Genomic DNA, 170,977 nt, shown 5'->3' with positions numbered 1-170,977 from the left:
CCCGGCTGCTGCAGATGCGCCACGCTCAAGTATTGCTTCAGGCAGCGGCGCAATTTATCCCGATTCTGCCGGCCCTCCCCTCCCAGACGCTCCAGGCTCTGGCTCAACTCGCGCTCGACGATAGAACCGAACAGCTCATCCTTGGACCCGAAGTGAGTGTAAAAAGCCCCGCCACTCAGACCAATGGCCTTCATCAACGCATCCACACCGACGGTGGAAAAACCCTCGTTCTTGGCCTGGATTGCACTGCTCTGCAACAGGCGTTCGCGGGTTTCCTGCTTATGACTGGCTGAATAACGCATGACTGAAGCACTCTCCTGCTGGCTTGACGACCGCAAAATCGTAGCATAACGTCCGTTTAGTTAACGACCGTTTACTAAAGAGCGAACCTCCCATGACTACAGCCCCGAACAACAACAAAGTGGTACTGGTGGTCGGCGCCGGCGATGCTACCGGCAGCGCCATCGCCAAGCGTTTTGCCGCGCAAGGCTTCACCGCCTGCGTCACTCGACGCAGCGCAGACAAACTGCAACCGCTGGTGGAAGCCATCCGGCAAACCGGCGGCCAGGCCCATGGCTTTGCCTGCGACGCGCGCAAGGAAGAGGACGTGGTCGCACTGATCGAACAGATCGAAACCCAGATCGGCCCCATCGAAGCATTCATCTTCAACATCGGCGCCAACGTACCCTGCAGCATCCTTGAGGAAACCGCCCGCAAGTACTTCAAGATCTGGGAGATGGCCTGTTTCTCCGGCTTTCTCAATGCCCGCGAAGTGGCCAAGCGCATGGTGACGCGCCAACGCGGCACCATCCTGTTCACTGGCGCCACCGCCGGGGTCCGCGGCGCCGCCGGTTTCGCCGCCTTCGCCGGTGCCAAGCACGGTATCCGCGCCCTGGCCCAGAGCATGGCCCGAGAACTGGGGCCGCTGAACATCCATGTCGGCCATATCATCGTCGACGGCGCCATCGATACCGATTTCATCCGCACCAGCTTTCCCGAGAAGTACGCCCTCAAGGACCAGGACGGCATCCTCAACCCCGAACACATCGCCGAGAACTACTGGTACCTGCACAGCCAGCCCAGGGATGCCTGGACCTTCGAGCTGGACCTGCGCCCCTGGAACGAACGCTGGTAAGCCACTGCCCCCACAACAATCAGAGAGTTCACGACATGAGCCAGAAAGTGGAGTTCTTCTTCGACCTTGGCAGCCCGACCAGCTACCTGGCCTATACCCAACTGCCGAACATCTGCGCCCAGACCGGCAGTCAACTGGAGTACCACCCCATGCTGCTGGGCGGAGTCTTCAAAAGCACCGGCAACGCCTCCCCCATCAGCATTCCCGCCAAGGGCCGCTACATGCTGCAGGACCTGGCGCGATTTGCCCGGCGCTATCAGGTTGAACTCAACTTCAACCCGCACTTCCCCATCAATACCCTGCTACTGATGCGTGCCGTGACCGGCGTGCAGTTGCACATGCCGGAACGCTTCGTCGAATTCATCGACTGCCTGTTTCGTGCCCTCTGGGTCGACAAACGCAACCTGAACGACGCCACCACCGTCACCCAGGTGCTGGAGCAAGGCGGTTTCGACCCACAGCAGATCCTCGACCTGAGCAATGAAGAACAGGTCAAGGCCCGGCTCAAGGACCAGACCGACCAGGCATTGCAACGGGGTGTCTTCGGCGCCCCCAGCATGTTCGTGGGGGACCAATTGTTCTTCGGCCAGGACCGCCTGGATTTTGTCCGAGAGGCCTTGAGCGCGGGCTGAAAAGCCGCGCCCGTCAGCCGCGACGGACAGGGACTGCGGCCTCAACCACATTGCATGGCTGAGGCCTTCCTTCAATCCTTCAGATCGGCGCGGTGCGCAGGTTCAACCACTCCAGCGCGGCGCCTTCCAGCAGCGGGGCAAGACGCCGACGCACTTCATCGTGATAGCCGTTGAACCAGTCCCGCTCCTCCTGGGTGAGCAGTCCGGGTTCCAGGCAACGGCTGTCGATCGGGCACAGGGTCAGGGTTTCAAAACCGAGGAACTCACCAAACTCGGTGGTACCGATCTCGCGGTTCAACGCCAGGTTCTCGATTCGTACCCCCCAACGCCCGGGACGATAGGTCCCCGGCTCGATGGAAGTGATCATCCCCGGCTGCATCGCCGTTTGCGGCGCTGGAGCCGCCTGATAGGCGATCACCTGCGGCCCTTCATGCACATTGAGGAAGTAGCCCACGCCATGCCCGGTGCCGTGTCCGTAATCCACGCCCTCGGCCCAGATCGGCGCCCGGGCGATGGCATCCAGCAACGGCGAAAGAATGCCCCGCGGAAACTGCGCCCGCGACAAGGCGATCACGCCCTTGAGCACCCGGGTGCAATCGCGCTTCTGCTCGGCGCTCGGGGTGCCGATCGGCACCATGCGAGTAATGTCGGTGGTGCCCCCCAGGTACTGACCGCCAGAGTCGATCAGCAGCAGGCCATCGCCCTCGATCACTGCATGTTCTTCAGGAGTGGCGTGGTAGTGAGGCATCGCCCCGTTGGCATTGAAGGCCGCGATGGTATTGAAGCTCAGAGACACATAGCCCGGACGCCGTTCACGAGCGGCAGTCAGGTGCTCATCAATGGTCAGTTGCGGATTTCGGAGCACCGTGACCGGCCGTTTCGGTTGATCGTGACCGGTCATTTCGCTAACGCGTGACCGCTCATTTCGGTAGCAACGTGACCGATTTTCCGCCTGTTCCGAAACAGGTGGTCACGGCTTACCGAAATCGCCGGTCACGACTTAGCGAAAGCCTTCCCCTTCGTTGCGCATGACCTGATGCGCCGCCATCCTCGACCGATTTCGGGAGAGGAAGATGGCGGCGCCGCGAGTAGCCATGCGAAACATCAAAGAATGTCTGCGCCTCAAGTTTGAGGCCGGCTTGTCCCACGAGAAGATTGCCCGTGCCTTGCAGCTGTCCAAGGGCGTGGTTAGCAAGTACATCGCGGCGGCGCGGGTGGCCGGGCTGGACTGGCCGGCGCTGGTGGCCATGGACGAGGCCGCGCTGGCGGCCGCCTTGTTTGCACCGACGTCGACGAACAAGCCGCGCGGTGAGCGAGTGCTGCCCGATGTGCTGAGCATCCACCGCGAGTTGCGACGCAAGGGCGTGACCTTGCAGCTGCTGTGGGAGGAATATCTCGCCGCGCATGCGGGCCAGCCGACCTACCGCTACACCCAGTTCGTCGAGCACTACCGGCGCTACGCCCAGACGCTCAAACGTTCGATGCGTCAGCTGCACCGTGCGGGCGAGAAGCTATTCATCGACTATGCCGGGCCGACGCTGCCGGTGGTCGACCCGGCCACCGGCGAAGTGCGCCGGGCGCACATCTTCGTCGCCGCCCTGGGCGCCTCGAATTACACCTATGCCTGCGCGACGCCAGGCGAAACCCAGGTGGACTGGCTGACCTCGCTGGGCCAGGCTCTGACCTACTTTGGCGGCGTGCCGGAAATGGTTGTGCCGGACAATCCGCGCGCCCTGGTCGCCCAGCCGGATCGCTACGAGCCGGGCCTGAACCGGGCCACGCTGGAGTGCGCGCGTCATTACCAGACGGTGATCCTGCCGGCACGGCCACGCAAGCCTCAGGACAAGGCCAAGGCCGAGGTGGCGGTGCAGGTGGTCGAGCGCTGGATCATGGCGCGGCTGCGCCATCGGCAGTTCTTCAGCCTGCATGCGCTTAACCAGGCCATCGCCGAGCTGCTGGAGGATCTGAATCGGCGCCCGTTCAAGCGGCTCGATGGCTGCCGGCGCGACTGGTTCGAGCGCCTGGATCGCCCGGCCTTGCGAGCGCTGCCGGTGCATCCCTACGAGGTCGCCACCTTCAAGCGCTGCAAGGTCAGCATCGACTACCACATCGAGGTCAATGGCAGCTTCTACAGCGTGCCCTCCGCCCTGGCCCGGCAGAACGTGGACGTGCGACTGACGGCACACACCCTGGAAGTGCTGCATGGCAACCGGCGGGTGGCCAGCCACCTGCTGCTGGGGCGACGCGGCGCTTACAGTACCCAGCGCGAGCACATGCCCGCGGCGCACCAGGCGCATCGCGAATGGACGCCACAACGCCTGCTCGACTGGGGCGCGCGGATCGGCCCCTACACGCGCCAACTGATCGATCACCAACTGACCCACAAGCCGCACCCGGAGATGGGCTACCGCGCCTGCCTCGGCCTGCTCTCGCTGGCCCGGCGCTATGGCAATGCACGCCTGGAAGCCGCTGCCGAACGTGCCGTACACCTGCGCGCCTTCACCGGGCGCAGCGTGCGCAACCTGCTCCAGCAAGGCCTGGATCAACAGCCGCTGCCCCAGCGTGCCGCCGAAACGACCTTACCCGGCGACCACGAGAACGTCCGTGGCGCCGACTACTACCAACCCCCGCAACAGGAGCTGTTCGATGATGCCGCAACACACCCTGAATCAACTGCACCAGCTACGCCTGGACGGCATGGCCCGCGCCCTGGAAGAGCAATGGACGCTGCCGGCCAGCCACAGCCTGAGCTTCGATGAACGCCTCGGCCTACTGCTCGACCGCGAACTGGCCTGGCGTGACAACCAGCGCCTGGTACGGCTGCGCAAGAAGGCCAAGCTCAAGTACGCCAACGCCTGCCTGGAAGATCTCGACCGCCGCACCGGACGCGCCCTGGACGAGCGTCTGATCGCCACCCTGGCCAGTGGCGACTGGATCCGCCAGCAGCACAACCTGCTGCTGACCGGCCCGACCGGTGCCGGCAAAACCTGGCTGGCCTGCGCCCTGGGCAACCAGGCCTGCCGCCAGGGCTATAGCACCCTGTACCTGCGCACCCCGCGCCTGCTGGAACAACTGCGCATCGCTCATGGCGACGGCAGCTTCGGCCGTACCCTGCAACAGCTGGCAAAGGTCGACGTCCTGGTGCTGGACGACTGGGCGCTAGCCCCGCTGGAGGAAGGAGCCCGGCATGACCTGCTGGAGGTGATCGACGACCGCGCTGGCAGCCGCTCCACCATCCTGACGAGCCAACTGCCCATCGAGCACTGGCACGGCTGGATCAACGACCCGACCCTGGCCGATGCCATCCTCGACCGCCTGGTGCACAACGCCTACCGACTGACGATGAAAGGCGAGTCGCTGCGCCGAAAAAAAGCCGAGGAACAAGCCGCATCGTGACCGATGCGATTACAATCCAGAACCCGCGCAACCGGGGTGGAAGCACCGGTCACGTATTAGCGAAACGCTCGGTCACGTTCACCGAAATCCGCAGTCAGTTCGGTGACTCGCTCGCGCCCCAGGGCACTCTCCAGCCAGGCAAAGAACTCACACAGCGCCGCGCCGTCCTGCTCCATGGCCCGACGAATATGCTCGGCATCCGCCGGGCTCTTGCGCGACTTGGCTAGGGTGGTGGGATTGAGCCCCTCCACCAGCGTCACCCCCGAACGCAAGTTGTTCAGCAAACCAGTGGTCACCCGCGCCGGGTCGATCTGCAACGTCGCGCCTTCAGGCACAGCGGCCAAGGCCGCCGCCACCTCCGTGTAATCCCGCAGGCTGACGCCGTCGGCCTCCAGCACCCCGCGCAACTGCGGGTCGACCTTGCTCAAGGCCACGAACAAAGTGGCCTGCTGCTGGCTGATCAGGGCGAAAGAGACAAACACCGGGTTGAACGAAACATCCGCCCCCCGCAGGTTGAACAGCCAGGCGATGTCATCGAGGGTGGCGATGAAATGCCACTGCGCGCCACGTTCGCTCAGGGTTTCGCGCAGCTTGGCCAGCTTCTCCACCCGGCTCTGCGTGGCCTGGGGCGGCAAGTGTGGATAGACCGGTTGATCCGGCAGGCCAGGACGATCGCTCCACGCCTGCTGCAGCAGATCGATGTCGGTGCGCAAGCTGGCCCCGCGTTCCTGCAACCGGCTACCCAGGGTACGGGCCGAGGCCAGCGCCATGACCGCGCCGTCCACCGCCACCACCGCGCCTGACGGGGTCTGTTCCGCCAGCCAGTCCAGAGGGCCGGGCTGACCCGGCTGCAACTTCACCAGATCAATGCCGCTGCCCTTGAGTTCCTTGCTCGCCTGTTCCCAGTAACGGCTGTCGGCCCAGAGCCCGGCGAACTGCGCCGTCACGATCAGGGTGCCCACCGAGCCGTGGAAGCCCGACAGCCACTGGCGCCCCTGCCAGTAACCCGGCAGGTACTCCGACAGATGCGGATCGGCCGAAGGCACCAGCAAGGCATGAATGCCCTCGCGGCTCATCAACTGACGCACATGCGCCAGGCGCTGGGGGACCACTCCATGGGACGTTGGCTGGGTACTCATTGTGACTCCTTAACCGGCTTAATCATTGTTATGGAAGGTCGAGATCGCTCGCCCCTCAAGACTGGGCTCCGGCCCAGAATGCCGGAGCAGTGGCGCATGACGCCTTGATCAATTGTGCAGCGCGATCCACGTCCTCTTCGCGGGTGAAGCGTCCGAGACTCAGGCGAATGGTGCGACCGGCCTGCAACGGGTCATGCCCCAGGGCCAGCAGCACATGGGACGGGGCATTGCTGGCCGAGTTGCAGGCCGAAGTCGCGGAAAACGCCAGGGACGCACTCAACGCCGCGGCGTCAAAGCCCCCCTCGCTGAACGTCAAGCTCAGGGTATGGGGAATGCGCTGGGTGGCACTGCCATTCAAGCGCAGGCCGGCCACCCCCGCCAGTTGCTCCAGCAGGCGTTGGCGCAAGCGCACGATGGTGGCGGTTTCCTCGTCGAACAACTCGCCGGCCAGGGCAAAGGCCGCCCCCATGGCGGCGATCTGGTGAGTGGCCAGGGTGCCGGAACGCAAACCGCCCTCATGCCCGCCACCATGGATCTGCGCCTGCAAGCGTCGCTGCGCCCGCGCTCCGACATACAGCGCACCAATGCCCTTGGGGCCGTACACCTTGTGCGCCGAAAACGACATCAGATCCACCGGCCAACGCTCAAGATCAATGGCCACCTTGCCCACGCCCTGAGCCGCGTCCACATGCAACAGGGCGCCATGCTCACGCACCACCTGGCCAATCGCCGGAATGTCGTTGAGGGTGCCCAATTCGTTGTTGACCAGCATCAGCGACACCAGAATGGTGTCATCCCTCAGGGCCTCGCTCACCGCCTGGGCGCTGATCAACCCCTGCGCATCGGGCAGCAGGTAGGTCACCGCCACACCGCTTTCCTGCAACTGGCGAGCGGTGTCCAGCACGGCCTTGTGCTCGATCTGGCTGGTGATGATGTGCCCGCCTTCCACCCCCCGAGCCTGTAGCACGCCCTTGAGCGCCAGGTTGTTGGATTCGGTGGCGCCGGACGTCCAGACGATCTGCTCGGGCTGGGCGCCCACCAACTGCGCCACTTGTTGCCGGGCATGTTCGACGCTGCGTCGCGCCGCCTGGCCAAAAGCATGGGAACTGGAGGCCGGGTTGCCAAAGTTGGCGTTGAACCCCAGGCACTCCAGCATCACCTGAATGACCCGCTCATCCACCGGCGTGGTAGCGGCATAGTCGAAATAAAGAGGACGTTTGTTCATGACAGAAAGACCCGCAGAGCTGGTTCCAGGATCGGCATTGGCTCAAAGAGCAGCATGCACAAACGCGCCGTACAGGGACGGCGCGTCAACAGCAGGCGCTGAGCAATAGCCGATCGGATGCAGTTAAAGAAGCACAACTTCGTCTAAAAGTGCGTAGGAACGCTCCTGGGGCGCAGCTTAACAGGCTCGGGGCAACGCGTTGAAGCACCGCTCAACTGATGTTCTCCAGCACCAGCGGCGCCAGGGAAATCACCAGCAGGCCGGCCATGGCCAGATTGAACAGGCGCAGCCAGCGCGGATTGCGCAACACATTGCGCAACAGGCTGCCGCAGGCCGCCCAGAGGCTCACCGTCGGCGCGTTGATCAGGGCGAAGACCGCCGCAATCACCAGCACATTGGTGAAATAGCCCTGCAAGGGGGTGTAGGTGCTGATGGCGCCCACCGCCATGACCCAGGCCTTGGGATTGACCCACTGAAAGGCCGCCGCGCCCCAATAACCCAAAGGCTGCCCCTGGCCCCGCTGATCGTCGTTCATGGGCCCGGAGCGGGCGATGTTCCACGCCAGGTACAGCAGGTAGGCCGCACCGACATAACGCAGCACGCGGTACAGCACCGGATAGGCCTCGAACACCGCCCCCAGGCCCAGGCCGACCGCCAGCACCAGCACGAAGAAACCACAGCTGATGCCGAGGATATGCGGGATAGAGCGGTTGAAACCGAAGTTCAGGCCCGAGGCCAGCAACATGGTGTTGTTGGGGCCGGGGGTGATGGACGTGACCAGGGCAAACAGCGCGAACGCCAACAGCAGGTCGGGGGAGAGGCTCATGGGGGCAAGGTCCTGGGCTAGATCGATCAAGCCTCGACCCTAACCCGGCACCGACCCGGAACTCACGGACAGTTGTTGAAAACTTTGACCCGTACAGTTTTTATCAACTGGCCGGTTGGTGACGACTGATATTGCGCTGGGCGCTCATCTCGCCCTGACGGTCGAACGCTGCAGGGCGCGCCAGCAGCCGGGCTTTTTCCTGCTGGTACGCATCGAACGACAGACCACGCCGGTTCAAGGCTTCCAGCGCCAGCTCGCGACTTTCCTCGGCCGTGTAAGGGCGCAATTCCGGCGCGCCCGCGCTGGCACAACCGGCCAGCACACTGGAAATCAACAGCAGCAGAACAACGGAGTAAGCCTTCATGACGTGCACCTGAAGCGGGTTGCGAACAATGAACACAGGCTACTCGCGCACCGTCAGTGGCAAAAATCATCCCGCTCGATAGTCGCTATCGACTTTTCCAGGGGCTCGGACAGCCCGTTCTTATTCCATAACAACCTATAAATATGGAAACAAGCTCTTTTGAGGAATAACAACAAGCCTTTATAACAGCGACATCCCGTTGCCCAACTGTTGCCGGAGCAACTGTTGGCCAGGCAACAGCCGATCAACAAAACAGTGCCCGAACAACAACAGCCAGCGCCGGCACAGCCCGCCAAGCCCCCGGATTACCGGGCCCTGGCCGGTTGGTACAGCTCTTGCTCCAGTGCAGGTACACCTGTCATTGCTCGTTGAGCCACTGTTTAAAAAGGAACCGATCATGTCCCGTCCCCTGAACGTCGTTGCCCTCTCCGGTGGAACCTGGCGCCCGTCCCGGACCCTGGTGCTGACCCAGGCCCTGTTGAGCGAGCTGTCCAACCACCTGCCCATCAACAGCCACCTGATCGAACTGGGCGATATCGCCCGTCCAGTGGGCGGCGCCCTGTCGCGCCAGGAACTGCCGGCCGAGGTCGAAGCCGAGCTGCAAGCCATCGAAAACGCCGACCTGCTGATCGTTGCCGCCCCGGTTTACCGCGGCTCCTATCCGGGCCTGCTCAAGCACCTGTTCGACCTGATCGATCTCAACGCCCTGATCAACACCCCGGTGCTGCTGGCCGCCACCGGTGGCAGCGAACGCCACGCCCTGGTCCTGGATCACCAACTGCGTCCGCTGTTCAGCTTCTTCCAGGCCCTGACCCTGCCGATCGGCGTCTACGCCACCGAAGCCGACTTCAGCAACTACCAGATCACCAGCGAACTGCTCAAAGCCCGCATCCAGCTGGCTGCCGAACGGGCTGCGCCGCTGTTTGGCGCGCAACCGAACAACCTGCTGAAAATCGCTTAAGGAACTGTCATGGATGTGTTCTGGTTTCTTCCGACCCACGGCGATGGCCACTTCCTCGGCACCGCCCAGGGCGCGCGCCCGGTCACCCTCAACTACCTCAAGCAAGTGGCCCAGGCCGCCGACAGCCTGGGCTATCACGGCGTGCTGATTCCCACCGGGCGCTCCTGCGAGGACTCCTGGGTCATCGCCTCGGCCCTGGTGCCCCTGACCGAACGCCTGCGCTACCTGGTGGCGATCCGTCCGGGGATCATTTCCCCCACCGTCTCGGCGCGCATGGCCGCCACCCTGGACCGGCTGTCCAACGGGCGCCTGCTGATCAATGTGGTGACCGGCGGCGACCCGGACGAAAACCGTGGCGACGGCAGCTTCCTCAGCCACAGCGAGCGCTACGAAGTCACCGACGAATTCCTGCAGATCTGGCGCCGGGTGCTGCAGGGCGAAGCCGTGGACTTCGAAGGCAAGCACCTGCACGTACAGAACGCCAAGGCGCTCTACCCACCGGTGCAGAAGCCCTACCCGCCGCTGTACTTCGGCGGCTCCTCCGAAGCCGCCCACGAACTGGCCGCCGATCAGGTGGACGTCTACCTGACCTGGGGCGAACCACCGGCAGCCGTGGCACAGAAGCTTGCCGACGTGCGTGAACGCGCAGCCCGCAAGGGCCGCACGGTGAAGTTCGGCATCCGCCTGCACGTGATCGTGCGCGAAACCGAGGAACAAGCCTGGCAAGCCGCGGACAAGCTGATCGAACACATCAGCGACGAAACCATCGCCGCCGCCCAGCAATCCTTCGCCCGCTTCGACTCCGAAGGCCAGCGGCGCATGGCCGCGCTGCACGGCGGGCGACGCGATCAACTGCAGATCGCCCCCAACCTCTGGGCCGGGGTCGGCCTGGTGCGTGGCGGTGCCGGCACCGCCCTGGTGGGCAACCCGCAACAAGTGGCCGAACGGATCAAGGAATACGCCGACCTGGGGATCGAGAGCTTCATCTTCTCCGGCTACCCGCACCTGGAAGAGGCCTATCGCTTCGCCGAACTGGTGTTCCCGCTGTTGCCCGAACCCTATGCCAGCCTGGCCGGCCGGGGCGTGACCAACCTCACCGGACCGTTCGGCGAAATGATCGCCAACGACGTGCTGCCCAACCGCCGCTGAAATCCCCAAAGCCGTTGTAGGAGCCGGCTTGCCGGCGAAGGCGACCTTCCAGCCCTCTTCGCTGGCAAGCCAGCTCCTGCAACTCGCAGCACCTTTTCCGGCCGCCACAAACGGCCACCCACGAGGAACACCGCGTGACTGCCAAACCGCAAAGCGCCCTGTTGTCCCCCTTGCAGACCGCCCGCCAACTGGCCGCCGAGTTTGCCCTGACCGCCGTCGAACGCGACGAGCGCGGCGGCACCCCCAAGGCCGAACGCGACGCCCTGCGCCAGAGCGGCCTGTTGGCCCTGAGCATTCCCCGCCAGTTCGGCGGCCTGGGCGCGCCCTGGAGCGAAACCCTGAACATCGTCCGCGAATTCGCCAAGGTCGACAGTTCCATCGCCCATGTCTTCGGCTTCCATCACCTGATGCTGGCCACCGTGCGCCTGTTCGCCAAGCCCGAGCAATGGCAGCCCTGGTTCGAGCAGACCGCCCGCAAGAACTGGTTCTGGGGCAACGCCCTGAACCCGCTGGACACCCGCACCCTGGTCAAGAAGCTCGGCGGCTGGCGCGAGTTTTCCGGGAAGAAAAGCTTCTGCTCCGGGGCCAGCGACTCGGAAATGCTCATCGCCTCGGCGGTGGATGAAAGCAACGGCGGCAAGTTGCTGATCGCCGCCATCCCCAGCGGTCGCAGCGGCATCACCCTGCACAACGACTGGAACAACATGGGCCAGCGCCAGACCGACAGCGGCAGCGCCACCTTCGAACGGGTGCGGGTCGAGGAATCGGAACTGCTGCTGGACCCGGGCCCCTTGAGCACCCCCTTCGCCTGCCTGCGCCCGCTGATCGCCCAACTGACCTTCACCCACATGTTCCTCGGTATCGCCGAAGGCGCCTTCGAGGAAGCCCGGCAGTACACCCTGAGCGAAACCCGGGTCTGGCATAAGTCCAGCGCCCAGGACGTGCGCCAGGACCCTTACATCCTCAGCCACTACGGCGAGTTCTGGGTCGCCCTGGAAGGTATCCGCCTGTTGGTGGAACGGGCCGCCGCCCTGCTGGACCAGGCCTGGGCCAAGGGCCCCAACCTCAGCGCCGAAGAGCGCGGGCACCTGGCCACGGCAATCGCCACCGCCAAGGTCGCCGCCAGCCGCCAGGGCCTGGACCTGTGCAGCCGGCTGTTCGAAGTCACCGGTGCGCGCTCGACCCATGCCTCCCTGCGCCTGGACCGCCACTGGCGCAACCTGCGCACCCAGACCCTGCACGACCCGCTGGACTACAAGCTCCACGAGCTGGGCGACTGGGCACTGAACCAGTCCCTGCCAACCCCGACTTTCTACTCCTAGTTGCCAATTTTCCGGAGAGTGCCGATGCAGCTGCTGACCCTACCCCCCTCGCCCGCCCTGGCGACCTCGATCCGCGCCACCGCCCAGGTGTTCGAGGACCCGAAATCCCAGGCCCTGCTGGCCCACCTGCAACAGGTGGCACCGAGCGAAGCCAGCGTGCTGATCATCGGTGAAACCGGGACCGGCAAAGAGCTGGTGGCACGCCATATCCACAACCTCAGCGCCCGGCGCAACCGGCCGTTCGTGGCAGTGAACTGCGGCGCGTTTTCCGAATCCCTGGTGGAAGCCGAACTGTTCGGCCATGAAAAAGGCGCCTTCACCGGCGCCCTCAGCGCCAAGGCCGGCTGGTTCGAGGAGGCCGACGGCGGCACCCTGTTCCTCGACGAGATCGGCGATTTGCCCATGGCCATCCAGGTCAAGCTGCTGCGAGTGCTGCAAGAACGGGAAGTGGTGCGCCTGGGCTCGCGCAAAAGCATCCCCATCGACGTGCGGGTGCTGGCGGCCACCAACGTCCAGCTGGAAAAGGCCATCAACGCCGGGCATTTTCGCGAGGACCTGTACTACCGCCTGGACGTGGTCAGCCTGGAACTGAGCCCGCTGCGCGAGCGTCCCGGCGACATCCTGCCCCTGACCCGGCACTTCATCGAGGCCTACAGCCAGCGCCTGGGCTACGGCAGCATCAGCATCAGCAAGGAGGCCGAACACAAACTCAAGAGCTACAGCTGGCCGGGCAACATCCGCGAACTGGAAAACGTCATCCACCACACCCTGCTGATCTGCCGCAACGGCGTGATCGAACAGGGCGACCTGCGCCTGTCCCACATGCGCATCGAACGCGCCGACGACAGCCAGCCGAGCCACGACGATTCCACCGAAGCCCTGCTGGAGCGGGCCTTCCACAAGCTCTTCGAGGAACAGGCCGGCGCCCTGCACGAAAAAGTCGAGGACGCCCTGCTGCGCGCGGCCTATCGCTTCAGCCACTACAACCAGGTCCACACCGCCAACCTGCTGGGCCTGAGCCGCAACGTCACCCGCACCCGGCTGATCAAGATCGGCGAACTGGCGGTGAACAAACGGCGTCCCGTCGATGCGCCCAACGAGCGCACCCTGCAACTGTCGATCTAGTCCGGCAAGTGGCAGTGCAAGGCATCGTCATGGCTGCGGGCAATGCTGCTGTGCACCTGGAATGAACCGAAGCTCACGGTCTTGGCCCGATGCGTCAGGATCAACTGCCAGAAATCCTGCTCGCCGCTCTCGAAGCGCCGGAAGGCCGCCTCGCCGGCCTCCCGGGATTGCCATTGCAGGTAATTGAGCACCCGCCGGCCATCGTCGCTGGCCTGCACGCTGGCATTCAAAAAGCCACCACAGCCCTGGGCCAGACGCTCCGTCTGCTCGACCAGAGCCGATACCAGAGCCTGCTGCTGGCGGGGTTCGATCTCGAATTCGATCAATTGGGTGAAACTGCGGTTTCTCTCGAAGGCGCTCATGAACTACTCCCTACGGCGGTCGGACAGAATCTTGCGATGCAATGGGCGGCAGGGTAAAACCTCTAGTTAAGTCAAGGTCAAGCCTGTTTTTTCATTCTGGTGCCCTTTCAATGATCGAACCCGACGCCCTCCATAAAGAATTGACGGTCGGCCAGCTCTCGGCCCGCAGCGGCGTGGCCGTGACCGCGCTGCACTTCTACGAAAGCAAAGGACTGATCAAGAGCAACCGCAACGCCGGCAACCAGCGGCGCTATCCGCGCTCGGTGCTGCGTCGCGTGTCCTTGATCAAAGTGGCCCAGCGTCTGGGCATTCCCCTGGCGGAGATCGGCCAGGCCCTGGCCAGCCTGCCCGCCGACCGCGCCCCCAGCGCCGCCGACTGGCAGCGCCTGTCGGAGCAGTGGAGCCGCGAACTGGACGAACGCATCCGCCAACTGAGCCTGTTGCGCGAACGACTGAACCAGTGCATTGGTTGCGGTTGCCTGTCCATGGAAGGTTGCCCGCTGCGCAACCAGGGAGACGTGCTGGGAGAAGCCGGCCCAGGCGCCCGCCTGCTGGCGCCCGACGCCCCCACCGACACCCCGTAGGAGCCGGCTTGCCGGCGAAGGCGATCTCATGCCCCTTCGTCGGCAAGCCCGCGTGCAACCCTGCGGCGACAGGTCAGAAAACCCGTAGAGCATCGTAAGAAAAAACTTCCCTATGCTAATGTCGCGTCCTGCTTCCTACGACGAGCTTCGCTTCCATGCCAAGGACTGCCTCTTTCGAAAAGCCACGCTGGCTGCGTGATCTGCTGCGCTTTCTCCCTCTGAAAAGCCAGTTCGTACTGTCCGGCAACGTCCGCGACCTGCAAGCCAGCGAAGTCGCCCCCGGGGTCATCACACCCCAACCCTTCAATCTCAATCTGCGCGACGAACTGCTGGCGGCCGGTTATGCCCAGGTGCTGAGCTGGGATCCCCTCGGCGGGCTGCGGGTGCTGCTGCCCCCGGGCAGCGAGCCGGCCCAGGCCGACAACCTGCTGCGCGAACTGGGGCTGACCCCGGTGGAAGGCGCGGCGCCAGCGGGCCTCGACCTGTTGTGCGCCACCTTGCCGCGCCTGGTGGAACGCCAAGGCGCGCCCCTGGCCCTGATTGTCGATTTCGCCTCCCGCCTGGTGATCCGCAACGACGCCCTGAGCGCCGCCGAGCACCAGCTGTTCACCCAGGCCCTGGTGCTGTCCCATCAGGCCCGCAGCCGGCCAGCCGGGGAACAGCGCACGCCGTTCTTCAACAGCATCCTCTGGGTGGTGGAGAAGGAAGGCGACCTGCCCGATTGGCTGCTGATCGACAACCCGCGCCTGCGCCCGATTCCGGTGTCCAAACCCGACCAGCAGGCCCGCCAGGCGCTGGCGCCGGCGCTGCTGCGGGGCCTGCCCGGGGCCCAGGAAGCCAGCCAAGAGAACCGCGACCAGGCGGTGCGGGCCTTCGTCGAAAATACCGAAGGCCTGCTGCTGCTCGACCTCAATGCAATCGTGCAACTGGCCCGGGTCGAAGGCCTGGCCATGGAGCGCATCGGCGACGCCGTGCGCCGCTATAAGGTCGGGGTCACCGAAGACCCCTGGCTGAAGATCGACCGCCAGCGCATCCGCCAGGCCGATGATTTCATCCGCCAGCGGGTCAAGGGCCAGGGCCACGCCGTGACCCACATGCTGGACATCGTCAAGCGCGCCATGACCGGAGTCGGCGCCAGCCGCAAGGGCAATCGTCCCCGGGGCGTGGCCTTTCTCGCCGGGCCCACCGGGGTCGGCAAAACGGAACTGGCCAAGACCATCACCAGCCTGCTGTTTGGTGACGAAAGCGCATACATCCGCTTCGATATGTCGGAATTCAGCGCCGAACACGCCGACCAGCGCCTGGTGGGCGCCCCGCCCGGCTACGTCGGCTATGACGTGGGCGGCGAACTGACCAACGCCATCCGCGAAAAGCCCTTCAGCGTGGTGCTGTTCGACGAGATCGAAAAGGCTCACCCACGAATCCTCGACAAGTTCCTGCAGATCCTCGACGACGGAGTACTCACTTCCGGCCGCGGCGATCGGGTGTACTTCTCCGAGGCGCTGATCGTCTTCACTTCCAACCTGGGCATCTACCGCCAGGGCGAGCACGGCGAACGCGTCGCCAACGTGCAGCCCGGCGAAGCCTTCGAGGCCGTGCAGGGCAAGGTCCAGGGGGAGATCGAGCGGCACTTCAAGCTGGTGCTCAATCGACCGGAAATCCTCAACCGCATCGGCGAGAACATCATCGTCTTCGACTTCATCCGCCCGGACATCGCCGAGCAGATCTTCCAGCAGATGGTCGGCAACATCCTCGCCGACCTGGCGGCCCAGGCCCTGCACGTGCAGCTCGATGACGCCTCTCTGGGCAACCTGCGCCAGCTGTGTCTGCAAGACCTGTCCAACGGTGGCCGGGGCATTCGCAACCAGCTGGAAGCGCACCTGCTCAACCCCCTGGCCCGGGCCCTGTTCGACCAGGACGCCCAGCCCGGCCAGTCCTTCGAAGTCCGCCAGTTGCAGGCCGGCAGCCTGCAATTGCTTGCCCGCGCTTCGTGAACATCAGCCTGTCGCGGGTGCACTTCCCGGTCACCACCCTGGGGCCGGGACAGCGCCTGGGCCTTTGGTTCCAGGGCTGCAGCATTCGTTGCGAAGGCTGCATTTCCGCGGACACCTGGGGCCCGGGCAAGCAGCCATTGCCGTTGCCCCAGGTGCTGGACGACCTGCAACCCTGGCTGGCCCAGGCCGAAGGCATCACCCTGTCCGGCGGCGAGCCCTTCGACCAGCCCGAGGCCCTGCTGGCCCTGCTGCGCGCCCTGCGCGAACGCACCGCGGTGGACATCCTGGTCTACAGCGGCCATTCCCTGGAACGCCTGCAACCGCTGCTTGAACAAGCCGAAGGCCTGCTGGATGCACTGATCTGCGACCCCTTCGAGCAACAACAGGCGCAAACGCTGGTCCTACGGGGCAGCGACAACCAGCGCCTGATCCTCTTGACCGAGCTGGGCCGCCAGCGTCTGTCCAGCTACCAGCGCCCGCTGCACCAAGACGAGCGCGCGCTGGATGTGATGTTCGACGACGACGGCAGTGTCTGGATGGCTGGCATCCCCCGGCGTGACGACCTGCTGCGTCTGCGCGACCTGCTGCACGCCCAGGGCCACCAACTCCAGACCAGCGCCCACACCTCACGCCGCCGTTAACCGGAACCGCCACCGATGATACGTTTTTGCCCCAATTGCCAGACTGAACGCTCCCTGGCCGAAATCTTCTGCGAAGGCCAGGTGGACCACCGGGTCTGCGGCTGGGAACTGTCCGCCGAAGCGATTCACCCCGAGGGCTGGCGCCCGCAGCCGGTGATCACCGCCGAAGCACTGGAGCCCCAGCCCGAGGTCGCAGCGCACGGCAGCTCAACCCTGGCCTGCAGCAACGGCCACGCCATGGCCGACGGCGACCTGATGTGCCTGGTCTGCGGCGCCGACCCGCTTGCCGCGGAGCAACCCGCTGCCGCCACAGCCCCCGCCGCCGACAGCGAAACCGTGATCGAGGGTTGGCGCCTGCTGCGGCAGATCAGCAGCGGCGGCGTGCGCGAGCGCTTTATCGCCGAGCACCGTGAAACCGCCCAGCAGGCGGTGCTGACCCTCTACCAGGCCGGCGCCGAACCCGACCCTTCGGTGTACGAAGCCCTCAAGCGCCTGCCCCGGGAACACGTGCCGGAGATCATCCTCACCGGCCGCTGGGACGAACGCGCCTTCGAAGTGGCCGAGGAGCTCACCGGCGGCACCCTGGCCGAGCTGGGAATCGTGGTCAGCGATCGGGCGGCGGTACAGCACATCGTCAGTGAACTGGGCCAGGCCCTGCATGCGTTCAGTGAAGCCGGCCTGCGCCACCGCGACCTGCGTCCGGCCACTTTGCTGGTGCGCAGCCGCGAGCCCCTGGACCTGGTGATCAGCGGCTTCGGCTCGGCGCGCCTGTCCGAGTTCGACCTGGACATCGTCTCGCCTCTGGAAACCAGCCGCTACATGGCCCCCGAAGCCATCGCCGGCGGCGTGGCCGCGGCTTCCGACTGGTGGAGCCTGGGGATGATCCTGCTGGAGCAACTGACCCAGGGCCAGTGCTTTGCCGGGATCAACGCCAACGCCTACCTGATTCACGTGCTGGCCAATGGCGTGCTGCTGCCGGAGGACCTCGACCCGCGCCTGGAGCTGCTGCTGCGCGGCCTGCTGGCGCGGGATCGCCACCAGCGCTGGCAATGGCCCCAGGTTCAGGCCTGGCTGCAGGGCGAAAGCCCCCGCGTCCCGGACTCGATCACCCGCGAAGAGGACGCCGACGAAGGCGCCAGCATTGCCCTGGGCACCCGGCGCTTCCGCCGCCCGGGACCGTTCGCCCTGGCCGCCGCCGAAGCCGAGCATTGGCCCCAGGCCCTGGATCACCTGTTGCGCGGGGTGATCGTCACCTGGGCCGAACAGGCCGGGGTGTCCGCCCGCCACCTGGCCGGCCTGCGTCAGGTAGCCCAGCACCAGGAGCTGGAAGACGATACCCGGCTGATGCTGGCGCTGAAGCTGCTGAACCCGGAAATGCCGCTGATCCTGCGCGGCCAGATCGTCACCCCGGGCTGGCTGCTGGAACATCCCCTGGACGGCTACCGGTTGATCAGCGGCCCGGCCCCGGACCTGCTGGAACGCCTGGAGAGCGAACACTGGCTGTCGCGGCTCAAGCTGCGGGCCGAACAGGTGCGCCAACGCGCCCAGCACCAGGCCATCGAACTGGACGAGGAGCAGTTGCGCATCTACCTGCTCTCCAGCTCCCGAGCCCATCTGGCCGCGCTATGGGAAGCACGTCAGCGTCTGCTGCCGGACAGCGAGCACCACGGCATCCTGTCCCTGGCCGACCGGCGCACCATCAGTGAAGAAGACCTGATCGTGCTGCTCAGCGCCGCCATCGGCCAGTTCCGCGCGGTGGACGCCATCCTCGAAGAAGCCACCACCCTGGCCTGCGAGGCCGTAGTCCTGAGCTTCGATGCCGATAGCGCCCGCACCCTGCTGGGGCTGCCGCGCCCGGTCTTGTACCGGGAGGTCGACGAACGCATCAGCGGCTTCGCCCGCTGCGGCGTGCCCAGCGTCGACGAGTGGGCCGAGCAGTTCCGCCTGGAACGGCGCATGCCCCTGGCCAAGGCCCTGGTGCTGCTAGCCATCGGTGCCGAACAGTGGCTGGAACCGCAAAAGCAGCATTACGTTGCGCAGATCCTCGACTTCTTCGAGAAGAAGGTCGCCAGCGGGGTGCTGCGCGGCCCGCTGGTGCGCATGAGCATCGGCAAGACCACCGCCCGGGTCGACCTCAACGAATTGCACGGCGAACGCAGCCCGGCCCCGGCGCTGCTGGATCATCTGGTGGCGCGCAACGCCCAGCCCATCCACCTCGACCCGGCGTGCTTCGCCGAGAATCCACTGCTGGATGCGCGGCTCAACAGCCTGTACCGCCAGAGTTCGCTGTACCAGCGCGACACCGGGATCGACGGCCTGTACCTGGGCTTCCCCTTCCTCCTGACCCGGGACCCGCGAGGCACCACCCGCACCCGCATCGCGCCCTTGCTGCTGTGGCCGGTCAAGCTGCTGCTGGAAGTCGGCAGCCGCGGCAAGGTGGCCCTGGTCTTCGACAGCGAGCGTGAAGAGGTGCGCCTCAACCCGGGCCTCGACACCCTGCTGGGTATCGAGCCCGCCAAGCTCTGGCGCAAGGCCGCCGACGAACTGCTGGGACGCTCGGCGCTCAAGGCTGCCGATGTCATGGACGCCTTCGGCATGCTGGCCACGCCGGGTTCCCGGGTACTGGGCAACCTGCCGCCGGCCAGCACCGAGGTGCCGCCCTACCAGGATCAACTGGCCTGCGCCGCCGTGCTGTTCCACGTCGCCTTCATCGGCCAGGCCATTGGCGAGGACCTGCGCCAGCTCAAGGCCCTGCCGCCCGGCGGCACCGGATTGGAAACCGCCCTGCGCCTGAACCCGACGGAGCAGGACGGCGGCGACAGCCCGGCCGCAGCGCCCGCGCCGGAGCTGCAACGCTTCTTTACCGTGGCCAGCGATCCGTCCCAGGAAGCCGCGGTGCTCCAGGCGCGCCAGGCGCCCGGGCTGCTGGTGGAAGGGCCGCCCGGCACCGGCAAGAGCCAGACCATCGTCAACATGGTGGCCGACGCCATCGGTCGCCAGCGCAGCCTGCTGATCGTCTGCCAGAAGCACGCGGCCCTGGAGGTGGTGCACAAGCGCCTGGTGGCCGAGGGCCTGGGCAACCGGGTGGTGATGCTCAACGACATCAACCGCGACCGCGAACCGGTGATCCGCAGTGTCCGCGAACAGCTCGAAGCCCTGTTCAAGGACGATGCCGCCCAGCAGCCCTGGCTGCACCAGCGCGAGCGCCTGGCGGCACGCATCGAGGCCCTGGAGGGCGAGCTGGATCGCTTCCACCAGAGCCTGCACCGCGTCGATGAACACTGCGGCTTGAGCTACCGCCAGCTGATCGGCGAGCTGATCGGCCTGGAACAGGGGCCTGCGCCACTGGACGTTGCGGTACTGCGCCAGCACCTGGCGGCCCTGGGCATCGCCGACCTGACGCGCCTGGAAGAAGCCTGCGCGCCGCTGATCCGCCTGTGGCTGCCGGCCCGCTATGAACAGAGCGCCCTGGCCCAGCTCCAGCCGTTCCCCACCGATGCCGCCACCCTGCAAGCCTTCAACGACGGCTTCGAACGCCTGTGGCGCTGCGAGGAACAGCGCCTGGAAACCCTGCAGGCGCACCCGGCCGATTTTGAAGTGGACGACCCGGCGCCCTACCGCGCCTGGCTCGAACAGCACGTGCACAGCCTGCTGGGCCTGGACGATGAACGCCGCCAGCGGCTGGCGCGCTGGCTGCCGCTGTTCCGTGGCCACCCGGGGCAGACGGCCGAAGGCGATGGGCTGATCCAGACCCTGCAAGCCCTGGCTCAACAACTGCAGCAATGCGACGCGGCGGCCCATCAGGCCGATCTGGCGCCGGGCCTCAGCGCCCTGCCCGCGGCCCAGTTGCGCACCCTGCAGCACCGCGCCCGCGCCGTGATCCAGGGCCGCTCCTGGCTGGCGCGCCTGAACCCGCTGCGCCTGATCCGCCAGCGCCGGTTGCTGGCCTTCCTCGCCGAACAGGGCGCCCCGGCCGAGCCGCAGCACCTGCCGCCACTGCTGGCGGCGGCCCTGCTGGAAAGCCAGTGGCGGCCCTTGCGCAACCAGTTGCAGCAACTGCATCAGCAACTGGGCCTCGCGCAGATCGCCGACGATTGCGGCCCGGACCTGCTGCCGCAAGTGCGCCAGGACCTCGGGCAGCTGGAAGAAATGCGCGTCCTGGCCATGAGCCTGGCGCAGGCGCCACGGGTGGAACAGCTGGACGCCGTGGTACTGACCGGCCAGCGGCAACCCCTGGACAGCCTGCTGGCCGGTTACGACGCCGCCTTTATCCGCCACAGCGTGCGCCAGGACAGCCTGAATGCCCTGCAGCGCCTCAATCCATGGTTGCAACCGGAGCTGCTGGGCCAACTGCGTCAGCGCGTGGAGCACAACCAGGGCAACCAGCCGGCCCTCAATCGCCTGCGCGAAGCCTTGCCGACCCTGAGCGCCTACCAGGCGTTCCGCGCCCGGGCCGGCCAGCTGTCACCGGCCGACCTGGAGTTACTGCAGATACTGCGCGAATACCAGACAACGCTCGACGCCATTCCCGCCGAGCAGCTGGAGGCCGTGGTCCGGCGCATGCTCAACCGCGAAGCGCGGCTGGGCTGGAAGCGCCAGATGGAACAACGCCAACCCGAGCTGATGCTGGAGCACAGTGAAACCGCGGCGAAGATCGCCAGCCTCGGGCAGGCCGACACCCAGATGCGCAGCCTCAACCGCCAACTGCTCAGCGAAGGCATCGACCTCGCGCGCCTGGGCACCCGCAAGCAGTGGGAAGACGTGACCCGCCTCACCGGCCGGCGTTCGCGCCGCTTGCGCGAATTCATGGAGATGGGCGCTGGTCTTGGGCTGATGAGCCTGCGGCCGGTATGGCTGATGAACCCGGACGTGGCCAGCCGGGTGCTGCCGCTCAAGCCCGGGCTGTTCGATATCGTGATCTACGACGAAGCCTCGCAGATGCCGGTGGAATTCGCCCTGCCGACCCTGTACCGGGGCCGGGTCACGGTGGTCAGCGGCGACGAGAAGCAGATGCCGCCCACCGCCTTCTTCTCCAGCCGGGTGGAAAGCGACGAGGCCGAACTGTTCGACGGCGACCAGCCCGATGCCGACGCCGACGAAGAACAACGCGAGGCCTTCGAAGACACCTGGAACCGCCGCGAAATCAAGGACTGCCCGGACCTGCTGCAACTGGCCCGCAGCGCCTTGCCCGCCACCACCCTGCAGATCCACTACCGCTCGGCCTACCGCGAGCTGATCGGTTTCTCCAACGCCTCGTTCTATGGCAACCGGCTGAGCATTCCGGTGCGTCACCCAGAGGCCAATATCCTCGCCATCAAGCCGCTGGAGCTGATCCGCGTGGACGGCGTCTACCAGCAGCAGGTCAACCCCGAGGAGGCGCAACGGGTGGTCGACTACCTGGCCGAGCTGTGGCAGACGCCCTACGCCGAGCGACCGTCGGTGGGGGTGGTGACCTTCAACCGCAAGCAGGCCGACCTGATCGAGGAGCACCTGGAGCTGCGAGCCGAACAGGACCCGGTGTTTCGTGCCGCCTACAGCGAGGAACGCGAACGCAGCGAGGACGGCGAAGACATGTCGGTGTTCGTCAAGAACGTCGAGAACGTCCAGGGCGACGAGCGCGACATCATCGTGTTTTCCTCGACCTTCGGGCGAAACGGCCAAGGCAGTTTCCGACGCAATTTCGGGGTGCTCGGGCAGACCGGCGGCGAACGCCGGCTCAATGTGGCGGTGACCCGGGCCCGGCGCAAAGTGGTGATGATCACCTCGATGCCGATTGCCGACATCTCCGACATGCTCACCACCCAGCGCCCGCCCGCCAGCCCGCGAGACTACCTGCAAGGCTACCTGGAGTACGCCCGCGCCCTGTCGGCCGGGGAGTTCGCCAGCGGCCACAAGCTGCTGCAGCGCCTGGTCACCGAGCGCCAGGACACCCGGGCCCGGCACAACGACCACGGCGACGGATTCACCCAGGCGGTGGCGGCGTTCATCCGCTCCCTGGGCTGGAACCCGATCAGCGCCAACGAAGGGGATGCCTTCGGCCTGGACTTTGCCATCGAGCATCCCGATACCGGGCTCTACGCCCTGGGCATCGAATGCGACACCCCGCGCCACGGGCTGCTGGCCCGCGCCCGCTCCCGGGAGATCTGGCGCCCGTCGGTACTGCGCCGAGCCATTCCCCACCTGCATCGAGTCTCGTCCCAGGCCTGGTACCACGACCCCCACAACGAACGCGCACGCCTGCAGGCCGCCATCGAACAGGCCCTGCAACCGCTGGCCGGCTGCGCAGCACAAACGCCACCTCAAACCCTGGCTGACACGGAGCAAACCCCATGAGCGGCCCGAAAGTGGTGCGGATCGTCACCCGTGAAGAAATCCTCGACATCTGCGCCGGTCACCTGCGGCGCCTGGAGCAGGCGATTGCCCGCTGGGAAGCCCAGGCGCAACGCCTGGGGCAACTGAGCGAGCAGGAGCGGGCCGCGACCCACGGCCGTCTCCAGCAGTTGCGCCAATTGATCGAAGCCGATCGCCTGGTGGATCTGCAGAAACAGGTGCCGATCGAAATCGAGTTCCTCAAGGACGATCTGCAACAACGGGAACAACGCGCCGTGCAGCAGGTCGCGCAACAGCGCCAACTGGCCCGCCGTCAGCGGGAAAACGCCGCCACCCTGCTGGGGGCGTTGCAAGGCAAAGCCCTTTCAGCCGAGTGGCTGCAACAGTTGCAGGCGATTGCCGAAGGCCAGCCCGTGGCGGCGGTCGAGTCGATCCTGGCCCAGGGGTTCGCCCACCTCGGCGCCGTCGCCCAGGAGCCGGGCCTGAGCGAGGCCCAGCAACAACTGGCCCGACGCCTGCAAGACGACAGCGCACCCCAGACCCTGGCCCAATGGCGCGCCGCCCATGAACAAAAGGAACCCAGGCTGGAACGCATCGAGCAGCACATTGCCCAGTTGCTGACCCTCGATGATCAGGCCAGTGCCGACCCCTACCTGGCCGCCTTGCGCCTGATCGACGCCGAAACCCGCGCGCCACAGCGCAACCTGTTGCTGGACAGCCTGGTGCTGGAACTGGCTCAGGCCACCCGTGACAGCCAGGAGCGCCGCGCACGCCTGGCGCGCCTCCAGGCACTGGCCAGCGAAGTGGCGAGCTTGTGTCCGGCGGCCGCCGGGGCAGAGCTGTCCCGGGCCGAACAGTGCAGCCTGGCCAACATGGCGCCCGTGGATGAGCTGATTGCCCGCTTCAGCGCGCTGATCGAAGCCGAGTTGCAACAGCGCGCCGCCCTGGCCCGTCGTCAGGCGGTGCTCGAAGGCCTGGCCGGCCTGGGCTACGAAGTCCGCGAGGGCATGGCCACCGCCTGGGCCAAGGATGGCCGGGTGGTGCTGCGCAAGAGCGCCACCCCGGGATACGGCGTGGAAGTCGGGGGCAACGCCGACAACGGCCGCCTGCAGGTACGAGCGGTCGCCCTCAGCGCCCAGCGCGATACCCGACGCGACAAGGACATCGAAACCATTTGGTGCGGTGAGTTCCAGCGACTGCAAGCCCTGCTGGCCACCCAGGGCGACGACCTGAGCATCGAAAAAGCCCTGGCCGTCGGCGCCGTGCCACTCAAGGAAGTGCTGCTGGATGACGCCCAGCAAGCTGATCGCGAGCAGGCGCACCAGCGCACCTGATCCGCCTCCCGCGTGGGGGCCAGCTTGGCGGCGAAGGCGATCTTGCGGCCCCCTTCGCTGGCAAGCCAGCTCCTACAATTCCTCTCCCCGTAGGGGCCGGCTTGCCGGCGAAGGCGATCTCATGGGCCTCTTCGCTGGCAAGCCAGCTCCTACAAGTCGCCTTCCCCGCGGGGGCCGGGTGGTTAGAAGCCGGGGGCGATCTGGCCTTTGTAACGGCTCAGGATGAATTGGCGCACGGCGTCGGAGTTCAGCGCCTTGGCCAGTTTCTGGATCCGCGGGTCGTCGATGTTGTCCGGACGGGCCACCAGGAATTCGATGTACAGATCCTTGCCCTTCTCCACGATCAGCGCGCTGTTGGTGTCGATGCCGGCTTCCAGGGCGTAGTTGGCGAAGACGAACGCCAGGTCCACCTGGCTCACCGAACGGGCCAGCAAGGCGCCTTCCAGTTCACGGATCTTCAGGTGCTTGGGGTTGTCGACGATATCGCGCTGGGTGGCCAGGGTGTTGCTCGGGTCCTTGAGCTTGATCAACCCCGCTTCATGCAGCAGCACCAGGGCCCGGCCGGTGTTCACTGGGTCGTTGGGAATCGACACGCTGGCGCCGTCCTTGAGCTCGGCGATGTTCTTGATCTTGGTGGAATAGGCACCGAAGGGCTCGATGTGCACCCCCACCACCGGCACCAGGTTGGTGTGCCGGGTCTTGTTGAAGTCATCGAGGAACGGCCGGTACTGGTAGTAGTTGGCGTCGAGGTTCTTCAGCGCCAGTTGCTGATTGGGCTGGATAAAGTCGGTGAAGACCTTGATGTCCAGGTCCACGCCTTCCTTGGCCAACTCGGGTTTGACGAATTCGAGGATCTCGGCGTGGGGCACCGGGGTCGCGCCCACCAGCAGTTTTTCGTTGGCATTGACGCTCAGAGACAGCACGGCGGCCAGTACGGCCAGGGTCTTTTTCATGGGTTGCTCCTAAGGCAAAGGCAGATGGCCGTCGTGAGGCACACGTAGGGCCGCTTTTTGGGTTGTGTTCAAGGCAATGGATTCAACGTCGGCTGTAGTGCGCCACCAGGCGGTCGCCGGTCATCTGCAGGGCCTGCACCAGCACCAGCAGGAGGATCACGGTGACCAGCATCACGTCGGTCTGGAAGCGCTGGTAGCCGTAACGGATCGCCAGGTCGCCAAGGCCGCCGCCACCGATCACCCCGGCCATGGCGGTGTAGTCCACCAGCACGATGGCGGTCACCGTGACCGCCGCCAGCAGGCCGCCCCGGGCTTCGGGCAACAGGGTGTGGCGGATGATCTGCCAGGTGCTGCCGCCCATGGCCTGGGTCGCTTCCACCACCCCGTGGTCGACTTCCCGCAGGGCGGTTTCCACCAGCCGAGCAAAGAACGGCGTGCAGCCCACCACCAGCGGCGGGATGGTCCCCGGCACCCCGAGGGAGGTGCCCACCAGCAGGGTGGTCAGGGGAATCAGCACGATCAGCAGGATGATGAAGGGCAAGGAGCGCAGCACGTTGACGATCACCGACAGCAACCGATACAGGCCCACGGCCTCATGCAACTGGCGCTTGCCGGTGAGAAACAGCAGCACGCCCAGGGGCAGCCCCAGCAGCACGGTGAAGCCCAGGGCCGCACCGAGCATGCTCAGGGTGTCGAGACAGGCCTGGGCGATATCAGCCCAGTAGATGTGCTTGAACCATTCGGCCATGGCGTCAGGACCAGTCGTGACGCGGCGGCTTGATGCCGTTGAGCAGCCAGTTGCCCACCACGTGGTACTTCCAGCGCACCGGGTCGTGCAGGGTGTGGACCCGGGCATTGCGCCAGTGGCGGTCGAAGTTGTGGCGCTTGAGGGTCGAGCGGGTGCCGCCCAGTTCGAACAACTTGTTGCTGGCCTCGATGGCGATCTCGGTGGTCAGCACCTTGGCCTTGGCCACCGCCAGGGACGCCTGGGCCACATTGTCTTCATCCGGCGCCGGACGCGCCGCGTCCAGGGCCAGGCCAGCCCGTTCCAGCAGGGCTTCGGCGGCCTCCAGACGAATGTCCAGGGCACCTACCTGAATGATGGTCAGCGGGTCTTCGCTGGCCTTTTCCACCCCGGCGTCGATCCACGGCCGGGCGTGCTGACGAACAAAGGCGATGGTGTCGCGCAGCGCCGCCCGGGCAATCCCGGCATCGATGGCCGCCGTGGTCAGCTGGGCGAAGGGCCCGGCCAGGGTCGGGCTTTCATAGGAACGGTAAGTGGGGAACAGGTTGAAAGCCGGCACCCGCAGGTTTTCCGCCAATACGGTGCCGCTGGAGGTGGTGCGCTGGCCGATGCTGTCCCAGTCGTCGATCACCGCCAGCCCCGCGCTGCCCCGGGGCACGAAAGCCAGTTGACCGTGGCCCTGTTCATCCAGGGCCAGCACCGCCAGCCAGTGGGCATACAGCGAGCCGGTGCAGTAGCCCTTGCGGCCGTTGATCACATAAGCATCACCGCTGCGGCGCACGGTGGCCTGGATGTCCTGCACGTTCTTGCCGCCGGTTTCCGACAGCGCATTGGCAAAGCGATGGCCTTGCAGGGCCAGGGCGAAAAAGTGCGCCTGCTGCTCCGGGGTGCCCTGCAGGCGGATGTCTTCCAGCAGGCAGTAATGGTTCTGCGGAATCTGCCCCAGGGACGGATCGGCGGCGGAAATGATCGCGATCACCTGCGCCAGCACCGCGTAGGACACCTGGGCGCCGCCGTACTCCCGCGGCACGCTGATGCCCCACAGGCCACTGTTGGAGTACAGGTCGAGCAACTCCGCCGGCACCTGGCGGCTGCGGTCGCGTTCGGCGTCCTGCTCCAGCAGGACAGCCGCCACTTGCCGGGCCACGGCCAGGGCCTCGGCGCCATCGCGGATCACATGGGCGGCGGGGGTATGCAGGGGATAAAAGGCGGATTCAGGCAAAGAAGACATACAGCGCTCTCGGGCGGATGAAGGTTCCGGGCAGCCGTTGCAGCTTCTGTGCCGAAAGATCGGGCCTGTGAATTCAAGGGTTTACCGGCCTCTGTGGAGGGATTGCCCAGCGGGCCAGCGGACAAATTGCTGGTGGGCTGTTGCTGGGCCAACAGTGAAATGCTGTTGCCTGGACGACACCTCGTCGGCCCACACCGGGGCCGAGGGACCCCGGGTATAGAGTGAAACCTGCTCGATCCGGCGACGGACCGATTTGCCCAAAACAATATCAAGGAGAAACCCAGATGAGCGTCAAAGCCATTCCCGAAGGCTTCAGCGGCGTCACGCCGTACCTGGGCATCAAGCGCGCCGCCCTGGCCATCGAGTTCTACAAGCAGGCCTTCGGCGCCGAGGAAAGCATGCGCCTGGACATGCCCGACGGCAGCGTCGGCCATGCCGAACTGCGTATCGGCGGCTCGGCCATCATGCTCGGCAGCCCCTGCGAACAAACCCCGATGGACAGCCCGGACACCCACAAGACCTCGGTCGGGCTGCATCTTTATGTGGAAGACGTCGACCGCAGCTTCGCCCGGGCGCTTGCCGCCGGCGCCACCGAGGTGTCGGCGGTCAAGGACCAGTTCTACGGCGACCGCAGCGGCAGCCTGCGCGACCCGTTCGGCCATGTGTGGTTCCTGGCCAGCCGCAAGGAAGACCTGAGTGCCGAGGAAATCGCTCGGCGGGCGCGGGAAATGTTCCAGCAACAGGCCGGCTGACCCTGCCCCTGCAATCCGCCCCCTCGTAGGAGCCGGCTTGCCGGCGAAGGCGCCCTCGCGGTTCAGTTCGCGGGCAAGCCCGCTCCTACAGCGGCATTGGCCAGACCGCTTAAACCGCGGCTTTTGCTGCTTCGTAACATTTACTTTCATATCGCCTTTCAGGATTTACGATTCTCATTCGTCTTAATTGAATGCAGCAGGCCGCGTTGGCCATGGCTATGCCTCGGGTGTTCTGCCGCGGAAGCGGCCGAAGGGTCCAGTGCTGCTCCATTCCTCGAATCAAGACGCCCATTCAATGTCGAAGAAGTCCCGTTCAAAAATCTGGTTTCTGGTGCACAGCTGGCTGGCCCTGCCCATCTGGTTTTTCGTGCTGATCGTCTGCGTCACCGGCACCCTGGCGGTGGTCAGCCAGGAGATCGTCTGGCTGGCCAATCCCGACGTGCGCGCCAGCAAGCCCTCCGATGACGCCCGGCCCTTGAGCTACGACCAGGTGGTGGCGGCCATCAAGCAGGCCGAACCCACGACCCGCATCGAAACCATCGTGACCCCGGACGAAAGCCATTTCGCCCTGAGTGTCGATGTCAGCTACCCCGATGGCCGCAACGTGACGGTCTACGTCAACCCCTATACCGGCGTGATCCAGGGGGTCAGCCCGGCGTTCGATTTCAAGGCCTTCACCCGCGCCCTGCACGGCTGGTGGCTGGTGCCTTTCACCAACGGCTACAGCTGGGGCTGGTACCTGGTGTCGCTGCTCGGCTTGCCGATGCTCGCTTCGCTGATCACCGGCCTGGTGGTCTACAAGAAGTTCTGGAAGGGCTTCCTCAAGCCCACCTTGCGCATCCGTCATGGCGCGCGGATTTTCTGGGGCGACCTGCACCGCCTGAGCGGCATCTGGTCGATCTGGTTCATCGCGGTGATTTCCATCACCGGCATCTGGTTCCTGATCCGGGCAATCCTGGGGGACAACCAGATCAGCATTTCCAGCGAACCCATCGTGCCGGTCATCGCCCGCGAGCAGGTGCCGAACTCCGCCGATGGCAACCCGCCGCCCATGATCGGCCTGGACCAGGCCATCAGCACCGCCACCTCGCGCATCCCCGGGTTCGACATCAGCTTCGTCAGCCTGCCCAGCAATGCCTACAGCCACCTGTATGTCGGTGGCCGCGGCTGGTATCCGCTGATGTACCAGACCGCCAACATCAATCCCTACACCGGCACTCTGGATACCGCGCACCTGCTGGGGGACCGCAATGCCCTGGAGTTCGTCACCGAATCCATGCGCCCGCTGCATACCGGTGATTTTGGCGGGATCTGGGTCAAGCTGATCTGGTTCTTCTTCGGCCTGGTGCTGAGCATGATGGTCCTCAGCGGCCTGCTGATCTGGACCAAGCGCACCGCCCTGGCCACCGCCAACGCCCTCAAGCGCGAGGAAAAGGCTGCTCGCCCGCGCCCTGCCGCCAGGCCCGTCCCCGCCATGCGCGCCGAAACCTCGGAGGTCCAACCGTGAGCAAAGCCACCCCGGCAACCGCTGATTCCACCTCGACATTGGGCCGGCTCTGGCACAAGTGGCGCTTCCACCTGAACATCCTGCTGCTACTGATTCCCCTGGGCTTCATGCCCAAGTACCTGGCCGATGCCTCGTTGTTTCGCGGCGACAGCGGCCTGGGCGAGCGCGAGATCGGTGAAATCCAGGTCGGTCCCTGGAGCCTGCGCCTGGCCGAAATGCGCGACCAGGCACCGCAACTGCAAGGTGCCGCCGGCTACCTGAAAGACTTCAACGCCGCCCTCTGCGCGGCCTGCATCGAACCGGTCAAGGCCACCTACCTGCGCATCGGCAAGCCCCGCAGCCTGCGGGCCGCCGGGGTGATCTTCTTCGGCAGCCCGTACCGCATGGGCGCCAGCCTGCCGATTGCGGAAAAGACCCAAGCCGACGCCGAGCTGTGGATCACCATGGAAGGCTGGGACGGCAGCATGCACCAGGCATCCATTCCCCTGAGCCAGGCCTCGCCCGCCACCGTGGCCTGGCTCGAAAAACAAGGAGGCACACGATGATCCGCGCAGTACCCTCCCGGCGCCTCGGCGCCCTGGCCCTGTCGCTGCTGGCCGGCGCCTTCAGCCACAGCGCCCAGGCCCACAACCCGATGTGCGAATGCAAGGCCATCGACACCGAGCAGATCCGCTGCACCGGCGGTTTTTCCGACGGCAGCGGCGCGCCGGGGGTGACCCTGGACGTGATCGGCTACGACGAAACCATCCTGGTACCGGGCAAGCTCGGCAGCGATTCGACCCTGACCTTCAAGAAGCCCTCCAGCGAGTTCTACGTGCTGTTCGATGCCGGCCCCGGCCACGTGGTGGAAATCGACCAGGCGGACATCGAGGCCCCATGAACCCAGCCACCACCCAGGTCGTGCGCCCCGCCGGCGCCGGCCACGAAACCCTCTACGTGCTGTTGTTGTGCGCGCTGATTCTGAGTGTGGCCGCCAGCGTGGTGCTGTGGCGTGGCGAGAGGACCGAGACGCACAGCGTCGCCAGCCACCAGCTGGACGCCCGGCGCGACCTCAGCGCCGGCGAGCAAGGGATCTACGCCGACCTGCGGGTGACCCTTGACGAGATCCACCTGCTGCGCGCCGAAAACCAGGGCCTGCCAACCCCCGAGGCACTGGCCGCGGAAGGTTTCGCCCCCTTCGCCCAGGACGCCAGTTCGGTCAGCCGTGGCGGCCACGCCTGGCAACTGCAGGACCAGGCCTACCTGGGCCTGAGCCAGGCCCCGCAAGTGGCCGGTTCCTTCCTCATGCGCCTGGACACCGAGGACCCGGCCAAGGTGGACATCTGGCTCAACCGCGCCCCGTCCGTCACGGCGCCTGTCGATCTCAGCGACACAACGCTGGCCGCCGCCGGCTGGCAACAGGTGGTCGCGCAATTCGATGCCGGAGTGACCCGCCAGCATCGCCACTGAACCCATTCCGAGAGAAGAACGCTTGCCCATGCCCATTTCATCGCAACGCCGTCCCTTTCTGCGGGGGCTGCTGATCGGCCTGCTGGCCCTGACGCTCAGCCCGCTGGTCAGCGCCGACCCGGCCAAACGCCTGCGCATCGGCATCACCCTGCATCCCTACTACAGCTACGTGGCGAACATCGTCGGCGACAAGGCCGAGGTGGTGCCTTTGATTCCCGCCGGTTTCAACCCCCATGCCTACGAGCCTCGGGCCGAAGACATCAAGCGCATCGGCAGCCTGGACGTGATCGTCCTCAATGGCGTGGGCCACGATGACTTCGCCGACCGCATGATCGCCGCCAGCGAGCGCCCGGACATACCGCTGATCGAAGCCAACGAAAACGTGCCGCTGCTAGCCGCCACCGGGGTCGCCGCCCGTGGCGCCGGCAAGGTGGTCAACCCGCATACCTTCCTCTCCATCAGCGCCTCTATTGCCCAGGTCAACAACATCGCCCGGGAGTTGGGCAAGCTGGACCCGGCCAACGCCAAGACCTACACCCAGAACGCCCGGGCCTACGGCAAGCGCCTGCGCCAGTTGCGCGCCGACGCCCTGGCCAAGCTGACCCAGGCGCCCAATGCCGACCTGCGGGTGGCCACGGTGCACGCCGCCTACGACTACCTGCTGCGCGAGTTCGGCCTGCAAGTCACCGCGGTGGTGGAGCCGGCCCACGGCATCGAGCCCAGCCCCAGCCAGTTGAAGAAGACCATCGACCAACTGCGCGAGCTGGACGTCAAGGTGATCTTCTCGGAGATGGACTTCCCCTCCACCTACGTCGAAACCATCCAGCGCGAATCCGGGGTCAAGCTCTACCCGCTGTCGCACATTTCCTACGGCGACTACAGCGCCGACAAATACGAGAAGGAAATGCAGGGCAACCTCGACACCGTGGTCCGGGCCATCCAGGAGGCCGGGGCATGACCGCCATCGAAACCCTGCGGCGCGGTCCGGCCATCGAGTTCGATCAGGTCAGCCTGACCCTGGGCCGGACCACCATCCTCGACCGCGTGACCTTCAAGGTGCAGCCCGGCAGCGTGCATGCGCTGGTGGGCCCCAACGGCGGCGGCAAGAGTTCGCTGATCAAGACCCTGCTGGGGCAGATGCCGCACCAGGGCCAGTTGCGCCTGCAATGGCCCGGCGCCGCCGGCACCATTGGCTACGTGCCCCAGGCCCTGGAGTTCGACCGCGGCCTGCCGATGACCGTGGATGATTTCATGGCCGCCATGTGCCAGCGCCGCCCGGCCTTCCTCGGCCTCAGCCGGCACTACGCCCAGGCGATTGGCGAAGCCCTGGAACGGGTCGGCATGCAGGACAAGCGCAAGCGGCGCATGGGCGCACTGTCCGGCGGTGAGCGCCAGCGGGTTCTGCTGGCCCAGGGCCTGATCCCGGCCCCGCAGTTGCTGGTGCTGGACGAACCGATGTCGGCCCTGGACGAGGCCGGGATCCAGGTCTTCGAACGCCTGCTCCAGGACTGGCGCCAGAGCGGCATCACCCTGCTGTGGATCGAGCACGACCTGGAAGCCGTGGGCCGCCTGGCGGACCGGGTCACCGGCCTCAACCGCCGGGTGCTGTTCGACGGCCCGGCGCAACAGACACTGACCCCGGAGCGCCTGCTCAGCCTGTTCTCCACCCATCCACGAACCGCCGGGAGCGCTGCCTGATGAGCTATGAATCCTTGCGCCTGCTGGTCCAGGGCTGGGCCTCGTCCGGCTACCTGCCCGAGGCCCTGGCCTACGGCTTTGTGGTCAACGCCCTGCTGGCCGGCCTGCTGATCGGCCCGGTGCTCGGCGGCCTGGGCACCCTGGTGGTGGTCAAGCGCTTCGCCTTCTTCTCCGAAGCCGTGGGCCACGCGGCGCTGACCGGAGTGGCCATCGGCATCCTGCTGGGCGAACCCTATACCGGCCCCTACGGCAGCCTGTTCGGCTACTGCCTGCTGTTCGGCATCCTCCTCAACTACCTGCGCAACCGCACCGGGCTGGCCCCGGACACCCTGATCGGGGTGTTCCTCTCGGTGTCCCTGGCCCTGGGCGCCAGCCTGCTGCTGATCCTGGCCGGCAAGATCAACGTGCACATCCTGGAGAACGTGCTGTTCGGCTCGGTGCTCACGGTCAACGGCAACGACCTGCTGGTGCTGCTGGTGGTCGGCGCGCTGGTGCTGGGCCTGAGCCTGCCGCTGTACAACCGCATCATGCTGGCCAGCTTCAACCCGCAGCTGGCGGCGGTGCGCGGGGTGGCGGTGAAGTCCCTGGACTACCTGTTCGTGATCCTGGTGACCCTGATTACCGTGGCGGCGGTCAAGGTTATCGGTGCCATCCTGGTGGGGGCGTTGCTGGTGATTCCGGCCGCCGCGGCGCGCCTGCTGAGCCAGTCGCTCAAGGGCTTCTTCTGGATCTCGGTGAGCATCGCCACCCTCAGCACCCTGTGCGGCATCCTGCTGCCCATCGTCTTCGACCTGCCGGTGCCTTCCGGCGCGGCCATCATCCTGGTGGCCGGCGTGGCCTTCGCCCTGGCCGCCATCGCCCGCGGCACCGTGCCCAGCCTGAAAGGGAATATCGGATAAATGCACAGTTCATTGCCTCACTCGTCATGGCGTCGCCTGAGCCTGGCCCTGGCCCTCGGCGGCCTGATCAGCGGCCCGGCCCTGGCCGAGCGCGACCACTTCGAACCGATTCGCGTGGTGGCCAGCCACGGCATGGGTAACACCGCGCTGCACAGCGCCAGCGCGCAACAACCGCTGACGGTGCTGGCTTCGCTGCCGGTGACCTTCGGCCTCGGGCAACTGCTGCTGCAAGGCACGGCCATCAAGCTGGAGCGAGCGGCCCCGGCCAATCTGCCCGGCTCGCGACAGACCGCCTATTTCACCGGGCGCGGCGCCCAGGCCCTGAGCCAGCTGGCGCTGAATGCCGACGCGGTGATCGGCCTGCGCTCGATCTGGCCGGACGACCCGCTGTACCCCAATGCCCGGCGCAGCAACATCCGCATCGTCGAGATCGACGCCGCGCGCCCGGTGGATGGCGCCCTGCCCGGGGTGGCCCTGCAACCGGGCCAGCGCGACGGGCTCAATGCCCAGCCCTGGCTGTCCAGCAACAACCTGGGACGCATGGCCGACGTGCTGGCGGCGGACCTGGCGCGGCTGGCCCCCGAAGCCAAGCCGCAGATCGAGAGCAACCTGGCAGGGCTCAAGCAACGCCTGCTCAAGCTCAGCGCCGCCAGCGAAACGCGCCTGGCCGAGGCCGACAACCTCAGCGTGCTGAGCCTTTCCGAGCACTTCGGCTATCTGGTCAGCGGCCTGAACCTGGAACTGGTGGGCGTCGACGCCCGTGCCGACAACAAATGGACGCCCGAAGCGCTGCAGAAGCTGCAGGCACAACTCAAGGAGCATGACGTGGCCCTGGTGCTGCACCATCGTCAGCCGCCCGAGGCACTGAAGGCCGCCATCAGCGCTGGCGGCAGCCAGTTGCTGGTGCTGCAAACCGACAGCGCCGACCCGCTCGGCGAACTGGAAGGCAACCTGCAACAAGTCACCCAGGCCCTGGCGCCGAAAAGCTGAGCCGGTCCCTGTCGCCGCTGCCGCCTGTTCGGCGGCGGCAGCGCTTACATATTCACTCAAGATCACGGCCATTTCCCGGTGCTAGTCTGCGCGTCGCAAACATGCCCAGACAGGAAAACCACGCCATGAGCGAATACCTGACACTCAACAAGACCAATTGGGACGAGCGCGCGCCCTTGCACGCCGCCTCGGCGGATTACGCGGTGCAGCGCTTCGTCGACGACCCGCAGTTTCTCTCCGAAGTCGTGCAGTTCGACCGCCCCCTGCTGGGCGATATCCAGGGCCTCTGCGGCGTGCATCTGCAATGCCATATCGGCACCGACACCCTGTCCCTGGCGCGCCTCGGCGCACAGATGAGCGGCGTGGACTTCTCCCCGGCGTCCCTGGCCCAAGCCCGGACCCTGGCACAGCGCTGCCATACGCCCATCGACTACCACGAGTCGGACGTGTTCCTGGCCGCCGAGGTGCTGCCCCAGGGCAGCTTCGATCTGGTCTATACCGGCATCGGCGCGCTGTGCTGGCTGCCCAGCATCGAGCGCTGGGCACAAACCGTCGGCGCCCTGCTCAAGCCCGGTGGCCGGCTGTTCATCCGCGAGGGGCACCCCATGCTCTGGGCCCTCAATGAAGATCACAGCGACTCGCTACGGGTGGAATACCCCTACTTTGAACGCCGCGAGCCGCTGGTCTGGGAGGACGAGAACACCTACGTGCAAACCGACAGCGCGCTCAAGGCCACGGTGACCCACGAATGGAACCACGGCCTCGGGGAAATCATCAGCGCCTTGCTGGCCCAGGGCCTGGAAATCACCGGGCTGGTGGAACACCAGAGCATTCCCTGGGAAGCCCTGCCCGGGCAGATGGTGGTGGATGAACGCGGCGAATGGCGGCTCAAGGAAGCGCCATGGCGCCTGCCGCTGAGCTACACCCTGCAGGCCGTCAAGCGCCCGGCCTGAGCGCCGGGCATTAAAAAGCCCGCTGGCCTCAAGGGCTCAGCGGGCTTTTTTTGTGCTTGGGGCCGCGGCTACGGATCTGCTGCCGAAGATCAGCCGGCCAGCGCCTGCTGGTCCATCTTCTGGCGCAGGCTCAAGGGCCGCATGTCGGTCCAGACTTCCTCGATGTAGGCCAGGCACTCCTTCTTGAAGCCGCTCTTGCCCACGGTGCGCCAGCCCTGGGGCATGGCCTTGTAGTCGGGCCAGATCGAGTATTGCTCTTCGTGGTTGACCACCACCTGGAACAGGATGTCCTCACGGTCGAATACGGAAGTCATTGCTTGTCTCCATCGCTGATTAGGGACGCCGCACCCCAGGCGCGGCGGTTGTGTAGAAGGAACGAATCAGGGCCGCGAAAAATTAGAGCCCGGCCACCGCCGCCGCCACCGCCTTGCCGAAGATGTCCGCCACCTGATCGATCTGCGCCGCGCTGATGATCAGCGGCGGCAGGAAGCGCACCACGCTGCCATGGCGCCCGCCCAGTTCAAGGATCAGGCCGCGCTTGAGGCATTCGCGCTGCACCAGTGGCGCCAGACGCGCATGTTGCGGCGGGTGGCCCTGGGCGTCCGGCGCACCGGCCGGGTCCACCAGTTCCACGCCAAGCATCAGGCCACGGCCGCGGACATCGCCCAATTGCGGGTAGTCGCGCTGCAGGATCAGCAAATGCTCGCGCAAGCGCTCGCCCATGGCCGCCGCATGCTCGGGCAGACGCTGTTCCTTGAGGTAGCGCATCACCGCGGAACCGGTGGCCATGGCCATCTGATTGCCACGGAAGGTGCCGGCGTGAGCCCCGGGCTGCCAGGTGTCGAGCCAGTCGCGATAGACCATCACCGCCAGCGGCAGGCTGCCGCCGATGGCCTTGGACATCACCACCACATCGGGAATGATCCCGGCATGCTCGAAGGCGAACATCTTGCCGGTACGGCCGAAGCCGCTCTGGATTTCATCGACGATCAGCGCCACTCCGGCCTTTTCGGTGATACGCCGCACGCCCCGCAGCCAGTCCAGGTCCGCCGGGATCACCCCGCCCTCGCCCTGTACCGCCTCGACGATCACCGCCGCCGGCAGCGCCACGCCGGCTTCCGGATCGTTCAGCAGGTTTTCCAGGTAGTGCAGGTTGACCTTGACCCCCTCGGCGCCACCGAGCCCGAACGGGCAGCGATAGTCGTAGGGGAACGGCAGGAACTGCACACCGTTGTTCAAGAGTCCCGCCAGCGGACGCTTGGGGCCCAGGCTGCCCATCAGGCTCAGGGCGCCCTGGCTCATGCCGTGGTAACCGCCCTGGAACGACAGCACCGTGCTGCGCCCGGTGGCGCTGCGTACCAGTTTCAGCGCGGCTTCCACGGCGTCGGTGCCGGTGGGCCCGCAGAACTGGATTTTCGCCTCGGCAGCCAGGGCCTCGGGCAGCAGGCCGAACAGATCCTGGACGAACTGGTCCTTGACCGGGGTGGTCAGGTCCAGGGTCAGCAGCGGCAATTCATCGGCCAGTACCTGGCGGATCGCGGCGATCACCACCGGGTGGTTGTGGCCCAGGGCCAGAGTCCCGGCACCGGCCAGGCAATCGATGAAACGCCGGCCTTCGACATCCTCGACGTGAATGCCACTGGCGCGCTTCAAGGCCAGGGGGATGCGCCGAGGGTAACTGCGGGCATTGGATTCCTGGCGGCTTTGACGGGCCAGCAGGGGCGACTCGTCGAACTGGTAAAGCGTCTCGGCCGGGATGGCGGCAAGGGCCACCGGCTGATCATCCATAAGGCTGGTAACGGCTGACATGTCTCGAACCCTCGCGCTGCAATTTGAGCAAAACGGCTACCGGCCGAACGCGCAGCCGAAGCAGGGTGCGCACGGGCAGGTTTTCCTGTTCTGGAAACGCACCAGCGAGGTCGGGATTTACACCCCAGGGCGAGGAAATTGCACATACCGCCCCGTAGGAGCCAGCTTGCTGGCGAAGGCGCTTTCAAGGGCCCCTTCGCTGGCAAGCCAGCTCCTACGGCGGGCAGGGGAACGTACAAGGCCCCGTAGGAGCCAGCTTGCTGGCGAAGGCGGTCTCAAGGGCCCCTTCGCTGGCAAGCCAGCTCCTGCGGCGGGCAGGCGGAACGTATAAGGCCCTGTAGGAGCCAGCTTGCTGGCGAAGGCGGTCTCAAAGGCCTATTCGCTGGCAAGCCAGCTCCTACGGAGGACGGTGATAGGTCAGGCGTGGTGGGCAGGCAGGGTCAGTTCGACCCGCAGGCCATCAGGAAGGCTGTCGAAACGCAGCTCGCAACCACAACGCTGGACAATCGCCTGGACTATCGCCAGGCCCAATCCGCACCCGGTGCTCTGGCTGTTGCGCCAGAAGCGCTGGGTCAGGTGCTGCAGGTCTTGCTCGGCAATCCCCGGGCCATGGTCGCGCACCTGGAAACGCAGGCGACCGGCCACCAGGTCCAGGTTCAACTCCACCGGACAGTCTTGCGGGGTGTGGCGCAGGGCGTTGTCCAGCAGGTTGCGCAAGGCGGCAATCGCCAGGGTCGAGGGCATGGCCACCGGGGCCTCGGCGGCCTGTTCCCCAAGGTGCACCTTGACTCGCTGCCGGGCGCCCACGGCAGCATCCTGGATCGCCAGGCGGACCACTTGCTCGGCGTTGCAGTGCACGCCGTCATCGAACGACAGGCTGCCCTCGACCCGGGCCAGCAACAGCAGCTGCTCCAGGGTCCGGTGCAGGCGGTCGGCGCCCTCCTCGGCCCGGGCCAGGGATTGATCCCGGGCCGCGCCCTCGGTCATGCGCGCCACTTGCAGATGGGTCTTGATCGCGGTCAGCGGGCTGCGCAGTTCATGGGCGGCGTCGCCGGTCAGGCGGCGTTCGCGCTCGATGGTCTTGGCAATGCGCTGGAACAGCTGGTTCTGGGTGTCCACCAGCGGCCGCAATTCGCTGGGCATGGGCTGGATCTGCAACGGCTCCAGGGAGTCGGCGCTGCGGCGCATCAGCGCGTCGCGAATCCGGTTCAACGGCGCCAGGCTCTGGCCGATGCCCAGCCACAACAGCCACAGGCAGCCCAGCAGGGCCACCCCCACCGGCACCGAAGCGGCCAGCAGCACCGACATGTTCAGCGCCTCGCGCTCCACTTGGCGGTCAGCGGTGGTGATGCGCAGATCACCGCGCACCAGGGTGAAGGTGCGCCAGGGCGCGCCGTCGATCATCTGGTCATGAAAGCCCAGTTTCTCGGCTTCCAGGGTGTGTTCCGGGGTGCTGTGGCTGCGGGCCAGGACCTGCCCGCGCAGAGAACTGACCTGACAGGCCATGCCCCCAGGGATGGTCAAGGCCGCGCTGGCAATGGGGTGGGCATGGGTGTCGGAAGGCAGCGCCGGCATCTGTTCCAACAGGCCGGCGACCATGCGCGCCGACGCCACCAGCCGCTGGTCCAGGGAAAACATCATCTGATTGCGCAGATCGCTGAGCATCCAGGCCGCGGCCAGGGTCCAGATCAGGATGAAGGCGGCGCCCAGGGTCACGCTCAGGCGCAGGCGCAGGCTCTTCACTTACGACTTCTCCGCGCCGTCGGCCGGACCCAGGCGATAACCCAGGCCACGCACCGTCTCGACGATGCCATTGCCGAGTTTGCGCCGCAGGTGGTGGATGTGCACGTTGAGGGCGTTGCTTTCCAGCTCATCGTTGAACCCGTAGACGCTGTCCTTGAGCTGCTCGCTGGACAGCACCCGGCCGCGGTTGTGCAGCAGGGCCTGAAGCAGCGCCTGCTCGCGCCGGGACAGGTCCACCGGCTCGCCGCCCAGGCGGGTTTCCCGGGTACTGGGGTCATAGGTCAGGCGCCCGTGCTCGATCAGGTTGACGCTGCGCCCCGCCACCCGGCGCAACAGGGTGTGCAGGCGCGCCGCCAGCTCCCGCAGGTCGAAGGGCTTGAGCAGGTAGTCGTCGGCCCCGGCCTGCAGGCCGTCGACCCGGTCGGTCACCGAGTCGCGGGCGGTGAGGATCAGCACCGGAATCTCCAGACCCTGCTGGCGCTGTTGCTTGAGCAACTTCAAACCATCTTCATCCGGCAGGCCCAAGTCCAGTACCATCACGTCGAAATCGGCCACGCCGAGCATCGCCCGTGCCGCTGAGGCAGAGGCCACATGCTCGACCGTCAGGCCCTGGGCCGTGAGGCCGGCGACTATTCCGCTGGCGATCAGCTCATCATCTTCACAGACAAGTACGTGCATGGTCGGTCCTGTAATAAAGGCGTTGATTAGGCAGGCAGCGGATTAAGCGGACATTATGCCCGCCGCCCTGCCACAACCCAGTATGGTTAATCATCGGTTAATCAGGACCCGCCATTGTGCTTCCCACTTGCACCGGTTTAAGGCTTGACCATGCGTCGATTGCTCATCTTGCTGTTTATGCTGTTCACCACCCTGGCCGAAGCCGGCAACAATCCGTTCGAGGTCAAGCCCGACTTCCTGCCGGTGGACAAGGCCTTCACCTTCACCTCCGAGCGCCTGCCTTCCGGGGAAACCCAGCTGTTCTGGCAGATTGCCGACGGCTACTACCTGTACCAGAAACGCCTGAAGTTCGACGGCCTGGCCCAGGAGCATCAGCCGGCGCTGCCGGACGGCGAACACCACAGCGACGAATTCTTCGGCGAACAGACGGTGTATCGCCAGGGCCTGGAAGTAAAGCTACCGGCCACCGCCAGCGGCAAGGTCAAGCTGGGCTGGCAAGGCTGCGCCGACGCCGGCCTGTGTTACCCGCCACAGACCCTTGAAGTCAACCTGGGCGGCGCCCCCGCAGCGGCCGCCGGCAACAGCGCCGCAACCGTCAACGGCACGGCCCAGGACCAACGGCTGGCCAACGACCTGCAAGAAAAATCCTGGGGCCTGGGCCTGCTGGCCTTCTTCGGCTTCGGCCTGCTGCTGGCCTTCGCCCCTTGCTCACTGCCGATGCTGCCGATCCTCGCGGGGATCGTGGTCGGCAGCGGCGCCAGCCCGCGCCGGGGCCTGGCCCTGGCCTCCAGCTACGTACTGTGCATGGCCCTGGTGTACGCCGGCATGGGGGTGATCGCCGCCCTGCTGGGCAGCAACCTGCAGGCCTGGCTGCAGCAGCCCTGGGTGCTGGGCAGCTTCGCCGCGCTGTTCGTGCTGCTGGCCCTGCCGATGTTCGGTTTCTTTGAATTGCAGATGCCGTCGTTCCTGCGCGACCGCCTGGAAGGCGCCAGCCGCCAGCGCCAGGGCGGCAGCCTGATCGGCTGTGGCGCTCTCGGCGCACTGTCGGCCTTGCTGGTGGGCCCATGCATGACCGCGCCCCTGGCCGGTGGCCTGCTGTACATCGCCCAGACCGGCAATGCCCTGTTCGGCGGCCTGGCACTGTTCGCCCTGGGCCTGGGCATCGGCCTGCCGCTGCTGTTGCTGGTGACCCTGGGCAACCGCTTCCTGCCCAAGCCCGGCCCCTGGATGAACCTGCTCAAGGGCGTGTTCGGCTTCCTGTTCCTGGGCACCGCTATCTATATGTTGCGCCCGGTGCTCGGCGCCAGCCTGTGGATCGGTCTGTGGGGCGCCCTGGCCCTGGTACTGGCTTACTGCGCCTGGCAGCAACGGGCCATCGCCGGGCGCCTGCTGCACCTGTTCGGCGCCGCCGCCGTGGTGTTCGGCCTGTGGGGCGGCGTGTTGCTGGTGGGCGCCGCCGGTGGCAGCGATGACCTGTGGCGACCGCTGAAGGTCTACAGCGGTGGCAGCGTGGCCGGCAGCACCACAGCCCACGATGCCTTCACCACCATCAAGTCCCCCGGCGAGCTGCAACGTGCCCTGGACAGCGCCCAGGCCCAGGGCCAGTGGGTGCTGCTGGACTACTACGCCGACTGGTGCGTGTCCTGCAAGATCATGGAGAAAACCGTATTCGGCCAGCCTCAGGTCCAGAGCGCCCTGACAGACGTGCGCCTGCTGCGCCTGGACGTGACCCAGGACAACGCCGACGGCCGCGAACTGCTGGGCCGCTACAAAGTGCCGGGGCCACCGAGCATGCTGTGGATCGGCCCGGACGGCAGCGAACGCCGCAGCCAGCGCATCACCGGTGAAGTGGATGCCAACACCTTCCTGCAACGCTGGACCCAGACCCGGAAAGCCCGTTGATGCTGACCTTTACCATCGGCACCTTCGCCATCGCCCTCAACCACCTGCTGCTGATCAGCGCCCTGGCCCTGGCCACCCTGGTGGGCTGGCGGGTGGCCAAGCGTGGCGGCGAAAACCCCGAATCAGTGCTGTTCCTGCTGTTCCTGCTGGGCATGCTTGCGGCGCGGGTTTGCTTCGTCATCGCTTACTGGAAGCACTACCAGCACGACCTGTGGCTGATCATCGACCTGCGCGACGGTGGCTTCCTGGCCTGGCCGGGGGTCATCATCATGCTCCTGGCGGCCCTGGCCTGGGGCTGGAAGCGCCCGCCGCTGCGCCATCCCCTGGCTGCCGGCGTCGCCAGCGGCCTGGCCTTCTGGCTGCTGGCCAGCCTGTCCCTGACGCTCTACGACCAGGGCACCCGCCTGCCGGAAGTGGCCCTGCGCAATGCCGCCGGCGACACCGTGCAACTCACCGACTACCAGGGCGGGCCGCTGGTGATCAACCTCTGGGCCACCTGGTGCCCGCCGTGCCGGCGAGAAATGCCGGTCCTGGAGCGCGCCCAGCAGCAACGTCCAGACCTGACCTTCCTGTTCGTCAACCAGGCCGAAAGCATGCAAAGCGTGGCCACTTTCCTCGCCACCCAGGACCTCAACCTGGACAACGTGCTGTTCGACGGCAGTGGCCGCCTGGGCCAGGCCGTGGGCTCCATGGCCCTGCCCACTACACTGTTCTACAGCGCCGACGGCCGCCTGCTGAGCAGTCACCTGGGAGAACTCTCGGAAGCCAGCCTGGCCCGCGCCCTGGAAAACTTCGACGACGTCCATCCGACCCCGGTCGCCCCTGCAAGGAAACCGCCATGCCCTTCATCCGCCACCTGCTGAGCCTGTCCTTGGGCGCAGCCCTGCTCAACGCGCCGTTGCTGCAAGCCGAAGAACTGCCCGCGCCGATCCGCAAGATCGAGGAAAAGGGCGCCAAGATCATCGGCCGCTTCGACGCCCCGGACGGCCTCAAGGGCTACGCCGCGCAGTACCAGAACCGTGGCATGACCCTGTACCTGACGCCGGACGGCAAGCACGTGCTGCTGGGCAACCTGTACGACGCCGAGGGCAAGGACCTGAGCGCCGAACCGCTGCAAAAGCTGGTTTACGCACCGATGGCCAAGGAAGTCTGGAACAAGCTGGACAAGAGCCACTGGATCGCCGACGGCAAGGCCGACGCGCCGCGCATCGTCTACCTGTTCAGCGATCCCAACTGCCCCTACTGCAACATGTTCTGGGAACAGGCCCGGCCCTGGGTGAACGCCGGCAAGGTGCAGCTGCGGCACATCCTGGTGGGCATCATCCGCGAAGACAGCCCGGGCAAATCCGCCGCCCTGCTGGCCGCCAAGGACCCGCAACAGGCCCTGCAAGAGCATGAAAAAGCCGGCAAGGGCAGCAGCCTGAAGCCGCTGGCGAGTATTCCAGCAGCGGTGCAAGCCAAGCTCGACGCCAACATGAAGCTGATGGAAGAGCTGGAGCTGTCGGCCACCCCGGCGATCTTCTACCTCGACGACAAGGGCGACTTGCAACAGCAGCAGGGCGCCCCGGCCCCGGGCAAACTGACGCAGATTCTCGGTCCGAAATAAGCGAGATGCACCCATCCCTGAACCAGTAATGGCCTTTAGCCTTGTCGACAGCGTTACACTACGGTCTTTTTTACACTGACAGGGATGTAACGCTTTGACAGCTCAAGGACAAGCCAGGCTTCTAGAGATTCTCGACTACTGGCATAAGGTGGAATTCTTTTTACCCTATGCCCTTGAGAAATATGTCGAGGACTTTAAAAAATGGGAGACCCGATGGCTCTCGCGGGAAGATATCCAGCACAGTCATTGGCGCACTTTTTCCATACCCGATGACCTAAAAATCACAGGCTTCAATCTCTATATCGGGGTTTTTGACGCCTCCGTCATTGCCACCCTTTGCGAACCGCACCTGGCCGCCTGCTCAATCGACGAAAACACGTTCTACGAAGAACAGGAACGGGTGGAGCTTGAAGGGCTGACCTGCTTCGCCAAGATCAAGCTCAATGCTCAAGCGGTTCCTCAACTCGATGCCCTCTCACTGTCCACCGCGCCTTGGGCGTTGGGGCAAACAATCACCAAGGGGCTTGATGCCCTGGGCCACCAAGCCTTCGAGGAAGCCAAGGAGCAGTTGGCAAAACTGCTGCACAACTTCCATGGACAGCGCCAGCAAAATGATGACCCGGCCTTGACGGCCGACGAGGTCATGTATCTGCATCAACTGCTGTGCAACTGGGCCCGTTTTACCCCGGACCAGGACGGCCGCGCCCCTGTTGCGCTGCTTCAGGTACTGACTCAGCCCAAGGTCGAAAAGCCGCTCACCCAACCTTCAGCAGCACAGGTCGCGAAAGTCGAGGACGAAGAAGAAACCGATACCGAGATCGACATACTCAACAGCTTTTTCATAAAAGATATCGAGCGTGCGATCGCCAGCTTGCAGCGTGGGGAACAGCCCCCGGCTCTGTTGCAGTACCTGGCTGAAGCCGATCCAAGCAAACGAATTGACCTGTATACCGAGAATGGACGCAAGGCCCTCTATCAGGCCTTGCAACCGCAATGCATCAACCCTGGGCACTGGCCGGATGAACCGGGCCATGCTATGAGCCTGATGCAACAGTTCGCAATCAACAGCGCACTTGGCACGTTGGAAGACAGTGGCGTGTTCACCGTCAACGGCCCGCCGGGGACCGGTAAAACGACTTTATTGCGTGACATGTTCGCAGAGAACATTGTGCGTCGAGCCCGGGTCCTGGCGGGATACAGCGACGCAGCGGATGCATTCGTTGGCGGAAAAAAGCCTCAGGTCACCTTCAAGGGCATGGCAAATACCTTCACCCTCCGCGCGCTCAAACCCGAGTTGACCGGCTATGAAATGGTGGTGGCCTCCTACAACAATGCCGCCGTAGAAAACATTTCCCGAGACTTGCCCAAACGCAAGTCGCTGGGAAAAGGCTGGAGCAACGTTCAGTACCTGCAACCGGTTGCCCATAAAATTGCCGCACAGAACAGTGATGGCAGCATCAGCGAACTGTCCGATGAGGATAAACCCTGGGGACTGATCTGCGCCGCACTGGGCAACAGTGGCAACCGTAAAGCCTTGCAGGAACGCATATTCTTCAACCCGGTAGATTCCACCGCCCCCCATAAACCACTGACGATTCGTCAATGGGTGGATGAATACAAAGGGCCCAGCTTCAAGGAGGCCCGCGCGGCATTCAAAAAAGCCGATGAGGCTGTCAACAAAGCGCTGGAGGAACGGGCCCGTTATGCCAGCCTGCTGAGTGAGATGTCGGCTACCGACGAGCACAGCTTCCTGGGCCTTCAACAACAGGCCTTCCATCAGGCCGAACAGCTCAGGGCATCCGCCCAGCAGTCACTGGAGCAACACCAGCAGAAACTTCAAGCGTCCAAGCAACATCTGAGCAGCCTTCAGGAACTGGAACGCCTGATAGATCGCAGTCGCCCAACATGGTGGAAGCGCTTGTTCAACACGCCAGCAGCTAGGGCCCATCGGGGTGAACAACAGGAAAATGCCCGGTTGCAGCGTCAGGCGCATGAAGAGATCAACAGTACGCAAGGCCTACTCAGCAATAGCCTGATACCGAAGCTCGAAGAGGCACAAACCTCATTGCCGTTCTGTGAGAGCGAACTCGATACGCGTAGAACGCAGTGGCAAGGCAAGTGCCAATCCCTGGATGATTTCGCCACCCGTCTGGGTCGTCCGAACTTGCCAAGTCATCTGAGTGAACTGGAAGACCGCGACTTCCAGATAAACGGGCTTTGGCACGATGCTGCACTCAATCACTTGCGTTCGACGTTATTCGCCGCGGCGTTGACCCTGCATGAAGCCTGGCTTGCCGAGGTCGCCCCCTCGGGCTCGAACGGCAAGGGTTTTAGCGCCAACCTCGCCGCCATCAGCCTATTGCTGAGCAACAAGACGCCCGAGGATGAACGACTCACACAGGTGCTCTGGCAAAGTCTGTTCATGGTGATACCGGTGGTTTCAAGTACTTTTGCCTCCTTTGCCAACCAGTTCCGCGGAATGGGCGCCGGCTCGCTGGGGTGGCTGTACATCGACGAAGCGGGACAAGCCGTGCCTCAGGCAGCCGTCGGCGCATTGTGGCGGGCTAAACGAGCCATGATCGTGGGCGATCCTCTGCAAATCGAACCGGTCTTCACCCTGCCGCAACGCCTGGTCAAGGCACTCGGCCAGCTGTCAGTACACACCGCCAACCAAGCCTTCGCCCCCAATCGCGTGTCGGTGCAGAGCCTGGCGGACCAGAACAATCGCTATGGAAGCGTTTTCAGGAACGATACCGACGAAGAACTGTGGATCGGCAGCCCCTTGAGGGTCCACAGACGCTGCATCGAACCCATGTTCAGCCTGTCGAATCAAATCGCCTACGGCAACAAGATGGTCTTTGGTCTGCCCAGTGCCCATGCCGAACAGGGCGCCCCGGTCTACAGCTCCAGTTGCTGGGTCGACATCCCTGGCCATGTCGAACACAAACAAGTCGTGCCTAAACAGATCGAGTTCATGGTCCACCTTATCGGGCAACTCTACTTGCGCGACGGAGAACTGCCGCAGCTATACGTGATTTCACCGTTCAAGGCGGTGCGCCTGGCCCTGCAAAAAGCCATACGCGCAGCTGCTTGGGCCAGCCCCAACCATCGTCCGAAATTGCCCTCGGGGGAATTGAAGCAATGGTTGAAATCCTCCATCGGCACCGTGCATACCTTCCAGGGTAAGGAACAAGACACCGTCTTCATGCTGCTGGGGGCCGACCTTGATCATGCAGGAGCTGCGCAGTGGGCCGCATCCAAACCCAATCTGCTGAATGTTGCACTCACCCGGGCCAAACGTCGGGTCTATCTGGTGGGCGATTTTAAACTCTGGGGGTCGCTGCGGTATTTCGAAGCCGTGAGCCGTGGCAAATACCCCTTGAAAAGAATGGGCGCGGCTGCATTTCTGGCGCAACTGAACCCTCTGGAAGAACAGATTTCAAGCTGAACACCGTCACTCCATTCCAGCGACCTTTTAGTGTGTTCGCTGGCGACGGCCTCCGTCAGCCTGGCGCATGGCTTGCGGGCCTTTTGGCCGGCAAGCCAGTTCCTGCGGCAGAAAAATCGGGCTTCAAGCGTCGCGCTGTAAAAACGCCAACAGGACCCGGGTCACGAACTGCGGGTTTTCAAGGCTGGAAATATGCCCCGCCTCGGGCACTCGCTGATAAGGGCAGCCAATGCGCTCGGCCATTTCGATGGTTTCAGCAAGCGGCCGCGGCTGGTCCTGGTCGCCACAGAGCAGCAAGGTGTTGCGCCCATCCAGGTGCGGCAGCTGATCCAGCACATCCGCCCGGCTGAAGGTGATGCGTCCCATGGGGATCACGCTCTGGCGCAGGCGCTCGGTCGGCAGTGCGGCGAGGCTGGCACGAAAATCCTGATACAGCGCCGACTGCCGATCGATACCCTGACGGAAGAAGATCGGCACCACGATATCCAGCAGTTGCTCGGAGATCCCCCCGGCATGCTCGATCTGCTGGAACAGGGAAAGGTAATACTGCCGGGTCGGCTCCGGTTCGGCCCCCAGGTAGGTGTCCATCAGCACCAGGCCGTCGATGCGCTGCGGCGCCGCCAGGGCCAGACGAGCGCCCCACATGCCACCCACCGACAAGCCCACCAGCGTGACGCGCTCGATCTGCAAATGGTCGAGCAAGGCCAGCATCTGCCGTGCCACATCGTCCAGCGACGCGGTGCCTACCGGCAACGCCCCGGACTGGCCATGGCCCCACAGATCCACAGCAATCACCCGGTACTGCGCCGACAACGCCTCGATCTGCGGCGCCCACATGCCGGTGTCCCACAAATAACTACCGGCCAGGAACACCACGGGCCCCTGGCCCTGGTCAAGGTAGTGCAGCGGTTGTCCATCGATGGTTGCGAAAGGCATGGGGTAGCTCCTGCGGGGAAATGACAAAAAAGGTCCGACAGACTGTGCCGTGAACCAGGCTCAGTCAATCGGACCGGGGCGACAAAAACGTATCAGGAAATGCCCGGATTCAAGGCCCGCGCTGGCCGTCGAGCAAGGCCTCCACCACCGCGCGGGCCATCTCCACCGAATGCACCATGGACCAGATCAGCCCGCGCTCCAGGCCGCTGCCCTGCTGGGTGATTTCATCGCACACCTCCTCGGCGCATTTGAGCAGCAGCGCCACATGCACCAGGGCCTCTTCGGCGCTGACGCCTTCGCGCACGCTGAACAGCGAGTCGGGGGAAACGGGGTTGGCCTGGGTCGCAAGCTGAAACAGCGCGGGGTCCTGCGGTTGCCGGGCCAGGGCCACGCGCAGGGTGGCGTTGGCGGCCTTGAGGGCGGGATCGCGATAGGACGTGGGGGGATCGGGGACGAGCTTTTTCATCGTCAAACTCCTTGCAGATAAAAGGAGCCGACACCGTTCGCTTGCACACGAATAAGGTGGCAGCCGTACGCAGGTGTGCAAGACCGAGTCTGCAAGGACACCCGGCAGATCCGAAGATCTCCCACGCACGGCCGCCATAACGCAGCGGACATGAAAACGATCAATCAGTACTGATCGCTTGTGCGCCTTTGCAGAGTTCGGACTTGCACATCCGAGCCATCGATTGGGCGATGGCTCCAGCACCCTAGCCCGCCCACCAGGCGCATTCAAGCGGCCCGCAGTTTCTCGGAAATGCCTTACAAAAGAAAGCGACTAAACACCACTCAAGCTACCTTTCAGCCGGCTTGCCGGCGAAAGCGTCCGTCAGGCTGGCGCATGGCTTGCGGACCTCTTCGCTGGCAAGCCAGCTCCTACAGAGGGCGTGTCCGCCTTAGGGCTGGGCCTCAGCGGTATTCTTCGGGGGCTTCGCGTTCGAGGATTTCTTCAAGGTCGCTCAGGTCACCGCGTTCCTTGAGGATGCCGCTGACCTGGTCGATCCACACCTGCTCCGAGGCAATCCCCGCCCAGGACTGGCTGCCGAAGCCGTGATACGGCCGGTCGTCGAAGGTGCTGATCAGCAACTGGTTGAAACGCCCGGTTTCCAGCTTGTTGCGCTGGACCTGCACTTGTAGCGCCCCCAGCACCTTCTGCTGCTCTTGCGGGTTGGGGCGATAGCGGTACAGCCGTGGCGAGCTGAGCACCAGGAATTCCGGCGGCAGGTTTTCATCGATGGCTGCCTGCAGGCGGTAATGGCCATCGAGGATCAGGTGGCAGTTCAGGCCGCTGACGTACCACAGCAGGATCGGCGGCAAGCTGCCTTCGCGGGCTTTCTTGCGCCACCACTTCAAGCGCCCAGAATGCGGGTCCACGGCATGCAGGCCGACCACCGCGCCACCGTACTCCCCCAGCTCGACCCAGCGCGCCGTACCGGCCTGTTGGTTGTCGAGGATATTGCGGCCATGGATCGCCCACTGCGGCATGTGGCTCTGGGCATCTTCACCGCCCTTGAAGTACCAGGCTTCGGTGCCGCTGAGCATGGGTCGCATGGGTTTCTGGGACGCCGGACGCAGGGCCCGCACCAACCAGTAGCCGGGGTAGAAGAAGTCCGGCTGGTGCTGCATCAATTGCTGGACGAAGAGGCGGCTCCAGGCCTTGAGGCGCAGCGCCGGGTCGAGGCGCGCCTGTTGTTCCACCTGAGGTGAATCGATGGGGCCCACCAGGGTCTGCGGCAGTTGCTCCAGCAGGTCATTGCGCACCAGCCACACACCATAGAGGCAGCGGGACATGGTGCCCCAGAGCAGGGTCTGGTCCCCCAACACCAACTGCATGCGCTTGTTGTTGCCGCTGAGCAGGCACAGGTTGGGCTTGCCGCTGGCCGGACCTTTGACATCCACGCCGAGGCCGTTCCAGTGGCCGGCCAAATCCTCGATATCACGCCAGAAAATCTGTTCCACGATTGTCCCTAACCCTTGATCAATGACCGGCCCGGCGGCGGGCGCGACTATAGCAGATGGCTTGCCGGCGCTTTCTCCTGTAGGAGCTGGCTTGCCAGCGAAGGCGGCCAGCGCTTTACCCACGTCGGGCAATGACCGCCTCCACCTCATCCGCCAGTCCCTGCCCACTCAGGCACTGACGCACTTCGTCGCACCACTGCGCCTCCGTTTCATGACTGGCCCAGGCCTGGGTGGCGCTGTGGTAATGCGGCCGGTCATCGAAGGCCTGGATCAGTACCCGATTGAGGTTCTCGGTGCTCAGGGCCGGGTTGCGCGACACCGAGTCGCCACGCTTGCGCAGTGAATCCATGACCCGCTGCTGGTGCTCCAGGCTTGGCGCGAAGTCGCGCACCCGGGTGGCGCTGAGGACGATGAACGAGGGCGCAAGATTTTCCGCCAGGGCCGCCTGCAAGCGGTAATGGCCATCGATCACCACATAGGACGCCAGCCCGCCGACGTACCACAGCAAGACCGGCGGCAGGCTGCCCTCCCGAGCCTTCTTGCGCCACCACTTCAAGCGCCCGGCCTCGGGGTCGACACGGTGCAGGCCGATGAGCTTGCCGCCGCCGTGCCACCAGTCGATCCATTCCAGGGTCTGGGGTTGCAGGTTGTCGAGAAAATCCTCGCCGTACAGTCGCCAGTTGGGCAGGTGGGTCAGGGCGTCGTCCCGCGAGTTGAAGCGCCAATTATCCAGGCCGCGGGCGGTGCTGGGAGACTCCGGCAGCAGGCCCTGGGCCAGCCAGTAACCGGGGGTGAGAAAGTGCCGGGCGCTTTCGCTCAGACGGCTGACGAAATAGCGGCTCCAGGCCTTGATCCGCTGCTCGGGCGCCAGCGCCGCGTGCTGCTCGACCGTGGGTGAATCGATGGGCGCCAGCAGCCGGCATTCGGCGCCATCGGCCAGCGGGTTGCGCACCAGCCACACGCCGCCGTAATCCCGGGCCAGGGTGGCCCAGAACAACGGTGTGTCGTGGTGCATCAACCTGATCCGAGCGTTGGCGCCGGTGCGCAGGTACAGCGGCGGTTTGTCCGTGGCGCCCGGTTCGACCTCGACGCCGAGGCCACTCCAGTTGCCCAGGGTGTCTTCGATGTCGTGCCAGTAAAGCTGTTCTGCCATGGTTCCGGTCCTTGAACTGTCTGAAACGACAAAGCCCGACAGGGCTGCTGTCGGGCTTTGCGCGGCGGACTATAGCAAGGATCTGCGGACAGGCCGAAGCCACCCTGGTGGCGAGGGAGCTTGCTCCCGCTCGGGCGCGCAGCGGCCGTAAAACCTGAGTCTGCGATCCTCCTGAAGGAACGAGGTGCAGCCATTGGGGTGGCTGCGCCACCCAGCGGGAGCAAGCTCCCTCGCCACGGGAAGGCATTCCGACCGCTCGATTGGGCAGCGGCCGTAAAACCTGAGTCTGCGATCTTCCTGAAGGAACGAGGTGCAGCCATTGGGGTGGCTGCGCCACCCAGCGGGAGCAAGCTCCCTCGCCACAATCGTTCTATAGGCCCTCCAGCTCGGCCATCAGGTCGCTCAGCCGGTCCACCTTTTCCTCGCTGATTGCATTGGCACCCAGGCCTTCGATGTACGCAGCAAGTTCCTGCACCGTGCTGCACTCGAACATGGCCCGCAGCGGTACGTTGCGTTGCAGGGTTTTCTGCACCCGCGAGGCGATCTGGGTCGCCAGCAGGGAATGCCCGCCCAACTCGAAGAAGTTGTCGCGCACGCCCACCCGTTCGACCTTGAGCACCTCGGCCCAGATGTCCGTCAGGGTCTGCTCCAGTTCGCTGCTCGGGGCTTGATAGTCCTGGCTCTGCAACTGGCCGATCTCCAGGGCCGGCAGGGCCTTGCGGTCGAGCTTGCCGTTGGCGTTGAGCGGCAGGCGCGCAAGCCACAGCCAGTGCAGCGGCACCATGTATTCGGGCAGTTCGGCGCGCAGCCGCGGTTTGATCCGCTCCAGGCATTCGCTCGGGCTCAGGCTTGAGTCACTGGCCACCAGGTAGCCCACCAGATGCTTGCCGTTGGCCCCTTCCTGCACGCCCACGGCGGCATCGCGGATTTCCGGCTGTTCGTGCAGGCGCGCTTCAATCTCGCCCAACTCGATGCGGTAGCCACGGATCTTCACCTGATGGTCGATCCGGCCGACGTATTCCAGCACCCCATCGCTGCGCCGGCGGGCCAGGTCGCCAGTGCGGTACAGGCGTTCGCCCGCCGCACCGAACGGATGGGGCACGAAGGCCAGCGCGGTACGCAATGGGTCGCTGACGTAGCCACGGCCGACACCGGTGCCCGCTACGCACAGCTCGCCGACGGCGCCCAGGGGCACCAGCTCCAGGGCTTCGTCCATCAGGTACAGCCGGTTGTTGTCGGTGGGTGTACCGATGGGCAAGTAGGCGCCCCGGGTCGATGCCAGGTCCACCCGGAAGAAGGCCACGTCATCAGAACACTCCGCCGGACCGTAGGCGTTCACCAGACCGACCTGTGGATAACGCAGCAGCCATTGGTGCGCCAGTTCCGGTGGCATGGCCTCGCCGGTGGGCAGCATCCAGCGCAGGCTCTCCAGGGCGATGGCGTCCTGGGCGAGCATGCCCTGGATCAGCGACGGCACGCTCTCCAGCACCGTGATGCCCTGCTCCTCGACGTGGGCCAGTAGGCCCTGGGGATCGTGGGCGATGGCATTGGGCACGATGTCGACCCGGGCACCGAACAGCGGCGCGGCGAGGAACTGCCAGACCGAAATGTCGAAGCTCTGGGACGCGGTCTGGGCGATCACGTCAGCCTCGCTCAAGTGCAGGTACGGCACCTTGCTCAGTTGGTTGTTGAGCATGCCGCGCTGCTCCACCATCACGCCCTTGGGCAGGCCGGTGGAACCGGAGGTGTAGATCACGTAGGCCAGGTTGTCCGGCGCGCTATAGCGGCCCGGATTGCTTTCGGCATGCCCGGCGCCTTGCAGTTCTTCCCAGACCAGCAGCCGTGGCCGCCCGGCGCAGGCGAATTCGTCCAGTAGGGCCAGAGCCTGTTCGTGGCAGGCCGCGGTGCACACCAGGATCGGCGTGCGGCTGAGCTCGATGATGCGCCCCAAACGCTGGCTCGGCAGGCCCGGGTCCAGGGGCAGGTAGCCGGCCCCGGCCTTGAAGCTGCCGATGATCATGCCCAAGAGTTCCAGGCCGCGCTCGGCCAGCAAGGCCACGGGTTGGTCGAAGCCCACGCCGTGGGCGATCAAGGCATGACCCAGGCGGTTGCTGTCGCGGTTCAACTCGGCGTAGCTGTGGCGCTGGTCCAGGCAACTGGCGGCCACGCGCTGCGGGTGCGCCGCCACTTGAGCCTCGAACAGCTCCACGTAGCTGCGCTCCAGTGGATACGGGTGCGCGCTCTGATTGCAGCCGGCGAGCAGGAAGTCCTGCTCCTCTGCACCCAGCAGCGGCAGTTCGGACATGTCGCCATGCAAACCCTGCATCAACGCCAGCAACAAGCGCTTGAACTCGCCGAGCATGCGCTCGATGGTCGCCTGTTCGAAGTAGCGCTGGTCGTAGGACAGGTGCAGGCCCAGGTCATCCCCCGGGTAGCACACCGCAGTGATCGGGAAGTTGGTGTGAGTACGGCCGGAATCCGAACTGGCGTTCAGGCTCTGGGCGCGGTCGAGCACCGAGACTTCCACCGGGGCGTTTTCGAACACGAACAGGCTGTCGAACAGCGGCTGGCCCTTGGGCAGCTCACTGCATTCCTGAATCGCCACCAGCGGCAGGTATTCGTATTCACGCAGCTGCATGTTGCGGTCGAGCAGGTCGCCAAGCCACTGGCGCACGCTGCAACGCTGGCCCTCTTCGGGCAGCTTGACCCGCAGCGCGATGCTGTTGATGAACAAACCAACGGTACGTTGCATCTCCGGCATCTCAACCGGGCGCCCGGCCACGGTGACCCCGAACAGCACGTCGCGCTCACCGCTCATGCGCCGCAGCACCAGGGCCCAGGCCGCCTGGGCGAAGGTGTTGACGGTCAGCTGGTGCTGCTGCGCCAACTCGCGCAGTTGCGCGCCGTCCCGGGCATCGAGACGGGTGTAACAGTCGCCGACGATCATGCCGCCGCTGTCACCGGCGTGTTCGCGCAGGAATGGCCGGTCGCTGGGGATCGGCGTGGTGCGTTCGAAACCTGCAAGGTTCTGCCGCCACCACTGCCGCGCCTCGGACAGGCTCTGGTGTTGCAGCCAGCCGATGTAGTCGCGGTAACGCGGTGGCGCCGCCAGTTGCGCCTCACGGCGTTCGCCGAGGGCGGTGTAGATCTCGAAGAAATCATTCATCAGCAGCGAGCGGCACCAGGCATCGATGAGGATGTGGTGATTGCTCATCATGAACCAGTAGCGCGCGGCGCCGACGCGGATCAGCCGCAGGTGGAACGGCGCCTGGTTGAGCAGATCGAAACCGGCCTCGCGTTCCTGCTTATGCAGGGCTTGCAGCTTGGGTTCCTGCTCGGCCTCGGGCACCGCGCTCCAGTCGAGGAACTCGATCGGGGTACGGCCCGGCTTGTGGATAACCTGCAGCATGTCTTCGCCGACGTTCCAGCAGAACGACGCGCGCAGCGCTTCATGCCGGGCCACCACCGCCTGCCAGGCCTGGGCGAAACGCTGCGGGTCCAGCTCGCTGTTGATGCGGTAGCGGTCCTGCATGTAGTACAGGCCGGTGCCCGGCTCCAGCAGGGTGTGCAGCAGCATGCCTTCCTGCATCGGGGTCAGCGGGTAGACGTCCTCGATCTGCACAGCCGGCACCGGCAGGCCATCGAGCTGGGCCTGAGTCAGGCGCGCCAGGGGGAAGTCCGACGGCGTCAGGCCACCGGCATCGTCACCCAGGCAATGGGCAATCAGACTCTGCAGCTCACTCAGGTAGGCGTCCGCCAGTTCGCCGATCAGCTCGGCGTCGAAGCGCTCGGCGCTGTAGGTCCAGCGCAGCACCAGCTCGCCGCCGTAGACCTGGCTGTCGATACTCAGCTCGTTGGGCAACGGCGCCTCTGGGGCGTGGGCCGGGCCGACGGATTCGTCCAGCGGACGCAGCAGCGCATCGGCGCCAAAACTCTGGTCGAACTGGCCCAGGTAGTTGAAGGTCACCGGCGCCAGCGGCAGCGCCGCCAAGGCTTCGCGGCAGGCGTCATCGGCCAGGTAGCGCAGCACGCCGTAGCCCAGGCCCTTGTGCGGCACGGCCCGCAGTTGTTCCTTGATGACCTTGATCGAGGCGCCCTGCCCGGCCGCTTCTTCCACCTGCAACGGGGTCAGGCGCAGCGGATAGGCGCTGGTGAACCAGCCCACGGTACGGGTCAGGTCGATCTCGTCGAACAGCGCTTCACGGCCGTGACCTTCCAGTTGCACCAGGGCCGAAGGCTGCCCGCTCCAGCGGCACAGCACCCGGGCCAGGGCGGTCAGCAGCAGGTCGTTGACCTGGGTGCGGTAGGCCGCCGGGGCCTGTTGCAGCAACTGCCGGGTGCGCTCGGCATCCAGGGTCACGCTGTGGCTGCGGGCCTGCTGATGCTGCTGGCGGCCAGCGGCATTCAGGCCCGGCAGTTGCGCGGCCGGGCCGGCCAGTTGCTGTTGCCACCAGCCGAGTTCTTCACGCAGGGATTCGCTGCCGGCATAGGCTTGCAGGCGGCTCGACCAGTCCCGCAGGGCGCTGGTCTTGGCCGGCAGGCTCAGGCTCTGCCCGGCTTGCAGCTGGCGATAAGCGTTCTGCAGATCCTCCAGCAGCACGCGCCAGGACACGCCGTCCACCACCAGGTGGTGGATGGCCAGCAGCAGGCGTTGCTCGCCTTGCGGCCCGTCCACCAGTACCGCCCGCAGCAGCGGCCCGTGTTCCAGGTCGAGGCTGCGCTGGGCATCGGCGAACAGCGCCTCGCAGGTGGCCATGGACGGCACCCGCACTTGCCACAGCAGCGGCGCGTCGGACAGCGGCAGGTACTCGGCGCGCCATTGCCCATCCAGCGCTTTGAAACGCAGGCGCAGGGCGTCGTGCTGCTCCAGCACCGCCAGCAGCGCTTGCTCAAGCAGTTGCGCATCGAGCACACCCAGCGGCTCCAGTAGCAGCGCCTGGTTCCAGTGCTGCGGCTGGGGAATGGCCGCGTCGAAGAACCAGTGCTGGATCGGTGTCAGCGGCGCTTCGCCACTGAGCTGACCCTGCTCGGCGCTGACCTGTTGAGTGTGGCTGGCAACCTGGGCCAGGGTCTGCACGGTCTGGTGCTGGAACAGGTCGCGCGGGGTGAAGTGCAGCCCCAGTTGGCGGGCGCGGCTGACCACCTGGATCGACAGGATCGAGTCGCCCCCCAGTTCGAAGAAATTGTCGTTGAGGCCCACCTGCTGCAGGTTCAGCACTTCGCCCCAGACCTTGGCCAGGGTCTGCTCCAGCGCGTTGCTCGGCGCCACGTACTGCTGGCGATTGAGCTCCGGGTCCGGCATTGGCAGGGCCCGGCGGTCGAGCTTGCCGTTGGCGGTCAGCGGCATGCTGGCCAGCAGGATCAGGTGGGTCGGCACCATGTAGTCCGGCAGCTGGGTTTTCAGCTGCTGCTTGAGGGCTTCGCGCAGGTTGGCCTGCTGCACTTCGTTGTGCTCGGCCACCTCGCTCACCAGATAAGCGGCCAGCTGCTTGCCCGCCGGGGTGTCCAGGGCCAACACCACCGCTTCGCGCACGGCCGGATGATCCAGCAGGCGGGTTTCGATCTCCCCCAGCTCGATGCGGAAACCGCGGATCTTCACTTGGTGGTCGACCCGGCCGATGTACTCCAGCTGGCCGTCGGCGCACTGGCGCACCAGATCGCCGGTGCGGTACAGGCGCCCACCATCCGTGGCGAACGGGTCGGCGACAAAACGCTCGGCGCTCATCCCCGGACGACGGTGATAACCCTGGGCCAGCCCGGCCCCCCCGACATACAGCTCACCGGTGGCGCCGGGCGGCACCAGCGCCAGATCGGCATCGAGAATGTAGGCCACCCGCGCCCCGACGATACTGCCGATCGGCACACTGGCCACGCCTTCGGCCAACTGCTGCGGCGCCAGGCTGGCCAGGGGCATGACCACGGTTTCGGTGGGGCCGTAGGCGTTGAAGAACAGGCTCGGCTGGAAGGCCGCGCGGATGCGTTGCAGGTGCTCGCCGGTCAGGGCTTCGCCACCGGTGATGCACATGCGCACCGGCAGGGTCTGCTGCTGGCTGGCCAGATGCTGGGCCAGTTGGCTGCCGTAGCTCGGGGTGAAGCCGAGGATGCTGATGCGGTGCTGACGGATCAGCTGGCAGATCTCTTCGGCGTCCCACTGGCCCTGGGCCCGCAGCACCACCTGGGCGCCGCTGAGCAGCGGCACCAGCAAGCGCTCGGTGGCGGCGTCGAAGTTGATGGAATAAAAATGCAGCTCGCAGTCGTCCGGGCGCATGCCGAAACGGCGGATCACCGCCCGGCAGTGCATGGCGATTTCCCCGTGGGACACCACCACGCCCTTGGGCTGGCCGGTGGAGCCGGAGGTGTAGATCAGGTACGCCTGATGCTGCGGCAGGCTGATCAACGGCAGCTCGCTGGCCGGGTAGTCGGCCAGGCGCGGACCGTCCTCCTCCAGGCACCAACGGCCGACACCCGCCGGCAACTGGCCCAGGGCGGTGAACATCCGCGCATCGCTGAGCAGCAGGCCGAGGCCGCTGTCTTCGATCATGTAGTGCAGGCGGTCCAGGGGGTATTCCGGGTCCAGGGGCACGTAGGCGCCACCGGCCTTGAGGATCGCCAGCAGGCCGACGACCATCTCCAGGGAACGCTCCAGGGCCAGGCCGACGCGCACCTGCGGGCCCACGCCGCGCTCACGGAGCATCCAGGCCAGGCGATTGGCGCGGCTGTCCAGTTCGCTGTAGCTCAGGGTCTGCCCGGCGAAGCTCAGGGCCGGGGCATCGCCGCGGGCCAGGGCCTGCTCGCTGAACAGCTGGTGGATGCACTGATCCAGGCGTTGCTCGCCGGGCTCGGCGCTCAGGCTGTCCAGCAGCTGTTGCTGCTCCTCGGCGTGCAGCAGCGGCAATTCGCACAGGCGCCGTTGCGGATCGTCGATCAGGGCCTGCAGCAGGTTGCGCCAATGACCGGCCATGCGCGCAATACGCGGCTCATCGAACAGGTCGGTGCTGTAGGTCAGGCAGCAACCCAGGCGCTGATCCAGGTCGGTGACTTCCAGGTTGAGGTCGAACTTGGTGGCGCGGGCATCGTTGACCAGATACTCCACGGTCATGCCCGCCAGTTGCCGGCTTTGCTGGAACTCCCAGCGCTGGACGTTGCACATCACCTGGAACAGCGGGTTGTAGGCGGCGCTGCGCGGCGGTTGCAAGGCTTCCACCAGATGGTCGAACGGCAGGTCCTGGTGCGACTGGCCCTCGATCACCGTGTGGCGCACCTGCTCCAGCAACTGGCCGACGCTCATCTGCCCATCGAGCTGGCAGCGCAGCACCTGGGTATTGAGGAAGGCGCCGATCAGCCCTTCGCTTTCCGGGCGGATGCGGTTGGCCACCGGCGCGCCGATGCGCAGGTCAGTCTGGCCGCTGTAGCGGTAGAGCAGCAGCGCCAGGGCGGCGGTCATGGTCATGAACAGGGTCAGGCCGTGTTCGGCATTGAAGGTGCGCACCCGGGCCGCCAGCTCGTCGCTCAAGTCGAAGCGGTACAGCTCGCCCTGGTGGCTTTGCACCGCCGGCCGTGGCCGGTCGCTGGGCAGTTCCAGCAGCGGGTGTTCGCGGCCCAGTTGCCCGGTCCAGTAATCCAGCTGGCGCTGGCGCTCGCCGGACTCCAGCCACTGGCGCTGCCACACGCTGTAGTCCAGGTATTGCACGGGCAAGGGTTCCAGCGGCGACTCGCGGTCGTCGAGGAAGGCTTCGTACAGCGCGCCCAATTCGCGGGCGAAGATGTCCATGGCCCAGCCTTCGGTGACGATGTGGTGCAGGGTCAGGACGAAGTAGTGTTCCTGCTCGCCGGCCTTGACCAGGCAGGCGCGCAGCAAGGGGCCGGTCTCCAGGTCGAAGGGCTGGTGCGCCTCGCTGTCCGCCAGCTGTTGCAGGCGTTGTTGCCGGGCATCCGGGGCCAGGGCGGAGAAATCCTTCCAGGCCATGCGCAGGCCGCTGTCGGCGTGCACCTGCTGATGGGCCACGCCGTTGACGCTGGGGAAGGTGGTACGCAGGGTTTCATGACGCTGGATCAGCGCTTGCAACGCCGCCTCGAAGCGCCCCACGTCCAGCACCCCTGACAGCCGCGCCATGCCGCCCACGTTGTAGGCCGGGCTGTCGGGTTCCATCTGCCAGAGGAACCACATGCGCTGCTGGGAATAGGACAGCGGCACCGGCTGGCTGCGGTCGACCCGGGCCATCGGCGGCTGCTGGTTGCGCGCGCCGGACTGCTGGATCAGCAGCACCTGCTCGGCAAAGTCTCCCAGCTCGCTGGCTTCGAACAGCGCCCGCAGCGGCAGCTCGACATCGCAGGCCTGGCGGGTGCGAGAGATGATCTGGGTGGCCAGCAGCGAATGCCCGCCCAGGGCGAAGAAGTCGTCCTTGAGGCCGATCCGTGGCTGGCCCAGCACGTCGCGCCAGATGGCGGCGAGCTGCCGTTCCAGATCGGTGCCCGGTTCGACGTGCTCGCGCACCTGCCATAGCGGCTCCGGCAGGGCCCGGCGGTCGAGCTTGCCGCTGGGGCTCAGGGGCATGGCTTCCAGGCGCAGCAGTTGCGCCGGCACCATGTACTCCGGCAGTTCGGCGGCCAGGGCGGCCTTCAGCCGGGCGCTGAATTGGGTTTCGTCTTCATCGCTGGCATGGGCGGTGTAGTAGCCGATCAACTGCGGGCCGGCGACGGTGTCGCTCACCAGCACCGCGGCCTGGGCCACGCCGTCCTGGGCCAGCAGCCGCGCTTCGATTTCCTGCGGCTCAACCCGAAAGCCCCGCAGCTTGACCTGCTGGTCGAGGCGACCGAGGTATTCCAGCACGCCATCAGCGCACCAGCGCACGCGGTCACCGGTGCGGTACAGGCGCGCGCCCTCCTCACTCAGCGGGTCGACTACAAAGCGCTCGGCGGTCAGCGCCGGGCGTCCCAGGTAACCCCGGGCCAGGCCCTGGCCGCTGATGCACAGCTCACCCGGAACCCCGGCGGGCAGCGGGTTGAGCTCGGCATCCAGTACCCGGCACAGCACATTGCCCAGCGGACGACCGATGGGCGAACGCGAGCCATCATCGACCGAGCACGGCCAATGGGTGACGTTGATCGCGGTTTCGGTCGGGCCGTAACGGTTGTGCAGTTGCGCGTTCGGCAAGAGCTCCAGCAGGCGGTCGCGCAGCTCGGCGGGCAAGGCTTCGCCACCGGAGAACACCCGGCGCAGGCTGTGGCATTCAGCGCTCAGCGGTTCATCGACGAACAGCTGCAACAGCGGCGGCACGAAGTGCAGCGTGGTCACGCCATATTCCTGGACCAACTGGGCGATGCGATGGGGATCGCGGTGCTCGCCGGGGGCGGCGAGCAGCAGGCGGCAGCCGCTGATCAGCGGCCAGAAGCATTCCCACACCGACACGTCGAAGCTGATGGGGGCCTTCTGCATCAGCACATCGTCGGGCTGCAATTGATAGCTGTCCTGCATCCATTGCAGGCGTTCCATCAGCGCGCGATGGGTGTTGCCCACGCCCTTGGGCTGACCGGTGGAACCGGAGGTGTAGATCACATAGGCCAGGTGCTCGCCGTCCAGGTGCAGGCCCGGGGCGTGGCTCGGCCAGCTGTCGAGCTTGAGGCTGTCCAGGGCGATGGCACTGACGCCCGGAGCCTCGGGCATCTGGTCGAGCAGGTGGGTCTGGGTCAGCAGCAGTTGCACGCCGCTGTCGGCGAGCATGTAGGCCAGGCGTTCGGCGGGGTAATCCGGGTCCAGGGGCACGTAGGCGCCACCGGCCTTGATGATCGCCAACAGGCCGATCAGCAGCTGCGGCGAACGCTCGGCGGCGATGGCCACGCACACGTCCGGGCCCACGCCCTTGTCCCGCAGGTAGTGGGCCAGGCGGTTGGCCTGGGCATGGAGTTCGGCAAAGCTCAGCTGCCCGCCGTCCCACACCAGCGCGGTGCGCTCCGGGGTCTGCTGCAGTTGTTCATGCAAACGTTCCGGCAACCAACGCTCGGCCGGCGCACAGGGCGCCATGCTCCATTGCTGCAGTTGCGCCGCTTCGGCCTTGCCGAGCAACGGCAAGTCGCCCAGGGCGCTGTCCGGTTGCTGGCAGGCGTGTTCCAGCAAGCTGATGAAATGCCCGGCCAGGCGCTCGATGGTCGCCGCGTCGAACAGTTCGTCGGCGTAGTCGAAGGCCAGGCTCAGGCGGCCGTTGCGCTCTTCCTCGCTGTGCAGTTGCAGGTCGAACTTGGCCTCGCGGCTGTGCCACGGCAGCTCTTCGGCCAGCAGCCCCGGCAGGCGGCGCAAGGCGCCAAGATCACGCTGCTGATGGTTGAACATGACCTGGAACAGGCCCTGTTCACGGGCTTCGGGGAAGGCTTCGAGCAGTTGTTCGAAGGGCAGGTCCTGGTGAGCCTGGGCTTCGAGCACGGTGCTGCGAACCTGTTGCAGCAGCTCGGCGAAGGTCTGGCGCCCATCCAGTTGGCCGCGCAAAACCTGGGTATTGATGAAGAAGCCCAGCAGGCCCTGGGTTTCCAGGCGCGGGCGGTTGGCATTGGGCACGCCGATGCGGATCTCGGTCTGCCCGCTGTAGCGATGCAGCAGGGTCTGGAAAGTGGCCAGCAACAGCATGAACGGCGTGACCTGCCAGGCCTGGGCGGTCTGGCGCACGGCCTCGCTGAGGGTCACACCGAGGCGTTGGCTGTGGCGCGCGGCGCTGTGGCGGAGCTGGGCCGAGCGCGGGTGATCGGTGGCCAGGCTGAGCACCGGGGCCTCATCGGCCAGTTGCTGCTTCCAGTAGTCCAGCTGGCGCTGGCCTTCACCCTGGGCCAGCCACTGGCGCTGCCAACTGCCGTAGTCGGCGTATTGCAGGGTCAGGGGCGGCAGTTCCAGGCCCTGGCCTTGAACCGCAGCGGCATAGAGCCGGGAGAACTCGTCGAGCAGCACATTCAGCGACCAACCGTCGGCGATGATGTGGTGCAGGGTCAGCAGCAACTGGTGCTCTTCATCGTCCAGGCGCACCAGGGTCGCCCAGTACAGCGGGCCCTTTTCCAGGTCGAACTGGGTGCGGGCTTCGTCTTCGCGAATCTGCCGCGCCCGGGCTTCGCGCTCGGCCGGCGGCAGGTCGCTGAGGTCGATCACCTGCAGGTTGAACTCACCGGCCGCGTCCACCTGTTGCAGGGCCTGGCCGTCGCGCTCGAAGAACCGCGTACGCAGCGCTTCGTGGCGCTGCAGCAGGTGCTGGAAGCTGGCGCGCAGGGCGTCTAGGTCCAGCTCGCCGCGCAGGCGCAGGCCGCCGGGAATGTTGTAGGCGCTGCTGTGCGGGTCCAGTTGCCAGGTGATCCACAGGCGGTTCTGCGCCAGGGATTGGGGCAGCGGCTGCTGGCGCGACAGGGCCTGGATGCTGCCCTGGGCCACGCCCCCGTCCTGTTGCAGGCGCGCCACGGCGGCCGTGAAGGCGCCCAGGGTCGGTGCCTCGAACAGCAGCCGCAGGCTCAGCTCCAGGCCCAGTTCCTCACGCAGACGGGCCGTGACCTGGGTGGCGGCAATCGAGTTGCCCCCCAGCAGGAAGAAGTGATCGTCGGCGGCCACGGCGGCGCATTGCAGGTGCTCCTGCCAGATCCGCCCGATCAGGTTTTGCAGCGCGTCGTCGGACGCTTCCTGAACGCTGGCGGGTGCGGCGTCGGCCTGGGGGAACAGCGCGTAGTGATCCAGGCTGCCATCGGCCAGCCGGGTGCGGCAGGCGGAACGCTGCAATTTGCCGCTGGAGGTCTTCGGCAAGGCCCCGGGGTTGAGCAGCACCACCACGCTGGGTGCTTCCTGGCAGGCTTCGGCCACCGCCTGGCGAATGGCCTTGATCAGCGCCTCGGGGGGCAGGATCTTCTGCACGCTGCGGCTGATTTCCGCGGCGATGCCGATGCCTTCCTGGCCCTGGTCGCTGACCGCGAACGCCGCCACCCGGCCCTTGCGCACCACTTCCACTTCGCGCTCGATGGTCTTTTCGATGTCCTGGGGATACAGGTTGTGCCCGCGCACGATCAGCAGGTCCTTCAGGCGCCCGGTGATGAACAGCTCACCGTCGCGCAGGAAGCCCAGGTCGCCGGTGCGCAGCCAGGTGCGGCCGGCATGCTGGACGAAGGTCTTGGCCGTGGCCTCGGGATTGCGCCAGTAGCCATGGGCGATGCTTGGCCCGGCGGCCCAGACTTCGCCGATGCGGTTGTCAGGCAGCTCGCTGAGCTGTTGCGGGTCCATCACCAGCACTGCGTGTTCAGGCTGGCTGAAACCGCAACTCATCATGGCGCTGCCCGGCCCCGGCTCCACGCGGTTCTGCGCCAGGGCCTGGTCGTCCAGGTGCAAGGCCGGGATGCCCTGGCCGCGTACACCGCCAGCGACGAACAGGGTGGCCTCGGCCAGACCGTAGGAAGCCAGGAAGTTGTCGCGCGCAAAACCGCTGGCGCTGAATTTTTCGGCAAAGCCTTCCAGGGTGTCGAGGCGGATCGGCTCCGAACCTGAATAGGCCACGCGCCAGCGGCTGAGGTCGAGACGCTCCAGGGCCGATTCGCTGACCCGCTCGCTGCACAGGCGGTAGGCGAAATCCGGGCCGCCGCTGATGGTGCCGCCATACTCGCTGATCGCTTCCAGCCAGCGCACGGGCCGCGCCAGGAAGTAGGCCGGCGACATCAGCACGCAGGGCACGCCGCTGAAGATCGGTTGCAGCAGGCCGCCGATCAGGCCCATGTCGTGGTACAGCGGCAGCCAGCTGACGATCACATCGTCCGGGTTGAGATCGATGCCGAAGCCGCGGCGGATCAGCAGTTCGTTGGCCACCAGGTTGCCGTGGCTGACCTGTACGCCCTTGGGCAGCGCGGTGGAGCCGGAGGTGTATTGCAGGAAGGCGATGTCGTCGTCCTTGAGCTCAACGGCCTGCCAATCTTCGGCCAGCCCGGGGGCCAGGGTATCCACGCACAGCAGTGGCGGTGCGCCCGCGGCCTTGAGTTCATCCAGTTGCAACAGTGAGTCCCGCAGCCCGGCACTGGTCAGCAGCAACCGTGGCTCGGCATCGGCCAGGATCGACAGCAGCCGCTCCTGGTGATGGCGCCGGGTCGACTCCGGCGGATAGGCCGGCACCGCGATCACCCCGGCGTACAGGCAACCGAAGAACGCCGCGACGTAGTCCGGGCCGCTGGGGAACAGCAGCACCGCGCGGTCGCCGAACTGGGCGTTGGCTTGCAGGGCTGCGGCAATGGTTCGCGCGCGAAGGTCCAGGTCCCGGTAACTGAGGACCACGCTCTGCTCCTGCTCTTGGGCGAGAAACCGTAACGCCACTTGATCAGGGGCCAGGACTGCCCGGCGTTGAAGGGCTTGGGCCAGGGTGCTGGGGAGTTCGAACGCGTCCGTCATGGGGTTTCCTGCCAGGAGTGTGCTTGCGATGGAGAGCGGCCCCTGCCCTGCCATGCCCCTGGCCACCCACCGACAATCAACGGCTTGGCCACAGGTCACAGGCATCCGCAAGGCGCCACGCCCGGGCTTGCTGCCCGGAATCTTTCTCCCATGGGAACGGATGACCTCGGCAAATAATTAGTCCCCACCGGCCCTGGCAAGACCCGCTCCGGCCCCTGAATGAGCCGCTGTTCTCAATCTGCACCGCTAGAGAGCATTAGTTCTTTTTCTCAATTGACAATCATTATCATTCAGCCTAATTTGTCGCTCGATGTGTAGGACAGGTCAGACTTTTCTGACGTCCCACTTACCTCTTTGCAACAAGGTGATTTCCATGACGGAACCAGTATCCACAAGCAGGTGCGATTCACCGTTACTCCAGGCTTTTGTCGACAACCGCCTGATCCTGGTCAAGATCGCAGCACGGATTACCGGCTGCAGGTCCCGGGCTGAAGACGTGGTCCAGGACGCCTTTTTCCGCTTGCAGTCGGCCCCGCAAATCACCTCCTCGTTCAAGGCCCAGCTCAGCTACCTGTTCCAGATCGTGCGCAATCTGGCCATCGACCATTACCGCAAGCAGGCGCTGGAGCAGAAGTATTCGGGCACCGAAGAGGAAGGCTTGAATGTGGTGATTCATGGCGCTTCGCCCGAAACCTCGCACATGAACTTTTCCACCCTGGAACACATTGCCGATGCCCTGACCGAATTGCCCAGCCGCACCCGCTGCGGATTTCGGTGAACGTGACCGAGCGTTTCGCTAATACGTGACCGGTGCTTCCACCCCGGTTGCGCGGGTTCTGGATTGTAATCGCATCGGTCACGATGCGGCTTGTTCCTCGGCTTTTTTTCGGCGCAGCGACTCGCCTTTCATCGTCAGTCGGTAGGCGTTGTGCACCAGGCGGTCGAGGATGGCATCGGCCAGGGTCGGGTCGTTGATCCAGCCGTGCCAGTGCTCGATGGGCAGTTGGCTCGTCAGGATGGTGGAGCGGCTGCCAGCGCGGTCGTCGATCACCTCCAGCAGGTCATGCCGGGCTCCTTCCTCCAGCGGGGCTAGCGCCCAGTCGTCCAGCACCAGGACGTCGACCTTTGCCAGCTGTTGCAGGGTACGGCCGAAGCTGCCGTCGCCATGAGCGATGCGCAGTTGTTCCAGCAGGCGCGGGGTGCGCAGGTACAGGGTGCTATAGCCCTGGCGGCAGGCCTGGTTGCCCAGGGCGCAGGCCAGCCAGGTTTTGCCGGCACCGGTCGGGCCGGTCAGCAGCAGGTTGTGCTGCTGGCGGATCCAGTCGCCACTGGCCAGGGTGGCGATCAGACGCTCGTCCAGGGCGCGTCCGGTGCGGCGGTCGAGATCTTCCAGGCAGGCGTTGGCGTACTTGAGCTTGGCCTTCTTGCGCAGCCGTACCAGGCGCTGGTTGTCACGCCAGGCCAGTTCGCGGTCGAGCAGTAGGCCGAGGCGTTCATCGAAGCTCAGGCTGTGGCTGGCCGGCAGCGTCCATTGCTCTTCCAGGGCGCGGGCCATGCCGTCCAGGCGTAGCTGGTGCAGTTGATTCAGGGTGTGTTGCGGCATCATCGAACAGCTCCTGTTGCGGGGGTTGGTAGTAGTCGGCGCCACGGACGTTCTCGTGGTCGCCGGGTAAGGTCGTTTCGGCGGCACGCTGGGGCAGCGGCTGTTGATCCAGGCCTTGCTGGAGCAGGTTGCGCACGCTGCGCCCGGTGAAGGCGCGCAGGTGTACGGCACGTTCGGCAGCGGCTTCCAGGCGTGCATTGCCATAGCGCCGGGCCAGCGAGAGCAGGCCGAGGCAGGCGCGGTAGCCCATCTCCGGGTGCGGCTTGTGGGTCAGTTGGTGATCGATCAGTTGGCGCGTGTAGGGGCCGATCCGCGCGCCCCAGTCGAGCAGGCGTTGTGGCGTCCATTCGCGATGCGCCTGGTGCGCCGCGGGCATGTGCTCGCGCTGGGTACTGTAAGCGCCGCGTCGCCCCAGCAGCAGGTGGCTGGCCACCCGCCGGTTGCCATGCAGCACTTCCAGGGTGTGTGCCGTCAGTCGCACGTCCACGTTCTGCCGGGCCAGGGCGGAGGGCACGCTGTAGAAGCTGCCATTGACCTCGATGTGGTAGTCGATGCTGACCTTGCAGCGCTTGAAGGTGGCGACCTCGTAGGGATGCACCGGCAGCGCTCGCAAGGCCGGGCGATCCAGGCGCTCGAACCAGTCGCGCCGGCAGCCATCGAGCCGCTTGAACGGGCGCCGATTCAGATCCTCCAGCAGCTCGGCGATGGCCTGGTTAAGCGCATGCAGGCTGAAGAACTGCCGATGGCGCAGCCGCGCCATGATCCAGCGCTCGACCACCTGCACCGCCACCTCGGCCTTGGCCTTGTCCTGAGGCTTGCGTGGCCGTGCCGGCAGGATCACCGTCTGGTAATGACGCGCGCACTCCAGCGTGGCCCGGTTCAGGCCCGGCTCGTAGCGATCCGGCTGGGCGACCAGGGCGCGCGGATTGTCCGGCACAACCATTTCCGGCACGCCGCCAAAGTAGGTCAGAGCCTGGCCCAGCGAGGTCAGCCAGTCCACCTGGGTTTCGCCTGGCGTCGCGCAGGCATAGGTGTAATTCGAGGCGCCCAGGGCGGCGACGAAGATGTGCGCCCGGCGCACTTCGCCGGTGGCCGGGTCGACCACCGGCAGCGTCGGCCCGGCATAGTCGATGAATAGCTTCTCGCCCGCACGGTGCAGCTGACGCATCGAACGTTTGAGCGTCTGGGCGTAGCGCCGGTAGTGCTCGACGAACTGGGTGTAGCGGTAGGTCGGCTGGCCCGCATGCGCGGCGAGATATTCCTCCCACAGCAGCTGCAAGGTCACGCCCTTGCGTCGCAACTCGCGGTGGATGCTCAGCACATCGGGCAGCACTCGCTCACCGCGCGGCTTGTTCGTCGACGTCGGTGCAAACAAGGCGGCCGCCAGCGCGGCCTCGTCCATGGCCACCAGCGCCGGCCAGTCCAGCCCGGCCACCCGCGCCGCCGCGATGTACTTGCTAACCACGCCCTTGGACAGCTGCAAGGCACGGGCAATCTTCTCGTGGGACAAGCCGGCCTCAAACTTGAGGCGCAGACATTCTTTGATGTTTCGCATGGCTACTCGCGGCGCCGCCATCTTCCTCTCCCGAAATCGGTCGAGGATGGCGGCGCATCAGGTCATGCGCAACGAAGGGGAAGGCTTTCGCTAAGTCGTGACCGGCGATTTCGGTAAGCCGTGACCACCTGTTTCGGAACAGGCGGAAAATCGGTCACGTTGCTACCGAAATGAGCGGTCACGCGTTAGCGAAATGACCGGTCACGATCAACCGAAACGGCCGGTCACGGTGCTCCGAAATCCGCACACCCGCTATGCCTTCGAGATGTATCGCTTGCACGGGGTCCCGCAAAAGGACATCGCCAAGGAGCTGGGCGTCTCGCCGACCCTGGTCAATTTCATGATTCGCGATGCCCTGGTGCATTGCCGCAAAGTCTCGGGCAACCGCCCCGATAGCTTCGCCCGGCGCTGAGCGCCGAGCACCGCTCACCCCTCCAGCAGGCCACTGCACCCCAGCACCAGCAACGCGGCACGTTTGTGCAAAAGATCGAAGTCCTGCCGGCAGTACCGACAACGGTTTGGCCCGGCACAGGCATCGGCGTGGGCGGGTGGCGGTGGCGGCGCGCCCGGCGGGTCCAGGTACAGCGCGTGCACCTGGGCCGACAGCCAGAACGCCAACTGATCCTGCCGCTCGGCCTGGGGCCCCGGGGCCAAGGACTCCTGGCCCTGGCTGCGCCATGCCGGGAACAACCGAGGCCGGGCGCCAACCTCATCGATGCCCGATAGCACGGCCGCCGACAGGATTTCGACACTCAGCGGACTTACAAGGGACATGGCAGGCCTCACCGTCAAAGGGCATTCAAGCAAGTGACGTGGGCCGGCGGGAAAAATTTAGGCGCCCCTCGGGGCGCCAGGGGCTCAGGCGTGGGGCACGGGCATCACGACGATGCGGTAGGGGTCGAAGATCTTGCGCATCTGGCCGTTGTCCCGCAGTTTTTGCAGCAGCCCGGCAAAGTCCTCGGCGCTGATCGGCGCCTGGGGGCGGATCAGGCTGTAGTGGTGGTAAACCTGGTCGATGCGCTGGGACACCAGCAACTGGCCGTCGTCCTGGACATTGCGGGCCAGGAAATCGCTGAGGTAGGAGCGGGTCACCAGGGCTATGTCCGCCCTGCCCCGCAGGACCATCAGCAGGTTGCTGTCGTGGGAATAGGTAAGCGTGGCGTTGTAGGTGTCGGCCAGGTACTTGGGGTCGGCGTTGAACTGGGCAAAGGCGTAGTGATAGCCACTGAACAGTGCCAGGCGCTTGCCCTTGAGGTCGGCGAAATACTCCTGGCCACGATTGGGCTGGCGCTGGGCGACGAAGATCTCCGCATCCTCCAGGCCCATGTCGACGCTGGTGTGGTCAATGTCCTTCCAGCCCCAGGCCGGATTCTCGAAGATCGCCAGGTCGACCCGGCCTTGTTCGAAATCGCGGAAACGCCGGGGAATCGAGGTCGGCACCAGGACGAACTGGTACTTGCTCTGGGACTGGTTCAGGGCCTCCACCAGCTGCGGCAACAGGCCAGTGTCGGCACCGGTTTCAGGACGGACGGTATAGGGCGGAAAATGCGCCGCCGCGACCCGCACCAGTTGCGCCGAGGAGACTGGACAGACCCAAAGGGTTGCCAGCGCCAGCAAGAGCATTCGCAAGGCTGATCGCAGCGACAAGGACATCAAGGCAACCCACCTCGGACAAAAGAAAAATAATGCTCTAAAGCTAGGCGCTTTAAGGCTCTTCGACAACGTTGCACGGCAGAATCAGTCGGCCTGCGAATGATCCTTGAGCACCAGCAGCAGGGCCTCCTCGGCCAACTGCTCCAGGGTCATGCTGCCCTGGGCCCGAAACCAGGTGGTGGTCCAGGACAACGCGCCCGTGAGAAAGCGCCGAGTGATGAACACATCGCCCTTGATAAACCCGGCGGCCTTGGCCTCCCCCAGCACCTGGAGCCAGATCTGTTCATAGATGTCGCGCAGGGCCAGCACCTCGGCCTGACCTTGCGCAGACAGCGAACGCCATTCGTACACCAGCACCGCCATGGCTTCGCCGCTGCCGCCCATGATCGATTGCAGTTCGCAGCGGATCAGCGCCAGCACCCGCTCGCGCACGCTGCCGGCCTCGGCCAGCTCGGCGCGCATCAGGGCGGTGTTGTAGTGGATGGTTTCCTGCATCACCGCCCGCAGGATGTCGTCCTTGCTCTTGAAGTGGTGAAAGATGCTGCCGGACTGGATGCCCACCGCGCTGGCCAGATCGCGCACCGTGGTGCGTTCGTAGCCCTTGTTGCGAAACAGATGGGCGGCGGTCTGCAACAGTTTGCCCCGGGCACTGTCGGGATCGGTCACTTGCCCGCTGGCAATCAGCTCGCGTACCACCTGCAAGGCTTTTTGCTCGTCCACCGGTGTTCTCCTAGCGTCACTTCATCAAGAGCCCAGCCCGAAACCGGCTGTAGCGCGCGCAATTTAAGCTCCCCGGGATCACCAAGCAAGCGCTTGGGCAGAAGAATCCATCGGCCCATTTACAAACCAAGCGCTTGCTTGGTAGCCTCCTCGCAGTTGTTTTTCCGAGAGCCCTGCCATGACCAAGACTGTACGAATCGGCTGCGCCAGCGCCTTCTGGGGCGACACCTGCAGCGCCGCCGCGCAACTGGTGCACGGCGCACGCCTGGACTACCTGGTGTTCGACTATCTGGCCGAGATCACCCTGTCGATCATGGCCGGTGCACGCCTGAAGGACCCGAACGCCGGTTACGCCACGGACTTCGTCGAGGTGCTCGCTCCCTTGCTGGGCTCGATCCATGCACAGAAGATCCGCGTCATCAGCAATGCCGGCGGGGTCAATCCCCACGCCTGCGCCCATGCCTTGCGCGCCGCCTGCGAGCAGGCCGGGGTGCCGCTGAAGATCGCCGTGCTGCTGGGGGACGACCTGCAACCGCAGTTCAAGCAACTGGCCAGCGCCGGGATCAAGGAGATGTTCAGCGGCGCGCCCCTGCCGCCGATGTGTGTCTCCATCAATGCCTACCTTGGTGCCCCGGGCATCGTCGAAGCCCTGGGCCTGGGGGCGGATATCGTGATCACCGGGCGCGGCGTCGACAGCGCGGTGGTCAGCGCCGCCCTGGTCCACGAGTTCAACTGGTCGTGGCAGGACTACGACCGCCTGGCCCAGGCCGCCCTGGCCGGGCACATCATCGAATGCGGCGCCCAGTGCACCGGCGGCAACTTCACCGATTGGCGCGACGTACCGGACTACGAGCACATCGGCTTTCCCATCGTCGAGGTCGAAGCCGACGGCCGGTTCGTGGTCAGCAAGGCGCCAGGCAGCGGCGGGCTGATCAGCCCGCTGACGGTTGGCGAACAATTGCTGTACGAAATCGGCAATCCACAGGCGTACCTGCTTCCGGATGTGGTGTGCGACTTCTCCGAGGTGCAACTGCATCAGCAAGCGCCGAATGCCGTGGCGGTGCAGGGCGCCAAGGGCCTGCCCCCCAGCCACCAGTACAAGGTCAGCGCCACCTACCCGGACGGCTTCCGCTGCACCGCCAGTTGCCTGATGGCCGGGATCGATGCAGTAGCCAAGGCGCGCCGGGTCAGCCAGGCGATTATCGACAAGACCCGCGAGATGTTTGCCCAGCGTGGCTGGCCGGACTACAGCGAAGTCAATATCGAGCTGCTGGGCAGCGAAGCCACCTACGGTCCCCACGGCCGCCGCCAGGACAGCCGCGAAGTGGTGATCAAGCTGGCGGTACGTCACCCGCACAAGGCGGCGCTGGTGCTGTTCTCCCGGGAAATCGCCCAGGCCGCCACCGGCATGGCCCCGGGCCTGACCGGAATTGTCGGCGGGCGGCCCACGGTCTATCCGGTCATCCGTCTGTTCTCGTTTCTGCTGGACAAGGACGCCTGCCAGCTGCACATCGACTTTGCCGGCCAGCAGCATCCCTGTACCCTGCCCCGGACCGGGCCGCTGGACCCTGGCGCCCTGCCCGCCGCGCATTCACTGCCCAAGCCCCAAGGCCGTCCCGATGCCAGCGTGCCCCTGGTCAAGCTGGCGGTGGCGCGCTCGGGCGACAAGGGCAACCACAGCAACATCGGCGTGCTGGCGCGCCACCCCGACTACCTGCCATGGATCGCCGAAGCCCTGACTCCCGAAGTGCTGGCGGACTGGATGGGCCACGTGCTCGACCCAGTCCACGGCCGCGTACAGCGCTGGTACCTGCCGGGCACCCACAGCCTCAATTTCCTCCTGGAAAACGCCCTGGGCGGCGGCGGTGTCGCCAGCCTGCGCATCGACCCGCAAGGCAAGGCCTTCGCCCAGCAGTTGCTGGAGATCCAGATCCCGGTGCCGCAGCGCATCGCCGACGCCGTCAATTAAAGGAGTTGCCGTGGTGTACGAGTCGATTTTCAAAGACCGATTGTTTGCCGGCCAGACCATCATCGTCACCGGCGGCGGCAGCGGTATTGGCCGCTGCACCGCCCATGAACTGGCGGCCCTCGGCGCCCGGGTGCTGCTGGTGGGGCGCAAGGCGGAAAAACTGCAGCAGGTGGCCGGGGAAATAGCCGAAGACGGCGGCCTGGCCCACTGGCAGGCCTGCGACATTCGCGACGAGGACGCGGTCAAGGCCCTGGTGGCGCAACTGATCGAAGGTTTTGGTCCGATCCACGGCCTGGTGAACAATGCCGGCGGCCAATACCCGGCGCCGCTGGCGTCGATCAATCAGAAGGGCTTCGAGACTGTGTTGCGCACCAATCTGGTGGGCGGTTTCCTCATGGCCCGGGAAGTCTTCAACCAGTCCATGAGCCGCCACGGCGGGAGCATCGTCAACATGCTCGCCGACATGTGGGGCGGCATGCCGGGCATGGGCCACTCCGGCGCGGCGCGCTCGGGGATGGACAACTTCACCAAGACCGCAGCCTTCGAATGGGGCCATGCCGGGGTTCGGGTCAACGCCGTGGCCCCGGGCTGGATCGCCTCCAGCGGCATGGACACTTACCAAGGTGCGTTCAAGGCGGTGATCCCCACCCTGCGCGAGCACGTGCCGCTCAAGCGCATTGGCACGGAGTCGGAAGTCAGCGCCGCGATCGTGTTTCTGCTCAGCCCCGGCGCGGCCTTTATCAGCGGCAGTACCCTGCGCATCGACGGCGCCGCCAGCCTCGGCAGCCGCGCCTGGCCATTGAGCAAGGCGCACAACAGTGAGTCGTACAACGGTTTTCACCGGGCCTACCTGCCCGATGTGCTCAAGGGCGAGGAGTAAGTCATGCCGGTGATCCAGTCCCAGCTCGATCCCCACAGCCCGTCGTTCGCCGAGAACCGCGAAGCGATGCTGGCGGGCCTGCAACAGGTGCAGCAGTTGCAGCAAGACCTGCTGAACAAGGCGGCCGAGGCCAAGGCCAGGTTCGACCAGCGCGGCCAGTTACTGCCCCGTGAGCGCCTCAACCTGCTGCTGGACCCGGGCGCGCCCTTTCTTGAGCTGGCTAGCTTGGCCGGCTACAAGCTGCACGACGACAAGGACGGCAGCCAGGCCGGCGGCGGGCTGATCGCCGGCATCGGTTATGTATGCGGGGTGCGCATGCTGGTGGTGGCCAACAACAGTGCGATCAAGGGCGGCACCATTTCCCCCAGCGGCCTGAAGAAATCCCTGCGCCTGCAACAGATCGCCATGGAGAACAAGTTGCCGGTGGTGACCCTGGCGGAAAGCGGCGGCGCCAACCTCAACTACGCCGCGGAAATCTTCGTCGAAGGCGCGCGCAGCTTCGCCAATCAGGCACGAATGTCGGCCATGGGCCTGCCGCAGATCACCGTGGTCCACGGCTCGGCCACCGCCGGCGGCGCCTATCAGCCCGGGCTCTCGGATTACGTGGTGGTGGTGCGCGGCAAGGCCAAGCTATTTCTCGCCGGCCCGCCGCTGCTCAAGGCCGCCACCGGTGAAGTGGCCACCGATGAACAACTGGGGGGCGCCGAGATGCACGCCCAGGTCGCCGGCACCGCCGAGTACCTGGCGCAGAACGATGCCGACGGCATCCGCATCGTCCGCGAGATCGTCAGCCTGCTGCCGTGGAATGCCCAGTTGCCGGTGCAGCCGACGCGGACCTGGAACGAGCCGCTGTACCCCATCGACGAATTGCTCGGGCTGATTCCCGCTGACCCGAAAAAGCCCTACGACGCCCGGGAAATCGTCGCTCGCCTGGCGGACGGCTCGCAGTTCCTGGAGTTCAAGGGCGAGTTCGATGCCCAGACCCTGTGCGGCCACTTGCAGATCCAGGGCCGGGCCTGCGGCTTTATCGGCAACAACGGCCCGATCACGCCCCAGGGCGCGAGCAAGGCCGCGCAGTTCATCCAGCTGTGCGACCAGAGCCGCACGCCGCTGCTGTTCTTCCACAACACCACCGGGTTCATGGTGGGCACCGAGTCCGAACAGCAAGGGGTGATCAAGCACGGGGCGAAGATGATCCAGGCGGTGGCCAATGCCCGAGTGCCGAAACTGACCATCGTTGTCGGCGGTTCCTACGGTGCCGGCAACTACGCCATGTGCGGCCGCGGCCTGGACCCGCGCTTCATCTTCGCCTGGCCCAACAGCCGCACGGCGGTGATGGGCGGCGCCCAGGCCGGCAAGGTGCTGCGCATCGTCACCGAGGCCAAGCATGCGAAGAACGGCCAGGAAGCCGACCCGAAGATGCTCGACATGCTGGAGCAGGTCACCGCGCAGAAGCTCGACAGCCAGTCCACCGCCTTGTATGGCAGCGCCAACCTGTGGGACGACGGACTGATCGACCCCAGGGATACCCGCACGCTGCTGGGCTACCTGCTGGATATTTGCCACGAAGCGCAGGTGCGGGAATTGGCGCCCAATAGCTTCGGCGTGGCGCGGTTTTGACAGGACATTTCGCGGTCTGACCCACTTGAGGAGAACCCCATGATCTTCACCCAGGAACACGAAGAACTGCGGCGCACGGTGCGCCATTTTGTCGACCGCGAGATCAATCCCCATGTCGAGGAATGGGAGAAGGCCGGACGCTTTCCCATCCACGAGATCTTCCGCAAGGCTGGCGAGCTGGGGCTGCTGGGCATCTCCAAGCCGGAAAAATTCGGCGGCATGGGCCTGGACTACAGCTACTCCATCGTCGCCGCCGAGGAGTTCGGCACCATCCATTGCGGCGGCATTCCCATGTCCATCGGCGTGCAGACCGACATGTGCACCCCGGCCCTGGCGCGCTTCGGCTCCGATGAACTGCGCGAACAATTCCTGCGCCCGGCCATCAGCGGCGAACAGGTGGGCTGCATCGGCGTCTCCGAAGTCGGCGCCGGCTCCGATGTCGCCGGGCTCAAGACCCATGCGCGCAAGGACGGTGACGACTACGTGATCAACGGCAGCAAGATGTGGATCACCAACTCCCCCAGCGCCGACTTCATCTGTCTGTTGGCCAATACCTCGGACGACAAGCCCCATGTCAACAAGTCGCTGATCATGGTGCCGATGAACACTCCCGGCATCAGCCTCAGTTCGCACCTGGACAAGCTCGGCATGCGCAGCTCGGAAACCGCCCAGGTGTTCTTCGACAATGTGCGAGTGCCCCAGCGCAACCGCATCGGTCATGAGGGCGCGGGGTTCATGATGCAGATGCTGCAGTTTCAGGAGGAACGGCTGTTCGGCGCGGCGAACATGATCAAGGGCCTGGAATACTGCGTCGACAGCACCATCGAATACTGCAGGGAGCGCCGCACCTTCGGCAGCCCGCTGATCGACAACCAGGTGATCCACTTCCGCCTGGCCGAACTGTCCACCGAAATCGAATGCCTGCGGGCCCTGGTCTACCAGGCCACCGAGCAGTACGTGCGCGGCCAGGACGTGACCCGCCTGGCCTCCATGGCCAAGCTCAAGGCCGGGCGCTTGGGCCGCGAGGTCAGCGACAGCTGCCTGCAATACTGGGGCGGCATGGGCTTCATGTGGGACAACCCGGTGGCCCGGGCCTATCGCGACGTGCGCCTGGTGTCGATCGGCGGTGGTGCCGACGAGATCATGCTGGGGATCATCTGCAAACTCATGGGCATCCTGCCGGGGAAAAAGCAATGAGCCCGCTTCCGGCGTGCCAGACGCTGTTGCTGGAGTCGCGCAACGGCGTGCTGTTGATCCGCCTCAACCGTCCCGAAAGCCGCAACGCCATGAGCCTGCAAATGGTCGCCGAACTGCGCATGGTGATGGCGGCAGTGCGTGACCGGCGCAGCGTCCGCGCCCTGGTTCTGCGTGGCGCTGGCGAGCACTTCTGCGCCGGCGGCGACCTCAAGGACATGGCCGGCGCCCGAGCCCACGGCAGCGCCGCCTACCGGGAATTGAACCGGGCCTTCGGCGCCCTGCTGGAAGAGGCGCAGCAAATGCCCCAGGTGCTGATTTGCCTGTTGCAAGGAGCGGTGCTGGGAGGCGGCTTCGGCCTGGCCTGTGTCAGCGACATCGCCATTGCCGAGCAATCGGCGCAGTTCGGCATGCCGGAAACCAGCCTGGGCCTGCTGCCGGCACAGATTGCCCCGTTCGTGGTGCAGCGCATCGGCCTGACCCAGGCTCGGCGCCTGACCCTGACCGCCGCCCGCTTCGACGGTGCCGAGGCCCAGCGCCTGGGGCTGGTGCACTTTGTCGAGCCCGATGCCCAGGCTCTGCAGGCACGCCTTGAGCAGCAGCTGGCCCAGGTGCTGCGCTGCGCACCCGGGGCCAATGCGGCGACCAAGGCCCTGCTGCTGGCCAGTGTCGAACAGCCCCGGGGCCCGTTGCTGGACCAGGCCGCCAGCGACTTCGCCAACGCGGTCATGGGCGAAGAAGGGGTCGAGGGCACCCTGGCCTTCGTGCAAAAACGCCCACCGGCCTGGGCCAACTGAGCCCTGGCTGGAGCCGGCTTGCCGGCGAACGCCCCTCCACCGATTCCCGGGAGCCCGTATGCCCAATTTCAGCAAGATCCTGATCGCCAACCGCGGCGAAATCGCCTGCCGCATCCAGCGCACTGCCCAAGCCCTGGGCTATCGCACCGTGGCGGTGTACAGCGACGCCGACGCCGACGCGCTGCATGTGCACATGGCCGACGAAGCCCTGCACATCGGCCCATCGCCAGTGCAGCAGTCATACCTCAACAGCGAGGCGATCCTCGACGCTGCCCGTCGCAGTGGCGCCGACGCCATCCACCCGGGCTACGGCTTTCTCTCGGAAAACCACGAATTCGCCGCCGCCTGCACCGCCGCCGGCATCACCTTCATCGGCCCCAGCGCCGCTGCCATTGAGTTGATGGGCAGCAAGCGCCGTTCGAAAATCGCCATGCTCGAAGCCGGTGTGCCCTGTATCCAGGGCTATCAGGGCGAAGACCAGGCTGACGCGACCCTGCAGCGCGAGGCACAGCGCATCGGTTACCCGCTGATGATCAAGGCCAGCGCCGGCGGTGGCGGGCGCGGCATGCGTCTGGTGCAGGAGCACGAGGATCTGCTGGAACAGATCCGCACCGCGCGCTCGGAAGCCCTGCACGCCTTCGGCAGCGACGAGCTGATTCTGGAACAGGCGCTGATCGAGCCCCGGCACGTGGAAATGCAAGTGTTCGGCGATCACCACGGTCATCTGATCTACTTGGGAGAGCGGGACTGCTCGATCCAGCGCCGCCATCAGAAGGTCATCGAGGAATCACCCTGCCCGGTGATGACCGAGGAACTGCGTCGGGCCATGGGCGAGGCAGCGCTCAAGGCCGGGCGCGCGGTGAACTATGTCGGGGCCGGCACCGTGGAGTTCCTGCTGGACGCGGGAGGCCGGTTCTACTTCCTGGAAATGAACACCCGCTTGCAGGTCGAGCATCCGGTGACCGAGCTGGTGACCGGCCTGGATCTGGTGGCCCTGCAACTGCAAGTGGCCGCCGGCGAGCCGCTGCCCCTGAGCCAGGAGCAGGTGCAGCTCAAGGGACACGCCATCGAGGTGCGGCTGTACGCCGAGGACCCGGCGCAGAACTTCCTGCCGCAGACCGGCCAGGTCCTGCGCTGGGAGCCGGCGCCGGGGCTGCGCACCGACCATGGCTTGCAGGAAGGCCAGTGGATCAGCCCGTTCTACGACCCGATGCTGGGCAAGCTGATTGCCCACGGCGCCACCCGCGAGGAAGCCCGGCGCAAGCTCTTGCGCGGGGTCGAAGACTGCGTGCTGCTGGGGCTCGAGAGCAATCGCCGGCTGCTCGCCGGTCTGCTTCGGCATCCGGTATTTGCCAGCGGCCGATTCAGCACCGCCTTTATCGCCGAACACTTCGCGCAAGACCCAAGCCTGCAACCTCAGGAGCCCGGCGACAAGGATCTGGCGATCGCCGCAGCGCTGTTCTATCAGCACAGCGCCAGCCACCACGGCGTGGCCTTTCGCGCCTGGCGCAATCAGGCCGGCGCGCCCCTGCTCTATCGACTGGGCCTGGGTGAGCAGCAGTGGTCGCTGCAACTGAGCGCTTCGGCAACCGGCCGGTTGCAGGTGCGGCAGGCGGATGTGCTGCACGAGGTGAAAATCTGCGCCGCCGATGGCCGAAGGGCCAGCCTGGAGGTCAATGGCATCCGGCGCCACTACGCCTACCGTCTGCAGGACGGCGAGCTGTGGCTGGGCAGCGCCAGTGGCAGCCTGCACCTGCAGGACCTGAGCCTCGCGCCGGTACAGGGCCAGTCGGACACCCATGGCGGCACCGTCAAGGCCCCCATGGACGGGGCCATCGTCGATGTGCAAGTCACCGAGGGCATGCGCGTCAGCAAGGGCCAACTGCTGCTGGTGCTGGAGGCGATGAAGATGGAACACCCACTCAAGGCCGGGATCGATGGGGTGATCACCCGGCTTCAGGTCAACCTTGGTGATCAGGTGAAGAGCCGGCAGATCCTTCTGGAGGTGCAAGCGCCCGCTGGCGCCCCGGAAATGGAGCACTAGGCGGATGCTGCAGCTTTGGCTACGCTCAAGCCTCATCAGGATGTTGAAGGCTGGAATTTGCGATGCCCCACTGGCTGGTAATAGATTTGGAAGCCACGACGGATGAAGGGGGCTGGCCGGTGAGCGAGATGGAAATCATCGAAATCGGCGCCACCCTGGTCAACCGCCAAGGCCGCGAACAAGACCACTTCCAGCGTTTCGTCCGCCCCTTGCGACGCCCTCGGCTGACGCCGTTCTGTCGCGAACTGACCCATATCACCCAAGCCAACATCGACAGCGCCGCGCCCCTGAGCGAGGTCTGGACCCTGTTCGAGCGCTGGCTGGGCCAGCATCGGCCGCGCCTGGAGGGTTGGGCCAGCTGGGGCGACTACGACCGCAAGCAGTTGCAGCTGGAATGGCACAACCAGCAGTTGCACAGCCTGCTGAATGAAGTGCCGCACATGAACCTCAAGCAGCGCTTTGCCAAGGCCCGGCGCCTGGAACGTCCTCTGGGACTGAATGCCGCCCTGCAACTGGCCGGCATGCAGTTCAACGGCCAACAGCATCGGGCCCTGGAAGATGCGCGCAATACCGCGCGCCTGTTGCCCCTGATTCTTCCTTGATGGCGGCAGGTGACGGCCCTTGAGGCCTTGTGCATACTGGCCAGCCTTTTTGACCCTTTCTTGAGGAATCGCCCATGTTTAAAGTCAACGAGTACTTCGACGGCACCGTCAAGTCGATTGCCTTCGGCACGGCCGAAGGCCCAGCCACCATTGGCGTCATGGCCCCGGGCGAATACGAGTTCGGTACGGCGCAGCGGGAAATCATGCACGTGGTGTCCGGCGCGCTGACCGTGCGCCTGCCCGACAGTGCCGATTGGGAAACCTTCCCTGCCGGCAGCCAGTTCAACGTCCCGGCCAACAGCAAGTTCCAGCTGAAAGTCGCGGTGGACACCGCTTATCTGTGCGAGTACCGCGGCTGATCGACTCGCTGCGGCTTTATCACCGATAAAAAATGCCCGTCTGCGCAACAGACGGGCATTTTTCTTGGGGCCGGCGAAAGGTTATTCGAGCACCGTTACTGGCATCCCCACCTGCAGACGACCCGGGCCGTCGTTGACCAGGTTCTGCCCGAACATCGCCCCATCGGCCTGGGCCCGGTACTTCTGCAAGGTCGCCAGGGGTTCGCGGTCGGCGCTGCGCTCGCCGGTCTGGGGGTCGATGGTGGTCAGGATGCAGCGCGAGCACGGCTTGACCACGCGAAACTCAAGGTCGCCAATCCGTATGCGCCGCCATTGGTCCTCGGCATAGGCCTGGCTGCCCTCGATCACCAGATTGGGGCGAAAACGCAGCATCTCCAGTGGCCGCCCGACCCGGCTGGACAGATCTTCAAGGGACGCCTGGCCAATCAGCAGCAGCGGGAAGCCATCGGCAAACGCCACTTGATCATCGTCCCTGCCGTAGCCGGCGGCGGTGCTCCGCGCTCGTTCCAGCGGTACCTGCACCAGGCGGGTAGGCTTGCCGACGAACTCACTGACCCAGGCAGCCGCCTCATCCCCGGCATCGGGAACCCGCAGGCTGTCCTGCCAGATGGTCACTCCACGCAAGGCCGCCGCGGCGTCCGGCAAGGGCACTTCGAGGCTGGAAAACCCGGTGGCACTGAGGGTCAGGCCACCCTGCTGGTTGTACAGGGCCGAGAGTTGACTCATGCGCGCCACCGCACGCTGGGTGAGAAAACGCCCGCTGGCTTCATCCACCAGCATCCAGCGGCGATCCCCTTGCAGCCCGAGCTTGTCCAGGCCGATCTGTTGCAGGGTTTCGCCCCGGGCGGATTTCAACGGGTATCGATAAAGCGCGCTAAGACGCATGTCCAGCTCCCTGTGTGAGCAAAAAAGCTCACCCTATACCAGCGCTCGGAGCAAACAAAGGCACAGGGAGAGCGGCTGTCGGCGCAGGCCCGGACTCAGGCGCTGACTTCGTCCAGCATCAGGCGCTGACGGACCACGTCCACCAGCTTGTCCGGCTGGAACTTGGAAAGGAAGTTGTCGCAACCAACCTTCTTGACCATGGATTCGTTGAAACTGCCGGACAAGGAAGTGTGCAGCACCACATACAGCCCACGCAGACGCGGGTCGTTGCGAATCTCGGTGGTCAGGCGGTAACCGTCCATTTCCGGCATTTCCGCATCGGTGAACACCATCAGCAGTTTGTCGGTCATCTCGACCCCGGTATCGGCCCAGGCCTTGAGCATGTTCAGGGCCTTGAGGCCGTCACTGGCGATATGCATCTTCACCCCGAGCTGGCCGAGGGTATCGCGCAGTTGGGAGAGGGCCACATTGGAGTCGTCCACCAACAGCACTTCGCGACCGCGAGCGCGCTCCAGCACCGGATCTTCGAGCTTGTCCCGGGAAACCTTGGCATTGTAGGGGACGATTTCGGCCAGGACCTTCTCGACGTCGATGATCTCCACCAGTTGTTCGTCGACCTTGCTGATGGCCGTCAGATAGTGCTGGCGCCCGGCGCTGGTGGGCGGCGGCATGATGGCTTCCCAGTTCATGTTGACGATGCGATCCACACCGCCCACCAGGAACGCCTGCACCGAGCGGTTGTACTCGGTGACGATGATGGTGCTGTTGGGCCCCGGAACCAGCGGGCGCATACCGATGGCCTGAGACAGGTCGATCACCGGCAGGGTCTGGCCCCGCAGGTTGACCACACCGCAGACAAACGGATGACGCTGGGGCATGAGGGTCAGCTTGGGCAGTTGCAGGACTTCCTGAACCTTGAAGACGTTGATGGCGAACAACTGCCGACCGGCCAGGCGGAACATGAGGATTTCCAGGCGATTCTCACCCACCAGCTGCGTGCGTTGATCTACCGTGTCGAGAATGCCGGCCATTGATGACTCCTGGGCTTGTTCTGATGAATTCACTAAAGACAGATATCGGCGGGCTGCGCCGTATCTTGACCCACATGCAAATTGCCATATGAAAGCCATTGATGTCACATTAACATCATGCTTTACTGAGGCCGTCAATTCAGCGACACCTGTCTCCGACGGCGCGACCTTATTCTCGGCGTGGAGTTCCTTCGCCTAAGGGTTTCCCCTAGCAACAATCAGGACCATCCTGATATTCGCGATATCCAATAGCCATTAATGTGACGCCATTCTCATTGCATGAACGGAGTCAGGCTTTTGTTTGTGACCGCAGAAAGGTGGCCCAGCACCCTTTCAAGCCTAAACACCCTTGCTCATCACGCCCCAGCGCCCATGCGCCGCATGGCTGTGGCCGGTATTTGGGCAGCGTTCGAAAACGATGAGAATAGTCTCTCGCTTGCGGCTGCAACCCCGGAAATAAAATCAGAATTATCCTATATACAATTTGAAAAAGCGCACCATACCTTAACCCCCTTCAGCCAGAGCCCTATCCCCTCATCGGACACGAAGTCATGGAGATAAGCATGCTAAAGGACAGCCACGAATGCGCGCCCCCCCTGCCTGAGTTCCTGCTCGAAGCCCAGGCCCTGCTGGCGAAATCGGAAGATTGCCTGAGCCATCTGAACCTGATCAGAAACGACGAAGAGGCAATCAACTGCCTGCTCGCCAGCCTGCAGTCCCTGGCCCAGATCGCAGCGCGCCACGCCATCAGTCCGCTGGCCGAGTTCGCCTTGCACATCCACGGCGTGCTCGAACGCACCGCGCACCCGGTGGACCTCAACGACCCGATCCTCGATGCCTTGAGGAGCTGCCTGACCCTGATGGCCTGGCAACTGGAACTGGTCGATCCGCACAATGGCCAACTCAATCTGGATGACAGCGAACAGCTCATGCTGATCGGCGAGCTTACCCAACAAGTGACACAGAACTGCACCTGCGCCTACCCGTCCTGCAGCCATTGAAAGTGCACTTGCGCCAACCGGTGGCCGATAAAGCCGCTATCTTCGATCGCCAACACAGAATATCGATACAACATAAGGCCCAAGGACAAGTAATGAGTCGTTATTGAATATTTCATACTCAACAACGACAGCATCGTTGCAAAAAAACCAACTAGCACCGGCCGGACTTACAGTTCCAATCCATATTTGCACGCGCAAATTCAACGAAAAGTCCTATTGGCACTTGGCCCTCCAAAACCCGCAGAGTACCTGGCACAAACGTGCCTGAGCCCGATATTCCTGACTTTTAAGACATATATACCTGCGCGCATAAACGCGACCAACGGTATGTTCGGTGGTATTATGCGGCGGATAAACGGACCCAGATAATGGCACTTTGATTCCAATGTCGACAGTCACTACGCGGCTTCTGCAAGAGCAACACACTGCATTGATCGAAGCCGGCAATTCAAATAATACTGTTTCTCAAACAAGCCTCGTCATCCATACCTGACCGGGCACTTCGCAGCGAACATTCATTGGCTCCATCCGCTATGTACGCCAGCCTCAAGTCATTCTTCTCTTGGCCTCCCTCCCGTGATCACCTGCGTTGGTTCAGCCTGTTGCTGTGCTCCGGCTCAAGCCTGGGCAATGTGCTGATCTACAGCCTGGGCCGCCCCGTGCCCCTGCCCCTGCTTTTAGTCAATATCGCGGCGCTGGCCTGCATCTGGATGCACTACGGTTCTTCGCGAAAGTCCATCCGATTCCAGCCTCAGGAACTGGCCGAGCGCCTGCTCAAGGTCAAGGAAAATGAACGCCACCGCCTGAGCCGGGAGCTGCACGACGACATTGGCCAACTGCTGACCGCGGCCAAGTTGCAGACTGACTGGCTCAAGCGCCGCCTGCCGGAAGACTTGCAGCAACCCTGCACCGTGCTCGCCACCACCCTGGAAGAGACTCTGGCCAAGGTTCGCGACGTGTCCGCCATTCTCAACCCCCGGCAACTGACCAGCCTGGGCCTGGAAGCCAGTCTGCGCGCCCATCTGCTCAAGACCCTGGAAAACACTTCGGTGCACTGGAGCCTGGAATGCCGCCAGCGCCTGACGGGAATTCCCGAGGAGATGGCGGTGGCGGCGTTTCGCATCACCCAGGAAGCCGTGACCAACATGCTGCGTCATGCCCGGGCCAAGAATCTGCTGGTGCGCCTGCAGCGCTTGCCCGAAGGCCTCTCGCTGTTCATCAGCGACGACGGCCAGGGATTCGCCCCAGCCAGCGATCCGGGGGCCCAGGGCCAGCGCGGCATGGCCGGGATGCAGGAACGAATCAGCCAACTGGGCGGCCTGCTGAAAGTCACCAGCGAAGCCGACCAAGGCACCCAGATCGAAGCACTCTTTCCCTGGGCCCCCCGCACTCTGGAACGGGCCAGCACGAATAAGGTTTCCCATTGACCTGTAATTTACTCTTGGTGGATGACCACTCGCTCATCCGGGCTGGCGTGCGAGCCCTGGTCATGGACATTCCCGGATACGCGGTGATCGGCGAGGCCGACGACGGCGCGCACCTGCTGGAAATGGTCGAGCAGTTGCGCCCGGACATCATCCTGCTGGACCTGTCGATGAAGCGCATCGGCGGCCTCGACGCCTTGCGCCGGCTCAAGGCGCTGCACCCGCAAAGCAAGGTCCTGATCCTCTCGATGCACACCGATCCGGCCCTGATCATGCAGGCCCTGGAGTCCGGCGCCCATGGCTACCTGCTCAAGGACACCACCGCCACCGAGCTGGAACATGCCTTGGAAGCCCTGCGCAACAACGAACGCTACCTGAGCCCGGCCATCGCCCACACAGTGATCACCCAGGCCCTGACCCGGGCCCAGAAACACACGCCGCAGCCGGTGGACAATCACAACCTGACCGCCCGCCAACTGGAAATCCTGCGGCTGATCGTGCGCGGCAAGTCCACCCGGGAGATAGCCCTGGGCCTGGGTCTGAGCATCAAGACCGTGGAAACCCACCGTTCGCAGATCATGAAACGCCTGCAGATCTTCGATGTCGCCGGCCTGGTGCTGTTCGCCGTGCGCGAACAGATCATCAGCCTCGACGACTGACCTAAGGCGTACCGCCGAGCAACGGCGAGTCCGCCGGCAAGTGCACCTGCAAGGCCGCCGGACGTGCGCTGAAGCGCAAGGTGTCGCCCTGCAGCGGCTCGCCATCGAGATTGATGTCCAGCCCCCGCGAAGCCTTGATCTCGACCCAGGGCAGACGCGCGCGAACAAACATGTTGTCGATCCCCAGGCCGCCGGCCAGCAGGTTCTTCAACGTGCCCACCAGTTCCTGCGGGGCCGGCAGGATGCTGATATCCAGCAAACCGTCATCCGCCAGGGCACCCGGACACAGCTCATGCCCGCCCCCCGCCTGACGGCCATTGCCGATGCCCAGGGCCAGGAGTTCGCCACGCCAGTGGAAATCCGGCCCCTGCAACTCGCCATAGGCCGCGCTCAACTCGGCAAAGCGCGACAGCCCGGTAAACAGATAAGCAGCGCCGCCGAGGACTTTCTTCAGGTCTTCCGAGGTGTTGGCGGTCACCTGACTGCCGAAGCCGCCGGTGGCCATGTTGAGGAATATCTGCCCGCCCACCTCCCCCAAATCGACCGCCCGAGGAGCAACCTCCAGCAGTTCCAGGGCAGCGGCTGGCTCCAGTGGCACCCCGGCGGCGCGGGCGAAGTCATTGGCCGTGCCCAGTGGCAACAGCACCAGGCTGGCCGGATTCGGCGCGTTGGCCAGGGCCTCGGCGATGTCACGCAAAGTGCCATCACCGCCCCCGGCAATCAGCCGCGTGTGGCCGGCGGCCAGCCCTTCATTTACCAGGCGCCGGGCATCCCCCGCCTCCCAGGTCAGCCGCACCGACAACGCCCAGCCCTCGGCCCGCTTGGCCTCGACCGCCGCGCGGACCTCTTCGTTGAGGGCTTGTTTGCCGTGCAGTATCAGCAATGCCTTGCGCTCACTCATCAGCCATGACTCCGGTTATTGAATCCTTGAAGGATGTTGACCCTGGGCAAGGCGAAAAAAGTCTGTCCCGTCGATTAATTTTTACCGGCGGCGGATCTGTCAGGGCGGCCCGTCTCTGATCAGGATGAGTCTGCTGCCGCCCCCTCAGCACCTGCAGCCGCTTGCCCCTGGCTGGCGCAACCGATGGCTGAGCGACCTCAACCGACAGCCCGGAAAAATCACCCAACCTGGCGAAATCCCTTCGCGCCACAGCGAAAACTGCTCAATCCGCTTTGATCTGTGCATCCACTGGCGCACCATGGCGCCCATCATCATGTCCCGCGAGACCTACTGAGTGAGCACTCTCATTCCCTGCATCATTGCTGGCGGCGCCGGCGCCCGCCTGTGGCCGGTATCCCGCGAGGCCACGCCCAAACCCTTCATGCGCCTGCCCGACGGCGACAGCCTGCTGCAGAAAACCTTCGCCCGCGCTGCCGCCCTCAAGGACGTCGAGCGGCTGCTGACGGTGACCAACCGTGAAGTGTTCTTCCGCACCCTGGACGACTACCGTCCGCTGAACCAGACCCGGATCGAGCTGGACTTCATCCTCGAACCCTTTGGCCGCAACACCGCGCCGGCCATCGCTGCTGCGGCGCTGCACGTCAGTCAACGCTATGGTGCTGACGCACAACTGCTGATACTGCCTGCCGACCACCTGATCAAGGATGTCGCGGCATTTGTCGCCGCGGTGGACAACGCCCGGCCTCTGGCCGAACAAGGCAGGCTGGTAACCTTCGGCCTGGTGCCCACCCATGCGGAAACCGGCTTCGGCTATATCGAGAAAGGTCAGGCTCTGAACGACCACAGCTTCCAGGTCAGGCGCTTTATCGAGAAACCCGATGCCGCCACGGCCCAGCGCTACGTCGAGGGTGGCCAGCATCTGTGGAATGGCGGAATGTTCTGCATGCGCGCCGACGTGATACTTCAGGAGCTGCGGGAGTTCGTGCCGCAAGTGCTCAGCGCCGTCGAGCACTGCCTGGAGCGCAGCTACCGCAAGGAAGGCCCGCACGAGTTGCAAGTGGAACTGGAGAGCGACAGCTTCGCCCAGGCGCCGGACATCTCCATCGACTACGCGGTGATGGAACGCTCGAAGAAAGTCGCCGTGGTGCCCTGCCAGCTCGGCTGGAGCGATATCGGCTCCTGGCAGGCGGTGCGCGAGCTGATCCCGGCGGACGAACAGGGCAACCAGTGCACCGGTGAAACCGTGCTGCACGAGGTCAGCAATTGCTACATCGATTCGCGCCAGCGCCTGGTAGGCGCCGTCGGCCTGGACAACCTGATCATCGTCGACACCCCGGACGCGCTGCTGATCGCCGATGGCAAGCGCAGCCAGGACGTCAAACTGATCGCCCAGGAGCTCAAGCGCCTGGGCCACGATGCCTACCGGCTGCACCGCACCGTGAACCGCCCCTGGGGCGCCTACACCGTGCTCGAGGAAGGGCCGCGCTTCAAGATCAAGCGCATCGAGGTCAAGCCCGGCGCCTCACTGTCCCTGCAGATGCATCACCACCGCAGCGAGCACTGGATCGTGGTCAGCGGCATGGCCCGGGTGATCAACGGAGAAGACGAACTGCTGCTCGACACCAATGAATCGACCTTTATCAAACCCGGGCGCCCCCACCAGTTGAGCAATCCCGGAGTCATCGATCTGGTCATGATTGAAGTACAAAGCGGCGAATACCTGGGCGAAGACGACATCGTGCGCTTCAACGACCTGTATGGCCGGGCCCCGATCACCCCTGGCACCCGCTGAAATAGCGTCGAGCCCATGAGTCCGGCCCGCCAGCCCTGAGGACCGGAAAAAAGGTGCAGGATTTAAAGTAAATTTTCTGACCGCAGAATGAGAATTGCCTGAATTGACCCTGTCGAGCCAATCAGTGACTGTGCATGCCAGGCACTGATGCCTCATACAGGGAAGTGAATCGTCATGAACGACAAAGGGTTTTATCCACGAGGGCATTCACCCCTCACCCGCATCAAGGACAGCTCCTGGCTGACGGGACACCCGTCACCGGAGTTCGAGCTGCCACTCTCGTGCGAGGCGCAAGCGCATCACTCCAGGCTGCTGTCGATACTCAAGGGCGTGGGCTGGCTGACGCTGGCCGCCTCGATACTGGCGGGGCTGGTGAGCTGGGGTTTGCACAGCCGTTTCGGCCTGCTGCTGTTGCTCCTGCTGCGCTGAACCACGAGGCGCGGGCCCGACACCGAAGCGGCCCCGCGCTCGATCAATCCAGCACCTCGCTCAACGGGATGAAGCTGACCCAATCGCCCTCTTCCAGGGTCCGACCTTCCAGCACTTCCACCAGCCCTTCCGCCCAAGCCGCGCTGCGCAACACCCCCGAGCTCTGGTTGCGATAGATGATCGCTCGCCCGTTCTCCAGGCGGCCGCGCAGGTACTCGCGACGATTGCCCGGCTGGGGCCAGACAAAACCACCAGGCACCTGGAAGCGCATTGGCTGCACCTGCTGCACGCCCTGGCGTCGGAGCAAATAGGGCCTCGCCAGCAGGGCGAAGGTCACCAGAGTGGAAGCCGGGTTGCCCGGCAGACCAATCACCGGCACACCGCGAAAATGGCCGACGGTCAGGGGCTTGCCGGGTTTGATCGCCAGCTTCCACAGCGTCAGTTCGCCGGCTTCCCGCAGGGCCATACCGAGAAAGTCCGCCTCCCCCACCGACACCCCGCCGGTGGAGAGGATCAGATCGACCTCGCCCAACTCCGCCAGGCGCTGGCGGGTCGCAGGCAGATCATCGGGCAGGATGCCCGCGTCCAGCACTTCGCAGCCCAGGCGCTGCAACCAGCTGCACAGCAGTACCCGGTTGCTGTTGTAGATCTGCCCGGGCCCCAGGGCCTGGCCCGGCTCCACCAACTCGTCACCGGTGGACAGCACCGCCACCCGGACCCGCCGCACCACGGCCAGTTCGGCACATCCCAGGGAAGCCGCGAGCCCCTGCTCGATCGGCCCCAGCCGTGTCCCGGCCGCCAGCACCTGCTCGCCCACCGTGGTTTCCTGCCCCTGGGGACGGATGTTCTGGCCGACCTTCAAGGATTGAGTGAACAGCACCCGCTGATCGTCCTGAACCTGGGCGTTTTCCTGCATTTCAACGCAATCCGCGCCGGCCGGCACCGGCGCGCCGGTAAAGATCCGCGCGCAGGTTCCCGGTTGCAACGGTTCGGGGGACTGTCCGGCGAAGATCCGCTGGCTGACCGGCAAGGGCTCGCCCTTCCAGTCCTCCAGGCGCAAGGCGTAGCCGTCCATGGCGCTGTTGGGCCAGGGCGGCAGGTCCAGGCTGGAGATCAGTGCCTCGGCCAGCACCCGGCCCTGAGTAGCCGCCAGGGGCAATTGTTCACGCTCGACAATCGGCGCCGCCGCGGCCATGGCCAGCAAACGCTCCAGCGCCTCCTCAACCGGCATCAAGGCGCCGAGCTTGCCCGGCTTACCCACGGGATTCACAAGCCGCCACCTGTTTCAGATGGGTAACGAAATTGCACGGCCGGTGGCGTGAATCCAGCTGCTCGGCGAGGATTCCATCCCAGCCGGTGCGCACTGCATTGGTGGAGCCCGGCAGGCAGCACACCAGGGTGCCGTTGGCCAGCCCGGCCAGCGCGCGGGACTGCACGGTGGAAGTACCGATGTCGGCCACCGAGATCTGCCGGAACAGTTCACCGAAACCGTCGACCTGCTTGTCCAGCAGACAGGCCACCGCTTCAGGAGTGCTGTCGCGACCGGTAAAGCCGGTACCGCCGGTGATCAGCACCACCTGCACTTGTTCGTCGGCGATCCAGGTGGCGACCTGGGCGCGGATCTTGTACAGATCGTCCTTGAGCAACACCCGTGCGGCCAGACGATGACCTGCGGCGCCCAGACGCTCGACGAAGACCTGTCCGGAGGTGTCGGTTTCCAGGGTGCGGGTATCACTGACGGTCAACACCGCAATGTTCAGGGGAACAAAAGGTACATCAGCCTTGGCTTTCATAGGCTCGATCCTGAGGTGAGAGAAACAGCCCGGTGTTATATCACAGCGCTCCGACCCACCGCCCCTGGCGTCCGGCAATCCCCCTGGGGACTGTGCGGGCCGCCAGGGCCAGGCATGCGCCTACGAGACCAGGCACGCAACACAAATCAAGATAACTCGCTTAACGCCTACGATCTGTCTGGCAACGTGGCAGAATGCACCCGACCAAGGAACTTGCAGACGCTCCATACGTCTGAAGACCAGCACTCAAAAGTACTCATTTCGGAGACACACAATGACTCATCGGACCCTCGCCACTTTCATGCTCGCACTGGGCCTGGCTACGCTCGCTGGTTGCGCTTCGCCATCAGTGATCACCTTGAATGACGGTCGCGAAATCCAGGCCGTCGACACCCCCAAATACGACAAGGACTCGGGTTTCTACGAGTTCGAGCAGTTGGACGGCAAGCGCACCCGAATCAACAAGGATCAGGTCCGTACCGTCAAGGAGCTGTAAGCCCAACGGCTATCGATCTGCATGCAATGAAACCCGCCTGGTGCGGGTTTTATTGTTTCTGCGAAACGGTTTTCACCACTGCAGGCGGATGCGGCTTTCGAACTCGCGCTCCTGTCCGGTCAGCGGATCGATGAAACGCAGCCCCTGGGCCAACAGCTTGAGCGGCCTGGCATGATCGTCCTCGGCATCCTTGAGCACCTCGGGGTAGAAAGGGTCGTTGCAGATCGCAGCCCCCAGTGCGCTCATGTGCACGCGCAACTGATGCTTCTTGCCGGTCACCGGGTACAGCGCGTAACGCCACAGGTCGCCGTGCTTTTCCCTGACCTCGATGGCGGTTTCGGTGTTGCTTGCCCCCGCGCCTTCCTGCATGCGGAAGAACGGCTCGCCGTCCACCAGGCGGCTTTTGTGCACCAGGGGAAAGCTCAGGTGCGGCAAGGCGCCGGCGATGGCCTCGTAGCGTTTCTCGATCTGCCGGGTCGGGAACAGCGCCTGATAGGCCGAACGACTGCCGGGATCGGCGGAAAACAGCACCAGCCCGGCGGTGTGTCGGTCGATACGGTGCAAGGGCACCAGGTGCGGGTTGTCCAGGCGCCGGATCAGACGGCGCAGCAGGGTCTGCTCGACATACTCCCCCGACGGTGTGACCGGGAGGAAATGCGGTTTGTCCGCCACCACCAGATGCTCGTCGGCATAGAGGATGCTCTCCTGCACCGGGATTACCTTCTCGTCCGGCACCTCGCGAAAATAATGAATCCGCAGGCCTTCGCGATAGGCCAGATCCACACTGATGGGCTGGCCATGCCCGTCCAGCACCCGACCACGGGCGATGCGATCCAGCCATTGCTCGCGGCTGATGGCCTTGAAGTGATCGCACAGGCAGTCCAGCACCGTCGGCCAGGAGCCGGGGGGCAGGTACAAGGTGCTGGCTTGATGCTGTGCAGCAGAAAAACTCGCGGAGGACATGACAAAGCTCGAGGGTTCAATGCGAGGCGGCATTATCCAACAGCAGCCCCCAGGAAACCTAGGATCAGTTTGCCGGCCTCAAGCGCAGGAATGCTGGGCCTGCGCGGCAGCCTCGGTGAACTCCTTGAGCCAGCGCAACACATCCACCGCCTCCCAGCGGCCCGGATCATAGAGGGCGTACAGCAGCCCCTGGTAGCCCACCACATCCAGTTGCCGATGGTAACCGGCACGCTGGAACAGGGCCTCGATCTCGGCAAAGCAGGTGTTGAAATGCAACTTGTTGAAGGGCGTCTTGCCTTCGGTGACCAGTCCATCCAGGCGCAGCTCTAGCACCGCCTCCCGAACCACATCGGCAGACATGCCGTTCACGCTGTTTTTCAGTTGTTCGACATTGACCATCATGTATTCCTTTAACGATTCGAAGCGTGCGCCACATCCATCAGGGCTGCTTGCGCCCCACATAACTGACCACCCACAGCACCACGCCCCAGATCTCGATCGAGTCCGGGTCATCCAGCGCCATGGAGGGAATTGAAGGCCGCGCCGCCTTGAGCAACAGGCCGCCACGAGGATCGGGCGCCAGCAAGCGCAGGGAGTATTCAGCCGCGCCCCGGGGCCTGACCACCAGGTACTGATCCACCACCGGAGTGGCCGAGCGATCGACGATCAGCCGATCTCCGGGATAGATGCCGAACCCCAGCAGGTTGTCGTCATCCACCAGCAGGCCATGGATCTGCGGAGCTCCCAGCCCCAGGGTCCGATCCAGGGAAAAACCGTTGCCGATGGGCTCACTGGCCGGGGAGGCACAGTCGCCGTCACCCTGCTCCAGGAAACGGGCTGGCAAGGGCTGCGAGCGTTCGGAACCGGTCAGGAAAGTGAGAGACATGGCGAGACTCCTCGATAACTGTATATGCATACAGTAACCGAATCGACGGATATCGCCAACGAATTCCGGGGACGGGCGACAGGCGGAAGTCGCACCCCGGCCTGCAGGGGGTCAGCGCAGGAACGCCACCACCTGCTCGGCATCGAAGGGCCAGCCCAGCTCGCCGCCGTTGTCCACGCGGCGCAACACCGGAATGCGCAGGCCGTAGGTTTCGAACAGCTCCTGACTCTCGGCGATATCCACCAGCTCGACCATCAGGCCGTGCTCCACCAGCGGCATCAACTCGGCCTCGGCCAGTTCGCACAAATGGCAACCAAGGGTGCCGAACAATTGGCATTCAGGGGGCATGACAGGGCAACCGTGTGAAGAACAGGTGCTTATTTTAGGCGCGAGCAGGCAAGCCGTCGACCCGCTCCCGGCCCTGGCCAGCCCAGGGGCCGTGCCCCGCATGGCTCTGCTCCGAGAATGCTCGGGCCGGCGGACAGCCCCCGGCCAGACAGTTCCTGAGGCTCGTGAACATGAGGCATTCTCGACAAAGAATGACATGTGTCAGGGTGTTTTCTTGCCGTCCAAGCGATCCTCGCGGCTTTTTTGCCTCTAGGCTTTGCCCTGCCCGCCCCCTTGTCCGGAGATGCCCGTTGTTTGCCAATCTGCTGATCATTCTCGCCTCGTCACTGGTGGTCATCGCGCTGTTCCGGCGCCTGAGCCTGCCGCCGGTCCTGGGCTACCTGTCCGTCGGACTGATGGTCGGGCCCACCGCCCTGGACTGGGTCAACGACAGTGAAGAATTGCCGGACCTGGCCGAATTGGGCGTGGTGTTCCTGCTGTTCTCCCTGGGCCTGGAATTCTCCCTGTCGAAGATGCTCGCCCTGCGCCATGTGGTGTTTGGCCTGGGCAGCCTGCAAGTGCTGTGCACCGGGCTGATCCTGGGGGTGCTGCTGGCCTTGTTCGGCATGCCGCTGACCTCGGCGTTGATGCTCGGCGCCGGGCTGGCCCTGTCCTCCACCGCGATTGTCAGCAAGGAGCTGACCAGTCTCGGCGAGATCTTCAGCAGCCACGGGCAGAACGCCATCGGCGTACTGCTGTTCCAGGACGTGGTGGCGGTACTGCTGCTGACCCTGGTGCCGGTCTTCGCCGGCAACGGCGAGCACGCCTGGTACTGGGCCCTGCCGGCGACGCTGGGCAAGACCCTGGTGCTGTTCTTCGGCCTGCTGCTGGCCAGTCGCTGGCTGCTGCCGCGGCTGTTCCATGAAGTCGCCGCCTCCCACTCCGCCGAACTCTTCGTGCTACTGGCCCTGGTGATCGTGCTGCTGACCGCCTGGCTCACCCACCTGCTCGGCCTGTCGCCGGCCCTGGGCGCCTTCCTCGCCGGCATGCTGCTGGGAGAAAGCCATTACCGGCACCAGATCGAAGCCGATATCCGCCCGTTCCGCGACATCCTGCTGGGACTGTTCTTCGTCAGCATCGGCATGCTCATCGACCTGCAGCTGTTCATCGATCACAGCCTGCTGATCCTCGGCCTGACCCTGGCCCTGCTGCTGATCAAGGGCAGCGTGGTGGCGATCCTGCTCAAGCTGCGCGGCAGCGACGGTGAGACGGCCTGGCGCAGCGGCCTGGCCCTGGCCCAGGGCGGCGAATTCTGCTTCGCCCTGATGGCGCAGATGCAACTGACCCAGATGATCCCGTCCCACTTGAGCAGCCTGCTGCTGGCCGCCACCTTCAGTTCGATGCTGCTGACCCCTCTGTTGCTGCGGGCCGCGCCAATGATCACCGCGCGCCTGCACCGCAAGCCCAACCAGGCCGCGCAACTGGAGGAAATCAGCGCGCAGAACGCCGAACTGCAGGGCCATGTGGTGATCTGCGGCTATGGCCGGGTCGGCCAGTCCATCGGGCGCTTCCTGCGTCACGAGCAACTGCGTTTCATTGCTCTGGACGATGATCCGGTGCGGGTCCAGGAAGCCTCGGCGGCAGAGAGCTGCGTGCATTACGGCGATTGCCGCCGTGGCGACCTGCTGGCCGCGGTGGGCCTGGAGCGGGCCCGCCTGCTGGTGATTGCCGTGGACAAGACCGACATTGCCCTGACGGTACTCAAGGCCGCGCGGCGCCTGGACCGCAACGTGCCGATCCTGGTGCGGACCCGGGACGACAGCCAGTTGATCGAACTCAAGGCCGCCGGTGCCAACGAAGTGGTGCCCGAATTGCTGGAGTCGAGCCTGATGCTGGCCTCCCACGCACTGATCATGCTCGGCCTGCCGGAACAGCGGGTACAACGCAGCGTGGACGACGTGCGCCACAGCCGCTATCGCCTGCTGCACGGTTTCTACCACGGCGCGCAAAGCACCACCCAGGACAATCACGAGCCGCCGGCGGTACAGATGCACGCGGTGAACCTGGACGCCGACGCCCACGCCTGCAACCGGCTGCTGCAAGAGCTCGGCCTGGAAGCCCTGGGAGTGGATGTACAAGGCGTGCAACGCAACGGCAGCGACCTGCCGCTGAACCCGGCACCGCGCCTGCAGGCCGGCGACCGGGTACTGGTGTCCGGCTCCCAGGCCGCGATCGAGGCCTGCGAAGCCCGCCTGCAGGGCGGTTGAGGCCGCCCTGCCATGGCCCTGGGCGTTGCGCCGCCCAGGCCGCCGGTATCTCAGTCCTGGCTCACCGCCCCGATCTTGTGCAGCGACAGGTCGGCGCCGTAGTACTCCTGCTCCTGAGTCAGGCGCAACCCGCAGGCGGCCTTGATCAGGCCATACACGGCAAAGCCGCCCAGCAGCGCCACCAGCACCCCGAGGCCGGTGCCGAACACCTGACTGGCCAGGCTGACCCCACCCAAGCCGCCCAACGCGCTCTGGCCGAAGATCCCGCAGGCAATCCCGCCCCATGCCCCGCACAGGCCATGCAACGGCCAGACCCCGAGCACGTCGTCGATCTTCCAGCGACTCTGGGCGGCGATGAAGCACCAGACGAACAAGGCCCCGGCAATCGCCCCGGTCACCAGGGCTCCTACCGGGTGCATCAGATCCGAACCGGCGCAGATCGCCACCAGCCCGGCCAGTGGCCCGTTGTGCAGGAAGCCCGGGTCATTGCGCCCGACAATCAATGCCGCCACGGTGCCGCCAACCATGGCCATCAGCGAGTTCACCGCCACCAGGCCGCTGACCCCTTGCAGGGTCTGGGCGCTCATCACGTTGAAGCCGAACCAGCCGACAATCAGGATCCACGACCCCAGGGCCAGGAACGGAATGCTCGACGGCGCGAAGGCCACCAGCTTGCCGTCGCGATAACGGCCGTTGCGCGGTCCCAGCAACAGCACCGCCGCCAGCGCCAGCCAGCCGCCCATGGCGTGCACCACCACCGACCCGGCGAAATCATGGAACCCAGCGCCAAAGCGCTGCTGCAACCAGGCTTGCACGCCGAAGTTGCCGTTCCACACCAGCCCCTCGAAAAACGGGTAGACGAAGGCCACGATCAGCACCGTGGCGCACAATTGCGGCACAAAACGCGCGCGCTCGGCAATGCCGCCGGAGATAATCGCCGGGATCGCCGCGGCGAAGGTCAGCAGGAAGAAGAACTTCACCAAGCCATAGCCGTGATCGGCGCTGATCACCGCTGCCGGTTGCAGGAAGCTCACGCCGTAGGAGATCCAATAGCCTATAAAGAAATAGGCCAGGGTCGAGACGGCGAAGTCACTGAGGATTTTCGACAGCGCATTGACCTGGTTTTTCAGCCGCACGGTGCCCACTTCAAGGAAGGCAAAACCGGCGTGCATGGCCAGGACCATGACCGCCCCGATCAGGATGAACAGGGTGTTGGAACCGTGGACCAGGGTGTCCACAGCGCTTTGCAGATTTTCCATGGAGTAGGCAGATCCGAAATCGGCCATCATCTCCCGCGCCCTGCAGCCGACCTTGCACCAAGTTGGTCCCCGGGGCGCGCGATCCGCGCTGTCGGTGAACCGTTTTGGCGCGCCAGGCAGCGGACGCAGGACCACGGAAAGCAGATTGACCTTAAGGTTATGATTTTTCGGCCAGGGTTTACGCGGGCTAGCGCGCCACCCTCGCTCGTTTTCGGCGCAAGCCTCATGTCTTGCGCACCAGGACAAAGCAAAAGCTGTACCAGGCAATTACAGTGAACCTTCACTCAGGGCTCACACTCATAGCTCACACACGCAACCAACGGAGAAACAACCATGGCCAGCAAAACGGCGAAGACGGCTCAAGAAGTGCTGATGGCGGATTTTCAGGCACTGGTCAGTGACACGGAGCGTCTCTTGGAACACACCGCGACCCTGGCTGGCGACCAGGCCGATGAACTGCGCGAACAGATCCACGACAGCCTGCTCAAGGCCCGGGAAACCCTGCAACTGACCGAGGAATCCCTGCGCCAGCGCGGCCAGGCCGCCGTCACCGCCGCCGAGGACTACGTGCAGAGCAACCCTTGGCAGTCGGTCGGGATCGCAGCCGGCGTGGGCTTTCTGATCGGCCTGCTGGCGACGCGGCGCTGATATGGCTATCGGCGAATCCACTTCCTCCGGCAGCGGTCCAAGCGCGTCCTCCCGGCGTCTGGGAGCCGCGGTGCTGGGCCTGCTGCACAGCCACGTAGAGCTGTTCGGCATCGAGTTGCAGGAGCAGAAAGCCCGCACCGTCAGCCTGCTGCTGTTCGCCGGGCTGGCCCTGGTGTTTGCCCTGCTGTTGCTGGTGGGGCTGTCGGCGCTGGTGCTGATCCTCTTGTGGGACAGTTATCGCCTGGCCGGGATCATCGGCCTGTGCGTGTTCTACGCCCTGGCGGCGCTGTTCTGCGGCCTGCGCCTGAAAGCGGCGATCTTCGATGAATCCTCGCCCTTCCACGCCACGCTCGAAGAGCTGGCCAACGATCGGGAGCGCCTGCTGCCATGAAACTGCCCGACATTCCGCAGAACACCTCACGCCGGGAAATGCGCAAGGTACTGATCCGCCTGCGCATGGAAATGCATCGCCAGGAAATCCGCCACGAGTCCCAGCAACTGCTGCAACCCCTGCAACGGATGCGCGGCCTGGGACGTAGCTGGCAGGAAGGCTTGGGCATCAAGCACGCCCCACTCTGGGGCGTGGCGGTGGTGACCCTGCTGGGGTTCCTCACCGGCAAGGGCGCCAAGAGCGGCGGCACCGGTGGCCTCACGCGCCTGGTCCGCCTGGGCACCAGCCTGCTGCCGCTGATCCGGCTGGCGCTGCAAGGCGCCTCGCGCAAGCCCTGATCAACCCCGCGCAACCGACCTGTCACTGGCGGTTCCACACCTGGCTGCATTCTTGCTATGCAACCCCGATCGGCCCCTTTACCCAGGGGCCGACTCCTGCCTGTCCACCCGGCAGCCAAGACTCCCTACCCACAAGAATCTTATAAGGAGGCTCTGTGATCGACGGGCAACCGCTCGCCTGCTTCCAGCCGTTCATCGATACCGCCACCGGGCGGATTGCCGGGGTCGAAGCCCTGGGCCGCCTACGCCAGGGCAATGGCCAGTTGACGTCGGTGGGACCGCTGTTCGCCGATCCGCGTACCCCTTCCAGCGCCTTGCGACGCCTTGACCGCCTGATCCGCGATGACGCCCTGCGGCGTCTGCGCGAGGCCCCGGCGGACTGGTTCCTGAGCCTGAATATCTCCCCGCGCTGGATCAGTCGGCTCAGGCCCGGGCAGGCCCTGCCGAGCCTCAGGCAGATCCAGCACCACGCTGTCGACCCGCGGCGCATCGTCTTCGAAATCACCGAGCTGGGGGGCAACAGCCAGCGTCTGAGCGAAGTGGTGGCGCGCTACCGCCAGGCCGGGGCGCGGATCGCCATCGACGACTTCGGTGCCGGCTACTCGCAGCTGGACCGGGTGCTGGCGCTGCAACCGGACATCCTCAAGCTCGACATGCGCCTGTTCCAGGCTGCCGCCCGCGGCGGCCCCAGCAGCGACGTGGTCAAGGCCCTGGCGCAGATGGCGGAAAAGACCGGTTGCTGGATCATTGCCGAAGGGGTGGAAACCGAGGCCGAGCTGGATTTCGCCCTGGAGTGCGGCTCGCGCTATGTCCAGGGCTTTCTGTTTGCCGGGGCCCAGGAACAGCTGTTCGCCAGCGATGCCTTCGTCCAGCCCTTCGCCCGCCTGCGCGAACGCTACGTGCGGCACAAGCTGGCCGAACGCAAGCGCCTGATGCACATGCGCCTGCAACTGGCGGAACTGATGCACCTGCTGCAGGCCTGGGCCCAGGCCCAGGCGCCCATCAGCCAGTTGCCCGAGGTCAAGGCGTTTCCCTGGCTGCTGCGCTTCTACCAGTGCGATCGCCACGGCACCCAACTGACGCCGAATCTGGAGTGGCGCCACAACCATTGGCAGGCCGACAGCAGCTACGTCGGCCACAACTGGTCCTGGCGCCCGTACTTCTATCACCTGCTGGCCGAAGGCTGGGAGGAACGGCGCCTGACCCTGTCCAGTACCTACCGCGACGCCACCAGCAACCAGTACTGCCTGACCGCCGGCCAGTTCTTCGACAACGGCCAGCGCCTGCTGTTGATCGACATCGACGCCGCCGGTCTGTAGCCCCGGCCTGTTTGCCGGTGAACGCAGCGATGTGATGGGGATACCAGCATCGGGGCCTTTCGCCGGCAAGCCGGCTCCTACAGGTGGGGCGCAGGCCACGCCATTTCCGCGTAGGAGCTGGCTTGCCAGCGAAGGCGTCGGCCATATGGATGCACCAGCGCAGGCCATGCGCCTCTTGCGGCGGCGCCCGGGAACCCGGAAGCTCTGCCCTTCAGTTTTTTTTCGGAGTGACCCCGCCTTGGATTGGCAGACCCTGCTCAACCGCGAACGCCTCGGAAAGCCAGTGCACAGCCCGGAAGAACTCGGCCGTAGCCCTTTCCATAAAGACCACGACCGCATCATCTTCTCCGGTGCCTTCCGCCGCCTGGGGCGCAAGACCCAGGTGCACCCGGTGTCCAGCAACGACCATATCCACACCCGCCTGACCCACTCCCTGGAGGTCAGTTGCGTCGGTCGCTCCCTGGGCATGCGCGTCGGCGAGACGCTACGCGACGCCCTGCCTGACTGGTGCGAACCCAGCGACCTGGGAATGATCGTGCAGTCGGCCTGCCTGGCCCACGACATCGGCAACCCGCCCTTCGGCCATTCCGGCGAAGACGCCATCCGCCACTGGTTCCAGCAGGCCGCCGGGCGCGGCTGGCTGGACGCGATGAGCGAGGCCGAACGCCTGGACTTCCTCAATTTCGAAGGCAATGCCCAGGGTTTCCGGGTCCTCACCCAGCTCGAATATCACCAGTTCGACGGTGGCACCCGGCTGACCTACGCCACCCTCGGCACCTACCTCAAGTACCCCTGGACCGCGCGCCACGCCGATTCACTGGGCTACAAGAAGCACAAGTTCGGCTGCTACCAGAGCGAATTGCCGCTGCTGGAACAGATCGCCCACAAGCTCGGCCTGCCGCAGTTGGAGGAACAGCGTTGGGCCCGGCATCCGCTGGTGTACCTGATGGAAGCCGCGGACGACATCTGCTACGCCCTGATCGACCTGGAAGACGGACTGGAAATGGACCTGCTGGAGTACGCCGAAGTCGAGTCCCTGCTGTTGGGGCTGGTGGGCGACGACCTGCCGGAAACCTATCGCCAGCTGGGCCCGAGGGATTCGCGCCGGCGGCGCCTGGCGATCCTGCGGGGCAAGGCCATCGAGCACCTGACCAACGCCGCCGCCCGGGCCTTCGTCGAACAGCAGGACGCCCTGCTGGCCGGCACCCTGCCTGGCGATCTGGTGGAACACATGCATGGCCCGGCCAAGCGCTGTGTGCTCAATGCCAAGGACGTGGCACGGCGCAAGATCTTCCAGGACAAGCGCAAGACCCTGCACGAAATCGGCGCCTACACCACCCTGGAGATCCTGCTGAACTCGTTCTGCGGCGCGGCACTGGAGCAGCACGGCGGCAAGACTCCGTCGTTCAAGAACCGGCGGATCCTCGATCTGCTGGGCAACAACGCGCCGGACCCGAACTGGCCGCTGCACACCTCATTCCTGCGCATGATCGATTTCATCGCCGGCATGACCGACAGCTACGCCAGTGAAATGGCCCGGGAAATGACCGGGCGCTCAAGCCCGCAATGACCCTCGCCCCACAAGTGCCTGGCGGCCGCGCCAGGCACTTGATATGAGTTGCAACATCCAATCGGCAACTAAGGGATTCCCCTAGCCCGACCGCCGCGACAGCGGTCGGCAAACTCCGGATATACGCCAGTACCAGAGGAAGAATACTCGGCATTACGGGCATGTCCTTCAGGACATCCAAATCTAAGGTATTCCCCGAGCAACATGACTTCAATTAACGAACAACAAGAATAGAGCAAGTACTCAGATAGAAAGAGCAACTAGCCCTAAACACTCAGTGTCTGGATCGCAGATATCGGGCGCCTTTCACAAAATCCAACACCTGCTCTTGATTCAACCAAACATCCTACCTTTGCAGATTCTCACGAAATACCTGAACCCCTTGCCAATCAAGGCCGGCAGGTTTTTTTGTTAGCCTTCTATGCATTTACAATTTACGTACAAATCCAGTTTTTAGTTTCGGATAGTCTCGATTTCAACAAGATATTTCCCCGCTGACCGCTCTCGGAAAAATTAATTTCACACTGCGCTGTAACGTTTCCACTGCAACTCACTCAACCCTTTTGTCATACCTGAATCAAGATTGAAGCACCCGGCTCTCACTCAGGAATTGTCACTCGCGAGCACTTGAAGACAGGCCACCGGTATAGCTATCGACGGCCTCTCATATTCACAGTGCAGAACTTAAAGCGACGTCACTAGTTGAGCCTCAACGATCGGCTTTTCTGTTGTTCGTCACTTGGTCTTTTTACAGTAAGGACGCCAAGTGCCCTGTTCATCACGCACCAACTGCCTCCCACCGCTGGGCAACGGGAGCCTGGGATTGCTCCTGGGCCTGACCTGGCTGATCCCGGCCCTGGCCCTGGCCGACGTGCAACCGGGCCAGGAAGCCCTGCGCCTGCAACAGCAACAGCAACGCGACCTGCAACAATTGCAACTGGAACAGCGCCAGCGGCAGATGCAGCGCGGCAGCTTCAGCAGCACTCCGGCCAGCCCCGACCTGCCCCGGCAGCCCGCCAGCGACGAGCGCTGCTGGCCCTTGAGCGGCACCCGCATCGGCGGTGTCAGCCTGTTCGACAAAACCCGGCTCAACGACGCCATCAAGCCGTATGTGGCGCCATGCATGGGGGTCAACCAGATCAACCAGCTGCTGGCGGCCATCACTCGCCTCTATGTCGAGGCCGGCTACATTGCCAGCCGCCCGTACTTGGCCAGCGCCCCGGCCGCCGGGCACAGCCTGGATATCCTGGTGGAGGAAGGCTACGTCGAAGCCATCGAACTGGCCGACCAGAGCCTGCCGGTGTCCCTGGGCGGAGCCTTCCCCGGCATGCTCGGCAAGCCGCTGAACCTGCGGGACCTGGAACAGGGCCTGGATCAGTTGAACCGCCTGCGCTCCCTGGACCTGACCGCCGACATCGCCCCCGGCAGCCAGCCCGGCGCCTCGCGGATCATCCTGCGTTCGCGCAGCAGCGCCGCGCGCTGGGGCCTCGGCCTGGGTGTGGATAACCTCGGCAGCGCCGGCACCGGGCGTGATCGCCAGTCGATCAACCTCAACCTCGACAGCCCGTTGCAGATCAACGACGCGCTGAACCTGAACTACAGCGACACCCTCAACCACGGCCCGCGCTACAGCCGCAGCAGCAGCCTGTTCTACTCGGTGCCCTATGGCTACTGGACCTACAGCCTGTTCGCCAGCCACGCCGAATACCGCGCGCCGCTGAAGCTGGCCCGCACCACCCTGTACAACAGCGGCCGCACCGACATGGTCAGCGGCCGGGCCGACCGGGTGCTGTGGCGCGACCAGAGCCACCAGCTCAGCGCCAACCTGCAACTGGCCTACAAGGACGTCGACAGCTACCTGCAAAAGGCCCACCTGCAGATCCAGAGCCCGACCCTGACCGTGGCCGAGGCCGGGCTCAACCTGTTCTGGCTCGACAGCGCGGTGTGGAACCTGGATGTCAATTACGCCCAGGGCCTGACCTGGTTCGGCGCCGACCGAGATTCCCAGCAGGTGCAACGCAATCTGCCCCAGGCGCAGTTTCGCAAGTACCGCGCCGGCCTCAGCCAGTGGCGCAATGGCCAGTTGGGCGACCAGCGCTGGCAGTGGCAGAGCCAGCTCTCGGCGCAGTACAGCCCGGACCCGCTGCCGGCCATCGAACAACTGCTGGGCACCGATGATTCGGCGGTGCGCGGCTACCGCCTCAACAGTGCCTCCGGCGCCATCGGCGCGGTGTGGCGCAACACCCTGCGCCTGCCGCTCAACAGCGACCTGCCGCTCAAGCTCACCCCGCGCCTGGGCCTGGACAACGGTTGGATCAAGGCCGAACACGGTGCCCAGAGTCGGCACCTGAGTGCTGCCAGCCTGGGCCTCAACCTGGCCTGGAAAAACCTCCAGGTCGACCTGGATTACCAGCACAGCCTCAACACCCCGCAAGGTTTCCGAACGGAACCGGAAGTCTGGCTGGCGAGGTTCAGCCTGCAGATTTGATCAACCGCCGATTAGCCTGAATTACCCGATGAACCTGAGCACCACGCGCCGTCGCCCCCCTAGAAGGCAACGCCCGGCTCACCCAATCAGAACGAGGTTCTCATGCCTGACAACACTCACCGTTTCAACCTTTCGCCCCAGGGCAGGTTGCGCTGGACCATCGCCGGCCTGCTGCTGGTGTCCCATCTGCCCCTGGCCCTGGCCGGCGGGATCACCGTGGTCGAGGGCCCCGGCGGCACCCCGCAACTGCAAAACCAGGGCGGCGTGCCCATCGTCAACATCGTCGCGCCCAATGCCGGCGGCCTGTCCCACAACCAGTTCCTGGACTACAACGTCGGACAACAGGGCGTGGTGCTGAACAACGCCCTGCAGGCCGGGCAGTCGCAACTGGCCGGGCAACTGGCGGCCAACGCGCAACTCCAGGGCCAGGCGGCCAGCGTGATCCTCAACGAGGTGATCAGCCGCAACGCCTCGCAACTCAATGGCGCCCAGGAAATCTTCGGTCGCGCCGCCGACTTCGTGCTGGCCAACCCCAACGGCATCTCGGTCAATGGCGGCAGCTTCATCAACACCCCCAACGCCAGCCTGGTGGTGGGTCGCCCGGAACTCCAGGACGGCAAGCTGCAAGGGCTCGACACTCGGAATGCCCGGGGCCAGCTGGATATCCACAACGGCGGCCTGCGCAACGCCGAGGGTTCGATCAACCTGATCGCCCCGCGCATCGACAGCCAGGGCACCCTCAGCGCCCGGGAGCAGTTGAATGTCGCCGTCGGCCGCAACCAGCTGGACTACCCCAGCGGCCAGGTACGCAACGTCGACCCGGCGAGCCGCACCCAGGAGCAGCGCATCGACGCCAGCCTGTTCGGCGCCATGCAGGCCGGGCGGATCAATATCGTCAGCACCGCTGAAGGTGCCGGAGTCCGCGTTGGCGCGGTCCAGGTAGACGGCCGCGACGGAGTCAAACTGAGCTCCGCCGGCGATCTGGACATCCGCGGCCAGGCCGTGGACAACAGCCTCGATGCGATTCGCGCCGGGGTGCGCAGCCAGGGCGACATCGAACTGCACGGCGCCAAGGACCTGACCCTGGCCGCTACCGACGTCAGCGGCCGCAACGTCAAGCTCGATGCCGGGCGCAACCTGACCCTGAGCAGCATCGAAAGCCGCAAGCTCCAGGAAAAACGCCAGCAGTGGGACAAGAGCACCATCGGCATCACCTGGGAAACCTACGACGCTACCCAGACCGACAGCGAAACGCGCCAGCACGGGAACAAGGTGCTGGCCCAGCATGACGCCGAGTTGAAGTCCGGCGCCAATACCCGGATCCACGGCAGCAGCGTCGAAGCCGGTGATAACCTCAGCGCCCGCAGCGGCGGCGACCTGCAACTGACCGCCGCCACCGAAACCCACACCCAGCGCGACCAGGGCCAGCACCGCAAGCACCTGTGGAAGGAAAACTGGGACAACTCCAGCAGCCAGCAACGCACCGTCGCCAGCCAGCTCAAGGGCGGCCAGCAACTGGACCTGACCAGCAAGCAGCAACTGCAACTGCAAGGTGCCGAGCTGCATAGCCAGGGCGATATCCTGCTCAGCGCCAAGGACGTCGACATCACCAGCGCCAGCCGCCAGCAGAGCCAGAGCAACCAGCATTACTCCGGCGACCTGGTGGGCGGTGGTTTCTTTGGCAAGACCGCCGACGGCGACCAGGGCAAGACCGAGAACCAGGGCAGCAAGGTCAACGCCGACGGCAAGCTGATCGTGCGCGCCGACAGTGTGCGCATCAGCGGCAGCCAGGCCCGGGGCGGCACCCAGGCCAGCGTCATCAGTGAACAGGGCTCGCTGACCATCGACGGCGTGCAAGATATCTCCCACAGCAACAACCACAGCAAGGACAGCAAATTCTTCGGCATCGCCAAGGATGAGAGCCGTCAGCAGAACAAAGGCAGCACCACCGTCGGCAGCCAGCTGCGTTCGGACAGCAACCTCAAGTTGCAGAGCGCCAAGGACCTGAACATCAGCGGCTCCCAGGTCGCCGCGACGGGAGCACTGGACGCCAGCGCCAAGGGCACGGTCAAGGTGGCGGCCGCCGAAGACACCCGGCACGACAGCAGCAGCACCCAAAAGCGCGGCTTCGACGCCTACGCCAAGGAAAACGCTCCAGGCACCGGCCAGTACCGGGCCGGGGTGCGCTACCAGGATCAGCAGCGCAACGACAGCAGCGACAGCACCCGGCAACAGGCCTCCAGCCTTACCGGCGGCACCCTGGCGGTCACCGCCGGCGAGGACCTCAAGGTGCAAGGCAGCGACCTTAAGGCCACGGCCGGCGACGCCAGCCTGAGCGGCAAGAATGTGCAGTTGCTGGCCGCGGACAACCAAACCCAGCAGCACAGCGACAGCACCACCACCGGTGGCGGCTTCTACTACACCGGCGGCCTGGACCGCGCTGGCAACGGCCTGGAAGTGGCCCACAACAGCAGCCAGGACAGCAGCAGCAAGAACACTGCCCAGACCAGCAACATTGCTGCCAGCGGCAACCTGACCATCAACGCCGGTAACCGCCTGACCACCGAAGGCGCCCAGGTCAAGGCCGGCGGTGCATTGCAGGTCATGGCTGCCGAGATCGACAACCAGGCCGCGCACAACCGCGAAAGCAGCAGCCACAAGGACAACAACTGGGCGGTGGATGTCGGCGCCAACGTCGAATACAAGGGCGTCACCCGCCCCATCGAAAAAGCCATCCAGGGCGTGGCCCAGCGCAAGTTCCACCAGCCTGGGGTACTCGATGCCCTGGAACAGCCCAATGTCGGGCTCGATGTGGACGTCAGCCACCAGAACCGTCAGCGCAAAGAAAGCGCCAGCACCGCCGTGGTCAGCCAGTTGAGCGGCGCCCAGGTCACGGTCAAGGCCAACGGCCAACTCAAGGACCAGGGCACCCAGTACCGCGCCACCGACGGCGCCGTGCAGATCAACGCCGGCAGCCTGCTGGCCAGTGCCGCCAGCGATACCCACAGCACTAGCGAACAGGCGGTGGACGCCAAGGTTGGCGTGCGGGTCTACACCAACACCGGAGAAGACCTGAACATCCGTGGCAGCGGTGCCGGTGGTAGCAGCAACGTCACCAGCAGCTCCGAGAAGGCCCAGGTCGGCAGCTACGCCGGCAGCCAGGGCGTGAACATCAAGGTCACCGGTGATGCCAGCTTCGAAGGCAGCCAGTTCAATGGCGGCCTGGGCGGCGTCGACATCGATACCGGCGGCAAGCTGGCGCTCAATCAAGCCAATGACCGCCAGAGCAGCAACAACTCCAGCCTGCGTGGCGATGCCTCCCTGACCCTGGGCACCACGCCCGGTAGCAGCGGCACCAACCTCAATGTCGGGGCCGGTTTGCAACTGGATCACAAGAGCCTTGAGCAACAGGACAGCCAGGCGCGGGTCGCCAGCCTCCAGGGCCAGGGACCGGTCAACCTCAAGAGCGCCGGCGACCTGATCTTGCAAGGCACGCAGATCGGCAACGCCGCACGTCCCACCGGCGACATCACCCTGGACGCCGGCGGCAAGCTCGATCTGCAAGCCGCGGTGGACACCCACCACAGCCAGGGCAACAACCTCGGAGGGGGTTTCACGGCCGGTGGCAGCAAGACCAGCAGCGAGCAGAGCAGCGGCAAGAGCGTCAACCTCAGCGCCAACTTCAACATCGGCCGGGTCAATGAAAACGACCAGAGCCAGCGCGGCGCCCAGCTCTACAGCCAGGGCCAGGCCCACCTGGCAAGCAGCGCCGCGGACGACAGCGCGATCCACCTGCAGGGCACGCGAATCGAAGCCGGCAAAGTAGTGCTGGAGGCGGCCCAAGGCGGCATCTTCCAGGAATCGGCGCAGTCCACCCAGGCCCACAACAACTGGGGCCTGACCCTGGGCGCCGGTGGCAGCATGGGCAAGACCACCCTGGCCGATGCCGGTGAGCACGACTCGCCGAAAGTCGACCGCGGAATCAATGCCCGGGCCAAGATCGACGTCGACCAGCGCCAGAGCAGCACCCAGCACAACAGCCTGATCAAGGCCGACCAAGTGACCCTCGACAGCGCTGGCAACGTGCACCTGGCCGGGGCCAACATCGAGGCGCAACGGCTCGACGGCGTCATCGGTGGCAACCTCGACATCGAAAGCCGCCAGGACCGGCTGCGCAGCACCCAGGTCAATATCGACGCCAAGCTGGAAGTGGCGAAGAACCAGCCAGGACTGGTGGACAAGCTGGCCAAGCCGGCCGGTCCGCTGAAGAACGACCTGAAGGCCCAGGCCGAGAAAGGCTTCGACAAGCACCGGGAAAAGCTGGAGAACGCCGTCGACAAGAGCGTCGACAAACTCGGCTCGGCAAAAGACAGCCTGGTCGCCAAGGCCAGCGACGCCAAGGAGCGCCTGGGGGAGAAACTCAGTCGCAGCGGCAGCTACGACGTCAACCCGGAGCCACGCGGTGCCTTTGGCAACGGCGTGGACAAGGCCAAGCACTACCTGGCCGACAAGGCCGACGCCCTGGGCAATCGCTTCTCCAGCCTGAAAGAGCGTTTCTGGCCGAAAACCAGCGACAGCTATTCGGTCAGCGAGAAAAACACCGCCGGCAGCAAGGTGGCCAATACCGCTGAAGGCGTGCTGTTTGGCGACAAGAGCGGTCAGACCTCCTATACCCCGACCTTGAACCTGAACCTCAGCCACGAGAGCAAGAACCGCGTGGAGCAGGCCTCGGGGATCAGCACCCAGCAGGGTGTCAACCTGAAGGTCAGCGGCGAAACCCGGCTCACCGGAGCTCGCATCGGCGCCAGCCAAGGACGTGTCGACCTGGGGGATTCCAAGGTCGCCCGCACCGATCTTTCCGGCTCGGAGTTGCGCGTGGATGTCGGCGCCAACCTGTCCAAGTCACCGGTCAACGTTGCCCTGGGCAGCGCATCCGAACTGACTCGCAAACAGGATGACGCCACCCGCAACGACCAGGTGTTCAACCTCGGTCCGTTGCGGATCGGCGGCCATACCGACAGCCAGCTGCTGCAAGCCGGCATCGATCAGAAAACACCATGAGGCCCGGGCCGCCCTCTTCGCGGGGGGCGGCCTGCACGGACTGGCGCCGGTCCCGCGTCCTGCGTTCAAGGGCACTGTACGCCCCATAGATCCCGCCTTAACTTCACGTGACTGCCAAACGGCTGTAATACCTCCCCTTATTCGTTGTAAGACCTGTCTTAGATTGGGTTTTTCAACACTTTCGCAACTATTTCCACTCTTGCGGCTGGGCTACTGTTCGGACTTCCCTTTTTCGGCAGGAGGCCAACATGGGCTCAGTACTTATCATTGATGACCACCCCGTGATACGCATGGCGGTGCGTATTCTGCTGGAGCACGAGGGGTATCAGATCATTGGTGAAACCGATAACGGCGTCGACGCCCTGCAAATGGTCCGCGAATGCGAACCCAGCCTGGTCATCCTTGATATCTGCATCCCGAAGCTCGATGGCCTGGAGCTGCTGGAGCGCTTGAGCAACATGCATCAATCCCTGCGCGTCCTGGTGCTTACGGCCCAGTCTGCGGCGCTGTTCGCCAATCGCTGCATGCGCGCCGGCGCCAGTGGCTATGTGTGCAAGCGCGAAGACCTGAGCGAACTGCTCAGTGCCGTCAAGGCCATTTGCAACGGCTACAACTACTTTCCCAGCCAGGCCCTGCACCTTGACCGGACCGCCCTGGGAGCAACTTTGGAGTTGGCCCAATTCAACTCCTTGAATGATCGGGAGTTGATGGTTCTGCAACTTTTCGCCATGGGCCAGACCAATAAGGAAATTGCCACGGGCATGTTTCTCAGCCACAAGACCGTCAGCACTTACAAGAAACGCATCATGCAGAAACTCGCCACCACCTCGATGAATGAACTGGTGGACATGGCCAGGCGCAACGAACTGATATGAGGCGCCGGCTCCCGATACCCCGGTCACGGCGAGCGGCCGGGCGATGATCAAGACCCTGCTCCAGCCCGTTGGCATCATGACCCTGATATTTCTGTTGCTGGCCGCATTGCTGAACCAGGCCCGGCTTTATCGGCAACTGCGCCAGCAACGCCGGCAATTGCCAGCGCTGGCCCGCTCGGCGGCGGCCCTGGAGGCCGGCAAGCAGCGCGCCGAAGCGGCCGATCGCAACAAGAGCCGCTTCCTCGGGCACCTTGGCCACGAACTCCGTACCCCGTTGAACGCCTTGATCGGCTTGCTGGAGCTGGTCCTGCGCCGCACCGGCGACAGTTCGCCCAACCATGCGCCGCTGGAGCTGGCACTAGGCGCGGCCAGCGACCTCAAGGAACTGCTGGATGACCTGCTGGACATCAGCCGGATCGAATCCGGCCACCTGCGCCTGAACCCGACCTGGGTCGACCTGCGCGATTGCGTCGAAGGGCTGGTCGGGGTGTACGACGCCCAGGCCCGGCAAAAGCACCTGGTGCTGGAGCTGGAATTCAACGCCCCCAGCCCCGCGCCCCAGGTGCTGATCGATGTTTTGCGCTTCAAGCAGGTGCTGGGCAATCTGTTGAGCAACGCGATCAAGTTCACACAGCAGGGCACGATCCAGGTCAGGGCGACCTTGCAGCCCGCCGCCAGCCAGGACCGGTACCAGCTGCTGTTGCAGGTGCAAGACAGCGGCATCGGCATTCCCGAACAGCAACGCCAGGGGCTGTTGCTGCCCTTCGCCCAGATTGACCCCGACAGCCAGTCGCCGCGAAACAGCGCCGGGCTTGGCCTGCCCATCAGTCATCAGTTGTGCCGGCAGATGGGCGGCAGCCTGAGCCTGCACGGGCGCAGCGGCCCCGGCTGCGAGGCGCGGGTCAGGCTGCCCCTGCGCGGCCGCACCGCCCAGCCCGCCGCTGGCGCCGCAGAGCCGCTGCCCGCCGCCGCGGTGCCACTGGATGTGCTGCTGGCGGACGACCACCGCGCCAGCCTGACCCTGCTGCAGGGCCAGCTGGAGTACCTCGGACACCGGGTCACCTGCGCCGACGACGGACGTCAGGCCTTCGAGTTGTGGCGCCAAGGCGACTTCGACCTCTTGATCCTCGACTGCAACATGCCATCGATGGACGGCTACCAGTTGGCTGAGGCCATACGCCAATACGAAGCACGCGAGCAGAGGCCGGCGATCACCCTGATCGGTTGCAGCGCCAGCACCGAACCGCAAGCGCTCCAGCGCGGCCTCGACGCCGGCATGCATGACTGTCTGGCCAAGCCCCTGAGCCTGGAGCGCTTGAGCCTCAGGCTGGCAAGCCTCAAGCCCCGGCCTCGGACCGACAGCTTCAGCCTCAGCACCTTGCGCACCCTGACCCGTGGCAAGCCGCTGTTCGCACGGCGCATGCTCAACGAGTTGCTGCGCTGCTGCCAGGAGGACCGGCGCCAGCTGGAACAGATCCCGGCCAGTGAGCCCCGGGCGCTGGTGGCCCTGGCCCACAAGATCAAGGGCTCGGCGCTGATGGTCGGGGCCGAGTCGTTGCAGGCCGGTTGCGAGGCTCTGGAACAGGCTTGCCTGCCACCTGTCGCGCAGGAGGCGATAACCGCTGCCGTCCGCCGCTTGGACCGGGACTTGGTGCACTTCGCCCAATCCTTGCACCGCCACCTTGATGAGCCGCCATCTCAGCCCTCCAAGGCGCAAGCTGCGGAGCAGAAAACCAGCGCCCCACAACTGACCAATCCGCCATAAAGCCTGCGCTTGCCAGATAAATATCAAAGGGCCAGTATTGCTTCGCCACCCGGCCCTGCAGGCCAGCACCGTCAACCTGCAGCCGCCGGGCCAAGGCAGGAAGAGCCGGCCTTAACTATGCTTGGGCCTAGAACCCAGCCTCATGCGCCTCTGGAGAGAATTGCAATGCCGAGCACGCCTACGCCTGCCCTCCGTCGCTTTCCTCTTCATATACACATCAGTGTGATGTTCACCCTGCTGATGCTGCTCACCGGAGTCATCCTCGGGATCTACAACTACCGGCAGACCACCCGCATCATCCTGCAAAGCAGCGAAAAGCTCTTCCAGCGCATCGAACAGGATGTGCGCGGCGACCTGAAGTCCACTTACGAGCCCATCCGCCATCTGCTGCGCCTGCTGGCCGGTGATCCGGCGACCCAGAGCGGCAACCTGGAGCAACGCCTGGCACTGCTCAGGCCGTTCAGTCAGTCACTGCAGGACAACCCGAACCTGGCCTCTTTGTACCTGGGGTACGCCGACGGCGATTTCTTCATGGTGCGCCCCCTGCGCAACGCCGCTATCCGCAATCTGCGCCAGGCGCCAGCAGACAGCGCCTATGAAGTCTGGAGCATCGAGCGCAATGCCAGCGCCGGGCAGATACACTCACAATCACTGTTCTTCGATTCGCAGCTCTCCATGATCGGCCGCCTGGAGCACCCACAGGATGGCTACGACCCGCGCAACCGCGACTGGTTTTCCAACGCCCGCAGCGAAACCGAGCAGATCACCACCGAGCCCTACGTCTTCTATTCCACCAACAACGTCGGCACCACCCTGGCACTGAGCAGCGGCAACATGGCAGTGCTGGGCGCCGACCTGACGCTGGAACAACTGTCCTCGACCCTGGCCAAGCACCGGGTGACCCCGGACACCGAGGTCGCCCTGCTCGACGACCAGGGCAGTGTCGTGGCCTATCCGGACAGCGAAAAGCTGGTCCTGGACAAACACAGCGCACGCTTGATCAAGGCCAATGCCCTGAATCCGGTGTTCGGCGCGCTGCTGCGGGGCCAGGCGGAAAACGGCCACTTGCAGTCCCAGGGACGCAGCTGGATCACCGCCAGCAACCGGATTGCCGAGGGTGGGCCGGGTGGCTTGCAACTGGCCTTGCTGGTGCCCGAGGATGAGCTGCTGGCCGATGCCTACCGCCTGCGCTGGCAAGGCGCACTGATCACCCTGACCATCCTGCTGCTGTGCCTGCCCTTGGGCTGGTTGATCTCCCGCGTGCTGGTGCGACCGCTGCGGGCCCTGGTGCAGGAAGCCGACGCCATCCGCAGTTTCGACTTCAAAGTGCCGATGTCACGCCGCTCGCCGGTGCTGGAAGTGGATCAACTGAGCGTGTCCATGGCCAGGATGAAAGACACCCTGGCGAGTTTTTTCGAGATCAATGCCAGTCTGTCGGCGGAAACCCGCTTCGACCCGCTGCTGCAACGAGTGCTCTCGGAAACCGTCAAGCTGGCCCAGGCCAAGGCCGGCCTGATCTATCTCTCTGAAAGCAAGGGCGCGCGCCTGGAACCCCATGGCCTGATCATCGACGGCGAACACCAGGATCTGCCGCGATTCAATATCGCCACCAAGGACCTGAGCGACCAGCGACTTCCGGACTGGCTGCGCCAACTCACCGACAGCGACACCGTGGTCACCACCCTGGGCTTTGAACAGGCCGGCAGCCTGCAAAGCGTGCTGCTGGCCCTGGACAGTCCCAGCGCTCACTTGCTGGGCCTGCGCTTGCGCAATCGCCATCACGAAATGGTGGGTATGCTCCTGCTGTTTCTGGAAGACAGCGGCGCCGAGGCGGACCTGGACGTACTCAGTCCGGATCGGATCGCCTTTATCCGGGCGGTGTCCGCCACCGCCGCGCTGTGCATCGAGAGCCAGCGCCTGCAGAACAAGCAGAAGCAACTGCTGGACGCCTTCATTCAGCTACTAGCCGGGGCCATCGACGCCAAGAGCCCATACACCGGCGGCCACTGCCAGCGGGTGCCGGCCCTGACCCTGATGCTGGCCGAGGCCGCGGCCGCCAGCGACGACCCGCGGTTCGCCACCTACCAGCCCACCGACGACGAATGGGAGGCCTTGCATATCGCGGCCTGGCTGCACGATTGCGGCAAGGTCACGACCCCGGAATACGTGGTGGACAAGGCCACCAAGCTGGAAACCCTGAATGATCGGATCCACGAAATCCGTACCCGCTTCGAAGTGCTCAAGCGCGATGCCTGGATCGATTACTGGCAGGCCGTGGCCGAAGGGGGCGACGTCACGGCCCTGGCCGCCGAGCGCGACGCGCGCCTGCGCGCCCTGGACGAAGACTTCGCCTTTGTCGCGCGCTGCAACCTGGGGGCCGAGTTCATGGCCGAAGCCGACCAGCAGCGCCTGCAGAATATCGCCCAGCGCACCTGGACCCGGACCCTGGATGATCGCCTGGGGGTTTCCTGGGAAGAGCAGCGGCGCCAGGAACGCACGCCGGCGCCCAGCCTGCCAGTGCAGGAGCGGCTGCTGGCGGACAAGCCGGAGCACCTGCTGGAGCGCAGCGCGATGGAGATCATGACCGCGGACAATCCCTGGGGGTTCAAGCTCCAGGTGCCGGCCCACAAGTACAACCGTGGCGAGCTGTACAACCTGAGCGTGCCCCGGGGCACGCTGACCGCCGAAGAGCGCTATGTGATCAATCACCACATCGTGCAGACCATCATCATGCTCAACCACCTGCCCTTCCCCAGCCACCTGCAGAGCGTGGCGGAGATCGCCGGCGGCCATCACGAGAAGATGGACGGCAGCGGCTACCCCAAGCAGCTCAAGCGTGAACAGATGAGCCTGCCGGCGCGAATGATGGCCATTGCCGATATCTTCGAAGCCCTGACCGCCGCGGACCGCCCCTACAAGAAGGGCAAGACCCTCAGCGAGGCGCTGAACATCATGGCCATGATGTGCCGCGACGCCCACATCGATCCCGAGCTGTTCGAGCTGTTTCTCCAGGATCAGATCTATCAGCGCTACGCCGAGCGCTTCCTGGTACCAGAGCAGATCGATGCGGTGGATCGGCAGGCGCTGTTGAAAAAAGCAGGGTTGAGCGCCTGATGGCGGTCAGCAGTCACTCAGGCGCAGGAAGATCGCCGCCAGTTGCTCGATCCCGGCCTGGTCCGCCGGGCTGAAGCGTGCCAGCTTCGGGCTGTCCAGGTCGAGCACGCCGATCAGCCGGCCGTCCTTGACCAGGGGCACCACCAACTCGCTGTTGGACGCGCTGTCACAGGCGATGTGTCCGGCAAAGGCATGCACATCTTCCACCCGCTGAGTCTGCAGGGTGGCCGCCGCAGTGCCGCAGACGCCACGGCCGAAGGGAATCCGCACGCAGGCGATCTGGCCCTGGAACGGGCCCAGCACCAGTACCTGGTTGCGGTTGAGGTAGAAGCCGGCCCAGTTCAGGTCGTCGAGCTGACTGAACAGGAACGCCGAGAACTGCGCGGCATTGGCGATGAAGTCACGCTCATCGGCCAGCAGCGACTCCAGCTGGGCACACAGCAGCCCATAGCCATCCAGACCTTGGCCGGCACTTTGCAAATCGATCATGCTTTTTGCTCCAACAACTGCAAGCCCACCCAATAGCGGGCAAATTGATAGGCACACCGGCCGTTGCGGTTGCCCCGCCCCGTGGCCCAGCGTACCGCCAGAATGTCCAGCTCCTCCGTGCGCTGCCAGCTCAAGCCGGCCTTGCGCGCCAGCTCGCCGATCCAGTGTTCCACCACATTGAGAAAGTGTTCCTGAGTGAAGGGATAGAACGACAACCACAGGCCGAAGCGGTCCGACAGGGCGATCTTGTCCTCCACCGCTTCGCTGGGGTGCAACTCGCCGTCGACGCGCTTCCAGTTTTCGTTGTCGCTTTCCTTTTCCGGCACCAGGTGTCGGCGGTTCGAGGTGGCGTACAGCAGCACGTTTTCCGGGGCCTGCTCCAGGGAGCCGTCGAGCACGCTCTTGAGCACCCGGTAATCGCCCTCGCCGGCCTCGAACGACAGGTCATCGCAGAACAGCACGAAACGCTGGGGCAGCTTGACCAGTTGCTCCACCACCCGCGGCAGGTCCGCCAGGTGATCACGCTCGATCTCGATCAGCCGCAGGCCGCCCTTGGCATGTTCGGCCAGCAAGGCGCGCACCAGGGAGGATTTACCCGTGCCACGCGAGCCCCAGAGCAGGGCATGGTTGGCGGGCAGGCCATCGAGGAACTGCCGGGTGTTGCGCGCCAGTTGCTCGCGCTGCTTGTCGACCCCGATCAGATCGCTCAGGCGCATGTCCAGGCTGACCTCCAGGGGCAGCAGGAAGCCGCTGCGGCCTTCGCGCTGCCAGCGCGCGGCCAGGCACTGGTTCCAGTCGATGCTCTGGCGCAGGGTCGGCAACAGCGGTTCGATCCGGGCCAGTACGGCGTCGGCACGTTCAAGAAATGCATTCAATCGGGCATCCATGGCTTTTCCTCGGGCACGTTCAAGGTAATGATGCGGCACACAGACCAAACGCCGTCCTGATCAGAGGGTCTATCGCCTTGTCAGCTGCTGCCGCTACGACCGGCAACCAAAGATGATCAGCTATGCTTGCGCAGCGAAGGGAAACGAAAGTGGTTCAACCCCCCATGGATATCAAGTTCACCAACCGCCTGTCCTATAAACAGGCCCGGCTCACCGTGCTGGTGGGGTTCATTCTGGGGACCGCGCTCAGTCTGCTGCAAATCGGCATCGATTATGCCAGCGAAGACGCCTCCATCAATCGCGAAATCCAGTCATTGCTGGAAATCAGCCACAACCCGGCCTCGCGCATTGCCTACAACATCGATGCCGAACTGGCCCAGGAACTGACCCTGGGTCTGTTGCGCTCCCCGGCGATCATTCGCGCGCAATTGATCGACAACAACAGCACCCTGCTGGCCAACGTCGAGCGCCCGCCGCAACAGAGCGGCTACCGGGCCCTGAGCGACTTCCTGTTCGGCGCCGACCGTCAGTTCGAAGACCGCCTGTACCTGAGCCACCTGCCGGAAGAATCCCTCGGCACCCTGCACCTGGACGTGGACACCTATGCCTTCGGCAGTCGTTTCCTGCGCCGCGCCGAGGTCACCCTGATCAACGGTTTTGCCCGCAGCCTGATCCTCACCGGGATTCTCCTGGCCCTGTTCTACGTGATGCTGACCAAGCCGTTGGTGGGGGTGATCCGCGAGCTGAGCAGCCGCGATCCGCGCAGCCCGCAACAGACTCCGCTGGAATTCCCCCCGGGCCATGAAAACGATGAGGTCGGGGTGCTGGTCAAGGTCGCCAACCAGCAGTTCGAAATCATGGCCACGGAAATCCAGCAGCGGCGCATTGCCGAGAACCGCCTGACCGAGTACCTCGGGCAACTGGAAAACATCGTCTCGGCGCGCACCACCGAGCTCAAGGCCAGCAACGCCAGGCTCAGCCAGTCCAACGAAGAACTGGAACTTGCCCGACGCACCGCGCTGGACATGGCCCAGGCCCGCGCCGCGTTCCTGGCCAACATGAGCCACGAGATCCGCACCCCGCTCAACGGCCTGCTGGGGATGATCGCCCTGGCCCTGGACAGCCCTCTGAATCCCGAACAGCGCCAGCAGCTGTCCATCGCCCACGACTCCGGCAAGGTGCTGGTGGAACTGCTCAACGATATTCTCGACATGTCCAAGTTCGACGCCGGGCAGCTGGAGCTGGAGCGCATTCCCTTCGACCTCGGGGTGCTGGTGGAGGACACCGCCAACTTGCTGTCGCAGAACGCTGCGGCCGGTGTGGAGCTGGCCTGCCTGATCGCTCCGGACTTTCCGGCCCTGGTGCTGGGGGATCCGATGCGGGTGCGGCAGATCGTCAGCAATCTGCTGTCCAATGCCCTCAAGTTCACTCGCTTCGGCCGAGTTGACGTGCGCCTGAGCACCCTGGGCGACGGGGTGCGCATCGAGATCTGCGACACCGGCATCGGCATCGCCCAGGAAGCCCAGGTGAAGATTTTCCAGCCCTATACCCAAGCGGGTGCCGGCATCACCCGCCAGTACGGCGGCACCGGCCTTGGGCTGGCGCTGACCAACAACCTGTGCGAAGCCATGCACGGGCGCCTGAGCATCAGCTCGGAAGTCGGTTTTGGCAGTCAGTTCTGCGCCGATCTACCGCTGCCTTGCCATACGCCTTCGGCCCCGCCGCCGGCGTTGTCTGGAAAGGTCGTGGGCATTACCGATGCCGGTAGCGGCCTGGCCGAATTGCTTGATTCCCTGCTGCCGACCTGGGGCCTGGACTACCAGCGCTACGACATCGAGGCCTCACTGGCCGGGGTCAATCCCGATCTGCTGATCACCGATTGCCCGGAATGCCTGTTTGGCCTGCGCCCGGCCATCACCGCGCCAATCCTGCTGGTGACCGCTTATGGCAGCTTCCTGCCCAGCGAAGAGGCCAGCGCCCTGGCGCCACTGCAGCAACAGGCCCGTCCCCTGGCGCGCAATGCCCTGTATCAGACCCTGCGCCGCTCGTTGCTGGCAGAAACCATCACCCTCAACGACGCCCAGTTGAACATGCCGACGCAGATTCGTCGGGCCGAGATTCTGCTGGTGGAAGACAACCCGGTGAACCAGCTGGTGGCCAAGGGCATGCTGAGCAAGCTCGGCTGCGCGGTGACCGTGGCCGCCCACGGTGCCGAAGCACTCAACCAGCTGGAGCACCACCGCTTCGATCTGGTGCTGATGGATTGCAACATGCCAGTCATGGACGGTTACGAGGCCAGCCGGCAGATCCGTCGCAGCGGACGCTGGCCGGACCTGCCGATCATTGCCCTGACCGCCAACGCCATGCCCGAGGAGCGTGAACGCTGTCGGGCCGCGGGCATGAGCGACTACCTGGCCAAGCCATTTCGCCGCGAGGAACTGATCGCCCTGCTGGACCAGTGGGTGCCGACTACGACAAGGCTCTGATCTGCTGCAGCAGGTGATCGAGGCCATCGCGCAAGGGATCGAGGTTGTCGAGATCGACTCCGCTGTCGCACAACAGCGCCGCCTTGAGCGGCGGCACCCGATCCCGCAGCGCCAGCCCGGCTTCGCTCAGGCTCAGGTGCACTTCCCGCTCATCGCGTCCGGAACGTTGACGCTGCACCAGTTGCAGTTGCTGCAAACGCTTGAGCAGCGGGGTCAGGGTTCCGGAGTCGAGCAACAGGCGCTCCCCCAGGGCCTTGACGGTCGGCTGCGACACTGGCGTCGCCTGCCACTCCCACAGCACCAGCATCACCAGGTACTGCGGGTAGGTCAGGCCCAGGCGGTCGAGCATCGGCTTGTAGCCACGCACCACCGCCCGCGAGGCGGCGTACAGCTTGAAGCACAGCTGGCGGTCGAGCTGGAGGGAGGCATCCACAGGCTGGTCGTTCATTTGAGCAGGGCTTCGATCTCGCGGCCAAGGTCCTGGGGCTTGGTCGCCGGAGCGAAGCGCTTGACCAGCTTGCCGTCCCGACCGATCAGGAACTTGGTGAAATTCCACTTGATGCCCTGGGAACCCAGGACACCGGGGGCGCGCTTCTTCAACTGGACGAACAGCGGGTGAGCCGCGGCGCCATTGACGTCGATCTTCTTGAACAGCGGGAAGCTGACGCCGTAGTTCAGCTCGCAGAACTCGGAAATCGCCCCTTCGTCACCCGGTTCCTGCTTGCCGAACTGGTTGCAGGGAAAACCCAGCACCACCAGGCCCTGGTCCTTGTAGGTCTGCCACAGCTGCTCAAGCCCCTTGTACTGGGGGGTGAAGCCACACTTGCTGGCGGTATTGACCACCAGCACGGCCTTGCCGGCGAAGTCCGCCAGGGTCTTGTGTTCGCCCTTGATGGTGATGCAGGGAATAGTCAGCAGCGAGTCGGTCATGGCAGCAATTCCACTCAAGATAAGAGCCGATAAAAATAGCTCTCAATTAAATTGTGTGCAATTTAATTGATGAAAAGGCGACCCAAAGAGTCGCCTTGCTGCCTAGCGCGGCAGCAGATCCAGGCACACCGAGTTGATGCAGTAACGCAGGCCAGTGGGTGGCGGACCGTCCGGAAAAACGTGGCCCAGGTGGGCATCGCACTTGGCGCAGACCACTTCGGTGCGGATCATGCCGTGGCTCATGTCGCGGATCTCGACCATGGCGCTGTCGGCGATCGGCTCGTAGAAACTGGGCCAGCCACAACCGGAGTCGAATTTGGCCCGGGAGTCGAACAGCGGCTCGTTGCAGCAGATGCAGTGATAGACGCCATCGGCCTTGGTGGCGTTGTACTTGCCCGAGAACGGACGTTCGGTGCCTTTGAGCCGGCAAACGTTGTACTGCTCCGGATCGAGCATTGCCCGCCACTCTTCCAGGGTTTTTTCCAGCTTTTCCATGGTCCTTCCTCTGCAACGGAAAAAGCCCGATCTGTGGCTTTTCCACGGATCGGGCGGCACGTATGATTGCGCCTCGTCAGACGCCAGTCTGGCAGCCGCGTTACACCCATTCAAACGGATTTTGCCGCAGCCGGTGCGGGCTACAGGCCGGTGTGACACGGCAGGATTCCCAGTACGGTAGTTCATCCTCCGCCTGGATCGTTCATTTTCGGGAACACATCGCCATGCAGGTCAGCAAATCGAACAAGCTCGCCAACGTCTGTTATGACATTCGCGGCCCAGTGCTCAAGCACGCCAAGCGTCTGGAGGAGGAAGGCCATCGCATCCTCAAGCTGAACATCGGCAACCCGGCGCCCTTTGGTTTCGAAGCGCCGGACGAGATTCTCCAGGACGTGATTCGCAACCTGCCCACCGCCCAGGGCTACAGCGACTCCAAGGGCCTGTTCAGTGCGCGCAAGGCAGTGATGCAGTACTACCAGCAAAAGCAGGTGGAAGGCATCGGCATTGAAGACATCTACCTGGGCAACGGTGTTTCAGAACTGATCGTGATGGCCATGCAGGCCCTGCTCAACAACGGCGACGAAGTGCTAGTGCCGGCCCCGGACTATCCACTGTGGACCGCCGCGGTGAGCCTGGCGGGCGGCAATCCGGTGCACTACCTGTGCGACGAGCAGGCCAACTGGTGGCCGGACCTGGCCGACATCAAGGCCAAGATCACCCCGAACACCAAAGCCCTGGTGATCATCAACCCGAACAACCCCACCGGCGCCGTGTACCCCAAGGAAGTCCTGCTGGGCATGCTGGAGTTGGCCCGCCAGCACAACCTGGTGGTGTTCTCGGACGAGATCTACGACAAGATCCTCTACGATGACGCCGTGCACATCTGCACCGCCTCCCTGGCACCGGACCTGCTGTGCCTGACCTTCAACGGCCTGTCCAAGTCCTACCGCGTGGCCGGTTTCCGTTCCGGCTGGGTGGCCATTTCCGGTCCCAAGCAGCATGCCCTGAGCTATATCGAAGGCATCGACATGCTGGCCAACATGCGCCTGTGCGCCAACGTGCCCAGCCAGCACGCGATCCAGACCGCCCTGGGCGGCTACCAGAGCATCAATGACCTGGTGCTGCCGCCGGGCCGCCTGCTGGAACAGCGCAACCGCACCTGGGAGCTGCTCAACGACATTCCCGGGGTCAGCTGCGTGAAACCCATGGGCGCGCTGTATGCCTTCCCCCGGATCGACCCGAAAGTCTGCCCGATCCATAACGATGAGAAGTTCGTTCTCGACCTGCTGCTTTCGGAAAAACTCCTGGTGGTCCAGGGCACCGCGTTCAACTGGCCTTGGCCGGATCACTTCCGCGTGGTCACCCTGCCGCGGGTGGATGACCTGGAACAAGCCATTGGTCGGATCGGAAGTTTCCTTAAGTCCTACCGCCAATAATCCGAATCACGCAGTGCGATCCTCACCCGGTCGCACTGCGATTAATTCAGCAACACATCTTCGCTGCCCTGCACCACGCCCCTTCTATAAGCTTGCACTTTCCGCCCGGCCGATTGTCACAAATCCTGCACCGCAACCGGTTGATTGCCCCATCCGACAATCCCCCGCGCCGCGTCAATGCAAGCGTCTAACCCCGGGTCTAGACGACACAGTTTGAAATAGAAGCCGTATTGAATAGGCCGTTGCCGCACCTTATATACCCCGCAGTACGCTACATCTTTAGCTTGAGGAGATTTCTACAACCATGATGCGAATCCTGCTGTTTTTGGCCACTAACCTTGCGGTCGTGCTGATTGCCAGCATCACCCTGAGCCTTTTCGGCTTCAACGGGTTCATGGCGGCCAATGGGGTTGATCTCAACCTCAATCAGCTGCTGATTTTCTGTGCCGTCTTTGGTTTTGCCGGTTCGCTGTTCTCGCTGTTCATCTCCAAGTGGATGGCGAAGATGAGCACCAGCACGCAGATCATCACTCAACCGCGCACCCGCCATGAGCAATGGTTGTTGCAAACCGTTGAGCAACTGTCCCGTGAAGCCGGGATCAAGATGCCCGAAGTGGGTATTTTCCCGGCCTATGAGGCCAACGCCTTCGCCACCGGCTGGAACAAGAACGACGCTCTGGTAGCGGTCAGCCAGGGCCTGCTGGAGCGTTTCTCGCCCGATGAAGTGAAAGCCGTGCTGGCCCATGAGATCGGTCACGTTGCCAACGGCGACATGGTGACCCTGGCGCTGATCCAGGGCGTGGTGAACACCTTCGTGATGTTCTTCGCGCGGATCATCGGCAACTTCGTCGACAAGGTGATCTTCAAGAACGAAGAAGGCCAGGGCATTGCCTACTACGTGGCGACCATCTTCGCCGAGTTGGTCCTGGGTTTCCTGGCCAGCGCCATCGTCATGTGGTTCTCGCGCAAGCGTGAATACCGTGCCGACGAAGCCGGTGCCCGGCTGGCCGGCACCAACGCCATGATCGGTGCCCTGCAGCGCCTGCGTTCGGAACAGGGCCTGCCGGTGCACATGCCCGACACCCTGAACGCCTTCGGCATCAATGGCGGCATCAAACAGGGCCTGGCTCGCATGTTCATGAGCCACCCGCCGCTGGAAGAGCGTATCGACGCCCTGCGTCGTCGCGGCTGATCCGCTGCAAGGCCATACCCAAAAGGGCGACGCGAGTCGCCCTTTTGCATGGCCGCCAAGAACGCCTATTCACGGGCACCTTGCTTGTTCAGGCGATAGACCCTCTCCACCAGCCGGGTCACGCCACCCTGGAGAAACTTCCAGCTCTCGCCAAGAATGTCGCGCTCCGTTTCGACCTGCAGCTGCCAGACACCCCCGAGACGCTGGCAAACTTCATCGTCGAGCACCGCGAATGGCGGCCCGTCCAGTTGCTCCTGGGCGTAATCCATGGTTATCAACAGCCCCTTGCTGCCCTCCGGCAGCAGGCCATTGAGGTGGGCGCAGTAGCGCTGCCGCATCGGCGGGGGCAAGGCGATCATGGCCGCACGGTCGTACAGGGCTGTGCAACCCGCCGTGTCCTCGGCAGTCAGGGCAAAGAAATCGCCACACCAGAGCTGGATCGGTCCCTGAGCATAGACCTTGAACTCTCCGTGCTGGCTGATCTGCGGCTGCAACTGATGCTCACGAAAGAAATCCTCCACTGCCTTTTCCGCCAACTCGATGCCCAGCACCTCGTAACCCTGGTCGGCGAGCCAGATCAGGTCCAGGCTCTTGCCGCACAACGGCACCAGCACGCGGGTTTGCGCTGCCAGGCCCAGGGCCGGCCAGTACTGCCGCAGGTAGGGGTTGACCTCTGCCAGGTGAAAGCCGATCTGATCCCGCTCCCAACGCTTTTGCCAAAAGTCCGCTTGCATGAGAAGTCCTTAAAATTCGATCAAAAAGCGCTAAAACTTATATTAGATTTAGATCAATGATCTGATTGAAGATGGCGCATCTTAACCTTCAGGACCTTGCTCATGCTCCCCAGCCTGTTTATCTCCCATGGTTCTCCCATGCTGGCCCTGGAACCTGGCGCCAGTGGCCCCGCGCTGGCTCGCCTGGCGGCACAACTGCCGCGCCCCAAAGCGATCCTGGTGGTTTCGGCCCACTGGGAAAGCCAGGATTTGCGAGTCAGCGCCCATCCGCACCCGGAAACCTGGCATGACTTTGGCGGCTTCCCGGCAGCGCTGTTCGCTGTGCAGTACCCCGCTCCCGGCGACCCTGAGCTGGCGGCGCAAGTGGTGGAGCTGCTCAAGGCCGACGGCCTGCCGGCCCAGCTCGACAAGGAGCGCCCCTTCGACCACGGCGCGTGGGTGCCACTGTCCCTGATGTACCCGCAAGCGGACATCCCGGTGATCCAGCTATCGCTGCCCACCCGCCTGGGTCCGGCCCTGCAGACGCGCATCGGCCACGCCCTGGCAGGCCTGCGGCAACAGGGCGTGTTGCTGATCGGCTCCGGCAGCATCACCCACAACCTGCGGGAGCTGGACTGGCATGCAGGTCCGGAAAGCGTCGAGCCCTGGGCCAAGGCCTTTCGGGACTGGATGATCGAGAAGCTGGCGGCCAATGATGAAGCGGCCCTGCATGATTACCGGCAGCAGGCACCGCATGCCGTGCGCAGCCATCCCAGCGATGAACACCTGCTGCCGCTGTACTTCGCCCGGGGTGCCGGCGGTGAGTTCGGCGTGGCCCACCAGGGCTTTACCATGGGCGCCTTGGGGATGGACATCTATCGCTTTGGCTGATGCTTCGCCGGCAAGCCGGCTCTTACAACCCCCTTTGTAGGAGCCGACTTGCCGGCGAACAGTCACGGCCTAAATTCCAGGCAAAAAAATCCCCGAACCAGTCGGGGATTTTTCTTGCCTGATCAATCAGCCCGAGGGCGGATCAATCTTCGCGGTAGCGACGCAGCTTGAGCTGCTTGCCGGCCACGCGAGTGTCCTTGAGCTTGGTCAGCAGACGATCAAGACCGTCTTCCGGCAGCTCTACCAGACTGAAGCTGTCACGCACCTGGATACGACCGATGGCTTCACGGGCCAGGCCGCCTTCGTTGAGAATCGCGCCCAAGAGGTTCTTGGCAGCGATACCGTCACGGGCACCCAGCGCGGTACGGCAGCGTGCACGACCTTCGCCCAGAGGCATTGGCGCGCGACGCTCACGGTCACCACGATCAGGACGATCACCGGAACGCTCAGGACGATCACCACGTGGCGCGCTGTTTGGCACCAGTGGACGCTCTTTCTCGATGGCGGCCAGGTTCAGCGCCTGACCGTTGGTGGCCTTGCGCAGCAGGGCCGCGGCCAGTGCACGTGGGCTGCAACCGATGTCGGCAGTCAGGCGATCCAGCAGCTCGCCGTGGGTCGCTTCTGCGTCCGCCACCAGCGGCGACAGGCTGTTGGTCAGCTTCTTGATGCGCGCATCGAGAACGGCCTGGGCGTCCGGCAGGCGAACTTCGGCAACCTTCTGCCCGGTCACACGCTCGATCACTTGCAGCATGCGGCGCTCACGCGGAGTCACCAGCAGCAGTGCGCGACCTTCGCGACCGGCACGGCCGGTACGGCCGATACGGTGCACGTAGGATTCCGGATCGTACGGCATGTCCACGTTGAATACGTGGGTGATGCGCGGTACGTCCAGGCCACGAGCGGCGACGTCAGTGGCCACAACGATGTCCAGACGACCATCCTTGAGGGAGTCGATCACGCGCTCACGCTGGTTCTGGGCAATGTCACCGTTCAGCGCAGCGGCTTTGTAGCCTTTGGCTTCCAGGGCACTGGCCAGGTCCAGGGTCGCTTGCTTGGTGCGCACGAACATGATCAGGGCGTCGAAATCTTCAACTTCCAGCAGGCTCAGAACGGCAGAAGTCTTCTGGTCAGCGTGAACCAGCAGGTGAGCCTGCTCGATCGCGGTGACGGTCTGGGTCTTGCTCTGGATCTTGACGTGTTTCGGGTCTTTCAGGTGACGCTCGGCGATGGCCCGGATCGACTGCGGCAGGGTGGCCGAGAACAGTACGGTCTGGCGCGACTCAGGCATGGCCTTGAAGATGACTTCCAGGTCATCCATGAAGCCCAGCTTGAGCATTTCGTCAGCTTCGTCGAGAACCAGGTGGTTCACGGTGGCCAACACTTTTTCGTCGCGACGCAGGTGGTCGCACAGACGGCCCGGAGTGGCGACAACGATCTGCGCGCCATTCCGGATTGCTTTCAGTTGTGGGCCCATCGGCGCACCGCCGTAGACGGCCACAACAGTCACGCCCGGCATTTGCTTGGCGTAGGTTTCGAAAGCGGTTGCAACTTGCAGCGCCAACTCACGGGTTGGGGCCAGGATCAGAGCTTGCGGCTCGCGCTTGGACGGATCAATGCGGTGCAGGATAGGCAGGGCAAAGGCAGCGGTTTTACCGGTACCGGTTTGCGCCTGGCCAATCATATCGTGCCCGGCAAGGATGATCGGGATCGACTGCTGCTGAATAGCCGAAGGCTCTTCATAGCCGGTAGCGACTACTGCAGCGACAATATTGGGATGAAGTTCAAGAGCGGCGAAGCCGCCGATTTCCTGGGTCATGGGTCTGCCTCTAAGTGCATCCGCAAAGACCCATGCTCCAAAGCTGCGCATGCCGTGTAAGACTCAAGAGTCACCCTGGCAGCTTTGTCGGCGGGGATTTGCGAAAACGATTGAAAGAAATGAACGTCAAGGATAGTCCGCGCAGCGGACAAGCAGCCGAAGCTGACTTCGGGGAATTGCATCACCTAAACGAGGCCCGGTTAAAGGCCGGCGCGCACTATACCGGAATTACTCAAAAAAGGGAGTTTTTTTTATCGGAAAAATCCGCCAAACGCCCGATGGTCACGGGCTTTGCGCAGACTCCAAGGGCGCGCTATTTTGCTTGGGCCCGCCGCTGTTGGTCGTCATCGCTAAAACGTTTCACCCTGGTGCTTGAAAGCCGTCTCGCCCATTCCCTCTTCCCCCTTGAGGATCGCGCCCATGAATCAGCCCAGTGCAAGCCGTGTCAGCCGCGAACTGCGTGGTCATCTATTCCTGATCGGCCTGGACCGGGTCGCCAAGCGCAATGCCTTCGACCTGGAACTGCTCAACCAGCTGAGCCTGGCCTACGGCGAGTTCGAAGCCAGCAGCCAAGCGCGGATCGCCGTGGTGTTCGGCCACGGCGAGCACTTCACCGCGGGGCTGGACCTGGCCAATGTCGGTGCCGCCCTGGCCCAGGGCTGGCAAGCACCGCCCGGCGGCTGCGACCCGTGGGGCGTGTTCGCCGGACCGCGGGTGAGCAAGCCGGTGATCGTCGCCGTGCAGGGTTACTGCCTGACCATCGGTATCGAGCTGATGCTGGCGGCGGACATCAACCTGTGCGCCAGCAACACGCGCTTTGCCCAGATGGAGGTACAACGCGGGATATTTCCCTTCGGCGGCGCGACCCTGCGCCTGCACCAGCTGGCCGGCTGGGGCAACGCCATGCGCTGGTTGCTCACCGGCGATGAATTCGACGCCCATGAAGCGCTGCGTCTGGGACTGGTGCAGGAGGTGATGGCCAGCGAAGACCTGCTGCCCCGGGCCGTGGCACTGGCCGAGCGCATCGCCCGGCAAGCACCGCTGGGCGTGCAGGCGACGCTGATGTCGGCGCGTCAGGCCCGGCTTGAGGGCGAAACGGCGGCCGCTCAGGGCCTGCCGCCGCTGGTGCACAAGCTGATGAACAGCGAAGACGCCAAGGAAGGGGTGCAGGCGATGATCGAAAAACGCCCCGGGGTGTTCAAGGGCTGTTGAACAGGCTGGCCGGCGAATCGTCTTCGCCGGCCAGCCGTTGCCTGCCAGGGGCTCATGTCGCAGGGCGAATGGCCTTGATCAGCGGCTGCAGGGAGTAACCCAGGCGCGGAGCCAGGGCTTCGGCCCGGGCATTCAGAGCTGGCAGATCGAGCGTCTGCTCAAGATCGGAGGGCACGATCAGGATCACGTTGCCCTCCTTCACCGGCAGCTCCCAGTAATGCCGGTGATAGAGTCCGCGCAACAGCGCGGCGCCGAGGGGCTTGCCATCATCGGTGGCCCATTGGTTGATCACCAGCCAGCCACCGGGATTGAGGCGCTTCTGACAGTTTTCCAGAAACCCCCAGGCCAGATGGCCGACGCCGGGGCCGACATCGGTGTACAGGTCGACGAAGATCAGGTCGGCGCATTCGGCGCTGTCCAGCAGCTCCAGGGCATCACCGATTCTTATATATAGACGCGGATCGTCGTCCAGCCCCAGGTACTCGATGGCCAGGCGCGGCACATCCGGACGCAGTTCGATGGCCTCGACGTCTTCCAGGGGCAGGAACTTCAGGCACGCCTGGGTCAGGGTCCCGGCGCCCAGGCCGAGAAACAGCGCACTCTCGGGGGCGGAATGACACAGGGCGCCGATCAGCATGGCCCGGGTGTAGTCGTACTCCAGCCAGCTGGGGTCGGCGGTGAACACGCAGCTTTGCTCGATGGCGTCGCCAAATTCGAGGAAGCGGTAATCCGCCACTTCCAATACCCGAATCATGCCGAACTCGTCATGAACCTCGGCGAGCACACGCTCGACGCGCTCCTCAGTCATTTCATCTCCTAGTCGCGGGGCCCGCAATCAGGCCGGCGCGAGAAACCAACCGCTCGGCAGCGAGCGGGAAAGGCGCGATTGTCGGCCAAGCGAGAGGAGCAGGTCACGCACTAATTTGCTGCTAACATGCCCCTCCCACCGTAAAGCACTCGAGTCCGCGATGAGCCAACCCTGGAGCCCCGACAGCTGGCGCGCCCTGCCGATCCAGCAACAACCCCAGTACCCCGACGCCGCACATCTGCTGCAGGTCGAGCAGACCCTGGCCAGTTATCCACCGCTGGTGTTTGCCGGTGAGGCCCGGGAGTTGCGCCGCCAGTTCGCCGAGGTCACCCAGGGTCGCGCCTTCCTGCTGCAGGGCGGCGATTGTGCCGAAAGCTTCGCCGAGTTCTCCGCGGCGAAGATCCGCGACACCTTCAAGGTGCTGCTGCAGATGGCCATTGTCATGACCTTTGCCGCCGGCTGCCCGGTGGTCAAGGTCGGGCGCATGGCCGGGCAGTTCGCCAAGCCGCGCTCGGCCAACGACGAAACCATCAATGGCGTGACCTTGCCGGCCTATCGTGGCGACATCGTCAACGGCATTGGCTTCGACGAGAAAAGCCGGGTACCGGACCCGGACCGCCTGCTGCAGTCCTACCACCAGGCCACGGCCACCCTGAACCTGCTGCGGGCCTTTGCCCAGGGCGGGTTCGCCGACCTGCATCAGGTGCACAAGTGGAACCTGGACTTCATCGCCAACTCGGCCCTGGCCGAGAAGTACAGCCAACTGGCGGACCGCATCGATGAAACCCTGGCCTTCATGCGTGCCTGCGGCATGGACAGCTCGCCGCAACTGCGCGAAACCAGCTTCTTCACGGCCCACGAAGCCCTGCTGCTCAATTACGAAGAAGCCTTCGTGCGACGCGACAGCCTGACCAACGACTACTACGACTGCTCGGCCCACATGCTGTGGATCGGCGACCGCACCCGCCAGCTCGACGGTGCCCACGTCGAGTTCCTGCGCGGGGTGAACAACCCGATCGGGGTCAAGGTCGGCCCGAGCATGAACACCGAGGAACTGATCCGCCTGATCGATATCCTCAACCCGAGCAACGATCCCGGCCGCCTCAACCTGATCGTGCGCATGGGTGCGAACAAGGTCGGCGATCATCTGCCGCAGCTGATCCGCGCCGTGGAACGCGAAGGCAAGCAAGTGCTCTGGAGCTCGGACCCGATGCACGGCAACACCATCAAGGCCAGCAGCGGCTACAAGACCCGGGATTTCGCGCAGATCCTGACTGAGGTCAAGGAGTTCTTCCAGGTGCATCAGGCCGAAGGCAGCTATGCCGGCGGCATCCATATCGAGATGACCGGGCAGAACGTCACCGAGTGCATCGGCGGCGCCCGTCCGATCACCGAAGACGGTCTGTCGGACCGCTATCACACTCATTGCGACCCGCGGATGAATGCCGACCAGTCGCTGGAACTGGCCTTCCTGATCGCCGAGACGCTCAAGCAGGTCAAGCGCTGAGGGGCCTTTCGCGGGCCAGCCCGCTCCTACACAGCCCTGTAGGAGCGGGCTGGCCCGCGAAGCTTTTTACGCCAGCACCTCACGCAGACGGTGCGCACCATCACGCCGGCAATTGAGCTGAATCTGCTCCAGCCCCAGCCAGTCGGCCATCTGTCGCAATTGCCCGGCCAGTGCGCGGACGCCCTCCTCGTCCAGGCCCGGCTCTTCCTCATGCACCGCATGCACTGCCAGACAGCCTTGGGCCCGCTCCGCCCGCAGATCGACCCGGGCGACAATCCGCTCGTTGTGCAGGAACGGCAGCACGTAATAGCCATAGACCCGCTTATGCCTTGGCGTGTAGATCTCCAGCCGGTAGCGGAAGTCGAACAGCCGCTCGGTACGGCTGCGCTCCCAGATCAGCGAATCGAAAGGTGAGAGCAGCGCACTGGCCTCGACCCTGCGCGGCACCCTGACCTGCGGCAGACAATAGGCCGGCTGGCGCCAGCCCTGCACTTCGCAGCTCAACAGGTCGCCGGACTCCAGCAACTCCGCCAGCCGCGCACGGCTATCGCCGGGATCAAGACGAAAGTAGTCCCGCAGATCCTTTTCCGTGGCCACGCCCAGGGCCCCGGCCGCGTGCATCAGCAAACCGCGCTGGGCCTGGGCCTCGTCCAGTGGTGGCTGCTGGAGAATGGCTGCAGGCAGCACCCGCTCCGGCAAATCGTAGAGGCGCTCGAAGCCACGACGCCCGGCCACCGTCACCTCACCAGCGGCGAACAACCATTCCAGGGCGTGCTTTTCATCGCTCCAATCCCACCAGGGCCCGGCGCGTTCCTCGCGGGTGCAGAGGCTGCCGGCACCCAGCGCGCCCTGCTCCTGGACCGCCGCCAGCACCCGCCGGACAGTGCCCAGGCGCTCCTGGCCAAAACGCGCCAGCTGCGCGTAGATGCCCTGCCCTTGCCGCGCCCGCTGCATCCGCCAGCGCAGCAATGGGTACATGGACATGGGCAGCAACGACGCCTCATGCCCCCAATACTCGAACAAGGTGCGTTGCCGGCCCTGACTCCAGGCGGCCTGGTCGAGCAATGCCTGTGGATAACTGCCCAGGCGGGAAAACAGCGGCAGGTAATGCGCCCGCACCAAGGCGTTGACCGAATCGATCTGCAGCAGGCCCAGGCGCTCGATCTGTCGATTGAGCCCTGCGGCCTTGATCGTTGCCGGCGGCCGACGCCCGCCGAAGCCCTGGGCCGCCAGGGCCAATCGACGAGCCTGCTTGAGTGAGAAAGAACATTCTGCGGGCATGGGGGGATCTCCTTGTCTGCCCGCACGCTAGCGCACCGGGAACCGGCTTGTGTAGCACTCTTGCCGCTATTTATGCATCGGGTCGTCCCAGAACGGGCGGACCCGCTCATGCTCGACATCGACCCGCGTCAGACCCAGGTCCTTCAACGCCTCATCGCTCAGCCCGGCCAGCATCCGGCGCTCGCGCCCAAGCTCATGCCAGCGCATCACCCGGCGCCACAGGCCGCTGAATGTCAGCGCCTGAAACGACAGCTTGTGGACCAGCACATAACCCTTTTGACCTTTCATCATCTTGCCCTCCAGTGGGGATGACGCCAGTGTCTGCTCGGGCTTAAGATCAATCCAACGAATGTTTCTTATGTCATACATCTCAGGATTTGATGCAATGTCCCAATTCCCCAGCATCGACACCGAAGTTCTGCGCACCTTCGTCGCCATCGCCGATGAAGGCGGTTTTACCCGGGCCGGCGAGCGGGTCAATCGCACTCAATCCGCGGTGAGCATGCAGATGAAGCGCCTGGAGGAAGACGTGCTGCAGCGCCAGCTGTTCCAGCGCGACGGGCGCCAGGTCAAGCTCACCGCCGAGGGCCAGGTGCTGCTGGGCTACGCCCGACGCATCCTGAAACTGCACAGCGAAGTGTTCAATACCCTGCGCGAGCCGCACATGGTGGGCCTGGTACGCATCGGCACCCCGGACGACTATGTGATGCGCTTTCTGCCGGGGATTCTGTCGCGCTTTGCCCTGAGCTATCCGCTGATCCAGATCGAGGTGCATTGCGAATCATCCAAGCAACTGCTGCAACGCCAGGACCTGGACCTGTCCATCGTCACCCGCAAGCCGGGCAGCGAAATCGGCCAGCTTCTGCGCAAGGAACGCTTCGTCTGGGCCGCAGCCCAGTGCTTCACGCCACATGAGCAGATGCCACTGCCGCTGGCCATGTTCAATAGCGACTGCTTCTGCCGGCTCTGGGCCTGCAACGCCCTGGATGCCATCGGCCTCGACTATCGGATTGCCTACAACAGTTCCAGCCTGTCGGCGATCATGGCGGTGGTCAGTGCCGGGCTGGCGGTTACCGCACAGCTGGAAAGCCTGATCACCCCGGACCTGCGCATCCTCGGTGAAAACGAAGGGCTGCCGGAACTGCCCGAGGCCAGCATCATGCTGGTGCGCAACCTCAACACTCCCTCGCCCATCACCGAGTGCCTGGCAGAGCACATCATCGAAGGCTTCAAACTTTAAAGGCCAGCATCACCGCACACACCACCAGGAAACCGCAGAACAAGGCGCGCAACAGGCGCTCGGGCAAGGCATGGGCCACTTTCACGCCCCAACTGATGCTCAGCAAGCCGCCTGCGGCCAAAGGCAGGCCGATCATCCAGTCCACCTGATGATGCAAGCCGTAGGTCACCAGGGTCACACCGGTGCTCGGCAGCGCAAGGGCCAGGGACAGCCCCTGCGCCACCACCTGGGTGGTACCGAAGATGCTGGTCAAGACTGGCGTGGCCACTACCGCTCCGCCTACGCCGAACAGCCCGCCCATGGCCCCGGAAGCGGCGCCCAGAACCCCCAGCCAAGGCCAGGAATAACGCAACTGCGTGCTGGCCGGCGCGCTGCTCATGAACATGCGCAGCAGGTTGTAGGCCGACAGAGCCAGGAGAAAGGCGACAAAGCCGATACGCATCTTCTGCGGGTCAATGCCCACCGCCCAGATCGAGCCAAGCCAGGCGAAACAGAAGCCCATCAGCGCTAGGGGCAGCGCATGGCGCAGTTCAATGCGGTTGCGCTGGTGATAACGCCACAACGCCAACATCACATTGGGCACCACCATCACCAGCGCCGTACCTTGGGCAATCTGCTGATCCAGGCCGAACATGACCCCCAGCACCGGAATGGCGATCAAACCGCCACCGATCCCGAACAAACCGCCCACAGTGCCCAGGGCTGCGCCCAACAGCAGGTACATCACTAACTCGATCAAAGCGTCTCTCCTCACCTGAGAGCTGCATGCTACGCAGTCGGCCCTGGCTCGGAAACGCACAGCAACGCACAATGGCTGTGCCGTTTTCGCATAAGCGAGCTGATCATGAATCCCAATATCCTCACCGAACAACTGGGGCTGTTTCTCGATGTGCTGGAAGCCGGGAGCTTTTCCGCCGCGGCCCGCCGTCATCCCCTGACCCCTTCCGCCGTGGCCCGACGCATCGACAGCCTGGAAAATGCCGTGGGCACACCGTTGTTCATGCGCACCACCCACGCCGTGGTCGCCACTGCCGCCGGCCTGGCCTTTGCCGAGCGGGCCCGGCGCATTGTTGCCGAACTGCAACTGGCACGTGCCGAGGCGGTGTCCTTGAACCATGCGCCGGAAGGCCTGATCCGCATCGATGCCCCGGCTGCCTTCGGCCGCCGCCATCTGGCACCGGCCATTGCCGATTTCCTGGTGCTCTACCCGGGGCTGGATGTGCAGTTGCACCTGATCGACAGCTTTGTCGACATGCAGGGTTCGCATCTGGGCAAGGTCGACCTGGTGCTGCGCGCCGGGCAGCGGGTGGATACCCGGATGGTCGCCACGTCCCTGGCCAGCATCGTGCGCATCGCCTGTGCCAGCCCGTCCTACCTGAAAAGCCGCGGCCTCCCGAGCCACCCCGCCGAACTCAGCCAGCACGATGGCCTGGACTGGGATGGGCTGGCGCCGCTGTTTGCCTGGCGTTTCGAGCTTGATGGCCAGGTGCAGAGCCATCGCCCGCAGCGCATCCGCCTCAGCGCCAACAATGCCGAAGCCCTGCTTTCCGGGGCCCTGGCGGGTCTGGGGATTGCGCACCTGCCGACCTGGCTGGTGAGCGAATACCTGCTGCGGGGGGAGCTGGTGCCGCTGTTCTGCGACGGCGGCCTGCCCAAGCCGGAAACCGCCGGCATCTACGCCTTGCGCATGGAGCAGCACCCCAATGCCCGCAGCCGCCTGCTGCTCGAGTACCTGAAAAGCCGCTTCAGCCCGGTTCCACCCTGGGACCTGGCGCTACAAAGTGCGATGGGCTGACCCTGGAAAAATTATCTGGCGCATTAAAGACTCGCCCGCTAGATTCAGGACCATTAATGATCAAGGCCGCCAACATGACCACCGAACGCCCCGCTCCGGACCCTTGCGATCAGCTGCTGCTGGACAACCAAGTGTGTTTCGCCCTGCACTCAACGTCGCTGACGCTGACCAAGGTCTATAAACCGCTGCTGCAAAAACTCGGGCTGACCTACCCGCAGTACCTGGCGATGCTGGTGCTCTGGGAAAGGGATGGCCTGACGGTCGGCGAAATCAGCCAACGCCTGCTGACCGATCCCGGATCCCTGACACCGCTGCTCAAGCGCCTGGAAGCAGAGGGCCTGCTCAGCCGCACCCGCAGCCGGGAAGATGAACGGGTGGTGATTGTCGAACTGACGCCACAGGGCCGGGCGCTGCGCGAGCAAGCCCGGAACATTCCACAGTGCATTCTCGGGGCCAGTGGTCGGAGCGTGGAACAGTTGCGACAGCTACAGGAAGAGCTGCAGGTGCTGCGGGGGCACTTGCAGGACAGTCTTTGAGGCTTCGCGGGCAAGCCAGCTCCTGAGGCATGGGGCTGGTTTGGCGAATAAAAAATATTATTTTTAGAATCAACGACTTGAGCTGGACTCAAGGCCGCAGAAGGGATTTTCGCAAAATTTATCTTGCGCACTAAATACTTGAGCGATACATTTATTTCGCAATTACTTAGCGCGCAAACAATTAGCGCAAAAATCACCTAGCTCGAGGTTTTCATCATGCAAACTCTCTACACCGCCGTTGCAACCGCTACCGGTGGCCGTGATGGCCGCGCCGTTTCCAGCGACCAGATCCTCGACGTCAAACTGGCGACCCCCAAGGAACTGGGCGGTGCCGGTGGCCAGGCGACCAACCCGGAACAGTTGTTCGCCGCCGGCTATTCGGCCTGTTTCATCGGCGCCCTGAAGTTCGTGGCCAGCCAGAGCAAACGCAAGATCCCGGACGACGCCTCGATTACCGCCCATGTCGGCATCGGCCAGATTCCCGGCGGCTTCGGCCTGGATATCGACCTGCATATCAGCCTGCCCGGCCTGGCCCAGGAAGAAGCGCAAGGCCTGGTGGACGCGGCGCATCAGGTCTGCCCCTACTCCAACGCCACCCGCGGCAACGTCGATGTGCGCCTGCACGTGACGGTCTGAAACGGCAAACTCCAGGCATAAAAAAGCCCGACTCAAGGTCGGGCTTTCTGGTCTACAGGGTCGGGCCAGGTTTAAACCTTGGCGCGGCCTTTGTAGGAACCGCCTTCGCGGGTATCGATCTCGATCATGTCGCCGATCTCGATGAAGTCCGCAACGCTCAGCTCGGTACCGTTTTTCAGTTTGGCAGGCTTCATCACCTTGCCCGAAGTGTCGCCGCGAGCGGAACCTTCGGTGTAGTCAACCTGACGCACGATGGTGGTCGGCAGGTCAACGGAAACCAGACGGTCTTCGAAGAACACGGCTTCGCAAACGTCGGTCATGCCTTCTTCGATGAACGGCAGAACCGCTTCGATGTCTTCGGCGTTCAGCTCGTACATGGTGTAGTCGGTGGTGTCCATGAACGTGTAGGTGTCACCGCTGATGAACGACAGGGTCGCTTCTTTGCGATCCAGGATCACGTCGTCCAGTTTGTCGTCCGCACCGTAAACGGTTTCGGTCTTGTAACCGGTCAGCAGGTTCTTCAGCTTGGTCTTCATGATCGCGCTGTTACGACCGGACTTGGTGAATTCAGCTTTCTGAACCAGCCACGGATCGTTGTCGATACGGATCACGGTACCGGGTTTGAGTTCTTTACCAGTTTTCATTGCGAATATCCGAATTTGGATGGGATTTACAAAAATCTTGGCCGCGTATCATATCCAATTTAGGTAAAACTGCACCAGCGCCGCAGCAAGATCGGCCTGCGAGCCTTGTTCCAGACACCATTGTTCGGCGTGTGCGGTGACTTCTGGCCAGTGTTGCAGCAGGTTTTTCCAGGGTTCGGCCATCGCGGCCTCGGTATTCCAGGCCTGCCACAAGGCCAGTACCGCCGCCTTGGCGCCCGGGGAAAGTGCCTGGGTGTACAAGGCAAGAAAGGCCTCGAGCTTGTCCAGGTGAATATCTTCGTCCTGGCGATAGATATGCCAGAGCATCGGTTGCCCGGCCCATTGCGCGCGAACGAAGGAATCCTCCCCGCGCACCGCATTGAAGGCACAGCACCACAGCAAACGGTCGTAATCTTCCTGGCGCACAAAGGGCAAGACCTGAACCGTCAGCGACTGACGCACCTGCAGACTGCCGACCGCCAGAGACTCCACCCCCAGCCAGCGCTGCACGTCGCCCAAAATACGTCCTTCGGGCACCAGCAAATGAGTCGGTTGCGCATCGGCGGCCAAGGCCTCCAGCCAACTGCCCAGACCGGCGTTTTCATAGGCGAACAGCGACATCAAGCGGCTATTGGCGGCGGGAGTCACTCCCAGGCCCTGCAGAAAATCCTGCCGGGCCTGGCGATCGGCCTGAAAATGCCGGCGGCGCTCAAGCAACCCGGCTTCGCGCAGCAAGCCGCCCGTGCCCGGCTGGAATCCGGGGAAGAAAAAGTACTTCTGCACGCCACGAAACTTCACTGAGGGCAGGCCATGGCAGCCACTGACCCAGTCTTCCGCACTCAGATAATCCAGGTTCAGCCACAGGGGCGCCCGCTCGCGATCGGCCATGGCCTCCATATAGGCATGGGGCAACTGGCAGGCGAACGCGGCAATCACCACATCCGCTGCCGCTTCAGCCTGCCACTGGGACGACCAGTGCCGTACCTCGACACCATCCTGTTCCTGGCGCTGCTGCTGGATGTCAATTTCCGGGCAAATCTTTTCAAAGGCCCGCAAATCATCGACCCACAAGCGCACCGCGCATTGATGCTCGGCCACCAACTGCCGGGCCAGGCGCCAGGTCACGCCGATGTCGCCGTAGTTGTCGACGACGCTGCAAAAAATGTCCCAGGAGGCTTTCATTCCAGTCCCCGATTGGCAAAGGCGCCGATTGTCCGCATAAATGCTCCTGCGCAGAAGAGCCAACCTCGATTAATCTTCGTGCGACAATCAGCCCTCGCCCACTACCGCCCGCCAGGAGGCAACCATGTCCTATCGCCCGCCCGCTCGTCGCCCCTTGCGCATCAGCTTCAATGCCCTGGCGCTCAGCGGCAGCATTGCCCTGGGCCTGTGGCTGGGTTTCCTGGCGATTGCCCTGACTTGCTGGCTGGGCTCGCACTTTCTCTTCAGTCAGCAATTGGCCCCTGTGGCGCAGGCCGTACAGCAACTGGCGAAGCCGCCAGTGGTTGCGCCAGAGCCGCCCAATCGGATGTTCGAGCAATTTCAGGAAAACCTGCGCAAGAACGAAGAACTGCAATCCCTGGATAACGCCCGCAGCAACCCGCGCAACCTGTCCAACCCCAAATGCCAGTTCTGGTTGCAACAGGACCAGACCGCGCCCAGTGACAAGAGCCGGGCCAATGTCCTGCAATTCTGTAATTGATCATGAATAAACAGTCTGTCTGCCAACTGATTCTGCAACAGCTCCAGGACGACCTGGAGGTCGCGGTACGAGCCGCACAAACCGCCTACGAAACCGCCACCCATGAAGAGAATATTGCCGAGAACAAGTACGACACGCTGGGACTTGAGGCGTCCTACCTGGCAGCCGGGCAGGCTCGCCGGGTCGAGGAGATCCGTCAGGCATTGAGCCTCTGGCAAAACCTTGGCCTGCGCCCCTACGATCCGCAGTCAGGAATTCAGATCGGCACGCTGCTGGGACTTGAGGATGAAAATGGCCGCGAACAATGGCTGTTTCTCGGTCCGGATGGAGCGGGCTTGAAAGTCCATGTGGTCGGCCAGCTGGTGACCGTCATCACCCCGCGCTCCCCGCTGGGCAAAAGCCTGCTGGGCAAGTTCGAGGAGGATGAGGTGGAAATCGTGGTAGCGGGGACTCGGCAACACTTCACTGTCACCGAGGTCCGCTAGGATCAGTGAACCGGCAGTTCGACGCCGTCGAACAGTTCTTCCAGTTCCTGCTTGTTGTGGCAGGCAATAGCCTTGGCCATGACTTCGCGAGTCAGGTGCGGGGCGAACTTCTCGATGAAGTCGCACATGAAGCCGCGCAGGAAGGTGCCGCGACGGAAACCTATCTTGGTGATGCTCGACTCGAACAGCTCACTGGCATCCAGGACCACCAGATCGCTATCAAGCTTGGTGTCGACGGCCATCTTGGCCACGATGCCCACACCCAGCCCCAGGCGCACATAGGTCTTGATCACGTCGGCGTCGGCGGCAGTGAACACCACCTTTGGCGTCAGGCCGCGATGACTGAAGGCCTCGTCGAGCTTGGAACGACCAGTGAAACCGAATACGTAAGTGACGATCGGGTACTCGGCCAGGGTTTCCAGAGTCAGCTTCGGCAGTTTGGTCAGCGGGTGGCCCTGTGGCACCACCACGCAACGGTTCCAGCGGTAGCACGGCATCATCACCAGATCGCCAAACAACTCCAGGGCCTCGGTGGCAATGGCAAAATCCACGGTGCCGTCGGCGGCCATTTCGGCGATCTGCATCGGCGAGCCCTGGTGCATGTGCAGGGCTACATCCGGGTACTGCTTGATGAAGCTGCTGATCACCGGAGGCAAGGCGTAACGCGCCTGGGTGTGAGTGGTGGCAATGGACAGGGTGCCTTTCTTCTCGTTGGAGAACTCCTGGGCGATCTGCTTGATGCTTTCAACTTTGCGCAAGATCTCGCCGGCGGTAGTGATGATCCGCTCACCGGCCGGGGTCACCCGGGTCAGATGCTTGCCGCTGCGGGCAAAGACCTCGACCCCGAGCTCGTCCTCGAGCAGACGGATCTGCTTGCTGATACCCGGTTGCGAGGTGTAAAGGCTTTGCGCGGTAGCTGAAACGTTGAGGTCGTGGTGCGCCACTTCCCAGATGTAGCGCAATTGTTGAAGCTTCATATGAATCCCTCAAAGCAGGTAGACGCCACGGGTATCAGCGACGGTATATAACTATATTAATGGTCAGGAGAATAAATCTAGAACTTTTATTCAGAATTTTCCATTCCGCCCTCAGGCATCTCCCTGCCGTCGACGCTGGACCAGAGGCACCAGGTAAACCGGGGCTTTGGACAACTGCAAAACCCGTGATGCCGTGCGCCCCAGAGGGGTTTGTGCACCGACCCCGTGGCTGTGACTTCCTACGATCAGCAAATCCACCGAGAGTTTCGCCGCCTGCTCCAGAATCACCTGGGACGGGTCACCCTGAAGCACCCGCACCGACTGGATCAAGCTCAGGTCGTGCAGACCTTCACCCAACTCCTCGCGAAAACTGTCCAGCACCCGCTGTTCGATATTGGCCATCACGGTGCTCAGGCCCTGGCGATGAAACTCGTTCAGCGATTGCTCGTCCAGGTAGCTCTGCAACACCGATTCGGCGAACAATCCCATGGGCTCCACGGCGTGCACTACATGTAAGTCGGCATTGAACGTTCGAGCCAGCTCCAGGGCATGCTGCATGACAAAGGGAGCGTACAGACCGAGGTCGGTGGCATACAGCATCGAACGAATCATATGACCTCCTCAACTGCCAAGATGGCGGAGATGGATTCAGCTTAGCAGTGCCAGGAACGGTGGGAGGCTGGAGGCAAAGCCACCAAGTTTCGGGCTCAAGTCCTGGCTTCGTTGCTGATGCCATGAGGCACATGACCGGTAGCGACCACCTCGCGAGCGGACTCGCAATGGCCGGCCTGGTCGTCGAAAAAAACATCGGCGGCGAAGGCTTCGAGAAAGGCCGCTTTCTCCAGGCCGCCCAGGAACAGCGACTCGTCGAGACGAATGTTCCATTCGCGCAAGGTGCGGATGACCCGCTCATGGGCCGGTGCCGAGCGGGCGGTAACCAGGGCCGTGCGGACCGGACAGGCATCGTCGGGAAACTCGCCCTGAAGTAGATTCAGCGCTGTCAGAAACCCCTTGAAAGGTCCTCCAGGCAGAGGCTCCCGTGCCGACTGTCGCTCACTGGCCTGAAACGCTTCCAGACCACCGGCCTGGTAGACCCGTTCCGAGTCGTCGGAAAACAGCACCGCATCACCGTCAAAGGCGATGCGCAGTTCGCCATTGGCAGCGCGTCGGGCACCACCGGAAAGGATCGTTGCAGCGGCGAATCCGGCCTCCAGTGCGCTGCGGACATCGTCGGCATGAGTGGAGAGAAACAGATCGCTGCCGAAAGCTGCCAGGTAGGGATAGGGACTGCGCCCCCCGACAAATGCCGCACGGGAGATACCCAGGCCATAATGTTCAATCGAGTTGAACACCCGCAGGCCGGTGTCGGCACTGTTACGCGACACCAGCACCACCTCGACCCGCGCCCGACCCAGGCTGGCATTCAGGCTCAGGAGCTTCTTCACCAATGGAAAAGCATCGCCTGGCTCAAGTACCTCGTCCTCGTGCTCGATCTGATAGTGCCGATAGGCCTCGACCCCCTGGGCCAGATAGACCTTGTGGCTTTCGCTCAGGTCGAACAAAGCACGCGAAGAGATTGCCACCACCAGTTTGCCATCCAGTCCCTTTGCCATACCGCGCCCCCTTCAGGTCATTAGCTCAAACATGGTGCCGGTCGATAAAACACAAGCTCTGGTACAACGCCTGGATCTTCGGCAACTCGCAACCCGCAGCCCGTGCCGCTGCCAAAGGTGCGGCATAGATAGCCGTCAATTCCAGAGGGCGCTGATGCAAGAAGTCGTGGTACATGCTCGGCCAATAATCGGGCATGTGCTCAGTGGACCTGAACAGCTGCTGCGCATAAGCCTCGGGGATCACATGACCGCAAGCCGCAGCCCCCAGCAGCACTTCCTGCATCAGGTCCTGGATCAGCTCGCGACTGGCCGGGTCGGCCATGAGCGGCGTGGTGCTGGCCTTGAGTAGCACCGACAGACCGTTGTACGGCACATTCCACACCAGCTTCTGCCAGCGCGCCTGATGCAGATTGTTCATGGCCTGGGAGTCGAGCCCGGCAGCACGAAACAACGCCGCTCCCTCCTCGACCAGCGCCTGGCTCAGGGCCGGATCGGCACTGGCCGGACCGCTGTGGTAACCCAGGTTCACCGCCCCCAGAGCCTGGTGTTCGATCTGGCCGGGGCCGGCGCGATGCACGCAGATAAAGCACAAGCCGCCTAATAGATGCAGCGTGTCGGGGAGCTCGGCACGCAAGGCGTCCTCCACGTCCAGCCCGTTTTGCAGCAACAGGACCTTGGCGCCAGGGGCCGCCGCCTGGATGATCGCCGGTGCCAACTGGGCATTATTGGTGGTCTTGGCGCCTACCAGCAGCCAGTCACAAGGTGGCATTTCTTCAGCACTGGCGTATGCCTGCACCGGCTTCAGGCTCAACACCCCATGCTGGGCGCTATTGACTCGCAGCCCCTGCTCAACCACTGCAGAGAACTCACTGCGCAACAGAAAGTGCACATCGAAACCGGCCCGCGCCAGCATCACCCCGTAAAAACCTCCGATCGCTCCGGTTCCGATAATGCCTATACGCGGCTTACGGTCTGCACCCATCAAGGCAACTCCTCTGGCATTCGATTGAGCGCCTGACGCAGGCTCTCATTGAGCGCATTGGGCGTCAGCCGCGATTCTAAGGATCCATAAAACTCACCGTCGCGCACCACGAACAGCGCCGGAAGGTGAAACACCTGATAGCGCTCCACTGCCCCACCGTTGTCGCCCGCATCGACCCAGCACAGGCGCGCGACCGGCAATCCCAAGCCGGGCAGCTGTGATCGTGCCCAGCGACAACCGGAGCAACCGGGAGAGGTGAAAACCACCAGGGAGACGCCATCCAGGCTCAGTAATTGCTGGTCGATATCGAAATCGGTCAGTTCCAATTCGATCACTATACTGGGGGAAATAATGTCAAATGGACGACACTCGGAGTCTGCGGTCATGGGACGTTTTCTGCCTCATCCTGATGATGTTCCGGTCGAACTGACCCTGCGCAAGTACGCCTGCATTTCGCGCCAGCGGTTGCACACTATCAGCCTCGGTGGCATGGCGTGCAATTACCACCGCGCCTGGCGCCACGGCACTGCGCTGGAAGTGCACATGCCCTCGCTGGGGGAAAACGCACGCTACAACGGTTATGTTGCCTGGTGCCTGAAACGCAAGCGCGGCTATCTGGTGGGTATCGCCTTCGTCGATGAGCAAACCCTGTTCAGCGCTCGCATGGGCGAGCAGGTATGCCAGATCGCCCGCTATTGCCGCCTGCATGAACCTCGAAACGAACAGCAATGCATCGAAGCCCTGGCTCTGGATTGGGTCGAACGGCACGCGCAAGACTATTCGCAAGACCGGGTACACCAGGCTTTCGTGCAGCCCTAGCCCAATAAAACCGCCTCTTGCCCATTGTAGAGTCACCGGCTAACGCGCTAAGGTTCCGCTCCCCGACGCGCTCAAATCCGCTGTGCTCCGCCGCGCGGGGATCGCTGGCGGCCGGCACCCGTGACCTGACGAGTAACACGATGGCTGATTTACCGATCAACGACCTTAACGTCGCCTCCAACGAGACCCTGATCACCCCTGATCAACTCAAACGAGACATCCCGCTGAGCGACATCGCCTTGCGCACCGTGACCAAGGGTCGCGAAGTGATCCGCAACATCCTCGACGGCACTGACCATCGGTTGTTCATCGTCATCGGGCCCTGCTCGATCCACGACATCAAGGCAGCCCACGAGTACGCCGAGCGACTCAAGGCCCTGGCGGCGGAAGTTTCCGACACCCTGTATCTGGTGATGCGCGTTTACTTCGAGAAACCGCGGACCACCGTTGGCTGGAAAGGCCTGATCAACGACCCCTACCTGGACGACTCGTTCAAGATTCAGGACGGTCTGCATATTGGCCGCCAGTTGCTGCTGGACCTCGCGGAAATGGGTCTGCCTACTGCCACTGAAGCGCTGGATCCCATCTCCCCGCAATACTTGCAGGACCTGATCAGCTGGTCGGCCATCGGCGCCCGCACCACGGAATCCCAGACCCACCGCGAGATGGCTTCCGGCCTGTCCTCTGCCGTGGGCTTCAAGAACGGCACCGACGGCGGCCTGACTGTAGCGATCAACGCCCTGCAATCGGTTTCCAGTCCCCACCGCTTCCTGGGGATCAATCCACAGGGCGGCGTGTCGATCGTCACCACCAAAGGCAACGCCTACGGCCACGTAGTACTGCGTGGCGGCAATGGCAAGCCCAATTATGACTCGGTCAGCGTCGCGGTCTGCGAACAGGCCCTGAGCAAGGCCAAGATCAAGCCGAACATCATGATCGATTGCAGCCATGCCAACTCCAACAAGGATCCAGCATTGCAACCCTTGGTCATGGAGAACGTGGCCAACCAGATCCTCGAAGGCAATCAGTCGATCATCGGTCTGATGGTGGAGAGTCATCTGAACTGGGGTTGTCAGGCCATTCCAAAAGACTTGTCGGACCTGCAGTACGGGGTTTCGATCACCGATGCCTGCATCGATTGGGAAAGCACCGAGAAAACCCTGCGCAGCATGCACGCCAAGCTCAAGGACGTACTGCCGAAACGCGATCGCAGCTGATCCCGTTCGCCAGACACAAAAACGCCGGGCCAAGCCCGGCGTTTTTCATGGTCGCCCCGATCAGAGCTTCGCCGCGTGACGCTGATGGCGTTCCATGTAGCGTTCTACATAGGAGCAGGAAGGAATCACTGTGTAGCCCATACGTTCGGCGTACTCCAGTGCCTGCTCGGTCAGCGCCGCGGCAATACCGCGCCCACGCAACGCATTGGGCACGAAGGTGCGGTAGATATCCAGGGTTTGCTTACCCAGGTCCATATAGGTCAGGTAGGCACGATGACCGTCCACATTGGTCTCGAACTGATGACCAGCCTGGTCATGGTGGATGGACAACGCCTCGCTCATCACTACTCCTTGCGGGTCTGGAATGCTGACCCCTACCTTACCGATGTTTTTCCGGCGAAGGAACAACTTACGCCACCTCGTGCCAGTCGGACGCCGAGTAGTAGCTACCGCTCTTGCATCGCGAGCACGTTACAAAATAGTAGGCGCCCTTGGCACAAATGCTCAAGCCACACTCGTCACAGATAAGCGCAAGTAGCCCAATCGGGCCCTGCAGAAACCACAGCCCGGTTCAACGCGTGAATGGGTTGAGGCTATACATCGCCGGATGCTGGAACTTAAGACGAACAGCGCTTCTTAAAGTCACCGGCGAGATGGATAAAGATAGGTCAAGGCTGCGCGAAATCTGAAGAAAAGTGTCGGAGACAAAATATAGAACGACTCTAGCCTAGACTCCGAAACAGCGATCGAAAACTCCGTGAGCAATGCTGGCAAACGAGCAGCCCCCTCTGGCAGAGCCTTGCGATTGCATATTTTTTATACAATCACCCAAAAAGTTGCTCGAAAAAGAATCACCACCTAGAATTTTTTTTGCTTCTTGCGCTACGTCAGTTTACTTACTACAAGTAATGGGTAGTATGTACGCCGGTTATTTCCCCACTCTGGGGGGATAGCTACTAATAGAAAGTCCTTGAAGGGGAACACGATGAACAACGTTCTGAAATTCTCTGCTCTGGCTCTGGCCGCAGTTCTGGCTACCGGTTGCAGCAGCGTATCCAAAGAAACCGAAGCTCGTCTGACTGCTACTGAAGATGCAGCTGCTCGTGCTCAGGCTCGTGCAGACGAAGCCTACCGTAAAGCTGATGAAGCTCTGGCTGCTGCTCAAAAAGCACAACAGACTGCTGACGAAGCTAACGAGCGCGCTCTGCGTATGCTGGAAAAAGCTAGCCGCAAGTAATAGTCCCTCGGGATTGTTATCAAGCCGATCCATTTTTTGGATCGGCTTTTTTATTGCCCGGAGTTTTCCACCGGCAATAAAAAACCCGCCGCTGCCAGTCGGCTTCGGCGGGTTGTCTATTGCAGCGCTTACTGCTGCAGATCGTAGGACAGGTTGGACATCGACGCCGCAGGCGCAGCGGTCGTCGGTACTGCGATCTCCACCGGCAGCCCCTCTTCAGCGGCCACTACATCACGCACCACATCCCAGTTCATACGCAGGTTATTGGCAAGATCTTCGCGCTTGAGCAAGGCATTGATCACGGCAGTATGTTTGTCGACCACCGAAGGATTGCCTTTGTCATCCAGTGGCGTATGCGCTTCCAGATAGACTTTTCCACCACTGATACCGAACTTGTACGGCTCGTTGATGATCCGCACCGAAGTTCCGACCGGAACCATGCCAGCCATCTCCAGCACGTTGTTGTTGAGCATGCGGAAACAGCCGTGGCTTGTGCGCATGCCAATGCCAAACTTCTTGTTGGAACCGTGAATCAGGTAGCCGGGGGTGCCCAAAGTGAACTTGAATGGCCCCAAGGGGTTGTCCGGCCCGGCAGGAACGACGCTTGGCAACGGGTCACCGTCGGCAGCGTGTTCGGCCCGAATCGACGCCGGTGGCGTCCAGGTCGGATTCGGAGTCTTGGCGGTGATGCTGGTATGCGCGATCGGCGACCCCCAGCCCTCACGCCCAATACCCAGGGGGAAGGTGTAAACCACGTTCCGCCCCTTGGGGAAGTAGTACAGGCGATACTCCGCCAGGTTGATCACGATGCCTTCACGAGGCCCGGGCGGCAAGACAAAGCGAGTCGGCAGGACCACCTCGGCACCTGCTCCCGGCAACCAGGGGTCGACCCCAGGGTTGGCCGCTACCATTTCCAGGTAGCCCAGGTCGTAAGCGGTACCCAGATCTGCAAAGGTGTCTTCGTACTTGGCCTTGATCACCTGCACCTGGCCGACGATATCTTCACCGGGCGGCGGTAGAGGCAATTCCAATGCTGCAACGGGACCGGCCACACACAATGCGGCAAGTGTCAGGCAGCGGGTGACGGCAGGGAGGCGCGGCAACATCCGGATAATCCTTCGCATGAACAACGAGTGATAGAAACGCGATTGTACACCCCCGCCCCAAAGCTACGGGAGCCAAGCGGGGAGACAAGCACAGACACATGAAATCCCTGTCGCAACGGTCGGCGATCGACCGCCTACAGCTCGAAGCGCAGCTCAGGCCAAATTGGCGGCGTCCCGCGCTTTTGTGACTCCAGGATCGCCCGACACAACGGGCAGAGTCGCTGGTCCTGGAAAATCGTCCGATCCACGCTCGACCAGCGCGGCTGCGCAGGCAGCAAAGTGCCGCACAAGGTCCGGTCGGCTGAACCACCCAGTTCCAACTGCCGAGTCACCAGATGCACCCGAACTTCCTGGCAGGCGAACAGGTCAAGCTGCTCATCAGGCTCGATCAGTTGATAGGCAAACAGGGACCAGGCGGGACGCGGCATCGGGGGCTCCAAATCGGGGGCGCCACATTAGCCGAAACACTGCCACTAGAAAAGCGTCAAAGCAGCGGTTTTAGCGTCGGCCAGACATTTTCCAGCAACTTGCCCTGGGCCGCTGCCGCAGGGTGCAAACCATCCGCCTGCATCAGTTCAGGATGACCGCCGACCCCTTCGAGAAAAAACGGCACCAGGGCCACCTGCTTGTCGCTGGCCAACTGGCTATAGACCTGGGCGAACGCCCGGGTGTAGCGCACACCGTAGTTGGGCGGCAACTGCATGCCCAACAACAGGACCTTGGCACCGTCGGCCTGGGCGCTGTCGATCATCGACGCAAGATTTTGTTGCAATTGCTGGGGCGGCTGGCCGCGCAAGCCATCGTTGCCACCCAATTCAAGGATCACCACCTGCGGCTTGTGGGCTGCAAGCAGCGCCGGCAGCCGCGCCTGCCCCCCTGCACTGGTGTCGCCGCTGACCGATGCGTTGACCACCTTGTCGCTAAAACCCTGGTCCTTGAGCCGCTTCTCCAACAGGGCCACCCAACCTTCGCGGGTATCCAGGCCGAAAGCCGCACTGATACTATCGCCCACGATCAGGACCGTACCCGCCGCTGCGTTCTGGACCATGCACATCAAGGCCAGGCCGGCACTCAAAAACCATACACGCATCGGATTCTCCATGGGCGCAAGCATTCTCACTGCGCGGAACCTTAGCAAAGTGGTTCCCAGCGCGGAAGGTGAACTGACCATCCTGCACCAACTCGACCTGGAGCTGAATCAGGGCGACAGCCTGGCCATCGTCGGCGCCTCCGGGTCCGGCAAATCCACCCTGCTCGGCCTGCTGGCCGGGCTCGACCTGCCCAGCAGCGGTGAAGTGACCCTGGCCGGTCAGGCACTGAGCAGCCTGGATGAGGACCAGCGAGCGCGAATCAGGGCCGAACATGTGGGATTCGTCTTCCAGTCCTTTCAACTGCTCGACAGCCTCAATGCCCTGGAAAACGTCATGCTGCCCTTGGAACTCGATGGCCGCCGTGACGCCCGAGAACGGGCCACCGAGTTGCTGCAGCGAGTCGGCCTCGGCCAGCGCCTGAGCCATTCGCCACGCCAGCTGTCCGGCGGCGAACAGCAACGAGTAGCTATCGCCCGGGCCTTTGCCGCCGAACCCGATGTGCTGTTTGCCGATGAACCCACTGGCAATCTCGACAGTCACACCGGCGAACGCATCAGTGACCTGCTGTTCGAGCTCAACAAGGAAAGCGGCACCACCCTGGTGCTGGTGACCCACGATGAACGCCTGGCCCATCGCTGCCGGCGCCTGATCCGTCTTGAAGCGGGCTTGCTGGTCGCCCCTCTGGAGCCTTGATGGCACGCATGCCACTGTTGCGCCTGTTGAGCCTCGCTGTCCGCCAGCTGCTGCGCGACGCCCGCGCCGGCGAGTTGCGCGTGTTGTTCTTTGCGTTGCTGGTGGCCGTGGCGGCAAGCACCGCCATCGGCTATTTCGGCGCCCGCCTCAATGGCGCCATGTTGCTGCGGGCTACCGAGTTTCTCGGCGCTGACTTGCTGTTGGAAGGCAGCTCGCCGGCACGCCCGGAACAAATCGACAGCGGACGCGAACTTGGGCTGGAGCACGCACGCATTGTCGAATTCTCCAGCGTCATCGCCACAGACAACGGCATCCAGCTGTCGAGCATCAAGGCCGTGGACTCCGCCTACCCGCTGCGCGGCCAGCTCAAGAGCGCGGCCGCTCCCTACGCCACCGAAGAATCGGGCGGGGGACCGAAGGCGGGCGAGGCCTGGGTCGAGTCGCGACTGTTGACCGCCCTGAACCTGAAAATTGGAGACAGCATCGATGTCGGCCTGCAGCCCCTGCGCCTGGCGCGAGTCCTGACCTATGAGCCCGACCGAGCCGGCAACTTCTACAGCCTGACGCCCCGGGTGCTGATCAGCCTGGATGACCTGCAAGCCACCGGCGTCGTCCAGCCTGGCAGCCGGGTCAGCTACAAGGAGCTCTGGCGCGGCCCAGCCGCAGCCCTCGAACACTATCGCCAATTGATCACACCGGGATTGGCAGCCAACCAGCGACTGCAGGACGCCCGGGATGGCAACCAGCAGATCGGCGGCGCCCTGGGTAAGGCCGAGCGCTACCTGAACATGGCCAGCCTGGTGGCGGTGCTGCTCTCGGGTGTCGCCGTGGCCTTGTCGGCCAATCGCTTTGCCACCCGACGCTTCGATGCCAGCGCCCTGTTGCGCTGCCTGGGATTGTCAAGCCGGGAAACCATGCTGCTGTTCAGCGTGCAATTGGCAGTGCTGGGGCTGCTGGCCAGCCTAAGCGGCGCGCTGTTGGGTTGGCTGGCCCAGCTTGGCCTGTTCTATCTGCTGCATGATCTTCTGCCTAACGACGTGCCACCTGGAGGACTGCTGCCAGCCATCGCCGGGATAGGCACCGGACTGGTCGCCCTGGCGGGATTCGCCTTGCCACCCCTGGCCGCACTGGGACGGGTCCCGCCATTGCGGGTCCTGCGGCGCGACCTGCTACCGATTCCCTCCAGCACCTGGATGATCTATGGCGCCGCGCTATTTGCCCTGGGCCTGATCATGTGGCGCTTGAGCCTGGATCTACTGCTGACCTTCGCCCTGCTCGGGGGCGGCTTGATAGCCGCACTGTTTCTGGGTGGATTGCTGCTGTTGCTGCTGCAAAGCCTGCGTCGCCTGCTGGCCCGGTCGTCCCTGCCCTGGCGCCTGGGACTGGGCCAATTACTGCGTCACCCCCTGGCGGCGGCCGGACAATCCCTGGCCTTCGGCCTGATTCTGCTGTCAATGGCCTTGATCGCCCTGCTGCGGGGCGAGTTGCTGGATACCTGGCAGAATCAGTTGCCCAAAAATGCCCCGAACTACTTCGCCCTGAATATCCTGCCGGCCGAAAAGCAGGCGTTCAGCGATCGCCTGGTACAACTCTCGGCGCCGTCGGCACCGCTGTATCCGGTGGTTCCCGGACGCCTGGTGAGCATCAATGGCGAACCTGTTAGGGAGATTGTCAGCAAAGACTCCAGTGGTGACCGGGCCGTTCAGCGTGATCTGAGCCTGACCTGGGCCGCTGATCTGCCTGCCGGCAACAGCATCACCGAAGGCCAATGGTGGTCGAGCCAGACCAACGACCCGGTGCCTGGCGTGTCCGTGGAGGCCAAGGTGGCACAAAGCCTGAAGCTGAAACTGGGTGACCGCTTGATCTTCACCGTGGCGGGAGTCAATCGGGAGGCCCGGGTCACCAGCCTGCGCAGCATCAACTGGGACAACTTCCAACCGAACTTCTTCATGATCTTCCAGCCCGGCACTTTGAAGGACCTGCCCGCCACCTACCTCACCAGCTTCTATCTGAGTCCAGGGCACGACCAGCAGATCGTCGAACTGTCCAGGGCTTTTCCGGCGGTCACCATCCTTCAAGTGGAAGCCCTGCTGGAGCAGCTGCGCAGCATTCTGGCCCAGGTCACTCTGGCGGTGGAATATGTGCTGCTGTTTGTCTTGGCGGCGGGAATGGCCGTGCTGTTTTCCGGTCTGCAAGCCACCCTGGACGAGCGCATCCGCCAGGGCGCGCTGCTACGCGCCCTCGGTGCCGAACGGCGGTTGCTGATCAAGGCCCGACGGATCGAATTCGGCTTGCTTGGCGCGGTCAGCGGCCTGCTGGCGGCCCTGGGCAGCGAACTGATCAGCCTGGTGCTCTACCGGTTTGCCTTCGACTTGCCCTGGCACCCCCACCCCTGGTTATTGCTGCTGCCACTGATTGGCGCGCTGCTGATAGGCGGAGCCGGAATTTTCGGCACTCGCCGGGCGTTGAACGCCAGCCCCTTGAGTGTCCTGCGCGAAGGATGAAGACGCATGGCTCGCCAGCGCCGGCTGGCGAGCCTACTTCACGTACTCGATCTGGTTGATCCACCAGCAGGTTTCACCCGCCGGGGTATGAACAATGGCTTCGTCGCCCACTTCCTTTTTCAGCAGCGCCCTGGCCATTGGCGAGTCGATGGAAATGTAGTCCTTGCGCAGATAGATCTCGTCATAACCGACGATACGAAAGCGCTTGATCTCGGCAGCCTCGTTTTCCACCTCGACCCAAGCACCGAAAAACACCCGGCCCTCCTGCTCCGGTGCGTAGGACACCACTTTCATGTCTTCCAGACGCTTGCGGATGTAGCGCACCCGACGATCGATCTCCCGCAGCAGCTTCTTGTTGTACTGATAGTCGGCATTCTCACTGCGATCACCCAGGGACGCGGCCCAGGTGACCTTCTGGGTGATGTCCGGACGTTTCTCCCGCCACAGATAATCCAGTTCCTGCTTCAGTGCGTCGTAACCATCCTGTGTGATGAGCTTGGTACTCAATTGGCTTGTCACCTTCCAGCCTTGTAGCGGCTGTTCTGTTATTTGAATTAACCGTTGAACCCGGCCGATCTCGGGCGGCTGCCCTACCCGCGCATCGTTAACGCAGCACTATCAGATTTGTCCGATTTAGATTTCAGAGAGGTCGGCCAATCATAGAGCCAAACCGCCGAGGCTTACGGCCTCAGACACATTTTAAGCAACAGAATTTGCACTCGGCACGCCTGACGACTTGCAACCTACCTCCCCAAAGAACCCGCGACCAACGACCAAGACCTCCAAAAAACAAAGGGAATGCACTAAATGGGCAACATCATTATCGTCGATGACCACCCACTGATCCGCCTGGCCATCAGGTCGGTGCTGGAACCCCATCACCACACCATCGTCGCTGAAGCCGACAACGGTGCGGATGCCGTGCAGCTGGTGCGCAAACACATGCCGGACCTGTTGATCCTCGACCTGGGGATTCCCAACCTGGACGGGTTCTCGGTCATCGCCCATATCAAGTCCGCGGACCTGCATGTGAAGACCCTGGTCCTGACGTCAAGCGACTCGAAGAACTTCGCCTTGCGCTGCCTGCAGGCCGGAGCCGCGGGTTTTCTGTGCAAGACCGAGAATCTTCATGAACTGGCCAATGCAGTGAAGGCCATTCTGTCCGGGTACAGCTACTTCCCGGAGGACACCATCAATATCCTGCAGCAGAACACCAATGCCGCCAGCCAGGAAAGCGTACTGATCTCCCGCCTGACCGATCGCGAGATCACCGTCCTGAAACTGCTGGCCACCGGTCTCAACAATCAGCAGATTGCCGACGCCCTGCTGATCAGCCACAAGACCGTCAGCACCTACAAAGTGCGTTTGCTCAAGCGCTTCAACATTTCCAACCTGGTCGCCCTGGCTGAACTGGCAAAGCGCAATGCCGTTGTTTGAATAGCGAGCCCCGATCACTGCATGAGCAAGGGGCATCCGCCACAGCTGGAAATGCCAGCCAATGTCTGCTCGATACAATCACTATCTGAATACGGCGCAGTCAGCAGCAAGCTGCACAGCGCCGTCGGAGCCGCCAGACCACTAGCGGCGAATGATCAGCCCTTGGCGAGCGACACGGGTCAATTGCTTGATGACTTCAGCTGCGTGCTCGGCACTGGGTGCCGGAATGACTGCCAGATCAAAGCTGTCACTGGCAAAACGTGCCAGGGACTCGCCCTCTTCGACGAACTGGATCAGAAATGCCGCCGGGCCCGCGGAACGCCGCGGCCAGCCATCGAGATAACGCAACAGGGTGGGTTGGTGCTTGCCGCCAAGAAGGATTTTCGGGTTGCGCTGGGAAAGACTCGACGTGAGCGGCGCAAGACGTACAAGGGGGCGTGGTGCATTCATCGTATGTGTCTCTGCCTCAGGTTTCTGCCGGGCAGGTGAGAGGCAACACCAAACCAGCGCTTTAGCGGTATTTCGAAGCTTGCCTGCAGCTTCTAACGATGGTCTTTCGACTCACCTGGCGCCCCGCAAGTAGCTGTTTAAATCGGCGCATGAGCAGCATCCTAGAGAAGCCGGCCGGTCAGTGTCAAGATTTCGCAGCAACGAAAAAGGCCTGCATCGGCAGGCCTTGGAATTTTTCCTAAGGGTTGATCCAGAGCGTTCGAAAGCCACCAGCGATGGATGGATCAAGCCCAAGGATTACTTGGCGATCGTTGCATCCAGCGACAGTTTGCCGGCACCTTCAAACAGCACCGCAAGAGTCCCGCCCAGCAACGCCAGGGCGAATTCATAGCCGTTGTTGGCCATGAACAGACCGTTGCCGATATGCACCGAAAAGATTGCCACCAACAAGGTAAACGACAGGCCCAGGGCAGCAGGACGCGCCAACAAGCCAATGATCAGCGCCAGACCCGCGAAGAACTCGGTACCACCGGCCAGCAACGCCATCAGATACCCAGGCGCCAGGCCGATGCTCTCCATCCACTGAGCCGTCCCCGCCAGGCCGCCACCACCGAACCAGCCAAAGAGTTTTTGCGCACCGTGGGCAGCAAAGATGATGCCGACGAAAATCCGCAAAACGGTCAAGCCATAACCGGCGCGAGTGCTCAGTACGTTTTTGATCAGTGTGCTCATGCTGTGTAGTCCTGTGTAAGACGGGGAAGTTGGTCGCCATACTAATCAGTTTTCATCATGTTAAAAGCGGAATAATTCCGGAATAACAATCAGTATTTTCGATTATTTACGAGACACAACTTTTCGCTCCCGAGGCTCCAGCGAGTCCCGTTCACGATCGAAGGCCAGATAGTATTTGTTGACGCTATTAACATAGCTGACCGCGCCCATACCCACCTGCTCCATGGCGATCCGCTCCACCTGGAAAAACCACTGATTGGGATTGAGCCCTCGACGCCGGGCTTCGCTGCGCATGCCCTGCACCCGTTCCGGCCCCATGTTGTAAGCGGCCAGGACAAAAGCCATTCGCTCGCGTTCGTTGAGCTTGGGACTGGCAAAGAACTTGCGACGAATCATCGCCAGGTACTTGGCTCCCACCTGCACATTGCTATCGAGGGACTGGATATTGTTGACCCCGACCCGTTGCGCCGCCGAGGGCGTGATCTGCATCAGTCCGGTGGGGCCGCTACCGCTCCTGGCGCTGGGTTGCAGAGCCGACTCCTTGAAAGCCAGAGCCGCCAGATTCAGCCAGTCCATGCCTTGTTCCCCGGCATGCTTCTGCAACACCGGGCGCAGTTTCTCCAGGCGCTGGCGATCAGCTTGGGCCAGGGGGTAATGCACCTGATACTGACGCCGATAGATGCGCAGGAACGCCACATCCTGATCCGCCGGGGTCTTATAGCTCTTGAGAAAACGGTCGATGCTGGCCCGCAGCATCGACGCATCGCGCCGCACAAACCAGTGCTCCTCGCCCGGTTCGCTGATTTTCAATTGCCGATCGAAACGCAGCTTGGGCAGGATCTTGCTCCAGCGCTCGGCAATCGGCTGCTCGACGATGGTCAGGTGAAAGATGCCCCCCTGGACCATCTCCAGCACGTCCTCCACCGCCAGACTCGGGTCCACCCACTCGACCTTGATCGGCGCCAGCTTGCGCAACGCCAGTCGCTGATTGATCTGACTCACCGCCTCGCCGGCGGCACTGCCGGTGGTCAGTGTCAGTGTCTTGCCGGACAGCTGTTCGATCCGCGTGTAGCGACGCTCGCCCTTGATGCCCACCAACAGCAACGGAACATTGCTGACAATGGGATCGCTGGAACTGACCGCATGGCCCGGCAGAGCCTCCAGCAACTCCCCGGGCGCCACCAGATCACCCTCTCCACGCTGCAAAGCGCCCAGCAACTGATCCTTGGCCTTGGGAATGATCTTGAGGCTGATCTCCTGACCATCACGGGCATGACCATTGAGGTATTGCTCGAATGCACGCAAGCGATGGTATTCGACACCAATGGCCTGCCCCTGGACCTCACCGGAACTGTTGCGGCTCTGATTGACCAGCACCCGCAGCACGCGACTGCTGCGGATCTCTGCCAGATCTCGGACCTTGCCGGACGCCAGAGTTTCCGGCGGTCCGGCCAGACGGGCCAGCGCCGGCAAGGGCAGCAGCAACGACAGACACAGCGCGAGCAAGATCGAGGGTCGGGTCATCCGTTCTCCGCAGGAAATACTGTTCAACCCTTCGTCGTTTTTGAAGGATTGATCGACAGAAACAGAGCGCCTTGAGCGCTGGCAAGGTGCGAAAGAGCAGCGAAACGGCAGCAAAACACCTGGCCGCAGCGTGCTTCTGGCAGCAAAAGACAGCGCTAACTCGTTGTAGTTCTTGGCTTTTCTTATAAATTTGCAGCTCTGATATGCTTTCGGGCCGCAGGCGGAGATAGCACCATGCAACTCATCGATATCGGCGTCAACCTGACCAATCCCTGTTTTGCCGAAAAACACCAAGCCGTTCTCAATCGCGCCTATGAGGCCGGGGTCTGTCAATTGATCCTCACCGGAACCAGCGTCGATGGCAGTGAACAGGCCCTGGAACTGTGCCAGCAACTGGATGCCGACGGGCAAAGACTGTTCGCCACTGCGGGCCTGCACCCTCACTCTGCCAGCGACTGGAATGCCGACAGTCCACGGCGCTTGCGCGCCCTGCTCAGCGAGCCACGGATCCGGGCGGTAGGCGAATGCGGGCTGGACTTCAACCGCGACTTCTCCCCTCGTCCGCAGCAGGAAAAGGTCCTGGAAGAGCACCTGGCCCTGGCGGCCGAACTGCAACTGCCGGTATTCCTCCATGAGCGCGACGCCAACCAGCGCCTGCTGGACATTCTGCGAGACTTTCGTGACCGATTGCCGGCAGCCGTGGTGCATTGCTTTACCGGCGAGCAACGAGCGCTGTTCAGCTACCTCGATCTGGACCTGCATATCGGCATCACCGGCTGGATTTGCGACGAACGCCGGGGCACCCACTTGCACCCACTGGTGCGCAATATCCCCCGGGGACGCCTGATGCTGGAAAGCGACGCCCCTTACCTGCTTCCCCGCAGCCTGCGGCCGAAACCGAAAAATGGCCGTAACGAACCGGCCTACCTGACAGAAGTCCTGCGGGAAGTGGCTCTGCACCGGGACGAAACACCGCAAGACCTGGCCAGCCACAGCACGGCCTGCTCCAGAGCCTTTTTCAACTTGCCAGAAATTGCTTGACCCATATCAAGATTTTTCCGAGATCATAGCGGCACAATACTGGCACCTTGCCAATACTGTTTCGCTCAATCAGAGAAGACCTTCTATGGGTGCCTGGCTTAGCAACATCTCGCTGAAATACAAATTCTGGGCGGTCAATGCAGTCGCCTTCGTCACCACCCTGTTATTGGTGCTGTACGCGGTGCAACTGGAGCAGCAGGCCCGTAGCCAGGCCGCCCAGGCCGCAGCCCGCAGCCAGGCCCATCTGCTCAATGCCTGGCCTGCGGGACAGCCCTTGCCCACGGACGAGAACCTGCTGTCCTTCGCCCAGGGCCAGACTCCCAGCCTCAACCAACAGGCCTTGCCCGAACTGAACGGCGCCAACGGCTGGGTCGAAATCAATCACATGCCGCTTTTCGGCGACAACCCGTTGCTGGGCGCCGAGGTCATCAGCCGCGCCAATGGCCAGCAGGTTGCCGTACTGGCCCACGCACCGAGCATGGCCCAGGTCTTCAGCGATCGCTTCACCCACTACGCCGTCGCCGTCTTCATCCTGATGTTCGCCATGCTTTGCGCCTCGCAGTTGCTGATCCGCTTTCTCCTCAGCCAGCTCAACACCCTCAAGGATGTGATGCTGCACGTGGAGAAAACCGGCGACCTGTCGGCCCGGGTGCCGCTGTCCTGCAAGGACGAAGTCGGCCAGATGGCCAGCGCCTTCAATGCCATGCAGGCCGGTTACCAGCGGGTGGTGAACACCGTGGCCAGCACCGCTCGCCAGCTGGATCAGGGCGCCGCGCGCCTGGCCTCGAGCATGAACGATGTACGTCACGGCATGCTCGGCCAGCAGAGTGAAACCGATCAGGCCGCCACTGCCATCAACGAAATGTCCGCCACCGTCTTCCACATCGCCCAGCACGCCGGCGCCACCCGCGACCTGTCCCAGACCGCCGACACTCTGGCCGGTACCGGCCATGAAGTGGTCGGCCGGGTGCAGAAGTCGATTGCCGGGCTCTCCAACGGCGTGCAGCAAACCGCCGAGATGATTCAAAAACTCGCGGAGGACAGCCAGAAGATCAACGGCGTGGTCAACGTGATCCACAGCATCGCCGAACAGACCAACCTGTTGGCACTCAACGCCGCCATCGAAGCCGCCAGAGCCGGCGAAATGGGCCGCGGCTTTGCCGTGGTGGCCGACGAGGTGCGCAATCTGGCCAAACGCGTGCAGTCTTCCACCGACGAGATCACCGGCATGGTCGCGGCCTTGCAGGCAGGAACCCGGGACGCCGTGGACTTCATGCAGGAGAGCTCGTTCAAGGCCGACGACTGCGTGCAGCAGGCCCAGGAAGCCGGGGCGGCTCTGGCGGAGATCACCGGCGCCGTGGCGCAGATGCGTGAAAGCAACACGCAGATCGCCGTAGCCGCAGAACAACAAAGCCAGGTGGCCGAAGAAATGAACCGGGCGGTGGTGAGCATCCGCGACGTCACCGAAAACACCGTGCAACAGACCGTGGCCTCCGCCACCACCAGCAGTGAACTGGCGACCCTGGCCGGCGAACTGAGCAAGGCCATCGGCCAACTGAAACTCTGATCCCTGTACATTGCCTGCTGGCTATCGCCACGATAGCCAGCCTTGATTCGCCCTCTCCCTACCCGGCCCCTATTCTTGGTTCACGAGTTTTCAAGAACTGAGGATGATCACCATGGGCAAACGTCACCCCAATCTTCCGGCCTGGCAATGGCGCGTCTACCCGCAGAGCCATCAGCACCCGACCAATCTGGTATTGCACCTGATTGCCGTACCGCTGTTCATCGTCGGTTTTCTGCTGATCGTCTCGGGCGTGTTTTCCCTGAGCTTCCTGAGCCTGGCCATCGGCCTGATCGGCGTGCTGGCCGCCCTGGGCCTGCAACGCCACGGCCATAGCCTGGAAGCCCACGCCGTCGAGCCGTTCACTGATCGCCAGGACGCCGTGCAACGCCTGCTAGTGGAACAATTCCTGACCTTCCCGCGCTTTGTCCTGAGCGGTGCCTGGTGGCGGGCCTGGTTGCAACGCCACCGGCACTGAGGCCTCAGGCGAAGATGGTTACCGTCTGCCGGCTCAGAGCGATCAGTTGTCCATCGGCACTCCAGAGTGCCGCCGCAGCGTGGCCGTAACCGTCGCGGGCATGTTCGGTTTCCACCCGGTACTTGCACCAGTCCAGGGTGCTGACTGACAGCAGCGGCTGCACGAACTCGATGGTCCAGGTCAGGGTGCTGCCGGCGGCCGGCTTGCTCAGGTGCGGCAACAAGGCCGGCGGCCAGGCATCCACCAGCGCCAGGATGTGCGCCTCGGTCACGGGCTCTTCCTTGACCTCCCCACGCAAACGCACCCAGCCGCCCATGTCCCGGGAATGGTTGCCGGTAAAGGGCAGGCCGCCAATGCTCCAGCGCATCGCCAGATGGCGCATGAACTCCGGCGTCACGCCCTTGATGTAGGGCAGCTCCTGGCAGTCATCCCAGTGTTTCATCTCGGGCGCCGGCTCGGCGTCTACCGTCACTGCAGACTCGCGTGAAGCGCCAAAGCTGCCCTGCACCAGGGTCACCACCTGACCTTGCTGCATCACCCGTCCCAATACCTGGCTGACCGCCTTGCCTTCACGCAGGACATCCACTTCAAAACTGACCGGTACGTCCGGCGCCACAGGGCCGACAAAAGTCACCGCCAAAGAACGTACCGGGCGGTCTGCCGGAACCTTGGCGCGCATCGCTTCGTACTGCAGGGCGACCACCAGGCCACCGAAACTGGCGCGACCTTGAGCCCACTCTGCCGGAATGGTCAGCGCCTGGGGCTGGCTGCGAACGGCTTCGAGCAAATCATAGAAACGCATGAAAACCTCGGGGGCAAAAAAGACTCAGGGATCTTAACCAGCGCTTTAGAGCCGCACAGCCACTATTCCGGCCAAAGCAGCGGACAGATAAGCCGCACCACCACAATCACTTTCGCCAGCAATCGTCGTACAACCGATCCAGCACCTGGTCAGCGGCGGTTTCGGCCTTGAGCATGGTTCGACGCCAGACGGCGACACAGGGCAACAGATCCGCTTGCTGCTCGGCCTGAGCCAGCCACTGCCAGCAGTCATGCCAATCCCCCAAGGCGCCCTGGGCCGCCTTGAGACGTTTCATCGCCAGCGCCGGCAGACGATCGAGCTCGGGATAGGCATCGGCCGCGTAGCGCACACGCTTGATCAACAGCCGCAAACGATGGCGATCGTGAGCGGGGTCCTGCAGCGCCTTGCCCAGGGCTTTCCACTGCTTGGCCAGGCGCTTCTCAATCCGCACGCGCAAACCTCGGAGCAACCCCTGGCGCTGGCAAGCCCGCAGGAATCGCGGAAACGCATCCAGTACCAGGAACAGCTGGGCCAGCTGTGGCCCACCGGCCACTGCCGCATACTCCCGGCGCAACTGGGCGGTGCGCCGCTCGGCGGCAACGTGCTGGCCATGCTGGTGCAGATAAGCCGCCAGTACTTCACGATCACGCATCGGCGTTGTCAGTTGCCCGACCGCGCCGGCCGCAGCCTCCAACTGCTCGACACCGGGCAAGCCGCGCAACGGGCGCAACAGACTGCGCAAGCGGCGCACGGTGATGCGCAAGTCGTGCAGCGCCTCGGCATCCGTGGCAGCCGCCATGCGCGCCTGACAAGCCAGCAAGCTCACTTCCAGGCTCAGGATCTGAACCACCAATCGATCAACCAAGGCAGACATCACGGGTTCCCCAAGACGACGTGCAAGCCTGAATTCGGCTTATTCAGCTCAAGAATGAAAACGTGGGCCCGTGACCGGCATTGCGCCCGGTCACGGGCCCACGCTATGAGGGTTGCAGCTTCAGCGTAGCGTCTGGTGCGGATCAGCGCCCGGCACGCGACTCACGAATGTAGAAGCGCGCCTTCTCGGCTTTCTTGGTGCAACCTTCAAAGGCTTCGAATTGCTGCTGGGTCTTGGCGCCGGTCAACAGCGACAGGGCCTTGGAATAGCTCACGGTGCCCGCGAACCCTTCGGCCTTGGCCAGGTCCAGCTCATGCCAGGCGGCGTCCAGCTGAGTGCCGCAACTGTCGCGGTAGGCGGTCTTGCCCGCGCAACCGGTCAGAACCAATGCAATCAGGGGCAAACAGATCCAGGCTTTCATCAATGACACCTCGGGAAATAAGAAACAGTCGTACAGGTTAAGACGATGGCAGCTGCAAAAAGTGCCTGTCTCGACCTTGGGAAAATATAGCCGCGGGAGCATAGCGCCACCGCCCCATAGCCCCTAGGAAAAATACTGATGCATGCCGCTGGCGCATCGGCAATTGAACCCCGGGGCGCTATGGGTGCATTGTTGCAACCTGTTTGGCGAAAGGACGAATCATGAACAAACGTGTGGCATTGGTCCTCGGCTCAGGAGGCGCGCGCGGGTATGCCCATATCGGGGTCATCGAGGAGATCGAAAGACGCGGGTATGACATTGCCTGCATTGCCGGTTGCTCGATGGGCGCGGTGGTGGGCGGCATCTACGCGGCGGGCAAGCTCGCCGAGTACCGGGAATGGATCGAAAGCCTGGACTACCTCGATGTGCTGCGCCTGGTGGACGTGAGCTTCCGCCTGGGGGCGATTCGCGGCGAAAAGGTCTTCGGCCAGATCCGCAAGATCGTCGGTGACATCAACATCGAAGACCTGCGCATTCCCTACACTGCCGTGGCCACCGACCTCACCAACCAACAGGAAATCTGGTTCCAGGAGGGCTGCCTGCATCAGGCCATGCGCGCCTCGGCGGCCATACCCAGCCTGTTCACTCCAGTGATGCAAGGCAACCGCATGCTGGTGGACGGCGGCCTGCTCAACCCGCTGCCGATCGTACCGGTGGTGTCCAGTCACTGCGACCTGATCATCGCGGTCAACCTCAACTCCACCAACCAGCGCCACTACCAGTTGCCGGTGATCCAGCGCCCGCCGGCGTTCAAGAGCCGCTTCGACAGCCTGATCAATTCCCTCGGCTCGCACCTGCCATTTCGCCGCAAGCAGGCCGAGCAACTGTTGCTGCTCGAACAGGAGGCCTTCAAGAGCGAAGCGGCCGAGATCAATCCCTGGGTCGAAGGCGCCGAGCCGGAGGCCCAGCAACCGGCTGCCGCCCCGGAAACCGAAGGCGCGCCCAAGTCCGCCAGTGGTTCATTCATCATCGACAACGTCGGCCCGGCATCGCTGCTGGACCTGGTGAACCAGAGCTTCGAGGTGATGCAGACCTCACTGGCGCAGTACAAGATTGCCGGCTACCCGCCAGACATCCTGATCAACGTGCCCAAGCGCGTGTGCCGCTTCTTCGAGTTCTACAAGGCGCCGGAACTGATCGCCCTGGGTCGGGAAATCGCCAGCGACACCCTGGACCGCTACGAACTGGAACAGCGCTGAGCCTGCAAGACCCGCGCCTGGCAGCTCAGCAATCACCGCCCAACAGCCGGTAGCCCACTCCCGCCTCGGTCACGATGAAACGAGGCCGGGTCGGGTCGTCCGCCAGTTTCTGCCGCAGATGCCCGACCACGATCCGCAGGTAGTGGCTGTCCTCGGTGTGGGTCGGTCCCCAGATGTCCTTGAGCAACTGCTGCTGGGTGATCACCCGCCCGGGATGCCGTGCCAACTGCGCCAGCACGGCGTACTCCTTGCGGGTCAGCGCCACTTCAAGACCGTCCAGAAGCACCCGGCGATAGGCCAGGTCCACCGTCAGCGGCCCCACCTGCAAGGCCGCTTCCTGCACCTCGCCGGCGGGCGCCTGGCGCAACAGCGCGCGGATGCGCGCCAGGAACTCCTGGATGCCGAAGGGTTTGGTCACGTAGTCATTGGCGCCGCCATCCAGGGCTTCGACCTTCTGTACTTCGCTGGCGCGCACCGAAAGCACCAGCACCGGCACCGTCGACCACTCGCGAAACTCGCGCAGGACCTGCTGGCCATCCATGTCCGGCAGCCCCAGATCGAGCACCAACAGGTCCGGTTTGTTCAGCGCCGCGTGGGCCAGGCCTTCGGCACCGGTTCCGGCTTCAATCACTTTGTATCCTTGTGACGCCAGGCTGATGCGCAGGAACTTGCGGATCTGCGGCTCGTCGTCGATGACCAGGATGGTCGCGGTCTGGCTCATGGGTTCAATTCAAGGCAAATAGGAGGCAAAAGAGTAGCGCACGCCCCGCCACATCCAAATGGCATTCGCACGCGCTGGCAGCATTGCGGATCACGGCTCGTCACACATCGTTCTCCAGCTCCGGCTGGGCCTGCAGCGGCAGGTGCAAGGTGATGCAAGTCCCCTGGCCGTCGATGCCTTCGCCGACGCTGATATGCCCGCCATGGGCGCCGACCATGCCCTGGCAGATCGCCAGCCCCAGACCGGTGCCCTGTCCGCCACGGTCGCCGCGGGCGGAGGTGTAGAACATGTCGAAGATCTTCGCCCGCTCCTCCTCGGGAATCCCCGGCCCCTCGTCGCTGACGGCAAAGCTCAACTCACCCTCAGCGACACTGACTTTCAGTTGCAAACGCCCTTGGGGCGGCGAGAAGCGTGTGGCGTTTTCCAGGACATTGACCAGTGCCTGCTCGATCAGGGCCGCATGGACATAGAGCAGCGGCAGGTCCGGCGGCAACTCGGTGCTCACCCGCAACGGCGCCAGCACCACCCGCAGACGGTTCAGGGCGCTGCCGACTATGTCCCCCGGCGCCACCCAGTCCCGGGCCAGCTTCAACGCACCATGTCCAAGCCGGGTCATGTCCAGCAGGTTCTGGATGTAGCGATCCAGGCGCTCGGCTTCATCGCGCGTGCCTTCGAGCAATTCGCGCCGATCTTCCAGGGGGATCGCCTCCCCCAGGGCCAGCAGACTGTCGATACTGCCGCGCATCGACGTCAGCGGCGTGCGCAGGTCGTGGGACACCGAGGCCAGCAAGGCACTGCGCAACTGTTCGGTTTCGCCGTGCAGGCGCGCCGCCTCCAGGTCCTCGGCCAGACGCGCCCGGGCCAGGGCCTGGGCCAGGGGCTGGCTGAGGGCCGTGAGCAGGCGCCGGCGCTGGCCGCTGAATTCCTCGCCTTCCCTGGGGCACACTCCCAACAGCCCCAGGGGACCGTCGTCCACCGAGAGCGGCCACCACCACCAGCGTCCGAATGGCAGGGTCCCGGTGCCCAGTCCCGCCGGTTGATCATGCTGCCAGGCCCAGTCCGCCGCGGCCCGCTCGGCCTCGGAAAACTGCAGCGAACCACCGGTCTCGACTTTCCAGCCACCCTGCCCGTCGCGATTGAGCAGGCAGATGCGCAACTCATCGCGACCATGCAGGTGCTGGGCTGCGGCGCTGATCACTGCCTGCCGATCGGTAGCGGCGGTGAGCTTACGCGACAGATCGAGCAACTCCCCGGTTTCCTCCTGGGTTTCTCGCAACGCCTGCAGCTGCCGCCGCTGGCGCGCCGCCAGGTTGCCGGTGAGCGCCGCCATCAGCAGGAAGAACAACAGGGTCAGCACATCCTCTTCACGCTGGATGGCAAACGAGAAACTGGGCGGGATAAACAGAAAGTCATAAGCCAGAAACGACAGCGCGGCGCAGGCCAGGGCTGGCCCCTGGCTGCTGCGCACCGCCACCAGCAGGACTGCGGCGAGAAACACCAGCGAGATGTTCGGCAACGGCAGGACACTGGCCACACCCCAGGCCAGGGCGCTGGCCAGAACAGTCGCCAACAGCGCCAGGCCATAGTCGAACCACTGCAGGGAATGCTGGCTGCGCAAACCCGGCTGATGCGGCAGGGGGTCGCTGTCCAGGACATTGATCTCCAGGCCCTCGGCGTTACGCAACAGGCGCGCCGCCAGGCCGCCGCCAAACCAGCGCCGACGCCAGCGACGACTGGACTGCCCCACCAGCAGCAAACTGGCACGCCGTTCGGCGGCGTGCTGGATCAAGGTCTTGGCCACCTCGCCGGCCCGCAGCAGCACCACCTCCCCGCCCAGGCGCTCAGCCAGTTGCTGCGCCGCCTGCAAACGCAGGCGCGATTGCTCGTCCTGCAGCCGGCCATTGTCCACATGCACCAGGCTCCAGGGCAGGTGCCGACGCTGGGCCACGCGACTGGCATGGCGCACCAGGCGCTCGGCCTGGGCATCGCCATCAATGCCCACCAGCAAACGCCCGCGCACCGCCGGCGCCGCCTGGCCGAGCTGGCGATAGCCCAGGGCCAGGTCGTTATCCACCTGGGCCGCAGCGGTCTGCATCGCCAACTCGCGCAGGGCGGTGAGATTGGTCTGGGTAAAAAACGCATCGATGGCCGCCCGCGCCTGCTCCGGCACATAGACCTTGCCGTCTCGCAGGCGCTCCAGCAGCTCGCGTGGCGGCAGGTCAACCAGCAGCAGTTCATAGGCTTCCTGCAGCACCCAGTCGGGCAGGGTTTCACGCACCTGGACCCCGGTGATGCCGCGGACCTGATCATTCAGGCTTTCCAGGTGCTGGACATTGACCGTAGTGAACACGTCGATGCCGGCTGCCAGCAGTTCCTGAATATCCTGCCAGCGCTTGGCGTGCCGACTGCCGGGGGCATTGCTGTGGGCCAGTTCGTCCACCAGCACCAGCTTGGGCTTGGCCTTGAGCAGGCCGTCCAGGTCCATTTCCTCGAGCATCACCCCGCGGTATTCCGAACGCACCAGGGGCTGTTGCGGCAAGCCGGCCAGCAGCGCCTCGGTCTCGGCGCGGCCGTGGGTTTCCACCACCCCGGCGAGCACCTTGACCCCTTGGCGCAGTTGCGTGTGGGCAGCCTGGAGCATGGCGTAGGTCTTGCCGACGCCGGGAGCGGCACCGAGAAAGACCTTGAGCCGGCCACGACCGTCCCGGGGCAGTTCAGCGAGCAGCGCATCGGCGCGACCGGAATCACTCATGGGGTATCTCTCTGCAACGAAACATTCAATTCACCAGGCACTCTAGCTGCCGCCGCGGGCGTCAGCGCTTACAACTGATCCAGGGCTTGATTCAGGGTCAGCACGTTGACCACCGGCGGCCCCACCAGGGGCCGCTGGGTATGTGCCGCCACCAGTGCCCGCAGCTTGTCCGCCGGCAGATTGCGCGCCGCCGCGACCCGCGCCAGTTGATAGTCAATTGCCTCGGGTGGCAAGTGCGGATCAAGGCCGCTGCCCGAGGTGGTGAGCAGGGCCAGAGGCACTGGACCCTGACCCGGAACCTGGAGCTTGTGGGCATCGTCGATCACCCGGGTGGCCAGGGCCGGGTTGCTCGGTGCCAGGTTGCTGGCAGAGCTGGATACCGTGGCAAAGGCCCCCGCCGAAGGGCGCGGATGGAACCAGGCATCGCCGACAAAATCCTGGGCGATCAGGGCCGAGCCCCGCACCTTGCCCTCGGCATCACGCACCAGGCTGCCGTTGGCCTGGTCCGGGAAGGCCACCTGGGCCACTCCAGTGACCACCAGCGGATAAGCCACGCCGGTGATCAGAGTCATCAACACCATCAGGCTCAAGGCCGGACGCAATACGCTAGTCATTTCTCATTCCTCGATTCATTCGGTCGCATGTAGGAGCCGGCTGGCCGGCGATCAGGCCGCAAACCTTGCTGCGTCCTGCGCCGGCCAGCGACGGCCTACACCAGGTGCAGCGCGGTCAGCAGCATGTCGATCAGCTTGATCCCGACAAAGGGCACCACTATCCCGCCCACGCCGTAGATCAGCAGGTTGCGTCGCAGCAGGTGGGCGGCGCTGGCCGCCTGGACCCGCACGCCACGCAGCGCCAGGGGGATCAACACCACGATGATCAGGGCGTTGAACACGATCGCCGAGAGGATCGCGCTCTGCGGGCTGGTCAGTTGCATGATGTTGAGCACGCCCAGCTGTGGATAAATCGCCGCGAACAACGCCGGCAGAATGGCAAAGTACTTGGCCACGTCGTTGGCAATCGAGAAGGTGGTCAAGGCGCCACGGGTCACCAGCAACTCCTTGCCGATCTGCACCACGTCCAGCAGCTTGGTCGGATCGCTGTCCAGGTCGACCATGTTGGCCGCCTCGCGGGCCGCCTGGGTGCCATCGTTCATCGCCATGCCGACATCGGCCTGGGCCAGTGCCGGAGCGTCGTTGGCTCCGTCGCCGCACATGGCCACCAGACGCCCGTCGTTCTGCTCATGGCGGATGCGCGCCAGTTTCTTTTCCGGCGTGGCCTCGGCCAGCACATCATCGACCCCGGCCTCCGCGGCGATGGCGGCGGCGGTCAGCGGGTTGTCGCCGGTGACCATGACGGTGCGGATCCCCAGCTTGCGCAACTCGGCGAAACGCTCGCGGATACCGGGCTTGACCACATCCTTGAGGTGAATGGCGCCGAGCATCCGGCCTTCGCCACAGACCAGCAGCGGCGTGCCGCCGCTCTGGGCGATCTTGTCGATCTCCCGGGACAGGGCCGGGGCCAGGTCGCGGCGCTCCAGGCCGACGAAACTCAGTACCGAATCCACCGCACCCTTGCGATAGATCCGCCCCTGGTAGTCGACGCCGGAGAGGCGGGTTTCCGCACTGAAGGGGACGGCGGTCAACGCATCACTGGCCGGCTCGGGCTGTGGATAAAGTTCACGCAGGTACTCGACGATGGATTTGCCTTCGGCGGTGTCGTCCGCCAGGGAGGCCAGCAAGGCCGCCTCCGCCAGCTCCCGGGCGTTGACCCCGGGAGCCGGGTGGACGGCGCTGCAACGACGGTTGCCGAAGGTGATGGTGCCGGTCTTGTCCAGCAACAGCACGTGCACGTCCCCTGCCGCTTCCACCGCGCGACCGGATTTGGCGATCACGTTCAGGCGCACCAGTCGGTCCATCCCGGCGATCCCGATCGCCGACAGCAGGCCGCCAATGGTGGTGGGGATCAGGGTCACCAGCAACGCCACCAGGAACACCAGCGGCAGGCTGCCATTGGCGAAGTGAGCGAAGGGCTGCAGGGTCACCACCACCAGCAGGAAAATCAGGGTCAGGCCGATCAGCAGGATGTCCAGGGCCACTTCATTGGGCGTCTTCTGCCGCTTGGCGCCCTCCACCAGGGCGATCATGCGATCCAGGGTCGACTCGCCGGGGTTGCTGGTGATGCGCACCAGCAGCCAGTCGGAGACCAACCGGGTATTGCCGGTCACCGCCGAACGATCACCGCCGGATTCGCGGATCACCGGCGCCGACTCACCGGTAATCGCCGCCTCGTTGACCGCGGCGATGCCCTCGATCACTTCACCGTCCCCCGGGATCATTTCCCCGGCTTCGACGCGAACCACATCGCCTTTGCGCAGCTGGGTCGCCGGCACCAGCTGATAACCGCCGTCGGCGCTCCGGCGCCGGGCGCTCAAGCCCTCGCTGCCGGCCTTGAGGCTGTCGGCGCGAGCCTTGCCCCGGCCTTCGGCCAGGGCTTCGGCGAAGTTGGCAAACAGCACCGTGAACCACAGCCAGAGGGCGATCTGGGCGGCAACGAAAGTCGGCACCGCAGTGTCCGGCACGAAACACAGCACGGTGGTCAGGATCGCCGTCAACTCCACCACCAGCATCACCGGCGAGCGCTGCAACTGGCGCGGATCGAGCTTGACGAAGGCCTGGATCAGCGCCGGACGCCACAGGGCCGAGATTGCGGTACTCGACGCCTCGGCCTTGGCCGGCTTGGTCTTGGCGAGCGCATCGGCCGCCTTGTTCGAGGCAGGAACATGCATATTCATCATCAGGTCCTCAGAAGCCCATGCTCAGGTGTTCGGCGATCGGGCCCAGCGCCAGGGTCGGCAGGAAGGTCAGGCCCCCTACCAGCAAAATGGTCACGGTCAGCAAGGCCACGAACAACGGGCCATGGGTGGGGAAGCTGTTCAGGCCGATGGGCGCGGTTTTCTTCAAGCCCAGGCTGCCGGCCAGGGCCAGCACCGGCAGGATGTAGCCGAAACGACCGATCAGCATGCCCAGGCCCAGCATCAGGTTGTGGAACGGGGTATTGGCGCTGAAGCCACCGAACGCCGAACCGTTGTTGGCGCTGGCCGAGGTGTAGGCGTACAGCAACTGGCTGAAGCCGTGGGGCCCCGGGTTGCTGATGGCAGCGGCCGGGCCCGGCAGGCTGGCGGCCAGGGCGCCCAGGACCAGCACGCCGATGGGCATCACCATCAAGGTCACTACCAGCAGTTGCACTTCCTTGGCTTGGAGTTTCTTGCCCAGGTACTCCGGAGTGCGGCCGATCATCAATCCCGCCAGGAACACCGCGATCAGTACGTTCAGCAGCATGCCGTAGAGACCAGCCCCCACGCCGCCGAAGATCACTTCGCCGACCATCATGTTTATCAGCGCCACCATTCCACTGAGCGGGTTGAGGCTGTCATGCATGCCGTTTACCGAGCCATTGGAGGCTGCGGTGGTGGTCACCGACCAGAGCACCGTGGCGGTGGTGCCGAAGCGTGCCTCCTTGCCTTCCAGCGGGGCGGTCTGTTCTACCGCTGCGTTCTGCAACGCCGGGTTGGGCTGGTACTCGGCCCACAGCGAGGTGGCGCCGCCGATCAGGAACAGGGCGAACATGCAGGCGATGATGGCGCGGCTCTGGCGCAGGTCCTTGACGTAATGGCCGAAGGTAAACACCAGGGCCACCGGAATCAGGATGATCGACACCAGTTCCAGCAGGTTGCTCCAGGCGCTGGGGTTCTCGAACGGATGGGCCGAATTGACGCCGAAGAAGCCGCCGCCGTTGGTGCCCAGCTGCTTGATGGCGATCTGGCTGGCTGCCGGGCCCAGGGGGATCACCTGATCGTTGCCTTGCAGGGTCAGGGCGTCCACGTAATGGGCAAAGGTCTGAGGCACGCCTTGCCAGACCAGGAACAGGGCCAGCAGCAGGCACAGGGGCAGCAGGCCATAAAGGGTCGCGCGGGTCATGTCGACCCAGAAATTGCCCAGGGTGCGAACCGAACGCCGGCCGATGCCGCGGCACAGGGCAACCAGCACCGCCAGCCCGGTGGCCGCACTGACGAAGTTCTGCACGGTCAGGCCCACCATCTGACTGAGGTAGCTCAGGGAAGCTTCACCGCTGTAGGACTGCCAGTTGGTGTTGGTCATGAAACTGACCGCCGTATTGAACGCCAGGGTCCATTCCTGCCCAGGAAGATTCTGCGGGTTGAGCGGCAAGTGATCCTGGAACAGCAGGATGGCGAACAGCAGGACAAAGCCTGCAAGGTTGAACGCCAGCAGGGCCAGGGCGTATTTCTGCCAGCTCTGCTCCACTTGCGGGTCGACCCCGGAAACCCTGTAACAGGCACGCTCCACCGGCCCCAGGAGCGGCGTCAGCCAGGTGCGCTGGCCCTCCATGACCCGGTAGTAGAAACGTCCCAGCCAGGGCGCCGGCAACAGCACCAGGGCGAAAAAGGCCAGGATCAGCCAATAGTCATAACTGTGCATAACCGCAGCTCCTAGTTCCGGTCCGCGCGCAACAGCGCAACCAGTAGATAAACGAACAGGCCCACTGCCAGCAGCAGCGACACCGCGTCCAGAATGTTCATGGAATGTCTCCGAGGTACGGCGATTGCCGCGAATGCCGTCATTGTCCGCAGGGTCCCTGTAAAGGAACGAGAGCGACGGGGTGGGCAGCCCATAAAGAAAGCGTAAAGACTGGGTTGGCGCGCACGGTGGCAGGACGGGCCTGAGAGGCCAACAGCGGCCGCGCCCCAAAAAGAAGCGCAAGGACCGCGCGGGAGGCAGGGCATCAGCGGCGAAAAACCGGGAAATATCCTCGATACGACAGCTTTCCCGGCTTTACGACGCGGGTTGCCGGACTGGCATGGCTGCTGCAGCGGCCTGTCCCGAGCACTTTCAACCGTTCGGGGAGCCACCGATGAACACACAACTCAAACCCACCTTGGGCACGCTGCATTTATGGGGAATCGCGGTTGGCCTGGTGATTTCCGGAGAATATTTCGGCTGGAGCTATGGCTGGGGGGTAGCCGGGACCCTGGGCTTTTTGCTGACCTCCTTATTGGTCGCCACCATGTATACCTGCTTTATATTCAGTTTCACCGAACTGACCACCGCCATTCCCCATGCGGGAGGCCCGTTTGCCTATAGCCGTCGTGCCTTCGGCGAGAAAGGCGGCTTGATTGCCGGATTGGCCACCCTGATCGAGTTCGTCTTCGCCCCGCCGGCCATTGCCCTGGCGATTGGTGCCTATCTGAATGTGCAGTTTCCGGCGCTGGACCCCAAGCACGCCGCGGTGGGCGCTTACATCGTGTTCATGGGCCTGAACATTCTCGGGGTGAAACTGGCGGCCACCTTCGAACTGGTGGTCTGCGTACTGGCGGTGGCGGAGCTCCTGGTGTTCATGGGGGTGGTGGCCCCGGCCTTCAGCTTCAGCAACTTTGCCCTCAATGGCTGGGCCGGTGCCGACACCTTCGGAGCTCCGGCGATCGCCGGGATGTTCGCGGCAATTCCCTTCGCCATCTGGTTCTTCCTGGCCATCGAGGGCGCCGCCATGGCCGCCGAGGAAGCCAAGGATCCCAAGCGCACCATTCCCAAGGCCTACATCAGCGGCATTCTGACCCTAGTGCTGCTGGCCATGGGCGTCATGTTCTTCGCCGGCGGCGTGGGCGACTGGCGCACCCTGTCGAACATCAACGACCCCCTGCCCCAGGCAATGAAGGCGGTGGTCGGCGACAGTTCCGGCTGGCTGCACATGCTGGTGTGGATCGGTCTGTTCGGACTGGTTGCCAGTTTTCACGGGATCATCCTCGGCTATTCGCGGCAGTTCTTCGCCCTGGCCCGGGCCGGTTACCTGCCCGCCTCCCTGGCCAGGCTGTCGCGCTTTCAAACACCGCACCGAGCGATCATCGCCGGCGGCCTGATCGGCATCGCCGCGATCTACAGCGACGGCCTGATCAACCTGGGGGGCATGACCCTGACGGCGGCGATGATCACCATGGCTGTGTTCGGCGCCATCGTGATGTACATCATGAGCATGCTCAGCCTGTTCAAACTGCGTCGGGCCGAGCCGAACCTGCCACGCAGCTTTCGCGCTCCTGGCTATCCGCTGGTGCCGGGCATCGCCCTGGTCCTGGCCCTGGTGTGCCTGGTCGCCATGGCCTGGTTCAACGCCCTGATCGGCCTGATCTTCCTTGCTTTCATGGTGCTGGGCTTCATCTACTTCCAACTCACCGCACAACTGCGGGCCAATGCTCCGGCGGACGCCATGCTCACCGGGCTGTAGGCATCGGTCGCTTCTGGCCGGGGCAATAGGGCATACAATGGAACCCGCGCGAATTGCTTTAACTCAAAGCACTACAGGCTGTGCCGAGGACGAACCTTCGTTCTCGGGAACTGCCGTTCAAGGAGAGTCCTATGCCCTGGTATGCCTGGTTGATTCTGGTGGTTGCTATCGGTTCGATCGTTGGCGGCTTGATGCTGCTGCGCGACACCGCCAACAAGGTGGAGTTGACCGATGAGCAGCGTAAACGCGTGGCGCAGCGCAACGCGGAAATGGATGCCAAGGAAGCACGAGATCGTTAATCCCCAGCCCCTTCACCTACGGATGAAGGGGCTATTTCGTGCCCTACTGTTCCCATTCGGCCTTGGCGATATGCAAGCCGTGCAATCCTTTGTAGGCCGCGCGCTGCGGCTGGCTCCAGCCTTCGAGCAAGGCTTGGTCGAGGCGATATATCTCGACGCCCAGCGGCCGGCACACGCTCAAGGGATCCTGGGCGTCCGGGCCCCACATCGGTAGCGACAGATCACCGCCCGGGCAGGTCGACAACGCACACAGCAAGTCGATCTCGGCAAAGAACTCCAGATAATCGCCCTTCTGTGCCGGACAGGCCTTCATGAAATACATGTCGTCATGATTCAGGCCGGTGCACTGAAAGATGTTCAAGACATCGTGCACGTCGAACTCGGTCAGCCCGTGGGGCAGAACCGCCCGGGTCAGGTTGGAGTGACAGTGGTGATGGAAGTCCTCGCCGGTGAGCATTCGGTTCACATAGGGATCACAACGGGTACCCAACAGGTCATGGAGGCGACCGCCGTGCTCATCAATGCCGTAATTCGCCAGGCTGTCATCGGTGATGGTGACCAGGGGCCGAAGAAAAGGCAGGTTCGACCAGAGTCGATCATGGGTACTGACGTGAGCCCCTTGCAACTGTCGGGTCCGGGCCGCCCATAACCTTTCCCGCGGGTCGTTGGCATTCCAGACGTTGAAGTCTCCCACCTGCGGCCCTGCCGGAGTGGTGACGCGAAACACATGTCCGGCGGGAACCTTCCAGGCACGCCCGGTGCGAATCGGTACTTCAAACTGCTCGACCAGCGTGCGCAGCTCACGGCTGTCGCGAATACGTTCATAGAACGCCGTGTCCACCTGCAGCGCCGAACCTTTACTGACCTGGTAAGCCGCCGGATAGTCTTTGTACATGGGTATCGCCCTCGCTCAGTAACGTCAGGATTGGCTGAACATGCTCAACAACAAACGCTCGGAGTCGTCCAGATACGTCTCCATGGCCTGGCCGGCGGAGGTTCTGTCCCCCTCTGCCAACCACTGGTAAATGATCCGGTCACGCATTAGCCAGGGTGCCTGAAACTGCGCTTCGTCCGGCGCGTTGCAAAACACCAGGCGCAACTGAGCGACCACATTGGTGAAGAACTCATCGAACAACGGTGAATCCAGCAGCCCCACCACATGCTGATGGAAGCGCAAACCATGGGTACCGACGGCGCGCCAGTCTTCACGTTCCCGTGCCAGATCGGCCGCTTCGATGGCATCGAGCATGCGGTCGGATTGCTGCTCACGCAGGGGGCGGGCGTTGGCGATTGCCTGCAACTCGAGAGTACGTCGTACCCGAAACAGGTCCCGTATATCGTCATGACCAAGACGGCGGACCACCACACCTTTATGCCGGACATATAGGGCCAGGCCCTCCTGCCCCAAACGATGCAGTGCTTCACGGATGGTGTTGCGAGAGGCGTTGTAACTGTTGACCAGCTCACTTTCCACCAGCGGCATGCCAGGCAGCAAGCGACCACCGATGATGTCCGCACGCAGTTCCACGGTGATCTGGTCCGCCAGGGATAAACCGTTGCTCATGGAAGCGCCTCTGGATTGTTCAACAACTTTTGATCAATCAACCAACAATTATCGTGCCAAATACTCCAAAGGTTCCGATCAGCAACACCTGTCAGAACGCTGTACATACAGATAAAGCTTACAAGAAGGAGCGGCGTTGTCTGACCATCCTTGGTTAAAATGGCGCTCTAGATGTGGAGGTTTCTCAAATGCGTTATTCAGCAGACCATAAAGCCCAGACTCACCAACGCATTATCAAAGAAGCTTCGGAACGCTTTCGCCGTGATGGAATAGGTGCAACCGGGTTACAACCCCTGATGAAGGCCCTGGGTTTGACCCATGGCTGCGGATTTCGGTGAACGTGACCG

The 170,977-nt window shown here is 64.0% G+C and carries 146 protein-coding genes and 5 pseudogenes (1 of these 151 cut by a window edge); 80 read left to right on the top strand and 71 right to left on the bottom strand.

Translation table 11 applies throughout. From position 1 onward, the window contains the following. Nucleotides 1-302: the 5' portion of a TetR/AcrR family transcriptional regulator gene (locus BLV47_RS09215; RefSeq protein WP_092312421.1), read on the bottom strand. 268 nt of this gene lie to the left of the window's left edge; only the first 302 of its 570 coding nucleotides appear in the window; it begins with the start codon at nucleotides 300-302; the stop codon falls past the left edge of the window. Between the two features lie 92 nt (nucleotides 303-394). Between BLV47_RS09215 and BLV47_RS09210 the strand changes: the two genes are divergently transcribed. Together BLV47_RS09210 and BLV47_RS09205 are read left to right on the top strand one after the other, a co-directional pair. Further along, nucleotides 395-1,135, top strand: coding sequence for an SDR family oxidoreductase (locus BLV47_RS09210; protein ID WP_092312418.1), 741 nt, complete (start codon nucleotides 395-397; stop codon nucleotides 1,133-1,135). 35 nt (nucleotides 1,136-1,170) lie between these two features. Beyond that, nucleotides 1,171-1,767: a 2-hydroxychromene-2-carboxylate isomerase gene (locus BLV47_RS09205; protein WP_092312415.1), complete on the top strand. Its 597-nt coding sequence runs from the start codon at nucleotides 1,171-1,173 to the stop codon at nucleotides 1,765-1,767. Between the two features lie 79 nt (nucleotides 1,768-1,846). Here BLV47_RS09205 and BLV47_RS09200 read toward each other — a convergent pair. Then, nucleotides 1,847-2,626, bottom strand: a pseudogene (locus BLV47_RS09200) (M24B family metallopeptidase); the annotation flags it as partial. A gap of 214 nt (nucleotides 2,627-2,840) precedes the next feature. On the opposite strand from BLV47_RS09200, the gene istA (BLV47_RS09195) reads away from it, so the two are divergent. Then, nucleotides 2,841-4,526 (top strand): IS21 family transposase, encoded by a 1,686-nt coding sequence (gene istA / locus BLV47_RS09195; protein ID WP_062838241.1) that lies wholly within the window; start codon nucleotides 2,841-2,843, stop codon nucleotides 4,524-4,526. Continuing rightward, a complete protein-coding gene (gene istB, locus BLV47_RS09190) occupies nucleotides 4,414-5,163 on the top strand; it encodes an IS21-like element IS1474 family helper ATPase IstB (RefSeq protein ID WP_062838242.1) in 750 nt (249 codons plus the stop codon). The genes istA (BLV47_RS09195) and istB (BLV47_RS09190) overlap by 113 nt, the downstream gene beginning before the upstream one ends. An 86-nt stretch (nucleotides 5,164-5,249) precedes the next feature. On the opposite strand, the pseudogene BLV47_RS09185 reads toward istB (BLV47_RS09190), so the two are convergent. The 4 genes and pseudogenes from BLV47_RS09185 to BLV47_RS09170 all read right to left on the bottom strand — a co-directional run. Then, nucleotides 5,250-6,302, bottom strand: a pseudogene (locus BLV47_RS09185) (aminopeptidase P family N-terminal domain-containing protein); the annotation flags it as partial. A 55-nt stretch (nucleotides 6,303-6,357) separates the two neighbouring features. After that, entirely contained in the window at nucleotides 6,358-7,527 is a 1,170-nt protein-coding gene (locus BLV47_RS09180; protein ID WP_092312412.1) for a cysteine desulfurase family protein, read from the bottom strand. A 211-nt stretch (nucleotides 7,528-7,738) separates the two neighbouring features. Further along, the gene (locus BLV47_RS09175) at nucleotides 7,739-8,353 is read right to left on the bottom strand and encodes a LysE family translocator (RefSeq protein WP_060840329.1); all 615 of its coding nucleotides are present in this window, start codon (nucleotides 8,351-8,353) and stop codon (nucleotides 7,739-7,741) included. Between the two features lie 103 nt (nucleotides 8,354-8,456). Then, nucleotides 8,457-8,717, bottom strand: coding sequence for a hypothetical protein (locus tag BLV47_RS09170; protein WP_092312409.1), 261 nt, complete (start codon nucleotides 8,715-8,717; stop codon nucleotides 8,457-8,459). 397 nt (nucleotides 8,718-9,114) lie between these two features. Between BLV47_RS09170 and msuE the strand changes: the two genes are divergently transcribed. The 4 genes from msuE (at nucleotide 9,115) to BLV47_RS09150 (ending at nucleotide 13,274) form a co-directional block, all read left to right on the top strand. Then, nucleotides 9,115-9,678: an FMN reductase gene (msuE, locus tag BLV47_RS09165; RefSeq protein WP_092312406.1), complete on the top strand. Its 564-nt coding sequence runs from the start codon at nucleotides 9,115-9,117 to the stop codon at nucleotides 9,676-9,678. A gap of 9 nt (nucleotides 9,679-9,687) precedes the next feature. Continuing rightward, nucleotides 9,688-10,827 carry an FMNH2-dependent alkanesulfonate monooxygenase gene (ssuD, locus tag BLV47_RS09160; RefSeq protein ID WP_092312403.1) on the top strand — a complete coding sequence of 380 codons (1,140 nt, stop codon included), beginning with the start codon at nucleotides 9,688-9,690 and terminating at the stop codon, nucleotides 10,825-10,827. Nucleotides 10,828-10,961: 134 nt separating this feature from the next. Then, nucleotides 10,962-12,149, top strand: a complete 1,188-nt coding sequence (locus BLV47_RS09155; RefSeq protein ID WP_092312400.1) for an acyl-CoA dehydrogenase family protein — start codon at nucleotides 10,962-10,964, stop codon at nucleotides 12,147-12,149. Next, nucleotides 12,150-13,274 (top strand): sigma-54 interaction domain-containing protein, encoded by a 1,125-nt coding sequence (locus BLV47_RS09150; protein WP_371921014.1) that lies wholly within the window; start codon nucleotides 12,150-12,152, stop codon nucleotides 13,272-13,274. Here BLV47_RS09150 and BLV47_RS09145 read toward each other — a convergent pair. Continuing rightward, nucleotides 13,271-13,636: an antibiotic biosynthesis monooxygenase gene (locus BLV47_RS09145; protein ID WP_092312394.1), complete on the bottom strand. Its 366-nt coding sequence runs from the start codon at nucleotides 13,634-13,636 to the stop codon at nucleotides 13,271-13,273. The genes BLV47_RS09150 and BLV47_RS09145 overlap by 4 nt on opposite strands. A 110-nt stretch (nucleotides 13,637-13,746) precedes the next feature. On the opposite strand from BLV47_RS09145, the gene soxR reads away from it, so the two are divergent. The 5 genes from soxR to BLV47_RS09120 all read left to right on the top strand — a co-directional run bounded on the left by soxR (nucleotide 13,747) and on the right by BLV47_RS09120 (nucleotide 24,519). Next, nucleotides 13,747-14,220 carry a redox-sensitive transcriptional activator SoxR gene (soxR, locus tag BLV47_RS09140; protein WP_092312392.1) on the top strand — a complete coding sequence of 158 codons (474 nt, stop codon included), beginning with the start codon at nucleotides 13,747-13,749 and terminating at the stop codon, nucleotides 14,218-14,220. Between the two features lie 155 nt (nucleotides 14,221-14,375). Beyond that, on the top strand, nucleotides 14,376-16,214 hold the full coding sequence (locus BLV47_RS09135; protein ID WP_092312389.1) for an AAA family ATPase: 1,839 nt from the start codon (nucleotides 14,376-14,378) through the stop codon (nucleotides 16,212-16,214). Next, nucleotides 16,211-16,855 carry a 4Fe-4S cluster-binding domain-containing protein gene (locus BLV47_RS09130; RefSeq protein WP_092312386.1) on the top strand — a complete coding sequence of 215 codons (645 nt, stop codon included), beginning with the start codon at nucleotides 16,211-16,213 and terminating at the stop codon, nucleotides 16,853-16,855. Before BLV47_RS09135 ends, BLV47_RS09130 begins: the two co-directional genes overlap by 4 nt. A 15-nt stretch (nucleotides 16,856-16,870) precedes the next feature. Beyond that, on the top strand, nucleotides 16,871-23,188 hold the full coding sequence (locus BLV47_RS09125) for an AAA domain-containing protein (protein ID WP_092312383.1): 6,318 nt from the start codon (nucleotides 16,871-16,873) through the stop codon (nucleotides 23,186-23,188). After that, nucleotides 23,185-24,519 carry a coiled-coil domain-containing protein gene (locus BLV47_RS09120; protein ID WP_092312380.1) on the top strand — a complete coding sequence of 445 codons (1,335 nt, stop codon included), beginning with the start codon at nucleotides 23,185-23,187 and terminating at the stop codon, nucleotides 24,517-24,519. The genes BLV47_RS09125 and BLV47_RS09120 overlap by 4 nt, the downstream gene beginning before the upstream one ends. Nucleotides 24,520-24,701: 182 nt before the next feature. Here the strand turns inward: BLV47_RS09120 and BLV47_RS09115 are convergent, their stop codons facing one another. From BLV47_RS09115 to BLV47_RS09105, 3 genes are all read right to left on the bottom strand, one after another. After that, nucleotides 24,702-25,472 carry a MetQ/NlpA family ABC transporter substrate-binding protein gene (locus BLV47_RS09115; protein ID WP_092312376.1) on the bottom strand — a complete coding sequence of 257 codons (771 nt, stop codon included), beginning with the start codon at nucleotides 25,470-25,472 and terminating at the stop codon, nucleotides 24,702-24,704. Nucleotides 25,473-25,554: 82 nt separating this feature from the next. Then, complete coding sequence (locus tag BLV47_RS09110; protein WP_092312373.1) at nucleotides 25,555-26,220, bottom strand: methionine ABC transporter permease; 666 nt, start codon at nucleotides 26,218-26,220, stop codon at nucleotides 25,555-25,557. Between the two features lie 4 nt (nucleotides 26,221-26,224). Continuing rightward, on the bottom strand, nucleotides 26,225-27,448 hold the full coding sequence (locus BLV47_RS09105; protein WP_092312370.1) for an SfnB family sulfur acquisition oxidoreductase: 1,224 nt from the start codon (nucleotides 27,446-27,448) through the stop codon (nucleotides 26,225-26,227). A gap of 284 nt (nucleotides 27,449-27,732) precedes the next feature. On the opposite strand from BLV47_RS09105, the gene BLV47_RS09100 reads away from it, so the two are divergent. The 10 genes from BLV47_RS09100 (at nucleotide 27,733) to BLV47_RS09055 (ending at nucleotide 35,696) form a co-directional block, all read left to right on the top strand. Then, nucleotides 27,733-28,200, top strand: coding sequence for a VOC family protein (locus BLV47_RS09100; protein WP_092312367.1), 468 nt, complete (start codon nucleotides 27,733-27,735; stop codon nucleotides 28,198-28,200). Between the two features lie 295 nt (nucleotides 28,201-28,495). Further along, nucleotides 28,496-29,707 carry a PepSY-associated TM helix domain-containing protein gene (locus BLV47_RS09095; RefSeq protein ID WP_092312364.1) on the top strand — a complete coding sequence of 404 codons (1,212 nt, stop codon included), beginning with the start codon at nucleotides 28,496-28,498 and terminating at the stop codon, nucleotides 29,705-29,707. Continuing rightward, nucleotides 29,704-30,252: a thiamine pyrophosphate-binding protein gene (locus BLV47_RS09090; protein WP_092312361.1), complete on the top strand. Its 549-nt coding sequence runs from the start codon at nucleotides 29,704-29,706 to the stop codon at nucleotides 30,250-30,252. Before BLV47_RS09095 ends, BLV47_RS09090 begins: the two co-directional genes overlap by 4 nt. After that, nucleotides 30,249-30,587 carry a hypothetical protein gene (locus BLV47_RS09085; protein WP_092312358.1) on the top strand — a complete coding sequence of 113 codons (339 nt, stop codon included), beginning with the start codon at nucleotides 30,249-30,251 and terminating at the stop codon, nucleotides 30,585-30,587. Before BLV47_RS09090 ends, BLV47_RS09085 begins: the two co-directional genes overlap by 4 nt. Then, entirely contained in the window at nucleotides 30,584-31,156 is a 573-nt protein-coding gene (locus BLV47_RS09080; RefSeq protein WP_092312355.1) for a DUF6162 family protein, read from the top strand. The genes BLV47_RS09085 and BLV47_RS09080 overlap by 4 nt, the downstream gene beginning before the upstream one ends. Nucleotides 31,157-31,184: 28 nt before the next feature. Further along, nucleotides 31,185-32,114 carry a metal ABC transporter substrate-binding protein gene (locus BLV47_RS09075; RefSeq protein WP_092312352.1) on the top strand — a complete coding sequence of 310 codons (930 nt, stop codon included), beginning with the start codon at nucleotides 31,185-31,187 and terminating at the stop codon, nucleotides 32,112-32,114. Further along, the gene (locus BLV47_RS09070) at nucleotides 32,111-32,854 is read left to right on the top strand and encodes a metal ABC transporter ATP-binding protein (protein ID WP_092312349.1); all 744 of its coding nucleotides are present in this window, start codon (nucleotides 32,111-32,113) and stop codon (nucleotides 32,852-32,854) included. The genes BLV47_RS09075 and BLV47_RS09070 overlap by 4 nt, the downstream gene beginning before the upstream one ends. Beyond that, a complete protein-coding gene (locus tag BLV47_RS09065) occupies nucleotides 32,854-33,753 on the top strand; it encodes a metal ABC transporter permease (RefSeq protein WP_092312346.1) in 900 nt (299 codons plus the stop codon). Before BLV47_RS09070 ends, BLV47_RS09065 begins: the two co-directional genes overlap by 1 nt. Beyond that, nucleotides 33,754-34,743, top strand: a complete 990-nt coding sequence (locus BLV47_RS09060) for a metal ABC transporter solute-binding protein, Zn/Mn family (protein WP_092312343.1) — start codon at nucleotides 33,754-33,756, stop codon at nucleotides 34,741-34,743. 125 nt (nucleotides 34,744-34,868) lie between these two features. Continuing rightward, nucleotides 34,869-35,696 (top strand): class I SAM-dependent methyltransferase, encoded by an 828-nt coding sequence (locus BLV47_RS09055; protein ID WP_092312340.1) that lies wholly within the window; start codon nucleotides 34,869-34,871, stop codon nucleotides 35,694-35,696. An 89-nt stretch (nucleotides 35,697-35,785) separates the two neighbouring features. On the opposite strand, the gene BLV47_RS09050 is transcribed toward BLV47_RS09055, so the two are convergent. The 4 genes from BLV47_RS09050 to BLV47_RS09035 form a co-directional block, all read right to left on the bottom strand. Next, nucleotides 35,786-36,010, bottom strand: a complete 225-nt coding sequence (locus BLV47_RS09050; protein WP_092312338.1) for an MbtH family protein — start codon at nucleotides 36,008-36,010, stop codon at nucleotides 35,786-35,788. Nucleotides 36,011-36,092: 82 nt separating this feature from the next. After that, a complete protein-coding gene (locus BLV47_RS09045; protein ID WP_092312336.1) occupies nucleotides 36,093-37,505 on the bottom strand; it encodes an aspartate aminotransferase family protein in 1,413 nt (470 codons plus the stop codon). Nucleotides 37,506-37,922: 417 nt separating this feature from the next. After that, complete coding sequence (locus tag BLV47_RS09040) at nucleotides 37,923-39,248, bottom strand: ATP-binding protein (protein WP_092312333.1); 1,326 nt, start codon at nucleotides 39,246-39,248, stop codon at nucleotides 37,923-37,925. Next, the gene (locus BLV47_RS09035) at nucleotides 39,249-39,926 is read right to left on the bottom strand and encodes a response regulator (protein ID WP_047305489.1); all 678 of its coding nucleotides are present in this window, start codon (nucleotides 39,924-39,926) and stop codon (nucleotides 39,249-39,251) included. It lies immediately after the preceding gene. 150 nt (nucleotides 39,927-40,076) lie between these two features. Between BLV47_RS09035 and dsbD the strand changes: the two genes are divergently transcribed. The 4 genes from dsbD (at nucleotide 40,077) to BLV47_RS09015 (ending at nucleotide 46,882) form a co-directional block, all read left to right on the top strand. Further along, nucleotides 40,077-41,828 carry a protein-disulfide reductase DsbD gene (gene dsbD / locus BLV47_RS09030; protein WP_092312330.1) on the top strand — a complete coding sequence of 584 codons (1,752 nt, stop codon included), beginning with the start codon at nucleotides 40,077-40,079 and terminating at the stop codon, nucleotides 41,826-41,828. Continuing rightward, a complete protein-coding gene (locus BLV47_RS09025; protein ID WP_092312327.1) occupies nucleotides 41,828-42,691 on the top strand; it encodes a TlpA disulfide reductase family protein in 864 nt (287 codons plus the stop codon). Before dsbD ends, BLV47_RS09025 begins: the two co-directional genes overlap by 1 nt. Further along, on the top strand, nucleotides 42,667-43,434 hold the full coding sequence (gene dsbG, locus BLV47_RS09020) for a thiol:disulfide interchange protein DsbG (protein ID WP_092312324.1): 768 nt from the start codon (nucleotides 42,667-42,669) through the stop codon (nucleotides 43,432-43,434). The genes BLV47_RS09025 and dsbG overlap by 25 nt, the downstream gene beginning before the upstream one ends. A gap of 94 nt (nucleotides 43,435-43,528) precedes the next feature. Then, complete coding sequence (locus BLV47_RS09015; protein ID WP_092312321.1) at nucleotides 43,529-46,882, top strand: DEAD/DEAH box helicase; 3,354 nt, start codon at nucleotides 43,529-43,531, stop codon at nucleotides 46,880-46,882. Nucleotides 46,883-47,005: 123 nt separating this feature from the next. On the opposite strand, the gene BLV47_RS09010 is transcribed toward BLV47_RS09015, so the two are convergent. The 5 genes from BLV47_RS09010 to BLV47_RS08990 form a co-directional block, all read right to left on the bottom strand. Further along, the gene (locus BLV47_RS09010; RefSeq protein WP_092312318.1) at nucleotides 47,006-47,818 is read right to left on the bottom strand and encodes an alpha/beta fold hydrolase; all 813 of its coding nucleotides are present in this window, start codon (nucleotides 47,816-47,818) and stop codon (nucleotides 47,006-47,008) included. A 109-nt stretch (nucleotides 47,819-47,927) separates the two neighbouring features. Beyond that, a complete protein-coding gene (locus BLV47_RS09005) occupies nucleotides 47,928-48,284 on the bottom strand; it encodes a DUF6124 family protein (RefSeq protein ID WP_092312315.1) in 357 nt (118 codons plus the stop codon). Between the two features lie 443 nt (nucleotides 48,285-48,727). Further along, entirely contained in the window at nucleotides 48,728-49,777 is a 1,050-nt protein-coding gene (locus tag BLV47_RS09000) for a hypothetical protein (protein WP_092312312.1), read from the bottom strand. Nucleotides 49,778-49,892: 115 nt separating this feature from the next. Beyond that, on the bottom strand, nucleotides 49,893-50,930 hold the full coding sequence (locus tag BLV47_RS08995) for a hypothetical protein (protein WP_092312309.1): 1,038 nt from the start codon (nucleotides 50,928-50,930) through the stop codon (nucleotides 49,893-49,895). 370 nt (nucleotides 50,931-51,300) lie between these two features. Next, entirely contained in the window at nucleotides 51,301-64,317 is a 13,017-nt protein-coding gene (locus BLV47_RS08990; RefSeq protein WP_092312306.1) for a non-ribosomal peptide synthetase, read from the bottom strand. Nucleotides 64,318-64,690: 373 nt separating this feature from the next. Between BLV47_RS08990 and BLV47_RS08985 the strand changes: the two are divergent. Next, nucleotides 64,691-65,089 (top strand): annotated as a pseudogene (locus BLV47_RS08985) (RNA polymerase factor sigma-70); the annotation flags it as partial. A gap of 84 nt (nucleotides 65,090-65,173) precedes the next feature. On the opposite strand, the gene istB (BLV47_RS08980) reads toward BLV47_RS08985, so the two are convergent. Together istB (BLV47_RS08980) and istA (BLV47_RS08975) are read right to left on the bottom strand one after the other, a co-directional pair. Continuing rightward, on the bottom strand, nucleotides 65,174-65,923 hold the full coding sequence (gene istB / locus BLV47_RS08980) for an IS21-like element IS1474 family helper ATPase IstB (RefSeq protein WP_062838242.1): 750 nt from the start codon (nucleotides 65,921-65,923) through the stop codon (nucleotides 65,174-65,176). Continuing rightward, nucleotides 65,811-67,496 (bottom strand): IS21 family transposase, encoded by a 1,686-nt coding sequence (gene istA / locus BLV47_RS08975; RefSeq protein WP_062838241.1) that lies wholly within the window; start codon nucleotides 67,494-67,496, stop codon nucleotides 65,811-65,813. The genes istB (BLV47_RS08980) and istA (BLV47_RS08975) overlap by 113 nt, the downstream gene beginning before the upstream one ends. 226 nt (nucleotides 67,497-67,722) lie before the next feature. Between istA (BLV47_RS08975) and BLV47_RS08970 the strand changes: the two are divergent. Further along, nucleotides 67,723-67,887, top strand: a pseudogene (locus BLV47_RS08970) (sigma factor-like helix-turn-helix DNA-binding protein); the annotation flags it as partial. A gap of 14 nt (nucleotides 67,888-67,901) precedes the next feature. Here the strand turns inward: BLV47_RS08970 and BLV47_RS08965 are convergent. The 3 genes from BLV47_RS08965 to BLV47_RS08955 form a co-directional block, all read right to left on the bottom strand. Then, on the bottom strand, nucleotides 67,902-68,249 hold the full coding sequence (locus BLV47_RS08965; protein ID WP_092312303.1) for a pyoverdine biosynthesis protein: 348 nt from the start codon (nucleotides 68,247-68,249) through the stop codon (nucleotides 67,902-67,904). 84 nt (nucleotides 68,250-68,333) lie between these two features. Then, nucleotides 68,334-69,128 carry a substrate-binding periplasmic protein gene (locus tag BLV47_RS08960; RefSeq protein ID WP_092312300.1) on the bottom strand — a complete coding sequence of 265 codons (795 nt, stop codon included), beginning with the start codon at nucleotides 69,126-69,128 and terminating at the stop codon, nucleotides 68,334-68,336. A gap of 84 nt (nucleotides 69,129-69,212) precedes the next feature. Further along, nucleotides 69,213-69,848, bottom strand: coding sequence for a TetR/AcrR family transcriptional regulator (locus BLV47_RS08955; protein ID WP_092312297.1), 636 nt, complete (start codon nucleotides 69,846-69,848; stop codon nucleotides 69,213-69,215). Nucleotides 69,849-70,026: 178 nt separating this feature from the next. Here BLV47_RS08955 and BLV47_RS08950 point away from each other — a divergent pair, with 178 nt between their 5' ends. From BLV47_RS08950 to ppnP, 8 genes are all read left to right on the top strand, one after another. After that, nucleotides 70,027-71,817: an acyclic terpene utilization AtuA family protein gene (locus tag BLV47_RS08950; protein WP_092312294.1), complete on the top strand. Its 1,791-nt coding sequence runs from the start codon at nucleotides 70,027-70,029 to the stop codon at nucleotides 71,815-71,817. 10 nt (nucleotides 71,818-71,827) lie between these two features. Continuing rightward, nucleotides 71,828-72,697 carry an SDR family oxidoreductase gene (locus BLV47_RS08945; protein ID WP_092312291.1) on the top strand — a complete coding sequence of 290 codons (870 nt, stop codon included), beginning with the start codon at nucleotides 71,828-71,830 and terminating at the stop codon, nucleotides 72,695-72,697. A gap of 3 nt (nucleotides 72,698-72,700) precedes the next feature. Continuing rightward, the gene (atuC, locus tag BLV47_RS08940; protein WP_092312288.1) at nucleotides 72,701-74,317 is read left to right on the top strand and encodes a geranyl-CoA carboxylase subunit beta; all 1,617 of its coding nucleotides are present in this window, start codon (nucleotides 72,701-72,703) and stop codon (nucleotides 74,315-74,317) included. Nucleotides 74,318-74,356: 39 nt separating this feature from the next. Beyond that, on the top strand, nucleotides 74,357-75,514 hold the full coding sequence (atuD, locus tag BLV47_RS08935) for a citronellyl-CoA dehydrogenase (RefSeq protein ID WP_092312285.1): 1,158 nt from the start codon (nucleotides 74,357-74,359) through the stop codon (nucleotides 75,512-75,514). After that, complete coding sequence (locus BLV47_RS08930; RefSeq protein WP_092312282.1) at nucleotides 75,511-76,308, top strand: enoyl-CoA hydratase/isomerase family protein; 798 nt, start codon at nucleotides 75,511-75,513, stop codon at nucleotides 76,306-76,308. The genes atuD and BLV47_RS08930 overlap by 4 nt, the downstream gene beginning before the upstream one ends. 58 nt (nucleotides 76,309-76,366) lie before the next feature. Beyond that, the gene (locus BLV47_RS08925; RefSeq protein WP_092312279.1) at nucleotides 76,367-78,352 is read left to right on the top strand and encodes an acetyl/propionyl/methylcrotonyl-CoA carboxylase subunit alpha; all 1,986 of its coding nucleotides are present in this window, start codon (nucleotides 76,367-76,369) and stop codon (nucleotides 78,350-78,352) included. A gap of 62 nt (nucleotides 78,353-78,414) precedes the next feature. Next, on the top strand, nucleotides 78,415-78,954 hold the full coding sequence (locus BLV47_RS08920) for a 3'-5' exonuclease (RefSeq protein ID WP_092312276.1): 540 nt from the start codon (nucleotides 78,415-78,417) through the stop codon (nucleotides 78,952-78,954). 74 nt (nucleotides 78,955-79,028) lie between these two features. Continuing rightward, entirely contained in the window at nucleotides 79,029-79,313 is a 285-nt protein-coding gene (ppnP, locus tag BLV47_RS08915; protein ID WP_011062476.1) for a pyrimidine/purine nucleoside phosphorylase, read from the top strand. Between the two features lie 81 nt (nucleotides 79,314-79,394). Here ppnP and BLV47_RS08910 read toward each other — a convergent pair whose 3' ends face one another. Both BLV47_RS08910 and BLV47_RS08905 read right to left on the bottom strand, forming a co-directional pair. Beyond that, nucleotides 79,395-80,198, bottom strand: coding sequence for an MOSC domain-containing protein (locus tag BLV47_RS08910; protein WP_092312273.1), 804 nt, complete (start codon nucleotides 80,196-80,198; stop codon nucleotides 79,395-79,397). A 95-nt stretch (nucleotides 80,199-80,293) separates the two neighbouring features. Further along, nucleotides 80,294-81,229, bottom strand: a complete 936-nt coding sequence (locus BLV47_RS08905) for a chemotaxis protein CheV (RefSeq protein WP_060840378.1) — start codon at nucleotides 81,227-81,229, stop codon at nucleotides 80,294-80,296. A gap of 563 nt (nucleotides 81,230-81,792) precedes the next feature. Here BLV47_RS08905 and BLV47_RS08900 point away from each other — a divergent pair. The 3 genes from BLV47_RS08900 (at nucleotide 81,793) to BLV47_RS08890 (ending at nucleotide 84,313) form a co-directional block, all read left to right on the top strand. After that, nucleotides 81,793-82,230: a hypothetical protein gene (locus BLV47_RS08900; RefSeq protein ID WP_092312270.1), complete on the top strand. Its 438-nt coding sequence runs from the start codon at nucleotides 81,793-81,795 to the stop codon at nucleotides 82,228-82,230. Nucleotides 82,231-82,763: 533 nt separating this feature from the next. Then, complete coding sequence (locus BLV47_RS08895; RefSeq protein ID WP_092312267.1) at nucleotides 82,764-83,657, top strand: sensor histidine kinase; 894 nt, start codon at nucleotides 82,764-82,766, stop codon at nucleotides 83,655-83,657. Beyond that, nucleotides 83,654-84,313: a response regulator transcription factor gene (locus BLV47_RS08890; protein WP_092312263.1), complete on the top strand. Its 660-nt coding sequence runs from the start codon at nucleotides 83,654-83,656 to the stop codon at nucleotides 84,311-84,313. Before BLV47_RS08895 ends, BLV47_RS08890 begins: the two co-directional genes overlap by 4 nt. Nucleotide 84,314: 1 nt before the next feature. Here BLV47_RS08890 and yegS read toward each other — a convergent pair whose 3' ends face one another. Continuing rightward, nucleotides 84,315-85,214 (bottom strand): lipid kinase YegS, encoded by a 900-nt coding sequence (gene yegS / locus BLV47_RS08885; protein ID WP_092312260.1) that lies wholly within the window; start codon nucleotides 85,212-85,214, stop codon nucleotides 84,315-84,317. 124 nt (nucleotides 85,215-85,338) lie between these two features. On the opposite strand from yegS, the gene BLV47_RS36110 reads away from it, so the two are divergent. The 3 genes from BLV47_RS36110 to BLV47_RS08870 all read left to right on the top strand — a co-directional run bounded on the left by BLV47_RS36110 (nucleotide 85,339) and on the right by BLV47_RS08870 (nucleotide 87,435). Continuing rightward, nucleotides 85,339-85,548, top strand: a complete 210-nt coding sequence (locus tag BLV47_RS36110; protein ID WP_092312257.1) for a hypothetical protein — start codon at nucleotides 85,339-85,341, stop codon at nucleotides 85,546-85,548. Further along, entirely contained in the window at nucleotides 85,549-87,006 is a 1,458-nt protein-coding gene (locus BLV47_RS08875) for a mannose-1-phosphate guanylyltransferase/mannose-6-phosphate isomerase (protein ID WP_092312254.1), read from the top strand. It abuts the gene before it with no gap. Nucleotides 87,007-87,180: 174 nt separating this feature from the next. Then, on the top strand, nucleotides 87,181-87,435 hold the full coding sequence (locus BLV47_RS08870) for a hypothetical protein (protein WP_092312251.1): 255 nt from the start codon (nucleotides 87,181-87,183) through the stop codon (nucleotides 87,433-87,435). Between the two features lie 43 nt (nucleotides 87,436-87,478). Here the strand turns inward: BLV47_RS08870 and BLV47_RS08865 are convergent, their stop codons facing one another. Together BLV47_RS08865 and moaB are read right to left on the bottom strand one after the other, a co-directional pair. Next, nucleotides 87,479-88,666 (bottom strand): molybdopterin molybdotransferase MoeA, encoded by a 1,188-nt coding sequence (locus BLV47_RS08865; RefSeq protein WP_167365688.1) that lies wholly within the window; start codon nucleotides 88,664-88,666, stop codon nucleotides 87,479-87,481. Nucleotides 88,667-88,688: 22 nt separating this feature from the next. Further along, nucleotides 88,689-89,228, bottom strand: a complete 540-nt coding sequence (gene moaB / locus BLV47_RS08860; protein WP_092312245.1) for a molybdenum cofactor biosynthesis protein B — start codon at nucleotides 89,226-89,228, stop codon at nucleotides 88,689-88,691. A 274-nt stretch (nucleotides 89,229-89,502) separates the two neighbouring features. Here moaB and BLV47_RS08855 point away from each other — a divergent pair, with 274 nt between their 5' ends. Beyond that, nucleotides 89,503-89,724, top strand: a complete 222-nt coding sequence (locus BLV47_RS08855; RefSeq protein WP_016964711.1) for a YgdI/YgdR family lipoprotein — start codon at nucleotides 89,503-89,505, stop codon at nucleotides 89,722-89,724. Nucleotides 89,725-89,796: 72 nt separating this feature from the next. Here BLV47_RS08855 and BLV47_RS08850 read toward each other — a convergent pair whose 3' ends face one another. The 4 genes from BLV47_RS08850 to BLV47_RS08835 form a co-directional block, all read right to left on the bottom strand. Further along, nucleotides 89,797-90,687 (bottom strand): pseudouridine synthase, encoded by an 891-nt coding sequence (locus tag BLV47_RS08850; protein WP_092312242.1) that lies wholly within the window; start codon nucleotides 90,685-90,687, stop codon nucleotides 89,797-89,799. Nucleotides 90,688-90,765: 78 nt separating this feature from the next. Beyond that, nucleotides 90,766-91,086 carry a transcriptional regulator gene (locus tag BLV47_RS08845; protein WP_092312239.1) on the bottom strand — a complete coding sequence of 107 codons (321 nt, stop codon included), beginning with the start codon at nucleotides 91,084-91,086 and terminating at the stop codon, nucleotides 90,766-90,768. A gap of 40 nt (nucleotides 91,087-91,126) precedes the next feature. Beyond that, complete coding sequence (locus BLV47_RS08840) at nucleotides 91,127-91,573, bottom strand: S24 family peptidase (protein WP_092312236.1); 447 nt, start codon at nucleotides 91,571-91,573, stop codon at nucleotides 91,127-91,129. Nucleotides 91,574-91,684: 111 nt separating this feature from the next. Beyond that, nucleotides 91,685-91,921 carry a glutaredoxin family protein gene (locus BLV47_RS08835; protein WP_060840391.1) on the bottom strand — a complete coding sequence of 79 codons (237 nt, stop codon included), beginning with the start codon at nucleotides 91,919-91,921 and terminating at the stop codon, nucleotides 91,685-91,687. Nucleotides 91,922-92,211: 290 nt separating this feature from the next. On the opposite strand from BLV47_RS08835, the gene BLV47_RS08830 reads away from it, so the two are divergent. Then, on the top strand, nucleotides 92,212-94,167 hold the full coding sequence (locus BLV47_RS08830; protein ID WP_092312233.1) for a monovalent cation:proton antiporter family protein: 1,956 nt from the start codon (nucleotides 92,212-92,214) through the stop codon (nucleotides 94,165-94,167). A 50-nt stretch (nucleotides 94,168-94,217) separates the two neighbouring features. Here BLV47_RS08830 and BLV47_RS08825 read toward each other — a convergent pair whose 3' ends face one another. Continuing rightward, nucleotides 94,218-95,426, bottom strand: a complete 1,209-nt coding sequence (locus BLV47_RS08825; protein ID WP_092317122.1) for an ammonium transporter — start codon at nucleotides 95,424-95,426, stop codon at nucleotides 94,218-94,220. Nucleotides 95,427-95,759: 333 nt separating this feature from the next. On the opposite strand from BLV47_RS08825, the gene BLV47_RS08820 reads away from it, so the two are divergent. From BLV47_RS08820 to BLV47_RS08775, 10 genes are all read left to right on the top strand, one after another. After that, nucleotides 95,760-96,074: an ElaB/YgaM/YqjD family protein gene (locus BLV47_RS08820; protein WP_092312230.1), complete on the top strand. Its 315-nt coding sequence runs from the start codon at nucleotides 95,760-95,762 to the stop codon at nucleotides 96,072-96,074. Nucleotide 96,075: 1 nt separating this feature from the next. After that, nucleotides 96,076-96,465: a phage holin family protein gene (locus BLV47_RS08815; protein ID WP_016965309.1), complete on the top strand. Its 390-nt coding sequence runs from the start codon at nucleotides 96,076-96,078 to the stop codon at nucleotides 96,463-96,465. Beyond that, nucleotides 96,462-96,803, top strand: a complete 342-nt coding sequence (locus tag BLV47_RS08810) for a hypothetical protein (RefSeq protein WP_092312227.1) — start codon at nucleotides 96,462-96,464, stop codon at nucleotides 96,801-96,803. The genes BLV47_RS08815 and BLV47_RS08810 overlap by 4 nt, the downstream gene beginning before the upstream one ends. Before the next feature lie 155 nt (nucleotides 96,804-96,958). After that, on the top strand, nucleotides 96,959-98,122 hold the full coding sequence (locus BLV47_RS08805; RefSeq protein WP_092312224.1) for an EAL domain-containing protein: 1,164 nt from the start codon (nucleotides 96,959-96,961) through the stop codon (nucleotides 98,120-98,122). 238 nt (nucleotides 98,123-98,360) lie between these two features. Next, entirely contained in the window at nucleotides 98,361-99,692 is a 1,332-nt protein-coding gene (locus BLV47_RS08800; protein ID WP_092312221.1) for a deoxyguanosinetriphosphate triphosphohydrolase, read from the top strand. An 823-nt stretch (nucleotides 99,693-100,515) separates the two neighbouring features. Continuing rightward, nucleotides 100,516-102,180, top strand: a complete 1,665-nt coding sequence (locus BLV47_RS08795; protein ID WP_425272143.1) for a ShlB/FhaC/HecB family hemolysin secretion/activation protein — start codon at nucleotides 100,516-100,518, stop codon at nucleotides 102,178-102,180. Between the two features lie 102 nt (nucleotides 102,181-102,282). Next, nucleotides 102,283-107,241, top strand: coding sequence for a hemagglutinin repeat-containing protein (locus tag BLV47_RS08790; RefSeq protein WP_092312215.1), 4,959 nt, complete (start codon nucleotides 102,283-102,285; stop codon nucleotides 107,239-107,241). 248 nt (nucleotides 107,242-107,489) lie between these two features. After that, the gene (locus tag BLV47_RS08785) at nucleotides 107,490-108,116 is read left to right on the top strand and encodes a response regulator transcription factor (protein ID WP_092312212.1); all 627 of its coding nucleotides are present in this window, start codon (nucleotides 107,490-107,492) and stop codon (nucleotides 108,114-108,116) included. 76 nt (nucleotides 108,117-108,192) lie between these two features. Beyond that, nucleotides 108,193-109,881: a hybrid sensor histidine kinase/response regulator gene (locus tag BLV47_RS08780; RefSeq protein WP_244168849.1), complete on the top strand. Its 1,689-nt coding sequence runs from the start codon at nucleotides 108,193-108,195 to the stop codon at nucleotides 109,879-109,881. 165 nt (nucleotides 109,882-110,046) lie between these two features. Further along, on the top strand, nucleotides 110,047-112,995 hold the full coding sequence (locus BLV47_RS08775) for an HD domain-containing phosphohydrolase (protein ID WP_092312206.1): 2,949 nt from the start codon (nucleotides 110,047-110,049) through the stop codon (nucleotides 112,993-112,995). A 6-nt stretch (nucleotides 112,996-113,001) separates the two neighbouring features. Here BLV47_RS08775 and BLV47_RS08770 read toward each other — a convergent pair whose 3' ends face one another. After that, entirely contained in the window at nucleotides 113,002-113,484 is a 483-nt protein-coding gene (locus BLV47_RS08770) for a GAF domain-containing protein (protein ID WP_092312203.1), read from the bottom strand. Then, entirely contained in the window at nucleotides 113,481-114,371 is an 891-nt protein-coding gene (locus BLV47_RS08765; RefSeq protein ID WP_016965075.1) for an ATP-binding protein, read from the bottom strand. The genes BLV47_RS08770 and BLV47_RS08765 overlap by 4 nt, the downstream gene beginning before the upstream one ends. A gap of 164 nt (nucleotides 114,372-114,535) precedes the next feature. On the opposite strand from BLV47_RS08765, the gene BLV47_RS08760 reads away from it, so the two are divergent. Further along, a complete protein-coding gene (locus BLV47_RS08760) occupies nucleotides 114,536-116,857 on the top strand; it encodes a hybrid sensor histidine kinase/response regulator (protein ID WP_092312200.1) in 2,322 nt (773 codons plus the stop codon). On the opposite strand, the gene BLV47_RS08755 is transcribed toward BLV47_RS08760, so the two are convergent. From BLV47_RS08755 to msrB, 3 genes are all read right to left on the bottom strand, one after another. After that, nucleotides 116,841-117,305, bottom strand: a complete 465-nt coding sequence (locus tag BLV47_RS08755) for a MarR family winged helix-turn-helix transcriptional regulator (protein ID WP_092312197.1) — start codon at nucleotides 117,303-117,305, stop codon at nucleotides 116,841-116,843. The genes BLV47_RS08760 and BLV47_RS08755 overlap by 17 nt on opposite strands. After that, nucleotides 117,302-117,787 (bottom strand): glutathione peroxidase, encoded by a 486-nt coding sequence (locus BLV47_RS08750; protein WP_092312194.1) that lies wholly within the window; start codon nucleotides 117,785-117,787, stop codon nucleotides 117,302-117,304. The genes BLV47_RS08755 and BLV47_RS08750 overlap by 4 nt, the downstream gene beginning before the upstream one ends. A gap of 102 nt (nucleotides 117,788-117,889) precedes the next feature. Then, nucleotides 117,890-118,282, bottom strand: coding sequence for a peptide-methionine (R)-S-oxide reductase MsrB (gene msrB / locus BLV47_RS08745; RefSeq protein WP_092312191.1), 393 nt, complete (start codon nucleotides 118,280-118,282; stop codon nucleotides 117,890-117,892). A gap of 224 nt (nucleotides 118,283-118,506) precedes the next feature. Here msrB and BLV47_RS08740 point away from each other — a divergent pair, with 224 nt between their 5' ends. Together BLV47_RS08740 and htpX are read left to right on the top strand one after the other, a co-directional pair. Next, nucleotides 118,507-119,718, top strand: coding sequence for a pyridoxal phosphate-dependent aminotransferase (locus BLV47_RS08740; protein ID WP_016965070.1), 1,212 nt, complete (start codon nucleotides 118,507-118,509; stop codon nucleotides 119,716-119,718). A 304-nt stretch (nucleotides 119,719-120,022) separates the two neighbouring features. Then, nucleotides 120,023-120,910 carry a protease HtpX gene (htpX, locus tag BLV47_RS08735; RefSeq protein ID WP_016965069.1) on the top strand — a complete coding sequence of 296 codons (888 nt, stop codon included), beginning with the start codon at nucleotides 120,023-120,025 and terminating at the stop codon, nucleotides 120,908-120,910. Between the two features lie 65 nt (nucleotides 120,911-120,975). Here htpX and BLV47_RS08730 read toward each other — a convergent pair whose 3' ends face one another. Further along, complete coding sequence (locus tag BLV47_RS08730) at nucleotides 120,976-121,644, bottom strand: thiopurine S-methyltransferase (protein ID WP_092312188.1); 669 nt, start codon at nucleotides 121,642-121,644, stop codon at nucleotides 120,976-120,978. Between the two features lie 102 nt (nucleotides 121,645-121,746). Between BLV47_RS08730 and BLV47_RS08725 the strand changes: the two genes are divergently transcribed. Further along, entirely contained in the window at nucleotides 121,747-122,514 is a 768-nt protein-coding gene (locus tag BLV47_RS08725; RefSeq protein ID WP_092312185.1) for a DODA-type extradiol aromatic ring-opening family dioxygenase, read from the top strand. A 142-nt stretch (nucleotides 122,515-122,656) separates the two neighbouring features. On the opposite strand, the gene BLV47_RS08720 is transcribed toward BLV47_RS08725, so the two are convergent. Further along, on the bottom strand, nucleotides 122,657-124,330 hold the full coding sequence (locus tag BLV47_RS08720; RefSeq protein WP_016968524.1) for a DEAD/DEAH box helicase: 1,674 nt from the start codon (nucleotides 124,328-124,330) through the stop codon (nucleotides 122,657-122,659). A 420-nt stretch (nucleotides 124,331-124,750) separates the two neighbouring features. Between BLV47_RS08720 and BLV47_RS08710 the strand changes: the two genes are divergently transcribed. Continuing rightward, entirely contained in the window at nucleotides 124,751-125,542 is a 792-nt protein-coding gene (locus tag BLV47_RS08710) for a crotonase/enoyl-CoA hydratase family protein (RefSeq protein ID WP_092312182.1), read from the top strand. A gap of 52 nt (nucleotides 125,543-125,594) precedes the next feature. Here the strand turns inward: BLV47_RS08710 and BLV47_RS08705 are convergent, their stop codons facing one another. Continuing rightward, complete coding sequence (locus BLV47_RS08705; protein WP_092312179.1) at nucleotides 125,595-126,350, bottom strand: spermidine synthase; 756 nt, start codon at nucleotides 126,348-126,350, stop codon at nucleotides 125,595-125,597. A gap of 160 nt (nucleotides 126,351-126,510) precedes the next feature. On the opposite strand from BLV47_RS08705, the gene BLV47_RS08700 reads away from it, so the two are divergent. After that, complete coding sequence (locus tag BLV47_RS08700; RefSeq protein WP_092312176.1) at nucleotides 126,511-127,857, top strand: class II 3-deoxy-7-phosphoheptulonate synthase; 1,347 nt, start codon at nucleotides 126,511-126,513, stop codon at nucleotides 127,855-127,857. A 66-nt stretch (nucleotides 127,858-127,923) separates the two neighbouring features. Here the strand turns inward: BLV47_RS08700 and BLV47_RS08695 are convergent, their stop codons facing one another. Beyond that, a complete protein-coding gene (locus BLV47_RS08695) occupies nucleotides 127,924-129,138 on the bottom strand; it encodes a winged helix-turn-helix domain-containing protein (protein ID WP_092312173.1) in 1,215 nt (404 codons plus the stop codon). Nucleotides 129,139-129,204: 66 nt separating this feature from the next. After that, nucleotides 129,205-129,426: a DUF1127 domain-containing protein gene (locus BLV47_RS08690; protein ID WP_092317119.1), complete on the bottom strand. Its 222-nt coding sequence runs from the start codon at nucleotides 129,424-129,426 to the stop codon at nucleotides 129,205-129,207. A 97-nt stretch (nucleotides 129,427-129,523) separates the two neighbouring features. Between BLV47_RS08690 and BLV47_RS08685 the strand changes: the two genes are divergently transcribed. Further along, a complete protein-coding gene (locus BLV47_RS08685) occupies nucleotides 129,524-130,378 on the top strand; it encodes a LysR family transcriptional regulator (protein ID WP_092312170.1) in 855 nt (284 codons plus the stop codon). Here BLV47_RS08685 and BLV47_RS08680 read toward each other — a convergent pair. Next, nucleotides 130,368-131,117, bottom strand: a complete 750-nt coding sequence (locus BLV47_RS08680; protein WP_092312167.1) for a sulfite exporter TauE/SafE family protein — start codon at nucleotides 131,115-131,117, stop codon at nucleotides 130,368-130,370. The two genes, BLV47_RS08685 and BLV47_RS08680, sit on opposite strands and share 11 nt — an antisense overlap. Before the next feature lie 105 nt (nucleotides 131,118-131,222). Between BLV47_RS08680 and BLV47_RS08675 the strand changes: the two genes are divergently transcribed. The 3 genes from BLV47_RS08675 to BLV47_RS08665 all read left to right on the top strand — a co-directional run bounded on the left by BLV47_RS08675 (nucleotide 131,223) and on the right by BLV47_RS08665 (nucleotide 133,345). After that, nucleotides 131,223-132,173, top strand: a complete 951-nt coding sequence (locus tag BLV47_RS08675) for a LysR family transcriptional regulator (RefSeq protein WP_092312164.1) — start codon at nucleotides 131,223-131,225, stop codon at nucleotides 132,171-132,173. A 74-nt stretch (nucleotides 132,174-132,247) separates the two neighbouring features. Continuing rightward, nucleotides 132,248-132,709, top strand: a complete 462-nt coding sequence (locus BLV47_RS08670) for a MarR family winged helix-turn-helix transcriptional regulator (RefSeq protein WP_092317116.1) — start codon at nucleotides 132,248-132,250, stop codon at nucleotides 132,707-132,709. Nucleotides 132,710-132,925: 216 nt separating this feature from the next. After that, nucleotides 132,926-133,345, top strand: a complete 420-nt coding sequence (locus tag BLV47_RS08665) for an organic hydroperoxide resistance protein (protein WP_092312161.1) — start codon at nucleotides 132,926-132,928, stop codon at nucleotides 133,343-133,345. Between the two features lie 71 nt (nucleotides 133,346-133,416). Here the strand turns inward: BLV47_RS08665 and BLV47_RS08660 are convergent, their stop codons facing one another. Both BLV47_RS08660 and earP read right to left on the bottom strand, forming a co-directional pair. Next, nucleotides 133,417-133,989: an elongation factor P gene (locus BLV47_RS08660; protein WP_007931398.1), complete on the bottom strand. Its 573-nt coding sequence runs from the start codon at nucleotides 133,987-133,989 to the stop codon at nucleotides 133,417-133,419. Between the two features lie 48 nt (nucleotides 133,990-134,037). Then, complete coding sequence (earP, locus tag BLV47_RS08655) at nucleotides 134,038-135,171, bottom strand: elongation factor P maturation arginine rhamnosyltransferase EarP (RefSeq protein WP_092312158.1); 1,134 nt, start codon at nucleotides 135,169-135,171, stop codon at nucleotides 134,038-134,040. Nucleotides 135,172-135,295: 124 nt separating this feature from the next. On the opposite strand from earP, the gene BLV47_RS08650 reads away from it, so the two are divergent. After that, nucleotides 135,296-135,691: a hypothetical protein gene (locus BLV47_RS08650; RefSeq protein WP_092312155.1), complete on the top strand. Its 396-nt coding sequence runs from the start codon at nucleotides 135,296-135,298 to the stop codon at nucleotides 135,689-135,691. A 2-nt stretch (nucleotides 135,692-135,693) separates the two neighbouring features. Then, nucleotides 135,694-136,176 carry a GreA/GreB family elongation factor gene (locus BLV47_RS08645; RefSeq protein WP_092312153.1) on the top strand — a complete coding sequence of 161 codons (483 nt, stop codon included), beginning with the start codon at nucleotides 135,694-135,696 and terminating at the stop codon, nucleotides 136,174-136,176. Between the two features lie 2 nt (nucleotides 136,177-136,178). On the opposite strand, the gene cysB is transcribed toward BLV47_RS08645, so the two are convergent. From cysB to BLV47_RS08620, 5 genes are all read right to left on the bottom strand, one after another. Then, a complete protein-coding gene (cysB, locus tag BLV47_RS08640; protein ID WP_011062541.1) occupies nucleotides 136,179-137,153 on the bottom strand; it encodes an HTH-type transcriptional regulator CysB in 975 nt (324 codons plus the stop codon). 111 nt (nucleotides 137,154-137,264) lie between these two features. Beyond that, the gene (locus BLV47_RS08635; protein ID WP_092312150.1) at nucleotides 137,265-137,765 is read right to left on the bottom strand and encodes a universal stress protein; all 501 of its coding nucleotides are present in this window, start codon (nucleotides 137,763-137,765) and stop codon (nucleotides 137,265-137,267) included. Between the two features lie 95 nt (nucleotides 137,766-137,860). Then, on the bottom strand, nucleotides 137,861-138,766 hold the full coding sequence (locus BLV47_RS08630; protein WP_092312147.1) for a 5'-nucleotidase: 906 nt from the start codon (nucleotides 138,764-138,766) through the stop codon (nucleotides 137,861-137,863). Nucleotides 138,767-138,791: 25 nt separating this feature from the next. Further along, nucleotides 138,792-139,748 carry a putative 2-dehydropantoate 2-reductase gene (locus tag BLV47_RS08625; protein WP_092312144.1) on the bottom strand — a complete coding sequence of 319 codons (957 nt, stop codon included), beginning with the start codon at nucleotides 139,746-139,748 and terminating at the stop codon, nucleotides 138,792-138,794. Continuing rightward, the gene (locus BLV47_RS08620; RefSeq protein WP_092312141.1) at nucleotides 139,748-140,134 is read right to left on the bottom strand and encodes a thioredoxin family protein; all 387 of its coding nucleotides are present in this window, start codon (nucleotides 140,132-140,134) and stop codon (nucleotides 139,748-139,750) included. The genes BLV47_RS08625 and BLV47_RS08620 overlap by 1 nt, the downstream gene beginning before the upstream one ends. Here BLV47_RS08620 and BLV47_RS08615 point away from each other — a divergent pair. Together BLV47_RS08615 and BLV47_RS08610 are read left to right on the top strand one after the other, a co-directional pair. After that, nucleotides 140,133-140,567, top strand: a complete 435-nt coding sequence (locus BLV47_RS08615) for a PilZ domain-containing protein (protein ID WP_092312138.1) — start codon at nucleotides 140,133-140,135, stop codon at nucleotides 140,565-140,567. The genes BLV47_RS08620 and BLV47_RS08615 overlap by 2 nt on opposite strands. Before the next feature lie 140 nt (nucleotides 140,568-140,707). Further along, nucleotides 140,708-141,784 (top strand): 3-deoxy-7-phosphoheptulonate synthase, encoded by a 1,077-nt coding sequence (locus BLV47_RS08610; protein ID WP_092312135.1) that lies wholly within the window; start codon nucleotides 140,708-140,710, stop codon nucleotides 141,782-141,784. Between the two features lie 60 nt (nucleotides 141,785-141,844). On the opposite strand, the gene BLV47_RS08605 is transcribed toward BLV47_RS08610, so the two are convergent. Then, nucleotides 141,845-142,126 carry a GNAT family N-acetyltransferase gene (locus BLV47_RS08605; protein ID WP_011062548.1) on the bottom strand — a complete coding sequence of 94 codons (282 nt, stop codon included), beginning with the start codon at nucleotides 142,124-142,126 and terminating at the stop codon, nucleotides 141,845-141,847. Nucleotides 142,127-142,769: 643 nt separating this feature from the next. Between BLV47_RS08605 and oprI the strand changes: the two genes are divergently transcribed. Beyond that, nucleotides 142,770-143,021, top strand: coding sequence for an outer membrane lipoprotei OprI (gene oprI, locus BLV47_RS08600; protein WP_003448337.1), 252 nt, complete (start codon nucleotides 142,770-142,772; stop codon nucleotides 143,019-143,021). 128 nt (nucleotides 143,022-143,149) lie between these two features. Here oprI and BLV47_RS08595 read toward each other — a convergent pair whose 3' ends face one another. The 3 genes from BLV47_RS08595 to BLV47_RS08585 form a co-directional block, all read right to left on the bottom strand. Then, the gene (locus BLV47_RS08595; protein ID WP_092312132.1) at nucleotides 143,150-144,127 is read right to left on the bottom strand and encodes a L,D-transpeptidase family protein; all 978 of its coding nucleotides are present in this window, start codon (nucleotides 144,125-144,127) and stop codon (nucleotides 143,150-143,152) included. Between the two features lie 134 nt (nucleotides 144,128-144,261). Next, nucleotides 144,262-144,555, bottom strand: coding sequence for a hypothetical protein (locus BLV47_RS08590; RefSeq protein WP_007931378.1), 294 nt, complete (start codon nucleotides 144,553-144,555; stop codon nucleotides 144,262-144,264). Nucleotides 144,556-144,611: 56 nt separating this feature from the next. Continuing rightward, nucleotides 144,612-145,217 (bottom strand): arylesterase, encoded by a 606-nt coding sequence (locus tag BLV47_RS08585; RefSeq protein ID WP_167365631.1) that lies wholly within the window; start codon nucleotides 145,215-145,217, stop codon nucleotides 144,612-144,614. A 10-nt stretch (nucleotides 145,218-145,227) separates the two neighbouring features. On the opposite strand from BLV47_RS08585, the gene BLV47_RS08580 reads away from it, so the two are divergent. Beyond that, nucleotides 145,228-145,911, top strand: a complete 684-nt coding sequence (locus BLV47_RS08580) for an ABC transporter ATP-binding protein (RefSeq protein ID WP_092312126.1) — start codon at nucleotides 145,228-145,230, stop codon at nucleotides 145,909-145,911. Beyond that, complete coding sequence (locus tag BLV47_RS08575) at nucleotides 145,911-148,415, top strand: ABC transporter permease (protein ID WP_092312123.1); 2,505 nt, start codon at nucleotides 145,911-145,913, stop codon at nucleotides 148,413-148,415. Before BLV47_RS08580 ends, BLV47_RS08575 begins: the two co-directional genes overlap by 1 nt. Nucleotides 148,416-148,448: 33 nt before the next feature. Here the strand turns inward: BLV47_RS08575 and greB are convergent, their stop codons facing one another. Next, nucleotides 148,449-148,922: a transcription elongation factor GreB gene (greB, locus tag BLV47_RS08570; protein ID WP_092312120.1), complete on the bottom strand. Its 474-nt coding sequence runs from the start codon at nucleotides 148,920-148,922 to the stop codon at nucleotides 148,449-148,451. A gap of 300 nt (nucleotides 148,923-149,222) precedes the next feature. Here greB and BLV47_RS08565 point away from each other — a divergent pair, with 300 nt between their 5' ends. Then, nucleotides 149,223-149,852, top strand: coding sequence for a response regulator transcription factor (locus tag BLV47_RS08565; protein WP_016967435.1), 630 nt, complete (start codon nucleotides 149,223-149,225; stop codon nucleotides 149,850-149,852). Nucleotides 149,853-149,993: 141 nt separating this feature from the next. On the opposite strand, the gene BLV47_RS08560 is transcribed toward BLV47_RS08565, so the two are convergent. The 3 genes from BLV47_RS08560 to BLV47_RS08550 all read right to left on the bottom strand — a co-directional run bounded on the left by BLV47_RS08560 (nucleotide 149,994) and on the right by BLV47_RS08550 (nucleotide 152,558). Continuing rightward, a complete protein-coding gene (locus tag BLV47_RS08560; protein WP_092312117.1) occupies nucleotides 149,994-150,302 on the bottom strand; it encodes a hypothetical protein in 309 nt (102 codons plus the stop codon). 297 nt (nucleotides 150,303-150,599) lie between these two features. Continuing rightward, a complete protein-coding gene (locus tag BLV47_RS08555; protein ID WP_092312114.1) occupies nucleotides 150,600-151,034 on the bottom strand; it encodes a DoxX family protein in 435 nt (144 codons plus the stop codon). A gap of 102 nt (nucleotides 151,035-151,136) precedes the next feature. Further along, nucleotides 151,137-152,558 (bottom strand): MltF family protein, encoded by a 1,422-nt coding sequence (locus BLV47_RS08550; RefSeq protein ID WP_092312111.1) that lies wholly within the window; start codon nucleotides 152,556-152,558, stop codon nucleotides 151,137-151,139. A gap of 234 nt (nucleotides 152,559-152,792) precedes the next feature. Between BLV47_RS08550 and BLV47_RS08545 the strand changes: the two genes are divergently transcribed. From BLV47_RS08545 to BLV47_RS08535, 3 genes are all read left to right on the top strand, one after another. Continuing rightward, nucleotides 152,793-153,599, top strand: a complete 807-nt coding sequence (locus tag BLV47_RS08545) for a TatD family hydrolase (protein ID WP_060840433.1) — start codon at nucleotides 152,793-152,795, stop codon at nucleotides 153,597-153,599. Between the two features lie 85 nt (nucleotides 153,600-153,684). Beyond that, nucleotides 153,685-155,166 (top strand): methyl-accepting chemotaxis protein, encoded by a 1,482-nt coding sequence (locus BLV47_RS08540; RefSeq protein ID WP_092312108.1) that lies wholly within the window; start codon nucleotides 153,685-153,687, stop codon nucleotides 155,164-155,166. Nucleotides 155,167-155,278: 112 nt separating this feature from the next. After that, nucleotides 155,279-155,641, top strand: coding sequence for a terminase (locus tag BLV47_RS08535; RefSeq protein WP_092317113.1), 363 nt, complete (start codon nucleotides 155,279-155,281; stop codon nucleotides 155,639-155,641). 4 nt (nucleotides 155,642-155,645) lie between these two features. Here the strand turns inward: BLV47_RS08535 and BLV47_RS08530 are convergent, their stop codons facing one another. From BLV47_RS08530 to BLV47_RS08520, 3 genes are all read right to left on the bottom strand, one after another. Beyond that, nucleotides 155,646-156,443, bottom strand: coding sequence for an acyl-CoA thioesterase (locus BLV47_RS08530; protein WP_092312105.1), 798 nt, complete (start codon nucleotides 156,441-156,443; stop codon nucleotides 155,646-155,648). A 106-nt stretch (nucleotides 156,444-156,549) separates the two neighbouring features. Then, nucleotides 156,550-157,317 carry a CHAD domain-containing protein gene (locus BLV47_RS08525; protein ID WP_092312102.1) on the bottom strand — a complete coding sequence of 256 codons (768 nt, stop codon included), beginning with the start codon at nucleotides 157,315-157,317 and terminating at the stop codon, nucleotides 156,550-156,552. A gap of 142 nt (nucleotides 157,318-157,459) precedes the next feature. Next, the gene (locus BLV47_RS08520) at nucleotides 157,460-157,738 is read right to left on the bottom strand and encodes a hypothetical protein (RefSeq protein ID WP_016964073.1); all 279 of its coding nucleotides are present in this window, start codon (nucleotides 157,736-157,738) and stop codon (nucleotides 157,460-157,462) included. A gap of 221 nt (nucleotides 157,739-157,959) precedes the next feature. Here BLV47_RS08520 and BLV47_RS08515 point away from each other — a divergent pair, with 221 nt between their 5' ends. Beyond that, nucleotides 157,960-158,997: a patatin-like phospholipase family protein gene (locus tag BLV47_RS08515; protein ID WP_092312099.1), complete on the top strand. Its 1,038-nt coding sequence runs from the start codon at nucleotides 157,960-157,962 to the stop codon at nucleotides 158,995-158,997. Nucleotides 158,998-159,022: 25 nt separating this feature from the next. On the opposite strand, the gene BLV47_RS08510 is transcribed toward BLV47_RS08515, so the two are convergent. The 6 genes from BLV47_RS08510 to kdpF form a co-directional block, all read right to left on the bottom strand. Continuing rightward, nucleotides 159,023-159,718: a response regulator gene (locus BLV47_RS08510; RefSeq protein WP_092312096.1), complete on the bottom strand. Its 696-nt coding sequence runs from the start codon at nucleotides 159,716-159,718 to the stop codon at nucleotides 159,023-159,025. 100 nt (nucleotides 159,719-159,818) lie between these two features. After that, nucleotides 159,819-162,470, bottom strand: coding sequence for a sensor histidine kinase (locus tag BLV47_RS08505; RefSeq protein ID WP_092312093.1), 2,652 nt, complete (start codon nucleotides 162,468-162,470; stop codon nucleotides 159,819-159,821). Nucleotides 162,471-162,538: 68 nt separating this feature from the next. Then, nucleotides 162,539-163,084 carry a potassium-transporting ATPase subunit KdpC gene (kdpC, locus tag BLV47_RS08500; RefSeq protein WP_016964077.1) on the bottom strand — a complete coding sequence of 182 codons (546 nt, stop codon included), beginning with the start codon at nucleotides 163,082-163,084 and terminating at the stop codon, nucleotides 162,539-162,541. Between the two features lie 95 nt (nucleotides 163,085-163,179). Continuing rightward, nucleotides 163,180-165,264, bottom strand: coding sequence for a potassium-transporting ATPase subunit KdpB (kdpB, locus tag BLV47_RS08495; protein ID WP_092312090.1), 2,085 nt, complete (start codon nucleotides 165,262-165,264; stop codon nucleotides 163,180-163,182). Between the two features lie 10 nt (nucleotides 165,265-165,274). Next, entirely contained in the window at nucleotides 165,275-166,969 is a 1,695-nt protein-coding gene (kdpA, locus tag BLV47_RS08490; RefSeq protein ID WP_092312087.1) for a potassium-transporting ATPase subunit KdpA, read from the bottom strand. A gap of 11 nt (nucleotides 166,970-166,980) precedes the next feature. Next, a complete protein-coding gene (gene kdpF / locus BLV47_RS08485; protein WP_016964080.1) occupies nucleotides 166,981-167,070 on the bottom strand; it encodes a K(+)-transporting ATPase subunit F in 90 nt (29 codons plus the stop codon). Between the two features lie 332 nt (nucleotides 167,071-167,402). On the opposite strand from kdpF, the gene eat reads away from it, so the two are divergent. Together eat and BLV47_RS08475 are read left to right on the top strand one after the other, a co-directional pair. Beyond that, a complete protein-coding gene (gene eat, locus BLV47_RS08480) occupies nucleotides 167,403-168,767 on the top strand; it encodes an ethanolamine permease (RefSeq protein WP_092312084.1) in 1,365 nt (454 codons plus the stop codon). Between the two features lie 131 nt (nucleotides 168,768-168,898). Next, complete coding sequence (locus BLV47_RS08475; protein WP_082729282.1) at nucleotides 168,899-169,066, top strand: DUF2897 family protein; 168 nt, start codon at nucleotides 168,899-168,901, stop codon at nucleotides 169,064-169,066. A 43-nt stretch (nucleotides 169,067-169,109) separates the two neighbouring features. Here the strand turns inward: BLV47_RS08475 and BLV47_RS08470 are convergent, their stop codons facing one another. Both BLV47_RS08470 and BLV47_RS08465 read right to left on the bottom strand, forming a co-directional pair. Then, on the bottom strand, nucleotides 169,110-169,961 hold the full coding sequence (locus BLV47_RS08470; protein ID WP_092312081.1) for an urea carboxylase-associated family protein: 852 nt from the start codon (nucleotides 169,959-169,961) through the stop codon (nucleotides 169,110-169,112). A 24-nt stretch (nucleotides 169,962-169,985) separates the two neighbouring features. Next, the gene (locus tag BLV47_RS08465) at nucleotides 169,986-170,630 is read right to left on the bottom strand and encodes a GntR family transcriptional regulator (RefSeq protein ID WP_092312078.1); all 645 of its coding nucleotides are present in this window, start codon (nucleotides 170,628-170,630) and stop codon (nucleotides 169,986-169,988) included. A gap of 188 nt (nucleotides 170,631-170,818) precedes the next feature. Between BLV47_RS08465 and BLV47_RS08460 the strand changes: the two are divergent. Continuing rightward, nucleotides 170,819-170,953: pseudogene (locus tag BLV47_RS08460) on the top strand (TetR/AcrR family transcriptional regulator); the annotation flags it as partial. Between the last annotated feature and the right edge of the window lie 24 nt (nucleotides 170,954-170,977).

The sequence above is a fragment of the Pseudomonas saponiphila genome (assembly GCF_900105185.1).
Classification (GTDB): domain Bacteria; phylum Pseudomonadota; class Gammaproteobacteria; order Pseudomonadales; family Pseudomonadaceae; genus Aquipseudomonas; species Aquipseudomonas saponiphila.
The sequence above is the reverse complement of the archived record's forward strand: the minus strand, read 5'-3'. Positions and strand labels throughout refer to the sequence as shown.

Excerpts from the sequence above, each read along its gene's own strand:
- BLV47_RS09210 (WP_092312418.1), top strand. The coding sequence starts at position 395 with ATGACTACAGCCCCGAACAACAACAAAGTGGTACTGGTGGTCGGCGCC.
- BLV47_RS09205 (WP_092312415.1), top strand. The coding sequence starts at position 1,171 with ATGAGCCAGAAAGTGGAGTTCTTCTTCGACCTTGGCAGCCCGACCAGC.
- istA (WP_062838241.1), top strand. The coding sequence starts at position 2,841 with ATGGCGGCGCCGCGAGTAGCCATGCGAAACATCAAAGAATGTCTGCGC.
- istB (WP_062838242.1), top strand. The coding sequence starts at position 4,414 with ATGATGCCGCAACACACCCTGAATCAACTGCACCAGCTACGCCTGGAC.
- BLV47_RS09180 (WP_092312412.1), bottom strand. The coding sequence starts at position 7,527 with ATGAACAAACGTCCTCTTTATTTCGACTATGCCGCTACCACGCCGGTG.
- BLV47_RS09175 (WP_060840329.1), bottom strand. The coding sequence starts at position 8,353 with ATGAGCCTCTCCCCCGACCTGCTGTTGGCGTTCGCGCTGTTTGCCCTG.
- BLV47_RS09170 (WP_092312409.1), bottom strand. The coding sequence starts at position 8,717 with ATGAAGGCTTACTCCGTTGTTCTGCTGCTGTTGATTTCCAGTGTGCTG.
- msuE (WP_092312406.1), top strand. The coding sequence starts at position 9,115 with ATGTCCCGTCCCCTGAACGTCGTTGCCCTCTCCGGTGGAACCTGGCGC.
- ssuD (WP_092312403.1), top strand. The coding sequence starts at position 9,688 with ATGGATGTGTTCTGGTTTCTTCCGACCCACGGCGATGGCCACTTCCTC.
- BLV47_RS09145 (WP_092312394.1), bottom strand. The coding sequence starts at position 13,636 with ATGAGCGCCTTCGAGAGAAACCGCAGTTTCACCCAATTGATCGAATTC.
- soxR (WP_092312392.1), top strand. The coding sequence starts at position 13,747 with ATGATCGAACCCGACGCCCTCCATAAAGAATTGACGGTCGGCCAGCTC.
- BLV47_RS09135 (WP_092312389.1), top strand. The coding sequence starts at position 14,376 with ATGCCAAGGACTGCCTCTTTCGAAAAGCCACGCTGGCTGCGTGATCTG.
- BLV47_RS09125 (WP_092312383.1), top strand. The coding sequence starts at position 16,871 with ATGATACGTTTTTGCCCCAATTGCCAGACTGAACGCTCCCTGGCCGAA.
- BLV47_RS09120 (WP_092312380.1), top strand. The coding sequence starts at position 23,185 with ATGAGCGGCCCGAAAGTGGTGCGGATCGTCACCCGTGAAGAAATCCTC.
- BLV47_RS09115 (WP_092312376.1), bottom strand. The coding sequence starts at position 25,472 with ATGAAAAAGACCCTGGCCGTACTGGCCGCCGTGCTGTCTCTGAGCGTC.
- BLV47_RS09110 (WP_092312373.1), bottom strand. The coding sequence starts at position 26,220 with ATGGCCGAATGGTTCAAGCACATCTACTGGGCTGATATCGCCCAGGCC.
- BLV47_RS09105 (WP_092312370.1), bottom strand. The coding sequence starts at position 27,448 with ATGTCTTCTTTGCCTGAATCCGCCTTTTATCCCCTGCATACCCCCGCC.
- BLV47_RS09100 (WP_092312367.1), top strand. The coding sequence starts at position 27,733 with ATGAGCGTCAAAGCCATTCCCGAAGGCTTCAGCGGCGTCACGCCGTAC.
- BLV47_RS09095 (WP_092312364.1), top strand. The coding sequence starts at position 28,496 with ATGTCGAAGAAGTCCCGTTCAAAAATCTGGTTTCTGGTGCACAGCTGG.
- BLV47_RS09085 (WP_092312358.1), top strand. The coding sequence starts at position 30,249 with ATGATCCGCGCAGTACCCTCCCGGCGCCTCGGCGCCCTGGCCCTGTCG.
- BLV47_RS09080 (WP_092312355.1), top strand. The coding sequence starts at position 30,584 with ATGAACCCAGCCACCACCCAGGTCGTGCGCCCCGCCGGCGCCGGCCAC.
- BLV47_RS09075 (WP_092312352.1), top strand. The coding sequence starts at position 31,185 with ATGCCCATTTCATCGCAACGCCGTCCCTTTCTGCGGGGGCTGCTGATC.
- BLV47_RS09070 (WP_092312349.1), top strand. The coding sequence starts at position 32,111 with ATGACCGCCATCGAAACCCTGCGGCGCGGTCCGGCCATCGAGTTCGAT.
- BLV47_RS09065 (WP_092312346.1), top strand. The coding sequence starts at position 32,854 with ATGAGCTATGAATCCTTGCGCCTGCTGGTCCAGGGCTGGGCCTCGTCC.
- BLV47_RS09060 (WP_092312343.1), top strand. The coding sequence starts at position 33,754 with ATGCACAGTTCATTGCCTCACTCGTCATGGCGTCGCCTGAGCCTGGCC.
- BLV47_RS09055 (WP_092312340.1), top strand. The coding sequence starts at position 34,869 with ATGAGCGAATACCTGACACTCAACAAGACCAATTGGGACGAGCGCGCG.
- BLV47_RS09050 (WP_092312338.1), bottom strand. The coding sequence starts at position 36,010 with ATGACTTCCGTATTCGACCGTGAGGACATCCTGTTCCAGGTGGTGGTC.
- BLV47_RS09045 (WP_092312336.1), bottom strand. The coding sequence starts at position 37,505 with ATGTCAGCCGTTACCAGCCTTATGGATGATCAGCCGGTGGCCCTTGCC.
- BLV47_RS09035 (WP_047305489.1), bottom strand. The coding sequence starts at position 39,926 with ATGCACGTACTTGTCTGTGAAGATGATGAGCTGATCGCCAGCGGAATA.
- dsbD (WP_092312330.1), top strand. The coding sequence starts at position 40,077 with ATGCGTCGATTGCTCATCTTGCTGTTTATGCTGTTCACCACCCTGGCC.
- BLV47_RS09025 (WP_092312327.1), top strand. The coding sequence starts at position 41,828 with ATGCTGACCTTTACCATCGGCACCTTCGCCATCGCCCTCAACCACCTG.
- dsbG (WP_092312324.1), top strand. The coding sequence starts at position 42,667 with ATGCCCTTCATCCGCCACCTGCTGAGCCTGTCCTTGGGCGCAGCCCTG.
- BLV47_RS09010 (WP_092312318.1), bottom strand. The coding sequence starts at position 47,818 with ATGCCTTTCGCAACCATCGATGGACAACCGCTGCACTACCTTGACCAG.
- BLV47_RS09005 (WP_092312315.1), bottom strand. The coding sequence starts at position 48,284 with ATGAAAAAGCTCGTCCCCGATCCCCCCACGTCCTATCGCGATCCCGCC.
- BLV47_RS08995 (WP_092312309.1), bottom strand. The coding sequence starts at position 50,930 with ATGGCAGAACAGCTTTACTGGCACGACATCGAAGACACCCTGGGCAAC.
- BLV47_RS08990 (WP_092312306.1), bottom strand. The coding sequence starts at position 64,317 with ATGACGGACGCGTTCGAACTCCCCAGCACCCTGGCCCAAGCCCTTCAA.
- istB (WP_062838242.1), bottom strand. The coding sequence starts at position 65,923 with ATGATGCCGCAACACACCCTGAATCAACTGCACCAGCTACGCCTGGAC.
- istA (WP_062838241.1), bottom strand. The coding sequence starts at position 67,496 with ATGGCGGCGCCGCGAGTAGCCATGCGAAACATCAAAGAATGTCTGCGC.
- BLV47_RS08965 (WP_092312303.1), bottom strand. The coding sequence starts at position 68,249 with ATGTCCCTTGTAAGTCCGCTGAGTGTCGAAATCCTGTCGGCGGCCGTG.
- BLV47_RS08960 (WP_092312300.1), bottom strand. The coding sequence starts at position 69,128 with ATGTCCTTGTCGCTGCGATCAGCCTTGCGAATGCTCTTGCTGGCGCTG.
- BLV47_RS08950 (WP_092312294.1), top strand. The coding sequence starts at position 70,027 with ATGACCAAGACTGTACGAATCGGCTGCGCCAGCGCCTTCTGGGGCGAC.
- atuC (WP_092312288.1), top strand. The coding sequence starts at position 72,701 with ATGCCGGTGATCCAGTCCCAGCTCGATCCCCACAGCCCGTCGTTCGCC.
- atuD (WP_092312285.1), top strand. The coding sequence starts at position 74,357 with ATGATCTTCACCCAGGAACACGAAGAACTGCGGCGCACGGTGCGCCAT.
- BLV47_RS08930 (WP_092312282.1), top strand. The coding sequence starts at position 75,511 with ATGAGCCCGCTTCCGGCGTGCCAGACGCTGTTGCTGGAGTCGCGCAAC.
- BLV47_RS08925 (WP_092312279.1), top strand. The coding sequence starts at position 76,367 with ATGCCCAATTTCAGCAAGATCCTGATCGCCAACCGCGGCGAAATCGCC.
- BLV47_RS08920 (WP_092312276.1), top strand. The coding sequence starts at position 78,415 with ATGCCCCACTGGCTGGTAATAGATTTGGAAGCCACGACGGATGAAGGG.
- ppnP (WP_011062476.1), top strand. The coding sequence starts at position 79,029 with ATGTTTAAAGTCAACGAGTACTTCGACGGCACCGTCAAGTCGATTGCC.
- BLV47_RS08910 (WP_092312273.1), bottom strand. The coding sequence starts at position 80,198 with ATGCGTCTTAGCGCGCTTTATCGATACCCGTTGAAATCCGCCCGGGGC.
- BLV47_RS08905 (WP_060840378.1), bottom strand. The coding sequence starts at position 81,229 with ATGGCCGGCATTCTCGACACGGTAGATCAACGCACGCAGCTGGTGGGT.
- BLV47_RS08900 (WP_092312270.1), top strand. The coding sequence starts at position 81,793 with ATGCTAAAGGACAGCCACGAATGCGCGCCCCCCCTGCCTGAGTTCCTG.
- BLV47_RS08895 (WP_092312267.1), top strand. The coding sequence starts at position 82,764 with ATGTACGCCAGCCTCAAGTCATTCTTCTCTTGGCCTCCCTCCCGTGAT.
- yegS (WP_092312260.1), bottom strand. The coding sequence starts at position 85,214 with ATGAGTGAGCGCAAGGCATTGCTGATACTGCACGGCAAACAAGCCCTC.
- BLV47_RS36110 (WP_092312257.1), top strand. The coding sequence starts at position 85,339 with ATGAGTCTGCTGCCGCCCCCTCAGCACCTGCAGCCGCTTGCCCCTGGC.
- BLV47_RS08870 (WP_092312251.1), top strand. The coding sequence starts at position 87,181 with ATGAACGACAAAGGGTTTTATCCACGAGGGCATTCACCCCTCACCCGC.
- BLV47_RS08865 (WP_167365688.1), bottom strand. The coding sequence starts at position 88,666 with ATGCCGGTTGAGGAGGCGCTGGAGCGTTTGCTGGCCATGGCCGCGGCG.
- moaB (WP_092312245.1), bottom strand. The coding sequence starts at position 89,228 with ATGAAAGCCAAGGCTGATGTACCTTTTGTTCCCCTGAACATTGCGGTG.
- BLV47_RS08855 (WP_016964711.1), top strand. The coding sequence starts at position 89,503 with ATGACTCATCGGACCCTCGCCACTTTCATGCTCGCACTGGGCCTGGCT.
- BLV47_RS08850 (WP_092312242.1), bottom strand. The coding sequence starts at position 90,687 with ATGTCCTCCGCGAGTTTTTCTGCTGCACAGCATCAAGCCAGCACCTTG.
- BLV47_RS08845 (WP_092312239.1), bottom strand. The coding sequence starts at position 91,086 with ATGGTCAATGTCGAACAACTGAAAAACAGCGTGAACGGCATGTCTGCC.
- BLV47_RS08840 (WP_092312236.1), bottom strand. The coding sequence starts at position 91,573 with ATGTCTCTCACTTTCCTGACCGGTTCCGAACGCTCGCAGCCCTTGCCA.
- BLV47_RS08835 (WP_060840391.1), bottom strand. The coding sequence starts at position 91,921 with ATGCCCCCTGAATGCCAATTGTTCGGCACCCTTGGTTGCCATTTGTGC.
- BLV47_RS08825 (WP_092317122.1), bottom strand. The coding sequence starts at position 95,426 with ATGGAAAATCTGCAAAGCGCTGTGGACACCCTGGTCCACGGTTCCAAC.
- BLV47_RS08820 (WP_092312230.1), top strand. The coding sequence starts at position 95,760 with ATGGCCAGCAAAACGGCGAAGACGGCTCAAGAAGTGCTGATGGCGGAT.
- BLV47_RS08815 (WP_016965309.1), top strand. The coding sequence starts at position 96,076 with ATGGCTATCGGCGAATCCACTTCCTCCGGCAGCGGTCCAAGCGCGTCC.
- BLV47_RS08810 (WP_092312227.1), top strand. The coding sequence starts at position 96,462 with ATGAAACTGCCCGACATTCCGCAGAACACCTCACGCCGGGAAATGCGC.
- BLV47_RS08790 (WP_092312215.1), top strand. The coding sequence starts at position 102,283 with ATGCCTGACAACACTCACCGTTTCAACCTTTCGCCCCAGGGCAGGTTG.
- BLV47_RS08785 (WP_092312212.1), top strand. The coding sequence starts at position 107,490 with ATGGGCTCAGTACTTATCATTGATGACCACCCCGTGATACGCATGGCG.
- BLV47_RS08780 (WP_244168849.1), top strand. The coding sequence starts at position 108,193 with ATGACCCTGATATTTCTGTTGCTGGCCGCATTGCTGAACCAGGCCCGG.
- BLV47_RS08775 (WP_092312206.1), top strand. The coding sequence starts at position 110,047 with ATGCCGAGCACGCCTACGCCTGCCCTCCGTCGCTTTCCTCTTCATATA.
- BLV47_RS08770 (WP_092312203.1), bottom strand. The coding sequence starts at position 113,484 with ATGATCGATTTGCAAAGTGCCGGCCAAGGTCTGGATGGCTATGGGCTG.
- BLV47_RS08765 (WP_016965075.1), bottom strand. The coding sequence starts at position 114,371 with ATGGATGCCCGATTGAATGCATTTCTTGAACGTGCCGACGCCGTACTG.
- BLV47_RS08760 (WP_092312200.1), top strand. The coding sequence starts at position 114,536 with ATGGATATCAAGTTCACCAACCGCCTGTCCTATAAACAGGCCCGGCTC.
- BLV47_RS08755 (WP_092312197.1), bottom strand. The coding sequence starts at position 117,305 with ATGAACGACCAGCCTGTGGATGCCTCCCTCCAGCTCGACCGCCAGCTG.
- BLV47_RS08750 (WP_092312194.1), bottom strand. The coding sequence starts at position 117,787 with ATGACCGACTCGCTGCTGACTATTCCCTGCATCACCATCAAGGGCGAA.
- msrB (WP_092312191.1), bottom strand. The coding sequence starts at position 118,282 with ATGGAAAAGCTGGAAAAAACCCTGGAAGAGTGGCGGGCAATGCTCGAT.
- BLV47_RS08740 (WP_016965070.1), top strand. The coding sequence starts at position 118,507 with ATGCAGGTCAGCAAATCGAACAAGCTCGCCAACGTCTGTTATGACATT.
- htpX (WP_016965069.1), top strand. The coding sequence starts at position 120,023 with ATGATGCGAATCCTGCTGTTTTTGGCCACTAACCTTGCGGTCGTGCTG.
- BLV47_RS08730 (WP_092312188.1), bottom strand. The coding sequence starts at position 121,644 with ATGCAAGCGGACTTTTGGCAAAAGCGTTGGGAGCGGGATCAGATCGGC.
- BLV47_RS08725 (WP_092312185.1), top strand. The coding sequence starts at position 121,747 with ATGCTCCCCAGCCTGTTTATCTCCCATGGTTCTCCCATGCTGGCCCTG.
- BLV47_RS08720 (WP_016968524.1), bottom strand. The coding sequence starts at position 124,330 with ATGACCCAGGAAATCGGCGGCTTCGCCGCTCTTGAACTTCATCCCAAT.
- BLV47_RS08710 (WP_092312182.1), top strand. The coding sequence starts at position 124,751 with ATGAATCAGCCCAGTGCAAGCCGTGTCAGCCGCGAACTGCGTGGTCAT.
- BLV47_RS08705 (WP_092312179.1), bottom strand. The coding sequence starts at position 126,350 with ATGACTGAGGAGCGCGTCGAGCGTGTGCTCGCCGAGGTTCATGACGAG.
- BLV47_RS08700 (WP_092312176.1), top strand. The coding sequence starts at position 126,511 with ATGAGCCAACCCTGGAGCCCCGACAGCTGGCGCGCCCTGCCGATCCAG.
- BLV47_RS08695 (WP_092312173.1), bottom strand. The coding sequence starts at position 129,138 with ATGCCCGCAGAATGTTCTTTCTCACTCAAGCAGGCTCGTCGATTGGCC.
- BLV47_RS08690 (WP_092317119.1), bottom strand. The coding sequence starts at position 129,426 with ATGAAAGGTCAAAAGGGTTATGTGCTGGTCCACAAGCTGTCGTTTCAG.
- BLV47_RS08685 (WP_092312170.1), top strand. The coding sequence starts at position 129,524 with ATGTCCCAATTCCCCAGCATCGACACCGAAGTTCTGCGCACCTTCGTC.
- BLV47_RS08675 (WP_092312164.1), top strand. The coding sequence starts at position 131,223 with ATGAATCCCAATATCCTCACCGAACAACTGGGGCTGTTTCTCGATGTG.
- BLV47_RS08670 (WP_092317116.1), top strand. The coding sequence starts at position 132,248 with ATGACCACCGAACGCCCCGCTCCGGACCCTTGCGATCAGCTGCTGCTG.
- BLV47_RS08665 (WP_092312161.1), top strand. The coding sequence starts at position 132,926 with ATGCAAACTCTCTACACCGCCGTTGCAACCGCTACCGGTGGCCGTGAT.
- BLV47_RS08660 (WP_007931398.1), bottom strand. The coding sequence starts at position 133,989 with ATGAAAACTGGTAAAGAACTCAAACCCGGTACCGTGATCCGTATCGAC.
- earP (WP_092312158.1), bottom strand. The coding sequence starts at position 135,171 with ATGAAAGCCTCCTGGGACATTTTTTGCAGCGTCGTCGACAACTACGGC.
- BLV47_RS08650 (WP_092312155.1), top strand. The coding sequence starts at position 135,296 with ATGTCCTATCGCCCGCCCGCTCGTCGCCCCTTGCGCATCAGCTTCAAT.
- BLV47_RS08645 (WP_092312153.1), top strand. The coding sequence starts at position 135,694 with ATGAATAAACAGTCTGTCTGCCAACTGATTCTGCAACAGCTCCAGGAC.
- cysB (WP_011062541.1), bottom strand. The coding sequence starts at position 137,153 with ATGAAGCTTCAACAATTGCGCTACATCTGGGAAGTGGCGCACCACGAC.
- BLV47_RS08635 (WP_092312150.1), bottom strand. The coding sequence starts at position 137,765 with ATGATTCGTTCGATGCTGTATGCCACCGACCTCGGTCTGTACGCTCCC.
- BLV47_RS08630 (WP_092312147.1), bottom strand. The coding sequence starts at position 138,766 with ATGGCAAAGGGACTGGATGGCAAACTGGTGGTGGCAATCTCTTCGCGT.
- BLV47_RS08625 (WP_092312144.1), bottom strand. The coding sequence starts at position 139,748 with ATGGGTGCAGACCGTAAGCCGCGTATAGGCATTATCGGAACCGGAGCG.
- BLV47_RS08615 (WP_092312138.1), top strand. The coding sequence starts at position 140,133 with ATGGGACGTTTTCTGCCTCATCCTGATGATGTTCCGGTCGAACTGACC.
- BLV47_RS08620 (WP_092312141.1), bottom strand. The coding sequence starts at position 140,134 with ATGACCGCAGACTCCGAGTGTCGTCCATTTGACATTATTTCCCCCAGT.
- BLV47_RS08610 (WP_092312135.1), top strand. The coding sequence starts at position 140,708 with ATGGCTGATTTACCGATCAACGACCTTAACGTCGCCTCCAACGAGACC.
- BLV47_RS08605 (WP_011062548.1), bottom strand. The coding sequence starts at position 142,126 with ATGAGCGAGGCGTTGTCCATCCACCATGACCAGGCTGGTCATCAGTTC.
- oprI (WP_003448337.1), top strand. The coding sequence starts at position 142,770 with ATGAACAACGTTCTGAAATTCTCTGCTCTGGCTCTGGCCGCAGTTCTG.
- BLV47_RS08595 (WP_092312132.1), bottom strand. The coding sequence starts at position 144,127 with ATGTTGCCGCGCCTCCCTGCCGTCACCCGCTGCCTGACACTTGCCGCA.
- BLV47_RS08590 (WP_007931378.1), bottom strand. The coding sequence starts at position 144,555 with ATGCCGCGTCCCGCCTGGTCCCTGTTTGCCTATCAACTGATCGAGCCT.
- BLV47_RS08585 (WP_167365631.1), bottom strand. The coding sequence starts at position 145,217 with ATGCGTGTATGGTTTTTGAGTGCCGGCCTGGCCTTGATGTGCATGGTC.
- BLV47_RS08580 (WP_092312126.1), top strand. The coding sequence starts at position 145,228 with ATGGGCGCAAGCATTCTCACTGCGCGGAACCTTAGCAAAGTGGTTCCC.
- BLV47_RS08575 (WP_092312123.1), top strand. The coding sequence starts at position 145,911 with ATGGCACGCATGCCACTGTTGCGCCTGTTGAGCCTCGCTGTCCGCCAG.
- BLV47_RS08565 (WP_016967435.1), top strand. The coding sequence starts at position 149,223 with ATGGGCAACATCATTATCGTCGATGACCACCCACTGATCCGCCTGGCC.
- BLV47_RS08560 (WP_092312117.1), bottom strand. The coding sequence starts at position 150,302 with ATGAATGCACCACGCCCCCTTGTACGTCTTGCGCCGCTCACGTCGAGT.
- BLV47_RS08555 (WP_092312114.1), bottom strand. The coding sequence starts at position 151,034 with ATGAGCACACTGATCAAAAACGTACTGAGCACTCGCGCCGGTTATGGC.
- BLV47_RS08550 (WP_092312111.1), bottom strand. The coding sequence starts at position 152,558 with ATGACCCGACCCTCGATCTTGCTCGCGCTGTGTCTGTCGTTGCTGCTG.
- BLV47_RS08545 (WP_060840433.1), top strand. The coding sequence starts at position 152,793 with ATGCAACTCATCGATATCGGCGTCAACCTGACCAATCCCTGTTTTGCC.
- BLV47_RS08540 (WP_092312108.1), top strand. The coding sequence starts at position 153,685 with ATGGGTGCCTGGCTTAGCAACATCTCGCTGAAATACAAATTCTGGGCG.
- BLV47_RS08535 (WP_092317113.1), top strand. The coding sequence starts at position 155,279 with ATGGGCAAACGTCACCCCAATCTTCCGGCCTGGCAATGGCGCGTCTAC.
- BLV47_RS08530 (WP_092312105.1), bottom strand. The coding sequence starts at position 156,443 with ATGCGTTTCTATGATTTGCTCGAAGCCGTTCGCAGCCAGCCCCAGGCG.
- BLV47_RS08525 (WP_092312102.1), bottom strand. The coding sequence starts at position 157,317 with ATGTCTGCCTTGGTTGATCGATTGGTGGTTCAGATCCTGAGCCTGGAA.
- BLV47_RS08520 (WP_016964073.1), bottom strand. The coding sequence starts at position 157,738 with ATGAAAGCCTGGATCTGTTTGCCCCTGATTGCATTGGTTCTGACCGGT.
- BLV47_RS08515 (WP_092312099.1), top strand. The coding sequence starts at position 157,960 with ATGAACAAACGTGTGGCATTGGTCCTCGGCTCAGGAGGCGCGCGCGGG.
- BLV47_RS08510 (WP_092312096.1), bottom strand. The coding sequence starts at position 159,718 with ATGAGCCAGACCGCGACCATCCTGGTCATCGACGACGAGCCGCAGATC.
- BLV47_RS08505 (WP_092312093.1), bottom strand. The coding sequence starts at position 162,470 with ATGAGTGATTCCGGTCGCGCCGATGCGCTGCTCGCTGAACTGCCCCGG.
- kdpC (WP_016964077.1), bottom strand. The coding sequence starts at position 163,084 with ATGACTAGCGTATTGCGTCCGGCCTTGAGCCTGATGGTGTTGATGACT.
- kdpB (WP_092312090.1), bottom strand. The coding sequence starts at position 165,264 with ATGAATATGCATGTTCCTGCCTCGAACAAGGCGGCCGATGCGCTCGCC.
- kdpA (WP_092312087.1), bottom strand. The coding sequence starts at position 166,969 with ATGCACAGTTATGACTATTGGCTGATCCTGGCCTTTTTCGCCCTGGTG.
- kdpF (WP_016964080.1), bottom strand. The coding sequence starts at position 167,070 with ATGAACATTCTGGACGCGGTGTCGCTGCTGCTGGCAGTGGGCCTGTTC.
- eat (WP_092312084.1), top strand. The coding sequence starts at position 167,403 with ATGAACACACAACTCAAACCCACCTTGGGCACGCTGCATTTATGGGGA.
- BLV47_RS08475 (WP_082729282.1), top strand. The coding sequence starts at position 168,899 with ATGCCCTGGTATGCCTGGTTGATTCTGGTGGTTGCTATCGGTTCGATC.
- BLV47_RS08470 (WP_092312081.1), bottom strand. The coding sequence starts at position 169,961 with ATGTACAAAGACTATCCGGCGGCTTACCAGGTCAGTAAAGGTTCGGCG.
- BLV47_RS08465 (WP_092312078.1), bottom strand. The coding sequence starts at position 170,630 with ATGAGCAACGGTTTATCCCTGGCGGACCAGATCACCGTGGAACTGCGT.